Below are 230,686 nucleotides of genomic sequence, written 5' to 3'. Positions count from 1 at the left end.
AAATTAGTCCATTAGACTTGTATTATTCTGACGCTACTGAGTATAAACTGGATCCGCGTGATGAAACGGCGATTATTCCGCCATTCAACGTTGTTGATGGACTTGGAAATAACGTTGCAAATCAGATCGTACGTGCTCGTGAAGAACGAGAGTTTATATCTAAAAAAGATCTGATGTCTCGCGGTGGAATATCTGCGGCAACAGTCAAAAAACTTGATGAGCTTGGTGTCACTGATCACTTACAAGAAACCAATCAGATGAGTTTATTCTAGAATCTCGCAAGATTTTATGACATCTTAAGCAAAAAAGAGTGCAACTTGCACTCTTTTTTCTGAGAAACGATAGAGACACGCTATAATAAGATAAAGAGAGGGTGGTGTTCTTGAAAAGGCTAAAACTCGAGACTTTAATGACGCAAGTATTGGGGATGTTTCTTGCTTCGATATTAATATTTTTTGTGACCACATTGCTGGCTACTAAGCTGAGCTTTGAGTGGGGGATGCTGTGGTTTGGTATGGGACTTGTAATCTTAACCATATTTATTCATAGTGCAGCATATACAAATAGTCATTATAAAACACTATATGTTGTATGTTTTGTAGTCAATATGGTTGGGACCGGATTGTCTTTTGGAACATATTTTAATGTAGAATCTGTTGTATTTCGTGGCTATTTAATTCCATTCGTTGTTGCAGGAAGCTTGTTAATCGCTTATCTTTATACTCTAATGTTCCAACAACGTATTGGAAAGGCAAATACGTCGATCGAAATCTATGGGTGGTTGTGATTGGTATAGGCATGGTATCAGCTGTCGGATTGTGGATGGAAGGATCCAATATTGATGTCGCGTTGATGATTATTTTTGCTGGAATTTACCTTCTTGCATACATTGCGTTTCTACACTTCTTACTGAAAAGCGCAGAAGTATACCGTCTCGCGTCTTTCTACAGTTACGGTGTTTATATTATTATTACGATTGTGGTGATTTCAATCCTGCTTGAAGATGGTTTCGCTGTTGAAGCACTTTTCACTCCTGGAGATGGAAATACAGCCAAGCAGAATCAAAACATCCAATGATTGTAAACTGTTAGATAGCCACCGATTAGGTGGCTATTTCGATATTATATGCGAATTGGCTTAGGTTTATTGGTCACAGTCAAAAGGATGCTTAATAATATTAGAATGATTGGTAGACCAATAAATAACACAAATACGATGAAGGGTACAATTCCGCCGGTTGTATAGTAAGAGATAGCGAATCTCCCACGGGATAAAGCATGGAGCTCCAACAAGTGCTGAGACATGTGAGATAATGCATGAATGGCAAGGGTTGTGATGTACGTGTACATCAAGAGTTGTGATGTTCGGGTATTTCGTTGAATGCGAATGGCTGAGAGCAGCATAATTATGAATAAATACAAGAAATAGACGATCACATAGGGCATCGAAGCTACACTACGATGAAGGTATGTCCAAGATTCATCAGCAGCGTCAAACCCCACACCCCATATCCCTAACATGTATAGCGGAAAAATGAAGAGGGTGAGAACAATAATAATTATATCGAGATGTTTTTGTTTCATGACTGGCCTCCTTGATGAATCCAACTTTGGTTGGCAGCATTGATTCGAATCGTAAGTTGATCCTTAATAGGAATTGTTAGTGTGAAGCTTTGCTCTTGGTGAGCTGGAATGGTCACATTCAAAGGTTCTAAAGTATCACGCGAAACCATAGTTGATCCATCGGTGAGGAGTATCGGATTAAAGGCTGAAAACTTTTGGGGTGTTGATGTCATATTGGTTATTACGAATGTAATGTCTGCGCTATCTGGTTTTTGAATTACTGGCTTGATATCAACGAGCCAAGTATTATCAACAAGATACAAATGTGTATTTGGGACAGTACTGACATTGGTATGAAAGTTGTAGGCGTTAAGTGCAGTTGTTGTAAAATATTTTATATTAGGGGTTAAATAGCTATTTGCGCCAAATGATAGTGATTTGATGTTGTTGACGGTGATGCTACTAAAGTTCGCGGGTAACTCATCACGATAGTGATTTTCAAATGATCGGAACGCCTGTTCTTGATCGTAAAAAATTTCATAACCAAATTTATTTACACATACCCCAGTATCTTCCAAAATTGAAGGGTACGGATCACTGACGCATTGTTGTGCGAGAGTTTGAGCAGTATTAATTGTATTTGTATAAACAATCAAAAATGTACCGAAGACAAATGTTGCAATTATCGTAACTGCGAAGCCTCCGTGAGATAAGGCGAAACGGCGTTTGGGTGATTGTTTTAAAGCGGATCGGGCGTTGTAGGTTAGCGCCGATCGTTGATATTGCCAAAAGATTAAAATAAGTCCGATTACACCCAGCACTTTTAAATAAAGATTAGTCAGGTTCATATAGGTCCTCCTAGATACCAATGTGTTCTTTGAATGTATGATAATAAGTTCGATTAACGTCATGCCATGAACCCGCAACCTTCACAGCATATTTCATATTCAATTTGACGCGAATATCAGTGATATAATGTAAATTGATAATTGTAAATTTATTGATTCGCAGAAGGGGTAAGACTTCAAATGTTTTGAGCGGATCATGAGTATAAAAAGAATCCGTTTCAGTCTCAACCAACAAACTAGATTCTTGGGTCGTGACGGTTCTGATTTCGCCGCTATTCAAATACTGTGTTGTATAGCCATTGGTCACTAAAAAACGTTGGTTGTTTTCGTATAAAACATACTCACCATTTTCAGTTACAATTTCGGCATGCTTTAACGATTCAACAATATTATCGGAAGCGATGCCACGTCCAAGTTGAATTTTCATAAGGTCACCTCTTATACTTATCATACTGAGTAAAAATGCGAAATACAATGTGATATCCCTAAGTTACGTTAGATGCATCGTATTCTACATAATATGCATTAATGAGAGCTTAAAATGTCAATTGAGGCACGTGTCAATATATTTGCAAACAACGAAATAATAGTCTATAATATTACTATACTTTGAAACAAGGAGTGGTCACGCCACTCCTTATATATTGTCTTAAGGAGCGATTATGGAAAAGTATTTGGAAAAATTACAACCAGTTGCGAATGAGATGGGCTTAAATATTATCGATATTGAGTATATTGGTAAGGACATTCTTGACATTAGCATTGCACGTCAAGACTTTGAATCCGTTGATTTAAATATGTGCGCGGCGGCTGCACAGGCATTTGGTGAAGCAATAGATTTTGAAATCAGCTTGGATGTTGGTTCAGCAGGTGCTGAACGAATGATTGAACCGGATGATTACAAAGATATAGAAGGTCAGTATGTGTTCATTCAATTCAAGAACACATTTAAAGATGCTGAAAATGTTGAAGGTACTGTCGTCAGTGTTAGTGATGATGCTGTCGTTGTATCCTATCGCGTTAAAACAGCACTTAAAGAAGTAACAATTGAACGTTTAAACATTAAATACCTGCGCCTTGCAGTTAAAGTATAAGGAGAAATTTTTAGATGAACGTTAAAAATGTCATATTAGCGATGCAAGAAATTGAAAACAATCGCAATATTTCAAAAGAAGTAATTATTGAAGCGTTACAAGACTCATTAGTGAAAGCTTATCGCCGTCAAATAGGCGTTCCTGATGCGATTGTCGAAGTAATAATTGATCCCAATTCAGAAGAGATGCGTCTATTCCACAATTTCCTTGTGGTTGAAGAAGTAGAAGACGATGAATTGGAAAAAGGAATCCATGAACTCGAAGACAATAGTCAAGGTTTAAAAGTTGGAGATTGGTATAAAGAAGAACAACCAATCGTTGAATTAGGTCGCGCAGCAGCAACTCAAGCTAAAAACGTTATTAAACAAAAAATTCGTGAAGCTGAGAAACAAGCTGTGTATGACGAGTACATTGATCAACTTGGTGAAATGGTAATGGCAATGGTTGAAAGTGTTGAAGAGAAGTTTGTTGTCGTCAACCTTGGAAAATCATTGGCAGTGATGCCACGCGCAGCACAAATCGAAGGGGAAATGTACCGTGAAGGACATACCCTAAAAGTTGTTATTACAGATGTAAACAAAGATACTAAAGGTGCTCAAATCTTGGTATCACGTGCAGATGCAATGCTTGTACGTCGTCTGTTTGAAAATGAAGTTCCTGAAATCTTTGATGGTCAGGTCGAAATCAAAGCGATTGCGCGCGAAGCGGGCGAACGCACGAAGGTTGCTGTATACTCACACGATCCAGATATTGATCCAATTGGAGCATGTATCGGACCACGTGGACAACGTGTACAAGCAATTATCGAAGAGCTTAAAGGTGAAAAAATTGATATCTTTGAGTGGAGCGAAGACATGATTGAACTTGTTAAGAATGCATTGGCACCTGCGGAAATTATTGCAGTGTTCCCAAATGAAGAAAACAAAGGTCTTGTCGTTATTGTCGATGATTCACAATTATCATTAGCAATTGGTAAGCGTGGTAAAAATGCCCGTCTTGCAGTTCGCTTAACAAAACAACGGATTGATATTAAATCTGTATCTGAAGCACAAAATGAAGGTGTTGACTACGTGTCATTAATGGCGGCTTACCAAGCAGAAATTAATGAAAAAATGGCTCCGAAAGTTGAAGAAACAGTCGAAGCTGTCGTTGAGATGGATACAGTGGATCAAACTGAAGCAAGTACTGAAGAAGTTGTTGCTGAAACAGTAGCAACAGAAGTACCAGTTGATGAAGTCATTGAAGAGACTGTAGGAGTTGAAGTGGCTCCTGAAGTTGCTGAGGAAGCGCCGTCAGTAGAAACAACAAAAATTGAACGTAAAGATATTTTCCGTCCACGTACAGAATATGTCTCCAAGTTTGAAGAATTGGCAAATACTTCACGCCAAGAAGAACAACAAGTCCGTCGTCGTAAACCACGTCGTGATAAAGAAGAAGAGAAACCTGTTAATACCGCTGAACTTCTCAAAGAAATGGAATATGAAATTGTTCCGGAGTATACAAAAGAAGAACTTGAAGAAATCAACCGTCAAAAAGAAGTTGAAGACAACTCATGGTATGAGGATGAAATCGACTTCGATGAATTTGACAACTATTATGATCAAGAATAGGAATTATTATGAAAAAAATTCCAATGCGTAAATGTGTTGTAACACAAGAGCAATTTCCAAAAAAGGACCTTCTGCGAATCGTTTTGACCCCAGAAGGAACCGTAGAAATTGATGAAACAGGCCGTAAAAATGGCCGAGGGGCGTACATTTCACGTAAACCTGAAACTGTATCACTTGCAATGAAAAATAGAGCGCTCGACCGGGCTTTAAAAACCAAGGTCGATGATGCTATTTACGAAATGTTGGGTGAATATGTTAAATAAAGAAAAATTTCTAAACGGTCTCGGTCTATGCCGACGTGCCGGGAAAATCGTAGCTGGTGACGAATTGTTACCTGCAATTCAAAAACGCAGTGTTAAGCTAGTTGTTCTCGCTGACAATGCATCTGAACGTACGAAGAAACAAATTACCGATAAAAGTAAAACAGCCAATGTTGATGTTGTCACGGGTATTTCGAAAGAAGAACTTTCGTGGGCAATTGGTATGGATAACCGTGTAGCAATCGGTATTTCAGACACAGGTTTGGTGAAGGTATTAAAAACGAACTTATAGAAAATAGAGGTGACTGTATAAGTGAGTAAGAGAAAACCAACGAGAAACAATCGTAACAATAAAGGTCGTGGCAAAAAACAAAGCCAGGACACATTTAAACCAAAAGATATCGTAGTAAAAGAGTTTGACTATACAGAAGGAGTTTCTGTTAAAGATTTATCAGAACTTATCAATAAGAGTCCTGCTGATATTATCAAATTGCTTTTCATGATGGGTACAATGGTAACCATTAATACATCTCTTGATGATGATACTGTTGAACTTATTGCAATGGAGTATGACATGACTCCAACTAAAGTTGAAGCAGTCGATGCTTTAACACTTGAAGATACAATCGAAGATGATCCTGCAATGTTGCAAGAGCGTCCACCAATTGTAACTATCATGGGTCACGTTGACCATGGAAAAACGACTACACTCGACACAATCCGTAATGCTAAAGTTGTTGACGGTGAGTTTGGTGGTATCACGCAACATATTGGTGCTTACCAAATCGAACATAACGGTCGTAAAATTACATTCTTGGATACACCAGGTCACGAGGCTTTCACAGCAATGCGTGCTCGTGGTGCGAGTGTAACAGATATCGTAGTAGTTGTCGTTGCTGCTGATGATGGGGTTATGCCTCAAACACGTGAAGCAGTCGACCATGCTAAAGCGGCAGGAGCGCCACTTATTGTAGCAATCAACAAAATTGATAAACCAGAGCAAAATATTGATCGTATTTATTCTGAGTTCACTGATTTGGGTGTTACACCTGAAGAGTGGGGTGGAGAAACAGTCTTTGCCAAAATTTCTGCGAAAACTGGAGAAGGAATCGATGAGCTTCTGGAAACAATTTTAGTAGCAACTGAGCTTGAAGAATTAAAAGCGAATCCTAACCGTCTTGCATTCGGTAGCGTCATTGAGGCGAAACTTGATAAGAGTCGTGGACCAGTCGCAACATTATTAATTCAAAAAGGAACACTTCGTCAAGGAGATCCTGTCGTCGTTGGTACAACATATGGTCGTGTCCGTAAAATGGTTGATAGCCGTGGACGCGAGCTTCAAGAAGCGGTTCCATCAATGCCAGTCGAAATTATTGGATTGAATGAAGTGCCAATTGCTGGCGATTTATTCCGAGCATTTAAAGAAGAGAAAGAATCACGTGCTGTTGCTCAAAAACGTAATAATGCACGTATTGAAAAAGATCGTAACCAATCAAGTGCACTAAGCCTTGATGATTTATCCGATCAAATTGAATCCGGTGATATCAAAGACATCAACGTAATCCTTAAAGCCGATGTACAAGGTTCTGCTGAAGCGGTTAAAGCTGCATTAGAGCGTGTAGAAGTTGGTGATGGAAAAGAAGTAGCTGTTAAAGTGATTCGTTCCACTGTTGGTGGAATTACTGAAAGTGATATTATGCTTGCTTCTGCATCAAACGCTATTATCATTGGATTTAACATTCGTCCGACTGCATCAATCCGTAAAAAAGCAGAGGATGAAGGTATTGAAATTCGACTTTACAACATTATCTATAAAGCTGTAGAAGATATGGAACATGCCATGAAAGGTATGCTTGCACCTGTCTTTAAAGAAGTTATTCATGGTCAAGCAGAAGTTCGTGAGTTATACCACGTATCTAAAGTCGGTACTATTGCTGGATGTATGGTTACAGACGGTAAAATGGTTAAAGAATCTGGAATTCGCCTCATGCGAGACGGTGTTGTTGTCTATGAAGGACGTATGGCAACACTAAAACGATTCCAAAATGAAGCAAAAGAAGTTGCTGCTGGTTACGAGTGTGGTATCACAATCGAGAACTTTAATGATATCAAAATGGGAGACGTTATCGAATCCTACGGTGAAGTTGAAGTAGAACAGAGGTAATTACAATGTCAGTTAAAAAAGAACGTATTGAATCAATTATTAAACGTGAACTTGCACCTTTAATTGTAAATCGTTTAAACGATCCAAGCTTATCATTTGTAAGTATTACAGATGTTGAAGTAACAAATGATTTCTCATTTGCCACCATCTACGTCAGTTTCTTACAAGATAAAGATAAGAAAAAAGGAATGGAAGCATTACGTCGTGCGAAGGGAATCCTTCGTTCTGAAGTTGCAAAATCATTGTCAATCCGTCGTACACCTGAGTTACTCTTTAAATTAGATGAATCAAGTGAACATGGAACACGAATTGATACAATCTTAGAATCACTTCGTAAAGACGAAGAATAAGAAAAAGGAACCTATCAAATGATGGGTTCCTTTTTTTAGTGTCTTAGTGATACAATCATAGTATATTTTGTAAAGGAGTCTCACAATGCCAATTATTAAACAACTTGAAATTAAAAAGCATCAACGCGTTCTCATTACTTCAGATATTCACGGAAATTTAGAACGGTTTAAGCAGATGCTCCACCGTGTTCAATTCAATACTAATGATGTTCTGATTATTAATGGAGATTTAACCGAAAAGGGGGCTGCATCTCTTGAAACTGTACGCTACACGTATGAACTTTCGAAGACCCATGAAATTCATATTGTTCAAGGGAATTGTGAGACATTGCAATATCTAGATAATCCGGAACACTTTGAGATGTTGCGTAATTATATAAATAATCGACCACAATCGCTGATTCATGAAATGTTAGTAGCTATTGGTGTTACCATTACCCCAGACATGAATATGCACGAAGCGCGTACCTTACTGAAATCACACTATCCAGAATATATCGACTTCTTGGGTGCATTGCCCAATATTATCGAAACAGATGTATTTACACTTGTCCATGCAGGTCTTGAGCAAAAGTCACTTGCAGATCAAGATGTTGATTTAATTCAAACAATGCCATACTTCGGTTTGGTTGATGCGCAATTTGAGAAACCAGTTATTGTAGGTCATTATCCTGTCTGTTTGTACCACAATCAAACAATCGATCATAAGCCAATCTTGGACGTCATAAAGAACATCTATTCCATTGATGGTGGAAATGTTATCAAGGACGATGGTCAACTAAACGTTCTCATCTATGAGCAAGGTCATTTTACAGTTGACTATGTCGATGGATTTGACTATTATTCCATTTTAAATCATCAAGACGGAAATAAAGGAACCCATATATCGTGGATGGATCGTGAAGTCGAGATACTGGATAAAAAGCCAGAATTCATACGGGTGAAACAACGGAGTACTGGCAATGAAGCGTGGATTCATGAATCATTTGTAGATGAAGTAAAAAGTGAAGTTATTGATGATGTCACAGATACAGTGCTTCAAGTGTCTAAGTATGATCTGTTTCACCCACTTTTGAAAACTTCGACTGGTTACTATGGGAAACATAATGGTGAAGTCGGGTGGTATTTTGATGCCTTAGGAGGATTCTGTGAGACCCATTGATGTAGCAAAACAGTTTAATATTAGTACATCGACTGTTCGTAAGTATGAAGATGAAGGATTGATTCCTCCGTCCATTCGAAATGCAAACGGATATCGGAAGTATGAGCCAAAACATGTAGAATATATGGCTTGCGTATTAGCAATGCAAGCCGGCTTTAGTCGTAGCCAGATTATTCAAGTCATGGCGTGTATGATGGACGGCAAAGCAAATGAAGCCCTCTTAATCTGTTCAAGACATCAGGCTGAGTTAATTCGTGAACTATCACATGCCCAAAAGACAGTCAACATGTTTACATCGGGTGACATCTTTAGAGAATTGAAGTTAAAACGTAAGTTATCGATTCAAGAAGTTTCTCAGCTGATTGATGTACCGGATACTACATTACGACACTGGGAAAAAGAGGGGCTGGTTGTCCCGTCACGGAATAAAGACAATAACTATCGAATGTATGATGCGAATCAGATTGCACGTCTATTGATTATTAAAACTATAAAGGCGGCAGTGTGGTCCTTAGAACACGTTCGTGAGGTATTACAAGACTTTGACAATAAGCAACCGGAAGAAGCGTATAAAGTAGCTTTAGATGCCTTGAATTATTTATACAAGATGAATCTCTATCAGCATCAAGGGATGCATGCACTGTATACACTGTGTTTATCCCAAGGATTGGTTGCACAACATTATCAACAGGATTATAGTTTCTTTCAAAACCTATAATTAAACCTTAATGTCCTTAGATAAACTTATGTTATCTATTTCCAAGTTATTGATACTTAAGTTTGTTTCTTGCATTAATGTGCTATAGTTTTTATAGAATTGGAGATAGCCTATGGAACAACAATTAAAATTACGTGGTATGACCACAAACAATCTTAGGAATATTGATTTAGATATTCCGAAAAATAAGATAACTGTCTTTACGGGTGTATCGGGATCTGGAAAATCCTCAATCGTTTTCGATACAATCGCAAATGAGGCGACACGACAACTGAATCAAACGTACTCAACATTTATTCAAAACTTCCTTCCAAAAGTCGACAAACCATCTGTTGATAGCATTACAAATCTAAATCCAGCGATTATTATTGATCAAAAACGAATTGGTGGTAACGCCCGTTCAACTTTAGGTACAATAACGGATATAAATGCGTTCTTACGAACTATTTTTTCAAGAATCGGATTGCCTTCAGCTGGTACAGCATCCATGTTTTCTTTCAATGATCCAGCTGGTATGTGCGAATCATGCCAGGGCATTGGCAAACGAATTGAACCTCGTGTTGACTTAATATTGGACATGACACGATCTCTTAATGATGGCGCTATTACATTTCCTGTGTTTGATCGGGAATCGTGGTATTTCCAAATTTACGAAGCGTCTGGATGGTTTGATCTTGATTTACCGTTAAATCAATACGATGATGAAACTTTGGAATTACTGCTATATGGAAGTAAGCGCAAAGTGCAGATCGTGGGACCTGGAGGGTCAAAACCAACAAATCTTGAATATGAAGGGGTTTTAGCGAAGTTTCGTTCAATGTTTATTACCCGAGACCTAAGCGGACACTCCAAACGAACACAAGATATCGTTCAAAGGTATACCACATTACAAACGTGTACAAAATGTCACGGAACACGTTATGCTCCTGCAATTCTAGATTGCAAAATTGGAGACTTAAACATTTTTGATGTTACGGATATGGAATTAACAGAATTAAAGGGTTTCTTGGAAGAGATACAAAATGTTGAATCGATCAAACCAATCGTTGAAGAAGCACTGAAACGAGTCAACCAACTCATACAGATGAGTTTAGAATACTTAACATTAACCCGTGAAACGAGTACCTTATCAGGAGGTGAGTCGCAAAGGGTTAAGATGATGAAGCATTTAAGCAGCAGTTTGAATGGACTTATTTACATTTTTGATGAACCGAGTGTAGGCTTGCACCCTCGTGATGTCGAAAACCTAAATGGTATGCTTCGTGATCTACGCGATGCAGGGAATACTGTCATTATTGTTGAACATGATCGGGATGTTATCAAAGTTGCGGATCATCTCGTTGACGTAGGGCCGCTGGCAGGAATTCATGGTGGCGAAATTATGTTTGAAGGATCTTATGAAGGACTACTTGCATCACAAACACTTACCGGTTTGCATTTACATGCACTTCCAGCGTTTAAAGACACTCTGCGTCCTAGCACAGGATTCTATACAATTGAGAACGCCAACACTAACAATCTTAAAAATGTAAGTGTATCGATACCTAAAAATGTTTTGACTGTTGTGACTGGCGTTGCCGGAAGTGGTAAATCATCTTTAATTCATCAAGAATTTATGAGCCATTACCCAGAGGCGGTTGTAATCGATCAAAAACAACTCCATACAAGTTCTCGTTCTAATTTAATGACTTACACAGGCATTTTCGATAAAATTCGAACAGTTTTTGCGAAAGCAAACGATGTCGATAAGGCACTTTTTTCATTCAACTCCAAAGGAGCGTGTCCTGAATGTAAAGGACGAGGGGTTATTGTTACTGACTTGGCGTTTATGGAAGATGTTGAAACGATTTGTCATGTATGCGGTGGTAATCGCTATATCCCAGAAGTTATCAATTACCGCTATAAAGGTCTTAATATTATTGAAGTGGGCGCATTAACTGTCGAAGAAGCAGTCGATTTCTTTGATGATAAAACAATTCGAAAGACATTGATTACGCTTGCTGAAGTGGGGGTCCATTACTTATCGTTAGGCCAACCGCTCGACACCATTTCTGGCGGCGAGGCGCAACGGATTAAATTGGCGAGTGAATTACACAAGCAAAGTGATTTGTATGTATTGGATGAGCCTACAACCGGATTGCACATGTCGGATATTGATACCTTTATGCGAATTATCGATCGTTTAGTCGATTCAGGCAGTACTGTAATTATAATTGAGCATAATCTTGAAGTGATGCGGGTTGCCGATCATATCATTGATATGGGACCACAGGGTGGTAGTCAAGGTGGTCGTGTTGTTTTTGAAGGCGCACCTCAAGATATCTTTAATGCACCAGAATCGCTTACTAAAAACTACATATAAAAAACCGCTTCGATAGAGGCGGTTTTTTATATGGTCAGAGTTGATTAAAGCGATTCAAGAATTGTCGCACCCGCTCATGTTTCGGGCTATTGAAAAGTTCATCAGGAGATCCTTCTTCTAAGATGATGCCTTGTTCCATAAATAAAATACGGTCGCTCACTTCTTTAGCGAAAGCCATTTCGTGGGTGACAATAAACATTGTGAAGCCTTCATCTGCAAGATCTTTGACGACTTGCAAGACTTCGCCGACCATTTCTGGATCTAGTGCACTTGTAGGCTCGTCTAAGAGGAGAAATTCAGGTTTCATGGTCAGTGCCCGAGCAATCGCAACGCGTTGTTTCTGACCGCCTGAAAGCCGTTTGACAGAGGCATCTTTAAAATTAAGCATTCCAACTCGTTCAAGGTTCTTAAGTGCTTCTTGTTCGACATCCTTAGGATTCTCTTTCAATACACGTATCGGGCCAACCATGAGATTTTCAAGAACCGTCATGTTGCTGAAAAGGTTAAATGATTGGAAAATAATTCCCACTTGTGAACGGTATTTATTAACATCGATTTGAGGATCATTAACCTCTAAATCATTAAAGAAAACTTTACCTTCGTCAAATTCTTCAAGGAGGTTGATACAACGGAGCAGTGTTGATTTACCACTTCCACTTGAACCAATAACAGTAACTACTTCACCTTTGGTGATTTCAAGATTTATGTCTTTAAGGACAAGTAAATCACCAAATGATTTACTCAGATGTTCAATTTTTAGAAATGACATTATTCTTCTCCTTTCAATGTATCGAAGTTCGCTTTATGCGTTTGTGAGTTTGGATAGTTTCCTTTAGGCGCATCCATATGGGTTTCGATGATTGATAAAATCTTGGTTGAAATTAGTGTTAGTGATAAGTAAATCATGGATACGATAAAGAATGATTCCATTTGACGGTAGTAAATCCCGGAGATTCGGTTCCCTTGGAAGAAAAGCTCTGCAACGAGAATAACGTTTAATACTGAAGAATCTTTAATATTAACAACAAATTCGTTCCCAATCGCCGGCAAAGCATTACGTAACGCTTGTGGTAAGATAACGAAACGCAGTGTTTGAATTTCTGTCATCCCTAAAGCCCGTGCTGCTTCGTTTTGCCCGGGATCAATCGACTGAATTCCGGCGCGAATGACTTCGGACATATACGATGACGTATTAACAGAAATAACGACAATCCCTGAAATAAGTGGTGATATTTCAATGCCAAGGGTACGGATTCCATAATAGAAGAGAATCCCTTGAACCATCATCGGTGTACCACGCAGGTATTGCACATAAGCCGTGGTTGTGATGCTGTTTATATGTTTGATGAAACGTACAAATGCTTTATCCCGTTTGTTGATTTTGATTTGACGAAGCCCAGCAACAACCAAGCCAATTGTAAGACCAAATGCAGTCCCACAGAGTGCAATTAAAAGTGTGGTACCAAGTCCACTCAGGTACATAGGCCAGTAATTTTGAATTAAGAAGCCAACGCCAGCAATAAATCCAGAAGGCATTTGCTCTTGTCCGGATGTATCTGATGAAGGTTGACGAAGAATTGCGTCATACATAATAGTATCCCGATCTTCGTCTGTCAGACTATTGAGAACCCGGTTGACGTCTTCCAATAATTCTGTATTTTCTTTCGCGATACCGATTGAAACCGTTACATCTTCTTCAGATACCGTGAATCCTTGGTCTGCTTCAAACGCAACATATGTTAAGTCGGGATTACTATTGGTAATTGCTTGTGCAACAGGTTTTTCAGATACAAAAGCATCGATTGCTTTTGATTTTACAGCAGTTGTTAAAAGCGGAAAAGATTCCATTGGCATTCCATGATTCACGTCAGGAATTTGAGGAATAAGCGTGTCGTGAAGGGTTCCGATTTGAGCCGCCACATGTTTTCCCGCAAAATCTTTAAGTGATTTCGCACCGGCTAAAGGGCTTGCTTTGGGCACAACGAGAACCATTTCACTTTTGTAATAAACATCGGTGAAGGCGATTGCTTGACGACGTTCTTCAGTATTACTCATGCCTGCGATGACAAGATCAACATCACCAATACGAACGCCATCAACCAAGCTGGAAAAGACCGCATAGTTTTTAACCTTAAGTTCCATGCCAAGGTTATCGGCTATTTTACGTGCGATTTGAACGTCATAGCCATCACAGTATGATCGACCATCTGGCAACGGTTCCGAAAAATCAGTTTTTTGTGTTTGTGTCCAATTGAACGGGGCATAATTACACTCCATACCGACTGTTAACACATTATCCTTTGCTGCAAAAACAGCAGTTGTTGGTAATGATAGGATTACCATACATGCAAGTATTAGACTTGCGACTTTAAAGCGACGATGAAACATATTTTCCTCCATATATACAGAAAAAGACCCCATAGCTAGAGGTCCTTGTAATTTCGGATATCTAGCTCCACTTCCAGGTTTCTTGGAAGGAGTGTTACAGGTATTACCTGGAACCCCACGAATCTTGCTTGCAAATCAAAAGTCGTTCGGCGATGGTTGCCTTTCCATAGTGTCATTGCCTGCCGGCTCGACCATGTACTCATCTGCATCGCTACCTCTATAAAAATGTCTTTAACATCAATAATCGTATCACTGTTCGTTAAAATGTCAATGAAATGATGATTTCGTTTTGACTAATCGTTGAAAAAAGCTATAATTTATAAGGAAACGGGGCTTTTATGAACGGAATAATTTGTATTAATAAACCAGAAGCGATGACATCGTTTGATGTTGTTGCAAAAATACGTCGATACACACGTGCAAAAGTTGGACACAGTGGCACACTTGATCCAATGGCGACGGGTGTTTTAGTATTAGCATTAAATCAAGGCACAAAGGCGTTGCCCTACCTTGGAATTGAAGATAAAACCTACCATGCAAAGATAAAATTTGGGTTACGAACTCATACTGGAGATATTTGGGGCGACACTGAGGAAGAAGGAGCCCTTGTACCTTATGATGAGGTGCAACTTAAAGCGGTAGTTACATCATTAATAGGAAAACAGAATCAACGCGTTCCCAAAGTATCAGCAAAAAAAATTGATGGGAAACGATCCTACGATTATATTTTAGAGGGCAAAGAGGTCAAGCAGTTATATGCTGATGTCGAAGTTTACGCAATTGATGTGCTTCATTTTGATGCTGAGGGCGTTGAATTTATAGCACATGTATCCAGTGGCACGTATATCCGTACGCTTTGTGAAGATATCGCAACCGGTTTAGGAATGATTGGAGCAATGTCTTACTTGAAACGAACACAGGTTGGCCGTTTTACGTTGGAAGATTGCATTGAATTGGATGCATTGGACACATTAGCTGATAAATTGATACCTACAAAAGAAGCAATTCAGTTGCCAAAAATTGAAAATGAACGCATGATACACTTTGTTAAGAATGGAAAGACACTGAAATTGGATATTCTTGAGGACCGTGTCCTTGTGGACGCAGGCGAGTATTACGCAGTTTATGAACGGATTGATGAAACGACGTTCAAATCAGTGAGAGGATTATGGTAATGAAACAAACAATAATTAAAGATCATATGACATTAAACACATTTGGCAATGAAATCGCAGCTACAATTGGATATTTTGACGGCCTTCATTTAGGGCATCAAAGCTTAATTAACGAGACGATTCGCGTAGCGAAAGAACGCAACCTGGAATCAGCGATTATTACATTTGACCCAGATCCATGGACCGTGGTTAATGATAAACACAAAGTAAATCATATTACGCCGATGAAAGAAAAAGTCAGAGTCGCACAGTCGCTGGGGATTGACCACTTGATTATTATTAATTTTACAAAAGATACGTCGAAATTGTCACCGATGGAATTTATTGAGGCTTATTTGGTATCAATGAATGTTCGCGCATTAATTGTAGGCGCTGATTTTAAATTTGGATTCCGAGGTCAAGGTAATGTGGCATTCTTAAAAGAACACGCCCATTATTTCTTTGATACATTGATTCATGAGCTAGATTTAAGCAATGAAAAGAAGATTGGCACAACAATGATAACGCAAGCGTTATTGCGCGGTGATGTTAAAACCGCATCAGAGTTATTGGGGCGTGATTATGTTATCAGTGGATTTGTTGTGGATGGTCGTAAGCAAGGTCGTAAAATTGGATTCCCAACGGCTAATATGGATATTGTCGATGAATATGTCATACCAGCTGAAGGTGTGTATGCCGGCTTAGTTGAAGTGCAAGGCGAAGTCTTTAAAGCGATGCTAAGTATTGGTCACAATCCGACATTCGACAGTACCGAACGTTTGTCAGTCGAAACACACATCTTAGACTTTGATCGTGATATTTACGGAGAACTCATTAAACATACATTTGTTGAACATCTTCGCGGACAGGTCAAATTTGATTCAATCGAAGCACTTGTCGAACAGATGAAAGAAGACGAACGAAAAACACGAACTGTTTTAGCAGATAAATTGTAAAACTAACTCGTGATTGTGCAACATTGTTGTTCCAATCACGAGTTTTCTTAAAACTAAGAATCGTCTCCGGTTATTACTTAATAAATGGCATACATTTACCTTAAAATGATGGATTTTCAAATAAAATCTGTTACGCTTTTAACAAAGGGGAATGATTATGACTGTAAGTAAACGAACCGCAGTTGCGAATTTTAAAAGAGATCTCATCGATGCTGTAACAACAAGTGTCAAAACACTGTTAGATTCGGAAATCGATATTATTTTTAACGCACTCGCATTGGAGGCAAATCTAGAGACACTAGAAATTACAGTGTCGATGAATACGGAGTTTGATTTTCATCGAAAACGCCGCTATTATGAACGAAATAGTGAAGAAACAGTCTCAATTGTTGATTTACGATATTCAATTCGAGATTGGAACTATCAGGCAATTGCAGTTATTCAACCGATGCCCAACAATCTTTATGAAGCATATTATGCAAAGAAGCCAGAAAGTTATTTAGAATTGCTCACGAATACATTGTTGGAGTTTGAGGGCTCTGAGTGTTTCGCAAAGATTCCTAAGGATTCGACATTTCTCACGCTTGCGATGGGAACAGAAGAAACAATCGATGCTTCATTTATGCGTTATGCAGCACTAAAAGCGAAACGAGAAGCTCGGCTTAATAGTTAAATTTCGAGAAAGCACAGATGTGCTTTTTTTATTAAGAACGCTACGAAAATGTCGAAATCTCTAGAAAGAGAAAGAGACACCAAATAATTAATCGGCTGCCTTTTGTTTCTCAAATATTTCTGTTATAATAGCCGTAGTAGGTGATAAATATGGCAAATGAATATGTATTAATTCAAGAAAAAAATGACGGATTTGGTCAAATTGCAGTATCAAATAACGTTTTTAATCACATTGTTGCAATTACAGTTGCTGAAAACAAACACATCTTCTTTGAAGATGGTACAGGAAAAAAATCACTTTCTGTAAGCAATGCGAATGGACACGTTAATATTGATGTCAAGGTCCGAGTTCAGTACGGTCAAGATGTCGAACGCGTAGTTCGAGCATTACAAGATGAATTACGTCGTAACATTGAAATGATGGTTGACTTCAGCAGTGTTACAATCAACGTTAATGTCGTCGGATTTAAGTTTAATTAAGAAGCAGATATCTGCTTCTTTTAGTGTGGAGGTTTTATGACGAAAAGTCGTAGTGTAGAGAGACAAGATGCAATGCGTGCAGTGTATATTCACTTAGTACGTGATCAAGCAATCGAGGAAGTATTGGAAGATAACGCCTTTATTTCAAATGTAAGTGACTTTATTCCCAAATTTGAGTTTGGTGAAGAAATGCTTGAAGTCATTCATCGTGCTGTTGCACGAAAAGAGATTTATGGCTTAGCTTTAAATCAATACTTAAATAACTGGAAGTTTGATCGTCTTGGTTATATCGAACAAGCGATTATGCTTATTGCTGCAGCTGAGTTAGAACTCGGAATTCAAGCAAAAGTTGTTGTCTTAGATGAGGCTGTGCGTTTAGCGAAAGAATTTGCGGACCAAGACTCATACAAATTTATAAACGGAGTATTAGACGCAATATGATGCCAAAAGAGAAGGTCATTACGGTTTCAGAATTTGTTAATGAACTCAAAGGTGTTATTCAGAAACATCCGTCTTTTAAGAATGTCGCATTGGTAGGAGAGCTTTCAAACTTTAAAGCTCACCACAGTGGGCATTTTTATTTTTCTCTGAAGGATGCGAAAAGTAGAGTTTCGTGTGTTATGTTTCGCAGCAAATCTAGTATGGTGAAATTTAAACCTAAAGATGGGGATAAAGTTGTTATTCACGGATCAATTGATGTCTTTGAGTCGACAGGATCAGTCCAAATCTATGTTGAACGCATGAACTTGGATGGGCTGGGGGATTTATTTATTCAATTTGAAGCTTTAAAGAAAGAATACTTGGAGAAGGGATATTTTGCTGTGGAGCACAAAAAAACGATACCGAAGTATCCGCATAATCTTGCGGTTATCGTTGGCGAAGGAAGTGCTGCTGCCGCGGATATTGCGCGAACACTACACGAACGATGGCCTGTTGCTCAGGTTCATGTACTCTATGCGTTTGTTCAAGGGGAATATGCGGTGGATAGTATCGTTAAACAAATTGCTTATGCAAACACCTTAAATCTCGACACTATAATTCTTGCTCGTGGCGGTGGATCAATTGAAGATTTGTGGTCATTTAATGAACCTAAAGTGGTGGAATCAGTTTATAACTCGAAAACACCGATCATTTCCGGAGTAGGACATGAAAGTGATGTCACCTTGGTAGATTATGTTTCAGACTATCGGGCTGCGACACCGACAGCTGCTGCAGTTCAAGCAACACCCAACACCAAGGATCTACTCGAAAATTTAAGAGATTATAAAAATGCATACTATAAGTCTGTTCGCAACAAACTAAGACAAAATCAACAAGTTTATCAAACAATTATGTCACAACGCTATTTGCAAGACCCTTTACGTTATATTGAAACTAAACAACAGTATCTGGATTATCATCAGAACAAAGTAATACATCAAATATACCGATTTGATACGATTAAACAAACACTTCAACAACAAATTCACGGTTATGAAAAAGCGTTGAATCTTAAGTTTCAAGAAAACAAAGCGCAACTCAAGACTTTTGAAAGTGAATTCTACTACAACGTCGAACAACACATCCGTCAAGAAGATGTCCAACGAAAACACTTTGAGCAAAGTTTGATGTTTTCGATTGGTGGAATCCAACGCAAAATACCACAATTTTACACATTTACAGAAGACATTGATGTGGCTTTAAAACGGCGTATTGACCGATTAATCAACTTGAAAGCCAGTCAGTTTGGCGATATAATTAAAACAATAAGCAACAACAATCCGGTTGCGAAATTAGAAGCAGTTTATGCAAAAGGATTTGCTCGTGTAACCATGAATTCCGAGCCCATTACGTCCATTAGAAATGTTGATGAAGGCGATGCATTAACTATTGCAGTAAAAGATGGTGTAATTCAGGCTACAGTGAGTGGAAAGGACCCATTATGAGTGATACGTTTAATTTTGAAGCAGCAATGAAACGATTGGCAGAGATTGCGACTTTGCTTGAAAAGGACGATTTGTCATTAGACAATGCAATAGCATTGTTTGATGAAGGGTTACAATTATCAAAACAGTGTCAAAACCGTTTAACCCAATATGAAACAACAGTAAAAGAGCTTGTTCAGAAGCACCAAGGAGAATAACATGAATTTAATGATCGAAAGTCGTTTACGAGAGCTAGTCCAAGAATATGGGAATACGACAGTTCAAGATGCAATGTCCTACTCATTGTTGAGTGGGGGTAAGCGCGTTCGACCACGCCTTCTGTTGAGTCTACTTGCTGATTATGGTATCGATTTACATCACGGATTAAATCAGGCGTGTGCGCTTGAAATGGTTCACACGTATTCGCTGGTCCATGATGATCTACCTGCTATGGATAACGACGATTTCCGTCGTTTCAAACCCACGAATCATAAAGTGTATGGTGAGGGGATGGCGATTTTAGCTGGAGATGGCTTACTTACTGCCGCTTTTACAACGCTTGCGGAAGCTGACACGGTGAGTCCGACGATTCAAATGAAAACCGTTGAAATTTTAGCACGTAATGCTGGTGCACACGGCATGATATTAGGGCAAGAGCTCGATATTGTTGATAACATTGATTCAGTCGAGGCACTTATCCAATGCTATGAAATGAAAACAGGGTGTTTGTTTGCTGCAGCATTAGAAATGGCTGCTGTTATCGCAGGAAAAGATGATCTACAAGATACTGCACGGACACTGGGTTTGAAACTTGGAGTTGCATTCCAATATCAAGATGATATTTTAGAAGTTACGAAAACTAGTGATGAAATTGGTAAGAGTCATCTTAGTGATGGCGAGCGCGAAAAGAGTACTATCGTAACGTTGCTAGGCTTAAAACGTGCACAAAATGCAACTGAAGGACTATTTAAAGAAATTAAAGTGCTGTTAGATCGTCTTGATTTAAAAGGCACAGAACTACAGAAACTCATTGAAGAAATGATCGAACGCGATCTTTAGGAGACAGTCTTGTTTAATCAATTTAAGAATTCGAATGCGATTCGTGATCTTAAACCAACAGAGCTTGATGCACTAACTGATGAAATCGCAACATTTTTAGCTCAAGAGACACGATTTGATGTCGAAACAATCATAAAAAATATTAATGTCCTCGAGACAACACTTGCTTTGCATAAGGTTTTTGACCTGACCAAAGACCGTGTTGTTTTTGATGGTGGTCAACAAGTTATGACCCATAAAATTTTGACGGGTCGCGCACAGGACCTTGCATTGCGTACCAACATTCCACTAACCCTAGATGCTACCAATCCTTTTGATGCATATACAGGCGGTGATATTGGAGAGGGACTTGGTGTCGGCCTTGCATATGCACTGGATGCTCCGCAAAATCATACAATTGTTGTAATCGATGACCATGCGCTAAATTATGGTCTAACCTATGAATCGTTGGTTCAAATCAGCAAAGAAAAGCCGAATATCATTATTGTGATGATTGATGAACAACAATCGTTGCTGCGTCACTATACGTCAATGAATACATTTGTAAAAAGTATTCGAATTAGTAAAACATATACCGGTTTAAAAAAAGATATGAAGACTGTTTTGGATTCTAATCCAATTTCACGCCCCATTTTAAACACGTTGGTACGCGTTCGAGATGCTTTGAAAGAGACTGTCCTTGAACCTACAATCTTTACGCAATTTGGTATTGATTATCAGGGTCCAATTGATGGACAAAACATCAGTGATTTAGTTCGTGTTTTTGAGATGGCGAAGACAATGAAGGGTCCAAATCTAATTCATGTTCAAACGCGTCTTCGTAAAAAACAACGTCGTAAGTTGGAATTTCCCAATTTTAAACTGGATGATGCAACACCTGACAATTATAAAACCTATCATGAGATTTTCGACTCTACACTTGTAGGGATTCGTGATCCTAAATTGATGTTGCTTGTAGACGCACTTAATTTTGGAGACTACTTTAGGGAGTTCGCAGAAGCATACCCAAATAATTATGTTGTGACATCTGGTAGTACTGAATCATTGATTACATTGGCTGCTGGCTATGTCCGGATGGGATATCGTGTTGTAGTAGCACTATCCTCACAACGTGTGTTGGAGATACAAAGTCATATCAACAATCAATTCAAACTTTCTGAATTACCGTTGACCCTCCTTATTCGAGGTACGGGACTAAATTCAACAGGTAATCGTTTTGAACAAGGAGTTTATGATATTGGGGCTTTAGAACACTTCGCAAACGTTTATATGCCTAAAGACCTTAACGAGGCCAGTGGTTTATTGAACAAAATCTTACAAGAACCAGGAATTAATGCGATTCGATATCAAAACGATGCAGAAAAACACATGCCTCAATTGCTTGATTTGGATGCCATTTGGGAAATAGCACACTCATTTGATGTTTCTAGTGAAGGGGTCATCTTAACATTTGGAACCTCAATTCAAGATTTTATAAAAAAAATAGAAGCAAACTCGTTAAATATTGGTGTTGTGAATACACGAAATTTATCAAGTGTTGATTCCGAATTGCTTCAAAAAATTGCGGAGTTTCATCACAAAATTCTTATTTATAATATAGAAGATATTCACAACGAATTATACCATCATATTTTACGTCACTGCTATGAACAAAAACTGGATTTAGAGATTCTGTGTGTTGATTTAAGAGGTATCGAACTAACAGCTGGATCTAAAGAACTCAAACGTGCACATCACTTACATATTGATGATGCTATTCGATTACTGATAGAAGGGAAATAACTATGCTCCAACATCTTGCTATTAAAAACTATATCCTCATTCAAGATATCTCAGTAGACTTATCTGATAATTTCAACGTGTTTACGGGTGAAACTGGATCAGGAAAATCCATGCTTGTCGATGCTTTAAATTTTGCATTTGGGCAGCGAAGCAGTGCAAGTATTGTTGGAAAGTATGATGATGTTTCTCGTGTAGAAGTGATTTTTACGGTCGCTGATAATCATCCAGTAGTTCCTTATCTTGAGGAAATAGGGTTTGATGTTGATCCTGGTGATCCAATAATCATTTCCCGTGATATGAATCGTGACGGGAAGAGCAACGCTCGTATCAATCATCGAATTGTGACTGCTTCACTATTACGTGAATTAGCAGGATATCTCATTGATATTCACTCTCAACATGAAACTCAAAGTTTGCTTAACAGTAAACAACACTTAAACCTACTTGATCGGTTCGCATCGATACAAGAATCTCTTGAAACATATACTCAGCTTTATCAAACGTATAAAGAAGCACAACGAGATTTAGAAACGTTTGAATCCAGTGATATTTCGCCGGACGAGATTGAACGTGCTGAAGCAATGTTACGTGAACTGGAGAAATTCAAACCAAGTGTCGACGACTATACAAGTTTGACTGAGAACCTTGAAACGATGTCAAATTTCGAGCAATACCAAACTATTTATAGTGATATGCTTGAGATATTCAAACAAGATGATGCACTTGCGCGTCTTTATGATGGGCTATCGTTATATGAAAAGCTAAATAACGAGCCGCTAGGTGAAAAATATCGCGAAGCATATTTTTTACTCGAAGATGTCCGAGATACCGTACAGGCGCTTAGTCATGAACTGCAATTCGATGCATATGAATTTGATGCATATCAATCACGCATGTACCAGTATCAACAATACTTTCGTAAATTTGGCGATGTTGAGGGTATTTTAGCAGTCATGGAAACCTATGACGCATTGATTCATCGCGCAAAACACTTTGATGAAATCCGTGAAGACTTTCAGAACATTCGTGATGTTGCACTCGATGCAGCGACAGCAGCAGCCAAGTCATTAAGTGTAAAACGTCGCGATGCTGCAGTTGAGTTGGAGAAGGCTGTGGAAGTTCAATTGCATGATCTGATGCTCGAACATGCGCGTTTTGAAGTCAAATTTTCAAGTGTAAACTTAAATCAAAGTGGCCATGATAGTGTACACTTCTATGTTAGCATGAATAAAGGTGAGGATTTAGCCCCACTCGACAAAGTCGCGAGTGGCGGTGAGTTATCACGCCTGATGCTCGGTCTTAAAGTCATTTTCAGTCGTGTTCAACATATTGATACAATCGTTTTTGATGAAATCGATACTGGAGTTTCCGGACGTGTTGGAATGCGAATCGGACAAAAAATGAAAGATCTTTCAAAAGACGCACAAGTTCTGACAATTACACACTTGAGCTCAGTAGCTGCGCATGCTCATCAACATTACAAAATATCCAAATCTCAAGAAGATGAAGCTACTATGACATCCATTGATCAGCTAACGCCGGAAGAGCAAGTGGAACAGCTTGCGTTAATCATGAGTGGATCCGTATCCAGCGCTTCACTGCTTGCGGCACAAGAATTATTAAAAGAAGGGCAATCGTTTTAATGGCTAATGTAATTTTTCATATTGATATCAATGCATTTTTTGCAAGTGCACATGTTATTACCGATCCATCCTTGATTGGAAAGCCTGTGGTGGTTTGTTCAAACCACCGTGGATCCGTAATTACAACTGCTTCCTATGAAGCACGACAATTCGGAATTCAATCTGCAATGCCATTAAGTCACGCAAAGCGTTTATGCCAAAACTTAGTTGTCGTGGAAATTGATTTCGACTTGTATAATGACCTGTCACGACGTTTTATGGATATAATCCGGAGTTACTCTACAAAATTACAACAAGCAAGTATTGATGAGTGTTATGTTGATGTTACGGATGTCATTAGGAATTATCCCAAACCACTGGACCTTGCGGTTGAAATTCAACAACGTGTTTTGAAAGAACTCAAACTACCGATTTCTATCGGGGTTGCTCCAAATAAATTTCTAGCAAAAATGGCTAGCGATATGCAGAAACCCAACGGTATTACGGTGCTGCGAATTCGTGAAATTGATAAGTTCTTGTGGCCGTTGCCAATCAACGAAATGCATGGAATAGGTAAGAAAACGGTACCGAAGTTAATTGCTTATGGAATTCATACCATCAAGGATTTGGCGCTAACAGATCCAAATTCGATTCGCCACATTCTCGGTAATAATGCTCAAAACTTTGTGGAAAAGGCAAATGGTCGCGATAATTCAAATATCGAAACCGATACCTCAGCAAAGTCAGTCGGACAATCAAAAACGTTCACAACACCAATGGTCGACTTGGATGAAATTCAACATGCGATTCGTCATGAAATTGAACAAATGACACTTCGCATGAAAAGCTATGATTTAGTAGGGAAAACACTAACGTTTGCAATTCGGATGGCTGATTACAAAACTGCTGCAAGATCCTTAACCCTTGAGAACTATACAGATGACAGGCATTTAATTTATGAACGTGTGATGGACCTGTATGAAGAGTTCGATAGCATGGATGGTGTTACTTTCATATCCGTATCGATGTCAAACCTTGTAACGCTTGAAGACAAAATAGAACAACTAAATCTCTTTGATGATTTGAAAGAACCAACGATTAATGATATTATTTCCCGCTTGAACAAAGAACTAAACATTGATGCATTTAAACGAACCAGCACGCTTATAAAAAAATAAAGGAGGTGGGATGAAATGAAAAAATATCTCAATGACTTCAATCATTTCATTCAATTTATTGATCCCAAATCCGAATTAACCGTTAAATCGTATCTCACTGACGTACGTGATTATATAGAATTTCTTGAGACCCAAGACATTCAAACACCAGAAATGATTGAATATAGACATATAACTTCCTATATGACATCCATTCAGTCTCGTTATGCACCATCAACGCTTCAGCACAAAGTAGTAAGCATACGACAATTTCATCAGTACCTTGTTAAAACGAATGTAACACAACATGACCCCACACAATATATGACCCTAAAAAACCAGGGTCAAAGGCTACCATACATAGCCGAAAATGAGGCAATTGTGACGTTATTATCCTTTGCTCGAAAGACGCCTAAAGATACATTTGATTATGCATTACTTATAGTCATGTATCGCTGCGGTCTTCGAGTCAGTGAATGTACCAATTTAACCTTTAGCAATTACTATCCACAAGAAAAACTTTTAAGAATCGTGGGCAAGGGGAACAAGCAACGCGTTATTCCGATAACAGGTGATGTGCAAGAAGCATTGGATACCTATATTCAATTAGTTAGGCCTGTGTGGCTTGTAAGCTCTAGTGAATATATATTTGTTGGTTCAAAAGGTGACCAAGTTACACGACAATACATTCACAATATGATAAAATTAAGAAGTAAGGAAATGAATTTAAGTACTGCTATTTCCGCCCATACTTTAAGGCATGCATTTGCTACAAGCATTCTTGATGTTGGTGTAGATTTACGTGTGATACAAGAGCTTTTGGGACACCAGGATATCCGCACAACCCAAATTTATACGCACGTATCAAAAGATGCACTCAAGAAAGAGTATGATCAGTTTTTGGTAGGTACATTTGCTAATAAAGGAGGCAATACAGATGAAGAAATATAATCGTATAATTACCATAGTTATGGATTCAGTCGGAGCAGGTGCTGCTCATGATGCTGAAAAATTCGGTGACTTAGGTTCCGATACACTTGGTCATATCGCTGAGCGTATGAATGGACTTAACATGCCGAATATGGAAAAACTGGGTCTTGGAAATCTACATAAAATTCAAGGTGTAAACCCTGTTGATCGTCCGGCAGCTTACTATACAAAGATGATTGAAGCTTCAAACGGAAAAGATACAATGACTGGTCACTGGGAAATGATGGGACTCAATATTCAAAATCCATTCATTACGTTTACCGAAACTGGTTTTCCTAAAGAACTATTAGATGAACTTGAAGCACGTACTGGTTATGGAATCATTGGTAATAAGTCAGCAAGTGGAACAGAGATTCTCGATGAACTCGGTGAAGAACACATGGCTACAAAGAAAATGATTGTTTATACATCAGCAGATTCCGTACTCCAAATTGCTGCTCACGAAGAAATTTTTGGACTGGACGAGTTGTATCGTGTATGCGAGATTGCTCGTGAATTAACCATGAAAGACGAATGGAAAGTAGGGCGTGTCATCGCAAGACCATTTGTTGGACCTCGTAAAGGTGAATTTTCACGTACATCCAACCGCCATGATTATGCACTAAAACCATTTGGCAAGACAGCACTGGATTCCTTGAAAGCAATTGGAAAAGATGTAATCAGTGTTGGAAAAATTGTGGATATTTTCGATAATGAAGGTATTACAGAGTCATTCCGTACTAAGAGCAATTCTCACGGAATGGAAGAAACAATTCGTATCGTTAAAGATGTTGATTTTAATGGATTCTTATTTGTTAACTTAGTTGATTTTGATGCATTGTACGGACACCGACGTAATCCAATTGGATACGGTGAAGCACTTGAAACGTTCGATAAAGAACTCGGTCAATTGTTACCATTGATTAAAGAAGATGATTTACTGATCATCACTGCTGACCATGGTAACGATCCAATTCATCATGGAACCGACCATACCCGTGAAGAAGTTCCAGTACTTTATTACTCACCATCATTTGAGGGTAGTGGAATGCTTCCAAAAAATGAAACATTTGCGGACCTTGGTGCAACAGTAGCCGATAACTTCGGTGCAGAACCAACTGCAAATGGCCACTCTGTACTTTCATTACTCAAATAGTTAAAAACCGCAAAAGCGGTTTTTTTATTATTCATATTAATAATTAATCATATTGCTTCATAGTGCTTCAACTTTGGTGATATGAAAGATACATAATATACATTATGCGAAGTAGCGAATAAAAGAAAAGACAGTCTGAATTAACCGACTGTTTAAGGTTTAATATATGCAAAACCTGTAAGTTGCAATTGAGTTAAAGAATAAACACCCGCTGGTACAACTTTTACGCCCTCAAGGACATAATCAATATCATGTGCCTTCATTGCATTGTTACATGCATACACAGTAACTTTTTCCATTGCAACCAATTTAACAATCTGTGGACTGTCTTTAACTACTTTAATAGCTGGACCATTGATTACGAGAATAATTTGTTCAATGGGTTCAAATACAAGTAAGTTTTCGATATTAGCCACTGCAGCATCTAAATTCCGTGCATCATTTACGTGAAATACTGTTTTCATATGATAAACCTCCTATATTCATTATATCAATATCAAGATTTTAATCACGAAGATATTGAAGATATTATTGAACCCGATACATCGTATATGTCCCGGAATTAACCAAACGGTCGTGATCGTCAAAAATATTTACTTCCACAAGACATATTTTCGATGTTCTCGAAATGACTCGCGCTTTTGCGTAAATATGACCTGATTTAACAGCAACCATAAAGTTAATGTTTGCATTAAGCGTCACATAATTCGATCCATTGCTACGAGCTGCAATTCCTGCAGCTGAATCTGCCATCGAAAAGTATAAGCCTCCATGAAAATAACCATAATAGTTTGTTAATTTTTCACTAAATTCGACTCGGGTTGTTGCGAAATCAATACCTGAATCGACTACTTCAATATCATTGTTTGTCATGTAATTATTAATATGCATTTTGTAACCTCACTGTGATAATTCTATCATAAAAAAGACACCGAAGTGTCTTTTTAACTGTTTTCTTGTGCTTCGGCTTGTGAAGTTTTTAGAAATGGAATAAGTTCAGTCGGATCATCCATGCTCATGATGGCACCAATAAAGATTATGATTACAAATATAAGCGTTTTTAAGTCGAAATCTCCCATAAATATATAGCTAAACAAGAATGCCCAAGCCGGATATGTGATATTTAAACCCATGGCTTTTCCAGGTCCAATTAGCGCAATTGCCTTGTAGTAGAACAAGTATGAAATGGATCCAATAACACCTGTAAAAAGAATCAACCACAGGCTTGGATTTGTGAGTCCGATTAATGATATTTTATCGTAACCAATTATTGGAATGATGATCAAGCCGTATGTTAAAAAGCTTACCATTTGTCGAATTGCTAGAGCAATTTCTGCTGGTACGTCATCTTTTAATGCGGCGCCAATGATGACTGCTTCACTACCCCACCCTATGACACACATTAGGGCAAAGAATAATCCCGCCATCATATCTGGAATATCTCCAATTGTACTCAAACCCATAAAAACGATTGCTGCGATGGAAAGTATTATCCCTGCAATGGCTCTGAGTTTCAATTTTTCTTTTAGAATGATGTATCCTAAAATAAGACCAAAGGCCGGATAAACCGCTGAAATACTTGCAGATATCGAAGGTCCTAAATTTCTAATTGATAAAATATAACCTGTCATTCCTATTGGTCCACCAAGAAGTGCAGCCCCAATGATTACGAGCCCTGCTTTAGAACGTAGAGTTGATAGGAATTGTTTATGTTTCCCAAGAAGTAGAATAATGACCATCAAAAAGGCAAACGATGCGCCATCATGGAGAAACGTTGTAATTAAAGGTGACGTTTCTGCAAGTGTTGTAAGAAATAATGCGGAAGATGTCGCAATTCCAAGTAAAACTGTATCAAGTCCCCAAAAGAGACCTGATCCAAGACCAATTAAAGTTCCATTACGCTTCATGTTCACTCCTATAAAATTCTAAGAATTTTCTACCATAAGTTCGTGCATACTGATATTGTTCAAGGCCGTATGTTCCAAAGTTCTCTCCTTTTGCTTCCTTGAATAAAGTCCAGAGCGCCCACAGGAATCCACCGAGTGCGACATAACCATAAACGAGATGTTGTTGGACGTCAGTAGGTTGTTCCTCTAAATATATCGCAGTTATATCATCAATTTGATTTTGATTGAATCCACTATAAATTGCATGCATTGCAAGATCAAGATATGGATCCGCCATTGCTGCATATTCCCAGTCTATTAGTTTAATCGTTCCATCTTGGATTTTAATAAAGTTATCGATAACTGGATCGATATGTGCAAGAACTTTAGGGCGATTCATGGCTTCAATAATTGTAACGACTTCTTCAACAATACTAGATACTTCATCAAAATCTTCAAAGTATGTAGCATCAGCATCATCGCAAAGCGACTTATAGAATTTAATACGCTCACTTAGTATAAATTCGTGATCAACATGAAGATTACTTGTATGTAAGTTGCGTAAAATTGCGAATGCTGTTGGGTAATCATCATATGTTATTGGTTTTGCACCATCATAGAAGCGCGAAATTTTATACCCAGTATCTGGATTAAAGTAATACAGGCTATCTGCGATGCGAAGTGGATCAATTTGAGTATAGACATCCCCCTCTTCCTTACGGTTAATGAGGGCGTCTGTACCACGTCCAGGCATTCTAAATACAAAGCGTTTGTTTCGAACGGTAAAAAGGAAAGAGTCGTTTGTCATTCCTTTTTTTAGTGTTTGAATATCGCTTATTTCAAGTGGCGTAATATTATAGACATCACAAATAATACTAATGATTCGGCTTTGAGAATCATCCTGGTACGCTGCATCGAATTCCCGAAGTTGTTCAAAAGTGTCAAATTCATAAATGATTGAATTTTCAAAGATATTCGCATAGATTGGAAAGTCTTTTAAATGATCCGCAATCGAATTTTCCCAGAAGAAACCTGATTTAAAACTCAACCGACTATCATTTTGCACATAATGGGATAATGCACGAGCTTCTTCTTTGGCAATATAGGATGGTCCATAAATTGTATTAACAGTTGTTGCCTCGGAATCACCCATAATTGCTGTAACACGTTTGTTTGTTCCAGTTTCAATCGACCAATACGTTGGTTTGTTGGGATCATTAACTGCACCAATCCATGATTGAAATTCATATTTATTAAAAATGTTCTCTGTAAAATATACATCTGATGGGATGATATAAGTATTTCTTATTTGGCTTGAAGCTAACGAAAGCGAAGTGACACTATTCGTTGCATCAAATTGGGGGTTGTAGATAAGTTTTACGCCATACTTATCACTCAAGTACTCCATTTTTTCTTTCATGTACCCAATAACAACTGTGACATCGTAAATTTCACGTTCATGCAATTGCTCGATGAGACGTTCAATAAGACGTTCTCCTTTAACGCGAAGTAACGCTTTTGGTTTATCAAATGATAAAGGAACAATACGTTCGCCAATCCCAGCAGCTAAAATAATCGCGCTATCGACACGATATTCTTTAAGTAAATCAATACCTTGGGCAGTAATGTGATATGGAACTACGTGTGCTTCAATTAATTTTTGCTCTTGTAGTTCCGTTACAATACGATTTATTTTCCCCAGTGAGATATTCAACTGCATACTTAATTGACGTTGATTCGTCAAAGAAGTTTCGCTGATGAGCCTCAATGTTCTTAATAAGTCTATATTCATTCGTTAAAACTCCATTCGTTCATTTTCTTATATTTTACACACTTTTTTGAACAAAAGCCATCTCTGAGCTCAATTTCGATTAATAAAATGATAATGTTAGCTTTATAAACAAATAAAAAGCACTGATTGGTGTTTCAATCAGTGCTTAGGTTGGATTCTAATTATTAACGTTGTTTGAATGATATTACTAAATCATTAATGACGTCAACTTTAAGAATTAATAGAGTTATGAGATAGGATACTCCTGCGACCGCAATTGTTACAATTAGAGCAATTTTATCGGACATCATACCCACAAACATGTTATGACCAAATTTGACAATAACTCCCATTATGATAGCTGCGACAACAATTTTACCTAACTCTTTAAAGAATGAACGATAATTGAAATTATCAAACAATCGCATAGCTAGCGATAAAAGTGTGATCATTCCGATAGTTGATGCAATAGCCATTGCTAAAGTGATTCCGTGTAAGCCAATCATATTTGCTAATAAGAGGCCTAGTCCAATTTGGATTGAAATATTCATAATAGAAACAAGCATCGGTGTTCGTGTGTTTTGGAATGAATAAAATACACGAGCAAGTAAGCCATAAACTGAATAACTAACGAGTCCTAAGCTGTACATTTTAAATACAGGAGCAAGAACGAGTACTTCATCCATACTGAATTCACCACGCATATATACAAATTCAACGATTGGTTGTGCCAATAATACCATTCCTAATGCACATGGAATGATGAAAATGAGTAATGAGTTTAGCGAATGTTGAAATTCGTGCTCAGCTTTATCCATTTCTCGGTTGGCTACAGCTGCGGATAGCGTTGGATACATGACTGACACAATTGCCATACCGAAGATTCCCTCAACCATACCTCCAATTTTTGTTGCATAGTTGACATGTGAGATACCACCATTAATCCCCGATGCGAGCCCTTGGTTAACCAATCCTCCGATTGTTGAGGTTGCTGAACCGATAATGAGTGGAATCGCAAGGATAAGCATAGTATGTAAGTGCTTGTCGTGTAGATCGAGGTGAAACTTAAACTTGAATCCTTTTCTTCGAGCATAGAGCATAATGAGAAGCGCTTGTGTTCCGTATGCGAATAAAATTCCATACGGAAGAATATTAACCGATGTAGATTTAGATAAAATGATTGTTCCAATTAGGATGATATTCATTGGGAAAGCAAGTGCTACTGGGAATAAGAAACTTTTACGGATTTGTAAAAAACCTGTTAGTATTTGAATAACACAAGTAAACATAACCGTAAAGATGGCTACTTTCGTAAATGGAATCATATAAGAAAGTGCTTCTGGAGTGGCTAGTGGTACAAGAATTGATATGAATTGCTCTGTAAAAATGAATACCAGAGCACTTACGATAATAGCAATGACGAGCATGACATTTTGTACATTATTCGTAAATTCAATCGCCCGTTCTTCTCCATCTTCACGTTCAATTCGTGTAAACATGGGAATAAATCCTGTTACGAAAGCCGCAACGAAGACTGAAAACAATGTCGATTGAAGGTTGTAAGCAAATATAAATGAATCTGATATGGCACCTGCGCCATAGGTTGTTGATAATGTTATTTCTCGAGCGAAACCAAACAGTTTCGATAGGATGGATAATAACATCATTAAAATGGTAATACGTTTCATCTTAACTCCTTTTTGACTGAATGGTTTTCGATAAGATCCAACCAGCTATTTTGTATATATTCCTTAGTGTATTTTTGTGACGTTTTCTGAGCATTGTGAGACATTGTGTCGCGCAACCTGTCATCTGTTGCAAGTAATGCCAATTTATCTGCAAAATTTTGAGCATCATTTTCTTTGATCAAATACCCGTCAACACCATCAGTAATGATTGCTGAGGGTGATGCACGAACATCATATGCAATAACTGGAGTATATTGACTCATGGCTTCAATAAGCACTAAACCAAAACCTTCTGAAATGGATGTTAGAGCATAAGCCACTGATGATCCCATTTCTGTAATTAAATCGGCATTGTCTATGTTTCCTGGAAACGATACAGTCGATGTAATTTGAAGTTTCGATGCTTTATCGGTTAGGTCATTACGTAGTGGACCATCCCCATATATTTTTAATTGATAATCTGGGTGTTTTTTTACAAAAATTGCCCAAATATCAAGGAGACGATCAAAACCTTTATCAGTATGCAAACGACCGGCAGCTATAACTTGTTTTTGTTTTATTGCCATTTGATCTGGTGATGCTACATCAATAAAGTTGGGCATCGTTAAACAATGTGTATGTTGGTTTGTGGACATCATTATTTCTTGCACCTCTTCAGTTAGTCCAGGTGTCAGAAGTAAGAAATCGTCGATATTTTGGTAATTATATCTAAAGTCTTTAATTAGTGCTTCATCAAAGTTATGATCGTGGTGAAGTTGTGCAATTTTATGGACATTTTTATGACCATATTTTGATAGTAAAACAGAATGTTCGTTGCGTGTCGAAATTATCGTTCCAGATTCAATGTTTTTAATCGCATGAATCATCGATTGTTTTTTGAGGCGCAAGGTATTAAATGCTTTGTATCCCTCACTTAAAATTTTGAATGGATTTTTTGATTTGAGAGCAGCTTTGAAGGCATCACGATTTGGCGCGTTTTCTGTCAGATAAGTGATTTTAACTGCACTATCCAATGGATATGCCATAGGACCTAAATTATAAGTACATAAAATTTCGACATTGTAATCAAATTCTGCAAACATATTTGCTAGAGACGCAATAACTTTTTCAACGCCTCCATGCTGCATATGAAGACTTGTAATATAGATATTTCGCGAGCTATTCATTAGAATGTGACCTTCTGATTTGCTTCGCGTTCATATGGAAAATCAAACAAATAATCGCTTAATTCGTGTTCAATGACCTTTACTTCAGCTTCATATTCCACTCGATTAGTAAAGACTTGGGTATTGTTGATTGAAATATCCGGATTGAAGCTTTCATATTTACGAACATGAGCAGACTCATCCAATTCAAGTAAGTTCATAATTTTTTGTAGAGATGCATCATAGTCATAAATTAATGATTCAAAGTTAAGGCGTAGGATATTAGGGTTATCGAAAACTTTTTCACTCTCACGCATCCGTTTGTAGTACTTGCAGAAGTGAACGACATCAGTTGGATATGGAACAGATTCTCCGGATGCAATATGAACGTATTTGTTTAATAAGAAGACATCACGCGGATCTCGTTCGACTACCACGACTTTAATATGATCGTTAAAATAGTTTTCATATCTGTGTAGGTTAAATGGTAATAAAAATTGGTCTAAAATGAGTGCCCTCTTGTCATTACCAATCATATGGAATAGTTTATCCAAGTAGACTTTAGAAGCATCATAAAATTCTTCTGCAGTTGGTATTGCCAACCACATTTCAGGATAAAGAAGTGGCTTCTTCCCTTTTACTTTATTCATTGTAACGAGTTTTAGAATACGGTTCCACGTTAAACGAATTGCCATTCTAAAGTTCGTATTCTCTTGATAGTACCAATACTGTGTTGTTTTAAGCGTTGTTATAGACTCCATAAACTCTTCAGTATATTTCAAAAAGTCTTTGCCAAATGTTTCATTGTAATGGCCAACCCACCAATACTTTTTGTTATAGAGCATTTTCATCGTATTGTGAAATGAATGCATTGCTTCATCACTACGAATTGCGTTATTACCTACAAGCAATTTATCTTCTAAGTCAAACAACCCGTTAGGACAGTGTAAGAATACGTACTCATGAGTACCATAGTCAGCAAAATAGCCGTCAAACTCAGAAACTATGTTTGTTACAGCGGATGATCCCGAACTCATGTAACCGGTTGGTATTAGTATATTTTTCATATTTATCCTCGCTTAATTTTTGCAGTCATGTTTAATATTGTCCTAGAAACAGCGTGCATTCCCTTTAGATTTAATTTCGCAATCAGCGCGCGTTTGTTGGGTATATTGAAATTATTTTGAGCTTCTGCAATGGATACGTCGTTGCTGGTTGCATACCGGCGAAGCTCTTTAATGACGCTATTTTTAGCCTCGTTTTTTTGTGTCGAGACACGGTTGATCGTCGTAATAAGCACGTGGTCAACAATCAAATAATTGAATACGTATTTATTGCTATCCCATAAATTTTGTTTGTGTAGATAGTCTTTTAATTCATCCAAAATTACAATCATATCTAGATTTTTCTCGGAGTTATTATTGAACATCGTTGAAACTTCACGAGCATGACAATGATAAAGTCCTTCATGAATCGTTGCAATTGCATCTGTTTTGAAGAGTAGTTTTGTTGTGAAACAAAAATCTTCATACCATAACCCTTTTGGGAAACGGACATCCCCTACAAAATCTCGTTTAAATAATTTGTTGCACGCAGATGGTGTAACTTTAAATTTATTATCAAATACGGATGCATGATGGTAGATTGTTCGATTTGGAAAATGATCTACCATATCTACAATGACAATATCTGCCGATGTAGTAGTTGCTTGATTCATCATTTTTTCATACATATCTTTATCAACCCAATCATCGCTATCGACAAATCCCAGGTAATCACCAGTAGCAAACTCTAAACCATGGTTTCGCGCAACTGCTTGACCTTGATTTGCTTGTGTTAATACTTTTAATTTATCTGGATACTGCATCTCATATGATTTCATAATGTCTAATGTTCCATCTGTTGATCCATCATCAACGGCAATTATTTCCATATTGGGATATGTTTGGTTAATTAATGAATCCAAGCATTCTCCAATATATTCTTCAGTATTATATACTGGTATGATGACACTTATTTTTATCATAGAATCCCTCTTAATTTCATAGTCTTATTTTACCATTTAGTCTGAACCGCTTCAATATCATGGGGTCAATGGAAAAACCACTGACCCCTCGAAGCATCTATTTTTTTATTCTAAACCGTTTTAGGATTGTTTCCGAATTAATGGTTACAAGTGCCATTACAAGCGAAATGTAGAAGACAACATTCGGTCTTTTAAGTACATGCCCAGAGAACTGCGAAGCACCCATGATTAATCCTAATGCGACAAGATAAATTGCTAAATTTTGGTTGAATCGGAATTCCTTGCTAAAGAAGTAACTATAAATACCACGTAGTAGCACATAAAGAATGAATCCAAGGTACATTGCAAAGCCGACATAACCATATGAATAGAATATACCATGAAGGTCATTTTCTAAATCAAAATTCTCGCCGCCAACATAGTAACGTTGTTGTTCGAATCCAAATACATGTTGTAAAGTTGACGCATCATCATAGACTAAGGATGCAGCAACGAGCTTAATATTACGATTATTGATGAGAATTGTAGCATCTAAAGTATAATCGTATTTTTCGGCAACACGATCAATTCCAAAAACATCGACTAGAGATTTAGAGTTCAAGCTATATGTTTTAATATACAGCTCACGATTTTGTTCGAAGTATGCTCTATCTGTTTTTACTGAAATTGGATTCGTTGGTTTTGTAGGATCCTCTTTCTCTATATCCTCAATTTGATGCTGCCATTCCGCAAATGATTGATCGGTGTAGTAAGTATTTACATACATTGGCGATTGTGTTCTAAATGCATTGACAGAAACAATTGCGACGATAACGAGTAAGATTTTTAACCATTGTTTTTCTTTTGAAAGAAGAATGATAACGATTAATGCTGCTGAAATTAAATACATTGCATAGAAGGATAACTTTGTTCCAAAGAAGAACAAGGAACCATAACCGATTGCAAAGAGCCCGATAGTAATGAACCAGTTTTTAGATTGAACAGCGGTCATTAAAGTAATCGAGACAACGACACACAAAATCACACTCTGTGAATTTCCGTTTAAGAACCATCCTTTGATGCCGTGTGGTCCTGCGAGACCATTGTTATAGGTGTATTCAGGCATACCGACTGCGTATGATAAGGCAATGGATGCTGTGATTGTGAGCAAAATTCCAACAACGAGTTTGTTGACATAATGATTAATTTCTTCAGTTGAGTATTCTTTTTTCATGACGTCAAAGACATCTAAGAACGCAAGAAAAAAGAGTGGCAATTGGATGACACGTGCATACATGGCAATGTCTGATCCAATTGACAAGTAACCGGCCAGATAATTGGCCATAAAGTGCAATGCAAAAAATGCGGCAAGCACTCCTGCACAAATAAAATATCGACCTTTGCGCTTAGAAATAATAAATCCAAAGAGTGTTACAAGCCCTAGCAAACCAAATCGTACAAGTGTTGATATTGACGTAATTCCAATTTGATTAGTGAAGTATGACATAATGTCAAACAAAGGCTGGATGATCATAACAACAGCAAAGGAAATCATAACTGTTCGTGTTGATATTAGCTGTGGTTTGTCTTCATAAATATTCATATACGGTTCCTTACTTAAATAATTTTGCGAGTATTCGATACATTTTCATGTTTAAAAGTTTGTACACAAGTTTTCGTTTCATAGGGAAACTTGCGATACGTGGGTTCTTTTGGTAATTTGGGAAAGATGCTTCGAAAGCATCGCGCACTTGATGTGCTAAGTCCATCGTATTGGTTCGAATTAACCGTACCATGGTTGCAATATAGAATTCATTAATTGCCATAAATTCGATAAGCTCTTTATATTGTCCATACACACGTTTTTCCTTATAGTACTTAATGAGCTCGTCAAATACTATCTTAATATCGAGGTTTTTTTCAGACGTCATTGAGGACATAATTGAACCTGGACGTTGAACATAGTAGTAGAATTGTTGGTTAATAACCATCGCTCTTTTTGCATAAATGAGGTATTGATGTCCAAAGAGAAGATCTTCGTACCAAACACCTGACATGAAATGAAGCTCGTTATCTATAATTAAATCTCGAACGTATAGTCGATTCCATACAGAATTATGAATCAAGAACAATTCATCATTGGTTCGGGGATCAAATACGACATTATGAGGAATTGTTGGTATTGAATAGGTACTAAGTTTAATGCCATCTTCGTCAACCTGTTCAAAGCCATCAATAACATAATCCAATTTATTCATTTCTGCTGTTTTATACATAATAGCTAATGTATCTGGTTTAATGTAGTCATCACTATCTAAGAAGTAGATGTATTTCCCTTTAGCTTCTTGAATTCCTCGGTTACGTGCGGCACTTTGACCTGCATTTTCCTGGTTAATAAGTATTATTCGTTGTGGGTATTGCGCTTGATACGATTCAATAATTGATTGACTGCTGTCTGTTGATCCATCGTTAACAAGTATGATTTCGAATTCTTTATGTGTTTGATTCACAAGTGAATCAAGGCACTTTGCAAGATATTTTTCGACGTTGTATACGGGTACAATTACACTGATTGTCATCTTTATATCCCTTTCTCTATTTTGGCAAAACTAGAACAATTATATCATTGATAAATTATGTGTTCAAGTTTTTGAAAATGCATAATTTCCTTTGTATATTAGTGAAATCTGCACTATCTATTGTATTACAATTTGATCAAAAACATACGGATATGTGAACATTCACATAAATGAAGAAACAGCAAATTTATCCATCCGCTGTTTCTTTATTAATAAGCATTTTCATGTAGTTTTTGATCATCGTTTCTTTTGCAAATTCATGTGCGCGTGCAACACATTGATCAACAGTATACGCATCAAATGAGAATGTCTCAAGTGTATTCACCAAGGCATCAATATCATTTGCTGCAACAACCTTCCCTACTGCTTCTGTGACAACTTCAGGCACAGCAGTCTTATCATAAGTGATAACAGGTGTTCCAGTAGCAAGTGCTTCAATTGTCGTCATACCGAGAGTTTCTTCGACACTCAAATTCAAATAGACATTGGCATCACTATAGCGTTGAACCAGCTCTTGTTGGTTATTTGTACGTTGAACTCCTGTTATGTTTTGGGGCAACGTTGTAATTTGTGATTCACTAACACCAACTAGTGTTATGTGATAACGCTCATCCAAGCGCTTTGCAAGTTCAATAAAATCTTGCAAGCCTTTGCGCGTTTCCCATAAATTTGCCACCCCTAAAATTTCTATTTTTTTATTTTGGGTTGGTTCTTGCGGTTTAAAGACTTCTAAGTCGATGCCATTGTAAATTCTCGTAATTGGATATTCATTAAAAAATGTATCCATTTCAAGATTTTTTAGCCATTCAGAAGGAACCACAATATTTAGATTGTTAAAGTTTGAAAAAGCTTCGCGTTTCCATTTAAAATTTTCTTTTTGATTCGCGAAAAGTTTAACTTCAGGATACTCTTTTGTTGATACACATTCAACACAACCCTGATCCCATACCTTGCATCCACTATAAGAAAAATATGCCGAACTCCCGCTAAATGCCCAGCAATCATGGTGGGTCCAGACGATACGTGTATGAGGTCTATTTTTCAAATGATTCATCAACATTTTAACGTTAAGGTAGTATCCGTGAATATTGTGTATGTGAATGACGTCAGGATTGTAGCTTTCGATTTTTCGAATCAGCCTAGTTGTTGCTTTATTCGAGTGAAGTCCGTGTTGACCAAATAGTCTTGTCATACCAACATGCCAATACGTCGCCAGTTTATCGCCAATGTAATATGAATTGGTAGCACTCGCGTCATAATTTCGACCATATGCAATCAGTGTTTCATGGCCTTCTTGAATGAGCGCGTCGGACAGTTGTCGTACAATTTTTCCTGTACTACCGAAATCTACAACTGAATTTATAAAGAGTATTTTCATGATTTTTGCCAAACTGTTCGATTAACATAATCAGTATAGGAAATGATGATTCGCAATACTTTTTCTGAGACATTAGGCATGCTGTAATCGGCAACGCTTCGTAATGTTTCGGTTGATTGTGTCTCGAGAACGCGTAATGCTTGAAGAATGCGGTCTTTGTGAAGTCCAACCATCATGACAGAAGCCTCTTCCATCGCTTCGGGACGTTCATGTGCCTCTCGAAGATTTAGTGCTTTAAATCCCAAAATTGAAGATTCTTCTGAAATCGTACCACTATCACTAAGTGTTACATTTGCGTGCATTTGTAACGTAACATAATCGTTAAATCCCATTGGCTTGAGAATTTGAATATTAGAATGGAACGAAATATTTTTCTTCTCAATCATATTTCGTGTTCGTGGATGTGTACTGACAATAACTGGCATATCATAAACTTCAGCTATGGTATTGAGTGTATCCACAAGATTCATGAAGTTCACCTCAGAACTAATGTTTTCTTCACGATGGGCAGACACCACGAAATAGTGTCCTTTACGAAGCCCAAGTGATGCCAATATGGTATTGTTTGCAAGGTCTTGACGTCGTGATTCAATAACTTCAAACATTGGGCTTCCGGTTTTAATGATTCGATCAGATGAAATGCCTTCGCGTAGCAAGTACTCACGTGCGATATCACTGTAAGTAAGATTGATGTCAGATATATGATCAACAATCTTACGGTTTGTTTCTTCGGGTACTCGTTGATCAAAGGAACGATTCCCTGCTTCCATATGGAAAATCGGAATGTGCATTCGTTTCGCAGCAATCGCGCATAAACAACTATTCGTGTCGCCAAGTACCAAGAATGCATCCGGTGCCTCTTTTTGTAAAATTGGCTCAATATTAATGAGAATATTACCAATTGTTCCTATTGGTTGTCCTGTCGCAGTTTCTAAGAAATAATCAGGTTTTTGAATGTTAAAATCTTTGAAAAAGACTTCATTTAATTCATAGTCGTAATTTTGCCCTGTATGAACGAGAACGTGTTCAATAGCATCACTACTTTCAAGACGGTTGATTACTGCTGATAAACGAATGATTTCTGGTCGTGTTCCAACGACAGTCATAACTTTTAACTTTTTCATTTAAACCTCCATGCTATATGTATCTGGATTATTTGGATCATAATACTCGTTCACCCAAATAATGGTGACAAGATCGATTGCTCCGGTATTAATAATATTGTGAGTATATCCAGGGGGTATATCAACAACAGTCATATTCTTATCATTGATTTGATATTCAATGATTTCATTTGTAATAATATGTCGAAATTGAAATGTTCCTTCGCCTTGGACAACCAAAAATTTTTCAATTTTTGAATGATGCCAGTGATTTCCTTTTGTAATTCCAGGCTTCGATATATTTACAGAAACTTGTCCCGCATGGTCATTCTTGAATATTTCCGTGAAACTTCCACGGTTATCGGAATGCGTCATTAACGGATACGAGAAATCATTAATATCTAGATAACTTAAATACGTACTATATAGTTTTCGTGTCAATGGATCCGCAACATCTGGAATTCTTAGATCAATTCGAGATTGCTTGAAGGATTGAATGAGATTCAAAAGTTCTTGTAATGTTACGGTATGTGAGACAGGAACTGTCGCAATGGACTTATCATCAATATTTGGATTGCCATTGATTGCACGAATTAATTCATGTACTACATCATCAATATACTCTAGAGTTAGTGAGACATTTGGATCAGATAAACTTACTTCAAGACCTCGACTGATGTTGTAGCACCATGTCGCAACAACAGAATTGTAATTAGGGCGCGACCATTTTCCAAACAGATTTGAAAAACGGTAGATAATAATACGGCTATGGTTTTTAGCAGCGTGATTTTTCACTATGATTTCTGCATCACGCTTGCTTTGTCCATAAGCATTATCTAAGGAAACTTGAATACTACTTGAGAGGATAAACGGTGCTTGATTCTGATGTTGGACCAACAAATCGCAAATTTGCTGAGTTAGATCAGTATTACCCTCTTTAAACTCAGAAGGATTTTCAGGTCGGTTTATTCCTGCTAAATGAACAACAGCATCGGCTTCTTTAGTGTACAAAATGAGGTCTTCTTGTGTAGATTCTCTATCAAACGCAAAAACCTCATAACCAAGGTTATGAAGTGATGCAATAAGGTTTTTACCAATGAATCCTGAAGCGCCTGTGACCAGAACCTTCATGATTGAAACCTCGAAAGTTCATCTTGAATTTCGAATAAATTTGCGAGTCGTTCTTTAATCTCTTCGACATTGAGACGGTATGTGTTATCAGAGTTATATTCTGCATCAGTTGGATGTTCTTCACCATCAATGAAATATTTATCATAGTTTAAGCTTCTTTGATCCATAGGTACGCGGTAGTACTCTCCTAAATCATCTGCTTTCACAAATTCTTCGCGTGTTAAGAGTGTTTCAGAAACTTTCTCTCCATGACGAGTTCCAATGATTCGTGTACCGACTTCTGAATGTGTCATTTCTAAAATTGCTGTTGCAAGATCTTCGATCGTGCTTGCGGGTGATTTCTGAACAAAAAGATCGCCGGGTTCCCCATTTTCAAATGCAAAGAGAACGAGATCTACAGCATCTTCAAGTGACATAAGGAAACGTGTCATTTGAGGATTAGTAATTGTCAGTGCTTTTCCTTGCTTAATTTGGTCAAAGAACAATGGAATAACTGATCCGCGGGATGCCATGACGTTGCCATAACGCGTTCCACAGATTACAGTTCCTGTTGATTGTGCGAGTCGTGCTTTAGCGATGAATGTTTTTTCCATCATCGCTTTGGAGATCCCCATTGCATTGATTGGATATGCGGCTTTGTCGGTTGAAAGGCAAACAACGCGCTTTACATTATTTTCAATCGCAACTTCTAGTACGTTATCGGTTCCGATTACATTCGTTTTTACTGCCTCAATTGGGAAAAATTCACAGGATGGAACTTGTTTTAATGCTGCAGCATGGAAGATAAAATCAACACCACGCACTGCATATGCTAGTGATGATTTATCACGTACATCGCCAATATAGAATTGAAGTCGGTCATCATTAAACTCTTTACGCATATCATCTTGTTTCTTTTCATCACGTGATAAAATGCGAATTTCTTTAGCAAGATTATCGTTAAGTAAACGTCTAACGACTGCGTGTCCAAAAGAACCTGTACCACCGGTGATTAAAATAATTGTATTCTCGTCCATGTTATACCTCCATGTGTTTCATGATAATGTCATATGCTTTGTCACTTGTGTAATGGTTTTTGAGGTAAGTGAATGCCGCCTCACCCATTTGGATAGCTTTATCAGGATTGTTGATTAGTTCATCCACTGCTTCAAGCCACTGACTGGAATCATTACTTGATACTGCGAAACCATAATTATTTGCAACTGCGATTGTTCCGATATCACTACTTTCATCTGTTGCACAGATGATTGGCATGCTTTGTGCCATATATGCAAGAATTCGCTGCGGATAATTAGGAATGGTAAATTTATGGTCTAAGAATACCAAACCAACATCACACTGCGCCATCACTTGAATGTATTCATGATGGGGTTTGTGTTTGAAATAGTAGAGCGACTGTGGTTTTTCGTTTGCTATGTAATCGGTAATCAGATCAGCCTGAGCGCCACTTCCAACAATTACGAAACCAAGGTCTTCTCGGTCTTTGATTTTCTCATAACATTCCAGGATGAATGGTACAGATTGAGGTAATCCCAAATTTCCACCATAGAACAGCAGTTTCTTATTCTCAGGTAATCCTAATTCGTTTCGGGTCAAAGGTTTCCCTTCATCGGTGTTAAGACTTGTCGTATTGGGAAGTACTTCAACTTTATCAGCAAGATCCGGATTTTTTTCAACGATATAGTCTAAGTTTCGAGGTGACATGGTTCCGATGAAATCAGATAATGCATACAGTTGTTTTTCCATATGCTTGAAATATCGGTAAATAATTCCTTTTCCCATAATATTTAAGTCCACTGCATTCTGTGGAAAAATATCCTTTAGCATTAGATAGAAGAATGCATTGGGATTTGTTTTGTGTAAATACTTGAGCGTACTTACGATTGTTACTGGTGGCGTTGCGTAAAGAACAATATCATAGGTCTCATTGGCAAGTTCTTTTTTTATCGTACGTTTGAGCTTTGCATCAAACGTAATTGTCGCAATTCCTTTTTGAATCATATTTTTATTTTTTGTGAGTTTTGCGGATTTGCTCATGACATAACGAATATTGTCATGAACATATGAATCGGATACTTCGACTGAAGGTGATTCGCTGCTATAGGCAATCGTAACAGTATGGCCTTGTGTTGCGAAATACAACATAAGATCGGAATAAATTCCCTTGTCGACGACGCCAGCATGCGTTGAACTCAGAAATAGTACATTCATAGTGACACCTTCTTTCTAATTCTTAATCGTACTTGTTGATTGTGCGGGTTCTACCCAAATTAATGTATTGTCGAGATTATAAATCTCACGAGTTTTAAAACCTTCTGTAACTATAAACGCATTGTTATAGAGTCGTGTTCCTGTTGAAAAGTGACGATTAACCAATGGCTTATTATCCATATCTGTGTAGACATGCATTGGAACGGTCTGGAAGACAATTTCGTAGATTTTGTAATCATTTTGTACGAAGGTCCGTTCTAAAATGTTCGTGATTTGTGTGACATCATCAAATAAAGCTAGAATTCGTGAATCAAGTTCGTTTTGCGTCATCTCAGCAGTCACTGGGTACTCATTACTGCGAGCGAAATCAAGCGATACTTCAGGAGCAATTGTACGTGGATCGGAAATTGATTCAGTCACTAAATTGTAAACAGAATCAATTGGATATCCTGCATAAAAGTTTGGATACATAATATTGTATCCATAGATTGGACTTCGTGTATTCGATGTTAAATCAGTAACACGTTCCCCTCTTTGGTTCAAGTAAATATATGTTTGAAGACTTTCCGACCAAACAGAAACAAACGTATCTTGCTCGCGCGCAGGTGTAATTGCAGCAGTTACCATTGGTTCTTTGGATTTAAATTCTTGATAACGTTCATCACGTTGTTCATAATCATAAACTAGATGAGCATAAGTGCTTTTAAACTGAGTTGCATCTTTATTCATGAGTGTCGTATATGGCATCATTCGTGCATCCCCAACATACTCAGTTTGTTCTGCCATTGTACTTACTTCTTTCATTAGTGAAACGCCCAAGAAAATTACGAGTGCACTGGTCACCACAATATTGATTGCTGAGAATAGTCGCGAGTAAACTTCTGGAACTTTTGTAACAATCATCGGGAACACAAGAATTGCAAGTATATAGTAGTAAGATGCAAAACGTCCTGCAGCTACGGGAGCAAATGACAATGCAAGATAAAGTGCAAATCCAAGTAGAAATGCATTGACGATATTCTTTGAGTAATCGTCTGAAGCAATTGCTTTATAGAAAATGAACGTTCCTACAAATAAAGCAATTCTAGCTAATGATGCAAATAAGAGAAGGTTCCGATAACCCGTTATTCCGACATATTCAAGGAAACGCGCCACAATTTCAATATGAGCAAATCTTCCAAGTAACGTACTGAATGGTAATAAACTGATAACAATGCATGTAACAAAAATGACAAGAATCGCATTTTTGGAGATATTGATACGTTTTGAAATAACATACAAGAGTAAAATCAAGGCACTTGAATGGAAGAGCGATAGTCCAAGAATTAATAGGATTTCAGCCCATACAGGCATTTCAAAATCTTTATCAAATAAGAGAAGAGCAAATGTAATCACAAGACCTTGTCGTAATGCACTAAAGTTCCATACAAATAAGAACATTGCATAGTAGACAACCATAGATAGACCAACATTTTCAGAGTTTCGATAAATCCACCAAGAGATTGCCAAGATTTGGAGTGTAGAGAGGATTGCAACAAAGCCCCAATATGGGATATGTAGCAATCCGAACCCTTTCATCAGATATAGAAAGCCAATATCTATGTTGGGAAATTCCAATCGCATAACAGAGGTAGATACAAAAGACGTCTTATCGTAGAGATACTGATATGAAAAGTAATCGGCACCCACACCATATCTCATAACTGAAATAAGAATCAGTGGCACTGCCGCAAAGATTAAGCGTATGAGTTTATCTTTGTGTTCGTATTTCTTTGGCAACGGGATAAAACTAATTGCCAGAAGATAGATGAATAGTAAATAATACATAATTTACCCCTTCTCTACGCCTTATCTTGGAACATTTGGATAATGGAGTCTGCAATTTGAACACATGCGGTTCCGTCACCATAAGGGTTCGTTGCATGAGACATAGCATCGTAAGTTTCTTGATTATTCAATAGATCATAGAATGCATCATAAATTGGAGCTTCTTCAACACCGACAAGTTTGAGTGTTCCAGCAGCGATTCCTTCAGGACGTTCAGTTGTATCACGCATAACTAAAACTGGTTTCCCTAAACTTGGTGCTTCTTCTTGGATTCCCCCAGAGTCGGTTAATACAAGGTATGACGCATTTAAAAAGTTGTGGAAATCAATCACGTCAAGCGGTTCAATTATACGAATGCGATCGTCATCTCCGAGAATTTCATCTGCGATACTTCGAACAACGGGATTCATATGAATTGGATAGACTGCTTTAGTATCTGGATGGGTGTCGATAATGCGTTTAATGGCTTTGAACATTTGACGCATCGGTTCCCCAATATTCTCACGGCGATGTGCGGTTATAAGAATTAAACGACTGCCTTTTGCCCATTGGAGGATTGGATGGTCGTAATTATCACGAACCGTCGTTTTTAAAGCATCAATTGCGGTATTACCAGTAATAACCACAAGTTCTTCGGAGATTCCTTCACGAATCAAGTTATCGTAAGACTGTTGTGTCGGTGCAAAGTGTTTCGCAGCAAAGAGACCCACAGCCCGACGGTTGAATTCTTCAGGGAATGGTGAATAGATATTGTATGTTCTTAATCCAGCTTCAACATGCCCTACAGGAATTTGCATGTAGAATGCGGCAAGCCCTGAAACGAATGTTGTTTGTGTGTCACCATGTACGAGAATAATATCTGGTTTTTCAATTTCTAAGACTTCTTTGATTCGGTTTAAAATTTCAGTTGTAACGTCGAATAAGGTTTGCTTTGGTTTCATGATTGCAAGGTCGTAATCAGGGACAACGTCAAAGACGTCAAGGACAGCATCTAACATTTCACGGTGTTGACCTGTCACGCAAACAACCGATTGAATTGCTTCGCGGGACTGCAGTTCTTTGACAAGCGGGCACATTTTAATCGCCTCTGGGCGTGTACCAAATATGGATAATACTTTAATCATTGTTTTTCCTCCGATTTAAGTTTGTAAATTTTTCTCATAAAGACAACTTGGTTGTTCCAAAAACGTTTCATACGTTTGGGATCAAATGCGATACGGTAGAGCCATTCAAGGTTCATTGCCATGATTAACTTAGGTGCACGTTTAATCATACCGCTTAAAACGTCGATACTACCACCACATCCGATGAAGACACCTTGTTGAATTGCTGTAGCTTCAATCATAAAACGTTCTTGACGCGGCACTCCCAACGCGACCAGTACAAGGTCAGAGTTATACCCTTTCATCGCTTCGATTGCATCTTCAAATGTATTGTCATAGCCATTAAGCAGTTCATTAATAACAATTCCTGGATATTCGTTATCAAGAATATCTTTAAACTTTTCGAGAACCTCTTGTTTTGCACCATAGACAAAAAGCGAGAAACCTTGCTCACTCGAAATTCTAAGCATGTCGCTCACTGTATCAACGCCAGTAATGCGTTTAATATCTGCAGAAAAGAGCTTGTTGTACCCTTTCACAACCCCGATTCCATCTGGAGTTATGAGTGTGGATTCATCAAGAAGTAAATGAGCAATGGAAGCATCCTGGCTTCCATGCATCATAATTTCCGGGTTTGCTGTCACTAAGTTGACCCGTTCGTGTTGCATAATTTTTTGTGTCAAAAATTCATTGACTTCGTCACGCGACATTTGCGTGACTTTTTTGAGTAAGTCTTTCATTGTTCAATTCCTTTCGGCACTTATAAACCGATACGTTCAGTTCGTAAATATCTGTATCTATAATATCATACTTGGTGGCCATAGTTAACCATTCCTGATGAATATATCATGATTACTTCACCACTAAATTTACTTCAAAACAAGAAAAAACCTAAAGAAAATCTTTAGGTTTAGGCTCTATTCGTTGTTATCTTTGTTCCAGAAAATTTTACGGTTATAGTATTGGCTTGTTTCACCAAGGGCCTTGAAGATTGGATCATGACCTATAATTTCGGTCAGGGTCGGAACGCCTGAACTTAAGTCAGTTGCGATCCCCAGTTTTGATCCTTCAATTTCTACACCTATAGCCGATAGAACAGTTGGGAAAATATCTGTAGCATTAAATCCTCGATTACGAGTAATGCTTGGATCCAACTCATCCCATACTGGATTGATAATCATGTTGAATGTAGTGCGTTCGTAATCCGAATCAATCGTTGTAAAGTATGTCTTATCCATACTTAAGTGGTCTCCATTAACGACGATTGTTGTGTTTTCATAAAAGTCCTGAGCTTTAATCCAATCAATGAAATCTGCAACAATACGTTCATCACATGTAATTGAGTTTTCATAAGGATGAATTGATGGTGCATCACAGAGCTCGTCAACATAACCATCTGGGAAGTGCGTATCAACTGTCTCTATAACTGCATGGAATGGTTGCTCTTCGGCACTCATCTCAAGAATTGATTCTTTTGCGAATTCTAGCATTGTACGATCTTCAATTCCGAATTGCCCTTTGAAGTACTCGTGTGATGACTGACCTGTTTCGATATAATGTAGTCGGTCATAAATGTCATAGTTACCATGTTGTTCGTAGAAACTCTTGACACCATAATCTGAACTTCTTGCGCCGACTATGAGTCGATTGTGATATCCGTTCGCATAAAGGATATCACCAAGGTTCGTCAATCCTGGCATGTAATTTTCGACGGTTCCATCTTCATGTGATGTTGGTGGCCAAACATATGGGATTCCACTTGTTTGGGTGACCATACCCCCGATAGACCATGTTGCCCCTGGAACTGTACGGATTCCGCCATATGTTGATTGATGGGAGAAGTTGACTGCTTCGCCATCGTCAAGATATTTGGTTAGGGATGGAATCAGGTTTTGTTCCATCGCACCGCCATTTGCTTTATCAAAGTATGTTGCTTCTAATGATTCAAAGAAGATATAGATTAGATTGCGTTTTTGTTCCGGGAAATTAATATCGACCGAATTTGGATCGATATAGTACGTTTCGAACAACTCATTGTCCGAGGTGAAGTAATTATAAATTTCCGGCATTTTTAACGTATACGACGCATGCATAAGGACTGCAATTGCAAGAACAAGTGGTAATGCTCGTGAAAAAATCTTAGGTAGGATTCCGACGCGCGATTTACTTTCTTTATTAATCGGTGTTGTGAGAATATCTGAGTAAATGACAAAACGCCACGCGATGACACTTACTACACTAGGCACCGTAATTGCAATAATATCACGTGTAAATGTTCCGGTTTCAGAGTTTATTGGTGATAAGATATTGAAAAGAATGATATCAAAAGTAATGTTACCTAATGAACCCAACAACCATAAATAATAAAGTGTACCAACAGAAACAACGGATAGTGCAATCCATGAGAACATTCTATAAATTGGTAATTTTTTTAGTTTGGTTTTAGCATTACAAATAATGAATGCGACAATAGCTGCGACAAATACTATCGCAGAAAAATAGATAAAGGCACGTTTTGCCGTAAAATATTGATTTAGGAAACTTGCATCATACTTAACGATACTAAAAACATTGGTCACGATTAATGTCATAATGACAGTTAATCCAAAATGTGTCTTTAGATCGATGTTTCGTTTTGATAGAAACCAAAGCCCCAAACTTAGTATAAGCGGTAAGATTAGTGTTATAAAAATTTGAAAAAACATGCTTTCCTCCAGTAGATGTATTAATTATCATCTGACGAAACTGTCAGAATGTTTGATTCGTAAAATTCACTACGCATTTCCATTACTTTTCGTAAATACTCGATTGTGTATTTTTCAGAAAGTGTTTGTTCTCCCGAAGAAAGATCAACCCCTATTCCTAGTTGCGATCCATCAAACGATACCCCTAACGCTGATAGCGCAGTTGGAAGAACATCGAGTGCAGAATATGTGCGGTTTTTAAGCGTTGTCTGTGGCAATGTTTTATCCCAAGTAGAATTGAGGTACATGCTGAACGTTGTACGGTCGTATGATTGATCAAGTGTTTGGAAATATGTTGCATCCATGCTCAAATGATCGCCGTTAATAATTACCGTCGTATTTTCATAAAAGTCTTGTTGAACGACCCAATCTAAGAACTCGCCGATTGCAGCGTCATTACAGCTAATTGCATTTGCATATGGTTGTCCAAACGGTTTTTCACATGTCGAGTCGATATATCCATCTGGAAAGTGAAGATCATTGGTTTCTAATACAAGATTAAACGGTTGATCGGATTGACTGAATTCATTCAATGACATTTTAGCCATATCAAAGAGTTTTCGGTCTTCAAAGCCCCACCACTCTAAGTAGTCTTTATCCAGCCAACCGACTTCTTTAACTTTACCCCAATCGTATATTTCGTAATTACCGTGTTGCTCATAGAAACTACGGATGCCATAAAATGAGGCATTCGCGCCTGCAATAAGTCGTTGACGGTAGCCTTGTTCGTGAAGAATGTCACCAAGGTTTACCATCCCTGGCAAAAACGATTCAACATAGCCATCCTCACGTTCTCCTGGCGGCTTCTTATAAGGAATCCCAGACATCTGCGTTGACATTCCGGCAATTGACCATGTTGCTCCAGGGACATTTTGAATTCCACCATAAGGCGCATCCGTATTTGAAAAATTAACAGCTCCGCCTTCCAAATAACGTGTTAGATTTGGAATCATATTCACATCATGATTGCCACCACGTTCTTTATCAAGATAGGTTGTTTCCAATGATTCAACGAAAATATAGATTAGATTTCGTTTCTTTTCGGGAAATTGTAAGTTTGCATCATGTGGATTTACATAATGATCTTCAAAGAAGGTATCATTTGACAATGCATAACTAATGATTTGTGGTACATATAAAGCTTGGAATGATAATGACACTACCAAGACTGCAATTATTGCCACACCCATTCGATTCGTGAAGCGGACCCATAGTGGTGTGTTACGTCGTGATTTCCAACGAATTGGCGTCACTAAATCTTTTGAGTATGCGATTGTAAAGAATCCAAAGAAGATAGCAACAAAGTTGCTACCAAGACCAACAATGTCATTTATAAAAGTACCTGTTTGTGTGTTAATTGGTGAAATAATGTTGTTAAGCACAATATCAAAGGTTAGTGTTCCCATTGTACTTAGAATCCAAAGAATATAAATAATCATAAATAACAAGATACTGAGTATACTTGCGGTGTAAAACCGGTAGATTCTGATTGTATAATTGTTTTTCTTCATCATTCGAATAATTAAATATGATGCTAAAACAACTACTAGAGCAATACCAATATGTAACGCATAGAATCGTGGATTGCGGTTGACATGACCAATTACTGATTTACCGCGCATGATCCAGTTCACTGCATTACTGATTGTTACCGTTAATAACATAGCTAGTGCCGCTACATCGCGAACCTTCATGGTTTGTCGTGTTGCTTTAACTAGAATCCATGCACCTAGAAGCGGAAACAGAATTATAAGACTTACATTAAATAGCATATTAATTCCCTCACTCAATGCTTTTATGATAACACTTTCAGTTAACAAAACAATAACATTTCGTGATATTTATTAAAAAAGCGCTGTAGTAGCGCTTAAAATGGTTTTGGTTGAATCTGTCCTAAAATGACTGGTTTTGATGCTCCAGTTGCTGTTGGAACATTGCTTGGTTGCTTATTTAGAGTTTCATTTCCTAAGATTACAAATGCGATTGCTTCTTTAGCATCACTTGAGAATCCTAGAGATTCTTGAGTGATGACTACGATGCCATCAAGCATTTCATCAATTAAGGATACAAGGAGTGGATTGTATGCTCCTCCCCCACCAAGAATAACTTCATCAATTGTGTGATGTGGCATCACGAAGTCTTTGTAAGCCTGAGCAATCGTGAATGCCGTAAAGTATGTCAAAGTGTAAAGAACATCATTCGCCTGATCTGGATAACTTTCACAAATTTCCTTTACAACATCTTCACCAAACATTTCACGACCTGTTGATTTAGGTGGTGCGATGTTCAGATATGAATTAGTTGCTAGCGTATCAAACAAATCTTGAATTAAACGACCTTGCTTTGCCATTGCAGCATCTTTATCGTACGGTTTTTGGTAGAAGTATGCCATTGCAGCATTCATCATCATATTACCAGGACCTGTATCAAATGCACTGACATCATCAAGTTGTGCATTGGCTGGAATAACAGTGACATTACCAATTCCGCCAATATTTTGCAGCAGACGGGTCTTTTTAGCGTCCCGATAAAGTACAAATTCAGTATATGGGACTAACGGTGCACCATCACCACCAGCAACCATATCCATCATTCTAAAATTAAAGACAACATCTGTATTATGATCATATGCCAAATAAGACGGATCTCCAATTTGTAAGGTTGAACGAACATGAGGTGCTTTTGCATTTGGCAAGTGATGGATTGTTTGCCCATGTGATGCGATAAAGTCAATCGCACCTTTATACTGAGTTTCATCCAATAATTTTGTTACTGCATTTGACCAGACCATTCCCAGTTCCATGTTTAATGATGTAATGTCATCAACACGTGATGATTCTGGGTGACTAACATTGAGTATTTTTTGACGGAGTGTGTCATCAATGTCGAGTGATGTAAATCCTAAAACTTCAAGATTTGTATCAACGCCATACCCACTAATTTTCGTAAGTACAGCATCAACACCATCTAATGACGTTCCTGACATCAATCCTATGGCGATTTTTTCTGTCATTATTAGCCTCGATTTGCGATTGCGAGTGCAATGCGATCTTCATTTGCTTCGAGTAGTGCTTTCGCTTCTGCTTGAGTTGTATCTGTCTCTTGCATGACAATTGCTGTTTTCACATGGTTTCCGCTTGCGTCAAGTAAGTAAGCAGCACGGTCATAGTCAACACCCGTCGCTTTCATGATAATACCTTTTGCACGTTCAACTAATTTTGCGTTGCTTGTTTTAACGTCAACCATGAGGTTTCCATATACTTTACCGTATTTGATCATAGCCCCTGTTGATAACATGTTTAGGACCATTTTTGTTGCTGAACCTGATTTCATTCGTGTTGAACCTGTAACAACTTCTTGTCCAACGACTGCTTCGATTGGATAATCGGCATATTGTGCGATAACACTGTCAGCAACACATGCTAAAGAAATTGTTTTAGCATTGAGGCTACGTGCATACTTTAAGCCACCAACGCAATATGGTGTACGTCCTGATGACGCAATCGCACAAAGAATATCGTTCTCATTAAAATTAATGCGTTTTAGATCTTCAACAACAATTGTTTCATTATCTTCTGCGGCTTCAACTGGATGACGTAATGCAACATCACCACCAGCAATTAATCCCACAACGGCTTCTTCGCCCATCCCAAATGTTGGAAGTACTTCGGATGCATCCAGAACCCCAAGACGACCCGATGTTCCAGCGCCAATGTATACAAGGCGTCCACCCTTTAAAATTGTTTCATAGATTGCATCAACTGCTTTCGCAATTTGTGGTACAGCTGCGCCAACTGCATCAATAACTGCTTGATCTTCTTGATTAATCAAACGAATCATTGCTTCCGTTTCGAGCGTATCAATATGCATCGTATTTTTATTTTGTTGCTCTGTCCCTATCTTACTCAAATCAATTTTCATAATCTCATCCTCACTTTAACTCCATTATAAAGGGTTTGAAATGTTATTTCAAACCCTTTTACCTTTTTATGAAATTTTATTAAATATCACGGATTGTTTTAACACTTTGACGTGATGCAACCAGCTTTTTACGGGTTGATTCAATGTCGTCCTTTGCAACACCTAAATAGAGTAAATCGGAAACTGCGAGCATTGAAAATCGTGATGCAATGGACCCCAAACGAAGCTCTGACTCTTCTTTTGGAATATGTAAAACGATGTCTGCATAACGAGAGAGGTCGTTACGACCAACTTGAGTAACGGCAATAACACAAGCCCCACCTTCGGTTGCTTCACGTTGTGCAATGAGAATTTCACGCGTCATGCCCGAATAAGAAAATGCAATAACCACATCATTCTGATTTATATGTGTCATCGCAGATACCATCAAGTGAAAATCATCAAAATACAGCACCTGTTTATCAATTCGCGTTAACTTTTGATACAAATCTTGTGCTGGAAGACTCGACCCACCAATTCCGAGCAGATAAATACGCCGGGCCCCCTTCATCGTTTCGATTGCCTTTACAAGTTGGTCCACATCAAGAAGTTTGTATGTCTTATCAAACGTTTCGGCATTACCAAACTTCGACTTTTGAATCATGGTTTGTACCGAGTCATCTTGCGTAATCAATCGATTTATCGAATCAATAACTTCGATGTCTTCTTTGGATTTTGCGAGCTCTACCTTGAGATGGGTAAACCCTTTGTAGCCAATTTTTTTCGAAAAACGTACAACGGCTGCCGCAGATGAGTCAACCGCTTCTGCTAATTTTTGTGATGAGAGCGTGATAACGTACTCCTTGTTTTCAAGAATATAATTCGCGATCCGTAACTCTGTATCTGTATAGGTCCCCATATTCTCTTTAATGCGATATATACTACTCATAGAAGCCTCCCAAAATTGCTTATTTAACCTTATGGTAACGTATTTCCTAATAAATGGGAAATATATCACAAAAGATACCACAATTACCGTGTTTTCGGTACTCAGTATTACAAAAAGAACTATAAAAACAACTTATTCAAAGAAAAGTGCAAACAAAAAGGACTTCGAATCGAAACTCAAAGTCCTTATTTGTTAGTTTAGCGATTTCTTAGGTTTAAAGACCTTTAAAGCGATTGTGACTGCAACGATTCCTGCAGTAAGCTTACCAATCATAACCGGTACGATTAAGTTTGGTTGGAAGTTAGCGGTGAACGCAAGATGGTCGCCGATTACAAACGCACCACAAACTGAAAAAGCAATGACTGCGATGATTTCATGATCTTCGAATGAATCGTCAATCATCGAGAAGAGTGCGATGACATTCGCTGCAGCAGCGAGAATACCTGTCACCACTATCGATGAAAGTCCAACTTTGTTACCCAAACGTTCCAGCGGTTTCTCGAGACGTGTCTGCATGAAATACACCATTGGAAATGCCCCACAGAGCATAATGCCAATGTACCCAGCAACTTCAAGTGCACGGTTAATATCTGCTTCATCTGCAATGATGGGTTCAAATGGCCAAACACCAAAGAGTGTACTAAAAATGCCTGTAAAGTACTCAACTACCACTAAAGTAAAGACAATTTTGGTAAATGCATCCATGAATCGGCCAAAGCCTTTGAATCCAGCAATCATCATATCTGGTTTTTTCCATAAGCCAAACGCCATCAAGAAACAAATAATGAGTAATGGAATCAAGTTAAGAAAGATTGTTTGGAAGGTCATGTTCAAGATAACTGTTTGAGCTGCAGCACTTGTGCTCGACAAGGCACGCACACTTGGACTCATCAACGCAATAATAATGTTACTTACAAGAACCCCAACAGGTATCGTAATAAATCCAATCATAATTCCTAATGACATTTGACGGTGGTATTTTTCTTTTACCGTTTTCAAAGCCACAGGAATACTAAAAACGATGGTAGCACCAGCCATATACCCTACCGTTGTTGCCATAATCCATGATTCTTTTGTTACTGCTAATGATTCCGCAAGTTGATACCCTCCCATATCGACAGCGAGAAATGTCGTTGCTGCGATTGCTGGATCTGCACCAAAGAAGGCAAAAATTGGGCTGATAAAGTTTGTAATCAAACTGATTAAGATTGGCAAGGATGCCATAATACCGGCAACGGGTAAGAAAATACTTCCGATTGCATTGATTCCTTCAAGGAATTGGTTTCCCATTTCACTTTCGGGTTTAAAAATTGATGCCAAACATCCCCATACCGCAAAGAACATGATGATGTAGACAACAACGTCACTAATTATTTTCATAGCGTTTCTCCATACTGTGCTAAAGCTTTGTTTGCATATTTAATACTTGAACGATACCAAATGTAAAGGTATTCGCCGACCGTTGCGCCGTTTGATTCTTGAAGAATAGCCCAGATAAACCAGTAATATGATGCGAGTGCAACGTAGCCAATAAAGTGGCGACGGCGTTCAAAACTCATCGGTTTGCCTTCGTAGCGATCTAAAATATCCATAGCCTCTTCAAAGGTGTAATCTGAACATGCAATAAACGTTCCTAAATCAACACCAGGATCGTCAACGCCAGCATATTCCCAATCAATGAGATATGGACGTGTGCCTTGGAAGAGAATATTTGGATCATAGAAATCACAGTGGCACAATATTTTCGGATAGTTATCGGATTCCGTAAATTGGAAAACACGCTCTAATTTATTGTATAATTCATCGAAATCATCAAAATCATGACGTCCTTTTTCAGCAATCATCGCAATAAAATCATTTGTTTTCTTCCAAACATTGAATTCATATTTACCTTCAAGTTGGAGATCATGAAGTTTACGAATCATTTCAAGAGACGCATTTACTTCATAGTCATTGTGGTAGTCCATTGTATGCGTATCGGTAATATAGTTCGCAATTTTCCAACCTTTATCTGGATTCATACAGATAAAGGAATCATCAAGACCATATTCCTTTGCTACTTCTTGAGCATAGGCTTCAGCACGGCGGTTGATATAGCTATCTGTTCCGACACCAGGATGACGGTACATGTAGACTTTATCAAAGACTTCAAATTTGAATGACAAGTTTGTGAGTCCTTTTTTGACTGCCTCAATATTCTTGATATCTTTAAGCTCACAATTTAGAGATGTCGTAATGTTCTCTAGAATCTGTGAATCGGTATTCGTAATATACAAAGTATCGAAGTTTTGAAGATCTTCAAAACTATCAAATTCATGAATTGAATTCGCTGGATATTCCTTACCGTACATTTTTAATGTTCCGATATGTTTCATGAGGACATATTCCCACAAACGATAACGTGTCGTTTCATCTTTGAATTCTTCTTTTAAGATATTAATAAATGTATCCGAAAACTCTTTATCAAAATAAGCGTGTCCTGTCATCAACGGTTCACCGACGCCAATTTCGATATCTTTAATCAATTTACGTGAGTTCATTAATGCATAGAATTCCCCCGGAACATTTGCATGTTCATGAACTACTGCATAACTTGGTCCGTACATATAGGGATCAAATGGATTTTCATCATAGTATATGTCTGAGACACAAAGATAAGTATTCTTAAATTCTGAAGCTACTTTCAAAATTGTTGAAATATTGTTGTAGCGGTAATAGTCTTCATTGATGGCAATTTTTACATTGAACTTGTCTTCTAAATAAAAGAACTTCTCTTTCATGTAACCAAGTACAAGTGTGATGTCCTTGATTCCGGATGCCTGTAATTGTTTAATTTGGCGTTCAATAAGGATTTCACCATGGACTTTCAAAAGTCCTTTTGGGTTTTCATAACCGAGTGGTGCAATCCGGGAGCCCATTCCTGCAGCCATAATAATCGCATTGTCGACTTTATACTGTTGCATGACAGCTGTTCCCTTTTCAGTAATTTGGTTGTCTTTGATATACTCGTTTTCGACTAAAGTGTTTAGAACACTGTTAACACTACCCAAAGATAGTTGGTTAAGCGCACTTGCGTCACGCTGTGTTGTAAACTGATTGAGATGAAATAGTTTTAGGATATCAAATTCATTTTTTGTTATCATATATCTCTCCTTGTTCATAATTTTCTTAATTCTACCATAAAATGAACGAAAGCAATATATTTAACGGTGATATTGTTGTTAAATACAGAAATCACATTTTTCTAGTATAAAAAAAACGGTCGTTTTCGACCGTTTTTCCTGAATTATTTATTTTTATTAAACTCGAGATATTCTTCGTAAGTACCAAGGTAATCAAATACAGAACCATCTGCTTTAAAATCAAAGACTCGTGTTGCTGTTGTTTCGATAATTTGGTGGTCATGGGATGCAAGAATAATTGTACCTGGGAATTTGATGAGCGCATTGTTTAATGCAGTAATTGATTCCATGTCCAAGTGGTTTGTTGGCTCATCAAGCAAGAGCACATTGGCACCTAAAATCATCATTTTTGACATCATACAACGCACTTTCTCTCCCCCAGAAAGAACATTAACTTTCTTCAATGCATCATCGCCACCGAATAACATACGCCCCAAGAATCCACGAACAAATGTTTCATCTTTTTCATCTGAAAATTCCATTAACCAGTCGACGATGCGCTCATCAACTTCGAAGTTCTCTTCGAAGTTTTTATTAAAGTATGCATATTCAACGCTAGATCCCCAGTTAATCGAACCCGAATCAGCAGGTGTCGTTTCTGAAATGACATCGAAGAACATTGACTTAGCAAGTTCATTTTCACCAACTAGGGCTACTTTTTCGCCATTTCCGACAGTAAGATTGAGATTTTTGAAGTAGGTAATGCCATCCCCTGTTTTCGTAAGGTCTTCAACTTGTAGAATTGAAGTACCTAAACTACGTTTTGGTTTAAATTCGATAAATGGGTAACGTCGTTTTGAAGGTTGCATTTCTTCGATATTAATTTTTGCTAAGGCTTGTTTTCGCGATGTTGCTTGTTTAGATTTCGAGGCATTCGCACTAAAACGGGCAATAAAGTCTTGTAGTTCTTTGATTTTTTCTTCTTTTTTCTTGTTCGCATCTTTCATTTGACGAAGCATCAACTGACTGGATTCATACCAGAAGTCGTAGTTTCCGACAAAGAGTTGAATTTTGCCATAGTCAATATCTGCAATATGGGTACATGTTTTATTTAAGAAGTGACGGTCGTGAGAAACCATGATAACAGTTGTATTATCTAAGTTCATAATAAACTCTTCCAACCATTGAATTGCTTCAATATCAAGGTGGTTCGTCGGCTCATCCAGTAATAAAATATCTGGATTACCAAATACTGCTTGTGCCAATAAGACTTTAACCTTATCAGCTGCAGGAACATCCGCCATTTTAGCTTCATGATATTGACTGTCAATTCCAAGACCATTTAAAAGCATGAATACTTCGGTTTCAGCATTCCAACCATCCATATCTGCAAATTTCTCTTCCAGCTCACCAGCACGAATTCCATCTGCTTCACTAAAATCTTCTTTAGTATAGATTGCATCTTTTTCTTTCATGATGGCATATAAGTCTTGGTTTCCCATGATAACTGTCTCTAAGACAGTAAATTCATCATATGCAAAATGATCTTGCTTTAGAAATGAAAGACGTTTCCCAGGTTGGACTGATACATGACCACCCGTTGCATCGAGTTCTTTTGATAACAACTTTAAAAAAGTTGATTTACCAGCACCGTTTGCACCGATAACCCCATAACAGTTTCCCTCTATGAAATTGATGGATACATCTTCAAATAAAGCCTTCCCATCAAACATTAATGATAAATTATTTGTACTAATCACACGCATTCTCCTTTTGAATCCAATCAATTATATCATAAAAATGGAATCGGTACGTATTCATTGTCTTGAGATCAATACTTCTTGAAAGATGAGCTTGAACTGATATTCATTTACATCTAAAATAGAACCATATTGAGGTGAACTTATGGACGCAGAAATTATTAATGTTGGTACTGAATTATTGATGGGAGATGTTGTAAACACAAATGCAACATTCATCGCTAAGCACTTACAAGATTACGGAATCAACAATTACTTTCAAACAGTAATCGGAGATAATCCCGCCCGCTTAGAAGCACAAATCAAACAATCACTTAACCGTAGTGATATGATCATCATCACAGGCGGTCTAGGACCCACATATGATGATGTAACAAAAGAAATCGTTGCTCAAGCATTAAATTTGGAAATGGTCATGGATTTGACATCAAAAGAGCGGATTGAGTCTTATTTCAAGAAATCACATCGCGCTATGCCTCATAGCAACCTTAAGCAAGCTATGATCCCAGATGGTTCGCGAGCATTGGGTAATAATTACGGAACCGCACCCGGTGTACTCATCGAGCAAAATGACAAAACAGTTATTTTATTGCCAGGACCACCTCGGGAACTGAAACCGATGTTTATGAATGCTGTTATTCCGTTCCTCGCAGAAAAACGAGACTTTATGATCGTTTCCGATCGTGTTTACATCCAGGGTATTGGGGAGTCACACATCGAAGAAGCACTTTCCAGTCTTATGGTAGAAAGCACCAATCCAACCATTGCCCCCTATTTGCATGAAAATGGGGTCATGATACGGATTAGTGCTCGTGCACGCTCACAAGCCGAAGGCCATGCTTTGAATCAGAACGCAGTCAACATCATTCTTGAAACCTTCCCAGACAATATTATGGGAGTGAATATCGGCTCTTTAGAAGAAGAACTGGTTCTTGAATTGACGAAACGCAATCAAACTATCGCAACTGCCGAAAGTTGCACCGGTGGCTTACTTGCGAAACGTATTACGGATATTAATGGAAGTTCTGCCATTTTCAATTATGGTGCAGTCACATATTCAAATACCATGAAGTCTCAAGTCCTCGGTGTCGATTCGTCTCTTTTTGATTCGGTAGGAGCAGTTTCAAAAGAGGTAGCTGAAGCAATGGCACTCGGCGTTAAAAAACTTGCTAACGCCGATTATGGTATCGGAATAACAGGAATCGCAGGTCCGACTGGCGGAACTGTTCAAAAACCTGTAGGAACAGTCTATATCGGCCTTGCAACGGCAGCTGGATGTGTTACTGAAAAATATATGTTTGGTCATCGCCATCTAGAACGTGAAAGTGTTCGATATGCAGCATCTCAGGCTGCACTTGCCTTAATTCACAAACATTTGAAGTAAAAAAAGCCCCTTGAGGCTTTTTTATTCTTTCCCATCGAACGCCGATAGCAATTCTATGGCCGCTGGTTGTAAGTTGATAGCTTTAATGCGTTCGGTATCAAATTTGGGTTTACGATTATAGTAACACAACCCATTCTTTTCTTGTTCAATATCATACAGTTGTGTGTAACAATAGCCAAATAATTGAGGGTGCTGAAGTAAAACATTTGTAAGTCCTTCATAACGCTCTAAAAATTCAGTTTCAGATTGTGGTTCTGTACCATAACCCCATGAACTTTTGCCACTTGGATCCCATTTAATACCACCATATTCGCTTATACAAAATGCCTGTCCCGGTTTATAGGTTTGTCGGGCATCATGTTCATCCCAGAATGCACCATTTGGGTGATGAATCCCTTGGAAATGATAACGTAATTGGTCGGCATCTTGAGTATAATCATGAACATCATAAAAGTCGGTGACAACATGATAATTACCACTCGTATCAACACATGGTCGTGTTGGATCCATGTCTTTGGTCGTTCGGTAAATCAATTCGATAATTTCGTCATGTTGAGGCCTTCCCTCAACATCCCATGTCTCGTTGAATGGACTCCAGGTGATAATCGATGGGTGATTAAAATCTCTTTTAACGAGTTGTTGCCATTCGGGTAGAAAATCCGTAATCGATTGGTAATTCGATAGATCAATGCCCCAGTTTGCCATTTCGGCCCAAACCATAAATCCAGCGCGATCACAATGGTAGTAGAACCTCGGTTCAAATGCTTTCTCATGCAAACGTGCGCCATTAAAGCCCATAGATTGACTTAAAGTAATGTCATATTTTAGGCTTCCATCATCCTTCGCGGTATAAACACCATCTTCATAAAATCCTTGTAGCAGCACAAAACGTTGGAATATTGTTTTACCGTTGAGCTTAAATTCATATCCATCAAGTTCAATTTCACGCATCCCAAAATAACTATGAACCGTATCATCTTCAAAAGAAAATGTGACATCATACAATACACCTTCACCGATTTCCCATAGATGTAGCTCATCCAATTTTATTTGAACAAATCCGTGCTTATTGAGAGTCGTTTGATGGTGTCCGACACACCTTCCATCATAGGTAACTTTAACTGATAATTGCCCTTTTCTAGTAGTAAACGCTTCGATCGCAATTGTACTATTATGGATGTTTGGATAGTATCGAATGCTTTCGAGTCGTATAAAAGGCACAAACTCTAACCACACAGTCTGCCATATCCCCGTTGTCCGAGTATAATCACAACGCCGAGAGTAGTAAAAAGAACTTTGCTTTCCTTTCGGTTGTCTTCCCGAACGGACATCATCCTCAACATAAACAGTCAAAGTATTGATACCTACACGGACATGCTCTTGAATTTCAAATGAAAATGAATCATAACCGCCTTCGTGAGTACCCATTGACTGACCATTCACAAATACTTCTGTTTTATAATCGACCGCACCGAAGTGAAGTATGATCCCGGATTGAAGTTGATCCGCATCAATCTCAAAATTTCTTTGATACCATACTGCCGGCATAAAATCAGTATGTACAATGCCACTAAGCTTGCTTTCAGGTGGATATGGTACAGTTATTTGCCGTGTAAAGGTATGTTCTTTTTGCCATTGACGATCCAAACCACTCTTCCCAAAATCAAAATCGAATTCCCATAATCCATTCAAATTTTGCCACGTTTGACGTTCAAATTGCGGATTCGGATGTTCATGTCTGGGTATATTATTCATTTGAGTTCTCCTTCATTATTATCTATAATTGAATTATACAATCACCAATTTGATAAATGGTGGATATTTCAATCAAGTAAGTGAGGAATACACGCATGAAAGAACATATACTTAGTTTTTTACCCAGTCATTTTCAGACACCTTCCCTTTTCCGCATCGAGATAGCGGGAATCACGTACCCATTCACCACTTATCATGTCCAACGTCAACATTCGCATATATACAGTTTTGAGTATGTTGTATCTGGATCTGGAACGTTGAGAATTGATGGTGTTGAATACATTGTGCAACAAGGGGATGTTTTTATTCTACCCAAGCATCATGATCATGAATATTGGTCAAACCCCAAAAATCCGCTCCATAAACTATGGATTAATGTGTCAGGCAGTTTATGTGATCAGCTACTTCAAACGTATCATATTCACAATAATTATGTTTTTCGGAATTTGGATGTATTTGATTGTCTCTCTGAGCTTCTGGTTATATGTGAAAATTATTCTTTAACGCCACAGCAACGATCACAGCATACATCGCTTCAATTTCATAAATTGATTCTTCTTATTCATGACCATTCCATCAAAAACGATGCATTACATCTCAGCGAATCTGTCTACAAGGCGAAACAACGATTCGATGACTCAGTATTTACAACCATATCGATTAGCGAAGTAGCCGCCCACGTGAGCATGTCGCCCTCGCAATTAACCCGACTTTTTAAGCAGCAACTTCACCAAACGCCTTACAATTACCTTCTTGATAAGAAACTCGAAATGGCACAATTACTGCTCTCGGAGTCTTTTTTAACAGTTCAACAAATTTCTGATCGGTTGGCGTTTTCCGACCCGCAGTATTTCTCTAATATTTTCAAACGCAAAAGTGGATATACACCCACTCAATGGCGGAATACCAATCGCCGTAAATCCGATTAACTCATTGTGAATTATCAGGCAATTAACTCTATCCCACAAAAAAGGAGCCAAGTTCTTACTTGCTCCTTTTTCGATATCGTAGTTTGATTGCTTTAAAAACTATATACTGCTTTTAACTAATAATACGATAGATTCGATATGTGTTGTTTGTGGGAACATATCAACTGGTTGAACACTATCAATGCTATAGCCAGCAGATACGAATGGTTTTAAATCACGAACGAGCGTTGCAGGATTACAACTTACATACGCAATTTTCTCTGGTTTTAATGCAATGACGTCATTAATAAATGATGATTCAAGCCCTTTTCGAGGCGGATCAACAACAACTACGTCTGGTTTTAACGATAGTTCTTTAATTCCCTCAATGACATCTCCTGCAATGAACGAAATATTTGAGATTTCATTAATCTCTGCATTTTTAACGGCTACAATAACAGCTTCTTCAACAATTTCAATTCCAACAACTTCCTTAGCTCTTTGTGCAAGACTCAGTGATATTGTTCCAATTCCAGAATAAGCATCAAGCACGACTTCCGTTCCATCAAGTTGAAGTGTATCTAAGAGTGTTTGATAGAGTACTTCCGCTTGCGGAGTGTTCACTTGTAGGAATGATTCCGCTGTGACCTCATAAGTGTTGTCAAGAATAACTTCTTTGAATGTATCCTTGCCATACATAACTTTTGATTCTGGACCCATGATAGCTGCGGTTTTAAGTGGATTTACATTGTGAACGATACTTACAATATTATCCGATAGAGCTGCAATTGCCGGAACAATTTTAGATTGCGGGAACAAGCTCTTCGAACGTGTTACTAAAATAACCATTACTTCTCCAGTATTTTGACCATGGCGAACAATGATGTGACGAATGTTTCCTGTATTTGTACGAGCATCATATGGTTTTTCATTAAACTCAACAAGAATATCGCGAATTCCAACAACAATTTCATCAATTCCAAGTGCATTAATTTTGAAGTTGTTAATTGGGATGAGTTGGTGCGAGTTATGTTTAAAGACTCCAATCTCCATAGCATCATCAACTTTTCGAACCGGAACTTGAGTTTTATTACGGTAATGCCATTCATTTTCGGCTCCAATAATATGATTTACCAATACATTTTTAAACATTGGGTCTTTTTTGAAAGCATCCTCAACAATTTTCGTTTTGAGTTCTAATTGTCGAGAATAACTTACATGCTGGAGTGGAATAGTACTGTTTAGGGCAAGATCTTTCGGTTTTACATGGACGCGATCTTGTGATGGAATGAGAAGTTCAGTAATACGACCAAAGGCATATTTTTTCTCAACGCGATCAAGCTTTACTAACGCAGTTTCGCCCGTAATTCCTCCCTCAACAAAAATAGGATAACCGTCGACTTTGGCGACGCCTTTTCCTTCGTATGACATATCAATAAATGTCAATTCAAGAATATCATTTTTCTTTAATGAATCAGTATTCATGGTTTCCTTCTTTCTTCGATTATGTTATCGATTGTGGTTTAAATTTCTTAATAAAATCATGGTTGCAGCAATGTGGAGTTTACATTGGTGCTGAAAGATTCCGCATGAAGTTTAGTTATTAAAAATTTCGAACATGTTTAGTATATGATTTTGGGCTATATATGTAAACAGATATCCTTCATATCTCAAAAGAAAAGCATCTTAAAAGATGCTCCATTGAAATTTTTTAGATTTCATAGTCAATCTGGTATGCTTTCGCATCGGTATTGTAGTAGCCGTAGGATATTTCAACAACTTCACCCTCCGCGTTTTCTGTGTGACGTTCACGACATAACACAGGTTGGTCTTCGAGTTTTAGAATCTTACGAATCATCGGATCGACATCCACAACTACATAAAAACGGTCACTAAAATGTGCCACATCAAAGCCTTTAAGCGCAAGCCATTTGTACAATGAATTTGATTCAATTTCATTGATGGCATGTTTTATCGACATGACTGGAAAATAGTGTTCAAACGTAATGTACGGTTCGCCGTCCAAATAGTACATGCGTTTTAGGCACGTTGCGGTTTCACCAAACGCCTCAAATAATGTAGCATTATTCTGTACATCAACAACGTCAATTTCCATAAGTTCCTTTTCCAACTCGTGCTGTTTTTCAAGAATTGAAGAAAATGAATTTGCTTTTGAGAGTCGATTGAAAAGTCGATTACTTAAAACTGTCGTTCCTTTACCACTCTTTTTCTCAAGATATCCTTCATTACTCAGTATTTCTACCGCATTACGAACTGTGATTTTACTAACAGCAAACATTTCTTCTAATTCACGCTCTGTCGGAATGTAACTGCCAACAGGATAACGGCCCGAGAGAATGTCTTTCTTAATTTGTTGTGCTACTTCTAAATACAATAATTTTTTTCTGTTCACTGACATACCTCCCTCAATCCTTTTGTTTCTACAATTATAGCTTATTAACAGCTAATATACAGTATGAATGCAAATATTATGATGTTTTTGTTATTCTTCAACAATTTTTCCGATATCTTTCAGCTCGATTGAGACCCGTCCATTGATGTCGGTTTTAATATCAATTATGTTTTGAACATCCAAAATATCAAGTGGTAGGATAATTTCGATACCTGATTCTGTTCGAATACGGTGTTTTTTTATCGTTGCCGTTTTATTCATGAGTTTCAAATTAATGAGGTCTGTAACGTTATTTGCTTCAAAAGCGTTATGAATCAGCGATGCTTCATGTTCGTCAATATCCTCAAAAATTTCCTTTAAGATTTGCTCGGGCTCAATCTCATCATACAGCTCGACGTTATCTGTAATAATTTGTCGCGCTTTGATTGTATTCGGTAATCGGTCAACATCACGCTGATCAGAAATCGATTGAATCAAGGTATCAACAACTTGAAATGACTGTTTAGAATTGGCAATCAAGGTCGTATCTAAAAAAGTTTCAATGGCATCACGATTCGCTGGCACTGCCTTTACTCGGGTATCGCCAGATGTTAGATCGATTAAGAACCCTGCTTGAACACTTGCGAATCCACTTGGCATAATTGCATGATTGTATACCAATGCATTTTCAACTCCTTGCACATTTTGCGTGATTTTGATGACACCGTCTTTGCTTAGAAGTTCAAACATTCCAAACCCAACAGATTCTCCTAAATCAGCAAGTACAAATACAAGATTGTTACTCGTATAGTCCATGTTTTGGATGTACTGTTCAAACCATTGGCGCGCTAAATCTTGAGTGGTTTCCAAGAATGGAAATTGAGTGCCAATTAATGCTTTAAATGGACTGCGATCGCCAATTGTTGCCCGTGTCGTAGACGTGCTGTTTTGCATCCCTTTCACAAGTTTAAGTAAGTAGTTTTCAATTGCATGCTGATTGTTTAAGTTCAGCGGTTGTTGTGACAAAATCATTGATTTAAGATCATCATCCAATGTATGAATGATTGCTTTATTAATATCCATAGTTACCCCATTATTCTACTGTGATTTGACGCAGTTTACTGCCTTTATCAGTCTTCATTATAACAATTTGTTGCGGAATACGCTCTTTAAGTTCAGAAACATGTGAAATTATACCGACGAGGCGATCGTTTGATGCCAAGTTTTGTAATGCATCGACAGCTGATTGAAGTGACTTATCATCCAGTGTTCCGAAACCCTCATCGATAAACATCGCTTCCACACTTACAACACCCGAACTATTTTGTATTACATCTGAAAGCCCCAGGGCCATTGATAACGATGCTTTAAATGATTCGCCACCGGATAACGATTTTACGCTACGACGTTTCCCTGTCCAATAGTCCATGACATCAAGGTCTAACCCTGATTTTTCGCGCTTATTGCTTGCTATTTCTTGACGAACGAGTTCATATCGTTGAGCAGTCATAATCTTAAAACGCTTATTCGCCTCGTGAATAATATATTCAAAATAGGCGCTTTGAATATAATTTTCAAGCGTAATTTTATCCCGTCCATGAAGTTCACCATTCATGACTCGCGCTAAATCGGACACCGTTTGATATTCGTTCAGGTTTGCTTTGCTTTGTTGATATAACTTTTGAAGATTGTTATGTATTTCATCATGCATTAGATATGCTCGCATGGAAATATTCCGTTGTTGTTGGTTGGTCTCACGGTGAGTCTTATTCTCGTTAAGTGCTTCTAAAATTGCTGGTTTTGACCCGTCTGCAATTGGATTAACTTGCGATCGTAATGCCTTCAGTTCTGTTTCGACATCCCGACTATTTTGTTTATAGTTTTGAATTAGCATTTGTTCCTGTTTGTAAGCAGCTTCACTCATTAGCTGGTCTTTGTATGTTGCCAAACTATCAAGGTGATACTCTCTCAGTAATTGATTTAACGACACGTTAAGCTTTTCTAACGCTTTATCTGTTTGTTGTTTTTGGTCAACATTGTGTTTCATGGTAGTTTGAAGCACGAGTCGATCATTTTGAGTTTTTGTGACCGCAGCATCATAGACGTCTACAAGAGATTCAAGACCATGTTTCGCTTCCTTGAGCGTTTTTAGATGTGTTTGCGCTTCATTTAATGTATCGAAAGATAGACTGCTTTTAATTGCTAAAAGTTCAGTTTTAAGCGTCGTTTCTTCTGTTCTTTCAGACTGAATTTGCAGCGCTAACGTTTCAAGCGTATGATCCAGTATTTTTTTGTCATCAAGAAGTTGTTGCTTATTCGCTATCTTCGTTTGATAGGTCGAAATTTTACTTTTTAGTGTATTAATTGTAGTAGATTGATCGTTGATTTGCGCAATAAGAGCTTCTAACAATGAATCATTGAATGTATCATAGTCCGGAATTTGGACAAGGCTTGATTCAGAATCATCACGTCGCGTCTTCAAATCCCCCAACTCCGCAAGATGCTTTTGGAATACAGTTTCTTTACTTTGACGAACTTTAAGGGCGTCTTCAACCGTTTCTTGAGTCACTAAAGCATCATGAAATTCGGCAATGTGTGGGTGCTCTAGAGATCCACAAACAGGACATGGTTCACCATCTTGTAGGTCTTTAGCGATGATTCCGGCTTGATTCATAAAGAATGTCTTTTGAACATCCATGGTTACTTTATTTTGCATCTTTAATTCTTGTTCAACGTCTTGAACCACTTGCTGTTTGGCAGCGAATGAAGCTTTGAGTTGCATGTTGATGCGAATCTTTTCAAGCACTGATTCAATATGTTGTTTTTGAGTATTCAATGCTTGTTGGGTATCGTGCGCTTTAATTAGCAAATTTTGTTGATTCACAATTTCAGCTTCGGCAAGTGCAACTTCCTCTAAACGCTTTTGTATTTTCGAGCTCTTCAAGTTTGTTTGGTCATATGAAACAAGAAGCTGAGTTAATGCAAGTTGCTGTTTATCGAGGTTTGTTTGAAGGGTTCTAAGTGCTTCATATTTTGGCATCAATTGTTCTAATTCTTTCATTGCATAGGATTGATTTTGAATCATGGTGCGGTGAGCATCCATTTCATTTTTTTGTTCTTCTAATGTCCTTATCTTCTCATCTATAATCATTTCTTGGTTAAGAAGATTTTGGTACTCGTTGCTTAAATTTTGTGAGATGTCCGTCGTTTCTTGATACGATTTGACGATTGGATCGACTGCAGCAACCATTGTATCGTACTGTACTAGGTCCTTTTCTTGCTGAAGAATCTGCGCGCGTTGATGTTGGAGCGTTTCATGACGTTTCGTTAGTGCATCAATTTGTTGTGTTAGTGCTTCTTGAGTATTAATTCGTGTTAAGCTGTCTTGTAACCCAATTGCTTCTGTTTCTAATCGCTTCGCACATTGCTCAAGGTCTTTGATTTCTGATTGAGTAGCAGCAATATATTGACTTAATTGACTTAGCACCGTTTGAAGATTAAAACTATCCATATCTGAAGCATCAAAACCTTTGATACGCATCATTTGATCATGTGCTAGTTTTTGGATGCTATCCAACTCTCGTCGAACAAGAAGAGATTGTTCCTTCAATTTTCTCTGTACGGTATCATAAAGTTGCGTACTAAAAATTTTTCGGAAAATTTTACTTCGTTCGGAACTGCTTGCAGTGAGTAACGATAAAAACTCTCCTTGAGCAATCATAACAATTTGTTTAAATTGTGCTGCATCCATACCTAACAGGCTTTCAATCCTGTTTTTGACATCACTGATGCTATCGAATTGTGTACCATCTGGCATTGTCAAAAGAACTGTCGGCTCTTGAGTGGTTGTTCCTTCTCCTCTTAGTTTAGGACGTTCGTATCGTGGTGTTCGACGAATCGTATACGTTTCGTTAAAATGTTCAAACTCCAAAATTACCGCGGTTTCTATCTCTGCTGACGCATAGTCACTTCGTAAGGTATCACGCTGGCGCATTGACCCACTCGCATCTTCATACAATGCATAGGAAATAGCGTCAAATATCGTTGTTTTGCCAGCACCAGTATCTCCAGATATAACATAGAGACCATTCTTAAATTTTGAGAAATCTACTGTTGTCTGTTCTGCATATGGGCCGAAGGCGCTCATTATTAATTTTTTGGGCTTCATGACGCATCTCCAATCTCATCTAAAATAGAAACTACTAAGTGCTGTTCCGCATCATTCAAATCACGACCTGTCTGTTGTTCAAAAAAATCATGAACAAGCTCTAACGGTTTTTTTGAAACTACTTCTTCAGCCCGTTGTAATGAGCCATTATGTGTGCTTAGCTGATTTTGAACTTCTAAGGTTAATGTGTTTGGATAAACACGTTGAAGTCGTGTAATTGCATTATGAACAACGGTTTCATCCGTAATAATCGCATGGATATAGTCTTGCGAAGTTTTGGCTTCACCAATCTTTATGAGTTCATCAATTGGCCCTTTGATTACACGAACATCACGAAGTGGTTTAAGAGGTATTTGATCATAAACAACAGTATCATCGACAGTTACTAAGGTTACTGACTTTCGTTGTTGTGCCTCCTCAAATGCATACTTAAGAATTGCACCTGCATATCGAATTGTATCACTACCAATTCGTTGTGGCCGGTGAATATGCCCCAATGCCACATAATCAAACGCTTCAAGAATCGTAGTATTAATCGCATCGAGACCACCCAGGGTTAGTCCTGTTTCTGATTGAGCTATTTCAGGTTCACTACTACTACTCACAAAGAATTGATGACCTATTATGACGTTTTTACGATTTTTTTTGAGCTTAAGACGATCAAGAACAAATTGATACGCTTCTTGGTAATTTGAACTTTTAAAGTCTTCATAAAGATTCGCAACATAGACCGGTTTAATAAATGGAATTGGATAGAAATCGACATTAGCAATTGTTATGGGATTAATCGTAGTGGTTAGGTGTGTAATAACGTGAATATTCGATCTCTCTAAGAGGCGCTTTCCAACCCCTAATCGATCATTAGAATCGTGATTTCCAGATATCACAATCGTTTCCAACTGATGACTGGCTAATTCAACAAGAAACCAATCCCATAAAGAAAAAGCCTCTTCACTTGGACTGTTTTTATCATACACATCTCCGGCGATAATGAGTGCATCAACATGATGACTCTTCGCAATATCCAGTATTTGACGTAAGATATATTTTTGATCTTCGATTAAGGAAACTTGCATTAAGCGTCTTCCTATATGTAAATCAGCACAATGTAAAAATTTCATGGTTCACCTCGATTTAATATCTTTATTGTATCAATGTTTTAATCGTTCTCAAAGGAATAACAGCGAAGTGTCGTATAGTTTTGCTATTTCATCATCTTTAGCTAAATTGAGGTCAAAAAAAAAGAAAGCAATTAGCTTTCTATGCTTTCTTTATTGTTGGGTTCGAATACGTCGCGGTACTTGATGTGCTTCAACCAAAGACCACTGTGCTAAAGTATCATCCACAGTTTCTACTTTGAGATAACTATGACGATCAATTTGTCCTTTTGATTCGAAACTAATAATTCTTTTAACACCATCAGAGCTTTCGACCTCCAATTGATATTTAAAATTACCATTTGCAAGTTGAGAGATTTCAGCGTGTTCAGTCAATCCATATGCCGTGCGATAGTCTTTTTTGAATTGATCTTTCAGTAAGAACGCGACACCTATGAAAACAACTGTAACTATCAAAATTCTTTTGAAATTTTTGGTCATACCGGTTCTCCTTTATCTACTCCTATCTTACGCATTATTAGGCTTAACTCCCATCGAATTCCAGAACATCTGACTTACAATATTGTCACACAAAAAGAGAAACGACTGTATCATTTCTCTTTCTCATCAATTTAAAATGACTTACTCACCGAACACATTAAGCCAGGCTTGAAACAACAAGTATGATGAAATTGCCCCTGGATCTGTTGAATTCGCAATTGTAGTGATTTGTTCCACAAATTCATGTTGCTTAGGAATCGCGGTCTCTAAAATATCTCTGTTCGCAAAGTGCCCCCACACTTTAAGCATCGGATGGTCACGAGGTGTCTGTCCACGTTTCGCGATCGCCTCATATCCTGAGTGAAACATCTCATTTGAAGGATCAAAAGTATGCAACGCCATAGCATTAAATGCTGCCCCATACAAGGGACCACACGCTCCATCTAACTTCGCTAGCAAGGTCAACCCGACTTGCTTCATAAATTGCGAAGGATCGGAATATGGACGCCGATCCATCATTTCTAAAACAGCCCTTGAGCCCTGTACGACATTAGTGCCATGATCACCATCACCGCTCATTGTATCGTAGTGATTTAAAAGTTCTTCGTTTTCTTGAATCAATGAATTAAATTCTTTGATCCATAATTCGTACTGCTCTAATTTCATTATATTTTACACCTTTCTAAATTGAATATTACCAAATGCATAACGCATCATTTTGAGATACATAAACCCCCTTATACCACAACTGAATCATGTTCTGTTGCACCTTGACTTCTACGTGTTATACCAGCGGACCTTACAACAGCTTGATGCCATCCATTTATCATCACTTTGCGCGTTTCAAAAGATATTTTAGGGTGCCATTCTGTGTTCGTCACAAGTTGATTTTGTGCGCATTGATCAATACCAAACAACCCAGTAGCAAAACCCGCTAAGAAAGCCACACCGACAGCAATGGCTGTATCTTGATCAATGCATCTAATTTTCGTGCCTGTCAGATTTGCCATAAATTGCATAAGAAAATTATTATTTGTCATTTTTGAACTAACATTTAGCGTTGTCAAGGCACCACCCCAATCAGTTTCCATTCCTTGCATAATATCATAGGACTGATATGCAATTGATTCGAGTGCTGCACGAATAATATGCTCTCGTTTTGATGCACGGGTTAATCCCAATATATTTCCTCGCACTGGTCGATTATGACCAATCCGTGGCGCGTAGGCTTGTTTGGGAATAACATAAATACCGAGCGTATCTTCGACTCTTGTGGCAAAAAATTCTAGATCATCAGTTTTTTGAATAATACCCAAATCTTGATGTAGCCAATGATTAACAACGGTGTCTGGGACGGTACTTCCTTCTAATGCATAGTGAACTTGGTTGTTGATACCCATCGCTATAGTTGTATTTAAACCATGATTGCTGCGAATTTGCTTTAATCCTGTATTCATGATTAGGGAATTCCCTGAGTTATATGTATAACTGCTACTCGGTTCTAAAAATGTTTGCCCAAGTAAAGCAGCTTGATCGTTACCCATGATTCCAGTAATTGGAATCGACGTGTTTTGGATCGTGGCATATCCATACATACCTGAACTATTTTTGACATTTGGAAGCATTTTACGTGGAATATCAAATAATTGAAGCAATACATTGTCCCATGTAAGTGATGTAATGTTAAATAGCATAGTGCGGGCTGCATTCGTAACATCAGTTACATGTATTTTTTTATGTGTTAGCTTATAGACTAGCCATGTGTCAACAGTACCAAACAATAACTCTCCTTTTTCAGCACGAAGACGAGATCCTGGAACATTATCCAATATCCATTTAATCTTTGATGCAGCATAAAGACTGTCAGTAGATAAACCTGTTGACTCGTAAATGTCTTTCAAGTTGTTTTTGCCAAGTCGATGTAAGAAAACGTGTGATGTTGCGTCATCGGATGAAACAATTGCGTTGTATATTGGTACTCCTGTATTTTTGTCCCAAACAAGCATGGTTTCTCTTTGATTTGCGATTCCAATTGCCTCAATAGACTTTACATCAATGCCTTGAGTCAAAACATCCGTTATCGCTTGCATATGTGATTCCCAGATCTCTTCTGGACTGAGTTCGACCCGATGCAAATGAGAATAGATTGGTGATATTTCAACAGACGCAGTTGCCACAATCTCTTTGTTTTGATTAACAACAACCGCCCGTGAATATGTGAGTTCATGATGTAATACAACAATGTTTCGTTCCATAAATCTCCTTTTTATATTAATACGATAAGGTAATTTGTTCAGAAGGTTTCATCAAAGTATTATGTGTGCTTACCAATACCGATGGTAGCGCTTTCCTGTTGCCTTATAGTATCATAAATTAAGCAATTGTTTGTGACAGATGGTTCATTCACATAAACTTTACAAAACTATCACATTTATAAAAAACTACAATTTTAGATCGTTTTTGATCCTCATATCTATAAAATCATGCAACAAAAAGGATGCTTGCGCACCCATAACTTTATTTTTATTCATTTCTTTCTATGATTCAAACCGCTTAAATTAGCCAATAGTCTAATATTAGTTCTATTTTTTGTTTAAAGTGTTATGTAATGTTTGGTCTAGTATTGCGATTTGAGATGTTTTGAACCCAATACCCAATACAAAGTCCTGTAATCATAAAATTTAACCACCCTAACCCAATTGACGCTAACGGAACATATGTCTGATATGCGGTGAATAATGGTCTTAGCAATTCTTGATTTGCAAGAAACGGCAATTGCATCATTGTTTCAAATATAGCTACCACAATCATTATCCCAAGCATGACATTAATCACACGTTTTTTATCTAATAACTTTGCGAAAACCAAGCCCATGATGACATGCATGATCGCTAAAGGATAAATAAAATTTAGCACTGGAATCGATAGCTGAATGATTGCTTCAAGCCCCACATTAGAAACTAAGAAGCCAGCACTACCAATCACAACAGCCATAAATTCGTAGGATACTTTTGGGATAATCGAGGAAAAGTAACGAGCACAACTCGTTATAAGACCGACGGCTGTGGTAATACATGCAAACGTAATTGTAATTCCAAAAAATATCAGTCCAGCACGCCCAAAATAGTAATGAAATAATTGCCCTAATGCAATACCACCATTCGAAGCGACAGGTAAAACATTTAAAGATGACGATCCAATGAACAGAAGCATTGTGTAAATAAAAATCATCGCTCCACCAGAAATCAAAGAAGCATATACAACATCTTTGACGAGTGATGATTGTGATTCTGGGTGGTTTTCTTTCGTTGATTGTACGATAACAAACCCAAACGATAGCGCCGCAAGAACGTCCATGGTTTGATAGCCCATTTGAAATCCTGTTAGAAATGCGGAGGATTCATAGGTTCCTGTAGGTAGCGTGTTTGATGCACTTCCTAATGGATTAATCATAAACATGATAAAGAAAACTGCTAGAAAAATTAGAAAAAGTGGATTAATGATCTTTGCAACCCAAACCTCAATTTTAGAGGGTTTAATTGCAATTAATAACGCACCGCCAAAAAATATAAACGAGTAAACAAGCATACCTAATTGATGGTTAGCCTGTGGCATGAGTGCTTTAATCGCAACCTCATAGGGCACTGTTGCTGTTCGAGGTAACGCGAACATTGGTCCGATTGTTAGGAGTAGCAAAATGGTAAACATGCGAGCATATTGCCTTCCATATGGCTGTAGCATATCTTCTAGGCTATCTGCTTTTGATCGCCCACAAACAATTACGCCTAGACTTGCCAAGCCCACCGCAGTGAGTATGAAACCAAAACTTGATTGGGCAATATTTGAACCCGATAATTGGCCAATATTAACTGGAAAAATCAGGTTTCCTGCTCCAAAAAATAAACCAAATAAGAGCGATGCGAGAACGATGCGTGATTTCATCCGTGTTAATACTGTTTGCTTCATAAGAATCTCCTTTAATTTTCATTATCTTATCGTACATGTAACATGCTTTCAAGCAATTTCTGAATATACTTTCATAATTGGTCCTTAATGCATCAAAAATACATGCACAGACAAAAAAAACAACATTTTCATGTTGTTTGAATGAACTTATTGGCGCGCTCGACAGGAGTTGAACCCATAACCTCTTGAGCCGTAATCAAGTGCTCTATCCAGTTGAGCTACGAGCGCATCACTTAAGGCTTAGTTATAATACCACCAACACCCTAAGAGTGCAACCCATTTCAGCCAATTACTTGTTTTTTTACAAAATTTAGTCGCTAATACATGAAACGAAATCTGTTCTTACCTTCCATACATGCGCTACAAAATTCTTGCATTCATTTTCTGATTTCGCTACTATTGGAAATAAGAGGTTTATCATGAAAAATAACAAACATATATTTATTGTATTAACTGCTTTATCATTTATCGCTGCATTTATTAGTGTCTTAGGTATTTTTGAATTCGGAGACATGTTCATCTCATTCATGAGTGGAAATAGTGCACGACTGGGAATTCATATCGCAAACGGCCCTGTTAAAGAAGTCGTCTTCTATACAGGGGCACTTACATTCTTTATATTTGGTGTCTATATTGCGAACATTCTCGTTCCTACATTAGATGCTTTAGGTATGATCCAGATCATGCTTATCGAATGTGTCTTACTTAGTTTGTCGCTTGTCATGGATTCAGTACATGATTCGCTCCCAAGCTTTCTGTTGCTCACCTTTGCGATGGGAATGCAAAACCGGCTACAATTCGCAATTAATGGATTAATCTTGGGTAAGGGTTATATGACTGGGGTCCTTTATGCAATTGGCACAACGCTTGCACAATGGACTCGCAAGGAAAAATCAGGCATCGATGTTCTTATTATTGCATCGACATGGATAGCGTTTCTAAGTGGTGCAGTATGTGGATCTCTCAGTCTTTGGGTCGTCGATGATTTCTTCTCCTTAATCTTCCCGATTATCTTCATCATGACATTGGTGCTTTATGTTCGCGCACACTTCGATAGCATTGAAACCTCACTCAATCCAAAATTATAAATTTGAACACTTAAAAAGTCACATTCTCGAATGTGACTTTTATTTTATATATGGGTGTGAATCGTTTGTTGCGTTTCAAAGGCTTCGAATACTGTTTCGAGAAGCACCATCACGCGCATGACTTCCTCATTCGCAACGTATGGCGTTGCAGTCCCCGCCACAACTGCCGCAAAGTTATCGTAAAACGTTGTATCCAATGTCAACGGTTCAGGGAGTGGCTTTCGCTCTAATGACGCTTCACGAAGCGGTGCCATCGTTTTTGTGAACCCTGCACCCGCACGAATTGGTTTTGGTGGTACATGATCAACATTAGCGCGCAATCGTACCATTTCACCATTTCGATTCCAGTCATGGATGACCGCAGTTCCCGTTAACCCTTTGACATACCACCGTGGTAAAGTAATGAAGTTAGTTGTTGCAACCTCGATATGCGCTCGAATGCCATTTTCAAAAATAAGTTGAGTTACAAATCCATCATCAGAATCATGACCCAAAACAAACGATAAATCGCTAGAAACTGAAATAACTGGGCTCTTAATCATCATGAGAAGTTGATCAAAGACATGAACACCCCAATCATAGACCATTCCGCCACCATGGACTGCTTCACAACGCCAGTCACCTGGAATGCCATTGCCGCCATGAATTCGTGATTCAATATGAAAGACATCACCAATCTCTTGGTTTTCATAAATATTTCGAATGATTAAGTAATCATCATCCCAACGACGATTTTGGTGAACCATAAATGTGCGCTCCATCGCCTTAGCAACAACCATGATTCGTTCTAAGGAAGCTGCGGTTAATGTAACAGGTTTCTCACAAATAACGTGTTTCCCCGCTTGCAGTGCTTGAATCGCAATATACTCATGATAATCGTTCGGTGTTGCAATAAGAATTGCATCAACGCCATCATCATCAAGGACTGTTTCAAAAGTTTGGTACATAATAAATCCATCCAACCCTGCCTTCTCAAGGTTATCTGGGTCCGTATCATAGGCACCGACACATTGAACATGTCGTGTTTGAGAAATTAAATCTTTTGCATGATGACGTCCCATGCCACCATAGCCAATAATTACTAAATTTAACATTGTACACTATCTCTCCTGTGTTAGATTACTTCGAGTGCTTGTCGGTTTCCGAATGCACGGTGAATTTTGGGTGTGGGTGTTACCCATTTGACCCCATTTCGTATAATTGATTGAATATTGGGATCATAATACGTTGGGTAGGTTTCATGACCGGGTCTAAAATAGAAAATTTTGCCATGCCCGCGTGTAAATGTGCATGCACTTCGGAAAACTTCGCCCCCTGTAAACCATGATACCATTAAAACATCATCAGGTTTGGGAATATCAAAGAATTCACCATACATTTCTTCATTTTCCAACTCAATATATTCAGGAATTCCACGCATTATAGGGTGAATTGGATCAAGAACCCATAATCGTTCCTTTTCCCCTGCTTCACGCCATTTCAAATCACAGCTCGTTCCCATGAGTCGCATAAACAGCTTCGACATGTGCCCCGAGTGCAACACAACAAGTCCCATACCATTTAAAACTTGATTTTGAAGCATTTTCACGATATCATCTGAGACTTTATCGTGTGCCAAATGTCCCCACCACAACAACACATCAGTATTTTTCAAGATTTCTCGAGATGCATCTGTATCGTGATTTTCGAGTGTGACCACTGAAATCGTGTCGTCTTCGTATCCAAGAATTTCTGCAAGCACCGCATGTATACCCTCAGGATACACTGCTTTTACAGTATCATGTGTTTGTTCATGTATAAATTCATTATAAATTGTGATATTCATTAGACCCACCACATTTCAGCAGATGCATCATGTATCATGACTGCCTTGGTATTCTTAACGGCACGTGCAAACCCTTCTTCAATTGACATGAGTGGATCCTCATGTTCAATGCTTATTGCACCATCATAACCATAAATCCGTAAATGACTCATCATATCTGACCAAATTTTCAAATCGTGACCACATCCGACACTTCTAAATGTCCAAGCTCGTGTCGTAACATCACCATACGGTTGCATATCTGTAACACCATACATGTTTATGTTATCTTGATCCATATAAATGTCTTTGGCATGGAAATGGACAATGGCAGATTCTCGACCGAGTATTTTAATCGCCGCCACTGGATCAATGCCTTGCCACCACATGTGTGATGGATCAAAGTTTACACCAATGTATTCAGATGTTGCATGGCGAAGCTTCAATGCCGTATAGGGACTGTGCACTGAAAATCCGCCGTGCATTTCAATACCTATTTTAACGTCTAAGGATTCGGCTAATTGCGCAATGTCTTTCCAATACGGAATTACTTTCGTTTCCCATTGCCAATTATATATTTTCTGATATTCAGTGGGCCATGATAATGTAGGCCAGTTTGGATAGGTTGCAGTTTCACTGTCCCCTGGAATTCCTGAAAATGTGTTCACAACAGGAACGCCTAGAAGATGTGCGAGTTGCAAAGTATTACGAAGTGTTTTATCGGCCAATTCTGCCTCTTCTCGATTTGGCGAAAGTGGATTGTTATGGCAACTCAGTGCACTAATTGTGATGTCGTGGTCCGCAAACTTTTGAAGATAATCTTGACGTGCCTTTTCACTTTCTAAAAGATGGTTAACAGGACAGTGATGACTTCCTGGATTACCACCACTTCCTATTTCTAGCACACTTAATCCAGCTTGCTGAGCGCGAATCAGCAGTTCATCTAATGATAGATTTGCAAAAAGTGGTGTAAATACGCCTAATTTCATTGTGTGTCCTCCTCAAAATATACAGGCTTTCCTGTGCTTGCTGATGTATAGATGGCTTCAAGTATTTCAGTAACAATCAACGCCTCATACGGATCAACGACCGGTGGTGTATCCATAGTGATAGCATCAATCCATGCCCGCGCTTCAAGATATCCCGGCTCTGTTCCTTTACTGTCGTAGAAGTCAACGCCCCCGATTTCGAAATCTATATTTTTTTGATAAAGGGCTCCGTGTTCCTCACCGTTGAGTCGTAATCCCTGTTCCATATCTGCACCCATCTTGGTCCCATAAAGCGATGTTTTTGCCTCACCAACATCTAATGTGTTTAAAGCCCAACTCGATTCTAGGATAATAGTTGCGCCATTCTCCATTACAACGAAGCCAAATGCCGAATCCTCGACGGTAAATTGGGTTGGATCCCATGATCCCCACGCATTCGCCGCATCGGGTGTTTGACTTAGTTCATGATAAGTTGTTCCGACCGCATACTTTGGCTTATAATTATTCATCGTCCACAACGTTAAATCAAGAGCATGCGTTCCAATGTCGATCAGCGGTCCGCCTCCTTGAGCTTCCTCATCTAAGAACACACCCCAAGTTGGAACAGCGCGGCGACGGATTGCTTTGGCTTTCCCCAGATAGATATGTCCCAATTGATTTTCTTGTGCAATCTTTTTTAAGAACATGGAATCACTGCGGAAACGATTCTGATAACCGACGGTTAATTTCTTATCATTACGCTTCGCTGCAGCAATCATTTCACGAGCCTCAGATGCATATTTGGCCATCGGCTTCTCACACATGACATGCTTTTTGTGATCCAGTGCTGCAATTGTGATGGTTGCATGGGTGTTGTTTGGTGTTAAAACATGAACAACATCCAATGGTTCCGCCAATAACTCTAAATAATCGGTGTATACGCGTGCATCCGGTGTACCATATTCGTCTTTTGCTTTAGTCGCTCGCTCGACATCTAGATCACAAAATGCGACAAGTTCCACATCATCCAGCAAGTTTAGATTGGGTAAATGCTTCCCAAAAGCAATACCGCCACAACCAATAATACCTATTTTAATCATAATTCGCTCCTTTTGATTGCCGATTCTTCGACACGATCTTGAATGTTTTTTCGATACTGTAAGGGACTATCCATTACATGTTTGCGAAACACACTATGAAAGGTCTTAACACTTTGAAATCCCGATTCAAATGCAACCTCAGAAATACTCCAGTCTGTTGTAACTAAATACCATTTAGCGAGATTGATTCGGAATTCATTCAGAAATTCTACAAAAGTTTGACCGGTATGCTTCTTAAAAAATCGCGTAAAGTAATAACTATTATAACCAATATGATCCGAAACACGTTCGAGAGAAATATCATGGTCATAATGGGTCTCGATGTAACGATAAACACGATTTAATTTATCCAAAACATCTTGATTCTTAATACTTGGCGCCAATATATCTGAGCTACTTCGTTTTAATGGAAAGTTTCGAAATGTATTAACATAAAATCCGTAGAGTAATTCTTGAATGCGGAAGCGATATGCGATATCTTTAGATCCGATTTCATGCCCAATTGTGGCAATAAAATGATAAATTTGTTCGCGAATCGTTTGATTCCAATGAATACTATAGGGTTCAATTAAGTTCAATTGTTTAACGAGGTCACTGGCAGATGTTTCGTGGGTGAAAAACGTTGTATCAATTTGCACTACCAAACGGACGCTTCCTGGTGAGCTCAAAAAATAATGGCTTATTCCACTATTAACGATATAAATATCTCCTTTTTCTAGGGTAAAGACGTGTTCTTCGACACCTAAGTTAAGGATTCCTTCTTGAACATAAATGAGTTCAATTTCTTGATGCCAATGTGGCGCAGTTAAGACACGGCCTTCATGACGATAATACATAACCGGCAGGTCATGTTCAAAGATTGGACGTTCTAAATATTTAATCATGCTATCCCTCACTTCTATGTTTATCATACACCACTAAGTAAGCGGATACATCACGCTTCGTTACACATTTGTCTTATATATTGACTTTTTTAGGCAAAGTGCCAAAATTGGAAATCCATGTGATTGTGGTTGTATCTCAAAGAAATAGGTTTATAATTTTACGTAAGAGATTGGAGTAACATATGAAAACAATTAAAGATTATGGCATGGGAATTGGCCTCTCAATTGTCATCTGCGGACTCGCATATTTAGGCGCCCAGTTTATTCCTAAAATTGGAGCAGCAACACTTGCCATCCTACTGGGTATCGCTTTGGGTAACACGTTGTTTAAACAAAATATATGGGAGCGCGGAACAGGTTTTACTGAAAAACGTTTCTTAGAGGTGTCAATTGTATTGCTTGGCCTCTCAGTAACAACACAGACCTTGATTGATCTTGGGATTAATGCATTTCTCTTTGTTGTAATCTTGATGGCATTGACATTAGCATTTGTTTACTTTTTAGCACAGAAAATGGGCTTCAGTAAGAACTTCGCCATTCTTATGGCAAGTGGGAATGCAGTCTGTGGTTCAAGCGCAATTGCGTCTGTAGCCCCAAGCATTCAGGCTTCACGTGATGATAAAGGTTCTTCAATTACGATTACCAATCTATTGGGAACTATCTTAATGTTGGGTTTACCAATCATTGCGACAACCCTTTTTACCACTGATACACAAATTGGTGCACTTCTTGGAGGAACGATTCAATCCGTTGGACAAGTAGCCGGTGCTGCAAGCAGTATTAGCAAGCCTGTCTTCGAATATGCTATGATTTTCAAAATAATTCGAGTCTTAATGCTTGTCTTTGTGGTTTTACTTTGGGGCTTTGTTGTTGGTGAAAATGCACCATCGAATTCCCAAAAAGTTGAACGCAAATTCTCACAATTTGTTCCATGGTATATTCTTGGATTTATCGTCGTATGTATTTTAAATTCAATGGCACTGGTCCCAAGCGAAATTGCACAACCGCTCAGTAATGTCAGCACCTTTTTAGAAGTTTCTGCACTTGCAGCTATCGGACTGCGTCTAAATATACGTGTTCTTATCCAAAGCGGTCGTCAATTGATCCTGCTAACAGTCGCAATTGGTATTTTTCAAATCCTTGCAGCTTCTGCACTGATTGCTATCCTTCTTTAAATTAATAACAAAAACACACACCTTGCTCCAAAACAAGGTGTGTGTTTTTAGTATTGAAGTTGTGCCATAATTGTTGTTAGACGATCATGCATTGGTACATCATAAGGACTGTGCCCAGCAGCCTCAACAATGTGTAGCTCACTTCCCGATAAAGCCTCGTGAAGCTCATAAGCGGCACTCACTCGACAATCCACATCATACCGACCATGAACAATATAGGTTGGAATGTGTGCAATCTGCGCACTGTGATTTAGAATTGTATTGTCATCGTTCCAAAACATTTTATTTGCGAAAAAGTGACATTCTAATGTCGCAAGGCTAATATCTGCATCAGTGATGGGGTCAGTTTGTACAGAAAGATCTGGTATAAGACGTACCAGAGAGCCTTCCCATCGGGACCAGGCAAAAGCAGCACTCCGTTTTAGGTCAACATCGTCTCCAGTGAATATTTCATAGTAGGCACTCACAAGGTCCTGACGTTTTGAGGGCTCAATCATCTTTTTAAACCCTTCGTGTTCTATTGGGTAGAAATATGAAGCACCCTCTTGATATAACCATGCGACATCTTCTTCACGACCTAAGAAAATCCCTCTTAAAACCAATGCTTTTACCGCATCTGGATATGCAATTGCATAGAGCAATGCAAGGGTTGAACCATAACTACCGCCAAATACTGTCCATTTTGATATCCCCAAAGTATGTGCAATGTGCGCGATATCCGCTACACCTGCTTGAGGTGTATTGTTTTCTAATGTTGCGAACGGTTTTGAGTTCCCACAACCCCGTTGATCAAACGCGATAACAAACCACTCATTTAAATCAAAAAACGAAAATGAAGCCTCTGTCACTCGTCCACCTGGACCACCATGCAGAAAGATGACTGCAGGTTTCTCAGGGTTTCCCTTTATATAAACTGCTAATTCGTGACCATCCTCAGTTGTAATAAATTGTGTTGGTTCCATAAATTCTCCTTAATAAAATTATTGTAGCACATTCTTAGACTAATACACCTTATCGCCAACGAATTAAGCGCATTTCAAGATAATCAATAAGAATAAAAACGAGTAAACCAAAAATACTGAGCAAAAGAATACCGGCGTACATATCTTTATATTGAACCATCATCCACGAATTCATGATGGTATACCCCATACCATAAGTTGTCGCGTAGTTCTCTGCAAAGAATAGAACCGCAATGCTCATTCCAAATGCATTTCTGCATGCAGTCAGAATATTGGGAAGTATAGCAGATAAGTATACGCTCTTAATCATGCTGCTTTTCGGTAATTTCATAATTTTTGCAGCTTTAAGAATGTCATTATCAATCGCTTCAACTGCATCCACTGTCGCAATAATAAACTGAAAAATGATAATAGTTACAATTAATAAAATCTTAGAAAAGTCTTTAATGCCAAATAGAAGCATAAAAACTGGTAAAAAAGCAATTTTAGGAATTGGATACAACGTATAGACTAACGGATTAAGAATCTTCTTAACCGATGGTACAACACCCATTAGAAGACCAATTAATACACCTAAAATCAATGCGATACTCATACTGATTAGAATTCGATAGCCACTCACCAGAAGATGAGGAACAAATTTATGGAAATCCCGCATCGATATCATGATAATTGTGTTCGGATTGGGAAACAATGTTGTTTGAAATATGACGTGAAAGAGCCACGCCACTGCATAGATAAACAATCCCGAAGCAAAAATATACTTAACGTGTTTTCGCATCAAATAAACCTCGCAATTCTAGACAGACTTCATAGAAACGAATATCCTGACGGGCATCTTCTAAATCATAAATTGGGTTATCAAACTCGTACACAATTTCTCCCTGATCCATAATTAAAATCCGTTTACCAAGGAAAATTGCTTCCTCGATATTATGCGTTACAATGATTTGAGTCATGTTTTTTTGTAATGATTTGAGGATTGCTTGGATTGTTTCTGCATGTTGTGTATCCAGAGATGATGTTGCCTCGTCCACCAGTAATAAATCAGGATGGATACTGAGTGCTCGGGCAATCGCAACCCGTTGTTTTTGCCCTCCCGAAAGCTGACTAGGATAGCGATCAATATACGCTTGAATTCCTAAGTCATTACTTTGTTGTTGGACTTCTGTCTCAATGTTTCTATTCGGATAAGCACGCATCGCTAACATGATGTTTTGTTTCACAGTCAACCATGGCATTAACCCAAAATTTTGAAATATCATTGCAGGGCGCTGTGCTGTAACTTCTATCGATCCCTCATCTGTTTTTACAATATGTCCTATTAAATTTAGAAGTGTTGTCTTCCCACACCCGGATTTTCCAAGCAATACAATTGCTTCCCCATACGCCACTTGAAGATTTATATTTTTAAGCACACGTTCTTGATTATAGGCGTAATTCAATTTTTGAATTGTAATCATTGGACAAACTGAGCATCTACCATGCTGTCATAATCCACCGTTGCAACTGTATCTAGCACGTTTTGACTCCATGACGCAAGTCTCTCTAAATATTCTTTAGAAGGTACGCGAACGACTTGATACTGTGGCAATACAATGTCTTGTTCAATCTCAGGTTTTAACCCGAGACGTTTAACTAAGATAGATCGTACGCCTGCCTCATCATTTGCCATTGCAGTCACAGCTTGATTATATCCTTGATGAAATGCTTGAATCGCATCGTGTTTCTCCGCAATTGCTTTATCAGTAAATACAATGACATTGGGGCTGAAACTATCATTAAGTTCTATTTCTGTTTTCGTAAGACCATTCAAAACTCCCATGGATGCCACGGGTTCTGGTATAACCGCAACATCAACATTGCCCGAACCAATCATCTCTAATCGTGCAGGAATATCATTGATGTATATCTTCTCAACGTTTTTGCCACCTAACGCTTGATCTGTCAAATAGTTTGTCACACTCACTTCCATCAATGCTGCTTTTAAGTGCTCAACATCCAAACGATTAGGGTCTTTGGTCACAAGTAAAAAACTGGTATCTGTAGACAGGGTGATTTTCATATCAAAACCTGCATTAACATTTTGCATCAATGCAATAACGTCCGTTAGCGCAGCATCAATGTGGTGGCTTTGAAGCGCACTTTGGCGTTCCATGGCATTCTGATAGATATCAACATTAACTTCTAAATTTAATCCATCGAAGATTCCTTTTTCTTGAGCATAAAGAATGGGTGCAGCGTCAACTGCCGGCATCATTCCCAAGTTTAAAACTACAGTTTCTTGTTTTTTCGCACTGCATCCTCCTAGAACGATTGCGAAAGCTACAATAACTCCTAAAATGACTGTTTTTTTCATAAATTCCTTCTTTCCCTTTTAGTTTACGCGAAATCACACAAATATAAAGCCTTTATGCCATATCAGCAACGATTTCTAATACCAATAAAATTTAGTTCGTTTTGTTTTGACGACGTCTTGGCGAAATGCGAAGTAATCCTCACAAAGTTAACTTCCTTATTTCTGTTTCATCGATTTAACATAACGGCGATGTTGATACTGACGTATCCATGACATACGATTATATTTTATTAAAGAACGTTTCATTCGTAGCATGTCTCTTCGACCTAAAATACGTTTCCGTTTTGTGAGTACTTTCGGTAGATTTTTCAGCAAGACGGTGTTACACGCATCGGTTTCCAGTGTGCTTTGGGGATGGGTAAAAACAATAAAGGACTCAACTGTATTCAGATGGAAAAATTGCCGTAACGCATCACGATGATAGCCATTTTGAATTTGTGGATTTCGAAATTGTGTAATCGTACCGCTTTGGTATCGACGATTCCATGAAGAAGCATCTTTTTCCCCTTGTATTGCCCCTGCATAATGCTTCACTTCGAAGATATATACACCAAATTTAGAAATCGATAAAACATCAATTTCTCGGATTCCCCGATCTTTTGCGATGGGAACATACGTTCGCATAAATGTAGCTCCAGAAAAAATGCGCTGGACTTCAGCAAAAACAGCATATTCAGCACGGATGCTGGAATCTTTATGCTTTTTATAAAGTATTTTATATTTTAGATTACGTAGAAAGTTTGTCATAGTTGGCTCCGATATTAGGTTTGTTTCTTTATTATAGATTAAATGGTCACAAGACTCCATCTCGCAAAAATTCGAAGCATCGATTATTTTTTTCATCAATCCAATGTCCTATTTGAAATTTAATACACAACTTGTTAGAATATAAACATTACGCTTTTCTTTTGTATAAACAGGAGGTTCTTATGAACTTAGAAAATTTTACAGTCAATGATTTAGATGCCTACATTGCTCTCGCATCCGAGTTTCACAGTGGTCCAGCATCCTTTACACCACCAAACATCTCTGTATTTACTCGGAACTTTGAATATATCTTAAATAGTTCGGATGCTTATGGATGGTTTATTAAAGTTGATGGTAACATTGCTGGGTATGTTTTATGCTCACGAATGTTTTCAACAGAAATCGGAGCACCACAACTATGGATCGAGGAATTGAGTATCCTCGATTCTCATCAAGGACAAGGTCTTGGATCTGCAGTTCTTGACCAACTTCAAGATATGTTCCCGAATGTGCAACGGTTCCGACTTGAGGTTGCACCTGCAAATGAATCTGCAAAACGTTTATACAAACGTAAAGGTTACGACTTCATTGCCTACGAACAAATGATTATCGATCGCAAATAAACTCCCTTGGGAGTTTTTTTGTTACATCTTTGTAAGGATTTCGTTATTGTTATCGATGGCAGTTATGTTACAAATTGGTATGGTAACTACGTGAGGTGTTCTATGAAACGGAAACTCGTTGCCCTATTCTTTTTTATGATTATCTGTTATAGCATAATTTACAGTGCTATTCAATTAGTCATAATTTTCTCATAAAAAAACAACCCTTTCACTAGAAAGGGTTGTTTTGAGCAGCCAATTTATTAATAAATGCAACTTGCAATTCTGGATTTGTAATTTCTTGAGCTGCAATGTCAAGTATTGTCTCAATTTTTACTTCTTTTTTTGAAGCCTGTGTTTTATTATTTTTTGTTAAATCTAATGTCATGAATGTCATGGTGTATCCCTCCTATTATAATGTATTGCTAAGTGCTGTATAGAAACTCTCAACTTGGTCTTTATCAAGATTTGCACTCTCTGCAATATCAAACAATGTCATTTCAGGTTGTGGTGTAGCTGGTTTCTTACCAGCAAGTTTTGTGATTAGTGTTGATGTTAAAGTTACGATGGTCATAATGTTTCTCCTTGTGGTATGAATTACCTTTTGTATACATAGTATACCTCGGGCGAATCTTACGAGCCATCGAACTTAATGACACCTGCCTTACAGGTTTGTCATTTAATTTACATTAAAACTTGCTTTCTGAGCAGACTGCGTTATAATAGTACAAAATAAAGCGTTGACGAGGATATGTTTCGTTGGGAACTGCTATTAGCGAGATGACAGATGGTGAAAGGTCATTAAGTAAGCCCACTGCAAATAACCCCTCTGAGCAATTTTCCTGAACGTTGAACTAGGGAAAATCGGGTGTAGTCCGTTATCTTACTACACGATTTGATAGAATCGTAAAGTGATCATTATTATGATAATTTGGGTGGTACCGCGGAACACAGCATTTCGTCCCTTTGGGATATAATGCTGTTTTTTTATACCAAGGAGGACCTAAGATGTCATTACATTCACTTAAATCATTACATACTTTAGAACATGGGGAACCTGTTCACGTTGCGGGATGGGTGCGTACAACACGCCAATCTCGTTCTATTCTCTTTATTGAAATCCATGATGGATCACAGTTTGTAACGACTCAATGTGTAATCGACGCAGATCATTCACAGTATCCTGTAGTTTCCAAACTTACAATTGGGAGCAGTGTTCGAATCCGCGGTCAATTGAAAACTGGGCTTACAGGCAAACATAAGCACGAAATTGCAATTGATTCTATTATCATTGAAGGCATGGCTGACAGTGATTACCCACTGCAAAAGAAACGTCACAGTTTTGAATTTCTCCGGACGATTCCGCATCTTCGACCACGTTCCAACACTTTTTATGCTGTATTTAAGACACGTTCAATCCTCACACAAGGGATGCACAAATACTTAGAATCTCAAGATGTCACTTTTATACAAGCACCGGCAATTACGACGACTGATGCTGAAGGTGGTGGGGATGTTTTCCGAATCAGTACCCTAGACCCTACGCAACCTCATCAAGACTTTAAAGACGATATCTTTAAACAAGAAGCCTTTTTAAACGTCACAGGCCAAATTCACATCGAACCATTCATCCAAGCATTTCAAAGAGTATATACTTTTGGACCATCTTTTCGTGCAGAGAAGTCAAATACATCTCGACATGTATCTGAATTTTGGCAGGTGGAACCTGAGTTGGCTTATGTTGATCTTGTGGGATTAATGGATTTCATTGAATCAATGTCTAACGCAATGATTCAGTATGTTCTTGATCACGCATCAGAAGAACTGGCTTTCTTTGAGGAATTTATCGAGAAAGGACTTATCAAGAAATTACAGCAAACAGTATCTGAGCCCTACGGACGAATTTCGTACTCACAAGCAATCCAATTACTTCTTGATTCAGATCATGCTTTTACAGTTACTCCAACTTGGGAAACCGGGCTTCAAAGCGAACATGAACATTATCTAACCGATGTCGTCTTTAAAAAACCAGTATTCGTTACAGATTATCCAAAAGATCAAAAAGCCTTTTATATGAAGCTCAACGACGATCACGTTACAGTCGCAGCCACTGACCTGCTTTTCCCTAAAATCGGAGAAATAGTAGGCGCTAGCGAACGTGAGACACGTCTTGACGTGTTACAAGAGCGTATCAAAGCCCATGGTCTTGATGAACAGTTGTACACATGGTATCTTGACACACGCCGTTATGGAACAGTGGAGCACAGTGGGTTTGGACTTGGAATCGAACGTTTTATGCGTTACATCACCGGTATGGACAACATTCGTGATGTAATTCCCTATCCTCGAACACCGGGCTCTGCAGATTTCTAATCATAAAACCGCCGATTATCATGTATAATCAGCGGTTTCTTTATATTTTAATGCTTAATCATGCGGTATCCGACACCTACATGTGTCTGTAAATATTGAAGATCTGGATCATACTTTTCAAGTTTCTTTCGTAACGTAGTCACAAATACTCTTAAGGCAGGAATATTATCTGAATATAAACCCCATACTTCCTTTAGAATCGTATGATAGGTTAGCACCTTACCGACATTTTCAATCATCATCAATAACAGTTTAAACTCCGTCGGTGTTACGTGTACATCTTGACCATGGATTTGAACAGTACTCGCATCGCTGTCAATCACAAGATTTCCATTTCGAAATTGGGTAGATTGTGTATCGGATACATGGAGCCGACGATGCGCTACCCGAATTCGAGCCATTAGTTCCTCTGGTTCAAAAGGTTTCGTGATATAATCATCCGCCCCCGCATCCAAAGCCACTATCTTATCATCTACCTCAGCACGCGCACTCACAACAATAATGGGCGCAAGTGATTGTTTTCGAATTTCTTGCACCACCCAAACACCATCACGATCTGGAAGCCCTAAATCCAGAATAACGATTTCTGGATTATTGGCATTAAATAGTTGTACACCTTCTTGAGCCGTATTGGCAACATAAGCTGGATACGCTTCAAGCTTAAGTGTATTAAGAATCAGATTTTGAATAATTGGATCGTCTTCAACGATTAATATGTGCGGTTTCATCAATAATATACCTCCTTAAATTAACTGAAAAACGAACACCCTGCGGCTCAACATCACTTACGGTGATACTTCCGCCATGAGCCTTCACAATTTCATTAACTAGATACAATCCTAACCCCATACCACGACGACTATCTTGATTTTGCGTATAGAACATCTCAAAAAGATGTTGCTTGTCGGCAATTCCTGGTCCTTCGTCCTCAAAATGAATCGTCACCTTTTCTGGGTCATTGTTATCGATACGAATACGGATTTGTGTTCCTTTTGGTGTATACTTTAATGCATTATCGATTAAATTGGTAAAGACTTGGATCATAAGTTTTGAGTCTACATTGACAAGTACGACATCCTCCGCGTCATCCACAATAATAGTGTGATGCTTTGCTTTTCCTGAAACACGGTGCACACTTTCAGCAATTAAATCTTCAAGCACTTCCCCTTCAAATTGAATAATTAGGTTATCATTATCAATTTTTGTCATCGCAAGAATGTTTTCAATTAAATCCATGAGCCAAATTCCATCATTTTTGATATCAGTATAAATTCGATCAACCTCACCATCATCAAGGGTTCCATGTTGGAGTAAATCAACGTTGCCCAATATCGTTGTCAGTGGTGTTCTTAAGTCATGTGAAATTGTTCGAAGAATCGTCGATCGCAGTTTCTCCTGTTCAATCACTAAAGCATCGTGGTGCTGTTGGGCATCCAATGCTGCTTTTTCTAGTGCAATGCCACCCTCGTTAATTAATGAAACCAGAAGATTTCGTAAAAACGGATCAATATTTTGGTGATCATTATGAACCGCTAACACAGCCACAACTTTATCAGTTGAGCGAATTGCCATATAGGCCATTTGGCTTTCGGACATTGTGTCTGTTGAGGCACCTGCGCGTTTGTTATTTCTGTAAACCCATTGTGCAACATTCCGTTCATCTTCAGACAATAATTCATGATGAATATAATCAGGACTTAAGTCGCTATATACCGTCGGAACGAGCTGTTTACTTTCTGGTGTGTAAATAATAACTGTTGTGTTTAAGAGTTTTTTTACTTGGTGACCCATAGCGTCAACTATTTCGCTATAGTTCGATGCTTTTTGCAAGCGAAGACTAGTTTCAAGAAGAACATCAGTACGATATGCTTTCTTCGCTGATTGAAGATCCCGAGCTTTCAATTTTGTTGTCAGCGTGCTACTTACGAACGCTGCAACGAACATGAATACAAATGTGAAAGGATAACCTGAATCATCCGCTTGCAATGAAAATTGTGGTTTCGTAAAGAAATAGTTAAACACGAGTACTGATATCACTGATGCAATAGATGACCAAATGCGTCCTTCAGTTAACATTGCGATTGCGAGAACACCTAACAGATACACAACGATAATATTGGATTCATTAAAACCAAGATAGGCAAAGAGTCCGCCAACTAAAGTGACACCAAAAATAACTAACAAAGCTTTAAATCCATCGTTCCAATGAAAAACTTCTTTCTGTAAAGTTGATTCCCTTTTTAAATAGTATGAAGTGCTTTGGTCTGGAATGACGTAAATATCTATGGTTGGAACCGTTTCTGAGAGTTGGTCAATAATACTGGGACCACGAAACCTTCCTCGTTTACGAACAGTTCGCCCAATCACAATTTTTGTTACTTGACTTAAGCGCGCATATTCAGAAATTTGAAGTGCAATATCATCTCCATAAAGCATTGTAACTTGTGCACCTAAAGCTTCTGCCAACTTTATATTTTGGTGGAGTTGAAGCTGAACATCGTGATTCAATTGCTTCGTTTCATTCTCTACGTATACTGCTGTAAAACTAGCATGAAATGCTTCAGCCATACGGCTCGCAGTCCGTATAACTTTTTCGTTTGTGGGTGATGTCGAAAGGCAGATTAAGATGTGTTCTTTTGTTGTGTAGGATGCGGTCTTGTAACTACTGTGATGAATTTGATCAGCTGCTTTACGAAGTGCTATTTCACGCAAAGCAATAAGGTTTTCTTCGGTAAAGATTTCTTTAGGGAAGAAAACACCTCGTTTCTCGTCAGTACCTTCTATATTTGCAACCCGAAGTAATAAGTCTTTGGGCGAGATATCAATGAGCTCAATGGTATCCGCTGAGTCAAAAATAACATCAGGGACCCGCTCATCAACCCGCCTACCTGTAATTGACTCCACAAAATCATGCAAACTATCAATATTTTTGATGTTAATGGTTGTATATACATTAATGCCATTTCTTAGCAATTCTTCTATATCCTGATATCTTTTTTTATGTCGCATTCCTGGTGCATTATCATGAGCCAACTCATCAATCACTATTGTATTGGGTTTTCGTTGAAGCGATCCATCCAAATCAAATTCTAAGTAGATTTGACTTTCATTTTTGTATGTTTTATAGGGCATAGTCTCAAGGGTAGCTGCTTGTGCTAAGGTCGTTTTACTTTGATTGGGTGTCATATACCCAATCACAATGTCCACACCTTCATTTTTTAGGGTTTTCGCTTCATCAAGCATTGCATATGTTTTTCCAACGCCTTTTGCGTATCCTAAGAATATTTTTAGTTTACCGCGCTTCATTTCATCGCCTCACCCTCTTGATTGCAGTATTATTTTTTAAAAGTGTATGTAACCATTCCATTTTCAAGGGTTGTAGACTTCATGATAAATTCGTAACGGTCTGAATCAAATGATTCAAAAAGACGAATACCTCTACCCAAAAACACAGGAATGATTGTAATGATATATGTATCGATAAGATTTTTTTCAATTAAAGGTTGAATGACACCGTTCCCGCCAACAATCCAGATATTTCCTTCTGTCGCTTTTCGAATCTTCGGCAGTGCAACGTCAACCTGTTCGTTGAGAAATGTCATTGAATCAGTATTCGTAGATGGTTGATGCGTAAATATGTAAGATTGAACATCTTTGTACGGATAATTGTCAACAGCAAGTTCTGTCGTAATGTGCTTATATGTCTTATGTCCCATAATAACAGCACCTATCGTGTCGTAAAATTGCGTGTATTGGGATGATGGAGCATATGGCACACGGTCTAAATCTAGCCAATCAATTGCTCCAGTTTCTGTCGCAATGTATCCATCAATACTCACGGCAATGAATAAAATTGTTTCTTGCATAATCATCCCTCCATTGTTTCTATTATACAAAAAAAGAAGTGATGAATCACTTCTTTTAATTATGAGATAACCGTTTCTCAATTGAACCCAGCAAGAGATCAGAAAGAATAGCCATAAGGGCTGTTGGTATTGCTCCCGCCCATACAATTGCACTCCCATTCGAGACATTGATACCGCGGGTTATAATATCACCCAGACCACCGGCTCCAATAAAGGTTCCAATTGCCGTTATTCCAATCGCAACCACCAGCGCATTTCGAATTCCTCCGATGATAATGGATACAGCTAACGGTAACTCAACTTTGTATAAAATCTGCCACTGGGTCATTCCCATTCCTTTAGCAACATCTAGCAGTTGGTCATCTACATTTAGAACACCTGTGTAAGTGTTTTTTACAATCGGTAACAAAGAATACAAAAAGACTGTCACAACAACTGTATTGGGGCCAAGTCCCATTCCAATCATTAAGATTGATAACATTGCAAGGGATGGAATTGTTTGAATGATATTTCCCAAACGAATCACCCAAGGTGCCAATTTTCGATGACGATCAATAAAGAATCCCAAGGGAATGGCTACGAGTGATGCAAATAGCACACCGTATATTGATATTAGAAAGTGTCGAAGAAATTGTTGGAAAACAATTCCGCCGTTCGCAATATAGTATTCAATTATTTCTTGAATCATTTATTCCCCCTCCTTTTCAGTCAAAAACTTGTAGTCAGAACGTTGTATCAACGGTTTAACAGTTTTATCTTCAAAATAGTTATGCTCCTCTAAAAACTCACGAGCAACTACTTTGGGTTCGATTTTACCTTCATCAGATTTTTGATTCAATTGTTGCATCGTTTCTTGAGGAATAGCACCTCCAAGTTTAAGCATAATTGTCTCAAGTTCTGGATATTGTTCGAGTACAGCGCGTGATAAGACTGGACTTGCATCATACGGTGGAAATAGATTCTTATCATCTTCAAGTACAACCAAGTCATAACCATCGATACGGCCATCTGTAGAGTAACCCAACACCACGTCCATTTCATTTACTTGAACGGCGTTATAAACTAGGCCAATCTCCATTGGGTACATTGTGCCAAAATCAAAACCATATTGAGTCTTAAAGTCAGCGTAACCATCTCCTTTGCGATCCATCCATGATGCGTCAACGCCTGCACGCAATGATGGGGCGAGTTCTTCTAGTTGGCTAACTTTGGTAATGCCATACGTTTCTGAAAATTCGCGTGTTACCATAAATGCATAGGAATTTGCAAAACCATATGATGGGAACCAAACCATATCAAACCGTTCAAAGTACCCTTCACGAACTTGTTTGAGTGCATCCTGCGGATCCCTTGATGCCGGAAGTCCTAACTCACCTGTCAGCGAGGTTCCTGTATACATAGCTCCCGAAATATTCGCATCTTTACGGCTCATTGCTTGATATATGAGAAGGGTTGATCCAAGATTATTGATAAGGGATACGCGTGTTTCTGGTAAGTAGTGTTGTGTCATTTGACTGACAATTTCAGATAGAATCTGCCGTTCAGTAGTATTACCACCAGCAATCACAATGTCATTATTACGGGCATTTCCACCTAAACCTGGAAGTGAACATCCTGTAAGAATCATAAGTGCTACTAATGTTGTGATTATTTTTTTCATATTATGCCCCCTCTCTAAGTTCTGAACCTGTTTGAGGCGATAGCTTCATTTCTACTTTCTCAAGGAGAAGATCAACAATGAATGCAAGAATCATAATTGGTAGTGTTCCGGCAACGATAAGGTTGAAATCAAAATTATTCAGCCCACTAAAAATAAAGTCTCCTAATCCGCCAGCGCCAATGTATGATGCCAAAGTAGTCCACGCCAATACGTAGGTTGCTGATAAACGAACACCTGCCATAATTACCGATAATGCGAGCGGAAGTTGCACTTTAAAAATTTGTTGTAGGGTATTCATTCCCATACCTTTGGATGCATCCACGATGCCTGGATTAACACCTTCCATTCCTAGAACAGTATTTCTAAGAATGGGCAGTAATGAATAGATGCAAAGTGCAACGATTGCAGGAATACGACCCACACCCATTATTGGCACAATCATTGCTAGCAACGCAAGCGACGGAATCGTCTGTAAAACAGATGCGATTGAAATTGTAAATTGAGCGAGTTTCTTATTTCGGCTTACGATGACTCCTAAAGGGATCGCAATTAAGCACCCAAGCAATAGTGCAGCAGTACTAATCAATAAGTGTTCGCCAATCTTCGAAAGAATCATGGGACCATTTTCAATAAAAAACATTAGGCAGCACCACCATTCTGAGCAACAGCTGAAGATGCTTTATCTGACAATTCATCGTTTATTACTTCAAGGTCTTCTTGTGGTTCGTAGTCTTTCCAAAATGCATCATAGACTGCCCCAACTACTGCCGCACGTGTCACAATTCCAACGAGCTTGCCATCGCTATCGACAACAGAAATATTTCGATGCCCTAATTCTTGAATGTAGTAAATGGCATCACGAATTGTCGTCGTATTATGGATGTATGTCACTTGCTTCATGATAGTTTGAACAGCATCTTCGCGATTGTTTCGACGCATCAGTGCGCGGATATCTACTCTACCAATTAGAACATTTTCATCATCAACAACTAAAATATCGTCAACACGTGTTTGTTGCATATGACGAACTGTTTCAGCAATAGATACTGATGCATTTACTTTAATTGGCTCAATCATTAATTGTTCGACCGAGTTGTACTCAAATGTCGCTTGATGTAAACGATCTTCACCTACTAAGCTGCGCACAAAGTCATTGGCTGGATTCGTTAAGATGTCTTTGGGTGATCCTTGTTGAACAACCTTCCCATGATCCATAACTACTATCTTGTCTGACAACGCTAATGCTTCATCCATATCATGAGTTACGAATATTATGGTCTTATTCATATCACGTTGTAATTGCTTGACCAGTCTTTGCAGTGCGTCTCGCGTAATTGGATCTAAAGCCCCAAATGGTTCATCCATTAGAATTATATCTTGATCTGCAGCTAGCGCTCTGATAACACCAACACGTTGTTGCATACCGCCGCTAAGTTCAGATGGGTAAGCATCCAGTAGTTCCATTGGTAAATCGACACGTTTCATCAATGTTTCGGCTTTTTCACGCATTGTTGCTTCATCCCATTTTAGTAATTTTGGGACCATAACAATGTTTTCATAAATACTCATATGTGGCATCAAACCAATTTGCTGGATGACATATCCTATTTTTCTACGTAATGCTACCTCATTGGTTTTTTGAATATCTTCTCCATCAATGAAAATCGTCCCCCTACTTGGGTCGATCATACGGTTAATCATTCGCATGGTCGTTGTTTTACCACTACCTGATGTTCCGATAAAGCACACAAACGACCCCGTATCAATTTTTATATCTACGTTATCGACCGCTTTTTTATTACCGTATGTCTTCGTCACATTTTTAAATTCTATCATCATAAATCCCCTTCCAGTCTTCTGTACCCAATGTTACAAATCTGTGAATTGTGGAATTACTTGAAAATAAAACACCCTCAAAATGTAAATAAAAAGAACATAATTTACATGTTCTTTGATTGTATGATTTGTAAAACACTGAATACTAATGGAGTAAGTATACCATTTTTAGAGTTCAATCTCAAAAAATGAGGGTTCAATGTTCTTTATGTGCTCCCGCTAATAATCATTTTGACCGCTTTAATCCTAGGCCTTAGACAAACTGAAAAAATTGTTAAAATTTGTTAACTTTTCATTTTGTTGCGTGATTAGCGACGAAATCCACCTTCACTTGCAATCACTTCACCTGTGATCCATTGAGCTTTTGGATCCATCAACATTGAAACTAAATTCGCAACATCTTGAGGTATTCCCCATCGTTTTAATGGGAAGAGATCTCGAACTGCTTCATAATCAGAACCTGTTGCGTAACCCGTATCCGTTGGTCCTGGATTGATAGCATTAATTTGAATGTTTGAGTCCATCAAAAGGCGTGCGCTTTGCCTTACGATAGTAATTATAGCATCTTTGAAATTGCATATGATAGCTCATCCTTCATCAGTCCCAAATATTGTCCACTCGTAAACATTATAATTGATGACTGATTATCTGATTTTTTTGCTTAGTAAATGCTTGAATTAATTTGAGACCACTGACTACATTTACATCAAAATGCATCCGCATTTCTTCAGACGTAATATCCTCAAATGGCTCAGGTTTGGAGTAAGCATGACCTTGAACGAGACCTTGAATTTCTCCAAATTTTGAATTTGCTTCATGAATAAGTCGTTCAGCATTATCAGAATGTGAAAGATCACTTGAAGATACCATATCAACATCATAACCCTGTTCTTGAAGTGACTTAACAAACAATTCAGTAAATGTCTGAGATGCATCGCGGTATCCACCAACTAAACTGTCAAATGGCGAAAACCCGTGAACAATAACACGGTGTCCATCTGATAAAAGTTGGCGCACGACCGACGGACCAATACTATCTTGTCTGCTGATTCCAGTTACTATTATTTGCTTCGTTGAATCTCCTTTGGTAACTACCACGTTTGTGGAAGACGCTCAAGCGCACGCTCAAAATCGATAATAAATTGCGATTCACCAAGAGTATTAATTTTAAAAAGTTTTGCCTGGCTTCCACCGGTTGAAATTGCAACTAAATCAATAGTTGGTCCGTTTTGTGAAATAACCAGTGTTAGAGAAATGCGATTACTTCCAACCATACTATAGCGTTCGAATCCTAGAAGATATGTATGTTCATTGATCATAATATCTTCTTCTTGTGTTATTGACATGCTTAGAGCACGTGTCATCTTTTGAACGGACTCTTTAAACTTTACTAAATCACCACTTGTTTGAAATCTGAAATTAGCCATCGTCATCGTTCCTTTCTATTTAAAGAAAAATGGAATTCCCGCCAGGACATACATAATCATGAAGAATAATGTATGAAAAAAGACAAATAATACACAGTTTTTCCATTCTCCTAGTTGCGTAAAATGATTTTTCAATTTGGCAATAAATGATTTGATATGGATTACATCCCATGAGTTGAATCGTATTGAACGACCCAAATAAACACCAATTGCAACTAATAGATTTAAAATTAGTGCAGTCAACATAAATATTGATTGATGGGTCTTTGTTACGGTGCTGGGATCATAGAAAATTAAAATCATTACTTGGATCATTACAATATTAACTAAAGTATTCACGATTCCTGACATAGCAAATGCCATTACTGAAATAATATCATACCAAATCGGTACTTTATCACCATCAATATCACGATGCGTCAAATTTAATTCGGTAATAAGATATCCTGAATTTGGTAGTGCCAACAGCCACACGAACAAACCCATGATTGCTGTGAACATTCCAGCATAACGGATAAATGCAATACCCGAATACGAAGCAATGATTGCAGCCAAGAAAAAAATGATTGTATCTACGACAAGAATCGCAAACGGTAATAATGATAATTTAAAGTTCCAAATCATCGGCTTAAACAATGAGACTCCATATATTCGTGGTCTAAGCTTAATCGTAGTATACGCAAATAGGTTCAGTAAAACAGCCGACAGAATTAAGTTTGAAACACCCATATAAGATCCCCCTTACAAGTAAAGATATGAACTTATTATATCATATTATTTCGTTTACTTTAATTGTATACTATTCGTCGATTGGGAGAACTTTACCCCTTCACATTAATTGCCTTCAAGAAAATATCCAGATATGTTTCATCCTTTTCTAAGAAATGAATGAGGAGTGGCTCTACGGCTGTAGTAACGTGGTGTTTAGAAATCAATTCTTCAAGCTTGTTTGATTGAATTCTGACCTTGTACCGATACGATGTATTGCCATCTTGAGTTGTCATCGTCGGAGATTCTTCAATTGAAGTAACTGCCCCCTTAATAAGTTCACGATTAAATTGCCTATTTCCAATAATTGAGAACTTAATTTGCTGTTTGGTACTAATTTTGAAGCGACTGTGGCTCTCTACAAATGTCTCAATAAATGATTCCGTGTTCGTCCCATCAATAATCTCCCCAAACATCTGTTGTGCCTGAAATTCAGTTCCAGCCGTAATTGGTTGATATAAGTGGAGTATACCTTTTTCAGGCGCTTTAACGGATTGCTGTTCCATTTCTTTTTCGAGCGCGCTCCGTTTCAAATTTAAACCCTCTGTTTCATTCATTATCTGTGTTTTGGCATGACCTGATTCAGACAAAAGCTGATAGTATAAGCTTTCACCTTGAGTAAAGCTTTCGCTTTGTTGTTGCAACGCTTCCACTTCATTTTGAATCTGCTCTTTTTCATCAAGGGTATCACTTGCCATCGTGTTCAATTGGATCTTCTTCGAATCTATCTTCTCTTTAATAGCTTGCTTTTGATCTTTTTCTTGTTTTATTGTATTCAAAAAATATGCCACTTTGCCATAATACTCGAGCTGATATTCGCTTTGACTTAAATGATTAAACTTTTGCTGTAGACTCATAATAAACAGATTTACTGCCTCATGTCGCTTGTCCAAGTTTCGTAATTGTTCTTCAATTAGATCAACATTATTAATATGAGTTGTTGTATCGCCTTCCAAAATCTTTACTCCTTTTTCAACGTAGTCACCATTTTTATAATGAATTGACTTAACTTTGAGAGGGTTGTTCACAGATAGAATCTGACGATTCGATGTTGTGATATACCCTTGAGTAGTAAGGACTTTTGTAGGTTGTACAGTTGCAGCTGCAAAATAACCCGATAAAGCAATAACAAGCAAAATTACGATAAGAAATAGCGTCATCCCTCTTGGCGTTTGCATTAGTTGGATTCGTGAGTTTAATGCCCTTATTTGTTTTTTTGTGGACATATTACAAACCATCAACCTTTTGATTCTCAACAAGAGTTGCGTATCCTTGATGTATCTGAAGCAATTGATGATGTGTTCCAGTTCCGGAAATCGTTCCATTTTCCATGAAACAAACGAGATCACAATGAATTACGGGCAAAATTTGATGCGAAATTATAAACATTGTCCTTTCTTTATTTTGCTGCATTAAGTACTCGCAAACAGATTTTTGATGCTGGCTGTCAAGATTTGCAGTCGGTTCATCAAGAATATAAATATCATGATTATGAATGAGTGTTCTAATTAATGTAATAATTTGCTGTTCACCTCCTGATAGGTTTGATGCATTTTCAAAAAGTACTGTATTTAGTTTTTGAGGCATCGAATCAAATATATCTTTGACCCCAAGTTGATGGATCAAGTATTGGATCGATTCAACCGAAACTGCACGTCCACAACAAATGTTCTCCAAAATTGTTCCTTGGAAGAGTTGTGGCTTTTGTGGCATATACCCAATTTTTACAGCCTCTAAAGCCTCTACTTCGTCAAAACTATTATTCGCTATAGACACTGTCCCTGTCGTCGGTCTAATTAAACCTGCCAACACTTTACTAAAAGTGCTTTTTCCAGAACCCGAAAGCCCAACAAGAGCGACTTTTGAACCTTTAATGACTTCTAAATTCAAATCTTTTAATACTTCTTGATGTTTTTGTTTCAGACCAATTTCTTCTACTTTTATATATGCATCTGCCATATTCATATTATGGCTTTCATAGTCTGCATCATACTCAGACAACGATGCAATTTCATCAAAACGTTCAAATGCGATTTTTGCCTCAACCCATCGCATCTGTAAATCAATAAAGTTTTGAATTGGTCCCATGAAATATTGACTTAACGTCTGAAAGACTAGTAGATCACCAATTTTCAATGATCCATCCATAATCATGAAGGCACCAAGCATCAGAAAAATAATACCACTACTTTCATTTAGGCATCCAAGAAATAACTGTTGAAGTGTTCCCATCGCATGTTCTTTATGGGAAAGATACATAAGTTTTTCATAACACTTCTCAAAGCGTTTGATTGCGTACTTATCAACTTTCATCGATTTAATAGTTTCAATATTCTGTAATGACTCTATCATGACGGAATTTACCTGACCTTGAGCATTGACTTGTTGTTGATTAATACGTTGGTATGGTCCTTTAAAGAAATAAACCAACAAAATATTAATCAATATGATTAAACCTAATGCCCCAAATAATTTGGGATTCGTGTTTGTCATAAGCAAAAGTGCAATTGTGCCGATTATCACATCCACTACCACACTGATGGTCACAGTTCCCAGCGTATTAATAACACTAATGATATCTTGAAAACGTGTGAGCAAATCACCGTTTTGTCTTTGAACTATTGCCTGTAGAGGAATTTTTAAAAGGTGTTCGAAAAAATTCAAAATTGTTGGCACCTCAATACGACGCATAAAATAATACATACCCATACTACGGTATGCTCTTAGAATGGATTGAAATATTGTACAAACTATATAAATAATTCCATAGACTGGAAGCGAATTTTTTAAATCATACGGAATAATAGAATCCATCACCAATTTTGGAAAGGTACTTGAAAACAGGCCTAAGATACTCATTACTATTGACGATACAATCAATAAAATAACCGTTGATATATTTGGTTTTATAAGTGAACGCATAAATGTATAAATTGTCTTTTGTTCATGATAAAAACCTGACTGATCTGATGCTGCAATTAGAAAGAGAGCATTTCCTGAGAATATCGCTTCTAATGTATCTTTAGATACTTTTCTAACACTCTTGTCCCTAGGGTCAGAAATAATGAATTTATTTCGACGTGTCATTGCATGAATTACAATATAGTGTTCCGCAGCATTTTCCAAGTAAACATGAATGAGAATCGGATAAGTCAAGCGTGGGGTTAATTCATTAATTTGTGTTCGAACCATACATGTTGTGAAGCCGAGTGATTTAAAATACTCAGAAATGAGATTAATCTGGGTTCCAGTTCTATCAGTCTCTACTGCCTCCTTAATATCTCCATAACTAACCCAAACATGATACGATTTGAGAATTGTACTTACTGCAGCCACTCCACAATCGCAAGACTCATGTTGCTGCGTGTGCTTAAAACGTTTAAACATACTTCACCTCTTCTATAGGTTTAAGTATGTGCTAATCTTAGAATCTCCTAACCTAATAAAAAAACAGCCTGAGGGCTGTTAGTCTTTTGTTGTGTGAATGATAACTTTAAATGTTTTACCATGAGTATTGATTATATTGATGAGGTATTGCATGAGCAGTAAGAGCCAACTAAACGCGATTACAAAAGCCATCAGTTCAAACGCTGTAAGTGAAAAGTAGTGGACTCCTAAGAATAGAATACACACAATTACCAATACACCTCCAAGAATATATGATAGTCGCAAGAATTCTTTAGATACACTTGGTAATAACCATTTAATGGCAATTATCAGAATAATAAAGAGATAAACAAGATAGCCCGCAACGCGATTGTGCATATTCTGATAAAAAACACTGTCATTGTATGGGAAGAACCCAACACCACCAAGGCATATTGCAGTTGCAATCAAGAGAAGTTTTAAAATCAATAAGTTTTTTGATTTTCCGAGCACTTCATACAAGAGCACGAAAACATAGTCAATCAATGCAATCATTAAAAATGCAGACAAAATGAGCGTTAAGTTAAATTGCCAACTACGTGTCGCTTCAGGCGTTCCGAGGAAACTAAAGTTGTACAACCACCATTGTTGGTCACGATTCGTAATCATAGCAACTCCAACACCACCAAGAATAATCGTGATTAACGAGCGAATCATTACCGTTGGTGTAATACTCAAGGCTGTATGAATCATTAAGTAGTTTACAACCCCAATGACAATCCCACCCATCAAAGATGAAGTATAGACATCAAAGGTCGCTCCTGAAAATAATTCACCAATGATCCAAAACCCAAACAATAATGAGACAACGAGCAGTAATGTAAAAGAAATCAATACCACGGGGTAATTTCGCCAAAAAATTTGACTCGATAGATGCCCCATCTGGTTATTTTTATTTTTAGTAAAGAAATATGTAAAATTCACGACACCTGTTATAACACCCGTTATAATGACAACACTCGCAATTGACTTCATCCCCACCAAAGGAATTTGATGATATGGCATAAACACGATTGTCATGGCCACCATCGCGAGTACTGATGCTACGACTACAGGAATCAATGGTACGGTAACCTTTTTGGCTAAACTATCTAACTGATATAATAAACCGGTATCGGTCAGTGTAACCGTAACTTCTTGGCCATCGACAAATTCGACAGTTTCCCGTAATGCTTCTGGAATTGGTAATCCCAAGTTTTTTTCTTTCATGGAAGAATCCCCCTATGTTTTTATAATACGATATTTTCAAATATATTTATATCAGTACCTTCACTATTTTTATTAATTTCCTAATAATTCAAGACAATTCTACGACCAACATCCTTTTTTACACGAATAAGTGTGTTATTATGAATATAAGGAGGTACTATTATGACTTACATCAAACCACAAGATGTTGGCGGAAGTGCAACAAATGTCCGAGTTCTTTACGATGGTGGCGCAGATGGATATGCTGTTGCGATCATAAATTGGAAAGGCTCAGATGTCTACGCAATGCGATGGAATGGTGATGACAACAAACCAGGAGGTTTTCCACTTTTTGGAAAAACATCTCTTTGGTTTGTAATCCCTGAAGAAATTGCCTTAGATGGAATCAAAGGCATTATTGGTAAAGTCTACAAATAGAACCGCATTCCTAAGCACACGAATCAGTCGTGTGCTTTTTCTATGTGTGCATCCATAAATTGAACCACACGTTGTGCATATTCATACCCTTTATTTTCATATGAATCAGCATGATCTGTATCTTCAACAATCCATAATTCTTTAGGACCACGTGTTGCTTCGAATAGTTCATAGACCATCGATGTTGGTACAAAGGTATCGGCATCTCCGTGAATGAACATGATTGGTTTTACATTGTTGTTTAGTTGATTAATCGCACTTGCTTCATAAAAATTGTACCCTACCTTCACTTCTGTCAATAAACTTGTAACAGGAATCATTGGAAACGCGGGTAAACTATACATATCACTGAGTTGAAATGACAACTCCGCATCAACAGAACTATAACCACAATCTTCAACAATCACCTTTACATTAGTTGGAAGATCAGATTCTCCACTTGCCATCATTACTGTCGAAGCACCCATACTCAATCCATAGAGTCCAATTTGTTGCTGTGAACCCAATCGATTTACGATTTCCTGTGTCCACTGAACAACATCCCGCCGTTCAGGCCAGCCAAACCCAATATATGACCCCTCACTCTCACCATGACCTCGGGCATCAGCTGCAAGCACGTTATACCCCGCATCATGAAACATTTTTATATACTGTGTCATAGTTGCTGTACTATTTCCATAACCATGCGCTACAAAGATCGTTGAATTCGTTGCTTCCGTAGCTGCTATATATGTTACCGACAATAATAAGCCATTGTCTGATGTAATTTTCCATGTTTCTAAATCTTTTGCTGCAAACCATGTGTTCGCTTCACGCCATACATCAGACGTTTCTGAATCAATAAAAGATTTGGGTCCAATCTTGATTGCTTGTGCAAAAAAATACTCACCAGCACCCCAGAGTACGAGACAAAACATTAATATAACTGAACTGACTATCGTTATTTTCTTTTTCATAATTCCTCCAATAGTTTGATTATCAAAATAATATTTAGAATATCATTCAAAACGTAACTTGTAAAGTCTATTTAATCGTAAGTGTCTGTTCATCGCAAACGCTATTAAACACATCCTATTTTTGTTATGATTTCATCAGGAGGATTCATAATGAATTCACAAATTGCACTTTTATTTATCTATTGGATTATTTATAGTTTTATTGGTTGGATCTTAGAAACAGTTTATTGTTCGATCCTCTCCGGAAAATTCGAAGAACGCGGTTTTTTAAATGGACCGTTGGTTCCAATTTATGGTTTTGGTGCCATGATTATCCTCGCTACTTTACTACCCTATGCGTTCAACCCGGCACTCGTCTTTTTACTCGGATTGATTCTTACAAGCTCACTTGAGTATCTGACGAGTTATATCATGGAGAAAGCTTTCAAAATGCGATGGTGGGACTATTCAGAAATGTTTATGAATATCAACGGGCGAGTATGTTTACTTAACTCAACCATGTTTGGTGCTTTATCGCTCATCTTAGTTGAATACATTCACCCTGTTATTGTAGATTTGGTTGCCAACATTTCCATGGAATACCTTAATTATATTGCGTTTGCTTTGTTTGTAGTTGTCATTGTCGACTTCATAGCGTCACTCCGAGCAACGCTAAACCTCCAAAGCCGTTTATTCGAGTTAAACAATATAAAGTATGAAATTGATAGATTGAAATCAAAACTAGAAGGTTCGTACGAGATTCGATTAAAGGAACTTAATGCTTCCTACGATACATTGAAGGCAACACTTAAGTCACGTGAAGTTCGTCTGCTTAAAGCATTCCCACGTCTTAAAAGTGAATCGCTTCAAGAGTTTATTGAAGATATCCAAGACTTCTACCGCATTCGTAAAAACAAAAAATAAAGAGCTTAATTATGAGCTCTTTTATCGTTTTAATGCATTAATTGTGGCATCATCAAAAATTGTGACCCCGAGTCCATTTAAAGCATCGATCAGGACGTCAATCTTTACATTGAAATTTGCGCTTGTATCTTCAAACATTGCTGATGAGAACCATGTATCCCCAAGCAATACCATGACTTGTGCAACTTGCTTAGAGTTTTTAATCGTTAATGAACCGTCAGCATTTGCACTTTCAAGAAGCATTTCGACTTTTGGGGCTATTTGGTTAACCGTTAGTTTGAAAATTTCTACTAATATAGCAGGATTCTTTTTTAGAAACTCCGCACCCACATCGTTATTCACTTGACCATAGTTAGAGAATGCCTTGATAATAAGTGCTTGGAGCTGCTCTTTTGCAGTTCTTCCTTCAACATTTAAAAATTGATTGAAATAATCACTATTCATGACAATCTCTTGAATGACCGCAACTAGAATGTCATCTTTACTGTTAAAATGGTGGTAAATGGCCCCTCGTGTCAGCCCATCTAAGCCATTTACAATATCTTGAATTGATGTTTTTTCATATCCTTTTTCAGAAAACAGCTTAATGGAAACATTGATAATATCTTGCACTGTCCGTTCAGAATCATATCTATTTTTCATATTTATACCTCAATCATTCAATCAGTATTTTCATAAAGTGTACGATTTAAAAATTATTTTGTCAATCCAAACATTTGCATAAAATAAAGAACACAGTCTGTGCTATGTTCCTTTTATTCAATGCTAAATTGAAGTGCATCAGCAAATTCTTTTGTATTGTTTTTTAATGCCTTCATAAAATCGAAATATGTTTCACGTTTTGTCCTTAGACTATCCAATGCTGACGTGTCTTCTAAATACTCTATCGCACTGTGTGCGTACGTGATTGCATCTATATTAAATGCGATACTCTGGTCTGTAAGTTTCCTTTTTAAATCTTTCGCATACACCTGCATTTCTGTTTGTAACGCTAGAACTTTTTTACCCTTCTCAGATAAGTCTAATGATTCATTTTCAATGACTGAATTTGATTCAGCAATAAAGCGCTGCAATGTCTGCATAATATCGTTTTTACTCATTAATGGTCTCCTTCTTGTTTCTATTCAATGAATTTCCTATAGAAACTATTCAGGAACCTGTCTTATTGAGCCATCCACATCATGATTCATCGTTTACACCATCACCTCTTCTACATCTATTGTACCATGAATAAAATATAAGTAAAAAAACACAGGTTATTCCTGTGTTTTGAGTTATTGTTGTGCGAGATAAGCGTCAACTTCTCGAAGATATCTCATCTTATTTTCGGGACTTGTCCATGCTATTTCAAACGCATTCTTTACGAGGGTAACAATATCCGTTTCCGTTAACGATACCTTTTGCGCAACCGCGTAAAGATCATCTGAGACATAACTTTGGAAGTACGCAGGATCATCAGAATTAACGGTGATTTTTACCCCTTGGTGTAAGAGTGCTTTAAGCTCTGCACCTTTCATATCATCTGTTACAAATCCGTTAGAAACCGGACAACTAGTTAGACCAATGCCTTTTTCTATAACATATTCGACAAGTTCTTGATCTTCTACAATATTTGTACCGTGGTCAATTCGATCTACACCAATTACAGTAAGCGCGTCTCGAATATTTTGAATTGAACCAACTTGGTCAATATCACAATGCATTGTAATCTTAAAGCCATCATCTTTCGCCTTTTTAAAGACGCGTTGGAATTTAAGTGGTGGGTTATCTCTTTCATCAGAATCTAACCCAATTCCTAGAATGCGATCCTTAAATGGTTGTGCCATTTCATAGTGTTCAAAAGCCGATTCTTCACTGAGATCTCTTAAGAAGCACATGATTAAATGTGCTTCAATTCCGAGGGCTTTTGCATCTTGCGTCGCTTGATAATATCCTTCAAATAATGTTTCGAATGAAACACCTCGTGCCGTATGGGCTTGTGGATCAAAAAAGACTTCAACGTAACGTACATTATGTTCTTTTGCCTTGCGGAAATAAGCCATTGCAAGGTCATAGAAATCTTCTTGTGTTCGAAGCACTTCCATCCCTGGATAATACACTGCTAAAAATGATGTTAAATCATTAAACTTATAAGTTGCTTCAACGTCTTCAATAGTTTTCGCAGCAATCTCAATATTATTCTTCTGAGCAAGTTTAAGTTTTAAATCTGGTTCTAAAGTGCCTTCTAAATGCAAATGAAGTTCTGCCTTTGGTAAACCATAAATGAATTCTTTTGTTGCGTGTGTCATCATTTCCTCCTGCGTCATTCGACGATCATTAATCCCCAATGCATTGAGGAGAAACAAGACACATTTCTTCCACAATTGTTGATGTATTTACGGTTCATCAGTAGAGACTGCTCTCCCATATTGAGAGCATTAAATTGGTTATTAATACAGTTATTATAGTGACTCAAAATCTGTTGGTCAACCCGTTCGCAAAAGAAAACCGTCTTCTATGACGGTTTATGGGTTAACTTTCGATAGCTTCTATTTCTTTACCAAGAAAGAATGATATTACTGTCCGGATAATGACAACTGCACCAAGCATCAAGATGTCTTCAATCGTTGGATTTAAGATCGATTCAATAATATCAGCCGCAATGAGCACTTCTAGACTTAAAAGCACATAAGCCCCTAAATTTCGTTTAATAATATTGATGGATCGAAGTTCAACCTCATCACGATCTACGTTATCTTTAAGTGAAAACTCCACATTAATAAAACGAATGATTGCTTTGATTACCCCTAAAACTAATATAAGCACAGAGATCGTATTTAGAATAACGATTAAGATATGCACGACTGTTTCTACCGTCATAGACTACCCCCTTTGTCTTTATCTTTAATGCTCGATAAAACTTTCGAAATCACAACATATCCAATATACACGACAAACACCCACATAAGTGTACTAAAGTACACTGGCGATAACTGTGGCGCTAACAAATCAAGTATTCCAGCAACGATAAAACCCAGTATAAAGATTTTTAAAACATTCGTAAGAGAATACCAGTTTCTAACTTTCTTTTCTATGTTATCATGATTGAACATTGTTTTACCTCACTATCGCCATTGTACCATGAATTTCAATCAACGTTTCAAAACAACCCCATATTTATCAATCAAAAAGAGCATCCTCATTTGAGATGCTCTTTCTTTACTCCCTGAAAAATCCTAGAATTCGTAAGAACGTGCTGAATTCACTCAATTCCTCTCTAAAATTAATGAATACTTCGTTTGGTTTTGTTATAGGCGATCACGTAAAGAATGCCTGCAATCCCAGCAAAGAATACGAGACTTTGAATCATTGGCGCAAAATTGTAAGATGTCGCTGTCCAAACGGTTGGCATATCATTCACGAAATAAGTTGTTGGCAATAGATTTGATACGCCTTTCATAATCCCTTTAAAATTTGATGTTTGAATCCCCATCATTCCTGAGAAAATCATGGTTGCAAAGTATAGAGTCATGCTAATTCCATATGTTAGGCTAAATTTACGTGTTAATAATGTAATACTATATGCTATTACGAAGAGAATCATAGATATGATTGCAAAGAAAGCAATAAATACAATGAAACCAAAGATTGTTGGTACACCAATACCAAGCAATGGAACAATAACTGCACTAAAGATAGCTAATGCAATTCCCATCGCAACCATTTGTGCAACAAACTTTGTTTTTAGTTGATTTGATGTTGTGTACCCAAATAACAACATCCGTGTTGTCACATCGTGCTCTATCTCTTGTGAGAACAATGCTGAGAAACCTACGAAGACCATCGCTAATGGCGACATTAGCACATTGGTTAGATACAATTGCAGTGCCAATGCATCTTTGGGAATAGCTTCGTTACTGCTAAACATATTGTAAAAGAGTAGCGTCATCATAATTGGAAATAAAATTCCAAAAATAATGGAAAAGATATTGCCAAAGGTATTCTTTAGTTCATATTTAAGATAATGCTTCATAATGAGCCTCCAATGCATTTAAGTATAATAATTCAACATCCGAATCGGAGCGTATATAGTTAACGGATGCTTCATTGAGTTGAAGTAAAACCTGAAGTTCACTTTCTTGATTCTCACAAACAACAGCGAGACGACCATTCGGTGCTTTACATGTTGTAAATGTCGATGCGATCTGCTGATTTGCTTCGTTATCATCAAAAATTATCACGGCATGACCACAGTATTTTTTGAAAAGTTCATCACGATCTCCATAATCAATAAATTGTCCTTTATCAATAATTAGCAGTTTGTTCGTTAGGCGTGACAATTCTTCAAAATAATGAGTTACGAAGACAATTGCAGCTCCCTTATCCTGATACCACGTTGACAATTTATCCATCAGGCTCATTCGTGTCTCGAAGTCCAATCCCGTTGTCACTTCATCGAAAAAGGTTAGTGGCGCATTTTGCATCAAGACAAGGATTAGGGTAAAACGTTGTTTCTGTCCTCCTGATAGTTGTTTGTACTTCTTTTTTAGCGACGTGTTAAAATCAAAGAAATCAATTAAATCTTTCAGTTCTTGTGATTTTGAAATTTGACATTGCAGTACAGTTTCAATAATCGATTTACAGTTCATCGTATCTACATAATCATTTGCCTGTAAGTGCACCGCCATTTCATTTACCGATGTATCACTTGTTATCGATCCTGTATAAGGAAGCAATCCGAGGCACGCTTTAATCAAGGTTGTTTTTCCTGAACCGTTTGAGCCAATAATTCCAACCCGATCATTAGGTCCTATTTCAATTTTTGTTTGTAAATCCAAGGCTTTAAAATCACCGTAGTTTACGCTAATATTTTCAAATGTAATCATATTAATGGTGTCTCCAGTCTAGGTGCGTTAGCACACTGTTTCCATAATTCTGAATGGTGATTGTCATGTCTAGGTTTTTAACCATTTGAGCGACAATATATAATCCGAGGCCACTCCCCTTGTGGTTTGATCGATGATCTCTAATAAAAGGATCAAAAATATGTTCAAGAATATTCTGTTCGATGGTCACGTTGGTATTTACAATCTTAATATCCAAGGAAGATATGTAAATCGAGATATTCGCATTATCTGGTGAATATTGAATGGCATTTTGGATCAAGTGATCCAAAATTGAATGGAACGTCGATGATTCTGTTCTAAAGGTGTACTCACCTGACACAGAAATTTTTAGATTTTTTTTGTTAATGAGATTGGTATAATCGACAAGAATGTTTTGAACAATCGCTGCGACCGTTTCTTCGGTATAAGGTCTACTTTCCAACTCTGTCTCAAATGCCGATAGCATATTGTCAATCATGTGCTTCATTGTCACAAGTTCTTGCTGCACACTTGGTAAATGCTTATGGACGTCCTTATATGTTCCGATTTGATGAATCATACCATCCGTAAGTAACAACGCTCCTGATAGTGGTGTTTTTAATTGATGTGACGCATTCATTAGAAACACTTTTTGACGTTCACTTTGTAATGATAAAGACTCATTCGCACTGCGTAACTCATCAACTGATTGCTGGATTGCATCTTGCATTGAGTTTAATGCATCCTCCAAAACTTTGTATTCATCATGTTGATTTTTTTGTTTAAAACGAACTGTCTCACCGCGTGCATTATGAAGTGCTTGCTTTGCAAGCGTATCAATTGGCGTTGCTAAAAGTTTTGTAAATAACGCAGCTGTAAACATTGCAAAGAAGACAAGAACTACAAGAATCATCGGCATACTTTGTAGCAAAATTGGCTTAAGTTCATTCAATTTCGGTGTCAGAGTCGTCGCCACTGTCACCAGAATATTCTCGGAGTTTTCAGTAAAGCCTATATAATTTGTATAGTTCACGGAGTCATTTGATACTTGGGAACTCATTACTTGAATTGAATCCCCTTTTTGGTAAATTCGCTCCGAATCTACTTGAAATGACGTCCCAAAATCGCGAAAGGCATGATCCACAACTGTAAATAACGCATCATTATTAAAATTTGCACTGTATTTTGATAGATCGAATCCTGAAAAGTCGATTTCTGTCACAGGATCCCCATTTTTTATGGCTGTTGGAATCAATCGGAGTTGATCCATAATACTTTGTAGTGAATCATCTTGAACAACTATTGTACTTGATGAATAATTTGTACAAACAAGTAGTTCATAATTCCCAGATGTCTTTGCTAAACGAAATGTAGCATTCATAACATCATGATTTTGTAATGCAATGTCACATCCGTTATTTTCTCGAGTCTGTTCGAGAGTCGTTGCTACGATATTGACATTTTGATTTAATTTGTGTTCCACATATAAACCGGGAAGCATAAACATAAAGTAACCAATAATTAGTAAGCCAACCGTTAGTGTCGTAAGGGCTGTATAGAGGAGTACCTTTGTCGTCAATTTCATAAATTCCCCTCCTGATACTGATAACCAGCACCAACCACTGTCCTAACAATCGACACTGGTGATTTCTTGCGGATATTTTTGATATGGGCGTCAATGACCCGATCACTTACCAAGTAATCATCTGGTGCAATGATATCAAGTAACATTTCGCGTGTATAAACTCGGTTTTTGTGTGTCATGAGTGCTTCACAAATTAAAAACTCAGTATATGTAAGTAGGATTGATTTGCCATTATAAAGGACCCGGTATGACTCTGGATTAAGCGTTAAGCCACTAATAGTATCCGAAGACATCGACTCTCTACGGCGCATCAGTGCCTCTAATCGTTTAATAAGAATTACAGGAGAGAATGGTTTAATCATATAGTCATCAGCAAAGCCATTAAATGCTTTTATTTGTGATGATTCATCGTCCAAAGCCGTAAGCATAATGCAACGCGTGTTTGCTGAGCTCGCATGAATCGCTTCTAAAATATCAAAACCTGTACCATGTGGCACTAGAATATCAAGAATCGCAATATCATAGGTGTTGGTAAGCAGTGCTTCACGAGCTTCCAAAACATCCGTAACACAATCAACATCATATTGTGCCATTGCGAGATACTCCTGCGTAACTTCGCGTATATATTGTTCGTCTTCTAAGTAAAGAATTTTAACCATGTTGTCCTCCTAAGGGTATTTAATCAAAATGTTATGAATGCCGTATGAATTCGATATGAATTTGAATGTTTTTAACAACGTCATTACATTTCAGACCGCAATGCTATCATTAATTATAAAAAGTTGGACCATTTAAATGCCCAACTCTAAAGATAGTACCCCGATTGTGCTTTAAATAGCTTTTGATACATCCCCGATTCTCTTATCAAATTATTATGAGACCCATCTTGAATGATTAATCCATTTGAAAAAACAAGCACTCTATCACTTAATGTGCATGAGCTCATACGATGAGAAACAAATAGTGATGTTTTGCCATTAAATAATGACGTAATATTTTGATATATTTCGAATTCAGATACCGGATCGAGTGCAGCTGTCGGTTCATCTAGCATAATAAGCGGTGTATCTTTATACCATGCTCTTGCTATCGCTAACTTTTGACCCTCACCACCCGATAATGAAATCGAGTGTTCGTAAATTCCAGTAAGTGTTGTATTGATTCCCGCTTCTAAAGCATCAACTTTAGATTTAAGACCTACAAGATTAAGTGCATTATAAATTCTATTCTGATCGTATGTTGATGTCATAGCCACATTTTCGGCAATTGTAAATGGGTAGAGCGTGAAATCTTGAAAAACCACAGCAATTTTTTCCATGTAACTATCGAACGCCATTGTTTGAATATCCACACCATCAAGAAAGATTTTTCCTTTTGTCGGTGTGTGCAATCTGCATAGTAGATTGATGAATGTCGTCTTCCCTGCTCCGTTTTCTCCAACTATTGAAATTCGTTCTCCCGCATTAATTGTGACACTCACATCTTTAAGTGCAAAGGTAGTTGAACCTGGATACATGAACGATACATTACTAAATACAATTGTAGAGGTAAACTCTGCACTAGGTGATAAATCTTGATTTTCGGGGTTCGCCTTATTGAGAAAATCAATATAGTATTGCATATATTTTAGTGTATGTTCAGTAGAGGCAAACAATGCTATGCCTGAAACTGAAGCATTCAAAAGTTGTTGCAAATAACCTGCATAGATTAAAATTGAACCGACACTGATTGCACCAGCGATTGCCTTCATAGCAACCAATCCGAATAAAGTTGAAGTAACAATTACAGTAATTACTTGAACAAAGCCTAAGAATCTTCCATTTGAGATATTTACATTTTTAAGTGTCCTAAGAGTGTCTATATTCCCTCTCTCGATGGTCTTATATACCATTTCGTCAGCACTATAGAGGCGTACAGTTTTACCACTTTCATTATCCGTCAACAAAGTCTCGTAATAATAATTCATCTCTCGATTACCATGACTAAGCGTCGCATAGGCTTTTTCACGTTTACTCGCAGTTTTTTTATTTACGTAGTAGGATACAGCTATGGGGATTATCAAAATTAATGCCATTATGACATTAAACCGTTGCGAATTCGTAAATATCGCTAACTTTGATATTTCAGACGAACGCGTTGAGAGCAATTGATACATCGCGAAGAATGTTACGATACTGCTCATCATAATAATTAATCCTGTATTTATAACATTATCGATAAAGTTAGTGATACCACCTGTCATCATGTTCCCCGCCTCGGCGCGTTGAAAATCAAGGCGCGTTTGGGCATCTACCAATACATCATATTTCATCGTTAGCGATTTACTTATCAGAGAATCATCAAGTTGTAGGTTGATCTTAAACACTTCATTTTTATAGATTCTTTTTAAAGTGTCTTTTAGTAATGACAACAAAAACACGATGCATAGAAATTTGATTAACGCTATCCAAACATATATAGCGCCTTCAAGGAGCAGATTAACGATTTGTCCGCCAAAATATAAACTTATGAAAGGTATCATGACCGAAACGAGTTGTGATAAAACAGATAGAACTAAGATCTTTGGGTTAAGTCTATTTATAAGACCTATGACTTTAAATAATCGCTTCATGATCCATCTCCTCATAATATTGTCGTTGCAGTGCGAACATTGAGGCATACTCGCCATCAAGCATCATTAAATCATCGTGGGTTCCTTCTTCAAGGATTCGACCGGAATCCAGTAAGATTATGCGGTCACAGAATCGTGTCGAAGCAAGCCTGTGTGATATAAAGAGAGAACTCTTGTTATCAGACAAACGATAGTATTCCTCATAGACGCTTTGCTCCGCGATAGCATCTAACGCTGAGGTGGGTTCATCAAGTACAAGTATTGGAGCATTTTTATAGATGGCCCGAGCCAACATAATTTTTTGAATTTGACCACCAGACAAATTCACCCCATCCCGATGCACGTAATGAGTAAGATTTGTATTAAATCCATTTGGTAAGGTATTAACGAATTCTATTAAGCCTGCATGTGTCAGCGCATCTATTAGTGCATCTCTATTTACTGAGAGTGACAACGAAACATTCTCTTCTAATGATAATGCCCATAAATCAACATCCTGAAACACAGGCGAAAAGAAGGAAAAATATTCGTCTCGACTCAGTGTATTAATGTCTAATCCATTCAGTGTCACAACACCCTCAGTTGGTCGAATAAGCCCCAACAGCAACTTAACCAATGTTGATTTTCCAGATCCATTTGTACCCACTAGAGCGAGTTTATCTCCTGAATTCAAGGTGAAGGATACATTCGAAAGGGCATTTCGTTCGCTATCTGGATAACAATACGATACATTACGAAATTCTATATCAAAGCTTCCTTCACTACTTACAATAGATTTCTCATATTGAATTGAAGGGTACTCAATAAAACTTTTAACATCGGCAACATCCAAACTGGATAGACGAATTTCGTGGATTGATTGAACACTTTCTCGCATCCATCCATTTAAGGAACCCATGACTGTGAGGAAAATTGAAAATTCAGTAATTGTCATCGATCCGATAAGGGTTAAATGAATTATAATCGAATACACAAAACAGTCACGTGCAAAAATCATTATTGTTGAAATAATTTGATTTCGACACTCCAGTGAATTTGCTCTGTTATTTATAAATGAAAGTTCTTCGGCCAATGCTTCCACTTTGCTCATATACAGCGATGAAACATTGTAGATTCTCGCATCCTTACTATTATCCGGATTTATCGCTGCATACTTTAGATAACGACGTTGAGTTTCTAAGTTCAATTTTGATTCGCGATTTTTAAGCTCAAAATTCAATGATTGACGCAGTAACAATGAATCTATAATTCCGACAGTAACTGTCACTACAAACGCCCAAACATTAAAGTACGATAAAAAGAGCGCAAATATTATAAAAGTAAAAAAACTAACACATAGGTTTTTGCTACTTACAAGGATAGACTGTGTTCCTGAGGATACATCACCCACTCCATTATCAAGCGCACGATGAAATAAATTATAGACCGATGGTTTCTCTATCGTCTCAAAGTCTATCGTTAAATATTTACGTGATACTTTAAGTGAGAACACTAAAAGACGAACTGCAATGTTATTTATTCCACTTCGTATTTGTTGCATAATACTAAAGTATGATGTTATTGCTAGAATGATCGTAAGAATTATTAGCGAAGGCAATGTTCCTTCAAGGGACATTGTTGCGGTGACATAACCTATCAAAGCTGATGGAATGAATGCAATAATCACAGCAATCACAATATTTAAAAAAATATCTGAAGCCAACAAAAAGAAAGTAACTGGACGTTCTGACCCAATTGCTTTGAAATAGTATACTAAATTTTCTACACTTGTTTTTGATTTTCCCATATCCCACCTCTATATGTATTATATAGTATTTATGGGGCCAATAGATAATCCGTTTTAAAATGGTGAAATAAAAAAAAACAGACATTTTGTCTGTTTTCATTTCTCTCTAAAGTGCACTCGAGAATACTTTAAGCAATCTTTTGAATATGGAATCGCGCTTATCAACAATAATCACCGACTTGTTTTCTAAGCGATCCCCATATTTTTCCGTTAGCAGTGTTTCTGCTTCTTGTTCCATTTTGTGGTTTGCGACAAATTTTCCAACTTGTACAGCACCATATGTAATTCCTGCAACTGCAACACCTGCTGCAACGTACTTAATAATTTTACCCGTATTGTTTTGATGTTTACTCATCCTATTCCTCCGTTTCTAACGAGCGTGATACTCTGTTTAATTTAATTTTAACACAGTTTTTAATGTAAACATACTTCCGACACGATAACACATCATACTTTCTTCAAACTCTCATCCAAAACGTTATCGAAATGCAGATGATACAGGCTTCAGAATGACCATCCGAAACTCCAATCTCTTTTCATCTAAACGAGGGCATCGTGTTGTCCTCGCAAATCTACTGCCCATAGTTACAAATATCCTCATATAATTACTACTATTCATCTTTTAAAATAGCATAATAATACTCATCCCACCATGTATCTTGAAACGGAATACACGCAATATGGTGCGCTTCTCGACGCATATTCAGTTGTTCCATCAGTTTCCACGACCTCGTATTTTGAGGCTGACAGGTTGCGATGATGCGATGAAGGTTTCGATTAGAAAAACCATCTGTCATAATGGCTTGTGCTGCCTCAAAAGCATATCCCAAACCTTGATATGCTTTATTAAACACCCATCCGATTTCATACGTATGACCTTGAAATACATCTATAAATGAAATATGACCAATTACCTTCCCTGTTGATTTCAAAACGATGGGTAGGTAGGTGTTGGTGTGTTCTGGACTATTGATAAATTGTTCTAGTTCTGATAGATGCGCGAAGGTTTCTGGAATATAATACATGGTTTCCTCATCCATCAAAAACTCAGCTGCATCAGAAAGGTCCTCTCGTGCATAGTTTCTAATTATCAATCGATCTGTTTCAAGTATTAAGTTCATTTAAGTATCTCACTTTCTATACATATCGGTTCAACTTAAGCAGAAAGGCTTCTTTCTTAGATCGGCTACTCGATGTGATGTAGCCTTCATGAATCCACCGAATACGCTTCATTCCCACACTTTTAAGTGTTCCTTTAATTAATGTACCTTTAATTCCGTCCCCCTTAAATAGCCTAATATACCACTTGGGCGATTGGCCAGTTGTAATGATTGTGACTGAATTAATTGTATCTAGATGGCCACGCATCCCATATTTGTTTCTGTATAAGAAAATCCTTTGAGGAATATCTTATCGAGGAACCCTTTGAGTACAGCCGGTACACTATACCACCAAATCGGAAAGATAAAAATAAGTTCATCTGTTTCCTGAATCATCTTTTGATACTTATTGACTAACTCATTGGGCGACGTCCCTTTAGAAAACTCTTTGAGTTCATTTGCATGAAATACGGGGTCAAAGCCATCGTCATACACATCAATTACTTGATAGGTTTCATGACGTGCTTCAAATATTTCCCGTACCTTTTGCAGTATTGATGCATTAAAGCTCCCTTCCCAGGGATGAACAAAAATAATTGTTTTCATAGGTCCTCCGTGCATATCTTTGCACGGTTTTTATATGTGCACATATATACACATATCAATTTAAACGCATGCCGCTTGTTTTAAATACTCCAAGGCTCGCTAAAATTTATGATTAAAGACGCATGGTTTAATGAGTATCGTGTTGAACGACCCTCTTTTCGAGCCACCAGAATGCCCTGATCAAACAATGCTTTGAGGTGTCGTGATACAACTGAGCGATCTTGCGGAAAATGATTAGCGACTTCTTGAACCGTGAGTAAGTCTTCCACTGCCAGCAATTTCACAATTTCGATACGCGTTGGTTCAAAAAGTGTGCTAAAAAATTCAAAATCTATATTTGATTCCATGTCATCGTTGCACTTATCGCTTTGATTTTCTTGCATTATTTTCACCTTTGATTAATCCTTCTACTATAAACAAAGTATACACCAATTCCTAAGCAAGTAACAAAAAACCGGCATCTCAATGCCGGTTTCAATTTGTTTCAATTTCTTAACCGAGTTTACTTCGAATCCATGAAGATAGCGCTTCAACTGCAACGACTAGGAGAATCAATCCCCACAGAAGTGCTCCTGCATCTGCCCAACGGAACCCTGACATCGCAAAGAGCAGTGGTGCTCCGATTCCGCCAGCTCCAACAAGACCTAATATTGAAGCATTTTTGACATTAATTTCAAATCGATAAATTGAAATCGACGCAAAGTTACCCATTAGTTGAGGAATGATTCCATAGCGGATTTTCTGCAAAGTATTGCAGCCTGCTGCGTCTAGAGATTCAATTATACCATTATCCAAATCTTCAATAACTTCCACAAACATTTTTGATATCATGCCGATGGATGTAATTGCGAGTGTTAACACACCAGTAAAAGGCCCTGGTCCAGACACTCGAATTAACATTAGCCCATAAACAAAGGGTGGAAATGTTCGAATTACAGTAATCATAAATGTTCCTATTGTTGCGAATTTACGACCCACAATATTCTGAGAAGACAAAAAAGCCACAGGAACAGACAATACAAGACCAATAAAGGTTCCTAAGAAAGCAATTGCTACTGTTTCAAAGACTAAATAAGGAATCCCCTCTTTGGTGAAATTGAGTAATGCATCCCAGTTGGGCGCAATCATACCTTGAATAATACTATTAACAATTGAAAAGCCATTGGTAACGAGCCCATTAAATTCAACATAAGGCAAACTTAATGCTGTGATAAGCAGAATAACCCCAACTATAAAACAAATTTGTTTAACATAGCGTGGTCTATTTTCATACGTTTCTAAAATTCGTGTTGACATTAGATGAGCCTCTTTCTAATATAACGACTCAGCATTTCTATTAAAATAACACTGATCAGCAAAATAATAAGAATCGTTGATAAATTTTGATATTGGCGCCAACCAATATTTTCATTCATCAAAGTTCCGATTCCACCCGCTCCTACATATCCTAATACTGCAGCTGAGCGGATATTCATTTCCAAGTTATAGAGAATGGAAGACAAGTACAAACCCGATATTTGCGGAACTACCGAGCCAATGAAAGCCTTAAAACGAGAGGCCCCTGTCGAGATACTTGCTTCAAAAGGTCCCATATCAACTAATTCAATCTGTTCATACGTCATCTTAGTAAGAATCGAAAAGGTAAATAAGAAAATAGCAATCATCCCTGAAAATGTTCCTAACCCAAAGATGTATGTCATAATTAGGGCAATAATTAATACAGGAATGGTTCTGAAGAAACTCATCACAAAGCGAATGATGCCTCTTGCTAACCAATTTTGATTCATATTACTTGCCGAGAGATATGCCATTGGAAGTGCAAAAAAACCGGCAAATAACGTCCCTAAAAAGGACATCGCAAAGGTTTGAATCATGGGATTCATAACCGTTGTTGCATATTTCAAATTAGGTGGGAACAAACGACCTAGAAAACGAAAGAACTCCTCGCCTCCATTAATTAGCAAAATAAGATTAAAGTTTGTGACCTTAGCACTGAAGTAAAGTAACACCCCCATGATTACAATAACGATGATTCCAAATCGAAAGGGTGGTTTCACTTCCTTGCCATTATTTAAAACAATAGGTTTGGGATAGAATAAATTTTTAAGGTGTGACATGTGTCGTCACTCCCATCAGTTCGTCCTCTTCTAAAGAGCGTCCATACACTTGTTTCAAGACAGCCTCATCAACACTTTCGCATGGACCATCAAAGACAATAACCCCTTTATTAATACCTATTACACGCTTGGCATATTTAAGCGCAAGGTCAACATGGTGCATATTAACAATAACCGTGATATTTGTTTTTTCATTGATTTTGACAAAATCATCCATGACCTGTTGTGCTGTAATAGGATCTAACGATGCAACGGGTTCATCCGCTAAAATGATTTGCGGTTCTTGAGCCAGGCAGCGTGCTAATGCAACGCGTTGTTGTTGTCCACCACTAAGTTCATCGGCACGATTATATGCTTTTTCTAAAATACCAACTTGATCCAATGACTCAAGTGCTTTGAGTGTATCTTCTTTTGAATACAAGCCCAGTAAGCTTTTAAACCACGGCATTTCTGCTACGCGTGCTGTTAGCACATTTTTAAGTACCGTTGTTCGCTTAACAAGATTGAATGATTGAAATACCATACCAATTTGTCGTCTGAATTTTCGAAGGTCCTTCCCTTTTAATTCCGAGACATTGCTGCCATTAACTAAAAGTGTCCCATCCGTAATCGTATGCATTTGGTTGACACTTCGAAGTAATGTTGATTTACCGGCACCTGAAAGTCCGATAATCGCAACAAACTCTCCTTGTTTTATTGTTAAGCTAACACCATCCAAGGCTTTGACGCCATTGGGATAAATTTTTGTTACATTTTGAAATTCAATCATTGAGACCTCCACAGACTTTTAAAAGGTGGGTTCGATGACCCACCTTGACTCATTATTGTTTGTTTTTTAACATATCCAATACTTTACGTGATGAATCATAATCAGCATCTGTTACTTCTTTATAGCCGGTGTGGTTATAAATTGAGATGGCTTCTTTTCCTTCATCCGTTTTAGCAATTTCAATAAATGAACGTTGTAATGCTTTCTTCAAGTCTGCATCAACAAGTTTGTTTGAAATTGAAATCGTATCGTTCATGATTTTATCTGTTACACCAATAACATCCGTTTGTTTCCAAATGTTTTCTTGGTTCCATTCTGTTGTCCAGTTTGTTTCAAAGTCACGGCGTATGTCAGCATAACCGACTCCAACATCACATTGTCCAGTTGCTAAACGTGCTGCTGTATCAGGATAACCTGTTACTTCAACTTTGTTTGCAAGATCAGAGATCATTTTTCCTTCAAATTGATCTGCTAACCATAATGATGGGTAAACATAACCTGCGGATGATGTCGTATTTGAATGACACCATGATGCGCTATTTAAATCATCCCACGTTAATTTCATGCCTGCATTTACTTTATCAGCGAGTTCACGTCCTTTTGCAGATGTTCCTGCATAGATCAATGAACGGTAGAATGTGACTTGTTCTTCAACAGGTAATGTTGCTTCTCCGTCATTCCACTCTTTTGCTTCCACAAAATCTTTATTCAAGCCATCACGTGATGCAGCTAATGCAACATCAATGTTTCCGTCCTGTGAGTACATTGCATATGTACTTGCAGGAATGAATCCAATATGAGCCTGGCCAGCATCTAGTGCTTCCCCTGCAGCTTCATAATTTGGAGATACTTGGATATTAACATTTCCAACTTCATAGCCATCTTTAGCAAGTTCTGTTTTAATGAGACCTTTTAAGGGTTCTGTCTTTGCAATGATTTCTTTTGAATCACGACTTGGAATAAAGAACACGGTTAAAGTCTCTATTTTCTTGTCATTTCCTTTTTCACTTCCACTACTACAACCCGTTAAAACAAGTATTGAAACTAAAAGCACTAACAAGTATTTTTTCATCATTTCCTCCTGTAATACCTAGGTCTATAATTCCATACCATCACGTATATTTCAAGCAAATTCATATAATTTACACAATCATGACATTACTTGTATTTTTTAACACAAACGTAACAATTCGCATGCCGTTTGGATAAACAAGACTTTGAATGAATTGCAAGTAAGTATTGAAAATTTATGATATACTTTCTGAAAGGAGATACATAATTTATGAAACAACTGAAAATCGAAGATTTTTTAAACTACCGGTATCTTGGATCACTTAAAGCCAATCCAAGTAAAACCCACGCTGCTTTTGTTGTCTCACAAGCACGCTATGATGACAACGATTATATACACAGTCTTTTCTTATTTGATGGAATACAATCTAAAAGAGTCTTAGACTTGGACACTGACGCACGTTTCTACTGGGAACATGATGATACCATTCTTTTCCACCATACGACTAGCAGTCAAGAAACTGAAGCAGTATCACAGCAAAAGAGTATAATTTATCGCTATCATATTATTACAGGGATTATTGAACCTGCTTATACCTTCCCGATTCCTATTGGATCACTCAAGGTCCTTCAAAATGGTAATCTCTTAATCACTGCACGCTTGAATGTTGATGACCACATCCTATTTGATCCTGAAAAGCGTAATGACTACCTTGCGAAAATAAAAAAAGACACCAATTACGAAGTATTTGATAGTGTTCCTTTTTATACGAATGGTGGCGGTTTTACAAAGGCAAAAATCGGACAAGCTTTTATCTATAATACTGAAAAAGATTCCTATCATGCTATTGTAGAAAAGAATATAGATATCGCTTTGGCACACTTTGATGAAGCAACACAAATCGCTTACTTTTATAAAGAAATTCCAAATGGATTACCTCAATTCTATGCAGATATTATTTGTTTTAATACACAGACGCAAGACATTATCGAACCATTCAAAAACGATGCCTATATGATTTCAAATATGACCGTTTTAGACGGACATATTTATGTCTTTGCATCGACAGGAAAAGAATTTGGAATCAATCAAAACTCAGATGTCTATCGTCTTGATAACGACGCCCTTGTTCGCGTATGTGAATTTGGACGGAGCTCGTGGAACTCCGTTGGAAGTGATGTGCGATTCTTAAGCAGTGCTCAAGAGCATGTCATCAACAATAATTTCTATTTTGTGGGTACATATCAAGACCGAACTGTACTTTACAGCTTCGATGGTCAGACGATCGAAGCAGTGTTTAGCCCTGAAGGAAGTATTGATGGGTGGATTCAATTAAACGATCAATTCTTTGGGATTGGACTTTTCGATAATCGTCATCAGGAATTGTATGCCTTCAATTTCAATGAAGCTACACATACACTACTTACATCATTCAATGCCGAATACTGGGATGATCACTATCTTGCAACGCCTCAACATATCCAATATGAAAGTAATGGAGATATGTTAGATGGTTGGGTCTTGCTGCCGCAAGATTATGACGCTAAGAAACAATATCCTGCAATCCTTGATATCCATGGTGGTCCAAAAACTATCTATAATGTCGTTGTGTATCATGAGATGCAAGCTTGGGCTAACCTCGGATACATTGTATTCTTTACAAACCCACACGGTGGCGATGTTGATGGCAACGAATTTGCAGATATTCGTGGTAAATATGGAACCATTGACTATACCGATATTATGACTTTTACAGATCTTGTTCTAGATCGTTACGCAATTGATCGAGCACGGGTCGGTGTTACGGGGGGATCGTATGGAGGATTTATGACGAACTGGATTGTGAGTCATACAGACCGTTTTGCAGCTGCGGCAACGCAACGTAGCATTTCAAATTGGATTTCATTTTACGGAACTTCAGATATTGGTGTTTACTTTGGTCCCGATCAAACGGGTGGTTCACCATTCGAGAATTTAGAAGCTGCATGGGAACAATCTCCCTTAAAACATGCTCACGCCATTAAAACGCCACTTTTATTTATCCATTCCGAAGAAGACTATCGTTGCCCCATCGAACAAGCGATGCAACTCTTTACTGCAGTGAAACAAAATGGTGTTGAAACGCGCTTTGTGTGGATTCGTGGTGAAAACCATGATTTATCCCGTTCAGGACGTCCACAATCACGACTCAAGCGTCTTCAAGAGATTACAACTTGGATGGACACCTACCTTTAAAATTTCAAGCCTCGTTAATGAGGCTTTTTCTATACACTTTCTACGTTAGAATGAGCTACAAAAAAATCATAATAAAAAGTGTTGATTTTGTGAATCTGCGTTGTATAATGAATCTTGTGTCATGTATGACTAATCTTTTAGTTTAGTAATACTAAACAAACTAATACTAATTAAGGAGACAGTATGAAAAAAATAACTATTGTATTCATCGCACTACTTGTCCTTGCAGGTTGCGCAAACAAAAATAACACCACACAAGAACTCCGAGTCTATAACTGGGGATCTTACATTGATGAGTCGCTCATTACAGAATTTGAAAAAGAATTTGATGCGAAAATCATTTATGACAAGTTCGATTCCAACGAAGCAATGTACATTAAAGTTGCAAGCGAGGACTCCTATGATGTTCTCTACCCTACCGATTATATGATTGAACGACTACGCGTTGAAGACCGTCTTCAAAAACTAGACTACTCAAAAATTCCAAATTACACCGCAACACTTGATAGTTTGAAAGGCCGTGCAATGGACCCCACGGCTGAATACACTGCCGGTTACTTCTGGGGAAATGTAGGTATTGTCTATGACAAAACTAAAGTTTCAATCACAGATTTAGAGCAACAAGGTTGGAATATTTTCAAAAACGAAAACTACAAAGACCAGATTTTCTTTTTGGATTCAGAACGAGATGCATTTATGGTTGCACTAAAAGCACTTGGTTATTCAATGAACACAACGAGCGAGTCAGAATTACAAGAGGCTTTTGACTGGCTCAAAGATATGAACCAAAAAACACGCCCTGTCTACATTCGTGATGAAATGATTGATAGCATGGTATCCGGTGTTAAACCAATTGGTACCATGTATTCTGGAGACGCGACTTATGTTCTCTCTGAAAATGAAAATATGGCCTTCTACGTACCAACCCAAGGAACGAACTCATGGATGGACGCCATGGTTATTACTAAAAACGCCAAAAATGTCGACCTTGCTCATGAATGGATCAACTTTATCTTAAGTAAAGAGAGTCAACAACGCATTACAGAAGAAATCGGATATACCAGTGCTCGACAAGATGTTATTGATATTGCTACGAGTGCTGACGGCGCGTTTAACGGTATTGATTCATACGAGACACGTCAAAATTATAGCCTCGATGAAAATTACCGTTTTGATGACGTAACACGCGTCACAATGGCGGATTACTGGGTTAAAGTAAAATCAAATGGATAACACATTTACGAATCGATACCCACACAATGCATCACAGTTCTTGGAACATGTTGATGTTGATTATGGTTACAAACTTGCGCAAAAACTAGGGACGTTTCGAACAAACGAAACTCTTGGTTTTCGTACGGTTGGATCATTTGCTGAACATGAAGCAGCCGATTTTTTAGAACTTGAAATGGCTAAAATAGGACTACAAAAAATTAAGCGTTACAGTTATCCTGTCACATCATGGACGTTTAAACATGCAAGCCTTCGTTGTAAGACAGAATCACAAGATTTGACGTTTACACTCAGTGCCTACCCTTCCCATATAGATACCCAAGGACCGCAAACTATTGAAATAATTGATGTTGGTCGATCTGACAGTCATGATTTCCCTTCAGACATTTCTGGAAAGTGGATTCTTATCGATATTAATCAACGCGAGGATTGGTGGATTAACTACCCCGCTACTGAAGCATTTTATCGTGGAGCCTTGGGAATCATTGCCGTGCAAGACGGCGGTTATGGCGAAATAAGCGATCACACGCTCAATGCCCAGAATACCTCTATTCCTCATGGCGCTGCAGCGCTATCTATGTCCCGACATGATGCGCGACTTTTACGCCAAGCCTTGAAGGTGAAGCCTACTTTAACGCTTGATGTTTCAAGTCTTTTAGATCCGAACGGAACTGCTTATAACGTGTTCGGATGTATTCCAGGCGAAAGTGATGAGATTATTCTTATGAGTGCTCATTACGATGCCTATTTCGAAGGATTTCAAGATAACTCTGTTGCAGTTGGTTTAATGATGGGGATTGCAAAAGCACTGTGTTCATCAGGAATCAAACCTCAAAAAACACTCATGTTTGGGGCTTTAAGTGCTGAAGAGTGGGGTGCAACTGATACACGATATGACTGGTTAACAGGATCATATACACAGATGAGTGCATTAACACCAGAGTGGGCAGATATGATTTTCGCAAACATTAACTTTGAGCTCCCTGCAATGCTCGAAGATGGTACGGACTGGATTCGTGCAAGCTATGAACTCAAACGGTACTTGAACGGATTTACGCTCACTTTACCGCAAGCGTCTGACGTCTATCCAAACGGCATCAAAGTGCTCAATCCAATCGAAACATGGTCCGATGATTTTTCATTTGAGATATTTGGAATCCCTTCGACCGTTTCCGCTTTAAAACCAAAATTTGCTGCATCACATTACCATACTCAATTTGATACCGTTGATACCTATCATGAAGGTGCCTTTTTATACCATCATTATGTCTACGGACTTCTGATGTTACAGTATGATGCTCTCGTCGTGTTGCCACTGGACTTTGGTGAGAGAATTAAAGCATTGAAACATGCCCTCGATCTTGAGATGGCAAGCGAGTATATTGATATTAATGCTTTTAAAGAACTGGTAATCACAATCAGTAATCAATCAAACGCCTTATACACGCTACTAACAAATATTACCGAAATTGGAGAGTATGAAACACTTAAGCAGCACGTAAGAAAAATCTTCCGTTTTGCGGTAACACAGTTTCTACGATTATCGTGGGAAGACGATGTATTATTCCCTTTTGAACAGAATCAAACAAACGTACGTGTTCTAGAACATATGTTGTATGATCCGAAACGATCTATGGAGTACGTAAGTCTTGTCGACAATAATAAATACGCCGTTCATTGGAGCACCGAAACATATCATTATCATACCCAAAATGTGTTATCGAAAACTGCAAATATGATGTGGGGTACTGCATTTAAACCAACACATTGCGACTTGTTTGATTTCATAGATTCTCATGACTTCGAGATAATAGAGCAAGCGGTTGAATCAGAGCGGTCACGGTATGAGACTGTTTTGAATGAAGTAATGGTAAATCTTTATTTATTTTCAGACCAAATACAAACATGCCTTGATTTAATTACAAAAAAACCATCCTAATATATAGGATGGTTTTTATTCATTAAAGCCCGATGCAAGCGTGACATTTTGAATTGTTAAATTGGCATCAAAAGAAACCTTGTACATTTGGTGTTCAATAAAATTTACGGTCTCTGGATTAGCATTCAATAGATACATCCCGCCTTGAAACATTTGAAATAAATAATAGTCATTTTCTGAGAATGTTCCATCGTAGTGATCAAGGTACATTAGTATCGCATCTTCTTTAGCTAAATTCACCGTTGTATTATGAGCGCTAAGTTTATTATTTGCCTCAGTGAGCGCTCTAATCTCCTCTTCAAGCGTTAGAACAGTTTGTTGCATCGACTCATAACGACTCTTCGATACACAACCAGAAATAATCAATAACACAAAAATACTCAATAATCCTATTTTGAACTTATTTTGCATTCTCTACTCCCTTTCACTGTTTATACACTTATTATAAGTGACTTTAAAGGTTCACAGGCACCAAAGCCTCAAACCCTAGCGTGAAATAGAGATAAATTCCGACTTGTTCGTTTTTTATTGAACAACTTTGTGATATATGAGATAAACTATGTCATTGATAACATTCGTACTCACTACTTTTAGATCTTTGTGTTGAGTGCTCTTACTGAATAACGGAATGCCATCACCAATTAATTTAGGTATGATTGCAATCTGGTACTCATCAATCAGATTTGCATCAATCAAAGGTCGTACCAAAGATGCACCACCAACAATCCAAATATCATTGCCTTCCACTTGTTTGAGGGCTTGCACTTGAGAGACAACATCATCGTTGATAAACTTAATGTTTGGTTCAGTGCTCGTTAGATTTCGACGCGTAAATACGAGTGTCTGTGCATCTTTGTACGGAAAGTCATCCACAGCAAGCTCTGTCACGATTTGATGATATGTTTTGAATCCCAACAAAACAGTATCTACGTTTTTATAGAATGTCTCATAGGTATTATCTACAGTTTCTATCGGTACCGCAAGCCAATCAATACCTCCTGTAGTATCAGCTATATAGCCATCCAAACTCATTGATATAAATAAAATAACGGTTCTTTTCATGAAAATACCTCTCTTCCTCTTAAAGTGTATAGTAGAATAGTAGTAACAAAAAGAGACATTTCTTAAAAATGTCTCATGGAGGTTCAATGAATACAAAACAGATAATATGGGATACGAGTTTAAGACTGATGACAGAAACTCCTTCAAGACGATTTCACGATATTACAGTACATGAAATTTGTACTGCGACAGGATATCATCGTTCAACATTCTATCGTCACTTTGATTCGAAGTTTGAACTGTTTGAATTTGGAGTCATGCAATTATGGGATGATTATTTTCGAACGCTCACACCAGCAACTTTAAGTACACCCTTTGCCACAGCTCAGTTATTTTATAACAATTCTAATGCTCAAATCCTAATTCAGAAGCAAAACAATGATCTTGAATTTTTAAGGAATGTTAAACAGATCATGTTAAAGAAACTCGAACAACACTACAATTCGATTATTTCGATTGATCACGATTTTTACGCACCGTATATCGTTGCGAACATCGATTTTTTAGATTTATGGAATCAATCGCAGCTCCTACCTTTAACCACCCTCCAACTCGATGCAAAATTTCAAGAATTAGTCTGGAATCCTTTAATCACCAAAATAATCATAAAATTATAAAAGAGTCGCTTATCAAAAGTGACTCTTTATTATAAGTTTAGAAGTATAATCCCGCCAACTATTGCCAAGACTGCTCCCACTTTCGGTATTTGTATTGGTTTTTGCTCCATTCCTAAAAGAGCAAACTGATCCAATATCATGGCCATAACAATTTACCCGGTTCGTGCAACGATCGAAGATAATGTCGATCCTAAAATCGGTAGGATTAGAATATGTGAAGCATTAGATTGTTCTAATTCTTTTGCAACAATATGGTATAACCTATTTATGTTCTTGTTAAATAAAGCCCCTAACGGTATCAATAAATGATTTGATAATCGTTTCATGTGTGCGGAATGAATTATTAATGATTCCAATTTCTTCGGTGAACGTTGCGTAATGGAATACAACAACATCTAATGTGCCCTTGCGAATATAATCATTGACTGCAATTCTTGGAAGTACGGCGACTCCATGGCCGCCTATGGCAGCATGAAGCAATGTTTCATTATTATTAGCAGTCCAAGAAATGACCGATTCTATCTCATCATCATAAATAATACGATCCATATACTTCCGATAGGAACTTCCAATTTCACGGGTCAATAAGTGGTAACAACCTTTACGATTTTTTAAATAAATTGGGCTTGCTACATACACCAAATCAAGTGTGCCAACACGGGAATACGATAATGTATTATTGTCTGGTACGCCTTCTATTAGTGCAACATCTAAGTTATTGTTAACGATACTTTCCTTAATAGTTGCAACATTATTAACTGTAATCTGAAGTTGGATATGATGTAAGGTTTCAAAATGTGTGATGATTTCCGGAAGCATGTAAGTAGCAATTGTAACCGTACATCCAACACGGAGTACAGGTAGAGATACATCCGGTTTAAAAACTGATGATGCTCGCTCATTGGCTTGGATTAATGCATGTGCATACGGATAAAACTGCAAAGCTTCTTGAGTCGGTTTAATAATTCGTCCAGTGCGTTGAAATAGCTTAACATTCAGTTCCAGTTCTAATTCCTTTATGCCCTGACTTACTGCCGGTTGGCTGATGTATAACGACTCTGCAGCACGTGAAATACTACCGTGAATACACACCGCTAAAAACATGTTAATTCGATCAATATTCATATAACCACTCCTTATGTATACTATAATATATCATTACTATTCATTATACATCATGCTTGGTACACTTAGATACGAGGTGAAAAAATGAACAAAAATTTTGAACTGTTTAAGCTATTTACACTTGCAAGCACATTAACCTTCTCAGGCGGACTTGCCATGGTTCCCCTACTGGATGACAAACTTGTAAAGCAACACCACTATTTATCCAGTGACGATTTTTATCACTATATTGCAATATCGCAATCGATACCAGGTGTAACGGCCGTCACAACAGCTTGTCTACTTGGCGAAAAAATAAATGGTCGAAGTGGACGCTACATTGCCGCACTAGGCGCTATTCTTCCAGTCTTGGTTATCATGATTCTTCTGACGATGCTTTACCAAATGATTCCGCAAACCGGTATCATTCAATATTTATTTATCGCCATTCGTGCCACTGCCGGCATTTACATTCTAGAAGCCGGAGTGTCAATGGTTCCACACATTATAACACGCAACGCTCAATCCTATTTCGCGATTGTATTTGTATTCATATTAGTGACTTTTATGAATGTATCAATTCCTTGGATTATTCTTGGATGTTTCCTGCTAAGTCTTTGTGTTCTAGTATGGAGAAACTTCAAATGATTCAACTCTTTCTAACTTTCTTAAAAATAGGTTTTCTTGGCTTTGGTGGCGGTTATGCAATGCTTTCGCTCATCTATGAGAACTCACTCCATCTTGGAATTAATGCTACACAATTTGCAGATTTAAACGCATTGGACCTATTAGCTCCTGGACCGATTGCCGTCAACTCAGCAACCTATGTTGGTTTTATTACATTCGGTATTCTTGGTGCCATTATAGCGACAATCGCGGTTTGTATGTCGTCATTTGTATTCTCTTATCTCTTATTTACTTATGAGGATAAATTACTTTCGATGCCATTGTTCAACACCTTTCTTCATTATACGAAGATTGCTGCGATTGCAATGATATTATCCGTCGCACTTTCGCTTGTCAATAATGCCTATACCAGTGATGGGCAACCTATATTAATTACAATCACGCTTGTTTTAAACGCGTACTTGCGGTTGTATCGCAAAAAACCTATTTTATTTTGTATGGCTTGTACTGCAGGAATTGGTATTCTTTATGGACTGTTTTTATAAAAAAGGGACCTCTTGATCCCTTTAAATATTGTGATATGTCAACGCACGCATCAGACAGTCATCTAACACGGTGAAGTCGAGCGGTTTATTTTTCGCAAGAACGATTGCACGATTTTTTGAAAACTGAAGGTCATAACCATAAATTTGCCGCAAACGCTCGATTAAATTTGATTGGCAACTCACAAATATGGCAACATGCTGTTCATCAAAAACATCAAGACGGATCGGTGTCCCTGATTTAGGTTTTACCGTTGTATACGAAGGTTGGCCCCACTTTAATGATTCTTCAATTGTTCCTACTTGATCATTCATCGCCGCTAACTCATAAATGCGTGTGCGGATTTCTTGCAACATGGCAGACGATTGTTGATCATAGTTTGCATAGACATTTTCGATTTCAGGGGTTGTGAACGGATTCATGATAATCTCCTTTAGGCTCATGGATTGGGATACGTCTATTAAAAGTATACACTAATTTTATCTATGCATGGGATAAGTATGGCCCACACGAATCACCATGCGTCACAAGAATTTCTACGGTGTGCAAGACTCTTGATTCTAATGCCGAAAAAGTGTTCTGATCAAGTGCATTTTTTTAGGATTCCGATAGCATAATCTGCCATCTGATTAAAGAAAAAATCTCGACTCTCAAATGTGCGATGATATGTGGCTTTACTTATTGATGCTAATGCAGCGATTGCTTCGATGCTCGCTGTTGGATTCATAACAAGATATGGCATCGCAGCCTTAATATTTTTTTCTTGATTTGTCATATGATACCTCTTTGTCTTATGTGAGACAATAATATCTCAATTGTGCGAACATGTAATGAATAATAATACCTACTTGAATACTTAAATATATTTTTTACACATCCATGCAACTGTAGCGTGCATCCACAATGTCAGAAGAAACAAACTAATCAACGTCCCTTCTCGAACATTCATGGGATTCCGGAAGTACTTTGACAACACTATAGATCCAATTACACAAAGGATATCAAAGCTATAACGTAGTTTATGAAATGGTAATTCTAATCGTGATGAGAGCTCGGTACAAACCGATTCAATCGGAAAAGTTAAAATATCCAAGTATAGAATCATACCAGTACTTAAGCCCGATATCGTCACACCCACGCAAAAGACTGTAATTTTAATCAAATAGTGTGTTATCACAATTTTATTGAAAATGTGATAAGTAAAAATATTGATAACACTTCCAAATGCAATCGCCGCGATAAATTGCATCAAATACTTCTTTCGTAACTTAAAATGCGTTAACATCGCATACATGCATAAGAAGACAACATTTAGTACCGTGGTCACGGTTCCAATTCCGGCTTCCAACACAGTTGCAAGACTTAGATTTAACGCATTAAAACTACTAACACCAATACCTGCAAAAATCGTGATACTTATTCCGAATCCCGCTAGCATATAAAAGCCTAAAGAAAGGAATAATTTCATTGTTTGATTCATAATAACCTCCCACTTGAAATTTATCATGCAACACTGGATAATTATAGGAGATATCTCACATTAGGAGGCACTATGAAAGCGGCACCAATTCATAACGATTTATTGCACATCATGGAAGATTCCATTAATATAACGCATCGCTTCACGCAATCTTACATACCAGGCGACCAGATTATTCCTTTTGGACAAGCTGAGACACCTCTATTTTTTCTCATTGAAGGAACCGTCAAGATTTACCTCTACCACGAAAATGGAACACGATCCATCATCCATTTCGCTCAAGCCGGTGATATCTTAGGTGAACTTAGCTTACTTGGTGTTGAAGAACAATCCAAAGAAGTTATCGCACAGTCTAACTGTACCTGTATTGTAGTCCCACGTGATAAACACGAACAATTGCTCTTAAACTTCGCATTTACACGTGCACTCAACGTATACCTTGCTCAAAAATTAACAGATCGTACCTTTCGTCTTACCCATGCACTCAACTACCCGATGATCAATCGACTAGCTGCATTTATTCTTTTCGCTGAGAACGATGGCACCTATCATGAGAGTGCGACCGAAATTGCAGAGTATCTAAGTACAAGTTACCGGCACTTGATGCATACCTTTAAGCAACTCAGAGAACTTAAGTTACTTTCAAAAATTGGTACTTCCTACAAAATCACGGATCGAAGACGACTCGAAGCATATGCTCTGGATATACAATATTAAAAAAGAGATGAAATTCATCTCTTTTATATAATACGGTTCATCAGCGGCATTTGCTCTGCGAAGCGTTTTAAGTTATGCATCACAATATCCAATCGGTAGTCATTGATTTTGCTCGTTTCAAATGAGGCATGCGGTGTTATCGTTGCTTTAGGATGATCCCAAATTGGATGATTAGCATCAAGTGGTTCTGTTTCAAAAACATCCAAAACAACACCTGCTAAATTCGTATCAAGCACAGTCATGAGTCCTTCCAAATTCACACAAGCTCCACGACCGATATTTATAAAAATTGCATCATTCTTCATGATTCCAAACTGACGTGCATCCATGATATGATACGTGGCATCGTTGCTTGGTAGTGTACAAATCACAATATCATAATTAGGTAAATAACTATCCAGTGCATCCAAAGCAAAGCATTGAGAAAAATGTTCGATTGAACGACCGTTTGAATTAACTCCATCGACTTGAGCATTAAAAGCATTCAATCGTTTTGCCGTTTCTTGAGCAATACTTCCGGTTCCAAGAATCAACACTTTGGCAGTGTCGAGTGCTCTATTTTGATTCAACCGCTCCCATTTATGCTCGGCTTGCTGTTTCAAGTAGCTAGGAATACTTTTATAATGGTTAAGTATGTAGGCTAAGCAATATTCGGCAATCGGGATACTATACATGCCCCTGCCATTAGCGATCGAAACGCCTGCTTCTTTATATAATTCAATATTGATGTGGTCATACCCAGCTGAAAGCAACTGTGCAAATTTCAAATTATGAGGGATCGTTTCTTTCGGTAAATGCATGCCCACAATGACATCTGCATTTCCATCATAAACTGTTTCTAAAGGATAGCGGATAATTTCAAATCCTAAATTCTCAATTGTCTTCGTACTGACCGCATCCAATTCTAGCATTTCTGTTATGGCAATTTTCATTATTTTCTCCTTCATTTTTGAATCTTTATACCTATCATAGCATTTATGGCCTATTGACGCACACGACGCACAATAGTTTTTCTTTATAAGCTTCTCTTGTAAATAATTTTTATGCACAATTGAGATTTCTTGCTTTGATATTCATGGTATGTGAATTCAATAGGAAACAAACCTTTTGCGCCGGACCATAGAACAAGTATACTTATTGTGCATAAATAAATATAAAAGCTACCGACAGAATGACTGTGGTAGCTTTTTTACTTAATTGTGACGTTTTCGATATACCGAACGAATCATTGTAAAGAGTCCTACGATTATACTTGCAAAGCCAAATAGTAACATCGAATTCCCCATTCCAGTATTTGGTAGTGACGAATCTTTAGATTTTGGATCCTTATCGACACCTTTAACTATTGGTGGTTCATCTTCTACATATGTGTTTGTAATCACATTTCCATTTAAAGACTTAACGTATCCTTCAGGAACATTGATTTCATCAACGGTATAAATATATGCGTTTCCTGCCGAATCGACTGCATCAAGATCACGCCATAGCACGGACGTTTCACCGTTAAACAAAGATCGCGGTTCTTGATAGGCAACACCATTACGATACAATTGAACGGTAATCGTAGGATGCGCAGTTGGCCCACCTACCCACACTTTTTGAATTTGCATCGCAAGTTTTCCGGGTGTGAAGGTATTGGTAATCGTTGTTCCATCAACATGTTTACTATATCCGGAAGGAACATTGATTTCATCAACAGTATACGTAAAGGGGTTTCCCATCAAATCTGTTACTGGAAGTTGTTTCCACGTATAGGATTCTTGGCCCGATTCCAAATCAACCGCATCGAGATATGGTAATCCGTTTTGATACAGTTGCATTGATATCGTTGGCTTTAATTCTGGTCCATCAATCCACACTTTACGAACGGTAAAATCGGTCATTGCTGGAATGTATGTGTTTGTGATGGTTGTGCCATCAACGTGTTTTTCATAATGAACAGGAACTGCAATTTCATCAACACGATACTCAAATGGATTGCCATCTTTATCATTGGTATCCAAATCTGTCCATCGATAGGTTGTTTCACCATTTTCAAGAACTACAGGATTGCCATATGCCTGATCATTTTGGAAGAGTTGAACAACTATCTCTGGTTTAATATCAGGTCCATTGACCCACACCTTATCCATTGTATAATCCATTTTATTAACTTTTACGGTATTTATAACTGTAAAGGTTAAAGACGATGACGATAATACTGCGTCAATAGACCCACCTTCAACGTTATACAAGTCAGAAACAATTTCAGATGCTTTAATTCGTGCATTCTTAGGAAGTCCCTTGACGACAATTTTACGGTTCGCCGGAATCCTAATAATACCCTCTTGAACCATGAGTGATTCAATATAGGTCATGTCTTCTTCGTAAACTTGAATCATACCTTGGTAACGTTTGTAGTTATCAGTATTGTCGTCTGTCTCATCAAAACTTACATTAAATGTGAAGCTTCGATCTTTATTTAGACGTACGCCTTCCGCATCATGTAAGACTTTATGAATCGTTACATCGACTGTTTCTTTGAAGTAACCAGCATTTCGAATAGCTGAAGGATTCAAACGATCTAATGCAAAGTCACTGGTTGTAGCACGACCATTTGGCTCAATATGTGACCCATTTTCATCTGGCATCTGACGAGTCAGCGTATAACCAACTGGTGTGATGACTTTGATGCGATACTCTCCTTGACGGTATACATCCATACTATAAAATCCATTAGTATCCGTTCTTACTTCATAAGGATTCCCGGACAGATCATAAACATCATTGCCAGCTTTATCCACAAGCCGCACTGAATAGGCTTCAAAAGTCGTGTCTGTCGCCTTATCAAATAAGCCATCTTCGTTAAAATCATCGAATACGTGGCCAGAGACGTTGTACTTTACGATATCGACTGTAGAATGATTGGATTCAAAGAAATCAAGATTAGACGTTGTTGCTACACCAAAAGTATTTACTGCTTTATCGAGCACATCCAATTGTATATCCCTTGGAACTTTGAAGGAAACATCGAACTGAATTTCTTGACCACTTCGAAGTACTGCGCCGGGTTTTAAAACTATTTTAAATGCCGTCACCGCGTCATAGTTTGTCGGTGACGGAGTCCAATTTGCACTTGTGTAGAATGTCTTAACATCCGGGGTCACTTCGTCTGTTGTATAAAACACAAGTAAATCATGAGGAACCTGAATCGGTCCAGATAGATTCAATTTAAATGTGGAATTTCGAGCAATCCGACTCGGAGACTCTAATGACATGTCGGTACTTACCGTTTCATCGCCAACTTTTGGCAATAAGTCAAGAATATTAAGATTGCTAATATCAGTTACAGAATTATTGTATAAAGATAATTGATAACTCATTTCCGTCCCAATTTCACTCAATCCGGTACTTGGCGGTAAGATATAGTTAGAATCTAAAGACCCTTTTACCGCTTTTCGAATCATCAATTCTCGAGGTGGAACATAATTAAACTGTGTAAGCGCTGAGGTGATTAGATCGTCAGTCGCACTGTTTTCATTCAAATCATACTCATCAGAAACGGGACGTGAACCCGGCTTAACCACGTTGTTGTTTTTCCATGAAAGAATCGCAGTATTGATATTCGTTCCCGGATTGGTGAGTTCGGTAATTTTCGTTTCATACTGAATCGAGAGTACTCCTGTTTGTGCGCCATTTGTGTTTGTTCCCGTATAAGTCATACCCTCCAGTTTCCAAACAAGGGCGGTATGTCCGGTTCCTTTAAAATTTGAAATAACTTCGGGTTCAAAACTTCCTGTCGTCATCAAAGATTCAATAACTGATGATTTAACAAGAGATGCACTACCTGGTACATACGATGTTCCATCTGGAATGATATCAACCAGAGCATTTGAATCCACAAATGCCATATCACCAACGAGATTGGAAATATCAACATTGAGTTGGAACGCAACATGGTCATTAATGAAATAATTTAATTTCCTATTTACGACGTCTTTTCGTAAAGACACGGTTGGATTTACGCGTGAATATTGAATATAATCAGAACGCTTCCCGGTTAAACTTAAGCCATTTGAATAGGTAGCTTTGAACCCCGCATCATTACTTAGTCGACTTGTTGTTGATGACTCACCTACAACAGGTACCGTTTTATCACGCAATTCTGAACCGATAAGAACATTTAAAGTTTTTCCAGGTGCTAGATATGTATGATCCACTGATTTCACCGTAACTGCCACTGTTTCAGCTTTCAAGGGATAGGTATGTTTTACCTTAGGATCAACATTCGTTGCAATGATTTCCTGAGTACCATCTTGTAACGTCGCGATAATATCCAGTGTTCCAACGACTGTTGTCTGAGCATTAATTGTCACATATGTATACTTGAGACGTGCGTCAAGGCCACTATCAACAATCTCGAACGCATTTAGATTTAAATTGGGATGAGCGGATGTTGCCGAGTTGCCAATGGATAATCGCCATTCGTGGGTTCTATCGCGATCTTTTTGATAATCTAAGAAACTCCACGGTGAGATTGTTTTTCCAAAGGAAAATGATGTAGGTTCTGGTACCGGTTTGGAGGCATCAAGTTTAAAATCAATGGTATCTGTACCTTTAAATTGAGCCTCATACTCTGGACGGTCTTTTGGTGCTGCAGTTACTGTCGCCGTATTGGTCAAAGTTTCATTAACTGGGGCATTCGGGAATTTCAGATTTAGTGTCGCACTACTCGAGAAGTTCTGGTAATAAAGGCGAATCCCATCTGAATTTGTATATGTCTTACGCGCCGTACGTGTTGCCGCATCATAGGTCCATCCTGGATTATCTTCAGCTACAAAGATAGCTCCTTTTGGTAAGACGTCTTCAAAGATAAACGTATCATAGATGCGAGACCCTGGTGCCGATGTTGTGTTTGTTGCATTCAAGGTATACGTAAATTGAACATTGTTGAGTTGGCTTAAATCATCCGTTAGACGTGTTTCGTCGTCAGGGTGACTTGTGCCTCCATTCACTACACGATTGTCAGAACTTGTCCATGAACCCGCATAAATCATTTTATCTAAACGGGGTTGAACTGTATTGATGATGATATCTTTTATTGTTTGTGCAAGGACTAATTCATCTTTTTGTTGTTTTAAAGTTGCCTCAATTGCTACAGGGAAACCATTTGGTGTTTCACCATTATGAGTAACAAACTTCATCGGAATATCCAAACTTGTTCCTGAAGCTAATGCAGCGAGTTTATAAATAACTTTATAATGATCACCTGCATCAATGACCTCTTTCGATACCTGAGACGCAATATCTGAGGCAACAAACGTACCATCAACCAAATGTTCTTTAGGTATCTTAACTTCCAGAATCGCATCTGTAAGCGTTCCACTATCTTCAGTTAACGATATACCAGTGTAAAAGAGAACTTCCTCACCGGATAAGAACTTTGCATCGGATGGCAATGTGTAAATATCAAACCTTGATACAGCAATGTTTGCTTTGCTATCATCAACAGATACTATAGGTTGTGGTTGTTCTACAACTTCTATCGATTGTGGTGTTCTAATGCCCTCTTTTGCAATCGAAGAAACTATCGGTTCTTCCTTCAAGATATCCTCTGTTGGTGTTTCGTTTGTAGGAATTGTAATTGTAAATGTTTCTAGAGATTCCAATGTATTCATAAATTCTACATTTACGACAGGATTGTTTTCATCGTTGCTCAGTTTCGCCGTGAATATGACAGCACCCTCAAGCGCATCATCCAAGTTGATCTGAATCCCATCGTTTTCGATTGTTGCTGCTTTGCCTTCTATAAGCACAACATCATTGATTGTTTTAGGAAGTGGTACTTCAATGTAATCTCCCTTTACAAGGTCTTCACGCAATTCATGCGGAACTTGCCATTGCAGCGAAAATTTTAAACGACCATCTGGAATAAAATCAGAGCGTGCTTCACCCGCCTCATTTAAAAATGACAGTGACACGGATCGCAATGCATTCACGTTATGTTCTTCTAATAGGTTTTGAATATTTCGTAAATTGGGAGTGTGTGTTTGTGCATTAATCGTTATTGATGTAATTACAAGAGAAGCGACTAATGCAATAAAAATAAATCCTTTTTTGACTGCTTGATTGAATGTTTTTAATTTCATTTTCTTACCTTCATTCATAATTAATTCTTTAAAATAGTGACATCTCCGAAATGTAATGCTTTAAATGCTTCCAGTTTATGGGTTGAATCCAAACTCGCTGCATATAGGGAATATTTCCCATTAAAATCTTCATTGAAAGACGATACAATACTTAATTGTATCCAATCACCGTTGCGGTTTTGCAGGTACATTTCGGCGTATCCAATATATTGATTATTACGCTTTCCAACACTAATTGACTGACCAAGATGGGTATATGAGGTCCATGCATCAGGATTCAATGTGTTCCCATAATAGTCTTTACTAAACATCGCTAATAGTGATGGAATATTACGATTAGCAATACTTTGTGTCATCTCATTTTTGACATAGATATATGGGTCAAAGTCTGGTCTAGGCTCTGGAGGTTGTGGGATTGCGGTTGGTTTTTGACTTGTTTGGGGTGGAAGTCCTTGTATTGTTATGGTTATCGTTGTTTGGTTATAATGTGATTCTGATTTGGGCAGGTTAGTTAGCAACACGTCTATTTGGTCACCGTTTGCAAGGGCTTCCGATTTTGAATATACGATACTAATGCCATCCAGATGCGATGCATACCATGCACTTTCTGTATTCCATAGGGCTTCTATGGAACCACTTCCATCTTCCCCCGAAGTAACGAAGTGAATATCATCAAATGGATTGATCACGGCCGGCTCTTCCAAACCAGTTACCGTATAGTTTTTTTCGAGTGTTGTTATTGCATAGTTGGATTCAAAAAAGTCATGTCCAAATCGAACCTTGATAACATCTCCATTCGCCAACCCAGATGATTTAGAGATGGAATACGATGTAGTTGTTAGTGATTTTGGTGCATCAACAAGTTGTAATGAGGCTGTTCCTAATGTTGTTTCACCATCGAAACTAATGCGCAGATACGCAAAGGGATCAAAACTAACCTTATTTTCTACTACAGGTATAACTGGCGATTGGGTTTGATTTATAATGGCAAATGCTACAATTGTTGTCACCACACCAACGGTCGCGATGACATTTGCAACATGGCTTGGTTTCTGCGATTTCGTGGAACGACCACCAGTTACACCTTCACTCACAACAATCGTATATGGCGGCACTGTTACTTGTGGTTGCATCATTTTTAGCGCATACACAAAAAGACCAATTGGCGCAATGCTAAAGAATGTTACGCCATTGTTTTCATGCTCAGTGATTTTCTTGCGAATTTTATCTTTCGCATACTTTAGGCGACTCTTTATTGTACTTTCACTAAGTTCTAAATACGTTGCAATTTCACGAATTGTCATATCTTCATAGTAAAATAAGAAAGTGCATAAGCGTTGGTCTTCAGGAAGACTATCCATAATATTCTGAATAATCTCCGATATTTCCTCTTGATTCGCACTTTCATCAGGTTGCGTGAAAGTATCTGTATCTTCAACCTCAAAATCAACATCCTCTTCACGCGTTATATCCGAAAATAACACTGGTTTATTCTTTTTCAAGAAATCTTTCGCATTATTCAAAGCAATTTGATTGATCCATGCAGCAAAATTAGCAACTGTATAGATTTCCAAGCTATCAATTTTTTTGAATGCTTTCAGATAGGAATCCTGAACAAGATCCTCAACTGTATGCTGATTTTTAATTAGTCTGCGAATAATATAATAAACTGCACGAATTGTTTGATTGTAAAGACTCTCAAAGTCATGCATTCCCGATTCGGTATATGGCCAATCATTTCCGGTAGTATTGTTGTTACGTTTCATTTCTAGACCCTCTTCCACACATTTGTAATCTATAGGACTGATATTGCTGATAAATCATCAACCAAAGCACAGCTTTTTTTAAATTGCTAACCTCATAGCTGTTGGAGTCACTTACAAATAGGTTCTTAAGAGTCATATCAAATTCACTCAAATCTTATCACCCCTCATTAAATAGACGAATGAGATTCAAAAAAGACTTATTTATTTTATGTTTTACTCAATTCTTTAAATTCACCTAAATCAAAAGACCATCAACACGCATCCCCCCCCAAAAAAAGGTAATACATTGTTTATGTTGTTTTATCTTGTATATATTAAGCTATATGTTTTAACAATTCACGGTTTAAGCACACAATTTATCACAATCTTAACAATTAACACCGTTCAAACACTTCACATCATAAAGTATGTTCTGTTTCTTTGTTTACTAACAAGTTTCTCTGTGAAATTTCAGATAGAAAAAACACACCATGACAGTGTGTTCTATTTTCGGAAAATTTTATTAAGATTTTCTTTCAAACGGTGGAATCTCAGATTCCCATATTCGATGAAATCTTCGGTTTCGTAATCATCCTTTAGTGATTCTCGGATATAGCCCCAAAGACTCCACAACAAATCAATATACACTTTATTCAGTTGCAGTTGCAGTAAGTCTTCATAGGTTGGTTCTGTTTTAAGGTATGCTTCCACAAACTGACAATCCATTGAATGCGTAAAATCCGCTTCAATCGACACATCAGCGAGATCCCAATACCGTGAATTCATCCCTCCATATTCCCAATCAACAAGAAACATATCTCCTGTTCTACTGACTATGAAATTTTCCGGTAATGGGTCGTTATGGCTCAAAACACGTTTTGCTTCTTGATCTTCATGATACGCATAAAGCATGAATACTTTATCACGAATTTCTGAATAGCCTTCTGGAAAGTACCCCTTCAGTTGCAAGAGTGATAACTCATACTTTTGAACCATTTCCATAACATTAAAATCAATAGGTACTGATGGCGCTGTTTGGTGTAAATGTGCCAACAGTTTTGCAGCCTTTTCTAGGTTCTGTGATTCTTGTAATTGTTTTGCGTTCATCGTTTGCGCACCGTCAATGTATTCCGATACCTTTAAACCTGTAGTATCATCAAAATGAATCAGTGGTGCGTCAATCTGCAATGGTGCTATCGTACGTACAATTAAACCTTCATGAGAACGGTTAATAATTTTATCGGTATCCTTACCTGCAAGGCGGATAACCAGATTGGTATCCTTCGTTTCAACACTATAATTTCTATTTGTGAGTCCTCCAAGTTGCGAAACATGCAAGGGTTCCCCAAGGTTTAATGTATGCAATATTTTTGTGATTTCTGCCTGTTTTATCATGACTATAGTATAACAGTTATATATATTTGTTCAATATATTTGATTTGTAATGCTTTTTGAACACGTATTCTTACTGTTCTTACTTTGTTAGGCTCGAGAATAGTACGTTTTTACAATGTTTGGTGCCACCCCAACAACTTTATGGAATACTTGATTAAAATATTTATAATCAGAAAATCCAACCATTTCTGCAATTTCGTACATATGATATGACTGTGTTTTGATGAGGTCCAGGGCTTGTTGGATTCGAAACTTCGTCAAATACTCATTAAATGTCATTCCAATAAATTTTTGGAATCGATTGTTGATTGAGGTTGCACTTTTACCGGTATACATACGAATATCTTCCAGAGTAATTTTTTCATGATAGTGCTGTTGAATATATTCAAATGCTTTCATAATTGTGACGGATGCAACAACTGGTGTTTGTTGTAAAACACAATAGATATCAGCGACCTCCTTCGCGCCTTTCGCATAAGCCCGACGCATATGGATTTCACTGATTGCACGTTGAATACTGTGCGTTAACGCAACATGATCTAAAGGCTTTAGAAGGTACTCTGTGACACCAAATTCAATTGCTTTTTTGGCGTAATCAAATTCTGAGTGTCCGCTAATAATAATCACACTATACGTTTCTCTTGGTAGAAGTTCCAATAATGCGATACCATCCATTATCGGCATGTTGATATCTAAAACAATAATATCTGGTTTTTCTTTTTCAATGAGGCGGTATCCTTCGTTCCCGTTTGCAGCTTCGCCTACTACGGTGCATTTAAGTGTATCCCAGTCAATTGCACGCCGGAGCCCTTTTCGTATAATTGCCTCGTCTTCGATAATACATACTCTATACATCATTGCTTTCTCCTTTGGGAATAATAAGCGCTATATGCGTCCCCATCGTATCACTCTCAATTGTTACTTTACCATCATCCCCATACAATAGTTCCATTCTTTGAAGCACACTCATAATCCCATAGCCAACATGATGCGATTTACTGTCATAAGATTTTAGTGCTTCAAGTTGTGCCGGATGCATCCCGCCCCCGTCATCAATCACATGTAGGAAGATATGTGTCTCATTGGAGTATCCGAGAACACCAACGGTAAGTGTATCCTTATAGCGATAACCATGCTTCAAACAGTTTTCAATTAATGGTTGAATTAACAGCTTCGGTAACTGTTCCTTCAACACATCTTCGCCGATATCAATCGTATAAACAAAACGTTCTTGAAGTCGCAATTTATTTACTTCTAAATAGAGCTTAATGTATTCGATATCTTCTGAAAAGAGTACTTCATTGGTATCTGGTGTTATGCTGTAGCGGAGTAAGCGGGTTGTGTTCAGAATTAGTTTTTCAGCTAATTGGGGGTCATCAACAATTAGGTATCGAATCGTTTCTAGGGAATTGTAGAGAAAATGCGGATTGAATTGGGCTTCGAGTTGCTTTATTTCTGCATTTTTCCGTAATTCAAGAAGACGCTCATTACTAGAAATGAGTTCTGATAATTGGGTTCCCATATCATTAAATGCATGTGCCAATTTTTCAAACTCGTCATGCGTTGTGAGCGAAACATGTGTATCTAAGGCGCCACTTTTCATGCGATCAACCGCTTCAATCAAAGTCGCAATTGAACGGCTTGCTTCGCGTCCAATTTTTCGCGCCGATAGTTTATTAATACGCTCGACAATATATAAGGCAATCGCAACAACCACTGACACTACTATAAAGGTTAGCGCTAACGAATCCTTTTTCACAAGAACATGAATAATAAAACTATCCGACCCGAACATCTTAGAATTCACGCGATACGTCGTGTGTTCTAGACTTAGCGTATCATTGCTAACATTCGGAAACTTCATCGATTTCGTCACAAAATCTCGAGATGTCGACGCAATGACATTGTCAAATCGGTCTGCTAAAACTAAGTGATTTCCTCTTTGATACTGCAAAAGTTCGCTATATACACTTGCATCCACAAAATAAAGAACTTTAAGTTGATTTTGATGCTCATCTGTATAATTGCGCCCATAGACAACTTTTGTTGAAGGATCGCTCCCTAAATTCGTGATGACAGTTACGAGTGTGTCATTAGAGTCTAGGCGCTCTAAAACAAGGCGGTGATAATAACGCAGAAAATCATTACCCTCTAATGACGGCTGCGTAATTAAAATAGGATAGTTCGCGTCATCATACATAATCATATGAACATTTCCGTCAAGTCGTGAGTTGATTGCATAATATTTCTGATAGATGTCATTAGAATACGCTTCGATGTTTACTTTCATGTCAGAAAAATTGTGCCCTTCTTCCGTAAAGCTAAAAATCTCATCAATACTTGATTCAATACGCATGACCTCTTGGGTTATATATGATTGAACATTCCGAACTTCGAAAACATTGGTATAAATGTAATAGCCAAGAAATGACAATCCGGCCATGAGTAAAGTGACCAGCAATGGAATGCGGCCATATTTGATAAATGTCTCTTCAATTTTTTGCTCAAATGTTTTGAATTCGGAACGTTTCATAAGTTCATTATAATATACAAAGACAAAAAGAGAAAAAGGATTAACCTTTTTCTATATTTGTATATTTTTTCCTTTCGATAGTTTCATAAAGACGAGTAACGAAATAATGGTTAGCCCTGTCAGGATTGCTGATAATGCAGCTGCGATTCCATAGTTTCCACGAATAACTTGCGTATAGATTGAAACTGTCATGGTTTGCGTTTTTGAGGTGTAAAGAATAATGGCTGTTGATAGTTCAGAAATCATCGTAATCCAGCTAAGGATTGCACCTGAGATTACACCTGCAGACATCATTGGCACCGTAATCTTAAAGAATGTTTTTGAATTACTGGTTCCAAGCGAAATTGCTGCTTCTTCCACACTTATTGATATTTGTTGTAGAATTGCGACTGATGACCGAATAGTATATGGTAATCGGCGCACAACTAAGGCAATTATCATAATTGTAAACGTTCCTGTTAGCATAAATGGTCGTTTCGATAACGAAGTTAGCATTGCGATTCCAAGAACGGTACCTGGAATAATATATGGAATCATTGATACGGCATCGACCGTGGCAGTCAATGGATTACGACGACGTACAGCTATATACGCAATAATAACTGCCATGATGACAATAATAACCAATGCGATTCCTGGAATAATAAAGGTATTTTGAATACTATTTCCAAGTCGCGAGAAAGCTTCTCGATAACTATCCAACGAATATCCATCTACAAATATTAATCCTGATGTTTTTAGGAATGATGTGTAGAAGACATAAACTTGGGGCATAAATGCAACTGCAACAACACCATAGACAAATGTGTGGACCATTACAGATAATGATCGTTTCATTGGCTTAGGATCAATACTGTGCAAGGCACTCATTGAGAACTGATTACGATTGGATAACCAACGTTGGAAGAGAAAGAAGACCGTTGTGAGAAGAATTGCAATGACAGAGATGGCTGCAGCAAATCCTGTGTCTCCTCCCATTTCCGAGATAAATTCATCGAAAATAAGACGTGGGAAGGTTCGATAACCTTCTCCAATAAGCATTGGAGTTCCAAAGTCTGCAAAGGCCCGCATGAAGACAAGCAATGCACTGGCATAAATTGTTGGTTTGATTAACGGTAGTACGACTTTGAAGAACCGTTTAAATCCTGTAATCCCCATACTTTCAGAGGCTTCAAACAAGGAATTATCGACACTGCTGAGTGCCCCTTGAATGTAGAGGTAAACTAACGGAAATAGTTGTAATGTGAGGACTAAGAGAATACCACTAAAACCGTAGATGTCAGGAATTACAATTCCAAACGTATTTAACATGAATTTAGTAATTAATCCACTTCGTCCCAGTAACAAAATCCACGAGTAAGCACCGATGAATGGCGCTGACATGGAGCAAAGAATAATAATAACGTTTAAGAACTTTTTGCCCTTTACTTTATAGACTGTTGTAAAGTATGCTAATGGAATTCCAATTAACAATGTCAGCAACGTTGCAATAATTGTCACTTGAAAACTGTTGACGATTGTCTTGAGGTAATAGGGTTGACTAAAGAATTTATTAAAGTGCGTGAGTGTAAATCCACCCATGCTTGGATCATAAATAGACTGCGCTAGAAGATTAACAATCGGATAAATAAAGAAGAGTCCATAAAGCACAAGTACAATGAGCGTTGATGCTTTCCAAAAATCAGGTTTTCGCATTTTATTAATTAAGGTCATGGTGAACACCTACAATCAAGTTCTCTTCTCCATCAGCCGTATACACGTTGATTTTTTCAATTTTAATTCCCACTTTAACGGTTTCACCTTCTTGATATAAGTGATTGATCGCTGACTCTTCGACTATATCAACAGTATCACCAGTCTCTAATTGAACCGTATAGTGAGTATTGAGACCAAGAAATACTGTTTTTTTCACAGTTCCAGTTGTTATCGCTGTGGATACATCATTTGTAATTATAAATTCTTCTGGTCGAATTGAAATCTTGACGGATTCTTCGTTTCCATTACGAACCATTTTTGTGGCATCCAAGTTAATAGTAGGTCCTTCGTTTAATTTTAAGGAGGAACCTGTCAAACTACCTGTTAAAATATTGGATCGACCTATAAATGTCGCTACAAAAATATTGCGTGGACGCTGGTAAATATTTTGAGGTGTTCCAACATGTTGTATTACACCATCTTTCATGACTGCAATTCGATCTGAAACAGACATTGCCTCTTCCTGATCATGTGTCACGTATACAGTTGTTATATTGACAGACTGTTGTATCTCTTTGATTGCTGTTCGCATATCAATACGTAACTTGGCATCTAAATTGCTGAGTGGCTCGTCCATCAGCAATACGTCAGGTTTGATAACAACAGCACGTGCTAAAGCAACCCGTTGTTGCTGTCCTCCAGAGAGACGTTCTGGCATACGATCTGCATATTCGGAAATTTGCATTGTATCCAACATCGCGTTAACAGATTTGTGAATTGTGTCTTTATCCATTTTGCGATTTTTTAATCCAAATGCAACATTATCAAAAACTGTTAAATGCGGAAAGATAGCATAGTTTTGAAACACCATTCCGATATTTCGCTTTGAAGGTTCCATGTCATTGATTCGTTTTTCATTAAAGAAAAAATCGCCCCCTTCAATTGAGTTGAACCCCGCAATCATGCGTAATAATGTGGTTTTTCCGCATCCAGATGGACCAAGAAGGGTGAAAAATTCACCCTCCTTGATTTCAATTGAGAGATCCGGAATGATTGTATTTTGGCCATAACGTTTTATAGCATTCTTGATTGAAATATTTACACTCATAATCTAACCCCGTTTCTAATCTAATTATTGTAATTCAGCAAATAATTTTGTGTAACGCTCTACAAGTTGTGTCTTATTCTGATAGACATACTCCATGTCTTCATAAATTAATGGCAAGGTTGCGTAATCTTTGAGATGATCCCCTGTTTTCGCACCTTTACGTACTGGACGGTTCGTCAACTCTGAACCAAAGATATTCTGAACTTCTTCACTAAGAAGGAAATCAATAAATAATTCTGCATTTTCTTTATTCTTAGCATTTTTGATAATTCCTGAACCCGCTGGAAGGAAGACACTTCCCTCTTTTGGATAAACAATTTCTACATTTTTGGCACCATCTTTAACAAGTTTTGCTACTGGATCTTCGTAAGTTAACCCAACCCACATTTCTCCATCAACAACAGATTTATAAACTGAAGACGATCCCGATTGGATTTTTCCATCCCATTGTTGGATTAATTTACCAACATAGTCCCAAGCCTCATCATTCATATAGTCATCATCTGGACTCATGGCTAGGAGTATATTGGTCAACTGCGCAAAAGCACTGGATGAATTTGATGGATCCGCAGTCGCAATTTTTCCTTTGAGTTCAGGTTGTAAGAGATCTTCGTAACTTTCAATTTTGAGATCTTTCGTAAGTTCTTTATTTACGATTAAGACACTTCCGTCTAAAACTGTGTATGTAATATAACCCGTATTGTTTTTATACTCATCAACAACGTTTGCATCTTCTTTTGAGACATACGGTTCAAACAAATCTTTGTTTGAAATATATTGTGTATAGGTTCCGCCAAACAAAACATCGCCATATGGGTTTTCTTTCTCTGACTGAATTCGTTTGATTAATTCCCCTGTACCTGCAGAAATAACTTCAACTTTTATGCCCGTTTTTTCTTCAAAAAGTGGTACCACAGCATTAATCAAGCCTTCACTATTTGGAGAGTAAACAACAAGTTTTTTATTTTCTTCCGACTTACCTCCGTCAGAACATGCTACCAGCATTAATGTAACGAGAAGCAGAATACTCATGCGTTTGAATTTCTTCATATTTTCCTCCTGTATTGTATGAATACATCTCTTTCATACACATATCTTACTTGTTTAGTAACCGCTTTCACATACCTATTTATAACAAAAAAAGGGATAATATCACAATTGTACTAGAAATTAATCCTACATCGATTTCCAATTATTACTTTAGATTGTTGTGATCTACACTCCAAAAACAACAGAAATTTTCAGTATATTAATTGCTCGATACAATCACAGGTGGTAAAATCAGTATAATAAAAAGGCGGAGAAAAGTGATGCTAAGTGTAATCCTCACCTACGGCTCTAGGATTCGTTATGCATTACTGAATAAATTAACCATGAAAAAAATACTCGTGTTAGGTACTTTACTACTTATGCTTGGTCTCTTAGTGGCGACTACATACAGCTACTGGCAAGATATCTCTATCAAAAAAAATATTATCACAACAGCTGATGTTACCTTAAAGACGGGTACCTTTTCATTAGCTAACATCCATCCTATTGGCGCCACAGATTTTCAAGAGACTACCCGATACGTTGAGAACAACGTCGTCTATTATAAAGATATGTATTTATTGCGTTATCGGACAGGCTGGCATGATAAGCTACCGGATTCACCTGATATTTCTGAAGGTTATAGTGGACATTACCGCTTCTACAGTAACCAACATTTTATCCAAGCACGTTACTTTATCGGCGATTTAGTAATTATGAATGAAATTGTCTACCGCGCAGATAATGGTGGTGCATCGAATATGACACCCGAACAATCCGATGGATGGAATGGTTGGAAGAAAATGGGACATATTTCAGATCTTAAGTGGCAAAAAACGCGTACCTATGCTAAAGGTTCCGTAACCTATCACGAGCAGAAATTATATGTTGCGAACGAAGCGATCCAACCCAATCACCATCCAGAACCTGGCATCGACTTCGGATGGAATCTGCAAAATACGCTCCAATATGACCCCTTTACTATTTATAAGAAATCAGATGAATCCCCAACAATTGTGGCTGCGTATGACGCCAATAACGAACATCGACTTTATCTTCTAAAATCATCTTCAAATTATAGGAATGGCATTTACACGCGTCCGGGTCAAGATACAACCGTTTGGGTCCCATATCCTTTTAACTAATACTAAAAGAGCATCTTTATAAGATGCTCTTCATTAATATTCAAGAAGCCTTGGATTGTTCTTTTCCAGTGTTTGCCAGAAATCATAATACTCGCGGGCAGTCAGCGGATAATCAGTAGAAAGGATGGTAAATTCTTCGCCACGCCAATTATATACAATCTTCGTCTCATTGTAATGGTTCTTTTTATAAAATTTGATTCTTCGTCGACGGATTGGGGCGTCTGATTTTTTAGGACGTACGACTTCAACATCTGCAAAAATCGTACGCTGATAGCGTTCTTTTATTAACGCTAATGTCGCGGAGCCCAAGCCTTTACTTTGAACTTTCGGATCAATTGCAAAATAGATGAGGTGTACCAGGGTATCAGTGAATAAAACAATTGTGAAACCTACAAAACAATCATCGTCCAAAAGAACACAAACTTCGCTGTTTGTGCCCTTATCGTCATAGATATAGTTTAAGTTTTTACGTTCGTTCTCAGGAAATGCATTAGTATATAATGTCTCTATATCTATTTTATGTGTATCAGTTATCGTTTTTAGTGAAAGCATCGTATCTTTAAATCTCTTTTCTATCTAAGAACTATCATACAATGGTAGTGTATACTTGTAAATTAACTTTGTTGATGCCTTTGTGTAATGTAATATGCTTGTTCAACGATATCATATTCATTTTCGATACTTTGCAAAATATGGGATTGATCGATAATTCGAATATTCTGTTCGGAAAAATATTTAAAAATTGCATAAAAATAGCGATACTCTTGGGTGTTGATGTAAAACATTGGATCCATTGATAACGAATACGTTTTACTGTCCTTAAGGACAATTGTAGCTGAAACAGACTCGCGTAGCATTGCATACTGACGCGGGCGATAATTCAAGCCTTTACTTCCGGCATATCCGTGAGTATCGATTTTAAGAATAATTGTATCAATCGCATCGTAAGCGATGTATAATCCTTCTCGTTTTCCCATCAAGCCTTTCAAAATTTTCATGCACGATAGCTTGCCTTGGGTGATGTCGACATTCAAACCGAATTGTTCAATTACAAAATAATTATGATAACGTCTATAGTCAAACAATGACAATGTTGTGAATAATGCAAATACAAATACCGCAATACCCAAATAAACAAACGCATACAAAAGTGAATTGGTCAGTGATACTAAGGATGCCATTAGAAACATCATCGGAATAAAGAGCGGTATAATTAAGCGCCATTTCGTTTGTGGTTTCCCAAATGCGAATGGCATTGGAAACGCTACGTCTCCCAAAATCAAAGTATCCAAAGGAATTGCTAATAATTTACTCAAGAGCACTAAGTTATCAATCGTTGGATAGCTTACACCTTGCTCCCATTTCGATATCGATTGTCTTGCAATATTCATTTGGATTGCAAGATCTTCTTGGGTCAACGACTGCGCTTCTCGAAATTTTTTAATTTGTTGATTCAGTATCATTTTAAGCTCCTCCGTCTTCCCATATATTAACGATAATTGAGCATAACGTCACGCACTTTTCAGGTGCATGCACTCAAATGTCCATGAATTTAACCAAAATAAAAAAGTTACCCTGTTAGAGTAACTTATTCTGGCACACTCGATAAAACCCACTCGACATTACTTTCGTAAGTTCCGGGTTTTAGAGTGTGTGTATCCAGTTCAAGAGTGACCTTTTCATTTGTATCTGAAGCACGACCAAACCAACTAAAAATCCAATGTCCTTTTCCTGACTTCTTATTCGCTCTCGCAATCCGAGTTGGTTGGTTATCCGAATATAGAGTCACTGTTTCATGGACTGTCTCGACACTCGTAGTCTGTGTATCTTTGCTTGAAGTGTATGTGTTTTGAAATGTAAGGGCGCCATCCACTTCGTGATAATCATCTTGACCGGGTGTTCCTTGAGAAAATTTTCCCATTGACACGCTAAGATCCCAACCAGCTTCGCGTCTGGGGTGATTGAATACTTGTACACTAGGTTCTATTGTTTGGGACCTAAACTGTTGATTCCCTTGTCCAATCTTTTGATTTCCAAAAACAAGTGGTTCGGGAACTGATACAATCTGGAGCATCCCTTGTTGCGATGATGCGGTCGTATTTCCAATTTTCTGTGTATCATTAACATCATACGGATTCACTGGAACACGAGCGCTCGTATCCGAAATTCCACCATATAGGTTTATGTCAAATCGAACTTCTTGGGTGATGTCATAGGGTTGTGTCAATTCAACATCGCGATACCAACCATAGAACACATCATCATAGCTGCTCATATCGGGATAGTTCACTAAGATTGTTCCCGTTCGAACTGTTTCTGATTGTAAAAGTACAAAGGTACTTTCATGCTCATTTGGTTGTAAATAGAAGTTTACATTAGAATTCTCTTTGACCTGGTAGTAGATTCCTGCTTTCGGTTGATATGATGCATAGCCACTCATTAATTGATTTGAGGTCCATTGTGATTTATTATCACCTTGCTTAGCCCAGTATCCTCTATAACCATTTGAAGTCTTAGCAGCAGGCAATTCCGATTTGTAGAAGAAATCTGCATTGTTTCCTTCTGGAACAATAATACGTTCTAAATACGTAGCACCTCTAAATGCACTCTCGAAAAAGCCAACCCTTGGATTAACTCCAAAAGTATATGGAACGCTAAACTCAGTTACTTTTGTTAAAGCAAGAAAATCTGTTGCCTCACCAGTTGACGCTCCTAAACCACTCAGGTTCCATGTTTCAGTTCCAATGATAGTTTCAAGATTCGTTGCTAGATAGAACATGTACATGATTGAGTTTATTTTACGAGTATTAGAACCCCAGGTAAGATTCAGTTCTGTAATGTTATGTGCGTTGACAAACATCGCTTGCGCATTTTCAAGACTGGATACATTCCAAGTTTCAAGACCTGTGATAGCACTGTAGTGTGTATCCCTAAACATTACGAAAGTTGATTTTAAATTCCATGTGGTATTGCCCCATGGAAGATGTAGGGTCATTCCCGGACGTCCGCTATGACCAAACATTGCTGATGTACTCAATGCACTGGACATATTCCAAGTTCCAACTCCATCCAAAACAGTAGGTCCTGAATAACTATAAAATAAGTTATCAAAGTACGCGGTTTTGCTTACATCGAGATTTTCTAAACCAATTAATTCAGCTTCAGTACTTGTAAAAAACTCCGTGAAGTAGTAGTTCGTCGAAATTCTCCCTCGAAACTCGACACGTTTCATTTTGTAGTTATCTGCCGGTGTGCCTGTTCCATTCAATATTTGATACAAACTCTTATCAATATTTGGGAATGTAGGATTAGAAACCCCTCTCCCGTCAAAAACAACCGTTTGATAGAATGTATCGTAGGTGTATGGTACATTTCCAAGTGTTCCATAGGCACGGGTGTCTACTCTTGCTTCACTTACATCCAACTCTGTTTCTACGGAGTCGTCAGAGTTTTCACTGAAATCTAGAGCATTTGCTTCTTTTTCAGTTTCATCACGAGTCGGCTGTTCATTCAAAATCCCCTCTATATCAAAGACATTTGTCGTCGGATGTTCAACTGGAGCATGATCTTCTGCGTGAATCAAGGATCCAGCTATGGTCATCATAATGATGATACTTCCGATGAATATTCTATTATAGTGACGTTTCATTCTGCTCCCTACACTCTCTATTTAGTATTTCTTTTCGCTTTTCTCTGTTTCATGATAATGTACACAAGACCACCGTTAACAACAACCAAAACTGCGAGACCAACATAAATCATGATATGCGTACTTTTGACTTCGATGGTTGCATTAACATCGTCAACCTTATCAGCGCCAACTTGAAAGTAATCGCTAAAATTCCATGTTTCTTCGCCTGAAGTCACTGTGAAGTCGTATCTATATTCCTGTGAGCTGATGCGTTGATTCGCATTTTCAGATGTAAAAATGACATCAAATTTGCTATGTGGAAGAGTGCTTCTATTTTTTTCATCAACACGTGCAACAACCTTGCCATCTGATTTTTGTTTAATCTCGCCGTTAATAGATACATTTGACATATTCAAACCTGCATGATTTTCAAGACTCACATAGTATGCAGGTGCCATTTGATGTACTTTAACGCCAGCATCCGTTGCTTGTAATTCTGGTAAAACCGGATTCATTGTGTTTCGTGCTTGTACAGCAACAAGATACTTTACAGATGAATTGACACCGACACTATTTTGTTCTTTTACTTTATCTGTTTCATGTGTTGCTGTGATCGCCAACCCACCAAGAACAACGCCATCAAACGCTTGTGCAGGCATCGTTAGATCAACATTAATAATTGCACTTTCGTTGGGATTGATGATGACATCATTATTTTGAATTGAAAGCATTGAGTCCATAGTCGTTGGAATAAACGGACTTGGTTTTTCATTTTGTGTATAGTCAGCTTCACCATTAGCACGAGTGACTGCATTTGTTTTATCGATATGTACTGTCATCGGTGAACTTCCTGTGTTTTTGACATCGAGTTGTAATGCATCCGACATTCCCGGTTCCAATAAAATATCGAAGTATCCGCGATACTCAAGATCACTTCCTATTTGATGCTCTGTGAAAATCGGGGTGACGGTAAAATCACTATATCGCTCTGTATCCGCATTTATTGTATTTACTTGTAAGGCCACCAATACAGCAATTAATAAAAGTTTTAATGATTTTTTCATAAGTTATCTCCTTATTTTTTCTAGTGTATGAAATATAAATGTAATGATGACCTCAAAAGAGGGAGTGGGCAAAATAATTGCCCACTTACAATTATTGTGGCGTCGCGCTAAGTGTCCATTCAAGGTCAGCTGAATACGCTCCGGACACAACTGTATTTGTATCCATTTCTAAGGTAACGTTACTGTTTGTTTGATCCGTTTTATAGTTTGGTGCATACCAATGGAAACCCCACAGTCCAAGTCCTTCACCTTTCGATGCACTTGCAATTTGCGTTGTTTTTCCGGATTCAACAACTACTTTTGTATTAACATTTGATGGTTCTTTTTGTGAAGGTTTGTTGTTTCCTTCAAACATAGTTGTATTGTTGAATGTGATAATTCCTTTTGTAGTTTTACCTGCATCGACTGCTTCATTGTTTGTGAAATCCGAAAGAGCAACACTTAGGTTCCATCCATCTGATGCAGCACCACGTTTATCTTGAACTTGAATATTTGGTTTGACTAAGTCAGATTCAAATTTCTGTGTTCCTTTACCAACTTTATGACCGCCAAAATTCATCGCTTTTGGATATGCAGTAATTGCTAATGGACCTTCTCCATTACCATTTTCAATATCTCCTGGATCTGTTGGATCTGTTGGATCAATTGGGTTAACTGGATCTGTTGGTTCATTATCAATTGTGAATGATACTGAAGCTTTTGAAGTCTCAGACTTTGGTGTGTCTCCTTCCTCTGCGAAGATTGACATTGTTCCCACCAACAACATTGATGAAGCCATCATAACTGCCAACGGCTTGATAATTTTCTTTTTCATTTCTATTCCTCACTTTTCTGCTCTTTGAGCACAAGGAGATAATAAACAAAATCCGAAAATTTGTGCAATTCTCGTCATAAAACACTATGAAATTGTCACAAACATATTAAATTTATTGAGATAAATGTAAGAAATGTTAAAAAATGACAAAAATTGTAGGCAATTCGTTAATTTTTACCTCATATTTCTGAAATCGCATTCAAAAAAAAAACTGTACAAGTGACTCAATCTCGCAGACAATGTTTTCTGTTTATCATATTCAATAAATGAATTTCCAAACATTTAACTTCATAATTAAAAACACACCTTTACTGGTGTATAATTTAGATAGGAGGTAATTCGTATGACACTCAATATAGATTGTATTCGCGATGTACTAATGACCTACATCACACAAAAGACCGATGCTTCAAAGATCATCACTCAAGATGCCTTGAATCTCGAAATGTACTCAGAACAAGATGTAACCGATAGTCTAAGACATATCCATAATGAACATATAGGAACAGTTGAGTTTTCTGACTCCTATAATTACAATCCAAAACAAACCTACATCATTGGTATCACCGATCATGGACTTTCGTTTGTTGATGCGATTAAAGATCCTGCACTCTTCGAGGAATTCAAAAATATTATTGCTGCAAAGTATCCTATTTATGATTTAAGTATTTTTGTATATGGATACCATGCCTATTTAGCAACTAAATATGGTAGAACGACTGAGGATCGTAACACTGTGCAATGAGACCTGAGACGACAAAATCAATACGGATTCTGCTTTGGTTTGTTGCCTTTCTACCCATTATTGCTTTTAGTTTTTTACTAATTGCAATGTACACTGCTTGGGATTTGATTATGCCAACACCCACGCATCAGTTTTTAACTGGGATTATTATAGCAGGAGCCTATATTCTTGCCTATTGTACCGTTGCTAAAAACAAGTATATGAATCTTTTGGGTGTATTATTGATGGCGCTTTGGGTTTCCTATTTGTTTATCGAAAACTCACATAAATTTCCGCCAATCAAAACAGCACCTCTGTTTGTAATCTACTTCGGAACAATCCTTTCAATTACATGTATTATTAACCATTTTGAATAGCTTTAATGATCTAGAAAAACTCTATCAATTTGATAGAGTTTTTCTTTAGATTAATAATCACGAAATCTATAACTTCTACTCGTGCGTAAATATTAAATGATAGCCCAATGCTACAACCTCACGAAGATACGATACAAAGGTTGCTCGCGTTTTAGAATGTGCTGCAAGCCCATACACTGTGCTCACACCATTTTGGGTAGCAGTTCGTTTGGCACGATAGATATGAAAATCGTTACTGACAACGATTGCTGTCGAAATATCATGTAAAGCACTCGCGTTTTGAATGTTCTCGACTGTTGTCGTCGAAGTTGACTCGACGATGATTCGATTGGCATCAATACCTTGGGATTCTAGATACCGTCCCATCACAACACCCTCCGGTTCAATCTCGTCAGGTCCTTGACCACCGGTCACAATCACTACTGTTTGAGGATTCGCTTCCAGATAAAGAATTGCTGCATCTAGACGCTCTTTTAAAATTGGCGATGGTTCATTTCCCCATGCTTTCGCCCCCAAAACAATCATTGTATCAATTCCTTCAGGCGGAACTTCACGATAGGCCGATAATATAAGTCCAAACACAATAAGCGCATAAATGACACCAACACCAATAATACCAAGAATCCATTGTAGAACCGTTTTTCTTTTCATATCGCATCCTCACCTTTTTAACTTCATCAAAACGTTAGTAGCTCAATTTCATATATCGTACCACAATCATTGCAACTGCAAGACGTATATAATCTTCCAATTATCAAAATTCATCAAAACTTGATATAATAAACGCAGCTAACAACTATACCGAAAGGAAATTGCCAATGAAAAAAATCAAGAATTTAACGAATGCCCTCTCGATTTATATTATCGTGTATTATTTTTTCAATTCAATGAGACTTGATGCTGACATGCGATTGGGACAAGCAAATAGTATGTATTTTAATGCTCCTGTATTCTTTAAATGCTTTATCTACATTGGACTTCTCCAGCTTTTTGTTGCTATCGCCTTGCTCTTTTACGAGCTACAATATGACAAGCACTTGGAAGAACATAACAACCAAAACAAACTATAAAAAGCAGCTTCAAATTGAAACTGCTTTTTTCGTATTTATTACATCTATCATTTGCTTCAGTTTTTCTGGTTCAACCCCATCATAGTCGCCAAGATTACTAAAAGCATACGAAACATTTTCAGCGCGCGTGGTCGGGTCCGCATACCACCCTTTGAATGAACCGTGTAATTGTTTTACACCCGTTTGATCGATCAGACTTAGTGCATTCGCAGCACGAATTCCCGATCCTAAGCACAATTCAATGCGATCACCATATTTAGTTTGTAATTCCTTTAGCAGTGCAACACCTTCGATTGCGGTATCTTTCAAGCCACTGGTCAAGATACGATCAACACCGCATGCTATCAATACTTCAATTGCTGCAAACGGATCTTGAACACAATCAAATGCACGGTGGAAAATTGCCTCAACATGATGTTCATGGCAAAGTTTAACGAAGCGCTTTGTCAAGGATGCATCGACACTTCGGTCAGCATTAAGAAAGCCGAATACTAAACCATTGGCACCCGCATCAATCAGTTGCTTTGCGTCAATAAACATCGTCTCGACTTCCATTGCATCGTAATGAAAACCACCGGGTCTCGGACGAACCATCGCCACAATCGGAAGTGTTGTTACATTTCGTGCCATCATTAAGGTTCCAATACTTGGCGTCAATCCTCCTAGATGAATTCCATTATTTAACTCAATACGATCTGCACCACATTGTTCTGCGATTTCGCAGTCTTTAGGTGATGCCGCAAGTACTTCAACACAATATGACATAATATCTCCTAACGTGGATGAATCATAGATTCAGGTCGTAAAGCATCATCCACTTCTGCTTCACTCATTAATTGTTGTTCCAATACAATCGTACGTAGGGATTTGTTTTCTTTCAAAGCTTGTTTTGTTATCTCTGAAACTTTGGCATATCCTAAGTGTTTAACAAGAGCTGTCGCCATTGCCAATGAATGTTCAACATAGTCATGAACGCGATGCTCATTCACTTTTAAATCTTGAATAGCATGTAGGCGCAGTGTCGAGCATGCATGACGCAAAATCTCTAACGATTCGAATAAATTATAAAATAAAACAGGCTCAAAAACATTTAATTCCATTTGACCTGCTTCCGCAGCCATCGTGACAGTAGCATCGTTTCCAATTACTTGAAAGCATACTTGATTCACAACTTCAGGAATGACAGGATTTACTTTACCAGGCATGATTGAACTTCCTGGTTGTTTTTCTGGTAGAAATATTTCATTAAAACCAACTTTAGGACCCGATGCCATCATTCGTATATCATTGCAGATACGTGATAGTCCAATCGCAAATGTTTTTAATGATGCATGAACATATGCAAATCCGTCAACATGCTTCGTTGCATCCACAAGGTCTTCAGCACTTACAAACGATTTACCGGTAATCTTGCTCAAATTTGCCACAGCTTTCTCACGATATCCAGGTACCGAATTAATGCCTGTTCCGACCGCTGTTGCACCCAAATTTACGACTTGCATTTCACTTAGAGCATGCTTGAAACGTTGAATGTCTCGTTGCAAAACGGACTCATAACTTTGAAATACTTGACCCATTGAAATTAAGACAGCATCTTGAAGATGGGTACGACCAACCTTGATAATGGACGCAAATTCCACAGATTTCGCATGAAATGCATCGGCTAGAAAATACATCTCCTCAAGAAGAAGCATTCCTAAATTTAAGACGGTCAATTTACCTGCTGTTGGAATAATATCATTGGTTGATTGTGCACGATTCACATGATCATTCGGATGGATAAAATCATAGATACCAATTTGTTTATTTAAAATCTGAGCTGCACGATTGGCTATAATTTCGTTCACATTCATATTCATTGATGTTCCCGCTCCACCCTGAATTGCATCTGTAATAAATTCTTGTTTGTGCATCCCTTGAATAATTTCATCACATGCTTTCACTATCGCATCACTTCGAACACTGTCTAATTCATCAACTTCATGATTAGCAAGGGCACACGCTTTCTTCACCTGGGCTAGGGCAATGTACATCATATCATTGACATGTCGACCCGTAATCTGAAAATTATCAAGCGCTCTAACAGTTTGCGCACCATATAAAGCATCAAAAGGAACCTTAACCTCACCCAAAGAATCCCGTTCAATTCGAAATTTATCGTTTATCATCATGATCTCCTGTTATAGATTTCTCAGTTTATACAAAGCATTGCTATAAATTTTTCCATTATTGCGGATATCTTCAAGGTCCATCCATTCATCAGGCAAATGGGCAATATCTTTTTGGCCTGGAAAACTTGGGCCATAAGCAATAATATTTGGAATTATTTTCGCATAAGTACCACCCGTGGTCGTCACCGGAAGTAAACGGGTTCCTGTAACCTCTTCATAGGCATCTGTCAGCAACGTAATTTCATGCGATTCTTTGTCGTAAAATACAGGATCCCAATTATGTGCACATATCACTTCAATCGAATCGGGAACTACCGCTTTGATCATTTCGATCAATTCGGATATCGGTTTGGCATTGGGATAACTTAATGATATTTGGAACATTAAGTTTTCTTCAATGACACCCAGTTTGTATCCCCGCATGATCATTTCACCAAAATCATCATCCCGAACATTAATACCCAATTTAACACCATTTGTTGGACTCGATAGAATATACTCATTAATAAATGCGTTGAACGTATCCAGTGGCCCATGATTTACGAACTGAATTAATGCCCGTCCACGTTCACCATAGACAGCTGGCCATTTACAATCTGGCGTCCAGCCAAATACGGGAGGTTGCTCCTTGGTAAGATAATGTTGAACACATCCGAAGCCAGATTCTTCATTGGTTCCGAAAACAATGCGAACGGGCTTGCTGAAGGTCACACCCAATTCTTTTAGAGCATAGAGAGCGTAGAGGTTTGTTAATATGGGTCCTTTATTGTCAAGGACTCCGCGACCATAGATGCGACCATTATCGATAACCCCTTGAAGTGGTGGATACTGCCACCCTTCGCCAAGCGGGACAACATCAACATGACCAAAAATACCAATATAGTCACCATCGCCTTCGCCATATTGTGCATACCCTATAATATTGTCAATATTTTTTGTTGCAAATCCAAGCGCTTCAGCAATCGCCAGTACTTCTAACAGTGCTTTTTTAGGCATTTCACCATAAGGAGCTTCAGGTGTATGATCGCCCTCAACAGATTCGATCGCAACAAGCCGTTGGATCGACTGCAAAAGTTCTGGCATCAATGCATCCATTTTTTCGTAAATTTGCGCTAACATTTTATTTTTCCTCCAGCGGTTTCATACGATCCGTTAGATACTGTTCCAACCACGCTTGAGATGCGACTTCATGAACCATCGTATCGCCAACTCGTTTGGTTGTATATACCGTATTCGGTTGGGATTCGGTTGCTACTGCAAAAGAGAAGTTATCAATATTTGAAGCAACCCCCCATTCACCTTTTGGGTTCATTGCCACAATTGAGATATCCCCTGCTTTTCCACGTCGTTTAATAAGTTCACGATCCAAATCAAAGGTTACTTTATTGACAGCGTCTTGAGGACTCATTCCCGTTTTCATGAGTCGAACAACTTCATACGATACGACACCTTTCATCAAATCTTCGCCAAGACCTGTTGCGGACGCACCGCCTGCTTCACTGTCTGCATAAAGACCAGAGCCAATGATTGGAGAATCTCCAACACGGCCTCTTTTCTTCATGAATAAACCACTTGTTGATGTTCCCGCAACAACATGACCCGCTTGATCTAGTGATACCATGCCAACCGTATCGTGTCCTGAATATGGGCTGATTTCTGTATCACGTAAATCTTTAACGCGATTTTTATAATGAATTTTAGCACGGTCAGTTAACATATTTTTCCGTTCAAAGCCATGTTTATGAGCATAAGCTTCAGCCCCCGCACCCACAAGTAGATTATTAACTGGAAATGTACTGAGTGAACGTGCAATTGAAATTGGGTTCGCAAAATCTTTGAGTGCCGCTACTGCCCCAACATCGAAGCTCGTTCCATCCATGTAAGCAGCGTCTAATTCCACTTCCATTTCTTCATTTGGTAACCCGCCATATCCAACAGATTTGTAAAAAGGAAAATCTTCAACCGCTTTGATTGCCGTTTCTATGGCATCGCCCGCACTTCCACCATTTTGAAGATTTACCACAGCATCATCAATACCTTCTTTAGCCATTCGCCACGTTGCAATAATACCCCACATAGAGCGTACCTTCCTTCTAATAAATGTAATCTTTAATTAATTCTATATTACCATTATTCGTTTTTGCGTCAATAACCTTAGCCATATTCGCAAATGAGTCGCGTAATCCAGTACCACCCTTTTTGGGCATCTTAACAATCGTCACGAGATCCTTGTATTCTTCGATAACGGAATCATTCTCAACTGAGCACATCACAATCGCTTTCGCATCCGTTTGTGTTTCAATCGCGTGTGCTAAGATGGCTGACATATGCGCATAATCTTTATAGTTAAAGCATGGACCGCAAATAATCATTTCAGCTTTTAATTTGTTGACCAAGCCGACGACTTTACGAACTACTTCATCTTGATTATCAAAGAAGTATTGATTACCACAATACATCGTCGCAAGTACCGATGCATTCACATCTTTAAGGTTACTCTCAAACATATGGTAAGATCCGATGCCGCCCTTTTCCACGGCAAGTTCAACATTTGGACGTTCTTTCCCTCCAGCACCTGCTTGAGTTTGATCAAAAAATAATAATGTACGCATGAAGCATACCTCCTTTAAATAAAGCCAAGCAGCTTTGTATCCCCTCTCGATGTCAGGAAAGCTGCTTGGCAAATTATGATTTCTTACAGATCATCAAATGAGATATCATCGAGTGAAATGCCATCGAGCTCATCAATTGTGTCGTTTTCACTACCTTTTAAGCTTTCTTCATGTAGATACTGCTTATCAAGAATCTTGAAGAATGGGTAGTAAAGGAAGCAGTCGAGAACGACCAATCCAATTTGGAATATACCAGCAAAGATACTTCCCGTCGATAACCAACCTGAGAAGAAGAACGGCGTCGTCCACGGTAGCGCAATTCCTGTTGTGAGTGGTATGAGACCCGTTGTCATCATTATCGTCGATAATATTGAGTTAATCACAGGTACAAATAAGAATGGAATAATGATAATTGGGTTCAGAACAACTGGTAATCCAAAAATAATCATTTCATTAATCCCGAAGATTCCAGGAACAATTGAGAGTCGACCCAATTGTTTGAGACGTTGTGATTTTGCAAAGAACATCATAACAATAACGAGTGATAAGGTTGAACCTCCACCACCAAAGTTTGAGAAGAAATCTCTAAATGGTCCGGTAAAGATATATTGGAGTGGTTGTCCCGCTTCAAATGCAGAAAGGTTAGCCAATGTCATTGCTTCATGAATTGGTCGGAATACTGTATTTGTAACAGCTGGACCATTAATACCAAAGAACCAGAACAGGTTACTTAAGAATTGGTAAATGACATCAAATGCTTTAAATTCACCAAAGCCCATCAAAGGTGCTTGGAGTACTTTATAGATAAAGACATGTGCGTATTCAAAGCTTGTTGCAGAGAATCCGATACGTGTAAGGAAGAAAACTACGAATACAAACGCACTTGGGATCAATGCAGCAAATGATTCCATAACTGCAGGAGGCACCCCTTCAGGTAATTTAATAATCCATCCTTTATGATGAACCCATGCGAAAATTTTTACTGAAATAAGGGCAACAATCATTGCCAAGAAGATTCCTTGTGAACCAAGAACTCCAAATGAGAAGCCTCGGAATGCTTTACCAGCTTCATTGACATATTCTGGATAGCTAGTTTGTGTAAGGATGAGGAATGAAACAAGGGCAACAACACCACCTGAAATTCTATCAACCTTAAGTTCACGAGCAAAGGCATATCCAATACCCACGACAGTTAGAATCGAAATAACATCAAATGTAGCAGAAACTACGGATGATAATTGACGATCCCATCCTGCACCGAAGATACTTGCCATGAACTCCGGATACCCCTTAATCGGGAAGTTGGCAATGAGTAAGAAGATCGATGCAACTATAATAAATGGTGTACTGATAATAAATCCATCACGAATCGCTGATAGGACTTTATTTTTACTGAGCTTCTCCGCTATCGGAGCAAGCACTCTTTCTAGTGTATCAAACATTATTTTTTATTCTCCTTCATGAGTAAAATTGATCGTTTAAGAACACGTTCTCCATCCACATTCCCATAGTCTTCCAAACTGATGACTTCAATAGGAATTCCCAAATGGCCAAATTTTTCAATTGTTGGCTCCAAGCGATATTTAACTTGGGGACCTAAAAGAATAACATCTGGATTAAATTCATTTACGATTGCTTCCATCTTAGAATCTGAAAAAGCTTTAACTTCGATGGGTAAGTTATGCGTATCAGCGACCGATTGCATCCTACTTGCAAGTAGACTTGTTGACATCCCGGCATTACAGAATAAGTAGACACGTTTCATAGGATTCTCTCCCTCCTTTATGTACTTTCAGTATACCTTACAATGAAAGTGCTTCCACCTAAGGACATTTCCTAAGTAAACGGAACAAAATTACGTGATTTTATGTGATACAAAAAAGAACTCTATGGAGTTCTTAAGATTGTGTCGCGATTATTTGTTCAAGTGCTTGCAATTTTTCATAGCTCGCAACCAACTGTTCGGCAAGAATTTTAATGGTTTCTGCAGCCATTAATTGATCTTCCGCATGCATCAAGATTAAATTTAACGGTGTTTTTTCACCACTTGCTTCTTTTTGAATTAAGGCAAAATGAGCCTCATGCCCCTGAATACGATAGCCTTCACCTTCTTCAATAAGTGCACGGGCTTTATCAAAATCGTAAGCATTTGCGTATGTCATCGCTTCCATAAACGATGATTTCGCTGCTCCTACAGCACTAATAATTTTAAAACTCACTAATTCTAAATCTTCCATAATTTCCTCCTAGTCGTTCATCATCCAATGAACAAATTCATTTCTATTTTTTGATTGCAGTAGTTTCGACATCTTTTCTGTACTCGTAATGGTTTCTGATAACCAATCAAAGAAGAGCCACATCTTAGCACTATCTTCTTCTGTGATAGCAAGTAACATCACCAGTTTAACATCATAACTACCCCATCGTATTGGTTTTTTTAACAAGGCAACCGCAACTTTAGACTGATGGCTTTCAAGGTCCAGTGGATGCGGAATTGCGATTGCGTAAATAAAGGACGTGGATGACATCTTTTCACGGTCTAAAACAGATTGTTTAAAATGTTCCGAAACAATGAAATGATCTTGAAGTGCCTTCGATACATAATCGATGACCGCTTCAGGTGTATCCAAGTCTAAATTATTGAAGAAAAACCGTTCATCAATTAGCGTTCCAAATTGATTTCCAAATTCCTGCTTAAAACGATTCTTATCCATTTCATTCAAAACTCTAAAAATCTTACTTTCATCATCATGATTTACAAACATTGAAATTTGTACTGTCGGTATTTCGAGACGATGCTCTATGGGTAAAATTGAGATAATCAAATCAATGTCATGATTCAAGACATCTTTTTCAACAAAGTATTCTTGAATCTCAGCAATTTCAATTCGATCTTTAAACATATTTGTGATCTTACCCTTTGTTAGTTTTGATAAACTGCGATTATTGGGTGCGATCAACATCACTTGATATTTTTTAGAATTTGATAAACGGTCATAAGCCGCACCAATATGAATTGCAATGAATCCTACTTCTGACTCTGATAATTCAAACCCAAACGCATTTCCAATCAATCGGCTGACTACTAATCCCATTTCAAAGATTAAGGGGTAAGATTTTTTAATTTCCTGTAAATGGGCATTGGGGATCACGGTTTCATTCGTGACGCGCATGACTAACGATTGCAAGTGCAAGCGCAGTCCGTTTTGAAAGTCCTCATCTTCCGTAAAATCCAAATCAAATGTTTGAAAGATAACATCCGTCAAATCAGCAAGTAGTTTTGAGATATTAACATCCTTCCCTTCATATTGAAGGGTTTCACTGAGTTTAACCGCATTCTTATATCCCATAAGTATTGTTGCTAATGCCTCTGCTTCAACCTCAGAATACGTGATAGGTATCATCGTCACAACTTTATGGAAGAAATCTTGTGCAATCTGAAACTCAATACTTTCTTGAAGATTGTTATTACTCTTATCTAAGTAATGACCACTAAGCATGCGTTCAATTGTGATTCCAATATGAACAACAATCATTGGCACAGCGGTCTCGCGCACTTGATAATTATGTTCAGCAAGTGTCGCTTCAAATATCTCAGTGACGCGCACAAGGTCAAAACGTTTATACAAAGACGCAGTTCGATTGATATTTATGAAATTATCTTTGATTTCATCAGCTAATAAATCCCGATAGATTTTTCGCTTTACATGTTCATTCCCATCAAAGTATATATGATTATCGTTCCGCACTAATTTTAGACCACCATATGGTTTAATTAACTCCCGAATGCGTTTGATATCACCTTCAATCGTATGCTCACTCACAAATAATGCTTCTTGTAGAGCAACGATACTCCGTCGTTGTTTGCTAAATAGTAATTCTTTTATAATATAAATACTTCGTTCATTAGGTGTTTGCGGGATAATATCTTCAGATGCTTCTTTGTACTTTTGATAAATTGCTAAATCGATTAAATACCCCTCGCGCGTACTTGATGCAACGATACCTGGATAGGTCTGGTTGAGGGAATCGATGTCTGATCGGATCGTTCGATCCGTAACACCCACAACTTTGGATAACTCTTTTCCTTTAATCCATGCATCTTGTTCAGCCAGGTACTCAAGAATTTTTCGTTGTCTCGAATTCAAGACGGTCCCTCCTTACAGCTAATCTGGTTTTATCATTTTCTCATAGTCAAAAAATTCGTCGAATGCTTCTTGGTCCATAAGACCACGTGCAATCACGACATCGCGAATACTCAAATTCTTTTGATGTGCTTCTTTTACGATAGTTGCCGTTTCATCATAGCCAAATTTGCGATTCAAAAAAGTTGCTGTCATCAGTGATGTCTCAACGTTCGTATTCATCTTACTTTCATTTACTGTAATTCCCGATAAACACCGATCATTGAACGATTGGAGTGCATCCGCAAGCAAGCGTGTTGACTGTAGTGTGTTATAAATAATCAATGGCATACAGGCATTCAATTCAAAATTGCCCATTGCCGAACCCATTGTTATAGCATGTTGATTACTCATAACCTGAATTGATGTCATAATCAATGCCTCACTTTGAGTCGGGTTCACTTTACCAGGCATGATAGAACTACCTGCTTCATTGACAGGCAAATTTATCTCCCCTAAGCCACAACGCGGACCACTTGCGAGGAAACGAATATCATTGGCCATTTTCATTGCATTACTTGCTATTGTATTTAAGACACCATGACTAAAGACAAAGCTATCTTTTGAACTCATTCCATGAAATTTATTCGCTGTTGGTCTGAATGACTCTTCCAGATAGCGATTCAACACATCACACACTGCGGCATCAAAACCCTCATAAGCATTAAGCCCTGTTCCCACAGCTGTTGCACCAATCGGCAAAGTCCGTAAATATTTTAAAGCATCTTCTATTTGACGGCTTCCTTCGACAAACATAAATTGCCAGCCACTTAATTCCTGTCCAAAAGAAATTGGCGTTGCATCTTGAAGATGCGTACGACCTGTTTTGATAATTGTCCCATAGGTATCGATGAGATTCGAAAATGTACCGATGATTTTTCCTATACTCGGTTCTAAGCGGTTTTTAATCGCCAAAACAGCACTCACATGCATCGCTGTAGGAAACACGTCATTGGAGCTTTGACCATAATTCACATGGTCATTGGGATGGACTTTAGTTTCCCCTAAACGTTCATTTGCTAAGTTTGCAATTACTTCATTAACGTTCATATTTGTTTGTGTACCACTTCCGGTCTGCCAAACTGAGAGTGGAAATTGATTGCTATAATCACCTTCAAGCAGCGTATCACAAGCCATAATAATCGCATCCGCAATCTCATCTTCAAGTTTAAAATGTGATTTATTTACTTCAGCGCACGCTTTTTTTACCAAAATAAGCGCTTCAATAATCGGTTGCGGCATCGTTTCTTCACCAATTGGAAAGTTCACTAAACTACGTTGGGTATTCGCACCCCAGTATACGTCGCTTGGAATTTCAACACTGCCGTAGATATCATTGATTGTTGACATTTAGTCCTCCTTTGCCAGTCCTGTTTCAACGGCTTTGTCCGCAACTGCCTTCGCAACAACACCCACGACTCGTGGATCCAAAACAGTTGGAATAATGTACTCTTCTGCTAATTCATGATCTGCTACCAATGATGCAATACCTTCAGCAGCTGCGATCTTCATTGCTTCACTAATTTGACGTGCACGTACATCCAAAGCTCCTTTAAAAATACCAGGGAATGCAAGCACGTTATTAATTTGGTTCGGATAATCAGAACGGCCTGTTCCTACGATTCGAGCTCCAGCTGCTTTTGCATCAGGATACGATATTTCTGGATTAGGATTAGCAAGCGCAAAAACAATCGCATCTGAATTCATTTGACCAACATTTTCTTTTGAAAGTAAATTTGCGAGTGATACGCCAATAAAGATATCAGCATCTTGCATGACATCAGATAATGTAGCTTCCCCTTGAACATCAGCAAGATAGTCACACAATTCTTGAACAACAAAATCATATGAGTCACGTTTTGTCTTATCGACAACACCAAGGTTATTGATGGCGTAAATGTCCGAAACGCCATAGACATGAAGCATTCGAATAATTGAACTTCCTGCAGCACCCGTACCTGCAACAACAACTTTTGCATCTTTAAGATTTTTTTGTACGAGGCGGCATGCATTAATCAAACCTGCAATGACGACAATTGCTGTACCATGCTGATCATCATGAAAGACTGGAATATCAAGTTCGTTCTTGAGGGTTTGTTCAATATATACACATTCCGGTGCTTTGATATCTTCTAAGTTAATACCACCAAACGTTGGCGCAATCATTTTACAGAAAGCTATGATTTCATCCGGACTATTGACATCAATCACGAGCGGTACTGCATTGAGACCCGAGAAAGCCTTAAATAGCATCGCTTTCCCTTCCATGACAGGCAAACCTGCTTCCGGACCAATATCACCAAGACCTAAAACAGCACTTCCATTACTTACAACAGCTACCGTATTGCCTTTCCATGTATAGTCATAGATTGCTTCTTTATTTTCTTTAATTTTGAGACATGGTTGCGCAACTCCGGGAGAATATAAAAGACTTAAGTCATCAAGCGATGTGACCTCCATCTTATTTTCTACACTAATTTTCCCCTTAAGTTTGCTATGCAACGCTAATGACGCTTCGATCAAATTATCCATTTCCGCTCTCTCCTTCATTCTTACGTTTATTTTATCATTTTAAAATTCATTCGCACACTAAGGATACACACATTGACTTAGGAAAATATTTCCACGTGCATCTTTTAAGAAAAAAAACGATGTTGCATTGAAGACATCGTTTCGTACTCATTTATGAATTCTTAAATATCTTCAAGACTGTTTAGCGACGCGTATTTCCTAAAAACAAGTACGGTAAATAGGACGGTTACACCTGTTTGAACAACAAGTCCCATTGAATTTGTAAATAGTGGCAAAACACTAACCGCTTCACCTTGAACAATCACCAACAGCATCATACTAATGAATAATACGCTAAGTGCAAGAAATACATACCGTACGCGTTCAATATAGGATTCAGAAACACCATCATGTAACAACATATATCCTACAACTGTAAATAAGGATACATAGATAATGACAAAATCTGTTCGTGTTCCGGATTCAAGGGATACACCAAGTAGATCAACCGCAAGATTTTTAAGAATCAACAGTCCGATCATCACGAAGAAACCATACAATAATCCTTTACCGCGAATTAGAATCATTCGCTCGTCCATTTTTTCTGAAAACATCTAAATTACCCCTCTTCCCAAAATAAATCATCCAATGTCACATTCAATACCTTGCAAATGCGAATGCACAAATCTAACGTTGGATTGTAATTGCCATTCTCGACGCTGATAATCGTTTGACGTGATACACCAACGCTTTCTGCCAGATCAATTTGTGACAGACTTTTTTCTTTTCTTAGCAACTTCATTTTCTCATTTTTAATAAGGTTTACCTCCTTAATGTCAAATATACTTTACTTCATCTGTACCAAAATGTCAACTTAACTTTACATTATATTGCTCTCTTTCGATAACAAATAAAAACTCAGATATTTTAATACCTGAGTTTTTATTTATGCATAGCGTCTGAGCATGTCATTAATTCTAATTTATGTCTCAATACATACGAATCCCGCACCGCGTAATTTAATGTTCTCAATTTCTTTCTCTTCTTTGATGTTCGCAAACTTATGCCCATTCACAAATCCAGTAAATCCAGCATTTTTTACTTCCTGCGGGGTAACTGAACGGAAATCGTATTCGATAATCGTCTTCAATGTTGTATTTTCTGTCGTGTACGAAAAATCTATCCACGCATACTGATTATAATTTTGCGCTCTTTCTTTCGTTGATACAACTGCATTTTCAAGATTTTCTTTCGTTTCAAGATCAAGCAAAATATTTGCTTGATACCCTTCAAACGTTCCTGATACATCTGTAATATAGACAAGTTCTTGTGTAAATTTCGGATTACTTGTATCCGTGCATGTTGTCACGATTTGAATTGGCTGGCGTGTGCATCCGCCCAATAGTATCAAAACACCAACAACACTCAATATTTTTCTCATATTCCCCACCCTTTTCTATCCATCATTATAGATGGTTTTTGAAGACAATGCATCATCAACTATGGACGAATGCTATTTGATGAGAAGCGAGACATCAAAAATAACTTACTCGAAAGAACAGAAATTTTGTTGCTGTGCAGACATGTACGAGAAAGGAAATGGAACAATACACTTATAAACATAGCCCTCCATCGGACCATTTTTTCCATCCGTACCAACGCGAATCCAATAGAATAATCCTCGATACTCATCCGTAAATCCATCACCTGCATTACCCACTCGAATTGCAAAAAATGGTTCTTTAAACCCACGTTCAGTATCGCTATCATATACAACCCGTTTATAATCGATTATTCCCATTACAGCAACTAATCCTAGACATACTAAAACTATTAAAAGTACTTTATACCGTCGTTTCATTTTGCCCTCCAAGTTCATATCCACGATTTTTAACAGCACGCTTCTTTATCAAAATCCCATTTGAGTAATTGATCCATGTCTCCTATACAATTTAGACTCTTGGGCACTCTACTTGATCTTTGTAAAAAATAGAAAAACTAATCTGGCGAAAAGACGCCAAAGTAAAAACAAAACAAACCCATTATCGCAAAGAAAAGCCCGATCCAAGATGCTGCACTTGTATTTATTTGTGCTAAATAAATCGCAAAGAGTTCGAATCCAATCCCCAACAACAAAGCCTTATGGGAGTTTTTACTAATCATTGTCATTTACCTCCATTAAAGATATTTCAAATCTTATTTGGGTTAAATGGTGCCACCAAATCTCATATGTCCAATATACATGAATTTACAAAAAAATCCAATCTGTGATTGAGCCAAGATTGGATTTTCTTAATATAAGGAAACAAAGGAAATCTCATTTACTTTCTTTTTGTAATAGCAATTGTCTTTATACCTATCGCAATAGTGAAACTAATCATGGATTGTGTATACATTTTTGTTTCCAGAATTGCTTCATTTCGACTTTTATCTATAATATCCAAGAGTTTCCTTTGTAATATTGACAACACGGGGTTTACAAACTTCGTTATAACGCTGCAAATTTAAGCAATGTACGCACGAGTTGTGTCACGAATCCAAATTCATTATCATACCATGCAACAGTTTTGACTAATTGATGATCTCCAACAGTAGTAACTTCAGTTTGTGTTGCATCAAAAATTGAACCAAACGGTGTCCCAATTATATCACTCGACACAATTTCTAAATCAGTGTATCCAAATGATGGATTGTTGTCAGTTGCCTTAACCATAACGTCATTAATCATCTCCTCGGTAACTTTAGTACCGAGAATACTGACTAATTCAACAACCGATCCGTCGATAACGGGAACACGATGTGAATGTCCTTGTAGTTTCCCGTTTAGTTCTGGAAGCACTAAACCAATTGCTTTGGCAGCACCAGTTGTGTACGGAACAATATTTGCAGCTGCAGCGCGGGCACCCCGAAGATTAGCACCCTTAGGTCCATCCACGATTGCTTGATTTCCTGTATAGGCATGAACTGTTGTCATTGTTCCAACTTCAAGTCCGAAGGCATCATTCAATGCTTTAGCCATGGGTGCGAGACCATTTGTAGTGCATGAGGCAACGGAGATTATGCGATCATCTGCGGTAAGTATATCATCATTAACATTAAAGACGATAGTTTTAACAGGTCCAGCTGGCCCGGAAATAATAACCTTCTTTGCACCCGCATCAAGATGCGCTTGAGATTTAGATTCGGATGTGTAAAATCCGGTGGCTTCAATTACAACATCTATATTTTCCGCACGCCATGGAAGGTTATGTGCATCACGTTCGGAGTAAACTTTAATAAATTTCCCATTAACGATAATACCGTTTTCAGCTGCCTCTACTGTACCATCAAACTGGCCAAAGGCAGTATCAAAACGGAATAAATGTGCGAGTACTTTAGGTTCTGTTAAGTCATTAATTGCGACCACTTCCATATCTGGTGCATCACTTAAAATGCGGCGCAGTGTTATACGACCAATGCGGCCAAAACCATTAATTGCGATTCTTTTTGTCATTTTTAACTCCTCAATGGGACTCTATCCCTATTTGTACTAGTTGTATTATGCAATAAGTTGCAGAAAGTCTTGGACGACTTGCTTTTGAGTCGATCCATCATTATCTATCGTACTCAGAATGATTGTGCTCTCATGAAGATTAAACACCATCAGTGCCAACTGTTCATCCGGAATGCTAGATTGAATACTCCCATCCATCTTACCAAGCCTGATTAAACCTTGATACATAGCTTTAATCTCACTAAAATTCTGCGAGATAAAGTCAGCGATACTTTTATCGATTTCAGGAATTGCACTCAAAGTATCTGTAAGCATACATCCATCAGGCAACGATTGATTATGAAGATCATCAATCAAAATATTAAAAACGGCTTGAATTCGATCACGCCCTGTTCCATCGAGCTGCTCAAGATCAGCATTACGTTTTGTCATTTTTTTCTCAGCATATCGATTAAGCGCTAATGCAAACAACGCTTCTTTGCTCTCAAACTCACCATATATACTAGAGCGACTCATTGACATTGCATCTGTCAAAATCTGCATACTTGTTTGAGAATAACCATATTCCCAAAACGCTAACATTGCTTTCTCAATTGCTTCACTACGTGAAAATTCTTTAGGTCTTGCCATAATCACCTCTGTTCTGGAATGAACGTTCCTTTATAATATAATATGAATGAATCTATCTGTCAATGGATACACCTAAAAATGAATCTGTTAATGTGTATTCATTGATTGAATCAGCTTTACCTAAAAAAAGAAAGCATCCTTGCTTTCTCTACTAGGTCATTAAATATATACATACGGAGCACCATAATAGCCTCTATCTAAAGCGACAATTGTTCATTTTAATCTTAAAAGTCAGACTCATGTTCTTTAAATAAATAATAATATTCTCGAATATTTTCTAATTCGGTCCAGTCTTTTACGCGTACTGGAACATCATCCAGGTCATAAATCATTGCACCCTTTAAACTAAGTAAAAATGGTGAATGCGTTGATAGAATAAATTGACAGTTAAAAAATCTTGCTGACTCTTCGATAAACTTACAAAGTTTTTTCTGATTACTCGCTGACAAACTGTTTTCAGGTTCATCTAAGATATAGAGTCCGTTCTCAGTTATTTCCTTTTCCCAAAACATGAGCGCCGACTCACCATTAGACTGTTCTTGCAGTGTGTTCGTCATGAGCTTATCTCGAACAAATCGAGACATTGTTTTGCTTCGTGCATCAACCTTTTCTCTTAAGCTCTCATAAGTATCAAGTTGATTTATATTCCTTGTGTCGTATTTCGCATCTAGATACTGTTGAATCAGTAATTCCTTTTGGCGATCAACACCCGTATTAATGGCACGGATATTTAAGAGATAATCAAATATATCATCACTCGTGATTACTTTAATCTCTTGTAGACCTTCGTTACGAAGATCAAATTGACAACGCGCGATGTAATTATCGAAAAATATCCCCTTATTTAAAGGGGTAATGCGTTTCGCATGACATTTTTGAGCAATAATGTTTAAAAGCGTACTTTTTCCGGAACCGTTATTTCCATAGAAAATTGTGATTGGTGCAAAACTAAGCATGTCGAGCTGCTTCAGCGGAAAAATTCCCAAAGGATAGCGAGTTGTATAGATATTTTTCGTTTCTGATTCATACACTTTGTGCTCACCAATAGCATCTAAAAGTTGAAAAGACTTCAAAAAGACCATACAATCACCTCTTTCTTAATTGCATATTTTAGTTTATCTATAGTATATCATGACGTTTACTTTTTCTGGTCGGTAAATCGCGGTCTTTTATGCTTCTAAGTATTATTTAATTCTGTTTCCGGTTGAGCTTAGTTGAGTTATTCAAATACATTGGGATTACTAAATAACTGAAGCAATTAGAGCACTTAAATCAACCACATCATTCCCTTTGCAGTTTTATGGATACTAGTACTTTTACTAAAATATTCTCCAACATTCACGAGGACGTGATTTGAATGGCATTGAAGGACTGTACCCGTCTGTAGATGAATACGTACTGCGTAAATACGTTGAAAATACGTTGTCTCAACAAAATGCCGCGATAGATAGTTTGATTCCTCTCGCACCTTTTTGGATGCAGAAACGATTGAATCAATTTTAGTCTATCTAATACGCGAAAAACAAATGGCGGAAATTGCACCATTCGTCGTATTCGCTTCTCATTTCAATAATAATACATAGAATATCAATTCGAATCGCATAATCATTCTATATTTTAATCATATAAAAAGGTTCCATAATGTGGTTACGAACACATTGTTCGATTGAATACAGTACAGGAGTTTCTTATTATGACCCAAAAAGATCAAAGCACTAATATGCTACATAATGCGTCACGTGTGTTGTCACTATAGCAGTTCACATATTATACACTGACTCCATTCATGTCCTTTTGTAATTACTATTAACTTAAAATATCACTTAAACGTCAAAGTTTTGTAGAAATCCATTAAAATTATTTATTTCCATAATAGATTTGGAATTAATAATTTTTAACCACTCAAGTTAAACCCACACATCAACAAGCATCTGATTCTCTTATGCTTGGGTCAACAGACAGCAAATCCAAGGTAAGTTTTTGAACTTTCTCGATTGAATCCTTATTAAGATAATAACGTGTCCAGTTTCCATCCTTTTGACTCGTTACAATTCCTGAATCAACGAGTATTTTCATGTGGTATGAAAGCGTCGGTTGGGTTATATTGAACGCTTCAAGAATGTGACATGCACATAAATTTTCTTTTGATAACATATTGATGATTCTTAAACGTGTTTCATCGGACATTGCTTTAAAAAGTAATGCAAAGTCTGCATTTTCCATTATATTCACTCCTTTAGAATAATTGTTTTTTGTTTTATTTCGTAATTTATGAGAACTTTACGAGTTGCGGCTGCATCCTTTAAAAAATCTGTCCGCTCTCAATTCGACGCTTCAAATTGATGATTTTTTCTTCAATTAATTTAAGCGTATTTTCAAATGTTTCTTTACCTTTACCTGATGGATCATCAAGTCCCCAATCTTCACGATGCTTGCTCGGCAAGTAAGGACAATCAACATTACATCCCATTGTAATGACTATATCGACAGTTGGGATTTCAGCAATTAACTTGGATTGCTGTGTTGCATTCATATCAATATTGTATTTTTCCTTTATTAATGAAACTGCATCTTGATTAATTTGAGGCTTTGTTTCAGTACCTGCCGAATAAGAATCAAATGTATTTGACGCTAGAATCTTTCCGACAGCCTCTGCCATCTGACTTCTGCATGAATTGTGTACACAGATAAATGCTACTTTTGGTTTCATATTTTCTCCTATTTTATCTGAATTGATGTCTATATTTTATTAGTGTTTTTTGTATCCTATGCCTTAACTCATACCAATTACTCTGGGAAATAATGCTTTGTATTGTTGGCAATTTTAACCAAGATCAGCATAATTGGAACTTCTGTTAACACCCCGACTATCGTAGCCAGCGCTACAGGTGACTGAGCACCGAACAACGCAATAGCAACCGCAACAGAAAGCTCAAAGAAATTAGAGGCGCCAATCATCCCAGCAGGCGCGGCAATACAATGTGGAAGTTGTAGCTGCTTAGACGTTCCATATGCGATGAAAAATATCAAAAACGTTTGAATCGTAAGGGGAACGGCTATCAATAAGATATGCAGTGGATTTGATAGGATAACCTCTCCTTGAAAACTAAAAATAAAAGTTAATGTTAATAAAAGGCCTACCATCGTTGACGCATCAAATTTCTTTATAAAGACTGTATCAAAATATTCTTGTCCCTTTTTCTTAACTACACAATGTCTCGTTGAAACACCAGCAATTAGCGGAACAACCACAAATAATACCACTGAAAGTATCAGTGTATTCAACGGTACGCCAACGTTTCCAACACCTAAGAGCAATGCTACGATTGGAACAAAAGCAAACAGGATAATTAAATCATTAGTCGCAACTTGGGCAACAGTATAGCTCGCATCACCATTTGTTAGATAACTCCATACGAAGACCATGGCAGTACACGGAGCAGCACCAAGAAGGACAGCCCCAGCTAGATAGTCACTCGCTAAATCTGCAGGTATTAATGCTTTAAAAACAATAAAGAAAAAGAAATATGAAATTGCATACATCGTGAAAGGCTTTATTAGCCAGTTAACGATCCAGGTTATGTACAAGCCTTTTGGATTCTTTTTAATTTGTTTTATACTTGCAAAATCGACTTTCATCATCATAGGATAAACCATGATCCAAATGAGTATTGCCATAGGAATTGACACTTTAGCATACTCATATTTATTTAAGAACGATGGAATTTCTGGTGCAAATTTTCCGATACTGACCCCAATGACCATACATACCAGCACCCATAGTGAAAGATGCCTTTCAAAAAAACTAATATTATTACGTTTCATAGTCTACCCTCCAAATAATTACCATCTAACCAAAAATTCCTATCAAAATCAGAAATTAAAAAAAAAATCTGATTCAGTTTAATCATCTCTTGTTGCTCTATATAGATTAACCTCTATATAGATGATTGTCAATATAGAGTTGAGATATACCTATTCTCCTTCTAGATGTGAAAATCTCGGAGTTTTATTTCCTACCTTTCATTTGTACAAGAAAGTTAGAATTTTTGCTTCGGTAAAGATGCCCTATGCGTTTACGAATAGTAGTTTTAACAATCATTATCTCTAACGTCTCAAAATGTTATTCATCTGCGAGATACCGATGTGATCCGTCATTTAAAAGAAATACAATTTCTATAAATATTAAGTTACTTTGAAATTTTGTTGCAAGAATGTGAATAAAGTGGTAGCTTAAATATGTAAGCGAATACAGGAGAAGATATATGAAGAAATTTATACTTGCAGTTTTGACCCTGGCTTTATGCGTAAGTCCATTTACAATGCCAGTTTACGCAGATGACGCCATCGAACCTACAATTCAATTTGATGAAACGTCACAAAAAATGATGCGCGATGTTTTTACCTTACTTAAGGACAATAAGGATAAAACAGATGCCGAAAAAATTGAAATTGTATCTGGGTACTTTTTAGATACACCTTATGTTGCAAACCGTCTTGTCGGATCAAATACGCAACCTGAAGAACTCGTTATTGCGTTAAACGAATTAGATTGCTTCACCTTCTTAGACTATATCGAAACATTCAAACGTTCGAAAAATGAAGAAGATTTTGTGAATCAACTTAAGACCGTACGCTACATCAATGCTAACGTTGAATATTTGAGCCGTAAGCACTTCTACTCAGATTGGTATTCAGAAAACCAAATCCTCACAACCGACTTATTAACACAACCTGAATTCAGTGACTTTGTTCAAACTGATTCTGTTGAACTAAACCAAGGTGCTAAAGGTGTTTATATACCAGGACTTGCTGTTCGTGAACGCGACATAAACTACGTTCCAAGGGACAAAGTATCTAATGTACTTCCGCTTCTAAAAACAGGTGATTACATTGGAATCCGTAAAAATATAGCTGGTTTGGATGTTACCCATACGGGTATCGTGATTGAGAAACAAGATGGCATCTATATGCGACATGCTTCTTCGTCAAAATCTGCTCTAAAAGTGGTTGATCAAAAAATTACAGACTACCTCGATATCAATACATCCGTAACTGGACTTTTATTTTTCCGTTCAAATGCCCAGTTCGAGCAAATTCACGGAACCATTAACATTGAATTTAAAGACGAAGTTGGCAATACAATCAACGAAACACTAACTGAAAGCCTACCCTATGGTGAGCCATTCAATATTGCGGCACCAAGCTTACCAGGATACGAACTTGTCAGTGCAACAGACAATACCGGAATCGTTCAAGATACGAATACCGTAACGTTTACCTATCGTTATACTTCCGAAGCATTTGAGATTCAATTTGATGACACTTCAAAACGCATGATGGACGATGTCTTCACCCTTCTAAGACAAAACAACCTAAAAACTGATGCGGAAAAGCTTGAAATAATTTCTGCATACTTCTTAGAAACGCCTTATGTTGCGAATCGTTTAGTTGGTTCTACAACTGATTCTGAACAACTTGTAATTGCACTAAATGAGCTAGATTGTTTTACATTTCTTGATTATATCGAAAGTTTCAAACAGTCCCATTCAGTAGAAGATTTCATTAACAATCTAAAAAATGTTCGTTACCGCGATGCTAAAGTTGATTATTTACACCGCAAACATTTTTACTCCGACTGGTATACTGAGTCACCAATTGTCGCAACAGACCTTTTAACATCACCACAATATGCTTCAATCGTTAAAACAGACTCCGTAGACTTAAATCAAGGAGCTAATGGTGTTTATATTCCAGGACTTGCTGTGCGTAATCGAGATATTAATTACATACCACGCGATAATGTAACTGAAGATGTTCTCAAGACATTCAAAACTGGTGACTATATCGGTATTCGTAAAAACATCGCAGGACTTGACGTTACACATACAGGTATTGTTATTCAAAAAGAAGATGGTACCTATATGCGCCATGCATCATCTTCAAAATCATCTCGAAAAGTTGTTGACCAAAAACTTACGGACTATCTTGAAATTAATACATCTGTATTCGGATTATTATTCTTCCGTTCGAACTCAGAATTTAAACCATTTATGAGCACGGTTACTATTGAATATACGGATGAACTCGGAAATGTCCTAATGGATGCTCAAGACATTAATTTGAAACTCATGGAATCTTACAAATTCGATGCACCTACTGTTGACGGCTATGTTTTAGTTACCGGCCCAATCGCTGAAGGTATCGCTAATACTGACGCGTTATACATTAACTTCATCTATAAAAAAATTAATGGCATCGACCCCCATGAGAAAGATACGAAAACGGGAACACTCCCAGCAACAGGCATAAATGGAACTAATGTATATTATGGGGGTGCACTTCTCATTTCATTTGGAATTGCCACTTTGTTGATTTCGAAAATGAGAAAAAGTAATAAAAAAGGGCATTAAATTAAAGTAAATTTTTTTGAATAATAAGGGGTGGATGAGTTCCCAAGACTCAACCACCTTTTATTTGAGATACGGCATTTTGAAAGGTTTAGATTTTTGAAATTGTTATCCCGATGATGTATTTCACAGGAATCACGCTTCCTTGTTGAAATTTAATGTAGTATTCGCATAGGCCCATCCCATTCCCAATCTATACCCCATTCAAACAACGCCTAAATGGAATCGAGATCATTAAATCAAAACACAAGATATCACGTCTTTTTAAAGCTCTAAATGCTAAGTGTTCTACTTACTACAGCTTTTTAAATCGTCACCCTTAAAAACGCGATATTGAAAATCAGAAGACAAGGTCTCATCTGTCTGAAATTTTAATTAAGTATAACAAGTGCTTAGGCGTAATAAAGCTCAATCGTCGTTTCTTGTTGAATATGGCATATCCATTAGTCTCGAACGTGTTCACAAACATTTATCGTCTAGACCCTAACCTCATAGTGAAGATGTTATATCTTCAGTAAAAGCATTGGAATCTTCCGTGGTGAGATTATTTCTTCAGAGAATTTTAGTGCAAGTTGGCTACTACTGCTCAAAAGAGTTAAAGATACTAATTGATTCAATGAGCACAAGTATAGTTTTAAAAGTTGTTGTTGACGTCTTTGCGATGAGTATTGGAAGCAATTGATATTTATACTGTGGTTCATACTTGATCTGATTTCTACTAGGTCTGATTTCAGATTGATTAATCACCACAAGGGGTCTCACAACGTATAAGAGTACTTTCATACCATGTTGTGAAGCATTACAATAGAACTTGGACCTAAGCATAAGTCACGATTCATCATTAATAAGTATTTAATCGATTATATTCTAAAATTAGGATAAGAATATCTATTTGAATCTTTTCTCCTAGTTCTAATTCCCCGTAAATCAACAGGATAGTAATGTTTTTAATGGACAATGAATTAGCACCATAAGCTCTACTCAATATGAAACGTTTCTCTTTCATTCTTTTGTTGTAGATTCTATCCCTATAATCGAGATAGTTTCGCTATAGAAAAACCGAACATTCTTATCAATATGTAAGATTCAGGTTCGGTTCAATTAGAATATTGTTCTAAATTATTAGATATGAGTGTAATGGTTTCAGAGTATTTGTTAAACTGTTGTCTTATATAAGCAAATAACTAAATACACTTATAACTTAGTTTTAAGTTACTGTTTGATATATAATTTATCTGTATCTATTTTTCATAGCGACTACAATTTCATCATAAGTTTTCATCTCTGACATCCATAGATCTCTATCTATGTCCATCCCATTACTTTTCAAAGCACTATTGTTTTCCAAAGATTCTGAAATAAACTCACTTACCTTCTTCGCTCCAAAGAAATTGAGATGATCTCCAGCGTCATACGTATCCTTCGACCAATCAATATTAAGGTCACTACTGAGAAGGTTTAGATCCAAGTATTGAAGTCCATTTTTAGTAGCTATATCTGAGATTACATTGTGTTGTGCATAAGTCCAATTAACAGGACTTGGTGATGAATAGAAGATTACTTGAATATCTCGCTCACGGCTTAGCTCAAGAATATTATCTAAGATCTCTCTTTGTGGTTGTTGAATCACCGCCCTTACATTCGTAGGTTTAACATAGTCCCCTTTTACATATGGATTTTGGTCAACATTAAAGTAGTATCCTTTTAGAGGATTCGGTAACATAATTGGTTGTCTAAAACTTGGCCACTGTTTTTCTTTTGCGAAGGTTTTCCAGTTGCTATGATTTTCAAAAATTGCAAATGAGTCGGATAACGTATTGGTTAGAAAATACTCTAGTTCATTAATCATTCCTGTATTTCTAAAAATAAAATTCGTTTCAATAAGGAGTACCTTAGGCTGTTGATTCTCTAACGCTTTCCTATAAACTGTACTGCCCTTTTGAAGTGTTTGAGAGGAAACGCCAAGGTTGTAACCTTTCAATCCACTTTTTTTCCAAATTTCCATCGGAGATATCGATGTGTAAGCTTCACTGTCCCCTAAAACAAGGTAATCAATCGTATCTTTTTTTTCTGATTTTATGCCAGAAACTTCTAAGGCAACAAATGATTTCGATAGTACTACAAGGAGCAGTACAAGTATGCTTATAAAAACAACAACAGTAATTGCATTTCTTAATTTTTCCATAAATCCTCCTAGAATCCAGCATAGATTATATCTACTGGTGTGTATCCAGGTCCATAGGCACCAAAAATAACAATAAATAATATTATCAAATAGGATAAGGTCCATCGAATTAAAATCGGACGCGAGTTTATACTTCTTCTTGGATCAATTTTTTTCTCCTTCATGATATCAACAATAAGCACTAAAATAATCGCTACAATTCCAATCCAGAAATCAAATATATTGAAAGAAAATCTTTCAAAAAAACCATTAGACACATCCAAAATTTCAAATTTAAAGATCACGTTTTTAGCTAAACTGAGAATTTTCCAAATACTCTCTACGCGAAAAATAAGCTCTCCAATCACGATTATCGTAATCATTTTGAATCCTTGAAATATTCGAAAGGATACGGATTTATCGTTGATATGTAGTTTCTTTTTCACTAATAATATTACTGGTGCACAAACCACGCTCAAAGAGATTAACATAAAATAATACATACCATACAACAGGTAATTCCACCCCGTACCATGCCAAAGACCGTTACAGAACCAGACCGCGAAAAGAGCTATAATGTTCGTAATTAAAAGAGCAGTGTGTTTTCCGAAAATTCTCCGAGTTCTCTTCGTAAATTGCTTCATATGACGTGATAACATCACCGGATAGAATACATAATCTTTTAACCATAAGCCCAAAGTTACATGCCAGCGTTTCCAAAATTCAACGACTGTAGTAGCAAAAAACGGTTGTCGGAAATTTTCTGGGAGTGTGATATTGAAGATTTCAGCTGTACCTAAACTAATGTCAACAATCCCAGAAAAATCCATATACAATTGAATTGTATACACCAACGCGCCAATTAGTATAATTGATCCTGAGAATCCAGCGTTATCAACGTCAATAATACTAACTACTAGACTATTCAATCGATCTGCTATCACTATTTTTTTGAAAAGTCCCCAGGTAATTCGCTGTACTCCATTTGTTAATGATACTGCTGTTATTGCATATCCAGCAAAGAGGGACTCTTGTATAGCTTTGTACCGTGTAATAGGTCCTTGCATAATCGTTGGAAAAAAAGTCAGGTACAATGCAAGTTTTAATGGATTTTTTTCGACCTCAATTGTTCCACGATAAACATCCACGCAATATGAAATTGCTTGTAAAGAGTAAAACGATATACCAAGGGGAACAACAAACTTCAACAACGGAATGCTAACCTGTGGAAGAACCAAAGCCAACACATTATTGATATTTGTAATAATAAAAGGTGTGTACTTCAACAGAACGAGTGCAGTAAGAATTAGAATAACTGCCCACATTGCTAAGTGTTTTTTTGACTGCATTGCTTGTTGACGTTCCACACTCGATATTGATGGGGTTTCTATTTGTCTTGAAATGCTACTTTTATTCAGATAGTCCATTGCCAGACCGCACATATATATATAAAGACTTGTAAAAATCACGAATAATATGAGCCACGAATTTGCCATAAAATAAAATGTTAAACTAGCTAATAAAAGAATGATCCAGCGTTTCTCTTTTGGAAACATTTGATACACAAGAAGTGTAGTCGGTATAAAAACTACGAAATAGACTGGAGACATGTACGACACTATGCGTCATCTCTCAATCTGCAAACCAAATTCCAAAGTGCTGTTTTCGAATTGAAGTTTTCAGGAACCAAATCCATAGGAGATATTTCAACATCAAATTCTGCTTCAATTTCTGTAACTAATGCTAATATTGATAGTGAATCCAGTATCCTTTCGTCAACCAACCTTGTTTCCTTATCAAAATCTACTGTTGGATTAATGTCCATTAAAATCTGTTGTAGTTGTTCCATATTATCGTCCTTCTTTCATATTAATTTTATAGGTCTCAAATGTACTTCTGATTAATTCAAATCCGCTTCTTGTTGTATAAAAATATATTTGTGGTAGGTCTCTACTTAAAAACAACGAAATTCCTTCTGTCACTGAATATGCACCTACGTTTTCAAAGACAAAGAGATCACCAACTTTTACATCATTTAGATTCTGATTTTTTAATAGAACGTCACTTGTCGTACATAATGAACCACAAATGTTCCACAGACCACTTCGACCAACCTTTCCGAGTTCTAAATGTGAATAGAAAGGAGACTTCATTGCCATGATTTGGCCAAAGTAATTCAATTGATGGATTCCTCCATTAACTATCGCAATATTTGTACCATTATTACACTTTACATCTTCGACTTTCGTCACATAATATCCACAGTGTGCGGCAAGATATCTACCCAATTCAATTGTTGTTTCTCGAGTTTCACTTTGTTTCTCTAATGCTTCAATTAGAGCATCGACCATAGCAATTTCATTAGCACTCTCGTCAACAAAGTAATCTATCGGTAACCCTGGCCCGTATTCTAATGCAATTGATTGTGAATGAGTGCCTGCAAAGGTTTCGATAAAGGAATTTAATTTTTCAAAATCACGAGTATATTTCGAAACGGTTTGGCGTTGTGTGCCAACAAAGTAATGAATCCCAACAATCTCGAGTACCGTTTGATTAAATGAATCGTTCCAAAGTCGAGCAATATCTTCTTTAGACATTCCAAACTGATTTCCTGAAGTTAATCTCAAATACACCTTTAGATGCTTCTTATGCTTCTTTCCTGCTTGATTGAGTAGGTTCCACTGTCTTATCGACTCAACCGTGTAAGTAACCGATGAACCATAATTCATGACAACGTAATCGATTTCCTCCATGCTTTTTGAAACTCCAGAGAGAATGATCTTTGACATTTCAATCTGCAATGCTTCACAAATTTTGAACTCCCCAAAAGAACACACCTCAAATTTACTGACATAGGGGTCTAAAACTTTTACCAGAAATGGATTTGCTTTCATTGCATAGCATAAGTTAATGTTTGAGTTTAAACGACTTTTAAATCTTTCAACATGAGTCACTAATTTGTCAATTTGAAAAATATAAGAAGCCTTTTCGAATAATGCTTTATTACTAATTAATATCTTTTCATCCATATTTTATCTCATACTCTTTTCTAATTTTAGTTCGATCCAACTTTCCATTTTTGTTGAGTGGCAACGTATCATAACTTACAATTATCGATGGAACCATATAATATGGCACAGATTCAATGAAATAGCGTTTCAGTTCTATGCTCTCAACTTTACCAGTGTATAGAAGAATTATCTTTTGATTCGTTTCGTTATAGAAGCAACATACTTGCGTTACGCCATCGTTTTGATAGGCAATTGTTTCTATCCCTTCAAGTTCAATACGATGTCCCATATGTTTTATTTGGAAATCTTTTCTACCAATATAGTAAAGTTTGCCATCAGTTCCAAAATAGGCTAAGTCTCCTGTGCGATACATATTTTCTGGATATTTGGTATTCAATGGATTCTGCACAAAGACACACTTAGTTTGCTCATTATTATTATAGTACCCCAAGGCCAAACACGAACCCACAACACAGATTTCACCATTTTTGTTACTATCTGTAATTTCTTGATTATTCTCATCTAACAGGACTACACATTCATTTGCGAATGCTTTACCAATAGGCATTACATACTGATCGTTAATTACCTCAGGTATCCATTCGTAGGTACAGTTGCACGTAATTTCTGTAGGTCCGTATAAGTTAATAAACTGAGACTTTGGAAGCTTGTTTTTCCATTTTATTAAAATTGGAATCGGCATTTTTTCACCACTAAACATGATCATTCTTATCTTGTGCGGTATTTTGTACTCAAGCCCTTTGAATTGAGCAATCATACTAATTGCTGATACAGCCCATACTAATATCGTAACTTCCTTCTCTATAATGTAGTCTATAAGTGTTGTGATTACTGAGAAGTAGGGTTTAGGAATTACTACGAGTGAAGCCCCTGTCGACAGACAACTGTAAATATCTTTGACCGAAACATCAAAATCGAAAGGCGCTTGATTTCCGATTTTATCGTCTTCGTTAATATCGAATACTGATGTGAAATGATCTATAAAGTCTATCACCGATCGATGTGAAACTAAAACTCCTTTCGGTAATCCAGTAGTCCCTGATGTAAAATTGCAGTAAAGAGGATCTGTATCTAATCGTGTTGAGGCGACATTCATAATTCCCTTTCTGTCTATTCTTTCATTCATTAGTGTCTCATAACTTACGAAATCACCGTCATAATTTATCGATGATGGAAATTCTTGTCCGTTTACAACTACGTACTTCGACTCAGTAATGTCAAGAATCTCTTGTATTCTAGAAGGATGCTGACTAGGGTCAATAAAGATGTAGAAACACCGAGCATAAGCAACTCCCATAAAAACAGTTAATGCTTCAATACCTTTTTCCATGTATACAATTATTGGTGTACGAGGTCTACAATGATTAAAAATGAAACTAGCACATTGTTGTGATCGAACCTTGTATTCATAATAAGTTATACTCTCATTTTTATTAATTACTGCTATATTCAATGGTTTACTTAATGCCGTTTTCTCTAAATATTCGACTACATTTTTCATTAATTCTCCTCCAATGGCATCGTTACAATTACAATGAATTTTCTGGCAGTCTGATGCACCTCAAACATTCCACCTATTTGATTCATAATACTGGCACATGTTTTTAAACCAACATTCGTACCTTTCAAGCTAATATTACTTAGATTTTTAAGATTCTCGAATTCTATCACATAACCTTTATCTCTCTTGAATCCTTTTATTGTGACATCATTTTTCATTCCATAGCGACTAATGTTACTAAAGATATTATCGAAAAGCCTATGTAAATATTGCAAATCTACCTTTAAGGTGCCTTCTGTTTCCTCTAAATCTATTTTTACTACAAATCCACCATTACTTAGATCAAATACACGTTCGTAAATTAGTTGTTGCAAAAGGATACTTAGGTTGAAGTCTTGTATGTTCGTGTCGAGATATCCTTCATTAAAGTCAAAGAAATATTGAAACATTTTATCAGTTATCAATTTTAGTTGAAACGTCTTCTCTTTACTCCTAGAAATTAGCTCTCTCTTTTGGGCATCAGTCATTTTAAAATCTTCATCCAGTAGCTCCATGTACCCAATTAATGAGGTAAGTGGTGTTCTCACATCATGAGACAGCGACCCAACTAATTCATAGTTCCTATTCACAACTTCCTGTTCCTTCTTCATTTGTTCAAGCAATGAATCACGCATGGAATCAATATTTTGCGCTAGTTTTGCAAGTTCGTTACATCCTTCCTTTGTGATTGGAAAATTGATATTTCCTGTTCCTATTTGGTTAACTTCATGCGCTAGACGATTTACTTTTTTGATTACTTTATTTGTAAACAGGATTTGAAGTAGCATCAGTAAAAGTACACCGAAACCTATTGAAACATAATTTACGATTTTAACCCAGAATAGTTCTGATGACTCACTGATATATAACGTAAATGTACCATCTGTGAACTCAACATTCCTCGTCTCATACAGTATTTCCTGAGAACCTTCATCAGGAGTCAACTCGAAGCCCTCATGGTTTTCATCAACTACTATGCTTCCTTCAACGTATACGGGTGCCATATCAGACCAGTATCCGGACTCATAAAATATGTATCCATCTGAATCTATGAGGAAAAGATAAACATCTGTATTTTGTTTTATCCAACGTGAAATTTGTGATGCATCGGTAGAAGCAACCTTATTCTCTTGAATGAAAGTAATGAAAGAGTCTTCATATGACTTCTTCCGAGATGCTATAGCATTTTCGCTTAAATAGTAACTATTGACTAAATGAGTTCCTGCAGCGTACATAAATGAAGCTAAACCAAGACTCAGTACAAGACTAAACATAAAATATAAAATATATATCCTACTTAGATGTCTAAATTTAGAGGTCCACATCAATTCGATACCCCTTTCCCCACACAGTTTTGACAATCGAACTTTTGTCGCTTGTCTCCAATTTTTTTCTCAAATTAAATACATGAACCATTACTGTATTACCAGCTTCTGCATAGTATTGCTCTCTCCAAACTTCTTCAAAGATTTGTTTAGTATCAAACACTCTACCTCTATTTCGTAATAGAAGGAATAATATATCTGTCTCTACATTTGTCAGTTCTACAGTTACACCATCATACTTTGCAATTCGTCTTTTTATGTCAAATGAGAATAAATCAAGGACTATTAGTGAATCATCGGAATTTAGAGACTTTTCACTGTATATACGGTATCGACGAATTAAAGCATCTACTTTCGCCATCAATTCCACTTTAGAAAATGGTTTGGAGAGAAAGTCATCACCACCATTGGCATACGCCTCCACAATATCTTGTTCTCCACTTTTCGCCGTAAGGAAAAGTATTGGCACATTCGTAATTTTACGTATCTTTATACAAGCATCAACACCACTTAGACGAGGCATCATAATATCAAGTAATACAAGGTCATACTGATTCCCTGATTCTACCATTTCAACAGCATCTTGTCCGTCTACACCGACTTCCACTTCATAACCTTGTAGTTCTAATTGCATTTTAAGAATATTCCGAATATCTGCTTCATCATCGGCAATTAATATTTTCTTCATATGTCATACCTCTTTGCTGATTTAATTATAGCATTTGAAATTGTGATGGATATCACGTAGAATATTAATTAAGAAAAATTAAGAAATAGTGTTCCACAATAATGGGAGTTACATCATGAATAATTTACTCATAGATCTTGTGGTTGTCCACGAATCAAGTAATAGCTTTGAATGCCTAGAGAATGATTTGTTGTTTTTGGGCTATTCGTTTAATCAAAAATCAATCAAGTACAGCGCTATGGGACGTCCCTACTTCATTGATATTCCTGTTTATTTTTCAATTAGTCATTCAAATAATTTGACTGCAATTGCTTATTCAAAAAACAATATCTCTATCGATATTGAATATCATAAAGACCGTAATTTTATCGGTTTTTCACGCAAGTACTTTTCTCCTACTGAGCAGCGAGTGTTTAATAATTCACCAAATAAAAGTCTGTTCTATGCAATTTGGTGCGCCAAAGAAGCAATCCTAAAATATACTGAAATAGGCATAAAACTCCCTGCCTTAAATAAACTTGATACATTTAATGTGCCCAGCGAGCTTTGCCACGAAGGCTCATTTTACAAGACACCTGACCGTCTAGCCCTTTACTCATATCAAAATCAGTTTACTATTTGTGTCTGTGGCACCTCTGAACAGACATATTTTGTTAATTCAATGCATGAATCCATTTATGTAGTCGATAAGACACGATTTGTATACATTTAGAGACAGCAAAATATGTAAACTAGATCCGAATAAGAATACAGATTCTAATGAGACGTATAGGTTTACGTAGCTTGTCTGTTTTATGCTTTCAATTATTATATTTATAAATTAAACAGTGAAAATTTGTTATATTTATACCCATTGTATTCTAAATATCTTACAACTTCTTTGACGCGAAAAAGCAGTATCGATTCGAATCAAGAATTCACTCCATAAGAACTCAGTAAAGTATGGGTTAGTGATTTTACTTATATTTAAACGTCTAAAGGATTTCGTTATCTTTGCGTGATTATGGATTTTTTTCGTAAAATCATTGCATGGAAGCTTTATAATCGAATGAATTCGACCTTAATACTTGATGTTTTCTATGATGCATCTAATGTAAGAAAACCTCAAGGAAATTTACTTTTCCATTCTGATCGCGCTTCACAGTATCGCTCCTTTGAAGTAAGAAAAGTAATGGATGAATATAACGTAGTACAATCCTTCTCAAAAAAGCCATATCCTTGGGATAATGCAGTTGTAGAATCATTTTTCAAATATTTAAAACATGAAGAAACAAATCGACGCTCATTTTTAGAAACAGAAGACTGCCAGAAATGTCTGTTCTCTTATATTAATGGTTTCTATAACCCATTCAGACCTCATTCGTACAACGATTGGCTATCCCCAGACGAAAAAGAACTTGAATTTAATCAATTAATTTCCTAATTACTGTCCAGTTTATTGACAACGGTCCAGACAAAAAGGTGCTTGTTTAAAACTACTATTTTGAATGTATTTGTAAAAAATATTACTATCAATAGTGGTTCGATTTTACTAAGGATTGCAGTCCTTTGTAAGATTGCAAAATTGAACCCTCGTAAGTTCAGGATCTTAATAGCTCTTTTTTTGCTTAATCGTCATTTTCGATAGTTACATCTGGATCAATATATTCACCATATTTATAATGTCTACAAGTGACACATTCATTTGCTGTAATAACACGTCTATGCTATGAGAAGATACGCTATCATTTGACGTATGTCTGATTTTCTGAATAGTTGTCGGTGGAAGCCCGTATTTTTTGGCAAACTCTCTAACTGTTAAACCTGAAACGTTAAATTCATACATTTCATGTTCAGATATCAGCATCCTAAGTAACTTTCTTAGCATTTTATCCCCTTTCCATAAATACAAAAAAACTCTGAATTAGTTAAAGTTCAGAGTTATTATTTATCAAATGGTGCCCGAGGACGGACTCGAACCGTCATGAGTTTTACCTCGCTGGATTTTGAGTCCAGTGCGTCTACCGATTTCACCACTCGGGCATTGCTTAACTATAATAATCCAAATGGGCTGATAAATCAATAGAATTTCCAATTAAAGTTAATAAAATTAGCACAATTTAATTTTAGTAGAGAAAAATGCAATTAGACAAATTTGAACAGGTCGGATTCACCATAGTTAACTTGTTTTCCCTCGGCAACCAGTTTAATTTTCTGCCCCGTCGTAAAAACTATGGGGCTAATTGTGCTATACCCCTTTTCATTAATGAAATTCAAATCCATCTTCGAAATTAGCTGCCCCTGTTTAACATATTCACCGATTTCAACCATTGTTTCAAATCCCTTTCCGTTTAATGAAACGGTATCAATTCCCAAGTGGATGATAAACTCTGAACCATCATCACAAATAAAACCTATGGCATGGCCTGTAGGAAATAACATATTTACCTCACCATCAACGGGAGCATAGATTTCACCTAAAGTAAGATCAATAGCGTATCCCTCACCCATAATTTGATTCGCGAATACCTCATCTGGAACATCTTCCAATTTCAAAACTGTACCACTTCCAAAGGATTTAAACTTTAATTTACTGGACATGATTCTTCCTCCATATAATCTATAATACCACATTCTTTGAACTCGGTGTATTGATATGGAAAAGCCCTCAGACAACTCTGAGGGCTTTGTGCTTAGTAATTGCTGAGTCCTTCTAACAAGACCACTAAAAATTCATATGTACGCTCAAATGAGCCAATATCAAGTCTTTCCAAAGGTGTATGAATATCATACATAATTGGACCAAAGCTAACAATATCTGATCCTGGTAGTTTATCGCTCCAAATTCCCAGTTCCATACCACCATGAGTTGCCTCATGTTTCATTACTTCGCCTCGCAAGTTTCGATAAGTTTCTTCTGTATACTCACGGAATTTTGATTGAGGATCATACATCCATCCTGGATACTTCGCAGAGAACTCAGACATCATGCCACATTGTTTACCAATCCAATCAACTTGTGCAAGTACCGTATCCTTTACAAATGCTTGAGTAGCACGGACTGACATCTGAACTTCATAAGTACTATCAGTGAGGGATACTTTACCGATATTGCTTGATGTAATAACAAGCCCTTCGATATCTTTACTCATTTGAATGACTCCGTATGGGAGCATAAATAATGATGTGATCACTGCACGAGATGCATCTTCATCTAGAACTACATCCGTTTTACCCTCAGTTAGGGTAAACGTTAATCCCGCATCACTAGCTGCATATTGCAACTTAAACTCCTGTGTTGCTGTTTCATAAAATGCTTTGAACGCAGCGATATCTTCAACAGCAAGTGTAAACGTTGCCTCACGTGTGATGGCATTCATTTTATCGCCACCTGCAAAGGCTACAACACGAACATCCATCATTTGAGCTGCACGATACATCAGTATACCTGCAATTTTGTTAGCATTTCCACGTTCTTTGTCAATTTCGCCACCAGAGTGACCACCGAAAAGACCCGTAATTGCTACAGTTACTGTATTCATTGTCTTATTCTCAAATGTAACATCACGATTTAAAACTGCACGTGCACCACCACAAGATGATACATAAATTTCTGATTCACCCGATGAGTCAAGACCAATCACTAAACGTGATTCGAGCATCGACACATCAATTTTCTCAGCCCCTGTTAATCCTGTTTCTTCTTGAACCGTGAAGACACATTCCAATGCTGGGTGTTTCGCATTCTTATCATCAAGAAGTGCTAACATGTATGCAACCGCAACACCATTATCTGCTCCTAATGTTGTCCCTTTTGCCTTGAGAAAGCCATCCTCTTCATAAAGTTCTAAACCATCTGTTTCGAAATTGTGAGCACTACTGCTATCTTTTTCTGCAACCATGTCAGTATGACCTTGCAGCATTACCGATGGTGCGTTTTCATAACCAATTGATGCCGGTTTTAAAATAATTACATTCCACATTGCGTCAGTAATAACTTTAAGTCCGCGCTCATTGGCGAAATTTACGAGATAGTCATGCATGCCTTTTTCGTTGAAAGAAGCACGAGGAATAGCGCTTATCGCTTTAAAATAGTTCATAATTGTTGATTCATTCATTATAAGATCCTTCTTTCTAATGTGATTATCATACCATAGAATCTACCTGTGAACCGTATTTAATTTTTATTTCATATCCTTTGAGTATCGGTCCTATATTTGATAGTATTAAGTTAGTATTTGAAATTTCAAGTAATTATAAGGAGGAGGATTACATGAAAAAATTTCTAGAAGAATTTAAAGAATTTGCAATGAAGGGAAATGTTCTCGACATGGCAATTGGGGTTGTTATTGGGGGTGCATTCGGGAAAATTGTTACCTCTTTAGTCAATGATATTATTATGCCTTTAGTTGGAGTTGTCACGGGTGGTGGATCATTTGCTTCATTAAACATTCCTTTAAGACCGGATCCAACGAATCCGTTGACATTAAACTACGGTTCATTCATTCAAACAACGATTGATTTCTTAATCATTGCAATGAGTATCTTCGTCGCTATCAAAGCAATTAATAAGTTCTCGAAAAAACAAGAAGCAGAGGTTACCGAAGAAGCACCTGCAGCGCCAAGCGAAGAAGTCATTCTTCTCCAAGGCATTCTCGATGAATTAAAAGCACAAAAATAAAAAAAGAGAGTTACACAGTTCGTGTAACTCTTTTATTTAGCTTCCATTCGCTCTTTAAGATATGTTTGTCTTTTGGATTCTTGATGATTATCAACGGCTCTTCTAAAAGCATCATATTCACCGACCAAAATCAATGATTTCGATGATCGGGTTGCACCAGTATAATACAAGCGACGTGACAACATTCGATAAAAATCAGATACTGCAACAAGAATTACAATCGGATATTCACTACCCTGTGCTTTATGAACGCTCATCGCATATGCATGTGTAATGTTGATAAAATTAGAAGGCTCATATTCGACAAAATTGCCATCAAAATCAACAACCATATATTTGGCATCTACTTCGACTAACGTTCCGATATCACCATTAAAAACAAAATCATCCGGTTGATTTTTGAGTTGAAGAATTTTATCCCCCTCTCTAAAAATTCGCGTTCCCACCATGTGTTGTGGTTTCGAGATGCTCTCTGGGTTACACATTTTTTGAAGGAAATGATTTAGGTTATCAATCCCCGCGATGCCGTCATACATAGGCGCCAGAACTTGAATATCCTGCAAACTATAACCCTTGGATAATGCCTGATCCACGAGTTTGAGGACAATGTCCTTCACACTTCCATAACGTGCATCAAAGAATTTAACATCGCGATGATACGATTCCACTTCAAAAATACCTTGATTCATATTTACCGCAAGATCGATAACTTCAGAGCCCGATTCTTGACGATAGTTTCGTTCCAACTCAATAGTTGGAATGGCTTTGGATGCAATCAAGTCACCCAATACAAATCCGCTCCCTACAGATGGTAGCTGATTTTGATCACCAACGAATAGAAACTTTTTAACACGACCACTTGCTTTTAGAAGATTTGAAAACAACCAAATATCAACCATCGAGAATTCATCAACAATTAAGATGTCAGCCTCGAGTGGATTGTCCTCATGCATACCAAACTGATTGGATTCTAAATCCCATCGAAGTGCCGAATGAACTGTCGATGCTTGTACATTCGTTAGAGCTTCCATGCGCTTCGCTGCACGTCCTGTTGGGGCACACAACGTTATCTGTAACCATGGCATGTTTTTTTGAAGTAACGTCACGATTCCGGATAATAGTGTACTTTTACCAGTTCCCGGGCCCCCTGTCAAAATCATCATATTGGATGCCATAAATTCTTTTATAGCATTTAACTGAACATCATCAAAATCTATTCGCAAATCTTGCGCAACCGCATCGATTTTCTCATCAATATCATCGAGCAAAAATTCATCCGCTGGGTAGTTGAATTCTTTTAAAAAATCCGAAACATAAGTCTCACTTTCATATTGCGTATAGTGGTAAAGACGGGCTTCATCTTCAACGAGTTCCCCATGCTCTATGAGTGCGTCAATCGCAATCTCAGCCCGTTCTAACTCCGATGGACGAATGCTTTCTATAAGTTGCGCTCGCGAAATGAAACTATCTCCTTGACCAAATGCGATGGTTTTATAGCGATCAAGCATCAGTGCTTCAATTCTATTCGGATCATCCATATCATATCCTAATGACATCGCTACTTTATCGGCAGTTTTAAATCCAATACCATCAATATCATAGACTAGCCGATACGGATTACTCTTAATTAAAGGAACAGACTCCTCACCATATGCTTTAGTAATTTTAATAATTTGCTTATTTCCAAGTCCATTTGCAATCAAAAAGGCTACGGCATCTTCAATTGGATCTTGATACCTAACTTTTTCCATAATCATCTCAGCTTTGCCTTGTGTTATACCTTTGCATTCAATCGTAAAATCAGAACTATTTCTTATATCATCCAAAATCGTTGCCCCGTACTTATCTACAAGTGCTTCAGCGGACTTTTGTCCAACACCTGGAAAATTCGGACCACTCAAATAACGAATGATGAAATCACGATCTTGAGGCATCATCTTCTTATATGCGCTAACCGCAAATTGCATACCAAAGCGAGGATCTTCACGATAGGTACCTGAAAATTCATAGAATGATTCTAGTTCCAAGGCACTGATTGGGCCTTTGATTGTTAAGGGTTTTTGGTTCGTATTAAAAAGAACAATTCTGAAGATTCCGAATCCAGATTGCTCATTTACAAAAATCGCTGAATCGACGACGCCTTTAACCGTTTGCTCCATATTTTCCCTCATCCTATCATTAGTATTATTCCTATATAGCCTATCAAGTTATTCAAAAAATGTATACCAATTGAAGTAAAAATTGTATCTGTTTTTGCAGTATATTTAGCAAGTAGAAATCCCATAACCGTATATTGGATCACGTATATCGGGAAAAGCCATAAGACACCAACACTTTCACTGGGCATAGCATGTAACAACCCAAATAACAATGAAGATATGACGATTCCAATACGTTGGGAACTTTCAAACCCTAGCTTTTGATATAATACACCGCGAAATACAATTTCTTCCACCAATGGGGTTACACATACAATTGAAATAAATGCACTTATTGGGGTATGCGCAAGTTTTACATATACGAGTTTTTGATTCGTTGCCACTGCGCCACTCCCCCAAAAGAACTGTATTATCCAATTTATTAAGAGATTTACGATGATAAGAATTATAGTCCCAATCACAATTTGCTGGCTTATATAACGCCATCGTAGCTTAAAATCCTTAATTAACAGTCTAAATGGTCTACGGATGAGATACAGCATACCGATGCATCCTATGAGTAACATCATGATTGTAATTCTTGAATCAAGTGTCTTAGTTTTAAATATGTCCAAGGACACCCACATTCCTAAAAGTGGATATGCAAATTGCATACCCACAAAGTAATGTGCCAATACACCCAAGGTCTCCTTAAGCGTAAAGATAGCATTTTTATTTGATTGATTAAGCGAGACGTGAGTCATACTTAACTTCTTTACCATGTATGTCAAAGACTCGATCAATGCGTCCACCACCAAGTACCTCATCACCAAGATAAAATACTGCTTCTTGTCCCAATGTTACAGATTTTACATCTTCTAACATCGTTACTTCAATGCGGGTGTCGTCCAGCCATGAAATACGAACTTTCAAGTCTTTTTGACGGTAACGGAATTTTGCCGTTGCATCCATTGTTTCTTTGGGTTTATCTGTGAACCAATTCATTTCAGCAATTTCTGCTTTTGAGGCAAAGAGCATTGGATGGTCTGATCCTTTACCAACATAGATTGTATTCGTTGAAAGGTCTTTTCCAACAACGAAGAATGGTCCAACTGATGTATTAATGTTCAATCCATGACGTTGCCCAATTGTATAGAACATGACGCCTTGGTGACGACCAATTTCCTTGCCTGAATCAACTTCAACAATTGATCCTTCCGAATCTTTAAGATAATTCTTTAAGAAATCACGGTATTCACGTTCCCCAATAAAACAGATTCCAGTTGAATCTTTTTTGGTAGCCACTGGTAAATCTAACTCTACTGCAATTTTGCGAACCTCTTCTTTATTAAGCTCACCCAATGGAAACATAACACGTGGTAAAACTTCAGGTTTTACTCGACTTAAGAAGTATGTTTGATCTTTGTTTTGATCTTCAGCTCTAAACATTTTGCCTTCTTTTGTTACTGCATAGTGACCTGTAGCAAGCATATCAAAGCCATTCTTATCCATAAAATCATAGAATGAGTCAAATTTCACATATCGGTTACAAAGAATATCTGGATTAGGAGTATGTCCTCGTTCTGTTTCTGCTAGAAAGAAGGAAAAGACATTGTCCCAGTATTCTTTGACGTAATCGACGCGAAGCAATGGTAGACCTAAATGATCGGCAACTCGTTTTGCATCTGCATAATCAACTTCCTGTGTACACATATCGTCCATAATTGTTGGGTTTCCCATAATATCATTATTGGCAAACGAATCCCAGTTACGCATAAAAGCGCAAGTAACATCGTGTCCTTGCGACTTCAATAAGTGAGCAGCGACTGCGCTATCGACGCCCCCTGATAAACCTACTAATACTTTCATAATACCAACTTTCTATTGCTTATAATTCAGATGCTGTTTCCATAGAAATACGATGCGCCTGTCTCATTTCAGACGGTAAAAATGCATCGATTTCCTCTTCATCATACCCTACCAAGAAAGTTTTTTCATTCATAACGATTGGTCTTTTAAGAATTGAAGGATGTCTTTGTATGAAAACGATTAATTCATTAATTGATAATGCATCAAGATCGATTTGTGATTCTTGCATAACTTTTGAGCGTTTGGAAATAATGTCCTCAGTTCCATTTTCGCTACGCATCAAAAGATGTTTAATTTCTTTTTCACTCAACATAGATGTGAAAATGTTCTTCTCAATAAACTTGAGATTACGTTCTTTTAGCCATTGTCGCACTTTGCGGCACGACGCACATCCAGGAGATGAGTATAGTACAATCATAAGAGACCTCCTCTTTTACTTATCATTATAACGTGTAAAGCCTTTATTTCATAGTGTTTTTTGCGTTAGATTGGTGTGTGATATTATGTTACAACCAATCTAAACCCATTTTACGTTGGACGTCTTCAAGCGTCTTTTTCGCTGTTGGACGCATTGCCTTTGCACCTTTTTCGAGTACTTCAGCAAGGTATTCTCCTTGGTTAAATTTCTCATAGCCTGTCTGGAGCATTTCCAACTCTGCAACAACACGATCTGCCACTGCTTTTTTGAATCCACCATATTGCGAGTCCTTAAATTGCGCTTCTGCTTCAGGAATTGAAATATTCTCTAAAGCTGCATAAATGGTAAGTAAGTTTGACACTCCAGGTTGATTCTCAACATCATATTTCACAACACCAAGTGAATCGGTTACTGCAGACATAATTTTTTTACGAGCTGATTTAAGATCATCTCGAAGATAAATAACGCCTTTTTCGCCCTCAGTGTCTGACTTGCTCATCTTTTTCGTTGGGTCTTGAAGTGACATAATTTTACTTCCAACTTTTGCAATGACAGGTTCTGGAATTACAAACGTATCACCAAAGCGATTGTTAAATCGTTCAGCAGTATTACGTGCAAGCTCTACATGTTGCTTTTGGTCCTCACCCACTGGTACTAAATCTGCTTGGTGAATCACAATATCCGCGGTCATTAGTGTCGGATATGTATAAAATCCACCACTGAGTGACATTCCTGTATCTTTTTTGTCTTTATATTGAGTCATTCGATTTAATTCACCCATCGGTGTTACACAAGACATAATAAAACCTAGTTGTGCAATTTCTTTCACATCACTTTGTAAAAAGATGGTACATTTCTCGGGGTCTAATCCGCTTGCTAAATAGAATAACAAGGCATCCTTGAGGTTTGTCTCAAGTTCTTGGGGATCAATCGGCATTGTAATACAATGCAAGTTTGCAATAAACACATTCACATCGTACTCTTCCTGAGATTGGACAAAAGGTCTCAAAGCGCCAATATAGTTTCCTAACGTTAATTGTCCGGTGGGTTTAATTCCACTAATCATTCTTTTTTTCATGTTAACCTCCGTAAATATCGGTATCGTAAATTTCTTGAGCACGTGCTTCAGTAATGACGTTCGTTTTAACAAGTCGATTAAGTACGTGTCGCTGTCGTGCTTTCGCACCATCATAATTTGTACTGAGTTGATAATGCGACGGCGCTTGCGGAATACCTGCAAGTATTGTTGCCTGGGCATCTGTTAAATTAATTGGATCGACACCAAAATAGCCATGTGTCGCTGCTTCCAAACCATCATAACCATCGCCATAGTAATTCATATTAATATAAATTGCTAGGATTTCTTCTTTACTAAAAGCTTTTAGCATATCACGCGCGACAAAATATTCGGCAACTTTGCGTCGAAGCGTCATTTCATCGCCAAAATAAAAATTCTTTGCAATTTGTTGTGGGATTGTACTGCCACCTTCAACATAACCAAGATTCTGGATATTTCGTAACGTTGCTCGCGAAAGCGCGATATAATCTAACGTTGTCCAGCGTGTCATGAAGCGTGCATCCTCAGTTGCGATAACACTTGCCTTCAACATTTCAGGTAATTGATCAGCATAAACAAAATCATCCTCTGCCATTTCATCCGCAAACATTTGCGCAACAGGACGCTCCGCAATCGCTCGCGTATATTCTTCGTAACCTTGGTATACAACCCATCCCGTAACCGCCGAAACAGTTAAGGCAACCACCAATAAAACTTTTAGGATTTTCTTTTTCATTTTAATGAAAAAACACAGTCGCCTGTGTTTTCTATTGACCCATCGATTTCATAATTTGACGAATCTGCGCTTCAGAAGGCTTACGCCCCATCTGCATATACATTGCACGAATCATTTTTTCGTTGATTGGTGGATTTTCTTTAATTTGTTTTTCAAACATATGTTTTGTTATGAAGAAAGTTGCGATTCCTCCAATAACTGCTCCAAGTAACACCCATCCAATACTGATGAGAGTTGTGTTCGCTTCAAGAATACTTAACATGGTTTCACCATCCTTATTAAACTAATTTATATCTATATTCTATACTGTTTAGTGGGTAAAAACAACCCCAGACTCCTTCTTAAACATAAAAAAACCCAGAAGGTTGATATTGTCCCCTGTTTCTTACAGGTGGGTGTTCTGTCTCTTGGTTTGGGATTCTAACACGTAGCTAGTTTTCACGCTGCCGCAAGTACATCCGAACTCCCTTATATCAAAGTGTCGGAAAAATATTAGTTCCTTCTAGGCATTTATATTATATCACAATTTGTCCAAACCACAAGATTTGTAACCGCTATCCACCCGATATCCTACTACTAATCGTTGTGTACAAAACACATTATTATCCGTCTAAACGCACTTAAATAGCACTTTTAATATAGGATAGAAATACGTTTCATGCTATACTATAAAAGAAACAATTCGAGGTGAACTATGAAATTAAGTAAAAGTTTCTTTTACACCCTACGCGAGGATGTAAAAGACGAAGATTCAACAAGTGGTAACCTACTTGTACGTGCCGGATTTATCAAAAAAAGCTCATCAGGTGTGTATATGTATATGCCGTTAGGACTTCGTGTAAAAGATAAAATTGAAACTATCATTCGTGAAGAAATGAATGGCATTGGTTCTATGGAAATGACTATGCCCACTCTAATCCCAGAAGATGTCTATATTGCATCAGGCCGTCGTGACATCATTGGTTCAAGTATGTTTACATTGAAAGATCGCTACCAAAAACCGTTCGTTTTAGGACCGACTCATGAAGAACTCTTTGCTCAAGCAGCACAGATGAAAATTAAATCATATAAAGATATGCCATTTAGTCTATACCAATTCCAAACTAAATTCCGTGATGAAGCCCGTCCTCGTTTTGGACTTATTCGTGTGCGTGAATTTGTGATGAAAGATGCATACACATTCGATGCAACATTGGAAGATGCAAACGACTCCTACGATGCAATGTTTGAAGCTTACAAACGTATATTTGATCGTGTTGGCTTAGATTATCGTATTGTGCGTGCGGATACTGGAATTATGGGTGGTCTTCTCTCAGAAGAGTTCCAAGCAGTTACTGAAATTGGAGAAGATATCCTTGTACTTGGCGAAGATACAGGTTTTGCAAGCAATTTAGAAGTTGCTGCGAACGTATCACGTATCGTAAGTACTGAAGATTTCAAATCTCTAGAAAAAGTACACACACCCAATGCAAAAACAATCGAAGAAGTATCCGCATTTTTAAACCAAGATGTCAAAACATTCGTTAAAACTCTTATTTACCGTCTTGACGATAAGTTCGTGGCTGTATGCGTTTTAGGCGATCGTGATGTAAACGAAACAAAACTCTCCAAAATCTATGGTGCAACTGAAGTTGAACTTGCTGACTTTGAAAATGTCCAACGCATTACAAATGCTAATGTTGGATTTGCAGGTCCAATCGGTCTCGATATTGATATTGTTGTTGATAAAGAAATTGAAGGCTTACGTAACTTCACTGTTGGAGCTAACGAAAACGACTTCCACTTCATCAATGCTAACCACTCAGATTTCGAAGCGACACATATTGTTGACGTATCTAATGTTAAAGAAGGCGACCCAAACCCTGATGGCACTGGTGTCCTCACATTCTCAAAAGGAATTGAAGTAGGAAATACCTTTAAGTTAGGAACTAAATATTCAAAGGCAATGAACCTAGAATATCTTGACCAAAACAATAAACTTCAAGATGTATATATGGGTTCTTATGGAATCGGATTAGGTCGTACTTTGGCTGCTATCGTTGAACAAAGTCATGACGACAACGGAATCATTTGGCCAATCAATTTAGCACCATATCATGTCTCAATTGTTGTCATCAATAGCAAGAGTGATGAACATATGGCTTATGCAACTGATCTTTACAACGAGTTAACACAAGCAGGAATTGAAGTACTTCTTGATGATCGTAACCAACGTCCCGGCGTCAAATTTAATGACATGGAATTAATTGGTATCCCATTACGAATTACCGTTGGTCGTGATGTTGAAAACAATCAAGTTGAATTTAAAGAGCGTAATAAAGACGAAGCAATTAAACTTGATCGTGACGCAGTCCTCACTACAATTCAATCATTTTTAAAATAAAATCAAACTGACTACGGTCAGTTTTTTTTGTATGTAGAAACAAAAAAACTCACTTATTTCGTGAGTTATTCTGTTTCTATAGACGTTTGTTTGTAAACATCACGTGGCTTACTTCCATTTGCAGGGCCAATGATACCATTTTGTTCAAGAGCATCAATAAGGTTTGCTGCACGGTTATAACCAACTTTAAAGCGACGTTGTAGCAAGGAAGTTGAAGCGCGTTGTTCTTTGACAACAAATTCATAAGCTTCTTCATACAATGGATCTTCATTTGATTGAATAAATCCATTATTTCCTTCAACACCATCAAGACGGATAAATGCATCGTCATATTGTGGTTTTGCTTGCATGCTTGCTTTCTCAGCGATTCGACGCACTTCATCATCACTTACATATACACCTTGAACTCGTACGGGGTTGGGTTCTCCCATAGGAATGTATAACATATCCCCATAACCTAATAGTTTCTCAGCACCTACTGTATCAAGAATTGTTCTTGAATCAATCGAACTTGAAACCGCAAATGCAATGCGTGACGGAATATTTGCTTTAATAACACCAGTTACAACATCCACTGATGGTCTTTGTGTCGCAACGATGAGATGTATACCAGCAGCACGTGCAAGTTGTGTAATTCGTTGAATACTGGTTTCAACATCTTTTCCCGCAACGGCCATTAAATCTGCTAACTCATCGATGATAACAACAATCCAAGGCATGAATGGTCGATTTTCTTCGGGGTGTAATTTTACCTTCTCGTTGTAAGATCCAATATTACGGACACCCACTTTAGAGAATGTATCATAACGTTCTTCCATTTCGTCAACGATAACCTTTAAAGCCATCGATGCTTGCATTGGGTCTGAAATAACGGGCCCAATTAAATGAGGAATATCCATGTAGGGTGTAAACTCTACTTTTTTAGGATCCACTAACAGCAGCTTAAGCTCATCTGGTTTTTTATTGAGAATTATTGACGTAATGATAGAGTTCATACATACAGACTTACCACTACCCGTCGCTCCAGCAACCAAAAGGTGTGGCATTTTATTCAGGGCGACAGTAATCGGTTTTCCCATTAAGTCTTTTCCTAGTGCGACGTTGATGTTATCTTTATCCGCAAAATTAGGCGATTGGTTAATAACTTCCTTCATTTTAACTGGGATCATTTCAACATTTGGAATTTCAATTCCAACTGCACTCTTTCCAGGAATTGGCGCTTCAATGCGTAAGGTTTTAACAGCAAGTTCCATCATCAAATTATCTTGGATTGATGAAATCTTTGATATTTTCACGTTGCTATCTGGTTTGAGTTCAAATTTTGTAACTGCGGGTCCGATATGAATATCAATAAGCGTCGCTTCTATACCAAACTGTTTCAGTACATTGATTAAGCGATCAGCTTTGTTTTTTGCACTTGTTGCATTTGCGTTAGAGCGATTGTTAACTTTCGCCGTTTCAAGCAATGTGACCGGCGGTACTCGATAATTGTCGTAGTTTAAAGGTCTCTGATCACTATCATTTTTGACATTTTCACGTAATGTAGTCGCATCAGAAGACGGTAACGTTACAGAATCCACAATTTCCCGTGTCTCTGAAGTAGGTGTATCTAATACCTTGACAGAATCTTCGTTACTTATCGATTCATACTGCATGTCATCATCCAACGTTACAAACAATGAACTTCCGGTATGTTGACGCGGTTGTTGGTTTGAAGCATCTTCTAACGACATGAATCCAGCTCGAACATCTGGTTCAACATAATTTTTCGCGATCATATCTTCAACGGTTGCCGCGTTTTTAGCTTCTTTTTCAAGTTGCTTCGCTTCTCGTTTTTCTTTACGACGCCCAAAGAATGAACTTGTTTTTTCTGTCCCTTTGCTTGCCGTATCCACAATTTGTTGCGGTGAAAAGAGTAACGCTAACGCAGAGATTGAAAAGACAAAGATAATTACAATGACACCTTCCCGTGCAACGAGAAATGACAAACCACCATATAAAATTGCACCAATAATCCCACCATATGCAGGTTGATTATAATTCATAAAAATCTTCGGAACACTCGTAAAGTAATCCACAATTATTGGCCACCCAACCAAATCTTGATTGAAGGATAATGATACGGTTAATATCAAAGATACCATCAGTAAACTAATCCCTAACCAAAAGCTTATGGATTGGGAAAACTGTTTTGGTTTCACCATCGCAACGAATGCAATTCCAGTAATGAGAATGTAGTACGGAAACGTATATTGCCCTACGACGACACGCATGGTGTTATCGATAATTTCACCAACTATTCCATATCGGAAATATCCGATAACCGAGAATCCGATTGTCGCGATCGATACGAGAAAGCGAATCAATTCATTTTGTCTCGCTATACTTGCTTTTGTTTTTCTTTTTTTCTTAGCCGCCACAATGGTCCCCCTTTTTAAACGTTAATTTCAATAATGACTGGAAGAATCATTGGTCGTTTTCCAGTTTGTTTAAAGATATATTTTGCGATTAAATCACGCGCTTCGTTACGGGCATCGACATTGGTATAACGTCGTTCTTCTTTAAACTTCGCAATGGTATTTTCAAGAATAGTTCCAACTTCGCTCATAACATTGTCTGCATCTTTAAGGTAGATAACACCGCGTGATTGAATGTCTGGACCTCCAAGAACTTCTTTTGTTTTATTGTTGATGACAACACCTACAATGATTGTTCCATCGGTCGCAAGAATTTGTCGATCGCGAAGAACAAGCCCCGATGTATCTAAATGGTCTTTACCATCAATGAGAACATCTTCAAGTTTGATTACTTCTTTGGTTGATTTTAAACGACCTTCTTCAAAAGTAGCCACTTGACCATTATCAAGAATCACAATGTTCCCAGCGCTGATGCCCATTTCTACCGCAATATTTGCGTTCGCAACTAAGTGTTGATATTCACCTTTTACAGGTACATAATATTTCGGTTTTAATAATGAAATCATCATTTTGATATCTTCAACAGATGCGTGCATTGCAAGTACTTCTTTGTAACTCATTGTTGTGACTTGAACACCATCTTTATAGAGTTCATTAATCATCAACCCTGCTTCTTGTTCGGTTCCAGGAATTTCTGGTGATGCGACAATGACACTGTCTGTATCACGGACTTCAATTTTTAAATCTTCGCCCATCGCAATTTTCGCCATTTTACGGAATACATTTGGACCGACATCTGACACGATAATCACAACATTTTCGTCCGTATTGTCGAATTCTTTAGTATCAATTTCAATATTCTCTGGCATCTTATAGTAATTTAGTTTTTCGATGTGTGTAATCAATCGTCTTTGAGCATCACCGTAAATAAACACTTTACGGCCAAATTTTTGAGCCATTTCGATTGTTTCAATGAAACGGAAAATGTTTTGTTCATACAACGTTACAATGATACGGTTATCGGTATTTTCAAATACACGTTCTAAACGTCGGCTAGTACGGTGATGTGGGGACGTAAATCCTTCATGTTTTGCATATCCTGATTCGGCAGCAAGTAAGAAAACACCTTTTTTCCCAATATCTGAGATGTTTGCAAGCTCAGTCGTAAATCCTTTATTTTGAATATTGAAGTCAATAATGAATTCACTTGCAAACACGATATACCCTTGATCAGAAGCAATGGCTAATCCAAATGAATCTGGAATTGAATGGGTAACACCAAATGAAATCATCTGACGGCTTCCAACTTTAAATTTACTATCGCGTTTAATTCTAAAAATCTTAACGTTTTTAACTTTACGCGCACGTAAATCGTCTTCGATGATATTCGCAACCAATGGTGTTGTATATACTGGTGCTTTTACTTCTTTTAGTAAGTATGGTAATGCACCTACCACATCGTCATGACCGTGCGTAATGAAAATAGCACGAACACGGTTCTTATTCTTTTTGATATAGGATAAATCAGGAATTACTTCTTCAACTCCTAATTGATCACTTTTGGGATATTTCAATCCTGCATCGACAATATACATGTCGTCATTTATCTCAACGATATTTAGGTTTTTTCCCTCTTCGTCAAGTCCTCCTAGTGCGAGGAATTTAATTTTGTCCATAAAAAAAATCTCCTTTTTAAACATTCTTATGTATTAAGTGTGAATTCGTTATTTCTATTATACACTACTAACGGCTTAAGTTCATTAAAAAATACCCGACAAGAACGGGTATTCTATTTTTTTTATCTTAATAAGATATGATTTCGAGGGTTTCTTTTTCAGTATCAATTTCTACAACAGCACCGATGGGAAGTGTAAACATGGGATGCGTATGACTACAGTCAACCCCATCAATTACCGGAATATCGGGAAGGTCTCCAATGACTTCGCAAAGGATATCAATTGGCTTCCGTCCAGTTCCTTGATCATCAAAGAGTTCATGTTTTCCGTACATTAAACCACCAATACGCTCAAATACACCAGCGTTTTTCAAAAGCGCAAATGAACGTTCTACGGTCATGGCATCTTTCATGGAATCCTCAATCAACAATATATCACCTTGTTTAATCTCTGGCATATATTGAGTTCCGAAAATTCCTTGCATTGTGTTCAAATTTCCAGCTATAAGACGTCCACGGGCATTCCCAGGATTAATAATCGTCCATGAATTATTGTTTTCTTTTTTTTGATCATAAGGAAGATGCCAGGGCTTTCGCTCGTCGGTCCACACTTCGGGTTTAACCAACGCAATGGGTAACTCACTATGCATCAAAACCTGTTCAAAATAATGATATGTTAGTCCCTTAAATGGCTCTACCTCGCCAAAAGAGGGTACGACTGCTGGACCGTAAAATGTAGGAATTCCCGTTTGCGTATACAATGCAAACAATACGGCTGTTACATCGGAATATCCAATAATTATCTTAGGATCAGCGCGAAAGGCATCGTAATCAATATATGGAAGCATGGCGTTAGAATTAAAACCGCCAATCGTTGACATGATACAGCGAACTTCTGGATCTCTTAAAAGCGCATTAAATTCAGCTACACGCTCTTGTATCGTACCAGAGCGGTAGAAATCCTGTTTCCCTGTCAATTTACCTTCTTTGATTTTAAACCCCTTAGAACGCAAATACTGTTTTGCAGTTTCATAACGTGGCGGAACGGTTGCTGTGATTGGCGAAGATGGTGAGAAAAACCCAATGGTGTCACCATGATTTAGTGTAAATCGTTGATTATATTGCATTAGTATACCTCCGTTTTTCTTATTATACGTAATTTATCATCGAACACCAATAAAAAAAGCATCCGAAGATGCTTAAATGGCAATGCGTTGAATTGATTTTGATTCCATGGTTATATCGTCGATATCAATGACCACTGCATTCAAGAATGGATCACCGCTTGCAACAGTGTAACGGGTTTTTTCACCCAAAATAACATTGTGGTAGAGTTCTTCAACATCACGACCAATAATACTATCACGAGCTCCACACATCCCGACGTCTGTTATATATGCCACACGGCCAATTAAACGTTCATCGGCTGTTTGAACATGCGTGTGAGTCCCAACACAAGCGTTAATGTCTTCGCTATATACATTTGCAAAAAGCATTTTTTCACTTGTTGACTCTGCATGAAAATCAACAAAGTAATAATCAGCTTTAACGTGTTCGAGAACATCATCCATAAAAGGATACGGACTTCCACCGACACGATTCATGAATGCTTCTCCATAGAGGTTAACAACACAAATCCGTTTTTCTTTTACTGTATATACTTTGTAGTAGTTTCCAAAATCAACTGGATCTATATTCGCAGGAACCAGCAGTTCTGGACAGGACTCATAATCATCAAAGATTTCACGTTTCGCAAACGTATGATTTCCCATTGTAATACATTCAATACCTGCATTGATGAGCTGATTATAAATTTTCTTTGTAATCCCCTTACCATGTGCACTGTTTTCACCATTCGCGATTGTGAAATCAACATTGTATTGCTGTTTTAACATAGGTAAGTGGTCAACAACAATTTGTCGACCACTTGCTCCTACAATATCTCCGACAAACAAGATACGCATTATTTTGCAAGCTCCAAGGCACGGAGTTCGCGAATAACCGTTACTTTAATTTGTCCAGGGTATGTTAGATTCTCTTCAATTGACTCACGAATTTCGCGTGCCATCTTAACAGTTCCAAGATCATCAACTTCTTCTGGCACTACTAGTACACGAAGTTCACGACCTGCCTGAATTGCGAATGAACGTTGAACACCTTCATGCGTTGAAGCAATTGCTTCAAGATCTTCGAGTCGTTGAATATAACTTTCAAATGATTCGAATCGTGCTCCTGGTCGTGCTGCACTTAATGTGTCAGCGGCTGCTACAAGAACAGAGATTGCGCTCGTTGCATCGACATCACCGTGGTGAGATGCAATTGCATTCACAACGATTGGGTGTTCGTTATATTTCTTCGCAAGTCTTACACCAAGCTCAACGTGAGATCCTTCCATTTCAAAATCGAGACCTTTCCCGATGTCATGGAGTAATCCAGCACGCTTCGCAAGTTTTTGGTTAAGTCCTAACTCCGCCGCCATCATGCCGGCTAAATTAGCAACCTCAATACTATGTGCAAGTGCATTTTGACCATATGAATAACGGTATTTGAGACGTCCTAAGACATTCACAATTTCTTTATCCATTTTACTAATACCAAGTTCAAAGAGTGTATCTTGACCTGTTTTTGAAATAATTGTATTCAGTTCTTTTCGTGCTTTATCAACCGCTTCTTCAATACGTCCTGGCTGAATACGCCCATCACTGAGAAGTGTTTCAAGAGCCATTCGCGCAACTTCACGGCGAATTGGATCAAAACATGATAATGTAATAACTTCTGGTGTATCATCAATCAGTAAATCAACACCTGTAGCGTTTTCAAAGGCACGAATATTTCGACCTTCACGACCTATAATACGGCCTTTCATTTCTTCGTTTGGTAATGTAATTGTTGTAGAAGTACGTTGTGTAGTTTCTTCTTGTGCATAGCGTGAAATAGCAAGAGATATAATATTACGTGCGATGTCATCAGCTCGTGAACGAGCTTCCTCTTCTTGATCACGGATATATGACAATACTTCATGTTCCATTTGTTTTTCTACAATTTCAAATAATTCTGTTTTAGCTTCTGAAGCAGGCATCGATGCGACGCGCTCAAGCTCTCTAAGTTGTACTTCCGTACGTTCATTTAATGCTTCTTCCATCTTGTCCAATTTGGCAGATTTAGATTCTAAATCGCGTTTCATATCAAGTAGCTCTTTATCACGAGTGACAATATTCTTGTCGCGCATATTTAAATTTTCGTCACGGCGTTCGAGACGACTTTCAAATTCTTGTAATTCTTGTCGTAATTTTTGCGCTTCTCGTTCAGCATTTAATTTAACTTCATAGGCATTCGTCTTCGCTTCTAAATGTGCTTGACGAGTTAATGTTTCTGCTCTTTCTTTTGCGTCATTGATAATTGAATTCGCTTCTTTTTTAGAGCGACTAATTCCTAATTTGTTGATGATGACCATCGCAATCCCCATAACAACAAATACAATCAAACCGGTAATGATGGAGAATAATGTTACATTGTCCATTATTTGCCCCTACCTTCTTTAAAATAATTAAATTGTTAGATAACTAACATATATATAATACTTTATTTTGGAGCGTTTCACAACTAGAAATCAAACCACCCATACTGAATTGGCTCGTCATTCACAGTTTCCATCTTCACCACGATGAAAACCGTATCATTTTACACTTTATAGGTTTCATAGTAATTCACTCATAGGGTCAAAATAATGCTTCCAAGAGTACGCTATCAATAATCTTGTTTGCAATAAAACAAAAAAAAGAGTCTATGACTCTTTTTCAACCGATTGTTCTTTAGGTGGCAATACTTTATCGCGTACCAGGGCTCCAACCTCTTTTTTAATTTCTGGATTATCGTCAAGATATGTACGAACTGCTTCACGACCTTGTCCAATTTTTTGATCATTATAAGAATACCATGATCCGCTTTTGTTGATAATGTTGTGTTCAACACCTAAATCAATAACTTCTCCAGTATAACTAATACCTTTACCATAAATGATTTCAACTTGTACAGCCTTAAATGGTGGCGCAACCTTGTTTTTTACAACTTTAATATTAGCTTTATTCCCGACAATATCTGTACCCTGCTTAATCTGTTCAGAACGACGAATATCTAAGCGAACCGATGAGTAGAACTTAAGCGCTCGACCACCTGGTGTTGTTTCGGGACTTCCAAACATGACTCCCACTTTTTCACGTAATTGGTTAATGAAAATCGCTGTACAGTTTCCGCGGTTCATACCACCTGCAAGTTTACGCATCGCTTTTGACATCATCCGCGCTTGCAAACCAACATGTGCATCTGACATTTCACCATCAAGCTCAGCTTGTGGAACTAAAGCAGCAACACTATCCACAACAATAAGATCAACGGCACCACTACGTACTAATACATCCACGATTTCTAACCCTTGCTCCCCCGAATCCGGTTGAGATAGGATTAACTCGTCAATATTTACGCCTAAATTTTGTGCATAAACAGGATCGATGGCATTCTCGGCATCAATAAATGCGGCTTTCCCACCGGTCTTTTGGACTTCAGCAATTGCATGAAGTGCTAACGTTGTCTTACCACTTGATTCAGGACCGTAGATTTCAATAATACGGCCTTTCGGATAACCACCAATTCCGAGTGCAGCATCTAATGCTAAGGAACCCGAACTGATTGCATCAATATCAACGGCACTACGTTCGCCGAGTTTCATGATAGATCCTTTACCAAATTGTTTTTCAATTTGTTTCAGTGTTTCGTCTAAAATCTTATCTCTTTTATCATTTTCCATGGTGATCTCCTCTAGTTTAAATACACGAGTTTACTTTGAAATCCTACATTGATTCTGTTAAATATGAACGTGCTTGAATTACATATGATGCACCACTGAGTAGTGACATGATTGTTGCAAACCATACAAGAATGGATGAGAACGGTACTCCAAACAATTCAAACGGTAAGTTATTTAGTAAAACAAAAATAATTGCAAGCATCTGAGCTACAGTTTTTACTTTACCAAGATACCCGGCTGCCATTACCATACCTTTTTGAGATAATAACATCCGAACTGCATCCACTATAGTATCGCGCCAAATCATTACAATAACTGCAACAACAGGAACAACTCCTTGGTATGCAAATAGAATGAACAATGTATTCACCAATAACTTATCTGCAATTGGATCTAAGAATTTCCCAAATGTTGTCACCATGTTACGGCTTCGCGCCAAATAACCATCCACAAAATCTGTAAGTGACGCTATAATAAAGACAATGAGGACGATGATACTTTTGAGTGAAATTGAAACGTGATCAATTGTATAGTATGGAATACTAATTCCAAACTGGCTATATGGGAAAAGTTCGATTAGTAAAATAACCGGTATTAAAATAATTCTAAAAACAGTCAATTTATTTGCTAAATTCATGATTGCGTTGCTCCTTCAATAAACGTAAAGGTTAACAACACGACATCTGCAGGCGCGATGCTTGGGTCAATTTCCAAATCTACGCCATTAACCTTGATTGTATTTCCTTTGAATGCTCCGTATTGGACTTCAATTTTTTTGTTCTTACTTGGTTTAACGGTAACTTTCGCCGTCTGACCTTGTGGATATGTGCCACTTGCTGGGCTTGTCATAATCTTGCCATCTTCTTCAAACTGCATCCAAGAAGTTGCGTTGAATGTGAAATCAAGGGTGACATCTTTCCCTTGTTCCCAACCCGCAATTGCATATTCTGTTGGGGATGTACGATTGACAGTAACCGTTGTATTTGGGTTGGTTTCCGGAGTCGTTTCAGCTCCAGTATTTCCACTGCCTTCTGCAGGTTTCTCTTCCTCTTCGACTTTAGGAACAGTAATTACAGGTTTCTCGATGGGATCGGTACTTCCGAACATCGGTACAACATATGTGATTGCTAAATAACCAAATAAGGTAACGATTGCAACCCCAAGCACGACGAGACCGACTGTGCCAAAATCAAAACGACGTGATTTTTTAGCCCGGTGCACTTTTACATTTGCATTCGGGTTTACTTTATTTCTTATATTTGTTGTAATTTCATCTTGTTTTTGTATTTGTGATACCGTAATGGAATCAGTATACGCATGAATGGTATCATCCAAATCATCACGCAGTTCATCATAGCTAACCCCTAAGGCATTTGCATAATAACGAACAAAATAGCTGAGGTATGAGAGGTCTTCCTTAAAAAACTGAATATTTCCCTCTTCAATCGCTTCCAATTGAATTGTTGAAAGTTTTGTCGTTTTACTCATATCTTCAAGTGACAATCCTTTTTCAATTCGTTTTTCTTTTAAAATGGATCCGATTCTTTCCAACTTTAACCCACCTTCCTTATATTTTTACTTATTTGTTTTCATACATACCGATTATAACAATCTAAACCAACTTTTACAATGCGTTCACATGGATAAAAAAAGGAGCTTACGCTCCTTTAATGCATATACAATCATTAAGCCATGTTCTGTTTCGATAATCATTTATCTACGTCCGAAGACGTCTCTTTGATACTTCAATTTGTATGTCAGAGTTCCCCTACCAATTTTGGGTTTCTCGCTTGTGGGGTTTACCGCGTTCCACTCTACTGTTTTCACAATAGACTCCGTCACTGTGGCACTTTCAAGTCGCCATCCATAGCCAAGGCCTTAGGATATTGATCTGCCGTCATAGATGCCTCTATGCTCTGACTTATGGTTTCATCAGACACAAACACTACAGTCATCGCAGACTGTGCGAGCATGGACTTTCCTCTACATTCTTATGAATGCAGCGATTATCTTTCATGTACGTGAGTATTATACACTATTTATCTTGGTTTTCGAAGACTGCAGCCTCTAATTTTGAAATTCTTTTTAGAACATCAACGTGACTGTATTGGTTTGGAGTTATGTCGCCTTGTGCGCGCGATTTGCCTTCATACTCAAGTAACATCTTACGTTGCTGCGCTAATGATTCTTCATATTTCATTAAACGCTCGTGTTGTTCTTTAAGAAGTGTTTCAAACATTGCATAATCATTTAAAACATCATCTAAAAATTGATCAACTTCAAGCGCACTGTATCCTTTGAAATCGACATGGAATTCTTTGTTTAAAATCATATCTTGTGTTAGTTTCTGTGTCATCGTATTCACCTCACAAGTATTATCTCAAAAAGGGTCTTTGACTTCAAGCACGTTTGCTTGCATTTCGTATACCGTAGATTTCTTTACCGCAATTTCATGAAAATACACAAATCTTTCATATTTCGCATGCGCACTTACCCCTTCCGTAACTTCCCACATTTCAAAAGTATGTAAAAATATGGAATTATAGTATAATAACTATGGTGATTCTATGATAAATTATCCTGGTAGCAAGAAAGTCTACCAAAGAACAACCACTTCTGGTGTTACAAGCCGGCGTGGAATGAGTTTAGAAGAAGACCTCAACAGAACCAATGAACAGTATCTCATCCGAGAGATTGCAGTAGTCCATAAAAAACCGACTCCGATCCAGATTGTGAATGTTGATTACCCTTCGCGAAATAAAGCTAAAATAACCGAAGCCTATTTCAGGCAAGCATCTACCACCGATTACCAAGGGGTTTGGAACAGCTATGCTTTAGATTTCGAGGCAAAAGAAACACGGAACAAAACTGTCTTTCCACTTGCAGCGTTGCATCAGCATCAAATTGACCATTTGAATGCGGTTCATCGCCAAGGTGCAATTGCCTTCTTAATTATACGTTTTAGCGAGTATGACGAAACTTACCTGATCTTTGCCAAAGACTTACTACCATTTATAAAGGAAACAACACAACGTTCTATTCCATATAAATGGATAAAACAACACGGTCATAGTGTGACCGCGTCCTACCAAATACCTTGCAATTACATTCCTGTAATCGCAGAGGTCTACCAAAAAGGAGTATCTTATGAGTGATAACAATGAGAAAACAGTTGAATTCCGACGTGTTTCAGATGGAAACACAGCGCCTTCAGCTGATAATTCAAAAAAGAAACAATCAAAAGGTCCAATGAAAAAGAAAAAAAGAAAAGAACCCGTAGCAGGTAAACTTAAAGCACAACGTATTACCGCTTGGGTATTAATCGTTTTGACATCACTTGGTGTCCTTGGTGTTACTACTGTCGGTATTTATGCCGGAATCCAGATTAGTAAAACAACACCTCTTGCTCACGAGGATTTTATTCCAACATCGAGTTCAACATTCTATGCATCCAATGACCAATCCTTCTTCGAGACAGGATATAAATTGCGAGACAACATCGGTTACGATGACCTTTCTAATTCCGTCATCGATGCCTTTATTGCAATCGAAGATTCCCGTTTCTTTACACACAACGGGTTTGATGTTCCACGTTTTACACGTGCAGCGCTTAATAACTTAAAGAAAACTATTACGAGTGGAAGTTTGGACTTTTCAGAAGGTGGATCCACCTTCACAATGCAATTAATTAAACAAACAGAGTTTATGTCTGATGGTTCAGATGGCGAAGAAGTCAAAGGCCCTGATGTCGGAAGCTCAGGTATTAGCCGTAAAATTCAGGAAATCTATCTTTCACAAAAAATTGATGGTGGTGGTGTCCTAAGTAAGAAACTTATCTTAGAACTATATCTCAACCAAATTGATTTTGGCGTTGGAAACAATACCGTCGGTATCGAAAACAGTTCTAAAGCCTATTTCGGAAAATCCGCAAGTGAGTTAAACACGGTTGAAGCCGCAATGATGGCTGGTGTTATCAATGCTCCTTATGCTTATTCTCCATACATGAACATTCAAAAAGCAAATGAACGAACACAACAAGTTCTCAATTTAATGCTTCAACATGGGTATATTAGTGAAGAGGAACATGCTATCGCATCTGCTGTCCGTGTCGAAGACTTACTGGTCGAACGTAAAGCTCAACAAGGAAATGCGCACCCTTATCAATCCTACGCTGACGCTGTAGTCGAAGAGGTCATTGAATTAACAGGAAAAGATCCTGGAAAAGTGCCAATGAAGGTTTATACAGCACTTGATCTTGATGTCCAAGCTGGACTTGACCGCGTTCAAGCTCGCGAAATTGAGGAGTTAACATTTGATGAAGATTCTGGTATCCAAGTTGGATCCGCAGTCGTCAACAATAAAACTGGAGAAATTGTCGGAACTGTTGGTGGTTATGATTATAACGGTCAACGAATCACAAACCGTGCCACGAATACTAAATACGCTCGTGTTCGCCCTGCTTCTACATTGAAACCCGTTGTCAGTTATGCTCCAGCATACAATTACTTGGGTTGGTCAACGGACCACATCATTACCGATGATCCATACGATACCGGTGGCGGATTTGTTGTTACAAACTACGACAACCGCTACGAAGGTGAAATCACTTTAGACCGTGCTATCTCCGATTCACGAAATGTTCCGGCCGTAAAAACATTTATGACCGTTGCCGAAAAAATCGGTTACGACGCATACCGTCAATACTTCACAAATATCGGATTGACGATTGATGAAACAAATAACGGCTTTGGTTGGGGAGTTGCGATGGGTAATGACCCTCTTTATGCAACACCTGCTGAAATGGCCGCTGCAAATGCTATGCTTTACAATGATGGAAAATATATCAAACCACATACTGTCGTTCGCATCGAATTTGAAGATGGTAGTGCACCATACGTTCCAGAATACACTCCAACACAGGTTATCCAACCTGGAGCTGCATACATGGCAACCCGAAACATGAAATATGTGATTGACAGTGGAAGTACTGACTATACAAACGTAACACGTAGAAACTATCCAGTTTACGGTAAAACAGGAACAAACCAATACGACCCTATCATGGCAGAAGAACTTGGTTACCCTAAAGCGGCGCAAGAGTCACGTCTCATGATGACCGCTACCGGAGATTTCTCAATCTCAACATGGGTTGGTTTCCCATCTGCTGATCGCGGAAAAATTAGTCAGCCTTATTTCTCATCTTCAGAGCAAGAGCGTAACGTACCTGGTAAACTAAACAGTTACATTCTGTCCTTACTTGAAGATTCATTCGGTGTTCCAACAGATGTCTCAATGCCTTCTGATGTAACTCAAATTACACATATTAAAGGACCTTTCCCATATCAATCACCATTACCTGATATGAATAAAGACCTAATTTCAACTGGATACATCCTGAAAGACTTCGCAAAACTTGCTGAAGCAAAACCTCAGGATCTAAGCCCACTTTCAGATGCTACATTTACAGCAACATCTATTGGGCAACAATTCACATTCAATATTGATATGACAGCTTACCCTGACGCTTCAAAACTCAAAGAAGCAGATGCAAGCTTAGTAATGCCTCACCCTCACGGCGGAAGTGTTACTGGAAAACGTGTCTTCGATGAATCCTGGATTTATGGTGCAGTCCGATACAAAACAGAAATCCGTGCAGACGGAAATCCTATTGCAGAGCAAATGAGTGAATCAAATACCTTCACCGTTGCTGCTTCTGTTCCACCAGGAACAAAACAACTTGAAGTTTGCTCATACTACACATTTGAAAAAGCAACATCACGGAAATCAAATCAAATTTGTAAACCGGTAGATGCTTCTCAAATTCCTAGCGAAGCCTTCCCAAACTTTGTTGGCCAATCTTATGGCATCATGCGCGGTTGGGCTGAACCAAAAGGAGTTACACTGCAACCAAACTTTGTCGTTCGAAACGATATGGCATATGGCGAAGTAATTAGTGTCTCACCAAATGTTGCAGGTAAACAGTATACTTCAAAAGAACTTGCGGCACTGACCTTAAAGGTTGATGTTAGCGATAATCAATTCGAGTCCGGCATAACTGTTGGCGCGTTAAGTGCCAATCCAAATTCAGCGTATTTAAATATTGTGAATGCAGAGGATAAAAATCGGAAAATTATCGGTTATACCGTCAATGGTACAACCACACAATCTATTCGAACATCCGTCGTTGGAAAAAACCCAGTAACACTTGTTCTCGAATAACAAACAGAAAGCACCAACTTACTATGTTGGTGCTTTTGTTATTAAATCATCGAAAATAAAAAGAGTATGAATCATACTCTTTACTCAAATATTTTGTTTTCATAAACTCGTGGAATGTTATAGCGAAGATGACTCACCAGTTCATTAATTGATTGTCCCGTAATCGCTATATAGTCATAGATTGTTTGCTGTGGTCCACCAAAAATCATGACAACATCTTCTGGTTCACAGGTAACATGTGTAACATCAACCATAAATTGCGACATCGCAATATCACCTAAGATTGGGCACCATGTCCCATTGATGTACACGCCACCACCATTTAACGATAATTGCTTCATAACGCCATCACAGTATCCAGCAGAAATTGTTGCAAGGCGGATATCGCGATCAGCGTAAAATGTGCGGCCGTAACCGACAAATTCACCTTTACGGATATTACGAATCATTGCTATGCGACTTTCAAGACGGACGACATCTTTATATCCTTCTTGATCTGCATAGGCTTTTTGAGATGGATGGAATAATCCAAACATTACCATTCCGCATCGAACTGCATCAAACCCTAAATCGCCAAAATGAAGTACTGATGGGCTATTTTGCATATGAGTTAATCCAGGGTTAATTCCCTGCTCTTCAAGTCGATGAAGAACACTTTTGAATTCACGGATCTGTGCTTTTGAAAACTCAACTGCATCAACTTCGTATGCTTGTGCTTCTGCGAAATGACTGTAGATTCCTTGGACTTCAATTCCAGGTAAATTGTAAGTTGCTTCAATTTCTTGGTAGTCGCGCATCCCGAGTCGATTCAATCCTGTATTCACTTTGAGATGTGTTTTTACAACTTCATCATGCTTCAAGGCAAAGTCACTTAACTTTTGGGCATAATCATAGTCAATGAGTACTTGTATGAGATCATACTTGATTAGTAGCTCAAAATTCGAAACCAATGTCGCACCCATTAGAAGAATTGGTGCCGTTACGCCACCCTCACGCAATTCAATCGCTTGTGCGACGTCTAAGACTGCAAGGATGTCGATATTCATCTTTTCACTTAACAACGCTAACTGCACCATTCCAAGGCCATATCCGTTAGCTTTAATTACAGAAATTATCTTTGTATTCGGATTCAATGTTTTACGTAAAAGCTTGGTATTGTGTACAACTGCCGCTTCATCAACATAAACTGTTACGCTCTCAATCATAAAACGTCTTCCACCATTTTAGCAATTAACGATGTATAGTTCACACCTTGGCGGTCCATCATTTTCGGATAACGTGAATTCGCGGTAAATCCAGGTATTGTATTAATTTCATTGAAGTAAATTTTATGATCATCTGTCACAAAAAAATCAATACGCGCAAATGTTTTGCAATCTAATAAGTCGAATACTCTTTCACCATACGCTTGAATTTGTTTGCGTACCGACTCAGGGAATGTTGAAACTGGCAACGTTTCGGTTGCATGAGGATGATATTTTTCTTGGAAATCAAATACCTCTCCAGCAACATTAACTTGGTCGACATCACTCACAATATAGTCTTTTTTCGTTTTTAAAATTCCTATACCACATTCTGTACCCTTAATGTATTCTTCAATAAGTACACGCGAATCAAAGCTAAATGCAAATTCCAGTGCTGCATGTAGTGCAGCTTCATCTTTGGCTAATGTCACGCCAAAAGACGATCCTTCACGGCTTGGTTTTACGATAACAGGATACTGAATGTCTGAAATATCATATGCCTCCCCTTTGAGAAGTAAACGATAATCTGCCATGGGAATATCATTCAATTCAGCAATCATATGGGTATACGCCTTATCCATGCATAGTGCTGACGATAATACTTCACATCCTGCATATGGAATTTTTGCAATATTCAACAATCCTTGAATTTCTCCACCTTCGCCCATTCGTCCATGAAGCATAAGGAATGCTGCATCAATTGGTAAAACTTCATTTGTCTCTTTGAAAACAAAACCTGGACGTTCTGGGTTGAATTGTAAGAGTAACTCATGATGTCCTTCAAGTTTGTTCGCCTGAAGCATTTCTAGTGAGTAGTCACCTGTAAACCAACGGCCTTCTTTACTAATAAAGATTGGAATTAAATCATACAAATCATGAGGAAAATGTTCAATTGCTGATGCTGCAGATGCGACAGAAATATCATGTTCTGCATTGGGTGATCCAAAAATTACTGCTACTTGTTTTTTCATATTATGCCTCTTTCATTAAGCGTTCTAGCGCATAGAATCGTGATCCTTTGATTAGAATCATTTGCTCTTTATTGAATTGCGGTGCAACTGCATTATAAAGCGTTTCAAATGTTCCAAATGTCGTGTACGGTGTATTCAGTGGTACATTGTTTAATGCTGCTTTAAAATCAGGTCCCAATAAAAATACGTGTTGTAGATTAAGTGTATTAATGTACGCAAGTACTTCTTCATGATATTTAATACTGTCGTCACCCAGTTCTACCATATCACTTAAAACAGCGATACGATCACCCGAATACGCATAATTGTTTAGTAGTTCTAGCGCATAGATTGCACTGATGGGATTCGACTTGTACGCATCCAAAAGCACCAATGATGCTGCATGGTTCACAAGTTCTGTTCGTAGTGACGTTAATGCGACATTACTTAATCCATATTGGATTGCTTCTTTGCTAATTCCAATTTTGCTTAACATAGCAATCACACCTGCACAGTTACTTGCTTGGTGTCCACCTAACAGATTGCAAGTATACGCCTCTTGATTTACTGTAAAAGAAATTCCTGTTGAATCAGCATTGACGTTATCTACAATGTATTCATTATCAGCATTATAACCAAATGTATGGAATCCCTGATCTAGTTGGCGATACTCTTGAAAATCTCCTTGGTAGAATGCCATATCTTTGTCTTGAACATGGTTGAAGATTGCAAATTTTTCACGGGCAATATGATGAATATCTTCAAAATTTACGATATGTGTCGGTGCTAAACTTGTAACCATTGCTGCATGAGGTCTCACAATTTCTGTCATCACCGCTACATCATTTGGAAAGTCCAGTCCCATTTCAAAAATACCATATTGTGTGTCTTCATCCATACGGAAGAGATTGAGATAAGTTCCTATTTCTGTATTTTGGTTCTTGTAAGTTGCTATTGTTTTTCCGAGTGGTGCAAGGATACTGAAAAGAATATCTTTTGTTGATGTTTTTCCATTACTTCCTGTAATTCCAATGAAGTATGCAGTTAATGTATTGCGATATCCCTTTGCAATTTTTTGAAGCGCAACAAGCGTATCCTCAACAATAATTTGCGGAACATCGAGCGTTTCTAATTTATGGTCAACAAGCAATGCAGTTGCCCCATTATCAATTGCGGTCTGTGCAAATGTATGACCATCAACGCGTTCGCCTCGTAAACAGACAAATAAGTCTCCTTCTTTAACAAAACGTGTATCTACATTAATCCCGTCGACCGCTCCGTTGCCATCAACGATACCACTTGCCCATTGACCAATTGTGTTCAGATTTAATTGTTTCATAAGTTATGTTTCTCCTTTAACGCCTCAAGAATCTCAAATGCATCTTGTTGATTGCGTGCCGTTGAGTAATACCTTCCGAAGAGTAGTAATAGTAAATGAGCTCGTGCCCATCGCTCCCGTGGAATCTTACGCATCAGTTTTTCTTCGACTTTAAGAACTGAATCATCCGGTTTCGCAAGTTTCAATCGTTTGGCAACTCTTTCAATATGTGTATCAACTGCAATGGCTGGCAATCCAAACCCTTCGGACAAAACAACGTTTGCCGTTTTACGTCCAACGCCTGGAAGTTTCATTAACGCTTTTCGATTTTGTGGCACTTCTCCATTAAAATCTTCCACAAGCATTTGTGAACACGCAATAATAAATTTGGTTTTATTTCGATACAACCCTATTTTGGATATTAATGCTTCCACATCCTCTGGATTTGCTTTAGCGAGTGCTTGTGGGGTTGGGTACCTTTCGAAAAGACCCGGCGTTACTTTATTTACAGCAGCATCAGTCGTTTGCGCCGATAAAGCTACGGCAATCAACAGTTCGAATGGATTCTTATAATCCAATTCTCCTTGTTTTTCTGGAAATTCCGCCTCGAGAATATCCAGTATCATATTTACATCCATGATCTACCCTTGCTTTTCTTTTTGTTTATTTGCCAAAATTGTATTTATGTAGTTCATTGAGACTTTCTTATATACCATAGCATTACGCAAGGCATCAAGAATATCTGCTTCAGTATACTGTTTCATCCAATTGTTCAGCATCACTAATTCTGGTTGTGATAAAAGCCTACCAAATTCGCTCTCAAATACTTCAAAGATAGACTGATTGACGTATTCATAGGCAACGCCATCTTGAAACAATCCATCCATGATAAAACGAATGGACTCATTTTCGACTTTGATTGCAAGCATTTTCTGACGCATTAAGTCATGCATTACTTCATCTACTGTTTGGACACTCATCCCTGATTGTTCGGCAAGTACTTCGAGCGATATGGCAATGTTCTGTTCGTTTAAGAAATCAATTAAAAGTAGCACCACCACCTGATTCGGCGTTACTTTTAGTGTACTCATATTTTCTAATATCCAATCTCTTCGATTGATGTATGATTTATTCCACCACATTTTTAAACACCACTCCCTCGATCATATACAACATTGTGCGATTCAATATCTACAAATTTTTCAAAGTGCTTATTTTTGAGCACATACACAAGTTTATCTTGATAAACTCCGAAGGATACATCCTCGGAACGCATTCCAAAATTGGTTGCGAGTGTATGCACTGGCTCAGTTGTCACAACATCATGTTGTCCTGTCTTTGTTAGATCTTTATTAAACCAAAATATAAAGTTTCCCGTGTCATCATTTATTTCTGTTATGTAATACACCTCGTCATATGAAAATCGATCAATAATTGTTGCTTCTGTAAATCCTTTGGATTCCATCATTGCTTCTACCATGAGTCGATCTTCGCGTTCATATGCACGCGCAGGACCACCAATAAAGCCAACATATCCTATCCAAAATAATAGGATTGCAAGTGCTACTAAAAGCAGTGATTTAAGAAATGATTTGATAATTTTATTCATGCACGCACCTCTTGTATTATTCTATCATATTTGACCACCGATAGCGTATCTTCCGATAATTTTCGCATAAAAAAACTCGAGATTTTCACCCGAGTTTTAATTTCTAAATGTTTACGTCTTTACGTTTTTTAGGTGCGCGATTGACGTATAGATACGCACCGAATCCTGCGGCAAGTGCAACTGCCACAACCGTTGCGGTAATTGCCCATACTTTTGTCGTTTTTGATGACGCTACATCAAACGCAACAAATGCGGGTGTTAGTTTTTGTGTGTTATCAATATGGTAAAGTCGTGGTTCTGAGTCCGTGGTTTGCATTCCATTCACGATCATACCTGACTCACCTTCTAAATCCCAAACTGATACTTGTTTGTCGAATTTTAATGAGCTATCAACACCTTCAAATTTTTTGAAATCTAAATCCTTTGGTGTTACTGCGACACCACCGTATGTTTGCTTCGCCATTTCTGGGTTCGGAGCTGTCAAGAGATACATTTTTCCTTCATCCTGAAGGACCGGATACACTACAGTTTTAGCAGCATTGGTTTTATCCAATGCCAACCATTGCGCATTTTGTTTTTCGTCGGTTAAGAGTTGCAGTTTCATCGCATCTTTTTGGTAAGCGAAGGATGCCGTTCCATTTTGATCAATTGCTTCTTTTGTAAACCCATACTCTGTCATCAATTTATCCAGTGCTTCATCATCATAGAGTGTAGCAGTCTTATCGCCAACATTGACTTTAACAGGTTCGCTATCGTCAAGTGTTAGTTTTAATTTATACTCTTGTGTGATTTCGCCATCAACTGCACGAATCACAATGTCTTTTGTTTTTTCACCTTCAGCAAATTTTTGTTCTTTATCGAAGGTAAGTGTTGTTGTTTCACTCACACTCTTAACATCTAATAGTACACTATCAATTCGTTTCGGTAACTTATACTCATATTCCCATGTGTCAACTGCTGTAGGAATATCACTTAGTGTCTCACCAAATTTCTTTTCGTTATTTGAAATGATATTGAATGAGCTAATCAGTGGATTTTTTTGTGCATCTTCTTTTGCTTTAGCTTCTTCAGCAGCTTTTTCTTCTGCTAACTGCTCTGGAGTCTTTTCTTCATCTGGAGTCGCTGAGTTTCCGGAATTTGACGAACCACCACTCCCGGAATTCCCACTACCAGAATTTCCACTACCAGAATTTCCATTGCCTGCGCCTTCACTTCCAGTGCCTTCACTGCCAGTACCTCCGCTATTATTTTTTCTGATAGTTATATTTTTTGATTGAGCATAACTTCTTTCTGTCGGATTCGAACCTGTAGTTGCTATAGTTACGTCTGCATAAATAGTTGTGGTGCCAGAAGGACCAGCTGTTACATTGACATCTATCGAAAAACCTGTCCCCACACCCTCATTAGGATCCATTCCACTTGCCGATCCACTTCCGTTCTGCGTAGTGACACTATATTGGAAATATGCTGGTTCATTTGATGAGAAGTATACTGTATATGTAGCTGTAGCTCCTGGAGCAAGTACTTCAGGGCCTACAATAGAAATTCCATCTGCTTTAACTACGGTAATTACTGGTAATGAAAGTAGCATTATCATTAATGCTAACAATATTCTTATTCTTTTCTTCATATTTTCTCCTAATCCAAACTTGAATTTCCTAATAAATGACTTTTTATAAGAGCAAGGTCAATCAAGGTAATTTTACCGTCTCTATTGGCGTCACCACCAACAAAATTATCCCCAGTTAAAGTTGAATTTCCTAAAAGGTGACTTTTAACCATCGCTAAATCAATCAGAGATATTTTTCCGTCGAGATTTGCATCACCTCTTTTTATTTCAATCGGTGTAACTGATGATCCTTTACCGTCAAATACTTTACGAACATTGCTCGAGTGAATGTAGAGATAGTTATTATTACGGTCATAGGTTGCAGTACGGTTTGCACCACCTGTTATCCATGCCAAACGGTCACGGTCACTATTCAATAACGAATCTGCCGCAATTTTGTACCATGTTGCATTTCCGTTCACACTCTCGCCTTGAACTGTATCGAGAATCATGACTTTTTGTCCAACTACTTCTGTTTTCATAACTTGTTGAGAACTTGTGGTCGGTTCTTTTCGAATAGGAACTACCTGTGCTGTTGATTCTCCAATCGAGTATCGACCATAATCTTGATTACCATAATTACGGTCAATTTCATAGGAGAATGCAGCTGCTTTTTGACCCCAGAAAGGATCACTGGAGTATTTGACGTTGATACCGGTTTGTTTATCACCAAGATAACCACCATAGTAGAAACTTGACTCACCGAAATCCATATATAACCAGTTTAAGAACATCGTGTAGTGAATATCTACAGCCGTCGCTACACTATCGTAGCTATTTGCTAACCAAGGACTGCTATCAGTCGCATTATGTCCAAATACATTATTACGATCTACTGCAAGCCAACTACGGCCCCAGCCAGTTTCATTAATTGAAACTCCAAAGTTCATCAGTGGGTTTGTTCCGTATTTGCGACCTAAGTCGACAAATGAAGATTCTGATCCATACAATTTTGATTGAGTACTTGTCATTGAATCCCAGTCTGTAGGTGCACTCGTAAACCCTTTACGATCTCTTAGGTATGCATTGAGTTGATTAGCCGTTACAGAAGACTCTGAACGGAATGACAGAAACTGGTAATAGTTGTAGAAGGGTGTTGATTTATTGACGGCGTTATATTTATTTCCGCCCTGATAATCGAGAATAAGATCATTAACGTTACTATAGAAATAATGACCATCTGCTGAGAAGTAGCGTGTGTCTTCTTTGAGGTATGATGGTGCAGGGCCATTTAAGATTGTTCCATAGTTGTTGGTGGCCGCACCCATACTAATATTATTGTATAAATTTCCATTACGAACAGAGTAGTAGTTTGCCCCTTTTGCTTCCGATACTTTGAATTCCTTGAACGCAGATTTAGGAACCCATCCTTCAATGCCACTAATTGTTATTTTATAGCGTTCACTGGTTGCATCGTAAAACGGAACTACACCCGAGTAAGCAACATGTCCAGATAAATAACGGTATGCACTCGTGTCGGTTGCTGTGTCATAAAGAAAAATATTTTTATCAATCGCAAGATTAAATTGGATAAATCCTGATTTCGCATACGTCGCAGCTGCACGAGCTTGGATTGCGGCTTCGACCCCATCGGTATCACCACCCCATGCTTCTGCAGGTTCGTCAAGGGCCATTGGTTCCAATTCGATCACTTCAAGCAACGAATTTTCTAGCGCATCTTGACTTTGTACTGGGGGCGCAATGGCATTATCTTTTTCAACGGTACCTAAGTCTTCATCACTGGATTCACCAAGTGCATGTAAAGACCATGACCCCATTGATACCATCACTGTAAGTGCTAAACATATTTTCAGCCCTTTGAATATCTTATTTTTATGTGAATTTTTCATATTAACCCCCTAAACGTTTACTTTAATTATATAGACTGTATTTAAATTATACAAGTTTCTTAACGTCGAATGTGTTCATATAGACTTCACAATTTTCTTATATACTTTGATATACAAACATTTGGTTTTTATGTTACACTTTCATAGAACGGAGATGACATTATGACAACTAAAACGATGGATCGTTCGATGAAAGATTATAAACGACTCACATTTGGTGAAGAAGTTGCAAATGCTGTATCACATGGTGTGATGGCTGGCTTACTACTTTTAGTTTATCCATATGTATCAGTACGTGCATTTCAACAAGGTGGATGGCTCTTAGTTATCGGCGATGCGATATTTATTATTTCTTTATTTTTGATGTTTATGGGATCGACACTTTACCACTCAATGGCCAACGATACGAAACATAAATATATATTTAGAATATTGGACCACAGCTTTATTTTTGTAGCCATTGCTGGGACCTATACGCCAATTGCATTAACTGTTATTGATGGATGGCTTGGTGTTACTGTCGTCGTGATTCAGTGGTTAATGGTCTTGATTGGAATTTTGCAGAAAACTGTTGCGAAACGTTCAATGCCAAAGTTATCAGTGGCAATCTATCTTGTAATGGGATGGGCAGCAGTATTGTTAATCCCTCAACTGATACAAAATACAAGCCCAATGTTTATTGGATTGATTGTACTTGGTGGTGTCTTTTACTCCATAGGAACTTATTTCTACCTTCAAAAAGACAAAAAGTACTATCACTTTATTTGGCATCTATTTATTAATGCAGCATCAATATCACATTTCATCGCAATCGTATTCTTCATGATTTAATCATGGAACCTAGACGCATCTTATGGGATGCGTTTTTTGATGCAAAGAAAAAGACCACTACACGTTCGTAGTGGTCTTTTCATTTTATTGATCTTTGCGACGACGGCGAGAAGCGACAATGAAGATGCCACCTACTGCGACGATGCCAAGTGCAAACCAAGGAATACTTGGTGCCATACCGGTTGAAGGTAGGGTTGGACCAATGATTTTTTTATTTGTAACATTGAAAATAATATCTTCTGGTTCACCAGCATAAGTCGACTCAATGATAAACGCATGGGAATCAGTGATACTTTCGTAGCCTGGTAGCGCTTTTGTTTCTTTAAGAACATAGGCTCCCGGTGCTTGGTCATTAATAAACGCCTGACCTTGTGCATTCGTCATGACTACGGTGTTTGTTGTGTCCTGTGTTAATGTAAATTCTACGCCTTGTAATGGACGGTCTTTATCGTCAACTTTGTTAATAATAACATTGACACGGTAATTATTGAATGTCGTTGTTTGAAGATCAACATATGGGAAACCATCACGGTTTACAAATTGTGGCTCAAAGTCACTCAATTTACCAAATACCTCAAAGCTGCCTTGATTTAATGTATTTAATACATAACCATTCGCTGCTTGAGTTTGAACATATGAGTATGTTCCTGGTGTTAGTGTATCAAGTTTAATCAATCCATCTGAACTTACTGTGTATTCAACATCGTTGATCGTGAAGATACCTGAATCTAAAGCATTTGAGGTACGGCCATCAACGAGTTTCAGTGTGTTTCGAGCATACGTTACGCGAAGTGTTTTAGTGAGTGCTAAGCCTTCGTCATTCAGTGCTGATTCTGGAACTACAACATCTAATGTTTCATCAACAACAATTGCTTGATCGGCTTTGTTTGTTGTGATGGTATAGTTTCCTGACCCCAATCCAGTGCGTGTTAGGACTGAGCCTACTTGAAGCATTGGATCTTTACGGCCTGACGCATCGTTAAATGTTGCATCAACGTTGTTTGTAAACGCACCGTTTGGATCGATAAGATCAACCTTTAATGTTGCTTGATAGTTAATGTAATCATCAAGTTCTAATGTCAAGCGGCCTTCTATTTCTTCTGGAGTATAGTCTGGTATATCAAACAAGTATTCAAAAGTGTTTCGGACAGTATGTGTCGGCGCTTTTGTTTGTACGAGTTTGTATGAACCTGCTTTAACCCCAAAGATTTTAAAGGTGTCTGTTTGTGGCGTAACTTTAAAGTCTATGAAGCCATTAACAGGTGTCCACGTTCCATTTTCATTTGAGAATAATGTGAATGTCCCATCCGTATAGATGATATCATGGCTTGGGTTTGTATTCTTAAACACGACATCTGCATAGTAGTTTGATACTGCTACTGTTTGTGGTGCATAAGCATTTTCATTGGATGTTGCAATTGTAAATGGTGTTTTACTTGCGTTCGCAATGTGATTGCCATCCCCTTTAATCTCTTCAAAGTAGTAGTTTCCTGGTGCTAAACGATCTATCGTTATTTTACCGTTTGCATCAGTGACATACTCACCATCAAGTTTTACACCTTCGTGATAAAGATTGAAAACGACATCCGCAAGCGGAGCTTGTGTTTCTGCTGAGGTTTTCGTTAACACCACTTTCCCACGATAGTTGTAATAAGTAATTGGTTCTAAATTATAGTTTTCAATTGTGTGGTTGACAGTATCAATCACAACATCAGTTTGACTTAAGGTTTGTGGTACTACAATGTTCGCAAGAATTGCGGTGTTGAGTCCATATCCTTGTGGTGCATTTGTTTGTGCGAAAGCATAGGTTCCAGGTCCGATGTTACGGATTGGATTGCTTTCATCAACGCTTGCAACCAGTGTATTTGACGTTTCTTCAGTTAGTGTGAATGTACCACCAGTTAGCGGTGTTGTATCGGTTAAGATATCCCCGTCTCGGTTCACATAATCCATATTTGCTTGTGTACCATAAACATGAACAGTTTGTTTCAAGGTAGCTGGATCCGTGTAGCTTTGTGGAACAGCAAATGTGTAATCTGATGGTACGTGAATCCATGCATTGTTAATGCGGACATCTTTCACTTCGTAATTGCCATATCCAAGATTGACTTGGCTTGGTGTAGCAACTGCTGTTGCATTGTAATCTAGAACATAGCTCTCAATATCAAAGGTTGCGAGCGATGGTGTATGTGTTGCAAATTCGAAACTTCCAAGATGGTTTTCGAACACAATCGTGCGTGTACTTACTTCGGTTTCACCTTCAAATATGCCTTCGTCACTTTCGATTTCGAATGTCATAGGTGAAGCATTGAGTGGACGGTTATCACTTGTTCCTGTTTGAACTAATGAATACGTTCCTGGAGCGAGATTGCGTGTGTATCCAGCATCTTTATCCGTAATTGTGAAGGTATCAACAACGACATCACTTGCATCTTTAATCTCAAAGGTTGATCCAGAGATTGCTTCTGTACCAATGACATTTGAGAAGTTTACAGACGCTTTAATGTTGTCGAATGTAAGTTGCATCACTTCTGGTTTTCCTTCATATGAATCAGTTGCTGTTGCTTGCGTCGGCCCATAGACATAGAATTCCAGAGGTTCAGGATTAATGAGATATCCATCACCAACTGCAGTTTGTTTGAATCGGTAACGTCCTGTATCAAGATTATGAACTGTTAGTTTTCCATTTGTAAGGATATATGCATTTGCATCACCTTTTCCAGTTGATGTTGCTTCATAAGGTACCCAAGCAGTTCCATCATACTGTTCAAGCGTATAAGCACTGTTTGCAATGAGATCTTCGGTGCCACGGTGAACAACTTTCATTGTTGCACTTGTTTTATAGTTATTAAATGCAGCGTTGATGGTTGTTGCATCAACTGTACCATTAGGATTTCTTGCGAGGGTATGGCTTACCGTCTCTGTGTTATGGAGGTAACCATCAAGTGATTGTGCTGGTTGCGTAATTGCAAATTTTCCAAAGTCGATACGCTCATCTGTAGGATTTACTGTTCCAACTTTGAAAGTTCCTTGATCATTACTTCTAAATGCTGATTTTTGTTGTGCTTCATTCGTAATATCAAGATTAATGTCAGTGAGTTTCTCCGTTGCGTCAGCACCTGTTGCTGTTACAAGTTTTCCATCTGTCTTCACTTCAAAGACTGGTGTTGTGTTGTAAATTGCGTAATCAACTTTTGTTACAACTGGATCTGCTCTAAAGAAATCAAACATGCGTTTACTTGGATCTTTAACATCTAGTGTT

At 37.7% G+C, this 230,686-nt stretch carries 218 protein-coding genes, 2 tRNA genes, 2 other RNA genes, 1 pseudogene, 2 riboswitches and 1 other annotated feature (2 of these 226 only partly in view); of the genes and pseudogenes, 54 read left to right on the top strand and 169 right to left on the bottom strand.

All coding sequences use genetic code 11. The annotated features are described in order from the left end of the window. The 3 genes from GVV22_RS01725 to GVV22_RS01715 all read left to right on the top strand — a co-directional run. Window positions 1-272 carry the 3' portion of a PolC-type DNA polymerase III gene (locus GVV22_RS01725; RefSeq protein WP_159648478.1) on the top strand. 4,030 nt of this gene lie to the left of the window's left edge, so 272 of the gene's 4,302 nt are visible here — the last part of the coding sequence; its start codon lies off the left edge, out of view; it ends in the stop codon at window positions 270-272. A gap of 110 nt (window positions 273-382) precedes the next feature. Further along, window positions 383-787 carry a hypothetical protein gene (locus GVV22_RS01720; protein WP_159648477.1) on the top strand — a complete coding sequence of 135 codons (405 nt, stop codon included), beginning with the start codon at window positions 383-385 and terminating at the stop codon, window positions 785-787. Further along, window positions 784-1,077: a hypothetical protein gene (locus tag GVV22_RS01715; RefSeq protein WP_159648476.1), complete on the top strand. Its 294-nt coding sequence runs from the start codon at window positions 784-786 to the stop codon at window positions 1,075-1,077. The genes GVV22_RS01720 and GVV22_RS01715 overlap by 4 nt, the downstream gene beginning before the upstream one ends. 44 nt (window positions 1,078-1,121) lie before the next feature. On the opposite strand, the gene GVV22_RS01710 is transcribed toward GVV22_RS01715, so the two are convergent. Genes GVV22_RS01710 through GVV22_RS01700 form a run of 3 tightly spaced genes read right to left on the bottom strand, consistent with a single transcriptional unit; the run spans window position 1,122 to window position 2,837 of the window. Further along, the gene (locus tag GVV22_RS01710; RefSeq protein ID WP_159648475.1) at window positions 1,122-1,583 is read right to left on the bottom strand and encodes a hypothetical protein; all 462 of its coding nucleotides are present in this window, start codon (window positions 1,581-1,583) and stop codon (window positions 1,122-1,124) included. Beyond that, window positions 1,580-2,410, bottom strand: a complete 831-nt coding sequence (locus GVV22_RS01705) for a hypothetical protein (RefSeq protein ID WP_159648474.1) — start codon at window positions 2,408-2,410, stop codon at window positions 1,580-1,582. Before GVV22_RS01705 ends, GVV22_RS01710 begins: the two co-directional genes overlap by 4 nt. Window positions 2,411-2,420: 10 nt before the next feature. Continuing rightward, a complete protein-coding gene (locus GVV22_RS01700; protein WP_159648473.1) occupies window positions 2,421-2,837 on the bottom strand; it encodes a LytTR family transcriptional regulator DNA-binding domain-containing protein in 417 nt (138 codons plus the stop codon). 235 nt (window positions 2,838-3,072) lie between these two features. On the opposite strand from GVV22_RS01700, the gene GVV22_RS01695 reads away from it, so the two are divergent. From GVV22_RS01695 to GVV22_RS01655, 9 genes are all read left to right on the top strand, one after another. Further along, window positions 3,073-3,504 carry a ribosome assembly cofactor RimP gene (locus tag GVV22_RS01695; protein WP_159648472.1) on the top strand — a complete coding sequence of 144 codons (432 nt, stop codon included), beginning with the start codon at window positions 3,073-3,075 and terminating at the stop codon, window positions 3,502-3,504. A gap of 14 nt (window positions 3,505-3,518) precedes the next feature. After that, on the top strand, window positions 3,519-5,114 hold the full coding sequence (nusA, locus tag GVV22_RS01690; RefSeq protein ID WP_159648471.1) for a transcription termination factor NusA: 1,596 nt from the start codon (window positions 3,519-3,521) through the stop codon (window positions 5,112-5,114). Window positions 5,115-5,122: 8 nt separating this feature from the next. Next, window positions 5,123-5,377 (top strand): RNase P modulator RnpM, encoded by a 255-nt coding sequence (gene rnpM, locus GVV22_RS01685; RefSeq protein ID WP_159636307.1) that lies wholly within the window; start codon window positions 5,123-5,125, stop codon window positions 5,375-5,377. Continuing rightward, window positions 5,367-5,666 (top strand): L7Ae/L30e/S12e/Gadd45 family ribosomal protein, encoded by a 300-nt coding sequence (locus GVV22_RS01680; protein WP_236261743.1) that lies wholly within the window; start codon window positions 5,367-5,369, stop codon window positions 5,664-5,666. Before rnpM ends, GVV22_RS01680 begins: the two co-directional genes overlap by 11 nt. A gap of 21 nt (window positions 5,667-5,687) precedes the next feature. Continuing rightward, a complete protein-coding gene (gene infB, locus GVV22_RS01675) occupies window positions 5,688-7,538 on the top strand; it encodes a translation initiation factor IF-2 (protein ID WP_159648470.1) in 1,851 nt (616 codons plus the stop codon). A 5-nt stretch (window positions 7,539-7,543) separates the two neighbouring features. After that, the gene (gene rbfA / locus GVV22_RS01670; protein ID WP_159636303.1) at window positions 7,544-7,888 is read left to right on the top strand and encodes a 30S ribosome-binding factor RbfA; all 345 of its coding nucleotides are present in this window, start codon (window positions 7,544-7,546) and stop codon (window positions 7,886-7,888) included. Between the two features lie 85 nt (window positions 7,889-7,973). Further along, window positions 7,974-9,050: a metallophosphoesterase gene (locus tag GVV22_RS01665; protein WP_159648469.1), complete on the top strand. Its 1,077-nt coding sequence runs from the start codon at window positions 7,974-7,976 to the stop codon at window positions 9,048-9,050. After that, complete coding sequence (locus GVV22_RS01660; protein WP_159648468.1) at window positions 9,037-9,768, top strand: MerR family transcriptional regulator; 732 nt, start codon at window positions 9,037-9,039, stop codon at window positions 9,766-9,768. Before GVV22_RS01665 ends, GVV22_RS01660 begins: the two co-directional genes overlap by 14 nt. A gap of 112 nt (window positions 9,769-9,880) precedes the next feature. Continuing rightward, window positions 9,881-12,130 carry an ATP-binding cassette domain-containing protein gene (locus tag GVV22_RS01655; protein ID WP_159648467.1) on the top strand — a complete coding sequence of 750 codons (2,250 nt, stop codon included), beginning with the start codon at window positions 9,881-9,883 and terminating at the stop codon, window positions 12,128-12,130. A gap of 34 nt (window positions 12,131-12,164) precedes the next feature. Here the strand turns inward: GVV22_RS01655 and GVV22_RS01650 are convergent, their stop codons facing one another. Together GVV22_RS01650 and GVV22_RS01645 are read right to left on the bottom strand one after the other, a co-directional pair. Beyond that, window positions 12,165-12,899 carry an amino acid ABC transporter ATP-binding protein gene (locus GVV22_RS01650; protein ID WP_159648466.1) on the bottom strand — a complete coding sequence of 245 codons (735 nt, stop codon included), beginning with the start codon at window positions 12,897-12,899 and terminating at the stop codon, window positions 12,165-12,167. Next, entirely contained in the window at window positions 12,899-14,518 is a 1,620-nt protein-coding gene (locus GVV22_RS01645) for an ABC transporter substrate-binding protein/permease (RefSeq protein WP_236261901.1), read from the bottom strand. Before GVV22_RS01645 ends, GVV22_RS01650 begins: the two co-directional genes overlap by 1 nt. Window positions 14,519-14,572: 54 nt before the next feature. Beyond that, a riboswitch (Lysine riboswitch) is annotated at window positions 14,573-14,746 on the bottom strand. A gap of 110 nt (window positions 14,747-14,856) precedes the next feature. On the opposite strand from GVV22_RS01645, the gene truB reads away from it, so the two are divergent. The 13 genes from truB (at window position 14,857) to deoB (ending at window position 27,429) form a co-directional block, all read left to right on the top strand. Further along, window positions 14,857-15,693, top strand: a complete 837-nt coding sequence (truB, locus tag GVV22_RS01640) for a tRNA pseudouridine(55) synthase TruB (RefSeq protein ID WP_159648465.1) — start codon at window positions 14,857-14,859, stop codon at window positions 15,691-15,693. Continuing rightward, the gene (locus GVV22_RS01635) at window positions 15,693-16,628 is read left to right on the top strand and encodes a bifunctional riboflavin kinase/FAD synthetase (RefSeq protein ID WP_159648464.1); all 936 of its coding nucleotides are present in this window, start codon (window positions 15,693-15,695) and stop codon (window positions 16,626-16,628) included. Before truB ends, GVV22_RS01635 begins: the two co-directional genes overlap by 1 nt. Window positions 16,629-16,785: 157 nt before the next feature. Further along, complete coding sequence (locus tag GVV22_RS01630) at window positions 16,786-17,301, top strand: DUF4303 domain-containing protein (protein ID WP_159648463.1); 516 nt, start codon at window positions 16,786-16,788, stop codon at window positions 17,299-17,301. 149 nt (window positions 17,302-17,450) lie between these two features. Beyond that, window positions 17,451-17,780: an Asp23/Gls24 family envelope stress response protein gene (locus GVV22_RS01625; RefSeq protein WP_159636287.1), complete on the top strand. Its 330-nt coding sequence runs from the start codon at window positions 17,451-17,453 to the stop codon at window positions 17,778-17,780. 36 nt (window positions 17,781-17,816) lie between these two features. Continuing rightward, the gene (locus GVV22_RS01620; RefSeq protein ID WP_159636285.1) at window positions 17,817-18,221 is read left to right on the top strand and encodes a transcription antitermination protein NusB; all 405 of its coding nucleotides are present in this window, start codon (window positions 17,817-17,819) and stop codon (window positions 18,219-18,221) included. Next, on the top strand, window positions 18,218-19,705 hold the full coding sequence (gene xseA / locus GVV22_RS01615; protein WP_236261900.1) for an exodeoxyribonuclease VII large subunit: 1,488 nt from the start codon (window positions 18,218-18,220) through the stop codon (window positions 19,703-19,705). The genes GVV22_RS01620 and xseA overlap by 4 nt, the downstream gene beginning before the upstream one ends. Beyond that, on the top strand, window positions 19,702-19,902 hold the full coding sequence (gene xseB, locus GVV22_RS01610; protein WP_159648462.1) for an exodeoxyribonuclease VII small subunit: 201 nt from the start codon (window positions 19,702-19,704) through the stop codon (window positions 19,900-19,902). The genes xseA and xseB overlap by 4 nt, the downstream gene beginning before the upstream one ends. 1 nt (window position 19,903) lies before the next feature. Continuing rightward, window positions 19,904-20,743, top strand: a complete 840-nt coding sequence (locus GVV22_RS01605; protein ID WP_159648461.1) for a polyprenyl synthetase family protein — start codon at window positions 19,904-19,906, stop codon at window positions 20,741-20,743. A gap of 9 nt (window positions 20,744-20,752) precedes the next feature. Continuing rightward, window positions 20,753-22,525 carry a 1-deoxy-D-xylulose-5-phosphate synthase N-terminal domain-containing protein gene (locus GVV22_RS01600; RefSeq protein WP_159648460.1) on the top strand — a complete coding sequence of 591 codons (1,773 nt, stop codon included), beginning with the start codon at window positions 20,753-20,755 and terminating at the stop codon, window positions 22,523-22,525. A 2-nt stretch (window positions 22,526-22,527) separates the two neighbouring features. Next, the gene (gene recN, locus GVV22_RS01595) at window positions 22,528-24,168 is read left to right on the top strand and encodes a DNA repair protein RecN (protein WP_159648459.1); all 1,641 of its coding nucleotides are present in this window, start codon (window positions 22,528-22,530) and stop codon (window positions 24,166-24,168) included. Next, window positions 24,168-25,325 carry a DNA polymerase IV gene (dinB, locus tag GVV22_RS01590; RefSeq protein ID WP_159648458.1) on the top strand — a complete coding sequence of 386 codons (1,158 nt, stop codon included), beginning with the start codon at window positions 24,168-24,170 and terminating at the stop codon, window positions 25,323-25,325. The genes recN and dinB overlap by 1 nt, the downstream gene beginning before the upstream one ends. Before the next feature lie 15 nt (window positions 25,326-25,340). After that, window positions 25,341-26,255 carry a tyrosine-type recombinase/integrase gene (locus GVV22_RS01585; RefSeq protein ID WP_159648457.1) on the top strand — a complete coding sequence of 305 codons (915 nt, stop codon included), beginning with the start codon at window positions 25,341-25,343 and terminating at the stop codon, window positions 26,253-26,255. Then, window positions 26,242-27,429, top strand: a complete 1,188-nt coding sequence (gene deoB, locus GVV22_RS01580) for a phosphopentomutase (protein ID WP_159648456.1) — start codon at window positions 26,242-26,244, stop codon at window positions 27,427-27,429. The genes GVV22_RS01585 and deoB overlap by 14 nt, the downstream gene beginning before the upstream one ends. A 152-nt stretch (window positions 27,430-27,581) precedes the next feature. Here deoB and GVV22_RS01575 read toward each other — a convergent pair whose 3' ends face one another. The 26 genes from GVV22_RS01575 to GVV22_RS01450 all read right to left on the bottom strand — a co-directional run bounded on the left by GVV22_RS01575 (window position 27,582) and on the right by GVV22_RS01450 (window position 59,731). Continuing rightward, on the bottom strand, window positions 27,582-27,893 hold the full coding sequence (locus GVV22_RS01575; RefSeq protein ID WP_159648455.1) for a DsrE family protein: 312 nt from the start codon (window positions 27,891-27,893) through the stop codon (window positions 27,582-27,584). A gap of 64 nt (window positions 27,894-27,957) precedes the next feature. After that, complete coding sequence (locus tag GVV22_RS01570) at window positions 27,958-28,320, bottom strand: PaaI family thioesterase (RefSeq protein ID WP_159641274.1); 363 nt, start codon at window positions 28,318-28,320, stop codon at window positions 27,958-27,960. A gap of 53 nt (window positions 28,321-28,373) precedes the next feature. Further along, on the bottom strand, window positions 28,374-29,336 hold the full coding sequence (locus tag GVV22_RS01565) for a DMT family transporter (protein ID WP_159648454.1): 963 nt from the start codon (window positions 29,334-29,336) through the stop codon (window positions 28,374-28,376). Then, the gene (locus GVV22_RS01560; protein ID WP_159648453.1) at window positions 29,326-31,107 is read right to left on the bottom strand and encodes an NTP transferase domain-containing protein; all 1,782 of its coding nucleotides are present in this window, start codon (window positions 31,105-31,107) and stop codon (window positions 29,326-29,328) included. The genes GVV22_RS01565 and GVV22_RS01560 overlap by 11 nt, the downstream gene beginning before the upstream one ends. Before the next feature lie 164 nt (window positions 31,108-31,271). Then, on the bottom strand, window positions 31,272-32,774 hold the full coding sequence (gene murJ / locus GVV22_RS01555; RefSeq protein ID WP_159648452.1) for a murein biosynthesis integral membrane protein MurJ: 1,503 nt from the start codon (window positions 32,772-32,774) through the stop codon (window positions 31,272-31,274). Then, on the bottom strand, window positions 32,771-33,940 hold the full coding sequence (locus tag GVV22_RS01550; RefSeq protein ID WP_159648451.1) for a glycosyltransferase: 1,170 nt from the start codon (window positions 33,938-33,940) through the stop codon (window positions 32,771-32,773). Before GVV22_RS01550 ends, murJ begins: the two co-directional genes overlap by 4 nt. Next, entirely contained in the window at window positions 33,940-34,986 is a 1,047-nt protein-coding gene (locus GVV22_RS01545; protein ID WP_159648450.1) for a hypothetical protein, read from the bottom strand. Before GVV22_RS01545 ends, GVV22_RS01550 begins: the two co-directional genes overlap by 1 nt. A 2-nt stretch (window positions 34,987-34,988) precedes the next feature. Further along, the gene (locus GVV22_RS01540) at window positions 34,989-35,945 is read right to left on the bottom strand and encodes a glycosyltransferase family 2 protein (RefSeq protein WP_159648449.1); all 957 of its coding nucleotides are present in this window, start codon (window positions 35,943-35,945) and stop codon (window positions 34,989-34,991) included. Between the two features lie 97 nt (window positions 35,946-36,042). Further along, a complete protein-coding gene (locus GVV22_RS01535) occupies window positions 36,043-37,527 on the bottom strand; it encodes an O-antigen ligase family protein (RefSeq protein ID WP_159648448.1) in 1,485 nt (494 codons plus the stop codon). A 10-nt stretch (window positions 37,528-37,537) separates the two neighbouring features. Next, on the bottom strand, window positions 37,538-38,503 hold the full coding sequence (locus GVV22_RS01530) for a glycosyltransferase family 2 protein (protein ID WP_159648447.1): 966 nt from the start codon (window positions 38,501-38,503) through the stop codon (window positions 37,538-37,540). A gap of 187 nt (window positions 38,504-38,690) precedes the next feature. Further along, the gene (locus GVV22_RS01525; RefSeq protein ID WP_159648446.1) at window positions 38,691-39,881 is read right to left on the bottom strand and encodes a glycosyltransferase; all 1,191 of its coding nucleotides are present in this window, start codon (window positions 39,879-39,881) and stop codon (window positions 38,691-38,693) included. Next, window positions 39,878-41,005: a non-hydrolyzing UDP-N-acetylglucosamine 2-epimerase gene (gene wecB / locus GVV22_RS01520; protein WP_159648445.1), complete on the bottom strand. Its 1,128-nt coding sequence runs from the start codon at window positions 41,003-41,005 to the stop codon at window positions 39,878-39,880. The genes GVV22_RS01525 and wecB (GVV22_RS01520) overlap by 4 nt, the downstream gene beginning before the upstream one ends. Further along, entirely contained in the window at window positions 41,006-42,115 is a 1,110-nt protein-coding gene (locus GVV22_RS01515) for an NAD-dependent epimerase/dehydratase family protein (protein WP_159648444.1), read from the bottom strand. Then, window positions 42,112-43,131 carry a polysaccharide biosynthesis protein gene (locus GVV22_RS01510; protein WP_159648443.1) on the bottom strand — a complete coding sequence of 340 codons (1,020 nt, stop codon included), beginning with the start codon at window positions 43,129-43,131 and terminating at the stop codon, window positions 42,112-42,114. The genes GVV22_RS01515 and GVV22_RS01510 overlap by 4 nt, the downstream gene beginning before the upstream one ends. Before the next feature lies 1 nt (window position 43,132). Beyond that, on the bottom strand, window positions 43,133-44,326 hold the full coding sequence (locus tag GVV22_RS01505; RefSeq protein ID WP_159648442.1) for a glycosyltransferase family 4 protein: 1,194 nt from the start codon (window positions 44,324-44,326) through the stop codon (window positions 43,133-43,135). A gap of 15 nt (window positions 44,327-44,341) precedes the next feature. After that, window positions 44,342-46,153, bottom strand: coding sequence for an EpsG family protein (locus GVV22_RS01500; RefSeq protein ID WP_159648441.1), 1,812 nt, complete (start codon window positions 46,151-46,153; stop codon window positions 44,342-44,344). 14 nt (window positions 46,154-46,167) lie between these two features. Further along, the gene (wecB, locus tag GVV22_RS01495) at window positions 46,168-47,277 is read right to left on the bottom strand and encodes a non-hydrolyzing UDP-N-acetylglucosamine 2-epimerase (protein WP_159648440.1); all 1,110 of its coding nucleotides are present in this window, start codon (window positions 47,275-47,277) and stop codon (window positions 46,168-46,170) included. Continuing rightward, window positions 47,274-47,996 carry a WecB/TagA/CpsF family glycosyltransferase gene (locus GVV22_RS01490; RefSeq protein WP_159648439.1) on the bottom strand — a complete coding sequence of 241 codons (723 nt, stop codon included), beginning with the start codon at window positions 47,994-47,996 and terminating at the stop codon, window positions 47,274-47,276. The genes wecB (GVV22_RS01495) and GVV22_RS01490 overlap by 4 nt, the downstream gene beginning before the upstream one ends. A gap of 177 nt (window positions 47,997-48,173) precedes the next feature. After that, window positions 48,174-49,961, bottom strand: coding sequence for an LTA synthase family protein (locus tag GVV22_RS01485; RefSeq protein ID WP_159648438.1), 1,788 nt, complete (start codon window positions 49,959-49,961; stop codon window positions 48,174-48,176). A gap of 20 nt (window positions 49,962-49,981) precedes the next feature. After that, window positions 49,982-51,772 (bottom strand): sulfatase-like hydrolase/transferase, encoded by a 1,791-nt coding sequence (locus tag GVV22_RS01480; protein ID WP_159648437.1) that lies wholly within the window; start codon window positions 51,770-51,772, stop codon window positions 49,982-49,984. Between the two features lie 95 nt (window positions 51,773-51,867). Next, on the bottom strand, window positions 51,868-53,013 hold the full coding sequence (anmK, locus tag GVV22_RS01475; RefSeq protein ID WP_159648436.1) for an anhydro-N-acetylmuramic acid kinase AnmK: 1,146 nt from the start codon (window positions 53,011-53,013) through the stop codon (window positions 51,868-51,870). Window positions 53,014-53,015: 2 nt separating this feature from the next. Then, window positions 53,016-53,921 carry an N-acetylmuramic acid 6-phosphate etherase gene (gene murQ / locus GVV22_RS01470; RefSeq protein ID WP_159648435.1) on the bottom strand — a complete coding sequence of 302 codons (906 nt, stop codon included), beginning with the start codon at window positions 53,919-53,921 and terminating at the stop codon, window positions 53,016-53,018. Between the two features lie 79 nt (window positions 53,922-54,000). Beyond that, window positions 54,001-54,849 carry a MurR/RpiR family transcriptional regulator gene (locus GVV22_RS01465; RefSeq protein ID WP_159648434.1) on the bottom strand — a complete coding sequence of 283 codons (849 nt, stop codon included), beginning with the start codon at window positions 54,847-54,849 and terminating at the stop codon, window positions 54,001-54,003. A 192-nt stretch (window positions 54,850-55,041) separates the two neighbouring features. Continuing rightward, the gene (locus tag GVV22_RS01460; protein ID WP_159648433.1) at window positions 55,042-56,229 is read right to left on the bottom strand and encodes an ethanolamine utilization protein EutH; all 1,188 of its coding nucleotides are present in this window, start codon (window positions 56,227-56,229) and stop codon (window positions 55,042-55,044) included. Then, window positions 56,226-57,992, bottom strand: a complete 1,767-nt coding sequence (locus GVV22_RS01455) for a phosphotransferase (RefSeq protein ID WP_159648432.1) — start codon at window positions 57,990-57,992, stop codon at window positions 56,226-56,228. The genes GVV22_RS01460 and GVV22_RS01455 overlap by 4 nt, the downstream gene beginning before the upstream one ends. 143 nt (window positions 57,993-58,135) lie before the next feature. Further along, window positions 58,136-59,731, bottom strand: coding sequence for an ABC-F family ATP-binding cassette domain-containing protein (locus GVV22_RS01450; protein WP_159636207.1), 1,596 nt, complete (start codon window positions 59,729-59,731; stop codon window positions 58,136-58,138). Window positions 59,732-59,876: 145 nt separating this feature from the next. On the opposite strand from GVV22_RS01450, the gene GVV22_RS01445 reads away from it, so the two are divergent. Next, a complete protein-coding gene (locus GVV22_RS01445) occupies window positions 59,877-61,115 on the top strand; it encodes a competence/damage-inducible protein A (RefSeq protein WP_159648431.1) in 1,239 nt (412 codons plus the stop codon). 21 nt (window positions 61,116-61,136) lie between these two features. Here GVV22_RS01445 and GVV22_RS01440 read toward each other — a convergent pair whose 3' ends face one another. Then, the gene (locus GVV22_RS01440; RefSeq protein WP_159648430.1) at window positions 61,137-62,870 is read right to left on the bottom strand and encodes a glycoside hydrolase family 2 protein; all 1,734 of its coding nucleotides are present in this window, start codon (window positions 62,868-62,870) and stop codon (window positions 61,137-61,139) included. 95 nt (window positions 62,871-62,965) lie between these two features. On the opposite strand from GVV22_RS01440, the gene GVV22_RS01435 reads away from it, so the two are divergent. Further along, complete coding sequence (locus GVV22_RS01435) at window positions 62,966-63,799, top strand: helix-turn-helix transcriptional regulator (protein WP_159648429.1); 834 nt, start codon at window positions 62,966-62,968, stop codon at window positions 63,797-63,799. A 99-nt stretch (window positions 63,800-63,898) separates the two neighbouring features. Here the strand turns inward: GVV22_RS01435 and rlmD are convergent, their stop codons facing one another. The 10 genes from rlmD to GVV22_RS01385 all read right to left on the bottom strand — a co-directional run bounded on the left by rlmD (window position 63,899) and on the right by GVV22_RS01385 (window position 76,130). After that, the gene (gene rlmD / locus GVV22_RS01430) at window positions 63,899-65,263 is read right to left on the bottom strand and encodes a 23S rRNA (uracil(1939)-C(5))-methyltransferase RlmD (RefSeq protein ID WP_159648428.1); all 1,365 of its coding nucleotides are present in this window, start codon (window positions 65,261-65,263) and stop codon (window positions 63,899-63,901) included. A gap of 226 nt (window positions 65,264-65,489) precedes the next feature. After that, a complete protein-coding gene (locus GVV22_RS01425) occupies window positions 65,490-66,191 on the bottom strand; it encodes a GntR family transcriptional regulator (RefSeq protein WP_159648427.1) in 702 nt (233 codons plus the stop codon). A gap of 90 nt (window positions 66,192-66,281) precedes the next feature. Next, window positions 66,282-67,253, bottom strand: coding sequence for a nucleoid-associated protein (locus GVV22_RS01420; protein WP_159648426.1), 972 nt, complete (start codon window positions 67,251-67,253; stop codon window positions 66,282-66,284). 10 nt (window positions 67,254-67,263) lie between these two features. Beyond that, complete coding sequence (locus GVV22_RS01415; RefSeq protein WP_159648425.1) at window positions 67,264-70,338, bottom strand: AAA family ATPase; 3,075 nt, start codon at window positions 70,336-70,338, stop codon at window positions 67,264-67,266. Next, entirely contained in the window at window positions 70,335-71,459 is a 1,125-nt protein-coding gene (locus GVV22_RS01410) for an exonuclease SbcCD subunit D (protein WP_159648424.1), read from the bottom strand. The genes GVV22_RS01415 and GVV22_RS01410 overlap by 4 nt, the downstream gene beginning before the upstream one ends. A gap of 150 nt (window positions 71,460-71,609) precedes the next feature. Next, the gene (locus GVV22_RS01405) at window positions 71,610-71,936 is read right to left on the bottom strand and encodes a hypothetical protein (RefSeq protein ID WP_159648423.1); all 327 of its coding nucleotides are present in this window, start codon (window positions 71,934-71,936) and stop codon (window positions 71,610-71,612) included. Window positions 71,937-72,077: 141 nt separating this feature from the next. Beyond that, window positions 72,078-72,602 carry a DAK2 domain-containing protein gene (locus tag GVV22_RS01400; protein WP_159648422.1) on the bottom strand — a complete coding sequence of 175 codons (525 nt, stop codon included), beginning with the start codon at window positions 72,600-72,602 and terminating at the stop codon, window positions 72,078-72,080. Between the two features lie 71 nt (window positions 72,603-72,673). Further along, a complete protein-coding gene (locus tag GVV22_RS01395) occupies window positions 72,674-74,191 on the bottom strand; it encodes an FGGY family carbohydrate kinase (RefSeq protein ID WP_159648421.1) in 1,518 nt (505 codons plus the stop codon). Between the two features lie 346 nt (window positions 74,192-74,537). Next, window positions 74,538-75,902: a branched-chain amino acid transport system II carrier protein gene (gene brnQ, locus GVV22_RS01390; protein ID WP_159648420.1), complete on the bottom strand. Its 1,365-nt coding sequence runs from the start codon at window positions 75,900-75,902 to the stop codon at window positions 74,538-74,540. Between the two features lie 151 nt (window positions 75,903-76,053). Beyond that, window positions 76,054-76,130, bottom strand: a tRNA-Arg gene (locus GVV22_RS01385). A gap of 191 nt (window positions 76,131-76,321) precedes the next feature. Here GVV22_RS01385 and GVV22_RS01380 point away from each other — a divergent pair. Beyond that, a complete protein-coding gene (locus tag GVV22_RS01380) occupies window positions 76,322-76,990 on the top strand; it encodes a YoaK family protein (protein WP_159648419.1) in 669 nt (222 codons plus the stop codon). A 44-nt stretch (window positions 76,991-77,034) separates the two neighbouring features. On the opposite strand, the gene GVV22_RS01375 is transcribed toward GVV22_RS01380, so the two are convergent. Genes GVV22_RS01375 through GVV22_RS01355 form a run of 5 tightly spaced genes read right to left on the bottom strand, consistent with a single transcriptional unit; the run spans window position 77,035 to window position 81,746 of the window. Continuing rightward, window positions 77,035-78,084, bottom strand: a complete 1,050-nt coding sequence (locus GVV22_RS01375) for a Gfo/Idh/MocA family protein (RefSeq protein WP_159648418.1) — start codon at window positions 78,082-78,084, stop codon at window positions 77,035-77,037. A gap of 20 nt (window positions 78,085-78,104) precedes the next feature. Further along, a complete protein-coding gene (locus GVV22_RS01370; protein WP_159648417.1) occupies window positions 78,105-78,815 on the bottom strand; it encodes a ThuA domain-containing protein in 711 nt (236 codons plus the stop codon). Further along, a complete protein-coding gene (locus GVV22_RS01365) occupies window positions 78,815-79,783 on the bottom strand; it encodes a sugar phosphate isomerase/epimerase family protein (protein ID WP_159648416.1) in 969 nt (322 codons plus the stop codon). The genes GVV22_RS01370 and GVV22_RS01365 overlap by 1 nt, the downstream gene beginning before the upstream one ends. Then, window positions 79,780-80,862 (bottom strand): Gfo/Idh/MocA family protein, encoded by a 1,083-nt coding sequence (locus tag GVV22_RS01360; RefSeq protein ID WP_236261898.1) that lies wholly within the window; start codon window positions 80,860-80,862, stop codon window positions 79,780-79,782. The genes GVV22_RS01365 and GVV22_RS01360 overlap by 4 nt, the downstream gene beginning before the upstream one ends. After that, window positions 80,859-81,746, bottom strand: a complete 888-nt coding sequence (locus GVV22_RS01355) for a helix-turn-helix transcriptional regulator (RefSeq protein ID WP_159648415.1) — start codon at window positions 81,744-81,746, stop codon at window positions 80,859-80,861. Before GVV22_RS01355 ends, GVV22_RS01360 begins: the two co-directional genes overlap by 4 nt. Window positions 81,747-81,928: 182 nt before the next feature. On the opposite strand from GVV22_RS01355, the gene GVV22_RS01350 reads away from it, so the two are divergent. Continuing rightward, window positions 81,929-82,921 carry a YeiH family protein gene (locus GVV22_RS01350; protein WP_159648414.1) on the top strand — a complete coding sequence of 331 codons (993 nt, stop codon included), beginning with the start codon at window positions 81,929-81,931 and terminating at the stop codon, window positions 82,919-82,921. A gap of 47 nt (window positions 82,922-82,968) precedes the next feature. On the opposite strand, the gene pip is transcribed toward GVV22_RS01350, so the two are convergent. The 5 genes from pip to GVV22_RS01325 all read right to left on the bottom strand — a co-directional run bounded on the left by pip (window position 82,969) and on the right by GVV22_RS01325 (window position 86,989). Beyond that, entirely contained in the window at window positions 82,969-83,883 is a 915-nt protein-coding gene (gene pip, locus GVV22_RS01345) for a prolyl aminopeptidase (protein WP_159648413.1), read from the bottom strand. 49 nt (window positions 83,884-83,932) lie between these two features. Next, complete coding sequence (locus tag GVV22_RS01340; protein WP_159648412.1) at window positions 83,933-84,664, bottom strand: ABC transporter permease; 732 nt, start codon at window positions 84,662-84,664, stop codon at window positions 83,933-83,935. Beyond that, window positions 84,648-85,346 (bottom strand): ABC transporter ATP-binding protein, encoded by a 699-nt coding sequence (locus GVV22_RS01335; protein ID WP_159648411.1) that lies wholly within the window; start codon window positions 85,344-85,346, stop codon window positions 84,648-84,650. Before GVV22_RS01335 ends, GVV22_RS01340 begins: the two co-directional genes overlap by 17 nt. Continuing rightward, window positions 85,343-86,242, bottom strand: coding sequence for an ABC transporter substrate-binding protein (locus tag GVV22_RS01330; protein WP_159648410.1), 900 nt, complete (start codon window positions 86,240-86,242; stop codon window positions 85,343-85,345). Before GVV22_RS01330 ends, GVV22_RS01335 begins: the two co-directional genes overlap by 4 nt. Before the next feature lie 156 nt (window positions 86,243-86,398). Beyond that, window positions 86,399-86,989 (bottom strand): nuclease-related domain-containing protein, encoded by a 591-nt coding sequence (locus GVV22_RS01325; RefSeq protein ID WP_159648409.1) that lies wholly within the window; start codon window positions 86,987-86,989, stop codon window positions 86,399-86,401. Between the two features lie 182 nt (window positions 86,990-87,171). On the opposite strand from GVV22_RS01325, the gene GVV22_RS01320 reads away from it, so the two are divergent. Beyond that, complete coding sequence (locus GVV22_RS01320; RefSeq protein ID WP_159648408.1) at window positions 87,172-87,612, top strand: GNAT family N-acetyltransferase; 441 nt, start codon at window positions 87,172-87,174, stop codon at window positions 87,610-87,612. A 211-nt stretch (window positions 87,613-87,823) separates the two neighbouring features. Here the strand turns inward: GVV22_RS01320 and GVV22_RS01315 are convergent, their stop codons facing one another. Further along, the gene (locus GVV22_RS01315; RefSeq protein WP_159648407.1) at window positions 87,824-87,988 is read right to left on the bottom strand and encodes a hypothetical protein; all 165 of its coding nucleotides are present in this window, start codon (window positions 87,986-87,988) and stop codon (window positions 87,824-87,826) included. A 15-nt stretch (window positions 87,989-88,003) separates the two neighbouring features. Beyond that, entirely contained in the window at window positions 88,004-88,165 is a 162-nt protein-coding gene (locus GVV22_RS01310) for a hypothetical protein (RefSeq protein WP_159648406.1), read from the bottom strand. A 157-nt stretch (window positions 88,166-88,322) separates the two neighbouring features. Continuing rightward, window positions 88,323-88,560, top strand: a binding site (T-box leader). A 39-nt stretch (window positions 88,561-88,599) separates the two neighbouring features. On the opposite strand from GVV22_RS01310, the gene asnS reads away from it, so the two are divergent. Beyond that, window positions 88,600-89,964: an asparagine--tRNA ligase gene (asnS, locus tag GVV22_RS01305; protein WP_159648405.1), complete on the top strand. Its 1,365-nt coding sequence runs from the start codon at window positions 88,600-88,602 to the stop codon at window positions 89,962-89,964. A gap of 47 nt (window positions 89,965-90,011) precedes the next feature. Here asnS and GVV22_RS01300 read toward each other — a convergent pair whose 3' ends face one another. From GVV22_RS01300 to GVV22_RS01235, 14 genes are all read right to left on the bottom strand, one after another. After that, window positions 90,012-90,692, bottom strand: coding sequence for a response regulator transcription factor (locus tag GVV22_RS01300; protein ID WP_159648404.1), 681 nt, complete (start codon window positions 90,690-90,692; stop codon window positions 90,012-90,014). After that, complete coding sequence (locus GVV22_RS01295) at window positions 90,667-93,270, bottom strand: sensor histidine kinase (protein ID WP_159648403.1); 2,604 nt, start codon at window positions 93,268-93,270, stop codon at window positions 90,667-90,669. The genes GVV22_RS01300 and GVV22_RS01295 overlap by 26 nt, the downstream gene beginning before the upstream one ends. Window positions 93,271-93,299: 29 nt before the next feature. After that, a complete protein-coding gene (locus GVV22_RS01290) occupies window positions 93,300-93,830 on the bottom strand; it encodes a dihydrofolate reductase family protein (protein WP_159648402.1) in 531 nt (176 codons plus the stop codon). Window positions 93,831-93,885: 55 nt separating this feature from the next. Beyond that, window positions 93,886-94,518 (bottom strand): ABC transporter permease, encoded by a 633-nt coding sequence (locus tag GVV22_RS01285; RefSeq protein ID WP_159648401.1) that lies wholly within the window; start codon window positions 94,516-94,518, stop codon window positions 93,886-93,888. Next, on the bottom strand, window positions 94,519-95,490 hold the full coding sequence (locus tag GVV22_RS01280) for a glycine betaine ABC transporter substrate-binding protein (RefSeq protein WP_159648400.1): 972 nt from the start codon (window positions 95,488-95,490) through the stop codon (window positions 94,519-94,521). Window position 95,491: 1 nt separating this feature from the next. Further along, on the bottom strand, window positions 95,492-96,130 hold the full coding sequence (locus GVV22_RS01275) for an ABC transporter permease (protein WP_159648399.1): 639 nt from the start codon (window positions 96,128-96,130) through the stop codon (window positions 95,492-95,494). Continuing rightward, window positions 96,130-97,326, bottom strand: coding sequence for an ABC transporter ATP-binding protein (locus GVV22_RS01270; protein WP_159648398.1), 1,197 nt, complete (start codon window positions 97,324-97,326; stop codon window positions 96,130-96,132). The genes GVV22_RS01275 and GVV22_RS01270 overlap by 1 nt, the downstream gene beginning before the upstream one ends. Before the next feature lie 308 nt (window positions 97,327-97,634). Next, window positions 97,635-97,907 carry an SDR family oxidoreductase gene (locus GVV22_RS11100; protein ID WP_328603011.1) on the bottom strand — a complete coding sequence of 91 codons (273 nt, stop codon included), beginning with the start codon at window positions 97,905-97,907 and terminating at the stop codon, window positions 97,635-97,637. A gap of 46 nt (window positions 97,908-97,953) precedes the next feature. Next, window positions 97,954-98,424, bottom strand: coding sequence for an SDR family NAD(P)-dependent oxidoreductase (locus GVV22_RS11095; RefSeq protein ID WP_159648397.1), 471 nt, complete (start codon window positions 98,422-98,424; stop codon window positions 97,954-97,956). After that, a complete protein-coding gene (locus GVV22_RS01255; protein WP_159648396.1) occupies window positions 98,418-98,753 on the bottom strand; it encodes a DUF6054 family protein in 336 nt (111 codons plus the stop codon). The genes GVV22_RS11095 and GVV22_RS01255 overlap by 7 nt, the downstream gene beginning before the upstream one ends. Window positions 98,754-98,768: 15 nt before the next feature. Further along, the gene (locus tag GVV22_RS01250) at window positions 98,769-99,482 is read right to left on the bottom strand and encodes a DUF1361 domain-containing protein (protein ID WP_159648395.1); all 714 of its coding nucleotides are present in this window, start codon (window positions 99,480-99,482) and stop codon (window positions 98,769-98,771) included. 92 nt (window positions 99,483-99,574) lie between these two features. Beyond that, complete coding sequence (locus GVV22_RS01245; RefSeq protein WP_159648394.1) at window positions 99,575-100,681, bottom strand: HlyD family efflux transporter periplasmic adaptor subunit; 1,107 nt, start codon at window positions 100,679-100,681, stop codon at window positions 99,575-99,577. A 67-nt stretch (window positions 100,682-100,748) separates the two neighbouring features. Then, entirely contained in the window at window positions 100,749-102,908 is a 2,160-nt protein-coding gene (locus GVV22_RS01240; protein WP_159648393.1) for a peptidase domain-containing ABC transporter, read from the bottom strand. 78 nt (window positions 102,909-102,986) lie between these two features. Continuing rightward, window positions 102,987-104,156 carry a DUF998 domain-containing protein gene (locus GVV22_RS01235; protein ID WP_159648392.1) on the bottom strand — a complete coding sequence of 390 codons (1,170 nt, stop codon included), beginning with the start codon at window positions 104,154-104,156 and terminating at the stop codon, window positions 102,987-102,989. Between the two features lie 162 nt (window positions 104,157-104,318). On the opposite strand from GVV22_RS01235, the gene GVV22_RS01230 reads away from it, so the two are divergent. Beyond that, the gene (locus GVV22_RS01230) at window positions 104,319-104,573 is read left to right on the top strand and encodes a hypothetical protein (protein ID WP_159648391.1); all 255 of its coding nucleotides are present in this window, start codon (window positions 104,319-104,321) and stop codon (window positions 104,571-104,573) included. 23 nt (window positions 104,574-104,596) lie between these two features. Here the strand turns inward: GVV22_RS01230 and GVV22_RS01225 are convergent, their stop codons facing one another. Beyond that, the gene (locus tag GVV22_RS01225; protein ID WP_159648390.1) at window positions 104,597-105,529 is read right to left on the bottom strand and encodes an alpha/beta hydrolase; all 933 of its coding nucleotides are present in this window, start codon (window positions 105,527-105,529) and stop codon (window positions 104,597-104,599) included. A 150-nt stretch (window positions 105,530-105,679) separates the two neighbouring features. On the opposite strand from GVV22_RS01225, the gene GVV22_RS01220 reads away from it, so the two are divergent. After that, the gene (locus GVV22_RS01220) at window positions 105,680-106,432 is read left to right on the top strand and encodes a putative ABC transporter permease (RefSeq protein ID WP_159648389.1); all 753 of its coding nucleotides are present in this window, start codon (window positions 105,680-105,682) and stop codon (window positions 106,430-106,432) included. 21 nt (window positions 106,433-106,453) lie between these two features. Here GVV22_RS01220 and GVV22_RS01215 read toward each other — a convergent pair whose 3' ends face one another. From GVV22_RS01215 to GVV22_RS01125, 19 genes are all read right to left on the bottom strand, one after another. Beyond that, window positions 106,454-107,074 (bottom strand): TetR/AcrR family transcriptional regulator, encoded by a 621-nt coding sequence (locus GVV22_RS01215; RefSeq protein WP_159648388.1) that lies wholly within the window; start codon window positions 107,072-107,074, stop codon window positions 106,454-106,456. Between the two features lie 113 nt (window positions 107,075-107,187). Continuing rightward, window positions 107,188-107,532: a hypothetical protein gene (locus tag GVV22_RS01210; RefSeq protein ID WP_159648387.1), complete on the bottom strand. Its 345-nt coding sequence runs from the start codon at window positions 107,530-107,532 to the stop codon at window positions 107,188-107,190. A gap of 174 nt (window positions 107,533-107,706) precedes the next feature. Beyond that, window positions 107,707-108,720, bottom strand: coding sequence for an adenosine deaminase (gene add, locus GVV22_RS01205; protein WP_201290677.1), 1,014 nt, complete (start codon window positions 108,718-108,720; stop codon window positions 107,707-107,709). Between the two features lie 55 nt (window positions 108,721-108,775). Continuing rightward, window positions 108,776-108,877, bottom strand: a riboswitch (purine riboswitch). A 66-nt stretch (window positions 108,878-108,943) separates the two neighbouring features. Next, window positions 108,944-109,291: a DUF1622 domain-containing protein gene (locus tag GVV22_RS01200; protein WP_159648385.1), complete on the bottom strand. Its 348-nt coding sequence runs from the start codon at window positions 109,289-109,291 to the stop codon at window positions 108,944-108,946. Continuing rightward, entirely contained in the window at window positions 109,288-109,524 is a 237-nt protein-coding gene (locus tag GVV22_RS01195) for a hypothetical protein (RefSeq protein WP_159648384.1), read from the bottom strand. Before GVV22_RS01195 ends, GVV22_RS01200 begins: the two co-directional genes overlap by 4 nt. Window positions 109,525-109,694: 170 nt before the next feature. Beyond that, complete coding sequence (locus GVV22_RS01190; RefSeq protein ID WP_159648383.1) at window positions 109,695-110,444, bottom strand: ABC transporter permease; 750 nt, start codon at window positions 110,442-110,444, stop codon at window positions 109,695-109,697. Further along, window positions 110,428-111,297, bottom strand: a complete 870-nt coding sequence (locus GVV22_RS01185; RefSeq protein ID WP_159648382.1) for an ATP-binding cassette domain-containing protein — start codon at window positions 111,295-111,297, stop codon at window positions 110,428-110,430. Before GVV22_RS01185 ends, GVV22_RS01190 begins: the two co-directional genes overlap by 17 nt. A gap of 1 nt (window position 111,298) precedes the next feature. Continuing rightward, window positions 111,299-112,861, bottom strand: coding sequence for a HAMP domain-containing sensor histidine kinase (locus GVV22_RS01180; RefSeq protein ID WP_159648381.1), 1,563 nt, complete (start codon window positions 112,859-112,861; stop codon window positions 111,299-111,301). Next, window positions 112,858-113,520: a response regulator transcription factor gene (locus GVV22_RS01175; RefSeq protein ID WP_159648380.1), complete on the bottom strand. Its 663-nt coding sequence runs from the start codon at window positions 113,518-113,520 to the stop codon at window positions 112,858-112,860. Before GVV22_RS01175 ends, GVV22_RS01180 begins: the two co-directional genes overlap by 4 nt. Before the next feature lie 146 nt (window positions 113,521-113,666). Further along, window positions 113,667-115,472, bottom strand: coding sequence for an ABC transporter ATP-binding protein (locus GVV22_RS01170; protein WP_159648379.1), 1,806 nt, complete (start codon window positions 115,470-115,472; stop codon window positions 113,667-113,669). Further along, window positions 115,456-117,258 (bottom strand): ABC transporter ATP-binding protein, encoded by a 1,803-nt coding sequence (locus GVV22_RS01165; protein WP_159648378.1) that lies wholly within the window; start codon window positions 117,256-117,258, stop codon window positions 115,456-115,458. The genes GVV22_RS01170 and GVV22_RS01165 overlap by 17 nt, the downstream gene beginning before the upstream one ends. A 106-nt stretch (window positions 117,259-117,364) precedes the next feature. Continuing rightward, window positions 117,365-117,613, bottom strand: a complete 249-nt coding sequence (locus GVV22_RS01160; protein WP_159648377.1) for a hypothetical protein — start codon at window positions 117,611-117,613, stop codon at window positions 117,365-117,367. Between the two features lie 256 nt (window positions 117,614-117,869). Then, window positions 117,870-118,379, bottom strand: a complete 510-nt coding sequence (locus tag GVV22_RS01155; protein WP_159648376.1) for a GNAT family N-acetyltransferase — start codon at window positions 118,377-118,379, stop codon at window positions 117,870-117,872. Between the two features lie 231 nt (window positions 118,380-118,610). Further along, entirely contained in the window at window positions 118,611-118,964 is a 354-nt protein-coding gene (locus GVV22_RS01150) for an NAD(P)H-dependent oxidoreductase (RefSeq protein WP_159648375.1), read from the bottom strand. An 80-nt stretch (window positions 118,965-119,044) separates the two neighbouring features. Next, on the bottom strand, window positions 119,045-119,347 hold the full coding sequence (locus GVV22_RS01145) for an ArsR/SmtB family transcription factor (RefSeq protein WP_159648374.1): 303 nt from the start codon (window positions 119,345-119,347) through the stop codon (window positions 119,045-119,047). Between the two features lie 109 nt (window positions 119,348-119,456). After that, window positions 119,457-120,260, bottom strand: coding sequence for a phosphonate ABC transporter, permease protein PhnE (phnE, locus tag GVV22_RS01140; RefSeq protein WP_159648373.1), 804 nt, complete (start codon window positions 120,258-120,260; stop codon window positions 119,457-119,459). Continuing rightward, window positions 120,260-121,081, bottom strand: a complete 822-nt coding sequence (phnE, locus tag GVV22_RS01135; RefSeq protein WP_159648372.1) for a phosphonate ABC transporter, permease protein PhnE — start codon at window positions 121,079-121,081, stop codon at window positions 120,260-120,262. Before phnE (GVV22_RS01135) ends, phnE (GVV22_RS01140) begins: the two co-directional genes overlap by 1 nt. After that, entirely contained in the window at window positions 121,068-121,850 is a 783-nt protein-coding gene (gene phnC / locus GVV22_RS01130; RefSeq protein WP_159648371.1) for a phosphonate ABC transporter ATP-binding protein, read from the bottom strand. Before phnC ends, phnE (GVV22_RS01135) begins: the two co-directional genes overlap by 14 nt. Before the next feature lie 52 nt (window positions 121,851-121,902). Next, on the bottom strand, window positions 121,903-122,922 hold the full coding sequence (locus GVV22_RS01125; RefSeq protein WP_201287486.1) for a phosphate/phosphite/phosphonate ABC transporter substrate-binding protein: 1,020 nt from the start codon (window positions 122,920-122,922) through the stop codon (window positions 121,903-121,905). A 210-nt stretch (window positions 122,923-123,132) separates the two neighbouring features. Here GVV22_RS01125 and GVV22_RS01120 point away from each other — a divergent pair, with 210 nt between their 5' ends. From GVV22_RS01120 to GVV22_RS01110, 3 genes are all read left to right on the top strand, one after another. Continuing rightward, window positions 123,133-125,097, top strand: a complete 1,965-nt coding sequence (locus tag GVV22_RS01120; protein ID WP_159648370.1) for an alpha/beta hydrolase family protein — start codon at window positions 123,133-123,135, stop codon at window positions 125,095-125,097. 183 nt (window positions 125,098-125,280) lie between these two features. Further along, entirely contained in the window at window positions 125,281-126,330 is a 1,050-nt protein-coding gene (locus GVV22_RS01115) for an extracellular solute-binding protein (protein ID WP_159648369.1), read from the top strand. Next, on the top strand, window positions 126,323-128,269 hold the full coding sequence (locus GVV22_RS01110) for a M28 family peptidase (protein ID WP_159648368.1): 1,947 nt from the start codon (window positions 126,323-126,325) through the stop codon (window positions 128,267-128,269). Before GVV22_RS01115 ends, GVV22_RS01110 begins: the two co-directional genes overlap by 8 nt. Window positions 128,270-128,284: 15 nt before the next feature. Here GVV22_RS01110 and GVV22_RS01105 read toward each other — a convergent pair whose 3' ends face one another. Both GVV22_RS01105 and GVV22_RS01100 read right to left on the bottom strand, forming a co-directional pair. Next, window positions 128,285-128,680, bottom strand: a complete 396-nt coding sequence (locus GVV22_RS01105) for a hypothetical protein (protein WP_159648367.1) — start codon at window positions 128,678-128,680, stop codon at window positions 128,285-128,287. Window positions 128,681-128,794: 114 nt separating this feature from the next. Further along, the gene (locus GVV22_RS01100; RefSeq protein WP_159648366.1) at window positions 128,795-129,331 is read right to left on the bottom strand and encodes a dihydrofolate reductase family protein; all 537 of its coding nucleotides are present in this window, start codon (window positions 129,329-129,331) and stop codon (window positions 128,795-128,797) included. An 86-nt stretch (window positions 129,332-129,417) separates the two neighbouring features. On the opposite strand from GVV22_RS01100, the gene GVV22_RS01095 reads away from it, so the two are divergent. Next, window positions 129,418-129,948, top strand: coding sequence for a TetR/AcrR family transcriptional regulator (locus GVV22_RS01095; protein WP_159648365.1), 531 nt, complete (start codon window positions 129,418-129,420; stop codon window positions 129,946-129,948). Between the two features lie 29 nt (window positions 129,949-129,977). Here GVV22_RS01095 and GVV22_RS11165 read toward each other — a convergent pair whose 3' ends face one another. Beyond that, window positions 129,978-130,088 carry a hypothetical protein gene (locus GVV22_RS11165; protein ID WP_419178506.1) on the bottom strand — a complete coding sequence of 37 codons (111 nt, stop codon included), beginning with the start codon at window positions 130,086-130,088 and terminating at the stop codon, window positions 129,978-129,980. A 136-nt stretch (window positions 130,089-130,224) separates the two neighbouring features. Next, complete coding sequence (locus tag GVV22_RS01085; RefSeq protein WP_159648363.1) at window positions 130,225-131,073, bottom strand: LysR family transcriptional regulator; 849 nt, start codon at window positions 131,071-131,073, stop codon at window positions 130,225-130,227. Window positions 131,074-131,157: 84 nt separating this feature from the next. Between GVV22_RS01085 and GVV22_RS01080 the strand changes: the two genes are divergently transcribed. Both GVV22_RS01080 and GVV22_RS01075 read left to right on the top strand, forming a co-directional pair. Then, window positions 131,158-131,700 (top strand): chromate transporter, encoded by a 543-nt coding sequence (locus GVV22_RS01080; RefSeq protein ID WP_159648362.1) that lies wholly within the window; start codon window positions 131,158-131,160, stop codon window positions 131,698-131,700. Then, window positions 131,697-132,224 carry a chromate transporter gene (locus GVV22_RS01075; protein ID WP_159648361.1) on the top strand — a complete coding sequence of 176 codons (528 nt, stop codon included), beginning with the start codon at window positions 131,697-131,699 and terminating at the stop codon, window positions 132,222-132,224. Before GVV22_RS01080 ends, GVV22_RS01075 begins: the two co-directional genes overlap by 4 nt. A gap of 21 nt (window positions 132,225-132,245) precedes the next feature. Here GVV22_RS01075 and GVV22_RS01070 read toward each other — a convergent pair whose 3' ends face one another. The 3 genes from GVV22_RS01070 to GVV22_RS01060 form a co-directional block, all read right to left on the bottom strand. Next, window positions 132,246-132,644, bottom strand: coding sequence for a DUF1801 domain-containing protein (locus GVV22_RS01070; protein ID WP_159648360.1), 399 nt, complete (start codon window positions 132,642-132,644; stop codon window positions 132,246-132,248). A 161-nt stretch (window positions 132,645-132,805) separates the two neighbouring features. Next, window positions 132,806-132,997, bottom strand: coding sequence for a hypothetical protein (locus GVV22_RS01065; RefSeq protein WP_159648359.1), 192 nt, complete (start codon window positions 132,995-132,997; stop codon window positions 132,806-132,808). A gap of 81 nt (window positions 132,998-133,078) precedes the next feature. Further along, window positions 133,079-133,702: a hypothetical protein gene (locus GVV22_RS01060; RefSeq protein WP_159648358.1), complete on the bottom strand. Its 624-nt coding sequence runs from the start codon at window positions 133,700-133,702 to the stop codon at window positions 133,079-133,081. A 72-nt stretch (window positions 133,703-133,774) separates the two neighbouring features. Between GVV22_RS01060 and GVV22_RS01055 the strand changes: the two genes are divergently transcribed. Then, window positions 133,775-134,419: a cyclic nucleotide-binding domain-containing protein gene (locus GVV22_RS01055; RefSeq protein ID WP_159648357.1), complete on the top strand. Its 645-nt coding sequence runs from the start codon at window positions 133,775-133,777 to the stop codon at window positions 134,417-134,419. 23 nt (window positions 134,420-134,442) lie between these two features. Here GVV22_RS01055 and GVV22_RS01050 read toward each other — a convergent pair whose 3' ends face one another. The 9 genes from GVV22_RS01050 to GVV22_RS01010 all read right to left on the bottom strand — a co-directional run bounded on the left by GVV22_RS01050 (window position 134,443) and on the right by GVV22_RS01010 (window position 150,073). Further along, entirely contained in the window at window positions 134,443-135,351 is a 909-nt protein-coding gene (locus tag GVV22_RS01050; protein ID WP_159648356.1) for a D-2-hydroxyacid dehydrogenase, read from the bottom strand. Between the two features lie 261 nt (window positions 135,352-135,612). Then, the gene (locus tag GVV22_RS01045; RefSeq protein ID WP_159648355.1) at window positions 135,613-140,547 is read right to left on the bottom strand and encodes a Cna B-type domain-containing protein; all 4,935 of its coding nucleotides are present in this window, start codon (window positions 140,545-140,547) and stop codon (window positions 135,613-135,615) included. Between the two features lie 20 nt (window positions 140,548-140,567). Next, window positions 140,568-142,313, bottom strand: a complete 1,746-nt coding sequence (locus GVV22_RS01040; RefSeq protein WP_159648354.1) for an RNA polymerase sigma factor — start codon at window positions 142,311-142,313, stop codon at window positions 140,568-140,570. A gap of 483 nt (window positions 142,314-142,796) precedes the next feature. After that, window positions 142,797-143,630: a choline kinase family protein gene (locus GVV22_RS01035; protein ID WP_159648353.1), complete on the bottom strand. Its 834-nt coding sequence runs from the start codon at window positions 143,628-143,630 to the stop codon at window positions 142,797-142,799. Window positions 143,631-143,774: 144 nt separating this feature from the next. Further along, window positions 143,775-144,545, bottom strand: coding sequence for a response regulator transcription factor (locus GVV22_RS01030; RefSeq protein WP_159648352.1), 771 nt, complete (start codon window positions 144,543-144,545; stop codon window positions 143,775-143,777). Further along, window positions 144,535-146,220 (bottom strand): sensor histidine kinase, encoded by a 1,686-nt coding sequence (locus GVV22_RS01025; RefSeq protein WP_159648351.1) that lies wholly within the window; start codon window positions 146,218-146,220, stop codon window positions 144,535-144,537. The genes GVV22_RS01030 and GVV22_RS01025 overlap by 11 nt, the downstream gene beginning before the upstream one ends. 51 nt (window positions 146,221-146,271) lie before the next feature. Further along, window positions 146,272-147,933: an ABC transporter permease gene (locus tag GVV22_RS01020; RefSeq protein WP_159648350.1), complete on the bottom strand. Its 1,662-nt coding sequence runs from the start codon at window positions 147,931-147,933 to the stop codon at window positions 146,272-146,274. After that, the gene (locus GVV22_RS01015) at window positions 147,920-149,023 is read right to left on the bottom strand and encodes an ABC transporter ATP-binding protein (RefSeq protein WP_159648349.1); all 1,104 of its coding nucleotides are present in this window, start codon (window positions 149,021-149,023) and stop codon (window positions 147,920-147,922) included. The genes GVV22_RS01020 and GVV22_RS01015 overlap by 14 nt, the downstream gene beginning before the upstream one ends. Before the next feature lie 24 nt (window positions 149,024-149,047). Next, complete coding sequence (locus GVV22_RS01010) at window positions 149,048-150,073, bottom strand: ABC transporter substrate-binding protein (RefSeq protein ID WP_159648348.1); 1,026 nt, start codon at window positions 150,071-150,073, stop codon at window positions 149,048-149,050. Window positions 150,074-150,333: 260 nt separating this feature from the next. On the opposite strand from GVV22_RS01010, the gene GVV22_RS01005 reads away from it, so the two are divergent. Continuing rightward, a complete protein-coding gene (locus GVV22_RS01005; RefSeq protein ID WP_159648347.1) occupies window positions 150,334-151,197 on the top strand; it encodes a hypothetical protein in 864 nt (287 codons plus the stop codon). Between the two features lie 33 nt (window positions 151,198-151,230). Here the strand turns inward: GVV22_RS01005 and GVV22_RS01000 are convergent, their stop codons facing one another. From GVV22_RS01000 to GVV22_RS00980, 5 genes are all read right to left on the bottom strand, one after another. Next, the gene (locus GVV22_RS01000) at window positions 151,231-151,749 is read right to left on the bottom strand and encodes a GNAT family N-acetyltransferase (RefSeq protein WP_159648346.1); all 519 of its coding nucleotides are present in this window, start codon (window positions 151,747-151,749) and stop codon (window positions 151,231-151,233) included. Window positions 151,750-151,811: 62 nt separating this feature from the next. Continuing rightward, a complete protein-coding gene (locus GVV22_RS00995; protein WP_159648345.1) occupies window positions 151,812-152,660 on the bottom strand; it encodes a helix-turn-helix domain-containing protein in 849 nt (282 codons plus the stop codon). Between the two features lie 125 nt (window positions 152,661-152,785). Beyond that, window positions 152,786-154,846: a WxL domain-containing protein gene (locus GVV22_RS00990; protein WP_159648344.1), complete on the bottom strand. Its 2,061-nt coding sequence runs from the start codon at window positions 154,844-154,846 to the stop codon at window positions 152,786-152,788. A 17-nt stretch (window positions 154,847-154,863) separates the two neighbouring features. Continuing rightward, window positions 154,864-155,892 (bottom strand): DUF916 domain-containing protein, encoded by a 1,029-nt coding sequence (locus tag GVV22_RS00985; RefSeq protein WP_159648343.1) that lies wholly within the window; start codon window positions 155,890-155,892, stop codon window positions 154,864-154,866. Between the two features lie 91 nt (window positions 155,893-155,983). Next, window positions 155,984-156,706, bottom strand: coding sequence for a WxL domain-containing protein (locus GVV22_RS00980; protein ID WP_159648342.1), 723 nt, complete (start codon window positions 156,704-156,706; stop codon window positions 155,984-155,986). Between the two features lie 343 nt (window positions 156,707-157,049). Between GVV22_RS00980 and GVV22_RS00975 the strand changes: the two genes are divergently transcribed. Then, complete coding sequence (locus GVV22_RS00975; RefSeq protein ID WP_159648341.1) at window positions 157,050-157,451, top strand: DUF2513 domain-containing protein; 402 nt, start codon at window positions 157,050-157,052, stop codon at window positions 157,449-157,451. Next, window positions 157,448-157,807: a hypothetical protein gene (locus GVV22_RS00970; protein ID WP_159648340.1), complete on the top strand. Its 360-nt coding sequence runs from the start codon at window positions 157,448-157,450 to the stop codon at window positions 157,805-157,807. Before GVV22_RS00975 ends, GVV22_RS00970 begins: the two co-directional genes overlap by 4 nt. Before the next feature lie 75 nt (window positions 157,808-157,882). Here the strand turns inward: GVV22_RS00970 and GVV22_RS00965 are convergent, their stop codons facing one another. Next, the gene (locus GVV22_RS00965) at window positions 157,883-158,458 is read right to left on the bottom strand and encodes a YdcF family protein (RefSeq protein ID WP_159648339.1); all 576 of its coding nucleotides are present in this window, start codon (window positions 158,456-158,458) and stop codon (window positions 157,883-157,885) included. 167 nt (window positions 158,459-158,625) lie between these two features. Here GVV22_RS00965 and GVV22_RS00960 point away from each other — a divergent pair, with 167 nt between their 5' ends. Next, complete coding sequence (locus GVV22_RS00960; RefSeq protein WP_159648338.1) at window positions 158,626-158,877, top strand: hypothetical protein; 252 nt, start codon at window positions 158,626-158,628, stop codon at window positions 158,875-158,877. Window positions 158,878-158,886: 9 nt separating this feature from the next. On the opposite strand, the gene GVV22_RS00955 is transcribed toward GVV22_RS00960, so the two are convergent. From GVV22_RS00955 to GVV22_RS00865, 19 genes are all read right to left on the bottom strand, one after another. Further along, window positions 158,887-159,642 carry a copper homeostasis protein CutC gene (locus tag GVV22_RS00955; RefSeq protein ID WP_159648337.1) on the bottom strand — a complete coding sequence of 252 codons (756 nt, stop codon included), beginning with the start codon at window positions 159,640-159,642 and terminating at the stop codon, window positions 158,887-158,889. Between the two features lie 8 nt (window positions 159,643-159,650). Then, window positions 159,651-161,045, bottom strand: a complete 1,395-nt coding sequence (locus GVV22_RS00950) for an aspartate ammonia-lyase (protein ID WP_159648336.1) — start codon at window positions 161,043-161,045, stop codon at window positions 159,651-159,653. 12 nt (window positions 161,046-161,057) lie between these two features. Continuing rightward, a complete protein-coding gene (locus GVV22_RS00945) occupies window positions 161,058-162,167 on the bottom strand; it encodes a Sapep family Mn(2+)-dependent dipeptidase (RefSeq protein WP_159648335.1) in 1,110 nt (369 codons plus the stop codon). A 1-nt stretch (window position 162,168) separates the two neighbouring features. Further along, window positions 162,169-163,125 carry a N(4)-(beta-N-acetylglucosaminyl)-L-asparaginase gene (locus tag GVV22_RS00940; protein ID WP_159648334.1) on the bottom strand — a complete coding sequence of 319 codons (957 nt, stop codon included), beginning with the start codon at window positions 163,123-163,125 and terminating at the stop codon, window positions 162,169-162,171. Window positions 163,126-163,141: 16 nt separating this feature from the next. Then, window positions 163,142-163,660: a GrdB-related putative oxidoreductase gene (locus tag GVV22_RS00935; protein ID WP_159648333.1), complete on the bottom strand. Its 519-nt coding sequence runs from the start codon at window positions 163,658-163,660 to the stop codon at window positions 163,142-163,144. Window positions 163,661-163,743: 83 nt separating this feature from the next. Beyond that, the gene (locus GVV22_RS00930; RefSeq protein WP_159648332.1) at window positions 163,744-165,102 is read right to left on the bottom strand and encodes a PTS sugar transporter subunit IIC; all 1,359 of its coding nucleotides are present in this window, start codon (window positions 165,100-165,102) and stop codon (window positions 163,744-163,746) included. Continuing rightward, a complete protein-coding gene (locus GVV22_RS00925; RefSeq protein WP_159638664.1) occupies window positions 165,102-165,425 on the bottom strand; it encodes a PTS sugar transporter subunit IIB in 324 nt (107 codons plus the stop codon). The genes GVV22_RS00930 and GVV22_RS00925 overlap by 1 nt, the downstream gene beginning before the upstream one ends. Window positions 165,426-165,558: 133 nt before the next feature. Beyond that, window positions 165,559-165,897 (bottom strand): PTS lactose/cellobiose transporter subunit IIA, encoded by a 339-nt coding sequence (locus GVV22_RS00920; protein WP_201290676.1) that lies wholly within the window; start codon window positions 165,895-165,897, stop codon window positions 165,559-165,561. Window positions 165,898-165,906: 9 nt separating this feature from the next. Next, a complete protein-coding gene (locus GVV22_RS00915; protein ID WP_159648331.1) occupies window positions 165,907-167,808 on the bottom strand; it encodes a BglG family transcription antiterminator in 1,902 nt (633 codons plus the stop codon). Between the two features lie 18 nt (window positions 167,809-167,826). Then, window positions 167,827-169,194 carry a class II fumarate hydratase gene (locus tag GVV22_RS00910; protein ID WP_159648330.1) on the bottom strand — a complete coding sequence of 456 codons (1,368 nt, stop codon included), beginning with the start codon at window positions 169,192-169,194 and terminating at the stop codon, window positions 167,827-167,829. Next, a complete protein-coding gene (locus tag GVV22_RS00905) occupies window positions 169,195-170,376 on the bottom strand; it encodes an NAD(P)-dependent malic enzyme (protein ID WP_159648329.1) in 1,182 nt (393 codons plus the stop codon). Between the two features lie 161 nt (window positions 170,377-170,537). Beyond that, window positions 170,538-170,969 carry a hypothetical protein gene (locus tag GVV22_RS00900; protein ID WP_159648328.1) on the bottom strand — a complete coding sequence of 144 codons (432 nt, stop codon included), beginning with the start codon at window positions 170,967-170,969 and terminating at the stop codon, window positions 170,538-170,540. A gap of 5 nt (window positions 170,970-170,974) precedes the next feature. Further along, complete coding sequence (locus GVV22_RS00895) at window positions 170,975-171,157, bottom strand: helix-turn-helix transcriptional regulator (protein ID WP_201287488.1); 183 nt, start codon at window positions 171,155-171,157, stop codon at window positions 170,975-170,977. Between the two features lie 180 nt (window positions 171,158-171,337). Then, window positions 171,338-171,796 carry a hypothetical protein gene (locus tag GVV22_RS00890; RefSeq protein ID WP_159648327.1) on the bottom strand — a complete coding sequence of 153 codons (459 nt, stop codon included), beginning with the start codon at window positions 171,794-171,796 and terminating at the stop codon, window positions 171,338-171,340. Window positions 171,797-171,901: 105 nt separating this feature from the next. Next, window positions 171,902-172,216: a hypothetical protein gene (locus GVV22_RS00885; RefSeq protein WP_159648326.1), complete on the bottom strand. Its 315-nt coding sequence runs from the start codon at window positions 172,214-172,216 to the stop codon at window positions 171,902-171,904. Window positions 172,217-172,353: 137 nt separating this feature from the next. Beyond that, complete coding sequence (locus GVV22_RS00880) at window positions 172,354-172,518, bottom strand: hypothetical protein (protein ID WP_159648325.1); 165 nt, start codon at window positions 172,516-172,518, stop codon at window positions 172,354-172,356. 325 nt (window positions 172,519-172,843) lie between these two features. Continuing rightward, window positions 172,844-173,848, bottom strand: a complete 1,005-nt coding sequence (gene gap / locus GVV22_RS00875) for a type I glyceraldehyde-3-phosphate dehydrogenase (protein ID WP_159648324.1) — start codon at window positions 173,846-173,848, stop codon at window positions 172,844-172,846. A gap of 45 nt (window positions 173,849-173,893) precedes the next feature. After that, the gene (locus tag GVV22_RS00870) at window positions 173,894-174,478 is read right to left on the bottom strand and encodes a TetR/AcrR family transcriptional regulator (protein ID WP_159648323.1); all 585 of its coding nucleotides are present in this window, start codon (window positions 174,476-174,478) and stop codon (window positions 173,894-173,896) included. A 224-nt stretch (window positions 174,479-174,702) separates the two neighbouring features. Continuing rightward, a complete protein-coding gene (locus GVV22_RS00865; RefSeq protein ID WP_159648322.1) occupies window positions 174,703-175,560 on the bottom strand; it encodes an AAA family ATPase in 858 nt (285 codons plus the stop codon). 271 nt (window positions 175,561-175,831) lie between these two features. Between GVV22_RS00865 and GVV22_RS00860 the strand changes: the two genes are divergently transcribed. Further along, window positions 175,832-175,981 carry a hypothetical protein gene (locus GVV22_RS00860; RefSeq protein ID WP_159648321.1) on the top strand — a complete coding sequence of 50 codons (150 nt, stop codon included), beginning with the start codon at window positions 175,832-175,834 and terminating at the stop codon, window positions 175,979-175,981. Window positions 175,982-176,398: 417 nt separating this feature from the next. Here the strand turns inward: GVV22_RS00860 and GVV22_RS00855 are convergent, their stop codons facing one another. From GVV22_RS00855 to arsB, 3 genes are all read right to left on the bottom strand, one after another. Further along, on the bottom strand, window positions 176,399-176,701 hold the full coding sequence (locus GVV22_RS00855; RefSeq protein ID WP_159648320.1) for an ArsR/SmtB family transcription factor: 303 nt from the start codon (window positions 176,699-176,701) through the stop codon (window positions 176,399-176,401). Between the two features lie 79 nt (window positions 176,702-176,780). Continuing rightward, entirely contained in the window at window positions 176,781-177,188 is a 408-nt protein-coding gene (locus GVV22_RS00850) for an arsenate reductase ArsC (RefSeq protein ID WP_159648319.1), read from the bottom strand. 77 nt (window positions 177,189-177,265) lie between these two features. Continuing rightward, a complete protein-coding gene (arsB, locus tag GVV22_RS00845; RefSeq protein ID WP_159648318.1) occupies window positions 177,266-178,303 on the bottom strand; it encodes an ACR3 family arsenite efflux transporter in 1,038 nt (345 codons plus the stop codon). A 440-nt stretch (window positions 178,304-178,743) separates the two neighbouring features. Here arsB and GVV22_RS00840 point away from each other — a divergent pair, with 440 nt between their 5' ends. Then, a complete protein-coding gene (locus GVV22_RS00840) occupies window positions 178,744-180,891 on the top strand; it encodes an N-acetylmuramoyl-L-alanine amidase-like domain-containing protein (RefSeq protein WP_159648317.1) in 2,148 nt (715 codons plus the stop codon). Window positions 180,892-182,119: 1,228 nt separating this feature from the next. On the opposite strand, the gene GVV22_RS00835 is transcribed toward GVV22_RS00840, so the two are convergent. From GVV22_RS00835 to GVV22_RS00805, 7 genes are all read right to left on the bottom strand, one after another. Continuing rightward, window positions 182,120-183,073, bottom strand: a complete 954-nt coding sequence (locus GVV22_RS00835) for a hypothetical protein (RefSeq protein ID WP_159648316.1) — start codon at window positions 183,071-183,073, stop codon at window positions 182,120-182,122. Window positions 183,074-183,081: 8 nt separating this feature from the next. Next, window positions 183,082-184,608 (bottom strand): MBOAT family O-acyltransferase, encoded by a 1,527-nt coding sequence (locus GVV22_RS00830; RefSeq protein ID WP_159648315.1) that lies wholly within the window; start codon window positions 184,606-184,608, stop codon window positions 183,082-183,084. Window positions 184,609-184,670: 62 nt separating this feature from the next. Next, window positions 184,671-184,901 carry an acyl carrier protein gene (locus tag GVV22_RS00825; RefSeq protein ID WP_159648314.1) on the bottom strand — a complete coding sequence of 77 codons (231 nt, stop codon included), beginning with the start codon at window positions 184,899-184,901 and terminating at the stop codon, window positions 184,671-184,673. 1 nt (window position 184,902) lies between these two features. Further along, a complete protein-coding gene (locus tag GVV22_RS00820) occupies window positions 184,903-186,081 on the bottom strand; it encodes an alanine racemase (RefSeq protein WP_159648313.1) in 1,179 nt (392 codons plus the stop codon). Continuing rightward, window positions 186,074-187,585 carry an AMP-binding protein gene (locus GVV22_RS00815; RefSeq protein ID WP_159648312.1) on the bottom strand — a complete coding sequence of 504 codons (1,512 nt, stop codon included), beginning with the start codon at window positions 187,583-187,585 and terminating at the stop codon, window positions 186,074-186,076. The genes GVV22_RS00820 and GVV22_RS00815 overlap by 8 nt, the downstream gene beginning before the upstream one ends. Next, window positions 187,585-188,898 carry a HAMP domain-containing sensor histidine kinase gene (locus tag GVV22_RS00810; protein WP_159648311.1) on the bottom strand — a complete coding sequence of 438 codons (1,314 nt, stop codon included), beginning with the start codon at window positions 188,896-188,898 and terminating at the stop codon, window positions 187,585-187,587. Before GVV22_RS00810 ends, GVV22_RS00815 begins: the two co-directional genes overlap by 1 nt. 37 nt (window positions 188,899-188,935) lie before the next feature. Continuing rightward, window positions 188,936-189,637, bottom strand: a complete 702-nt coding sequence (locus tag GVV22_RS00805) for a response regulator transcription factor (protein WP_159648310.1) — start codon at window positions 189,635-189,637, stop codon at window positions 188,936-188,938. Window positions 189,638-189,752: 115 nt separating this feature from the next. On the opposite strand from GVV22_RS00805, the gene GVV22_RS00800 reads away from it, so the two are divergent. From GVV22_RS00800 to GVV22_RS11085, 3 genes and pseudogenes are all read left to right on the top strand, one after another. Further along, on the top strand, window positions 189,753-190,349 hold the full coding sequence (locus tag GVV22_RS00800) for a 4'-phosphopantetheinyl transferase family protein (protein ID WP_159648309.1): 597 nt from the start codon (window positions 189,753-189,755) through the stop codon (window positions 190,347-190,349). Between the two features lie 276 nt (window positions 190,350-190,625). Next, a pseudogene (locus tag GVV22_RS11090) lies at window positions 190,626-190,835 on the top strand (DDE-type integrase/transposase/recombinase); the annotation flags it as partial. Beyond that, window positions 190,809-191,060, top strand: a complete 252-nt coding sequence (locus tag GVV22_RS11085; RefSeq protein WP_268890708.1) for an integrase core domain-containing protein — start codon at window positions 190,809-190,811, stop codon at window positions 191,058-191,060. The pseudogene GVV22_RS11090 and the gene GVV22_RS11085, both read left to right, overlap by 27 nt. Before the next feature lie 512 nt (window positions 191,061-191,572). On the opposite strand, the gene GVV22_RS00785 is transcribed toward GVV22_RS11085, so the two are convergent. From GVV22_RS00785 to pepD, 3 genes are all read right to left on the bottom strand, one after another. Next, window positions 191,573-191,659 (bottom strand) — tRNA-Leu (locus GVV22_RS00785). A 102-nt stretch (window positions 191,660-191,761) separates the two neighbouring features. After that, complete coding sequence (locus GVV22_RS00780) at window positions 191,762-192,217, bottom strand: PTS sugar transporter subunit IIA (RefSeq protein WP_159648306.1); 456 nt, start codon at window positions 192,215-192,217, stop codon at window positions 191,762-191,764. Window positions 192,218-192,309: 92 nt separating this feature from the next. After that, window positions 192,310-193,734, bottom strand: coding sequence for a beta-Ala-His dipeptidase (pepD, locus tag GVV22_RS00775; RefSeq protein ID WP_159648305.1), 1,425 nt, complete (start codon window positions 193,732-193,734; stop codon window positions 192,310-192,312). 155 nt (window positions 193,735-193,889) lie between these two features. Between pepD and mscL the strand changes: the two genes are divergently transcribed. Further along, on the top strand, window positions 193,890-194,297 hold the full coding sequence (mscL, locus tag GVV22_RS00770) for a large-conductance mechanosensitive channel protein MscL (RefSeq protein ID WP_159648304.1): 408 nt from the start codon (window positions 193,890-193,892) through the stop codon (window positions 194,295-194,297). A gap of 32 nt (window positions 194,298-194,329) precedes the next feature. Here the strand turns inward: mscL and GVV22_RS00765 are convergent, their stop codons facing one another. The 8 genes from GVV22_RS00765 to ssrS form a co-directional block, all read right to left on the bottom strand. Next, complete coding sequence (locus GVV22_RS00765; RefSeq protein WP_159648303.1) at window positions 194,330-196,456, bottom strand: ATP-dependent RecD-like DNA helicase; 2,127 nt, start codon at window positions 196,454-196,456, stop codon at window positions 194,330-194,332. 8 nt (window positions 196,457-196,464) lie between these two features. Next, window positions 196,465-197,199, bottom strand: coding sequence for a CPBP family intramembrane glutamic endopeptidase (locus tag GVV22_RS00760; protein WP_159648302.1), 735 nt, complete (start codon window positions 197,197-197,199; stop codon window positions 196,465-196,467). After that, window positions 197,180-198,304, bottom strand: a complete 1,125-nt coding sequence (gene mnmA, locus GVV22_RS00755) for a tRNA 2-thiouridine(34) synthase MnmA (protein ID WP_159648301.1) — start codon at window positions 198,302-198,304, stop codon at window positions 197,180-197,182. Before mnmA ends, GVV22_RS00760 begins: the two co-directional genes overlap by 20 nt. A gap of 19 nt (window positions 198,305-198,323) precedes the next feature. Then, window positions 198,324-198,722 (bottom strand): transcriptional regulator Spx, encoded by a 399-nt coding sequence (spx, locus tag GVV22_RS00750; RefSeq protein WP_159648300.1) that lies wholly within the window; start codon window positions 198,720-198,722, stop codon window positions 198,324-198,326. A gap of 88 nt (window positions 198,723-198,810) precedes the next feature. Beyond that, complete coding sequence (gene trpS / locus GVV22_RS00745) at window positions 198,811-199,800, bottom strand: tryptophan--tRNA ligase (protein WP_159648299.1); 990 nt, start codon at window positions 199,798-199,800, stop codon at window positions 198,811-198,813. Between the two features lies 1 nt (window position 199,801). Beyond that, complete coding sequence (locus GVV22_RS00740) at window positions 199,802-200,515, bottom strand: biosynthetic peptidoglycan transglycosylase (RefSeq protein ID WP_159648298.1); 714 nt, start codon at window positions 200,513-200,515, stop codon at window positions 199,802-199,804. Window positions 200,516-200,546: 31 nt separating this feature from the next. Further along, on the bottom strand, window positions 200,547-200,777 hold the full coding sequence (locus GVV22_RS00735) for a YneF family protein (RefSeq protein WP_159646894.1): 231 nt from the start codon (window positions 200,775-200,777) through the stop codon (window positions 200,547-200,549). Window positions 200,778-200,865: 88 nt separating this feature from the next. Then, a non-coding RNA gene (gene ssrS / locus GVV22_RS00730) (6S RNA) lies at window positions 200,866-201,027 on the bottom strand. 182 nt (window positions 201,028-201,209) lie between these two features. Between ssrS and GVV22_RS00725 the strand changes: the two genes are divergently transcribed. Next, window positions 201,210-202,898 carry a proline--tRNA ligase gene (locus tag GVV22_RS00725; protein ID WP_159648297.1) on the top strand — a complete coding sequence of 563 codons (1,689 nt, stop codon included), beginning with the start codon at window positions 201,210-201,212 and terminating at the stop codon, window positions 202,896-202,898. 65 nt (window positions 202,899-202,963) lie between these two features. Here the strand turns inward: GVV22_RS00725 and GVV22_RS00720 are convergent, their stop codons facing one another. The 10 genes from GVV22_RS00720 to GVV22_RS00675 all read right to left on the bottom strand — a co-directional run bounded on the left by GVV22_RS00720 (window position 202,964) and on the right by GVV22_RS00675 (window position 214,150). Further along, window positions 202,964-205,318: a DNA translocase FtsK gene (locus GVV22_RS00720; protein WP_159648296.1), complete on the bottom strand. Its 2,355-nt coding sequence runs from the start codon at window positions 205,316-205,318 to the stop codon at window positions 202,964-202,966. Between the two features lie 14 nt (window positions 205,319-205,332). Next, window positions 205,333-206,991: a ribonuclease J gene (locus GVV22_RS00715; RefSeq protein WP_159648295.1), complete on the bottom strand. Its 1,659-nt coding sequence runs from the start codon at window positions 206,989-206,991 to the stop codon at window positions 205,333-205,335. A 127-nt stretch (window positions 206,992-207,118) separates the two neighbouring features. Next, a complete protein-coding gene (locus GVV22_RS00710; protein ID WP_159648294.1) occupies window positions 207,119-208,117 on the bottom strand; it encodes a S66 family peptidase in 999 nt (332 codons plus the stop codon). A gap of 72 nt (window positions 208,118-208,189) precedes the next feature. Next, window positions 208,190-208,954, bottom strand: a complete 765-nt coding sequence (locus tag GVV22_RS00705; RefSeq protein WP_159648293.1) for a TIGR00282 family metallophosphoesterase — start codon at window positions 208,952-208,954, stop codon at window positions 208,190-208,192. Next, window positions 208,954-210,510, bottom strand: coding sequence for a ribonuclease Y (gene rny / locus GVV22_RS00700; protein WP_159648292.1), 1,557 nt, complete (start codon window positions 210,508-210,510; stop codon window positions 208,954-208,956). Before rny ends, GVV22_RS00705 begins: the two co-directional genes overlap by 1 nt. Before the next feature lie 264 nt (window positions 210,511-210,774). Next, window positions 210,775-211,794, bottom strand: a complete 1,020-nt coding sequence (gene recA / locus GVV22_RS00695; RefSeq protein WP_159648291.1) for a recombinase RecA — start codon at window positions 211,792-211,794, stop codon at window positions 210,775-210,777. A 43-nt stretch (window positions 211,795-211,837) separates the two neighbouring features. Next, window positions 211,838-212,431 carry a CDP-diacylglycerol--glycerol-3-phosphate 3-phosphatidyltransferase gene (pgsA, locus tag GVV22_RS00690; RefSeq protein WP_159648290.1) on the bottom strand — a complete coding sequence of 198 codons (594 nt, stop codon included), beginning with the start codon at window positions 212,429-212,431 and terminating at the stop codon, window positions 211,838-211,840. After that, complete coding sequence (locus tag GVV22_RS00685; protein WP_159648289.1) at window positions 212,428-213,345, bottom strand: helix-turn-helix domain-containing protein; 918 nt, start codon at window positions 213,343-213,345, stop codon at window positions 212,428-212,430. Before GVV22_RS00685 ends, pgsA begins: the two co-directional genes overlap by 4 nt. A 130-nt stretch (window positions 213,346-213,475) precedes the next feature. Continuing rightward, an RNA gene (rnpB, locus tag GVV22_RS00680) (RNase P RNA component class B) lies at window positions 213,476-213,812 on the bottom strand. Window positions 213,813-213,829: 17 nt separating this feature from the next. Then, window positions 213,830-214,150 (bottom strand): DivIVA domain-containing protein, encoded by a 321-nt coding sequence (locus GVV22_RS00675; RefSeq protein ID WP_159639007.1) that lies wholly within the window; start codon window positions 214,148-214,150, stop codon window positions 213,830-213,832. A gap of 211 nt (window positions 214,151-214,361) precedes the next feature. Between GVV22_RS00675 and recU the strand changes: the two genes are divergently transcribed. Together recU and GVV22_RS00665 are read left to right on the top strand one after the other, a co-directional pair. Continuing rightward, complete coding sequence (gene recU / locus GVV22_RS00670; protein WP_159648288.1) at window positions 214,362-214,949, top strand: Holliday junction resolvase RecU; 588 nt, start codon at window positions 214,362-214,364, stop codon at window positions 214,947-214,949. Next, a complete protein-coding gene (locus tag GVV22_RS00665; RefSeq protein WP_159648287.1) occupies window positions 214,942-218,013 on the top strand; it encodes a transglycosylase domain-containing protein in 3,072 nt (1,023 codons plus the stop codon). Before recU ends, GVV22_RS00665 begins: the two co-directional genes overlap by 8 nt. Window positions 218,014-218,093: 80 nt before the next feature. Here the strand turns inward: GVV22_RS00665 and alr are convergent, their stop codons facing one another. From alr to GVV22_RS00625, 8 genes are all read right to left on the bottom strand, one after another. Next, a complete protein-coding gene (gene alr, locus GVV22_RS00660; RefSeq protein ID WP_159648286.1) occupies window positions 218,094-219,218 on the bottom strand; it encodes an alanine racemase in 1,125 nt (374 codons plus the stop codon). Further along, complete coding sequence (locus tag GVV22_RS00655; protein WP_159648285.1) at window positions 219,215-220,228, bottom strand: D-alanine--D-alanine ligase family protein; 1,014 nt, start codon at window positions 220,226-220,228, stop codon at window positions 219,215-219,217. The genes alr and GVV22_RS00655 overlap by 4 nt, the downstream gene beginning before the upstream one ends. Before the next feature lies 1 nt (window position 220,229). Next, complete coding sequence (locus tag GVV22_RS00650; RefSeq protein WP_159648284.1) at window positions 220,230-221,546, bottom strand: UDP-N-acetylmuramoyl-tripeptide--D-alanyl-D-alanine ligase; 1,317 nt, start codon at window positions 221,544-221,546, stop codon at window positions 220,230-220,232. Then, window positions 221,543-222,163, bottom strand: coding sequence for an endonuclease III (gene nth, locus GVV22_RS00645; protein WP_159648283.1), 621 nt, complete (start codon window positions 222,161-222,163; stop codon window positions 221,543-221,545). The genes GVV22_RS00650 and nth overlap by 4 nt, the downstream gene beginning before the upstream one ends. A 3-nt stretch (window positions 222,164-222,166) precedes the next feature. Beyond that, window positions 222,167-222,667: a DnaD domain protein gene (locus tag GVV22_RS00640; protein ID WP_159648282.1), complete on the bottom strand. Its 501-nt coding sequence runs from the start codon at window positions 222,665-222,667 to the stop codon at window positions 222,167-222,169. Between the two features lie 2 nt (window positions 222,668-222,669). Then, a complete protein-coding gene (locus GVV22_RS00635; protein ID WP_159648281.1) occupies window positions 222,670-223,134 on the bottom strand; it encodes a transporter in 465 nt (154 codons plus the stop codon). A gap of 103 nt (window positions 223,135-223,237) precedes the next feature. Further along, window positions 223,238-224,764 carry a hypothetical protein gene (locus GVV22_RS00630; RefSeq protein WP_159648280.1) on the bottom strand — a complete coding sequence of 509 codons (1,527 nt, stop codon included), beginning with the start codon at window positions 224,762-224,764 and terminating at the stop codon, window positions 223,238-223,240. A gap of 8 nt (window positions 224,765-224,772) precedes the next feature. Continuing rightward, complete coding sequence (locus tag GVV22_RS00625; RefSeq protein ID WP_159648279.1) at window positions 224,773-226,593, bottom strand: glucosaminidase domain-containing protein; 1,821 nt, start codon at window positions 226,591-226,593, stop codon at window positions 224,773-224,775. 162 nt (window positions 226,594-226,755) lie between these two features. Between GVV22_RS00625 and trhA the strand changes: the two genes are divergently transcribed. Further along, a complete protein-coding gene (trhA, locus tag GVV22_RS00620; RefSeq protein WP_236261897.1) occupies window positions 226,756-227,424 on the top strand; it encodes a PAQR family membrane homeostasis protein TrhA in 669 nt (222 codons plus the stop codon). Window positions 227,425-227,508: 84 nt separating this feature from the next. Here trhA and GVV22_RS00615 read toward each other — a convergent pair whose 3' ends face one another. After that, window positions 227,509-230,686, bottom strand: partial view of an LPXTG cell wall anchor domain-containing protein gene (locus GVV22_RS00615; protein ID WP_159648278.1) — the 3' portion only. Its footprint extends 4,727 nt past the window's final position; the window shows 3,178 of its 7,905 coding nt (coding positions 4,728-7,905); its start codon lies off the right edge, out of view; its stop codon occupies window positions 227,509-227,511.

It is taken from the genome of Erysipelothrix aquatica, from assembly GCF_009828825.1.
GTDB lineage: Bacteria > Bacillota_I > Bacilli_A > Erysipelotrichales > Erysipelotrichaceae > Erysipelothrix > Erysipelothrix aquatica_A.
The sequence above is the reverse complement of the archived record's forward strand: the minus strand, read 5'-3'. Positions and strand labels throughout refer to the sequence as shown.

Bases quoted from the DNA above. Each gene is read 5' to 3' on its own strand.
- GVV22_RS01710 (WP_159648475.1), bottom strand. From the start codon at position 1,583: ATGAAACAAAAACATCTCGATATAATTATTATTGTTCTCACCCTCTTC.
- GVV22_RS01705 (WP_159648474.1), bottom strand. From the start codon at position 2,410: ATGAACCTGACTAATCTTTATTTAAAAGTGCTGGGTGTAATCGGACTT.
- GVV22_RS01700 (WP_159648473.1), bottom strand. From the start codon at position 2,837: ATGAAAATTCAACTTGGACGTGGCATCGCTTCCGATAATATTGTTGAA.
- GVV22_RS01695 (WP_159648472.1), top strand. From the start codon at position 3,073: ATGGAAAAGTATTTGGAAAAATTACAACCAGTTGCGAATGAGATGGGC.
- nusA (WP_159648471.1), top strand. From the start codon at position 3,519: ATGAACGTTAAAAATGTCATATTAGCGATGCAAGAAATTGAAAACAAT.
- rnpM (WP_159636307.1), top strand. From the start codon at position 5,123: ATGAAAAAAATTCCAATGCGTAAATGTGTTGTAACACAAGAGCAATTT.
- GVV22_RS01680 (WP_236261743.1), top strand. From the start codon at position 5,367: ATGTTAAATAAAGAAAAATTTCTAAACGGTCTCGGTCTATGCCGACGT.
- rbfA (WP_159636303.1), top strand. From the start codon at position 7,544: ATGTCAGTTAAAAAAGAACGTATTGAATCAATTATTAAACGTGAACTT.
- GVV22_RS01665 (WP_159648469.1), top strand. From the start codon at position 7,974: ATGCCAATTATTAAACAACTTGAAATTAAAAAGCATCAACGCGTTCTC.
- GVV22_RS01655 (WP_159648467.1), top strand. From the start codon at position 9,881: ATGGAACAACAATTAAAATTACGTGGTATGACCACAAACAATCTTAGG.
- GVV22_RS01650 (WP_159648466.1), bottom strand. From the start codon at position 12,899: ATGTCATTTCTAAAAATTGAACATCTGAGTAAATCATTTGGTGATTTA.
- GVV22_RS01645 (WP_236261901.1), bottom strand. From the start codon at position 14,518: ATGTTTCATCGTCGCTTTAAAGTCGCAAGTCTAATACTTGCATGTATG.
- truB (WP_159648465.1), top strand. From the start codon at position 14,857: ATGAACGGAATAATTTGTATTAATAAACCAGAAGCGATGACATCGTTT.
- GVV22_RS01635 (WP_159648464.1), top strand. From the start codon at position 15,693: ATGAAACAAACAATAATTAAAGATCATATGACATTAAACACATTTGGC.
- GVV22_RS01630 (WP_159648463.1), top strand. From the start codon at position 16,786: ATGACTGTAAGTAAACGAACCGCAGTTGCGAATTTTAAAAGAGATCTC.
- GVV22_RS01625 (WP_159636287.1), top strand. From the start codon at position 17,451: ATGGCAAATGAATATGTATTAATTCAAGAAAAAAATGACGGATTTGGT.
- GVV22_RS01620 (WP_159636285.1), top strand. From the start codon at position 17,817: ATGACGAAAAGTCGTAGTGTAGAGAGACAAGATGCAATGCGTGCAGTG.
- xseA (WP_236261900.1), top strand. From the start codon at position 18,218: ATGATGCCAAAAGAGAAGGTCATTACGGTTTCAGAATTTGTTAATGAA.
- xseB (WP_159648462.1), top strand. From the start codon at position 19,702: ATGAGTGATACGTTTAATTTTGAAGCAGCAATGAAACGATTGGCAGAG.
- GVV22_RS01605 (WP_159648461.1), top strand. From the start codon at position 19,904: ATGAATTTAATGATCGAAAGTCGTTTACGAGAGCTAGTCCAAGAATAT.
- recN (WP_159648459.1), top strand. From the start codon at position 22,528: ATGCTCCAACATCTTGCTATTAAAAACTATATCCTCATTCAAGATATC.
- dinB (WP_159648458.1), top strand. From the start codon at position 24,168: ATGGCTAATGTAATTTTTCATATTGATATCAATGCATTTTTTGCAAGT.
- GVV22_RS01585 (WP_159648457.1), top strand. From the start codon at position 25,341: ATGAAAAAATATCTCAATGACTTCAATCATTTCATTCAATTTATTGAT.
- deoB (WP_159648456.1), top strand. From the start codon at position 26,242: ATGAAGAAATATAATCGTATAATTACCATAGTTATGGATTCAGTCGGA.
- GVV22_RS01575 (WP_159648455.1), bottom strand. From the start codon at position 27,893: ATGAAAACAGTATTTCACGTAAATGATGCACGGAATTTAGATGCTGCA.
- GVV22_RS01570 (WP_159641274.1), bottom strand. From the start codon at position 28,320: ATGCATATTAATAATTACATGACAAACAATGATATTGAAGTAGTCGAT.
- GVV22_RS01565 (WP_159648454.1), bottom strand. From the start codon at position 29,336: ATGAAGCGTAATGGAACTTTAATTGGTCTTGGATCAGGTCTCTTTTGG.
- GVV22_RS01560 (WP_159648453.1), bottom strand. From the start codon at position 31,107: ATGAATATAGACTTATTAAGAACATTGAGGCTCATCAGCGAAACTTCT.
- murJ (WP_159648452.1), bottom strand. From the start codon at position 32,774: ATGAAACGTATTACCATTTTAATGATGTTATTATCCATCCTATCGAAA.
- GVV22_RS01550 (WP_159648451.1), bottom strand. From the start codon at position 33,940: ATGAATAGCTCGCGAAATATCTATATTACAAGTCTTCATATGCAGCAT.
- GVV22_RS01545 (WP_159648450.1), bottom strand. From the start codon at position 34,986: ATGAAAAATATACTAATACCAACCGGTTACATGAGTTCGGGATCATCC.
- GVV22_RS01540 (WP_159648449.1), bottom strand. From the start codon at position 35,945: ATGATAAAAATAAGTGTCATCATACCAGTATATAATACTGAAGAATAT.
- GVV22_RS01535 (WP_159648448.1), bottom strand. From the start codon at position 37,527: ATGAATATTTATGAAGACAAACCACAGCTAATATCAACACGAACAGTT.
- GVV22_RS01530 (WP_159648447.1), bottom strand. From the start codon at position 38,503: ATGACAATCAGTGTAATTGTACCCGTATACAACGTCGAAAAATATCTT.
- GVV22_RS01525 (WP_159648446.1), bottom strand. From the start codon at position 39,881: ATGAAAATACTCTTTATAAATTCAGTTGTAGATTTCGGTAGTACAGGA.
- wecB (WP_159648445.1), bottom strand. From the start codon at position 41,005: ATGAAAAAGTTAAAAGTTATGACTGTCGTTGGAACACGACCAGAAATC.
- GVV22_RS01515 (WP_159648444.1), bottom strand. From the start codon at position 42,115: ATGAAGGTTCTGGTCACAGGCGCTTCAGGATTCATTGGTAAAAACCTT.
- GVV22_RS01510 (WP_159648443.1), bottom strand. From the start codon at position 43,131: ATGGACGAGAATACAATTATTTTAATCACCGGTGGTACAGGTTCTTTT.
- GVV22_RS01505 (WP_159648442.1), bottom strand. From the start codon at position 44,326: ATGAATGTACTATTTCTGAGTTCAACGCATGCTGGCGTCGTCGACAAG.
- GVV22_RS01500 (WP_159648441.1), bottom strand. From the start codon at position 46,153: ATGTATTATTTACTATTCATCTATCTTCTGGCAATTAGTTTTATCCCG.
- wecB (WP_159648440.1), bottom strand. From the start codon at position 47,277: ATGATTAAAGTATTATCCATATTTGGTACACGCCCAGAGGCGATTAAA.
- GVV22_RS01490 (WP_159648439.1), bottom strand. From the start codon at position 47,996: ATGAAAGACTTACTCAAAAAAGTCACGCAAATGTCGCGTGACGAAGTC.
- GVV22_RS01485 (WP_159648438.1), bottom strand. From the start codon at position 49,961: ATGTTTTTTCAAATTTTTATAACACTAATCTTACCGCTTATACTAAGT.
- GVV22_RS01480 (WP_159648437.1), bottom strand. From the start codon at position 51,772: ATGCTATTTAATGTAAGTCTTATAATTCTGTTTCCGCTTCTAGGTGCA.
- anmK (WP_159648436.1), bottom strand. From the start codon at position 53,013: ATGACAGAAAAAATCGCCATAGGATTGATGTCAGGAACGTCATTAGAT.
- murQ (WP_159648435.1), bottom strand. From the start codon at position 53,921: ATGAAAATTGATTTGAGTAAGATAGGGACAGAGCAACAAAATAAAAAT.
- GVV22_RS01465 (WP_159648434.1), bottom strand. From the start codon at position 54,849: ATGAGTAGTATATATCGCATTAAAGAGAATATGGGGACCTATACAGAT.
- GVV22_RS01460 (WP_159648433.1), bottom strand. From the start codon at position 56,229: ATGAAAATAATTAGTGACGTTGTTGTCTACATCATCATGTTCTTTGCG.
- GVV22_RS01455 (WP_159648432.1), bottom strand. From the start codon at position 57,992: ATGATAACAAAAAATGAATTTGATATCCTAAAACTATTTCATCTCAAT.
- GVV22_RS01445 (WP_159648431.1), top strand. From the start codon at position 59,877: ATGGACGCAGAAATTATTAATGTTGGTACTGAATTATTGATGGGAGAT.
- GVV22_RS01440 (WP_159648430.1), bottom strand. From the start codon at position 62,870: ATGAATAATATACCCAGACATGAACATCCGAATCCGCAATTTGAACGT.
- GVV22_RS01435 (WP_159648429.1), top strand. From the start codon at position 62,966: ATGAAAGAACATATACTTAGTTTTTTACCCAGTCATTTTCAGACACCT.
- rlmD (WP_159648428.1), bottom strand. From the start codon at position 65,263: ATGAATACTGATTCATTAAAGAAAAATGATATTCTTGAATTGACATTT.
- GVV22_RS01420 (WP_159648426.1), bottom strand. From the start codon at position 67,253: ATGGATATTAATAAAGCAATCATTCATACATTGGATGATGATCTTAAA.
- GVV22_RS01415 (WP_159648425.1), bottom strand. From the start codon at position 70,338: ATGAAGCCCAAAAAATTAATAATGAGCGCCTTCGGCCCATATGCAGAA.
- GVV22_RS01410 (WP_159648424.1), bottom strand. From the start codon at position 71,459: ATGAAATTTTTACATTGTGCTGATTTACATATAGGAAGACGCTTAATG.
- GVV22_RS01405 (WP_159648423.1), bottom strand. From the start codon at position 71,936: ATGACCAAAAATTTCAAAAGAATTTTGATAGTTACAGTTGTTTTCATA.
- GVV22_RS01400 (WP_159648422.1), bottom strand. From the start codon at position 72,602: ATGAAATTAGAGCAGTACGAATTATGGATCAAAGAATTTAATTCATTG.
- GVV22_RS01395 (WP_159648421.1), bottom strand. From the start codon at position 74,191: ATGGAACGAAACATTGTTGTATTACATCATGAACTCACATATTCACGG.
- brnQ (WP_159648420.1), bottom strand. From the start codon at position 75,902: ATGAAGCAAACAGTATTAACACGGATGAAATCACGCATCGTTCTCGCA.
- GVV22_RS01380 (WP_159648419.1), top strand. From the start codon at position 76,322: ATGAAAAATAACAAACATATATTTATTGTATTAACTGCTTTATCATTT.
- GVV22_RS01375 (WP_159648418.1), bottom strand. From the start codon at position 78,084: ATGTTAAATTTAGTAATTATTGGCTATGGTGGCATGGGACGTCATCAT.
- GVV22_RS01370 (WP_159648417.1), bottom strand. From the start codon at position 78,815: ATGAATATCACAATTTATAATGAATTTATACATGAACAAACACATGAT.
- GVV22_RS01365 (WP_159648416.1), bottom strand. From the start codon at position 79,783: ATGAAATTAGGCGTATTTACACCACTTTTTGCAAATCTATCATTAGAT.
- GVV22_RS01360 (WP_236261898.1), bottom strand. From the start codon at position 80,862: ATGATTAAAATAGGTATTATTGGTTGTGGCGGTATTGCTTTTGGGAAG.
- GVV22_RS01355 (WP_159648415.1), bottom strand. From the start codon at position 81,746: ATGATTAAATATTTAGAACGTCCAATCTTTGAACATGACCTGCCGGTT.
- GVV22_RS01350 (WP_159648414.1), top strand. From the start codon at position 81,929: ATGAAAACAATTAAAGATTATGGCATGGGAATTGGCCTCTCAATTGTC.
- pip (WP_159648413.1), bottom strand. From the start codon at position 83,883: ATGGAACCAACACAATTTATTACAACTGAGGATGGTCACGAATTAGCA.
- GVV22_RS01340 (WP_159648412.1), bottom strand. From the start codon at position 84,664: ATGCGAAAACACGTTAAGTATATTTTTGCTTCGGGATTGTTTATCTAT.
- GVV22_RS01335 (WP_159648411.1), bottom strand. From the start codon at position 85,346: ATGATTACAATTCAAAAATTGAATTACGCCTATAATCAAGAACGTGTG.
- GVV22_RS01330 (WP_159648410.1), bottom strand. From the start codon at position 86,242: ATGAAAAAAACAGTCATTTTAGGAGTTATTGTAGCTTTCGCAATCGTT.
- GVV22_RS01325 (WP_159648409.1), bottom strand. From the start codon at position 86,989: ATGACAAACTTTCTACGTAATCTAAAATATAAAATACTTTATAAAAAG.
- GVV22_RS01320 (WP_159648408.1), top strand. From the start codon at position 87,172: ATGAACTTAGAAAATTTTACAGTCAATGATTTAGATGCCTACATTGCT.
- GVV22_RS01315 (WP_159648407.1), bottom strand. From the start codon at position 87,988: ATGACATTCATGACATTAGATTTAACAAAAAATAATAAAACACAGGCT.
- GVV22_RS01310 (WP_159648406.1), bottom strand. From the start codon at position 88,165: ATGACCATCGTAACTTTAACATCAACACTAATCACAAAACTTGCTGGT.
- asnS (WP_159648405.1), top strand. From the start codon at position 88,600: ATGTCATTACATTCACTTAAATCATTACATACTTTAGAACATGGGGAA.
- GVV22_RS01300 (WP_159648404.1), bottom strand. From the start codon at position 90,692: ATGAAACCGCACATATTAATCGTTGAAGACGATCCAATTATTCAAAAT.
- GVV22_RS01295 (WP_159648403.1), bottom strand. From the start codon at position 93,270: ATGAAGCGCGGTAAACTAAAAATATTCTTAGGATACGCAAAAGGCGTT.
- GVV22_RS01290 (WP_159648402.1), bottom strand. From the start codon at position 93,830: ATGCAAGAAACAATTTTATTCATTGCCGTGAGTATTGATGGATACATT.
- GVV22_RS01285 (WP_159648401.1), bottom strand. From the start codon at position 94,518: ATGATTCAAGAAATAATTGAATACTATATTGCGAACGGCGGAATTGTT.
- GVV22_RS01280 (WP_159648400.1), bottom strand. From the start codon at position 95,490: ATGAAAAAAATAATCACAACATTAGTAGCACTTATGATTCTTACAGGA.
- GVV22_RS01275 (WP_159648399.1), bottom strand. From the start codon at position 96,130: ATGTTTTTTATTGAAAATGGTCCCATGATTCTTTCGAAGATTGGCGAA.
- GVV22_RS01270 (WP_159648398.1), bottom strand. From the start codon at position 97,326: ATGATAGAATTTAAAAATGTGACGAAGACATACGGTAATAAAAAAGCG.
- GVV22_RS01255 (WP_159648396.1), bottom strand. From the start codon at position 98,753: ATGGCTAATTTCAGATTTCAAACAAGTGGTGATTTAGTAAAGTTTAAA.
- GVV22_RS01250 (WP_159648395.1), bottom strand. From the start codon at position 99,482: ATGGGTGTTTCAAACTTAATTCTGTCGGCTGTTTTACTGAACCTATTT.
- GVV22_RS01245 (WP_159648394.1), bottom strand. From the start codon at position 100,681: ATGACGCTATTTCTTATCGTAATTTTGCTTGTTATTGCTTTATCGGGT.
- GVV22_RS01240 (WP_159648393.1), bottom strand. From the start codon at position 102,908: ATGTTTAAACGTTTTAAGCACACGCAGCAACATGAGTCTTGCGATTGT.
- GVV22_RS01235 (WP_159648392.1), bottom strand. From the start codon at position 104,156: ATGAAAGAAAAAAACTTGGGATTACCAATTCCAGAAGCATTACGGGAA.
- GVV22_RS01230 (WP_159648391.1), top strand. From the start codon at position 104,319: ATGACTTACATCAAACCACAAGATGTTGGCGGAAGTGCAACAAATGTC.
- GVV22_RS01225 (WP_159648390.1), bottom strand. From the start codon at position 105,529: ATGAAAAAGAAAATAACGATAGTCAGTTCAGTTATATTAATGTTTTGT.
- GVV22_RS01220 (WP_159648389.1), top strand. From the start codon at position 105,680: ATGAATTCACAAATTGCACTTTTATTTATCTATTGGATTATTTATAGT.
- GVV22_RS01215 (WP_159648388.1), bottom strand. From the start codon at position 107,074: ATGAAAAATAGATATGATTCTGAACGGACAGTGCAAGATATTATCAAT.
- GVV22_RS01210 (WP_159648387.1), bottom strand. From the start codon at position 107,532: ATGAGTAAAAACGATATTATGCAGACATTGCAGCGCTTTATTGCTGAA.
- add (WP_201290677.1), bottom strand. From the start codon at position 108,720: ATGACACACGCAACAAAAGAATTCATTTATGGTTTACCAAAGGCAGAA.
- GVV22_RS01200 (WP_159648385.1), bottom strand. From the start codon at position 109,291: ATGACGGTAGAAACAGTCGTGCATATCTTAATCGTTATTCTAAATACG.
- GVV22_RS01195 (WP_159648384.1), bottom strand. From the start codon at position 109,524: ATGTTCAATCATGATAACATAGAAAAGAAAGTTAGAAACTGGTATTCT.
- GVV22_RS01190 (WP_159648383.1), bottom strand. From the start codon at position 110,444: ATGAAGCATTATCTTAAATATGAACTAAAGAATACCTTTGGCAATATC.
- GVV22_RS01185 (WP_159648382.1), bottom strand. From the start codon at position 111,297: ATGATTACATTTGAAAATATTAGCGTAAACTACGGTGATTTTAAAGCC.
- GVV22_RS01180 (WP_159648381.1), bottom strand. From the start codon at position 112,861: ATGAAATTGACGACAAAGGTACTCCTCTATACAGCCCTTACGACACTA.
- GVV22_RS01175 (WP_159648380.1), bottom strand. From the start codon at position 113,520: ATGGTTAAAATTCTTTACTTAGAAGACGAACAATATATACGCGAAGTT.
- GVV22_RS01170 (WP_159648379.1), bottom strand. From the start codon at position 115,472: ATGAAGCGATTATTTAAAGTCATAGGTCTTATAAATAGACTTAACCCA.
- GVV22_RS01165 (WP_159648378.1), bottom strand. From the start codon at position 117,258: ATGGGAAAATCAAAAACAAGTGTAGAAAATTTAGTATACTATTTCAAA.
- GVV22_RS01160 (WP_159648377.1), bottom strand. From the start codon at position 117,613: ATGAGTAAACATCAAAACAATACGGGTAAAATTATTAAGTACGTTGCA.
- GVV22_RS01155 (WP_159648376.1), bottom strand. From the start codon at position 118,379: ATGAACTTAATACTTGAAACAGATCGATTGATAATTAGAAACTATGCA.
- GVV22_RS01150 (WP_159648375.1), bottom strand. From the start codon at position 118,964: ATGAAAACAATTATTTTTGTTCATCCCTGGGAAGGGAGCTTTAATGCA.
- GVV22_RS01145 (WP_159648374.1), bottom strand. From the start codon at position 119,347: ATGCAAGAAAATCAAAGCGATAAGTGCAACGATGACATGGAATCAAAT.
- phnE (WP_159648373.1), bottom strand. From the start codon at position 120,260: ATGTCAACACGAATTTTAGAAACGTATGAAAATAGACCACGCTATGTT.
- phnE (WP_159648372.1), bottom strand. From the start codon at position 121,081: ATGTCACACCTTAAAAATTTATTCTATCCCAAACCTATTGTTTTAAAT.
- phnC (WP_159648371.1), bottom strand. From the start codon at position 121,850: ATGATTGAATTTCAAAATGTAACAAAAATTTATCCCAATGGCGTCAAA.
- GVV22_RS01125 (WP_201287486.1), bottom strand. From the start codon at position 122,922: ATGAAAAAATACTTGTTAGTGCTTTTAGTTTCAATACTTGTTTTAACG.
- GVV22_RS01120 (WP_159648370.1), top strand. From the start codon at position 123,133: ATGAAACAACTGAAAATCGAAGATTTTTTAAACTACCGGTATCTTGGA.
- GVV22_RS01115 (WP_159648369.1), top strand. From the start codon at position 125,281: ATGAAAAAAATAACTATTGTATTCATCGCACTACTTGTCCTTGCAGGT.
- GVV22_RS01110 (WP_159648368.1), top strand. From the start codon at position 126,323: ATGGATAACACATTTACGAATCGATACCCACACAATGCATCACAGTTC.
- GVV22_RS01105 (WP_159648367.1), bottom strand. From the start codon at position 128,680: ATGCAAAATAAGTTCAAAATAGGATTATTGAGTATTTTTGTGTTATTG.
- GVV22_RS01100 (WP_159648366.1), bottom strand. From the start codon at position 129,331: ATGAAAAGAACCGTTATTTTATTTATATCAATGAGTTTGGATGGCTAT.
- GVV22_RS01095 (WP_159648365.1), top strand. From the start codon at position 129,418: ATGAATACAAAACAGATAATATGGGATACGAGTTTAAGACTGATGACA.
- GVV22_RS11165 (WP_419178506.1), bottom strand. From the start codon at position 130,088: ATGATATTGGATCAGTTTGCTCTTTTAGGAATGGAGCAAAAACCAATA.
- GVV22_RS01085 (WP_159648363.1), bottom strand. From the start codon at position 131,073: ATGAATATTGATCGAATTAACATGTTTTTAGCGGTGTGTATTCACGGT.
- GVV22_RS01080 (WP_159648362.1), top strand. From the start codon at position 131,158: ATGAACAAAAATTTTGAACTGTTTAAGCTATTTACACTTGCAAGCACA.
- GVV22_RS01075 (WP_159648361.1), top strand. From the start codon at position 131,697: ATGATTCAACTCTTTCTAACTTTCTTAAAAATAGGTTTTCTTGGCTTT.
- GVV22_RS01070 (WP_159648360.1), bottom strand. From the start codon at position 132,644: ATGAATCCGTTCACAACCCCTGAAATCGAAAATGTCTATGCAAACTAT.
- GVV22_RS01065 (WP_159648359.1), bottom strand. From the start codon at position 132,997: ATGACAAATCAAGAAAAAAATATTAAGGCTGCGATGCCATATCTTGTT.
- GVV22_RS01060 (WP_159648358.1), bottom strand. From the start codon at position 133,702: ATGAATCAAACAATGAAATTATTCCTTTCTTTAGGCTTTTATATGCTA.
- GVV22_RS01055 (WP_159648357.1), top strand. From the start codon at position 133,775: ATGAAAGCGGCACCAATTCATAACGATTTATTGCACATCATGGAAGAT.
- GVV22_RS01050 (WP_159648356.1), bottom strand. From the start codon at position 135,351: ATGAAAATTGCCATAACAGAAATGCTAGAATTGGATGCGGTCAGTACG.
- GVV22_RS01045 (WP_159648355.1), bottom strand. From the start codon at position 140,547: ATGAAATTAAAAACATTCAATCAAGCAGTCAAAAAAGGATTTATTTTT.
- GVV22_RS01040 (WP_159648354.1), bottom strand. From the start codon at position 142,313: ATGAAACGTAACAACAATACTACCGGAAATGATTGGCCATATACCGAA.
- GVV22_RS01030 (WP_159648352.1), bottom strand. From the start codon at position 144,545: ATGATGTATAGAGTATGTATTATCGAAGACGAGGCAATTATACGAAAA.
- GVV22_RS01025 (WP_159648351.1), bottom strand. From the start codon at position 146,220: ATGAAACGTTCCGAATTCAAAACATTTGAGCAAAAAATTGAAGAGACA.
- GVV22_RS01020 (WP_159648350.1), bottom strand. From the start codon at position 147,933: ATGACCTTAATTAATAAAATGCGAAAACCTGATTTTTGGAAAGCATCA.
- GVV22_RS01015 (WP_159648349.1), bottom strand. From the start codon at position 149,023: ATGAGTGTAAATATTTCAATCAAGAATGCTATAAAACGTTATGGCCAA.
- GVV22_RS01010 (WP_159648348.1), bottom strand. From the start codon at position 150,073: ATGAAGAAATTCAAACGCATGAGTATTCTGCTTCTCGTTACATTAATG.
- GVV22_RS01005 (WP_159648347.1), top strand. From the start codon at position 150,334: ATGCTAAGTGTAATCCTCACCTACGGCTCTAGGATTCGTTATGCATTA.
- GVV22_RS01000 (WP_159648346.1), bottom strand. From the start codon at position 151,749: ATGCTTTCACTAAAAACGATAACTGATACACATAAAATAGATATAGAG.
- GVV22_RS00995 (WP_159648345.1), bottom strand. From the start codon at position 152,660: ATGATACTGAATCAACAAATTAAAAAATTTCGAGAAGCGCAGTCGTTG.
- GVV22_RS00990 (WP_159648344.1), bottom strand. From the start codon at position 154,846: ATGAAACGTCACTATAATAGAATATTCATCGGAAGTATCATCATTATG.
- GVV22_RS00985 (WP_159648343.1), bottom strand. From the start codon at position 155,892: ATGAAAAAATCATTAAAACTTTTATTAATTGCTGTATTGGTGGCCTTA.
- GVV22_RS00980 (WP_159648342.1), bottom strand. From the start codon at position 156,706: ATGAAAAAGAAAATTATCAAGCCGTTGGCAGTTATGATGGCTTCATCA.
- GVV22_RS00975 (WP_159648341.1), top strand. From the start codon at position 157,050: ATGACACTCAATATAGATTGTATTCGCGATGTACTAATGACCTACATC.
- GVV22_RS00970 (WP_159648340.1), top strand. From the start codon at position 157,448: ATGAGACCTGAGACGACAAAATCAATACGGATTCTGCTTTGGTTTGTT.
- GVV22_RS00965 (WP_159648339.1), bottom strand. From the start codon at position 158,458: ATGAAAAGAAAAACGGTTCTACAATGGATTCTTGGTATTATTGGTGTT.
- GVV22_RS00960 (WP_159648338.1), top strand. From the start codon at position 158,626: ATGAAAAAAATCAAGAATTTAACGAATGCCCTCTCGATTTATATTATC.
- GVV22_RS00955 (WP_159648337.1), bottom strand. From the start codon at position 159,642: ATGTCATATTGTGTTGAAGTACTTGCGGCATCACCTAAAGACTGCGAA.
- GVV22_RS00950 (WP_159648336.1), bottom strand. From the start codon at position 161,045: ATGATAAACGATAAATTTCGAATTGAACGGGATTCTTTGGGTGAGGTT.
- GVV22_RS00945 (WP_159648335.1), bottom strand. From the start codon at position 162,167: ATGTTAGCGCAAATTTACGAAAAAATGGATGCATTGATGCCAGAACTT.
- GVV22_RS00940 (WP_159648334.1), bottom strand. From the start codon at position 163,125: ATGTGGGGTATTATTGCAACGTGGCGAATGGCTAAAGAAGGTATTGAT.
- GVV22_RS00935 (WP_159648333.1), bottom strand. From the start codon at position 163,660: ATGCGTACATTATTATTTTTTGATCAAACTCAAGCAGGTGCTGGAGGG.
- GVV22_RS00930 (WP_159648332.1), bottom strand. From the start codon at position 165,102: ATGTTTGATACACTAGAAAGAGTGCTTGCTCCGATAGCGGAGAAGCTC.
- GVV22_RS00925 (WP_159638664.1), bottom strand. From the start codon at position 165,425: ATGAAACGTGTCTACTTATTCTGTAATGCCGGGATGTCAACAAGTCTA.
- GVV22_RS00920 (WP_201290676.1), bottom strand. From the start codon at position 165,897: ATGGAAGATTTAGAATTAGTGAGTTTTAAAATTATTAGTGCTGTAGGA.
- GVV22_RS00910 (WP_159648330.1), bottom strand. From the start codon at position 169,194: ATGTCAACAATCAATGATATCTACGGCAGTGTTGAAATTCCAAGCGAC.
- GVV22_RS00905 (WP_159648329.1), bottom strand. From the start codon at position 170,376: ATGGATAATTTGATCGAAGCGTCATTAGCGTTGCATAGCAAACTTAAG.
- GVV22_RS00900 (WP_159648328.1), bottom strand. From the start codon at position 170,969: ATGTTTTCAGAAAAAATGGACGAGCGAATGATTCTAATTCGCGGTAAA.
- GVV22_RS00895 (WP_201287488.1), bottom strand. From the start codon at position 171,157: ATGAAGTTGCTAAGAAAAGAAAAAAGTCTGTCACAAATTGATCTGGCA.
- GVV22_RS00890 (WP_159648327.1), bottom strand. From the start codon at position 171,796: ATGAGAAAAATATTGAGTGTTGTTGGTGTTTTGATACTATTGGGCGGA.
- GVV22_RS00885 (WP_159648326.1), bottom strand. From the start codon at position 172,216: ATGAAACGACGGTATAAAGTACTTTTAATAGTTTTAGTATGTCTAGGA.
- GVV22_RS00880 (WP_159648325.1), bottom strand. From the start codon at position 172,518: ATGATTAGTAAAAACTCCCATAAGGCTTTGTTGTTGGGGATTGGATTC.
- gap (WP_159648324.1), bottom strand. From the start codon at position 173,848: ATGACAAAAAGAATCGCAATTAATGGTTTTGGCCGCATTGGTCGTATA.
- GVV22_RS00870 (WP_159648323.1), bottom strand. From the start codon at position 174,478: ATGGCAAGACCTAAAGAATTTTCACGTAGTGAAGCAATTGAGAAAGCA.
- GVV22_RS00865 (WP_159648322.1), bottom strand. From the start codon at position 175,560: ATGGTCTTTTTGAAGTCTTTTCAACTTTTAGATGCTATTGGTGAGCAC.
- GVV22_RS00855 (WP_159648320.1), bottom strand. From the start codon at position 176,701: ATGGAAAATGCAGACTTTGCATTACTTTTTAAAGCAATGTCCGATGAA.
- GVV22_RS00850 (WP_159648319.1), bottom strand. From the start codon at position 177,188: ATGAAACCAAAAGTAGCATTTATCTGTGTACACAATTCATGCAGAAGT.
- arsB (WP_159648318.1), bottom strand. From the start codon at position 178,303: ATGAAACGTAATAATATTAGTTTTTTTGAAAGGCATCTTTCACTATGG.
- GVV22_RS00840 (WP_159648317.1), top strand. From the start codon at position 178,744: ATGAAGAAATTTATACTTGCAGTTTTGACCCTGGCTTTATGCGTAAGT.
- GVV22_RS00835 (WP_159648316.1), bottom strand. From the start codon at position 183,073: ATGGAAAAATTAAGAAATGCAATTACTGTTGTTGTTTTTATAAGCATA.
- GVV22_RS00830 (WP_159648315.1), bottom strand. From the start codon at position 184,608: ATGTTTCCAAAAGAGAAACGCTGGATCATTCTTTTATTAGCTAGTTTA.
- GVV22_RS00825 (WP_159648314.1), bottom strand. From the start codon at position 184,901: ATGGAACAACTACAACAGATTTTAATGGACATTAATCCAACAGTAGAT.
- GVV22_RS00820 (WP_159648313.1), bottom strand. From the start codon at position 186,081: ATGGATGAAAAGATATTAATTAGTAATAAAGCATTATTCGAAAAGGCT.
- GVV22_RS00815 (WP_159648312.1), bottom strand. From the start codon at position 187,585: ATGAAAAATGTAGTCGAATATTTAGAGAAAACGGCATTAAGTAAACCA.
- GVV22_RS00810 (WP_159648311.1), bottom strand. From the start codon at position 188,898: ATGTTTAGTCTTGTACTGAGTCTTGGTTTAGCTTCATTTATGTACGCT.
- GVV22_RS00805 (WP_159648310.1), bottom strand. From the start codon at position 189,637: ATGAAGAAAATATTAATTGCCGATGATGAAGCAGATATTCGGAATATT.
- GVV22_RS00800 (WP_159648309.1), top strand. From the start codon at position 189,753: ATGAATAATTTACTCATAGATCTTGTGGTTGTCCACGAATCAAGTAAT.
- GVV22_RS11085 (WP_268890708.1), top strand. From the start codon at position 190,809: ATGGATGAATATAACGTAGTACAATCCTTCTCAAAAAAGCCATATCCT.
- GVV22_RS00780 (WP_159648306.1), bottom strand. From the start codon at position 192,217: ATGTCCAGTAAATTAAAGTTTAAATCCTTTGGAAGTGGTACAGTTTTG.
- pepD (WP_159648305.1), bottom strand. From the start codon at position 193,734: ATGAATGAATCAACAATTATGAACTATTTTAAAGCGATAAGCGCTATT.
- mscL (WP_159648304.1), top strand. From the start codon at position 193,890: ATGAAAAAATTTCTAGAAGAATTTAAAGAATTTGCAATGAAGGGAAAT.
- GVV22_RS00765 (WP_159648303.1), bottom strand. From the start codon at position 196,456: ATGGAGCAAACGGTTAAAGGCGTCGTCGATTCAGCGATTTTTGTAAAT.
- GVV22_RS00760 (WP_159648302.1), bottom strand. From the start codon at position 197,199: ATGACTCACGTCTCGCTTAATCAATCAAATAAAAATGCTATCTTTACG.
- mnmA (WP_159648301.1), bottom strand. From the start codon at position 198,304: ATGAAAGTATTAGTAGGTTTATCAGGGGGCGTCGATAGCGCAGTCGCT.
- spx (WP_159648300.1), bottom strand. From the start codon at position 198,722: ATGATTGTACTATACTCATCTCCTGGATGTGCGTCGTGCCGCAAAGTG.
- trpS (WP_159648299.1), bottom strand. From the start codon at position 199,800: ATGAAAAAAAGAATGATTAGTGGAATTAAACCCACCGGACAATTAACG.
- GVV22_RS00740 (WP_159648298.1), bottom strand. From the start codon at position 200,515: ATGAAAAAGAAAATCCTAAAAGTTTTATTGGTGGTTGCCTTAACTGTT.
- GVV22_RS00735 (WP_159646894.1), bottom strand. From the start codon at position 200,777: ATGTTAAGTATTCTTGAAGCGAACACAACTCTCATCAGTATTGGATGG.
- GVV22_RS00725 (WP_159648297.1), top strand. From the start codon at position 201,210: ATGAAATTAAGTAAAAGTTTCTTTTACACCCTACGCGAGGATGTAAAA.
- GVV22_RS00715 (WP_159648295.1), bottom strand. From the start codon at position 206,991: ATGGACAAAATTAAATTCCTCGCACTAGGAGGACTTGACGAAGAGGGA.
- GVV22_RS00710 (WP_159648294.1), bottom strand. From the start codon at position 208,117: ATGCAATATAATCAACGATTTACACTAAATCATGGTGACACCATTGGG.
- GVV22_RS00705 (WP_159648293.1), bottom strand. From the start codon at position 208,954: ATGCGTATCTTGTTTGTCGGAGATATTGTAGGAGCAAGTGGTCGACAA.
- rny (WP_159648292.1), bottom strand. From the start codon at position 210,510: ATGGACAATGTAACATTATTCTCCATCATTACCGGTTTGATTGTATTT.
- recA (WP_159648291.1), bottom strand. From the start codon at position 211,794: ATGGAAAATGATAAAAGAGATAAGATTTTAGACGAAACACTGAAACAA.
- pgsA (WP_159648290.1), bottom strand. From the start codon at position 212,431: ATGAATTTAGCAAATAAATTGACTGTTTTTAGAATTATTTTAATACCG.
- GVV22_RS00675 (WP_159639007.1), bottom strand. From the start codon at position 214,150: ATGACACAGAAACTAACACAAGATATGATTTTAAACAAAGAATTCCAT.
- recU (WP_159648288.1), top strand. From the start codon at position 214,362: ATGATAAATTATCCTGGTAGCAAGAAAGTCTACCAAAGAACAACCACT.
- GVV22_RS00665 (WP_159648287.1), top strand. From the start codon at position 214,942: ATGAGTGATAACAATGAGAAAACAGTTGAATTCCGACGTGTTTCAGAT.
- alr (WP_159648286.1), bottom strand. From the start codon at position 219,218: ATGATTGAGAGCGTAACAGTTTATGTTGATGAAGCGGCAGTTGTACAC.
- GVV22_RS00655 (WP_159648285.1), bottom strand. From the start codon at position 220,228: ATGAAAAAACAAGTAGCAGTAATTTTTGGATCACCCAATGCAGAACAT.
- GVV22_RS00650 (WP_159648284.1), bottom strand. From the start codon at position 221,546: ATGAAACAATTAAATCTGAACACAATTGGTCAATGGGCAAGTGGTATC.
- nth (WP_159648283.1), bottom strand. From the start codon at position 222,163: ATGGATGTAAATATGATACTGGATATTCTCGAGGCGGAATTTCCAGAA.
- GVV22_RS00640 (WP_159648282.1), bottom strand. From the start codon at position 222,667: ATGTGGTGGAATAAATCATACATCAATCGAAGAGATTGGATATTAGAA.
- GVV22_RS00635 (WP_159648281.1), bottom strand. From the start codon at position 223,134: ATGAATAAAATTATCAAATCATTTCTTAAATCACTGCTTTTAGTAGCA.
- GVV22_RS00630 (WP_159648280.1), bottom strand. From the start codon at position 224,764: ATGAAGAAAAGAATAAGAATATTGTTAGCATTAATGATAATGCTACTT.
- GVV22_RS00625 (WP_159648279.1), bottom strand. From the start codon at position 226,593: ATGAAAAATTCACATAAAAATAAGATATTCAAAGGGCTGAAAATATGT.
- trhA (WP_236261897.1), top strand. From the start codon at position 226,756: ATGACAACTAAAACGATGGATCGTTCGATGAAAGATTATAAACGACTC.